A 230,686-nucleotide genomic window follows, 5' to 3' on the forward strand; every position below is an offset into this window, starting at 1 on the left:
GCCGAAGTGTAACCCACGACACACGGAGTAGAAAGCAGCGTAACCGTAAAAGTTTTTTTAGATTCACACGCTGAAATCCATTATGATAACATTTGTCAGAACCAATTCCGAAGATGCAGACTTTCGAAAACTGGTAGAGCAACTTGATCAGGAACTCTACGAGCGCTATGGTACGGAGCAGGATTTTTTTGCGCAGTTTAATACGCTCAACGCTATTCAGCATGTGGTGGTAGCGTATGATGATAGTATACCGGTTGGATGTGGTGCGTTTAAAGTATATGCGGAAGATACTGTTGAGATCAAGCGTATGTTTGTTACAAAGGCACTGCGCGGGCATGGTATTGCAGCAGGTTTGTTAAAAACGCTTGAGCAATGGGCCTCTGAGTTGAAGTACACCGAAGCTATACTCGAAACAGGAACCGGTCAGCCTGAAGCAGTAGCCCTCTATCAAAAGACCGGCTACACAATCATGGAAAATTATGGACAGTACGCGGGCATTGCGGAAAGTATATGCATGCGAAAGACATTGAAGAAATAAGGAGCATTTACAACGATACAATATGCAGGAGAACATAACACTGAACACTTCACAGGATGTGGTTGCCTCTGTTATTAACAATGATGCGGATAAAGAACAGCACATTGCTGACCTGATAACGAAACACATGCCTGAACTGAAGGCGATGATTGAGAGTTACTGGTTTGCCAAAAAAGCGAACGTGCTGAATGTAGCCGTGGTTCCCGAAAGCATCCGGTTCACTACTGCCGTTAGTGGAATGTTTGTGGCAAAATATACCGTGTCGTATTTCTTTGCATGTGATGACATAACCACGAATAACACCGAAGCGATGACGTGTACATTTGAGGTAGACCTCGGCAGGCATGCGATTACCATAACCGGTGAATTGCAGCCGGAGCGTGGGCCAGACGAGTTCTGATAAAACTATATATACTTTACCATACACCCCCAACCCCATGAAGAAACTCCTGATCCTGGCAGTGTGCAGCATGCTGGTAACGACAGCGTGGACACAACCCAAAAAGAAACAATCCGGTAACCCGATACTTGAAGGATGGTACGCTGATCCGGAAGCTGTCATCTTCGGAAAGGAATACTGGATATACCCTACATTTTCTGCCCGCTATGAAAAGCAGGTATTCTTCGATGCCTTCTCATCCCAAGACCTGGTGAATTGGACAAAGCATGAACGTATTCTGGACACCGCTTCTGTAAAATGGGCGAAGCGTGCTGTATGGGCACCGGCTGTAGTAGAGAAGAATGGCAAGTACTATATATTTTTCGGAGCGAACGATATTCAGAACGATCAGGAGTATGGTGGTATTGGTGTAGCAGTAGCCGACCGGCCGCAAGGGCCTTTCAAAGACCTGTTAGGCCGACCGTTGATTGACAAGTTTCACAACGGTGCGCAGCCTATTGATCAGTTTGTGTTTAAGGATAAAGATGGCGCGTGGTATATCTTCTATGGTGGCTGGAGACACTGCAATGTAGCGCGACTCAACGATACATTTACAGGACTTATTCCGTTCGCAGATGGAACTACATTTAAGGAGATTACACCGGAAGGATATGTGGAAGGTCCTTTTATGTTTATCCACAATGGTAAATATTACTTCATGTGGTCGGAAGGAGGATGGACCGGACCTGACTATTCGGTGGCCTATGCTATAGCAGATTCTCCGTTCGGACCATTCAAGCGCATTAGTAAAATACTTCAGCAGGACCCAGCGATTGCTACCGGGGCAGGACATCACTCCATACTAAATGTACCCGGCACCAATGACTGGTATATCGTATACCATCGCAGACCTTTGAGTGAAACACATGCCGATCATCGCGCAACCTGCATCGACCGCATGTACTTTGATGAGCAAGGGCTTATCAGGCCGGTGAAGATTACTACGGAAGGTGTGGCACCTCAGAAGATCAAGTGACATTAGTAGTTAATGGTTAATCGTAGTTGATGGATAGATTCTGCTGCTAAAAAGTATATCTTCCTTTTAGAGGAGTATAAATCCAGGGACACTAAGAACGCAGAGGAGGCACAGAAATCACAAAATATTTCGTTTTGTGTGATTTCTGTGCCTCCTTCGTGTTCTCTGCGCAATGGATTTACTGTTAACGAATGACCTTTAACGGATAACGATTAAAGGTTAACGATTAAGCTCTACGCTTCACCTCATACCCCTTAACACCATAATAGAAAATGAAGAGGTAACAAATGATCGGGAAGAGAAATGCTTTCTGATAGCTGCCGATAGCCTCTACGATAACCCCGGTTAGCGGAGTAAGCACAGCACCTCCAACGATAGCCATCACCAGTAATGACGAACCCTGACTGGTATATTTACCCAGATCGCGGATGGCCAGGGTAAAGATAGTAGGGAACATAATGGAGTTGAACAAGCCGATCGCGAGCACCGACCACATGGCTACTTCACCCGAAGCAAATACAGTAGTAAATAAAAGTCCTACAACCAGTATAGCAAACACAGCGAGTGTCTTGGCAGGTACAGACTTGCCTAGTAAAAATGCGACACAATTAAAGACGATCAGTCCCAAAACGATAAGCGCATTCACCACACTGCCGGTAATCATATAGACCGCGAAAACAGCAATCACCGTAATGAGTGCCATCAACGCCAGCTTCTGACTTTGTTTACGATTGGTCAGGGATATAGCACCAATGAATCGTCCGGCCATAGCACCGCCCCAGTAATACGCTACAAATTGAGCAGCCGTTATCTCATTGAAGCCTCTCAATTCTTCAAAGTATCGAACCAGGTAACTGCCAATGGCAACTTCGCCACCTACATACATAAATATACCGATCACACCGAGGGTAAGGTGCGAGAACTTCAATACTTCCAGACCTTTTTCGATTTTCTCACCGGTAAATTTCGGAAGCTTCGATAAACCTATAATTACAGCAAGCACCACCAATGTGCCGGCCAGAAAGAGATACGGTGTCTTAACGGCATCGGCCGTCATGTGTTCTTTACCACCAACGCTCTCGAAAATTAGTTTAGCACCAATGATGGGAGCGATGGTTGTCCCAAACGAGTTGAACGCTTGTGTCAGCGTAAGACGACTGGATGATGTATCCGGATTACCCAGCAGGGATACATACGGGTTGGCCGCCATCTGTAAAATAGTAATGCCGCCCGCCAGCACGAACAGCGCTACGAGAAATATACCATATACCTTCATTTCAGCAGCAGGGTAGAAGAGACAGCAACCTATGGCTGCCGTAATCAGCCCCACGATGATGCCATTTTTATACCCGATGCGCGCGAGCGGGTCGCCTAAATTGATCGAGATCAGAAAATAGATAAGCGATACAAAGAAGTATGCTCCGAAGAATGCTGATTGTATAAGTCCGGCCTGTGCAGGTGTAAGTTTAAAGATACCCTGAAGATAAGGTATAAGAATATCGTTCATGCAAGTGATGAACCCCCACATGAAGAACAGCGTGGTGAGAATGATAAGCGGTAAAGTATAATTTCCCTTTTCGTGAGACGAAGAGGAAGATGTTGCAGATGAAATGATAGACGCCATAGTGGTTATTAATAAAATGAGCGGCCAATTTGCATCTTCTGTGTTTGTAAAAAAAATGAAATGTGAAATACAAAATGTGTATTAGATACACTACTAACACCGACACGTGCATATCATACCCGGGAACCGTCCTATAAGAGGCGGCTCTGTCATAGAATAATTTTGGAAATAGCATCTCCGCAGCTGGCGTCTGCCCGCTGTCCATACGATGATAGCTCAGTTCAGACAGTATATCTACCGTTCATCCCTATAGCTATAGTATGTGAGACCCGAAGGTACCTAAGCTCATCAAGGAAGTGTAGTGTGGAAATACAAGGACGAAGTATAGCGTGAATGTGTAGGTTAAAAAATGCAGATGAGCCTGCTGCGATACCTCTTTGGCGTTCGGTAAGCGGCCGTATAGCCCTACGTTGGCGAACCATTGTAGGGCTACAAACTGCTTACTTACTATTTTAAAAAATAATAAGAACAGATCTGATTATACTAATCAACGATCATTTTGCTTTTTTTACTCGGAGAGAAATGCTGTTGTCAAACGCAATCTTTCTGAGTGAACCTAATGTACGGCCTACTTTCTTCGCTACTTGAGTAGAGTTGTTACCATCTTTAACAAGCTTCTTGATCTCTGCAAGTTCTTTCTTGGTAACAAGTTTACCGTGGTTTTCTGGGAGTTTTTTCTTTGCCATGTTTCTGGTTTTAAGTTAGAAAATAGTTTAAATAATTAGACTTTATGGTGCAATTATACGGATTTGTATTGGAATGAAATAATTATGCCCGATAAAGTCTTACTGTCCTATAGTAAATCTTTACAAAGATTACACTTTTCTTGTAAACATTATACCTAAATTCAACTATATAATTCAATATATATGAAAAATTATGCCGTAACAGCCATACTATATATAATTTTTGTCCAATGTAGTCCCAAAAAGCAAGCTATACCCCGTGTTCAGCAGTGGACAACACACGAAATTACTCTCGAAGCGGTCAATATATACCAAAATCCTTACATCGATATAGCTATAGATGCCACCTTCACCAACGATAAAGGTGATTCACTGGTGCGTCCGGCCTTCTGGGACGGTGGTAACAAATGGAAAATCAGGTTTACTCCGCCCGATACCGGTACAATATGGACATGGAACACACGTACATCTGTAGCAGATAAAGGTTTATCAGACCAGCATGGTGAACTGAAATCTGTAGTATATACCGGCCCCAATACCCTGTTGAAACACGGTTTACTCCGAATGTCGCCTCAAAAAAGAAATATAGTACATCAGGATGGTACACCATTTCTGGTAACGGCCGATACTCCGTGGGGCATTCCGTTCCGCGCCACTATAGAACAAGTTAACCTATATGCGAAGGATCGTCAACAAAAAGGGTATAATATGGCCTTGCTGATGAGTGTGCAGCCCGATCGCTATGCCGAAGGGCCCGAGGCGAGAGATAGTATATTGGGCTTCGACAGGGCCTTTGAAGATCTGCCCGAAGGACACTTGAATATACTCAAGCCCGACTATTTCCAGTATGTGGACTCGCTCATGGATATACTTATTGCCCACGGTATAGTGCCGGTATACCAGCCTGTGTTCCATGGTTTCGGGTGGAAAGGCAAGACCGTAGCCGGTACTACCGCTGTGCCGGAAGAGTATATTCGGTATTGCAGATACCTCATCGCGCGTTATGGAAGTATGCCGGCATGCTGGCTGGTAAGTGCTGATGGGACAGGACTTGATCCCGCTATAGGACCTGCCGGTGAAGCTATAGAACAATGGGACTGCTATGGGCAACCTACCGGTATACACTATAATCCTGCCGATAATTACCTCGCGCCCTGGGCACAAGGCGACAGCTCCAAGTGTTTTCACTATAATCGCGCGCACCAGGCAGAACCGTGGCTCGACTTTCAATGGGCACAAACCGGACACGATGGAAAGCATATTACCTATAAAGTGGAACAGATGTATCAGAATATACCGGTGAAGGCTGTACTTAATGGAGAGCCTACTTATGAAGGTATGGGAGGGGGTAAATTTGGGCTTGGCTGGTGGCAAGGTGAAGAGGCGTGGACACAGCTGATGTATGGCGGAACGATGGGTGTAGTATATGGTGCAGCAGGCTTGTGGCAATGGAAAGTAAAGATTGATGAGCAGGGTTGGGATGAGTGGACGGATCAACCTGTATCATGGCACGAGGCGCTGGATCTCGAAGGAAGTAAATATGTAGGACTCGTGTCAAAAGCTTTTCACGGGTATGATTATACGGATATGCAGAAACGTTGGGACCTCACGGAGGGTAATAAACCGCTGCTCGCGAAAGAAGGTATATTTTATATAACATACCTCCCGACAGGGGGAGATATAGCTATAAAGCATGTACCTGTAGGAATGCCGTACCGCTGGTTTAATCCCAAAACTGGAGAGTTTGTAAATGTGGGAACTGTAAAAGAGGCCTATACTATATTTACTGCGCCTGATAACAATCCGTGGGTATTGATTGTTGGACAGAATAATGCCGACTCGCTATAGATGTACCTCCATAAAAATGTAGTATACCAGCGGCTCACTACTGCGGTATACTTTGTTGTGGTCGAGCCAGAAGTATAATGTTGTGTAAACAAACAGGTGGTTATGCTGCCCGGATATACTCAGAACCGTTTCCGGATGCCTACTACAATGTTGGTTATCCATACATATTGACCCTGATCGAAGGAAAGCTCCTGGTGAACTGCGCCCAGACTGGTATTCAGTATAAAATTTCGTTTGAACGTCTTTTGCCACGCTACCCCTAGGCGCTGAGACTTCAGAATATAGATACCATCGGTGCTAAGTCCTGCGGCACTTTGTATTCGGCGGTCGTCAGGAGAGAAACCGTATCCGCCGGTTAGTCCGATGTAGTTATCGGCATCTTTGAAGTAGCGTCTTACCGTAAGGTTGGTGGAGAATGATGTGCCCGGCTCGCCTGGTGTAATATAGGGACGAAGCGAGAACCAGTAACTTTTATAGTACCAGCCGAGCGAACCGGTATAGATCGTTACTTTGCTCGTGCTGCCAAAGTATAAATAACGGATGCCGGCAGAAGCTTCCAGGCTGGCCGGTAATTTGGAAAATACTTCGGCTCCGATACGGTGCTGTGGAAAAAGATCACTTTCGGAATAGCCATAGTTCAGGTAAGCATATATACCATCGGCAATGCGCGGATATAGGTCTATTTCCGGTTGAAAGCCGTTGGAAGAAAACCGGTGTGCGTAATTGAGACGAATGATGGATGATCCCCATTGGTTGGCGCGTGCAAGCTGGGCGGCCAGAGAATGTGCCGGGCTAAAGGTGCGACTGAACAGGTCCAGGTCGTATGAGACGCCTGCGGTATATTTCATGCGTGCTTTACGAAGCTCATCCAGCAAAGCGATCCCCTTTTCATGCGATGGGTTGATGGTGAGTAACTGGTTTAATACAACAGCGGCTTCATCGGGCCGGTTCAGTGAATTCAGGATGCTGGCTTTTTTATAGAGCAGGTCTTCCGAGTTGGGATAATAAGAGAGTGCCATGTTTACAACGGTAAGGCCGTACGCAAACTGGTCGTCCCACATTTCTACATCAACCAGCGCGTTGAGCGCATCTTCATGTTGGGGCGAATGTGCCAATACAGTTTGTAATTCTTTACGCGCCTGCGCCCGCATACCGTCCCAGGCGTATGTGCGCGCCAGGAATATACGGACATCGGTATAGTCCGGATTGCGCTCCAATATAGTGAGTAGCATCGCGCGGGCTTCTTCACGCTTACCGGCAAAAGCAGTTTCGCGGGCACGTTGGAAAAGTTCATCCACGCCAAGTGTCTTCCAGTCCTGGCCATGAACCGTAGTCAGTATACTCGTGATCAGCAGAAATGCAATACTATAATGTCGTAGCAGAGAAGTCATACAATTACGGTTCCTTGAGTTTAACCTTCAGATCGCGGGCAATCTCTTGTTGAGGATCGCGACTCAATACTATATTCAGCAGCATGTGCGCAGAGTCATTCTTGTCTTCATGAAAGAGTGCGCGCGCCCGGCGGGCCAGTAAATCAACGTTACCGCTATCCGCCCGAAGTCCCCTGGCTATAATTTGCTTCATGAGTTGCGTGTGTCCCTGCCAGTACTCCAGGTCGCTCCACGCCACATAGGCATCGGCATAAGCCGCATTTCGGTCGAGTGTTTGCTGCAGGTATAGCCTGGCACTATCATACTGACCGGCCCAAGCATACGTGCGTGCCAGTAACACACGTGCGTCATGATAATTAGGACTTTTATTGAGACAGTACTTTAGTATAGTCCGACTCTGGCGATATGCTTTTTGAAAAGCAAGCTCCCGCGCTTTTGCATACTGCTCATCCGCAGTCATTGATAGTATAGATGCTTCGTCCAGCAGTTGTTGTTCATGTGCTGTAAAAGTAAACAGCACAGGTTTGGATGGAGAGGCACGTCTGTCTACACGGTTGTTATCGCAGGCAAAGGCACTGTTTATCTTAAACTGTTTCAGTTTTTCTGCGAGTGCTTTCTTTACCGTATTGTCTTCGGCTGGCTCAAGTTTTAATCCCGGCTGAATAGTATATAGCCGGTTGTCCGATAAAAGGTACGTACCCTGTATATAGTCGCGGATCTCATTTTTATTCCGGATCAGCGCGAGGTCCAGGTTGCTGGTAAAGGCGGTGTCCAATGAAAGTGGACCGGCTATAAATGGCATCTCTTGGGGAAAATGCAGAGTATATTGAGATGCCAGGTGATTTAACAACGTGGGTGTAATGTTGGCGTGCACCGCTAGCGAAGCAAAAGTCTGTGATTGCCTGAGGAGCGGTGAATACAGGATCAAGGGTACATGAAAGCGTTTTATCTTGTTATCCGGTGGCATCGGTATCAGGCGATGATCGCCCGTGATGATAAAAATAGTATTGTCGAAGTCGTGCCGTTTTGAATAATACTGTATGAGATTGCGTATAGCCCTGTCGGTATACAACAGGCAGGCAAAGATACCCTCGTGAGCCTGAACTTCTTTACGAATATCCGGGGCAAGTTTTTCCGATCGTTTATCCACCTGCGTATAGAATGTTGAATCAGGTGCGATAAACGGTTCGTGCGAGGTAAGAGTCAGGTAAATATCCAGTCGTGGCGATTTCACGTTGTCCAAGGTGGAGGCCGCGAACGAAAATACCTCATCATCGGAAAAGCCCCAGGAGGATGTTTTCTTCTTTAACCGATACGATGCCGGAAATTTACTTTCATCTATAAGATTGTTAATGCCCTGGTATTCCAGAAATATATCCTGGTTATCAAAATTAGGATTGCCTCCATAGAAGAAACTTGATTGATAGCCCTGTGACTTTAACAAGCTGATGAGTGTCTGGTGATCAGGCATGGCCGTGCCATAGCTCATGAAACCGGTACGCCCGTAGGGGAGCGATCCGAATATACTTGGTAGTGCGCCAAAGGTTCGGCCGGCATTGCTCATGGCGTTCGACCAGTAGAGGCTCCGTTGTGAAAGCGAATCCAGGAAAGGCGTGAAGCCTCCGTACACGGCATCGGGCCCGGTATAATCGCGGCCAAGTCCTTCCACGATAATAAAAACCAGGTTGGGCCGTGAAGACGCCTTGTTGATATAGGTGTTCAGCTTATCGGTATAGGTAACAGGATGCAGAAAAGGATAGGCGTTTTCGTCTACCGTTTCATAGGCCATCTTGTCGCGGATATACTCTTGCGTGCGATCGGCCAGGTACCAGGTTTTATTTACGGCCAGGTAATAATCGAGGTCACGCGGATAATTTTCGGGCGCGGCATGGTGTGGCAGCGTTAAACTGATAAAGACAATGAGCGAGCACAACGCAGCCGTGGACGATATACCCTGCAGAAAATTTCTGCGGTAAACCCAATACAGGGCGAATACAAAACCGCCTAGGAGTATGATGAGAAAAACCACCGGACCGACCGATGTACTTCCGGATGATCGTACCGTTGTAATAATATCATTCCAGGTATAGCCGTACAGGTCTGTGCTTAGGGGCAGCAGCGTTACCGTAAAATAATGAGACAGGCAGAACGATACCAGGATCAATAGGGTAAACAGCGTTGCACATACCGTATAGGCTATACGCAGAGACGCTAACGAAAGGAGGATGTGCAGCAGTATAACAACGGAAACAATGGACAGGGATACAATCAGGTCATACCCGAGTCCCTTCAGCTCATATGCAGCTATATTTCCTACATGGCTATAGTGTCCGGATACCATTACCAGCTCGTATAGTCTGATCAGTAGAAAGGCCGCTACATACAGGACTGTCGCTGGTAAGATTTTCTTTATAGACTCTATGATCCTGTTTTTCATAGCGAATAATTACGAAGCAACTTTCTCTTTACTCTTATACTGTACAAATCCCTGCCGGGTCATTTCACCCCACGACTTCTTACCTTTCATCAGATCATAATTACCCTTCAGCGACCACCACACCACGCGCGGGTGGAACCATATAGGTTCGATCAGGGCGATGGCTATCATTTTAAATATATCGCGCTTGGCCGTATACTTGAAGAAGGAAGTCTCTTCAGCCAGCAGCGATGTCATGGAAATAAAAAAGGCAAAGCAGTATACCGCCAGTGTAAGCGACAGAAAAAATACCCAATGCACCTTGCCAAGTGCAACCAGCACGATAAAGAATATAAGTCCGGTAAATTCAACGAAAGGCGAGAGCCATTCATAAAAGAACCAGAACGGGTAACTCAGCATACCCATAATGCCATACCGCGGGTTGAAAAATAACTTCCGGTGGATAGACAGTGTTTCAAATGTGCCGCGCGCCCAGCGGTTCCGTTGTCTGCTCAGAATTTGTGCGCTTGCAGGAGCTTCTGTCCAGCAAAGCGGGTCGGGTATATAGGCCACCCGGTAGGGCAACCGTTGTTCATGCATATACCTGCGCATACGCACCACTAACTCCATATCTTCACCAACGGTTTTATGGTTATAGCCTCCGGCTTTCAATGCAGTTTCACGTTTGAATAATCCGAAAGCCCCCGAGATCAGCAGCAGTCCGTTCAGTTTACTCCACGCCATGCGCCCGAGTAAAAAGGCACGTATATATTCCAGCACCTGCATGCGGGCAATCAGATTTACCGGCAGTTTGATCTCGATGAGACGTCCTTCTTCAATAACGCACGAGTTGGCAATACGCACAACACCACCAGACGCAATTACGCTGGAGTCTTCCAGGAAAGGCTTTACCATCTTGAGCAATGCGTCCGGTTCTATAATACAATCGACATCGATACATGCTACGAGGTCTTTCTTGGAAAAGTTAAGACCTACATTGAGTGCATCGGCTTTACCACCATTCTCTTTATCGACAACCGTAAGTTTTTTAAAGGCACGGTTTTTTGATTTATAGATGCCGCGCACCGGTTTGGTTGCCACGGTATATTGAAGGTCATAGTTAACTTTTACCAGGTCGAATGCCGGGATAAGTTTGGCCAGCGTATCATCTTTACTGCCATCATTGATAATAATTACCTCGTAATTATTATACATGATCGATAGCAGCGACTTAACATTATCAATAATGGTGAGGCCCTCGTTGTAGGCCGGTGCGATCAGTGAAATGCCGGGAGCAAAAGGCGATGAAAGTATATATTTATAGTCAACGAAGTAATTTCTCCGCATATAGGCCTGCATCTCAAACAACGAAATAGCGGCTAGTATCAGGTAACTTACGGCAATGGTGATTGCGTATAAGAAAATGAGTACGTTAACAATGAAATACAGAATATCCCACATGCCTTGAAAACATTAATGTTTATTGCAAGAGCGGTTCCGATACATGTTCGATAGCTCCTGAAAGTATACCGTTCATCCTGGTGTTAAAATCCAGTAGTAATTGTCGTGCTTCGTCATCCAGTTTATACAGCGCCTCTACCGCATTAAACCGAACTGTATAGTCCGGGTGGTCCAGGTAGCGAAGTATAGTATATTTATGTTCCGATGTATAACCGATCCGCCCGAGGCAACGCACCATGCGGGTACTTAGTTTTTCATTGGTCCAGAAGGCATCCACACGGTTGGTGATTTCATCGGCCAGTTCGTGTGCTTCCAGTGCTGCAATGGTTTCGAGGGTAAGCCCCGCGATGCGCGTATCGGTATGAGACAACAGTGCCGTGAGAAAAGGTATAGCCGAGCTCTGTCGGAATTGTCGCGCCATGCTTAAAGAGAACAACACAACGTCCAGGTTACTGCTCGAAAACCAGCGGCTGAAGTGCGGCAGCTTACGCGCATCGGATTTGGACAAGTGATAATGTATATTGATGCGCATCCACGGAGTAATTGTGCCGGTATATCGATCGAGAAAGGAAAGCGGTGCTTCGTCATCCAGCCGCACCAGTGCCAGCAGACTTTCTTCGCGCAGTGTGCGATTATCCGAAACTATAAATTTGCGAATGGTATCTATAGCAGGCTGATAGCCAAGCTCGGCCAGTTCGCGAATACCCTGGGCTTTTTTCTGCCACGATCCGCGTTTGATTTTATTCAAACTATACTGGTGCAGGTCAAGTTCGATATAGAGCTGCTCCAGTATTTTGGAAGACGAACCGGATATACTTTTCTTAACGGATACCAGTTGGTTTACCATGACTTGTCTGGCGAGTGATGATTGCCCGGCCAGGGTACGCAGTGTATCAAGCTTGAAGTGATGCGATGATGCGGGTACGGAAGAAGTGGTCTCCATAATGACCATTGCATTCAGCGTACGCTGAAAGTAATTCCGGAGTATAGATTCCTTTTGCTGGCGATTATTTTTTGAAAAGCGACTGATCAGTATGAATGCTACGAACAGAATAGCAGCTGCAAAAAATGCCAGTGCCAGTATAATAAATACTTTCACCTCGGCTGTAGCCTGTATAGTAGTAAACGGAATCTGATCGATCATAAATTCAGCAGGCGTTTAACACGAATCGCGAGTTCTGCCGGACTAAATGGTTTGGTGATAAAATCATTAGCCCCTATATCAAAAGCCTGCAGCACGGTTTCTTCAAGTCCTTCTGCCGATAGTATAATGATCGGAGTTTTCTTTTTGAGCACCTGGCGTACATGCGTTACTATCTCAAGGCCGGAATGAAAAGGCATGTGTATATCGGATATGATCAGATCAAAATCATTTTCATCGAGCAAACGCTTAGCTTCTCTGCCATCGACCGCTTTCACTACCTCTCCAAAATTTTCACGCGATAATTTGAACCGAACCATGCTGATTAACGCCTCGTCATCATCACAAACAAGAATTTTCATCATTTGTTATCAATTCGTATGGTATTCTAAAAAGTCATTCCTGCCAACAGGTGGTTAAAAAACATTTTTTAATTTATTAAATTTCTTCATGAAAACCACGAGGCGTTCGCTCAAGAGGCGTTACATTTTTTTTATTGGTTCTGTTATACTAACGATTATAGTATCGCAGGCTATTGTACAATATGCTTTGCAACGCCAGAATGAAGATGCGCAGCTTATTAATGAAGCCGGCCGGCAGCGTATGTTAAGCCAACGAATATCTAAACTTATACTATACCTGAATGATGACCTGATTGAAACAGACACCATACGAGGTACACGACTGGATACATTAACGAAGCTGATCAATACGTGGCAGGTAATGCACGATCGACTCATCCTGCAGAACCAGCAAAATGATAAAAGTAAAATAATTGAATTGCTGCTCAATAAAAATACACCACATGTTACCAGTATAGTAGCAGCGGCACGAAATATACTGCGTGCGCCAGGCGCGGAGTCTGTGAATGCAGCTGTAGCGGAAATATCAAAACATGAATTGCCGTTTTTGCTGCTGATGGAACGAACAGTTAACCAGTATCAGCGTGAAGCCGAACAAAAACTCAATTACTTTAAAAAGATAGAACTGGCATTATCAGCGCTGGCCATTGCTATACTCGTGGCGGAGTTTATGTATATATTCCTGCCGGTGCTCAAGAGTTTACGCATCAAGAATAAAAAATTATCCAAACTTAACCGGCAACTGGTGCTGTCCAATAATGAACTTGTGGCATCGGAAGAGGAGATCCGCGTTAACCTCGAGCAGATCAGTGCGCTGCGCGAAAGCCTGGAGATACGCGAGCGTCAATATCGTGAACTTGTGGAGAACGCCAGTGATATGATCTATGAGCTGGGACAAGATGGTAAATTTACTTTTGTGAATGCCGTGATGGAAGTACACAGCGGATATAGTAAAGATGAGTTGATGGGTAAACCGTATTGGGAACTTGTACATGAAGATGATCGGGCCGATACAATACAATTTTACCGCGACCAGCTTAAAGAATGCCGGGAGGTTAGTTACCGCGAATTCAGAATGCATGGTAAAACTGACGATCTGTGGGTGGGACAAAATGTACGAATGTTCTTCGAGGGTAAATATGCGCATAAGGTAAGTGTTGTGGCACGTGATATTACCATACGCAGACAGGCTGAACGTGCCTTGCAGGAAGCGAAAGAAAAAGCTGAGAATGCCACGCGGATAAAAAGTGATTTTCTGAGTATGATTAGCCACGAGATACGAACGCCTATGAACGCGATTATCGGTCTCACTAATCTTTTACTGGAAGATAAACTTACTGTCAAGCAGCAGGAGAATCTGAAGCTGTTGAAATTCTCCGGGGAGAATCTGCTCACCATCATCAATGATATATTGGATTTCAGCAAGATTGAAGCGAATAAAATCGAAATTGAGAAGGTTGATTTTGATCTGAAAGAAATCATTCAGCGCACAGTCAGTATGATGGAGCATCGCGTGTCGGGCAAGAATGTAAAAGTGCAGGCGTTCTTTGATGGTACATTGCCGCAATACCTCAAGGGCGATCCGGTTCGTATCGTGCAGATCATCACCAACCTGATGGGGAATGCTGTGAAGTTTACAGAGGAAGGAGAAGTGAGGTTAGTGGTGGAGGCATTGAAACGTGAAGGTAAACTGGTAACGTTTCGATGTACTGTAATGGACACCGGTATAGGTATACCTGCGGATAAGATCAATACTATATTTGACAGCTTCTCGCAGGCCGGTAATAACATTACCCGCGAGTATGGCGGAACCGGATTAGGACTTACTATTACCCGAAGATTAATTAACCTGATGGGAAGTGATATAGCTGTGGACAGTATACCGGGCGAAGGATCGAGTTTCTTTTTTACGCTTACACTGGAAGAGGGACAGAAACCCTCAGAAGGTACTACCTCCAATGACCTCGCGACTATATTGAGACAGCGCTCGATACGGGTGCTGCTGGTAGAAGATAACCGAGTGAATCAAATGGTAGCCGTGAATTTTCTTCAGAATTGGGGTATCCATACCGTTGTGGCGAGCAACGGAAGAGAGGCCGTGGAGTTGATCAAGGAAAAACGATATGATCTTGTGTTGATGGATCTGCAGATGCCGGTAATGAACGGCTATGAAGCAACGCGTGCTATACGCTCTATGGACGATCCATATTTTCATACAATACCCATCATTGCGCTCACAGCTTCGGCCATGATTGAAATGCGCGACAAGGTATTAACCACGGGTATGTCGGACTATATGAGCAAACCGTTTCATCCGGGCGATCTGCAGCGCATCATCAGTAAATATGCATTGCAGGAAGATGTGAAGGTTTCAGAAAGTACAATGGCGAGTCAGCTCGATCTGTATACGGAAGGCAATACCGAGTTTAAGTGTGAGCTTATCGGACAGTTCATTCAAAACCTGGAGGAGCTTAAAGTTGTTTTTGAAAAAGCGTTAGCTGCCAGCGATGCAGAAATGTTCCGCGCGGTGGTGCACAAGAGTAAAACAACGGTAAGTGTGATCAGCTATAAACCCCTGTCGGATATACTGGGAGCTGTGAAAGACCAGATGAAATCAACGATCGAAACGGATGCTATATTTCCGGACGAACTTCATATTGGCTTTTACAAGGCCTGCGATGAAGCCATTCTCATGCTACAGGAAGAATTACGGAAAGCACGTGCAACTACCAAGTCGGTATAGTTTACAGATAAGTATATATAGGCTGCCAATTGTAAATCAGTTTATGAAATCTTCAAATGCCGAACGCAAGTTGGTTTCCGTAACGGGTTTGGTAAGAAACGCAGTTATACCCATTTCTTTGGCTTTGCGTACATCGTTCGGATTCTGAGATGAACTGACGATAACGATGCGCATGGAATCTTTATTCGGGATATTAAGCCTCTTAAAGGCTTCGATAAAGCTGAATCCATCCATAATCGGCATGTTCAGATCGAGCAGAATTACATCGGGTAGCGAGAGGGCTCCCTGAAAATAATCGTTGAGCAAATTAATTGCTTCTTCACCATTCAAAGCAGTATGCACTTCATTAACAATACCCATGCGTTGAAGTGTTTTCTTGCTGATCAGGTTGCACACCTGGTCATCATCAACTAACAAAACTTTTTTCATGGCCTTTGTGGTTAGAGACTAAAATACAACACAAGCAGATGTAAATACTTTTTTAAGCGGAGTAATTAAAGATAACGAATTGTGCAGAAAGACGGGAACGTATGTAATATTATTTGAACAACGCGCTGCCGGAAAAGCACGCTTTTTTTATGAATGTTTCAACATTATTATGTTTGCAACGGTAGGCCTATGGGAAACAGTGGCGAGCTTTTGAGAAGAAAAAGAAAGCTGCTGGCTTCTGGCTACAAGAGTTGATGGTGGGGTGACGTTGCTGCTTTTGGTTAAGTACATCTTGGAAATAGCTGCAAGCTTTGAGTTATGAGCTGCGAGAAAAGGAAGACTGCCGGCTACTGGCGGCAGGACTTGGTCAGAGGGTGACGTTCGGATTTGTAGATATATACTTTATCAGTTGCGAGCTTTTAGTTTCGAGTTCCGAGACGATTTTAACAGGTAAATATATACCACCAGAAAAATTAGTCTAGCAACTCGTAGCTGTGGGTTGGCAGCTAATTCATCATCGGCTGTAAGCTAGTTTTTAGTTTCGATACGATTTAGTAGGTAAATATATACCATCAGGAAAATCAGCTAGCAACTTGTATCCACTAGTGTCCGGGTAAAGATTTTTTAAAATGTACTTTTACCGGGCAGTCGAAACGTAGACTATGTCAATTCACGAATCAATGAATAACTCATTTTCCTGTGGAAAGAGTATGTTCAGAGATGATACGATAAATATATAGCTGATTTTCCCGTACGGCTGAATTCATTTTATAAGGAATGGCTACAGGCTGCAGGATTTGGTAGGGGTGTTGTGGCGCCAGGGCCTTGGTTAATATATACTTTTCAGCTGAGAGTTCTGAGACGATTTTAGCAGGTAAATATATACCACCAGAAAATCAGCCTGGCAATTGGTGGCTAGAGGCTGGCAGCTAATTCAGCGTGTAGCCAAGATAGATGCCCGGACCGTTGGTATACATCGGTATCACCGTGAGGTCGCTGTTTTTGTTTTTCCACTTGTAGCGGTGGGAGAGGTACGCAAGGTTCGTGGAAAGTATACCGATACCGGCTCCGGCCAGTACATCGGAGATCCAGTGGCGATTGTTGAGTACGCGCATAACGCCTACGGTTGTTGCCATACTATAGGCTCCTACACTATACCATATATTTTGTTCGCCATATTCTTTCGAGAGGAATGTTGCTGTAGCAAACGCCTGTGCCGTGTGGCCGGAAGGGAAGGAGTAATTATTACTGTCGTCAGGGCGCGTAACTTGTGTGAATTGCTTTACTGAAAAAGTCAGTGCCGCCATAATCATTTCAGATTTGATCAGCAGCAAGGTCCGGTTTCTGAAATCATGTTTTCCTTTTACACCCGCGAGGTTAAGACCGTATACTATAGCTACCGGTGCATGCATCAGGTAATTATCAACCGTACTGTGGAAGTTCGGCATGTGTTCATTACGTTCTTCACGAACCTCGTAGCGATTAATTACCGTGTGATCAGCGGTAGCATATATACCCAGCGCAATAAGTGTAACGGGTAATTTTGCTGCGTGAAAGAGCGCGTTTTTGCGTTTTAATTTTTGATCAGCGAGCCCCAGATCAACAGTCTCATGTCGTTTCTGATTGATCTGACCAGTACATACCTGAAAAGAGAAGGATAGACCTATAATCAAGGCCAGGGGTTGATATTTCATACGTTGTTGCTGAATCCTGAACTTATACAACTTCAATTTACGCATCATTTAGTAATTGAAAAAGCGAAAACACAAGCCGAAAAGTACATGTGCCATAACTGTTTAGCACTGTAAATAGTATGTATACCATGTGAAAAATTTTCAAACTGTCTCATCGGCAGTCCTTGCGAGGCAAAGAACAGGCCAGAATCTGTGTTTCCGCCTTCGAAAGCCTGATTTTCAGAAATCCCGATCATATCTTTCAATCCGGGATTGTAGTGTATAGCGCATGTATAACCCCGCGGCACCGTTGCTGTAGGCTGGGCTTATAATCGCATTTCGTTTCTTTTTTGTCCATTTATACTGGTGCGTCAGGTAGGCAACTTCCGTTGCGAGTATACCAATACCCGCACCCGCGAGCACATCCGATACCCAATGCCGGTTGTTTAAAACGCGCATAGCGCCAATTCCGGTGGCAACGGTATAGGCACCGATGGGGTACCAGATGCTTTGATCGCCATACTCTTTCGCCATAAATGTAGCGGCAGCAAAAGCTTCAGCAGTATGCCCGGAAGGGAAGGATGTAGGTTGCCCGGAATCAGGACGTGGCACGGCCGTTATCTTTTTCAGTGAAAACGTAACAGCGCCTACGATCACTTCCGCCTTTACAAGTATAGCAGTCCGATTGGCGAAAGAATTTTTTCCTTTTATACCACAGGCATTCAAACCGTATACAGCTATAATGGGCGCAAACTGCAGGTAGTTGTCAGCGTTGTGATGAAAGAAAGGGACATATTTGTTCCGTTCTTCACGAATCTCTTTTGAGTCAATGATCCGGTTGTCCAATGTGCCAAGTGCGCCCAGCGATATCAGCGTAAGCGGTATATAGGCAGTGCGTTTCCAGTTTGGTCTTTTTGTTTCGGGTGCAACTGCAGTATCCCGATATACTATAGTTTGTTGGTTGAACTGCGCACAGGCTGTCGATATGTATAGCGATAGAATAAAGAAGCAGAATACACCGTGTTTCCTGTTTTGTACTTTTAAATGAGAGAGAAGGTTTTTCATCGAGGTATAGGTACTTTAAAATGTCACTTTATACTTATCGCATAAGCCCGTTGCTGAACGCATAGCTCGCAGATTGATACCACGAGATAGCTTCGCGTGTAAGGGCAGGATCGTTACCTTCCTGTCGCTGCAGGTTTCCGTCAAGACTTACCTGGTAAGTATCCAGCTTTTGTTGTGGCGAGAGCACGATCAGTTTATTGTTCTTTACATACCCAAGACTCTGATACGTGCTGATAAACGCACGCTCGCGGCCGGGCTCCAGACTGTATATATCGTAACCAAAAAATTTGCTGGTATACGAGAAGTTGAGAAGACCCAGTAATGTTGGTCCGAGATCGATCTGACTCATTAACCGATCCATGTGTGCCGGTTGTATGTTGGCTGGGGAGTATATCAGCAAGGGTATATGATATTTATGAATCGGTAATTCCGTTTTACCTGCGCTCGATGCGCAATGATCGGCAATGATTACAAATACAGTGTTGTTAAACCACGACTTGTGCGAGCAGGCACGAATAAATTTACCGATGGCATAGTCGGTATATTTCACGGCACCATCACGACCGGTGCTGGAAGGTATATCAATGCGTCCGTCCGGGTAGGTGAACGGGCGATGGTTGGATGTAGTCATAACATGGGCAAACACAGGTTTACCCGAAGCGATGGTGCGCTCCATTTCCTTTTCAGCGAGTGTAAAAAGATTTTCATCCGCTACACCCCATATATTTTCATAGTCGATCTCTTCATCCTTTAACTGGTTGCGATCCATAACATCGTATTGGTTATGGGCAAAGAAGTAGCCCATGTTATCAAAGTATCCGTAGCCACCGTATATAAATTTACTTTCATAGCCTTTCTCTTCAAATACTTTTCCCAGGGTGAACAGGTGCTCGTTGTGCGGTCTGCGCACGATCGATTGACCGGGTGTAGGCGGTACACATAATGACAGTGCCTCAAGCCCGCGTACGGTGCGGGTGCCGGTAGCATATAATTGTGTGAAAAGTAAACTGTGTGATGCCAGTGAATCCAGGAAAGGCGTTATACCCTTGGTACTACCGAACGTATTCATGAAGCCTGCACTCAGACTTTCAACGGAGATCAGTACGACATTCAATTTCTTCTCCGGACCTGTGTGCTTTACAGTGCGTGTGATATCAAATGGGTTGTCGGATATATAGGCTGTCTCAGTTGTTTTCAGTAATTTCTTTATCTCTTTAAAAGAATCTTCACACTTTATTCTTTTGTAGAACTGATCATAGCTCAACTCATTGTTTCGATACGCAGCGAAGAGTTCATACATACCATTGCCAGCCAGTTCATTGGCGTATGCATTACTGCTGAAGTGATGGAGGCGTGTGGTGATCGTGAAGAAAGAAAGTACCGGCAATGCTATAAATGCTGCTGCGATCAGACTTCTTTTTCCAAAGCCCATGGGCTTGATATCGTCTGTCAGGATGTGATCGGTCGTTCGGTATACGAGCATCGCACACGCCAGGGTTATGCCGGTAATGATCCAGCCGATCGGGTAAGACTCCTGTATATTCCCTAATACTTCGGTAGTATATACGAGGTAATCAACGGCAATGAAATTAAAACGTGTATTGAACTCTTCCCAGAAGAACCATTCAGCAATGCCATTAAATAAGAGAATGTAAATAAGGGTGAAGAACAATCCGTAAAGTGTATACCGATTCCATTTTTTGGTGTATTGACTTTCAGGAACAAGCCACGTATATATCAGGAGTGGTATACTGAAATACGATGCGTTGATGAAGTCATAAAAAAGGCCAATGATAAATATACCGGCTATGGTGGTGAGGGTTATATCGACATCCGGAAACGAGTATAGAAGAAATATAGCGCGGGTAATCATGGAGATGAAAATGACGATTTTCATCAGGAGAATTACGTTACTAAAGCGCCCTTGTTGGACTTGTTTCCAGAAATTTACTTTTGCGAAAGCAGCAGACATGATTTGAGTATATATATCGACTCAAATCAACTATATAATTCTGAATAAATTCTGAAATCAGAACTTCACTGAAAAAATATGCCTGCCATCTCGGTATATATACGTAAGTGTGTATCCGGATAAGTCACATATTTTTTTAACGATGGCGAGTCCGAGGCCCGTGCTTGCTTTGTGATTGCTCTCTTTGTAGAAGCGATCGAATATTCTTTCTCCTCCTTCTTTAAAAGGTTCTCCCGGATTTTCGATGGACAGTATGCCGTTCTCGAGGTATATCCTGATCTGATCATACTGCGCAGTGTGTTGAAATGCATTACGAACCAGGTTGTTGATAAGTATATCCGTTAACGTTTTATTCCCATGAAGTATATAGGGTGATGCCTGAAGTATATTGGTAGCCCCGTTGCCCGTGAGCTCCTGGTAATGGGCAATAGAATCGTGCAGAAGCTGTGTCACATCAATCGCTTCCTTGTCAATAAACTGTTCATTTTCAATTTTAGATAAGAGCAACAAACTCTTGTTGAGTTTCGACAGGCGCTGGTTGGTATTGATCAGGTCTTTTACCAGTGCGGCCTGCTCTTCGGTCAGTGCTTCGTCTTGCATGAGCAAATCGAGTTTGGACTGAAAGATGGCGAGCGGTGTTTGCAATTCGTGTGATGCGTTCTCTATAAATTCTTTTTGCTGTTGAAACACTTCCATGTTCTTATTGGTGAGCGAACGTATGGCTGCATTCAGATCATCAAACTCGGCAATGTTCGAGTCTTCATATTGAAAAGGTTCTTTCTTGTTAAGTTCGTACGCTTTTAGTTTGGACAGTGTTTTATAAAACGGATTCCATATCTTTTTGGACAGCGAGCTGTTGATGAGCAGAAACCCACCGAGCAGGAGTATCATCAGGATGGTTTGTACGATGCTGATCACAATAACCAGCGCTTTACTTTCTACCAGCGAGGTGCGTATCGCAAGTTTATATACTTGGTTGCGCACAACAAAATACGAGGTAACTTCACGATAGGGATTTACTTCACGATCAATGCTGTCGTACACCGCGATGGTTCGGAACGTTTCGCCTTCATAGTAACGATCGGCAGGCTGAATTTCCTGGTCGTACGCAAGCTCATCAAATACACGCAGGTCTACAGCGATGTCCTCCAGGTATTCAAAGTTTTTAATGTGCTCAACAAATTCTTCCTGTTGCCGGTGGAGGCCATTGTCAATTTCTTTTTCAGATATAGCACGAATGGAAAGAAAGGATGCCGGAATGCCGATCAGCACCAATAGCATTGAATAGTATAGAAAACTTTTTAAGCTTACGTTTAGTAACCTCATGCCGTAAATTTATAGCCTAAGCCGTATACTGTTTTAATATAGTCCTGGCTTCCGGCATCGGCCAGTTTTTTCTTCAGATTCTTCATATGTGCATAAATAAAATCGAAGTTGTCCATTACCTCGGCTGCATCACCGGTAAGGTGTTCGGCTATAGCATTCTTGGAGATCACTTTATTTTTATTCGAGATGAGAAAAATCAGCAACTCGTATTCTTTCCGCGTTAGCGCAACAGCTTTGCCAGACACGTGTACTGTAAATGCGTTGGTGTCGATTCTGATCTCGTTGAACTCGAGAATATTGCTGCCGTTAAAATTTCTTCTTCGCACAATAGCCTGTACACGTGCAGTGAGTTCGGCCATATGAAAGGGCTTGGCAAGGTAATCGTCAGCACCCAGGTTGAGTCCACTGATCTTGTCATCGATCGAGTTTTTCGCAGAGACAATAATTACTCCGTTGTTTTTTTTCAGTGCTTTTAATTTCTCCAGTAACTGCAAACCCGTGCCGTCTGGTAAAGAGATGTCGAGCAGGATACAATCGTAATCATGCATGCAGATTTTATCGAGCGCGGCATCGTACGTGTACGCCTGTTCGCAGATAAAAGCTTCGGAGCTTAAAAATTTAGCAATGCTTTGAGAGAGTTCTGTCTCATCTTCAACAATCAGCACTTTCATATACCGCGGATGAACTTCAATAAATATAGCAGCAAACCGACAAACTTCAGTTTCGTCAGGCCTGAAATAGTTTTTGTAAAAGTGTAAGATGATTCTGAATAAATTCTGAAGCGGTATTAGGCCGGCAGTGTTCGCATCCGGTAGGCATTCATGGCATACTGGCCAAGTTTTTCCGTTAGCCGGTGATTAACGTATGCACCCACAACCGCGCCAATGCCCGGCACGAGCTGCAATAATTTGGCGATGTCGATATAGTCGCGGTATTCCTGCTGGAACGAACGCCAGTCGAATTGATGAATGTCTGCCGGTAACAGAATTACGTCTTCCCTCCATTGCTCCAACTGACTATATATCCGGTTACGATGCTGCTGGCTCGAGAATGTTAACTGAAATATATGCAGCAGGTATATACGCTCCTTGTAATCGCGCGTATCAATGCCGTAGGTAGCCGCGATCTCAAATAACATTTTCATTTTTATACCCAGCCATATCGGGAAGTCGGCAAGTCCTAACAGTAAGCCACCGGCACCGGTAATAGCGCCTTCGGCAGTGGCTGTATTCCGATGTGCACGAATAATAGCGCGTACTCTATTTTCACGATCAGCAAGCGTCAGGTCCGGTATGGGATCAGGCGTGGAAAGCCCTGCACCAAAGATGAGCGCACGAGTCATCTGCTTTATGGCTGACGTAATCGCAGTATGTACTTTCTCAGGAATGATACGGTTGATCCGGTTTTGTGTCTGTTTGGACAGTCTGTTCAAAAATGAAGGTTTTCGCTGCATGCGTTTTTGCCAACGCACAAGTTCTTCCTGTGCCTGTTGATTGTAAGAGATGAGCGAGCTGGTCATAGTCATTCCTGTTTATCGTGAAGTATAACTGTGAATATGAAATGTCGTGCCCAGGTAAAGAACGCGATTAACACCGTAATCGTTACGTGGACCGTACGAGCTGTAGACGTACGGCTACACATTTATATATAGGTTGGCAGTATAAGAACCTGTCAAAAATTATCCTGCCGAACGAACGGTTTGTGGAGTATTGCAAAATTCAAACATGGGCGAGCAGTCTTTTACGGTTGTTTGAATTGTACAAGCATTGGTTTGAATGCCGCAATCGCCAGGGGTATAAACCAGTATACTTTTGTATTGTAAACGGAAACGAAAATGCAGACGAGAGCAACACATGGTTTAGTCGCAGAGTATGTATTAACAGATTTCCGGTAACTATTCATTTTAACCCCTTTAAATAATCAACGTATGAAAACCAAAAAAGTATGGTTTGTAACGGGAGCTTCCAAAGGTCTTGGACTCTCGATTGTAAAAAAGTTACTCGAACAAGGCTACCAGGTAGCGGCTACATCACGCAAGCTTGATGACCTGAACAACGCAGTAGGTACGCGCAGCAGTAATTTTCTGCCACTCGCAGTAGATATAGTGTCGGAGGCAAGCGTAGAGAAAGCAATTACCGAAACGATCAGTCATTTCGGTCGCCTCGATGTGGTGGTAAACAATGCCGGCTACGGACAAGTGGGCGCAACCGAAGAACTGAGTGCAGACGAAGTACGCAATAACTTTGAAGTAAATGTATTCGGATTATTGCACGTGGTAAGAAAGGCCATGCCGCATCTGCGCGAGCAACGCTCCGGACATATATTTAATATATCATCAATCGGTGGCTTTACTGGTAATTTTGCAGGATGGGGCATATACTGCGCCACTAAATTTGCAGTGTCTGGTCTCACCGAAGCATTGGCACAGGAAGCAAAAGATTTTGGTATAGATGTAACGGTTGTAGAGCCCGGATATTTCAGAACAAATTTCCTTTCTGCCGGTTCACTCGGTACACCTGCAAATCCTATTGAAGAGTATACAAGTGTACGCGCATCACAAACGCTTCACCAGAATACAGTGGATGGAAACCAGGAGGGAGATCCTGATAAAGCAGCGGATGCTTTGATCGCAGTAGCCAAAGCAGATCGTGCTCCTTTACACTTATTACTCGGTGCAGATGCGTATGCAATGGCCTCTCAAAAACTGGAAGACCTGAAGCGTGAAATGGAACTCTGGAAAGAGACAACGATATCTACCGGGTTTCCGAAAGAAGTTGTGGCTTAGTAAAAAATATTGTGCTATAGCATAATAAAAACATAACAGATTGACACGATATAGGAGAGGACAGGTGTGGAGAAATGTGTCAATCTGTTCAGCTTTCAAAGTATATATAGCGATGCTATCCAAGAGGCTGCGCCAGTATATTGATGTCCTTTACTTCCAGTATTTTTTTACTGTAGCCGTACAGGGCAGCATTGATCATGGCGTAACCTACTTCGTGCAGGGTTGAGGCCGAGTTAGGAAAGAGCGCACGGAGCGGTTTATATAGCCACTGTATATATTTATAGAAGGTGTGGGCATTCTTTAAGCCGGGCGTGGGGTGTATATAGCCCGGACGAAAAGCATATACCTGTTTGAACGGAAGCTTGAAGAGATCATTTTCAGTTTTACCTTTCACGCGGGCCCACATACTTCTTCCTTGCTCACTGCTGTCGGTGCTGGCACCGGAAACGTAGGAGAAGGTCATGTCTGGATTAAGATCGCACAGTACACGGGCAAAATGCAACGTAAGCGTATGCGTAATGCGAAAATAATCTTCCTCCTTCATGCCGATGGAAGATATACCGAGGCAAAAGAAGCAGGCGTTGTAACGTGCAAGTTCAGTTGAGAGTGGTGTTATGTTATAAAAATCCTGGTGAACGATCTCTTTCAGTTTGGGATGTGTAACACCACAAGGTTTCCGGTTGATGACGAGAACCGCTTCAACCTGAGGATGGTGCAGGCATTCATGCAATACACCTTCGCCTACCATACCGGTAACACCGGTGATGATAACACGAAGTCCGGAAGTATCAGAAGTATTCATAGATTATTAATATAGAATTCTAAAATGATAGAAGACAGACCGATGTCAATAAAGTTTTAAATCTCCGAAACAGGAGCAATGCGATTGTCGGATGGCCGGCCGCATATATTTTCGAAAATATTTATAGTTGATCCGAAACTTTTTAAAAAACGCCTATGTAGTAGTATGTACCAGAACGAAAATCGGAGTTTTCCGTTATATCGAATAATTTAAATATATCAATAAGATGACTGACCTGGCTTCCACCACCATGAATGCTAAGAAAGCAGGAAGGATATCCAAAGCGCTTGCTGATCCGAACCGGTTGGTCATTTTAAAGGAGATAAAAAAACGGAACGATTGCCTGTACTGTGTAGAGATCACGGATATTATCGATCTCGCGCAACCTTCTATCTGCCACCACCTTAAACAATTGACCGATAGCGAGATCATTGTAGGAGAGAAGGAAGGACGGAATGTGAAGTATAAACTGAACAATGAAGTGATGGATGAATATATAGCATTCCTCCAATCATTGAAGACTGAGTAATTTTTTTCTGGTTATTAATCGAACAATTTAAATATTTCAATAAATAAGAATGGCTGAATATGAATTTTAACCAAAACCCCATACCGAAAAACGTATCGAAAAACTTAAATATATCAATAAATGTAAACCCCAAGTATATGAAAGTGTTAAACAAACAACGATTACGCACCTTCGCATTATCAGTAACCGGCTCTGCATTGCTGGCAGCTGTTATCGTAGCGTGTTCCTCCAAAGCAGAGGATTTGAAAACAGAATCTAAAAATGCAGTTGTGCTTACCGGTGTACCCGTAGATGGTGTGGTTGTACAGCCCGGTGTTGTACGCGATGAACTGGAAGTTACCGGCACTGTAGTAGCCAACCAGCAAGTAGATATAGCGAGCGAACTTACCCGCAAAGTAGTACGGGTGAATGTAAAAGAAGGAAGCAAAGTAAAGCAGGGTACATTACTGTTCCAGCTCGATGATGCAGACCTGCAGGCTCAACTGGAACGCTACCGCCAACAGGAGAAACTGGCGAAGTTAAATGAGACTCGCCTGAGAGACCTGATCGAAAAAGAAGCTATACCTCAACAGGATTATGATGAAGCTTCTACCAACCTGAATGTACTGCAGGCACAGATCCGCGAACTGGAAGTGACGATCAGTAAAACAAGAATCGTTGCCCCGTTTGATGGACAGATCGGCATGATCAATACACACCCTGGTGCTATTGTATCTGTCAATACGATACTTACCAATATAGAAGATAACAGTGTTGTAAAAGTGGAGTTCTCGGTACCGGAGAAATATACCAATGTGATTCAGCCCGGAAGCGAACAGACTTTTACCATTATCGCTGATCAGAAACAGTATAAAACAAAAGTAACAGCGCGCGGTGCAAGTCTCAGTCAGGATACCCGCACGCTTCTGGTGCGAGGCATTACAGCCAACCCCGATGGTAAACTTTTACCCGGACAAAGCGCAAGACTGAATCTGTCGCTGAATACATCTGCGGGTGCCCTTACCGTTGCATCGCAGGCATTGATACCTTCTACCAACGGTTACTCGGTATTTGTAGCGCGCAACCATAAAGCTGAAGCAGTGCCGGTATCAATAGGACAACGCAGTGCCAGCACGGTAGAAATTACCGAAGGCTTACACCAGGGCGACACCGTTATCGTGAGCAACCTGTTACGTCTTGGTCCTGGTGCACCGGTTCAGTTAGTCTCTGTTAAATGACAGACTATAGCAACCCATTATTTTTTTCAATGAAAATTCAATTCAATATTTCATGAGTGCAATTTCTCAAATAAGTATATCCCGGCCAGTACTGGCAGGGGTTATGTCGGTGCTGCTGATACTCTTTGGTATCGTTGGCTATACCTTCCTCGGCACCCGCGAATATCCCGTTACTGATTCACCGATTGTTATGGTTACAACGGTATACCCAGGCGCCAGCGCGGATATCATCGCATCACAAGTAACCAAACCACTGGAAGAAGCCGTAGCAGAAGCCAATGGTATACGCGCTATGTCTTCTGTGTCGCGCGAGCAGGTAAGTATAATTACCGTAGAGTTTAACCTCGATGCAGACCTCGAAGCAGCTGCCAATGATGTACGCGATAAAGTATCCAAGTCACGTCAGCAATTACCGGCCGATATAGAACCTACGATCGTAGAGAAGTCTGGTCCTGCAGAATTCCTCGTGTTCTTAACGGTACAAAGTGATACCCGAAGCCTGGAAGATATTACCGACTTCGTGAACATAAATATCAAGGAACGTCTTCAATCTATACCGGGTGTACGCATCGTTGATTCGTATGCCGGTCGTAAACGCGCGATGCGTTTGCGCATGGATCCGCTTAAACTCGCATCCTATAATTTAACACCGGCTGATGTACAGGCGGCCCTGCAACGTGAGAACGTAGATTTACCCAGTGGTCGTATAGAAGGTGAGAATACCGAAGTAACGCTGCGTACGCAGGGAAGACTGGTAACAGAAGAAGACTTCAACAACATGATCATTGTGCAGAAAGAAGGAGCCATCGTTCGCTTCAAAGATATAGGCACGGCTATCATGTCTTCACAGAATGAACGTACCGCGATGATTGTAGGCGAAGGACCTACTGCACGTTATGGTGTAGGTACAGGCGTACAGCCACAGCGTGGTGCTAACTCGCTTGCGATCGTGGATGAGTTTAAGGAACGTTTCGATGAGATCGTTAAGACAGCTCCCGATGACTATATCATTTCCCTTGGAAAAGATTTTACGGTACCCGTTCGTAATTCACTCACGGAAGTAGAAGAGACTCTGATCCTCGCGTTCGTACTCGTAGCCTTGATCATCTTTATATTCCTTCGCGACTGGCGCAGTACATTGATACCGCTTGTAGCGATACCGGTCTCGATCATCTCGGCATTCTTCATTATGTATATAGCCGACTATTCCATCAACGTGTTAACCTTGCTGGGATTGGTACTGGCCATTGGTCTGGTGGTGGATGATGCGATCGTAGTACTTGAAAATATATATGCCAAAATTGAAAAGGGCATGAACCCGCTGGAAGCCGCGCGCAAAGGTTCTGATGAAATATACTTTGCCGTAATCTCCACAACAGTAACACTCGCGGCCGTTTTCCTTCCTATACTTTTCCTCGGAGGTATAACCGGTAGATTGTTCAAGGAATTTGCCATCGTAGTGGCAGGCTCCGTATTGATCTCGGCTTTCGTAGCGCTTACACTTTCTCCGATGATGAGTGCATACCTGCTCAAAGCCGGAGCGTCACACGGATGGCTATACCGTAAAACAGAACCATGGTTTGAAGCACTTAACCGTGCCTATGAAAAATCACTCCACGCATTTTTCAGAGTACGCTGGATGGGATTTGTATTGTTGTTACTCTCCTTTGGTGTAGCATGGTATCTTTTACCGAAGCTGCCTTCTGAACTTGCTCCGCTGGAAGATCGCTCAATGGTGGGTCTTGCTGTTATTGCTCCGGAAGGAACATCATACGAAAGTATGGAGCAGACCATGAAAGAGATCAACAACTTCGTGTCAGACTCTATACCGGATTTGAATGGTAACAGAACGTATGCGGGTATAGCAGCATCTGTCGGTACATTGGTGCAGCCGGTAAACGGAGGTTTCCAATGGATATTCCTGAAAGATCCGCATGAACGTGAAAGCGGACTTACACAACAACAGGTATATGAAAAACTCGTGGCTGCATCCGGACGATTCAGAAATGTAATTATGATCCCGATCCAGATTCCAACCATCGGGGGGTTCTCCAGTTCACAGCCACTGCAATATGTGGTGCAGGCTCCCGATCTGCCAAGTCTCATTGATGTGATGCCGAAGCTGATGGGACAAGTATATCAAAGTAAAAAGCTGAGCTTCCAGGATCCTGACTTCAAAATTAACCGTCCGGAGATCGGTATATCCATCGATCGTCAGCGTGCAGCACAGGCCGGTATATCTACGCAGGAGATAGGCCGCACACTGCAACTTGCATTGAGCGGAAGACGCTACGGATACTTTATCTACAACGACCGTCAATATGAAGTTATAGGACAACTTGACCGCGAGGAACGTTCGGCTCCATCTGATCTGCACTCGTTGTTCCTGCGTGCCGAGAATGGAGAGATGGTGTCATTGGACAACCTGGTTACCATGAAAGAAAGTGTAAGTCCTCCGGCTATATATAGATATAATCAATCCTATAGTGTAACGATCTCAGCAACGCCAGCTCCCGGTGTAAGTTTAGGAGAGGCGATTCAGGAGATGGATGGTATTACCAAGAATGTACTGCCCGCCGGTTTCAGCACAGCACTTGCCGGGCAAAGTCGCGACTATGCGGAAAGTAGTTCAAGCCTTGTGTTTGCATTCATCTTCGCGATCATACTGATATACCTGGTGCTCGCAGCACAATTTGAAAGCCTCATCGATCCGTTCATCATTCTGCTTACCGTGCCGATGGCGCTTACAGGTGCATTGTTGAGTCTGTGGATCACCGGTCAATCGATCAACGTGTTCAGTGAGATTGGTATCATTATGTTGATCGGTCTGATTACCAAGAATGGTATCCTTATCGTAGAGTTTGCCAACCAGCGCAAGGAGGAGGGACTTTCTGTTCGCGATGCCGTGCTTGCTGCTGCTGCATCACGTTTCCGCCCGATCCTGATGACTACCCTGGCCATGATCTTCGGTACACTGCCCATAGCCCTGTCGTTGGGTACATCATCCGGTAGCCGTACATCGCTGGGTATCGCGGTGGTAGGCGGACTGATCTTTGCCGGTATACTCACGCTCTATGTTATTCCCTCGGTGTATTCATACTTCTCGCGTGCGCATGTGCACAAAGTAAAAGATGAAAACAACCACGTATCTGAAATCAATAAAGAACAAGCTGTTATAGCTTAACCCCTATGAAATCACGCACATATTATCGTTATATAGTTTTTGCGCTCGCCTCACTGGTATATATACCAGCGAGTGCGCAGCAGCAGGAGCTGTCGCTACAGGATGCTATCACGCTGGCGGTATCATCAAATCCTGAACTGAAAGCCAGTGCATTGGAAATTGAGAAGTCTCAACAACAACGCGTTGTGGCCCGAAGCCTCTATTTACCTACTGTAGGTATTAACGCACAGGCTAATCATTATTTCCAGTTAACACCTTTCTTCGGTTTTGGCGAGACTACAGCCGAAGGTAAAATTCCCTATGGAAGATTTGGAGGAGAAGATCAGCTCGGTGCTGCTATAGCAGCAGTGCAGCCGTTGTATAATCCACTGGCGTATCCATTGTTGCAACGTGCCCGCCTGCAAGAGCAGGAGAGTCGCGCGGCATCGCATGGTAAACAACTTGGTGTACAGACATTGGTAAAGCAAACCTACCTGCGTATACTCGTGCTCAACGAACGTATCAAGTTACAGCAGGAGAGTATAAACCGTAACAAGCGGGTGTTGCTCGATTCACGTTCATTGCTGTTACAGGGAAAAGGACTTCGTGTCGATACACTGCGCGCCTATACTTCGGTAAAGAACCTTGAGCCAGACCTGGTAAAACTTTCGTATGCTGTTGAAACCAGCAAGCTCCAGTTGAAAGCACTCATTGGTATAGATTCACTTCGCGATATAGTACTTACCGATTCATTGGTGGTACCGGCTCCGGGAACACTTCCTTCCGAAGAACAGGTATATAATGAAGCGAAAGCCAATAATCCTGATTTCCAGGTGCTGGCGTTGCAGGAACAGATCAGTCACCAGGGTGTGCGTTCAGCCCATGCGTTGCGCAAGCCGGTACTTTCCGCTATAGCACAATACCAGGTACAATCGCAGACTAATAATTTTGAGTATGGTAATGCATACTATCCTACATCTTCGTACGTAGGGCTTCAGCTTTCCATTCCGCTCTTTACCGGTTTCAGCACACAGGCAAAAGTAAAGCAGGCCAATTATAGCAAGGAGCAATCTGGTCTAACATTGCGCTATGCACATGAACAATTGCGCGCCAGCGTACACGAAGCACTGGCACAAAACCAAGAGACCATTCTGCGATTACAGAATACGGCCATCGTAAAGGAAACAGCACAGCTCAGCTATAACATCATTCAATATCGTTATAAGAGCGGTATAGCATCACGCCTGGAACTGACCGATGCAGAACTTGCACTCACAACGGCTCAATCCAATTACCTCGAAGCGGTATATGATTATCTCAATGCCCGCATCGTGTTACTGAGAATTATGGGCAGCGCGGAATAATAAGCGCGTAGCTATATAGATATACGGGTTGTGCATTCTCCTGCATGTGGGGTTTTATAGAGTAGGTTGCAGGATTGTGTGTAGAGGACGCAGCAAGAATGCACACCCGTTAAAAAGGCCCCTAACGTTTATGTATAAGCCGTGGCGCTGAGCAATAATAAACAAATGTCCATCCTTATCAGCGCCATGGATTATACATTTTGTTAGCCACCGTAATTGCCAACTCGCTCCTCAATGAACACTAACTCTGGAATGTGGAGGTCACATACTGTATAAATCTTTATCAAATCGTCCAAATGCCTCCTTGTCAATGGATAACCACTGTCATAAAGTCCCCATTCAAATTTTAACAGGGCGGCTACATATTCTTTATTCTTAAGCTCACGATCTCGCAGTCTCATGCCATCAGCAAAACGTGAGAACTCTGTTAATTGATTTTTCAATCTTTCTTCATTTTCTTTTGCTTCGCTGTCAACCCAGTCAAAGAAACTCGTCATCAAATTAATTGCTTCATTTCGATTTTGATTTGTCAATTTGATTTTATCATTTGTTAGTTTGCCAAAACGAAACAGATCACTAAAATTATCCGCAAGCCTGATTCCATTCTCAATTAACTCTTTCAGCGATTCGCCCATGTCGTGAAAGATCATTGTCACAGGTGGGTTATTCTCTTTCGAATCAATATATATTCCTTCTCCCGTGCTCCCTTGGTCTTCAGCAATCCCTATGATTTTCTTTTTAAATAAAAGATAGTTCGGAAAAATTGAGTCAGACATTTCTACAATTTCGTCAACCGAATAGAAAGTTATCTCCATCAATGGAAGTTGGTCAAGGGACTTGCCTTTTAATAGTGGCTGTCCAAAATCGTTTGGAATACCTAAGGGCAAATGAGCGATCGGAAACTGAAGGAGTATGTCTTTGTACCAGGTGGGAATTGCTCTTCTGATTTGTTTAGGCAATGCTTCGATCTCGTCAGGAGTTGTCAATTTACCAAAGTTCCTTGCGGATGGATAGCGCTCAAAGAATCTCTGTATTTCGTTTATAATCCTCTCCATTGTTACTCAAATCTGTCCGGCAATCATGATGGCTAACGTTGGTGCATATGACGTAGCGGGGTTTGGAGCGCCATGTAACTCATAATTCAGCTTGCCGCTAACGTTCGTGTATGCGCAGTTTAAATTTCCTTTAAAAATAATTAATCAATTTAAATTGCGCATACACTTTGTTATGCACAGTGCCGCGCATTGCACACTCTTAACGACACGGATGCTAAAGCTTTGGATGAGGGTTGGATTGCACGGCTTTGGCATTGGTGTGGTTGTTCGAGGCGTGTCAATTCAAGGTCGTAATGTATTCGATAGTTTTGTCCCCAAGAAATTGCAAAGTTTATTGTCATTAAAGTCCTTTGGAATTTGTCCACGAACGATCTTGCTAATTGTCTGTCCCACCGCAATCTCCCACGGTTTCGCTGATCCTGTTAGACCAACCAGTATGTTTCTAATCTCCTTTAGATCAAAAGTCTTTCTTGCATATCCGGAAGCTTTGAATGCAGTCATAATATCGTGCTTGACATGTCCACCAGGTGCGACAAGCCATTTTTCGATCTCAGCCTCTAGATTTGCCCACGTTGTCCCCATTGTTTCAAGGACTTCGTCTGTAACAATCAAATTTTCGCTTGCTCTGCAACTTGTCTTAAAACGGACTAAAGGTGGAATATCAGCAATGGCTTCGTCTCCTTCATCTCTATCCCTTAAAGAATAACCCGTGGCATTGTCGTACACACCTTTTAAAATTTCAACAACACTTGTCTCAAAGTCGGGCAAATTACCAACCCCTCCAACTCCGCAAGGGTAAAGTTTTAGCTGTCCATTTGAACTTCGAATTGCTTGTTGAAATATCCTTTCCTCATCTTCTCCTTCTACCAACATAATCGGAGATTGACTAAATAAATTTGATAGTGGGTGTGCACCAAAGATTGGAAGAACGGCCCTATACTTTTGGTCAATTTGTCTAAATGCAGCGTCAGTTGATGCGTTAGCTAAAATGGCAAATCGTGCATCACTATAATCAAGCAAGGCGCCCAAAATCGCTGTACTATGTGTCGCAATTATGATTGAAAATTTATCAGTACTTACTAGGTCAATCAAGAAAGAAATGAATTTCACTTGCAGATCAGGATGTAAATGAACATCAGGCTCATCAAGCAGCAGAACATTTTGTCTTTGAGGGTCACATGATTTCTCAAATGTTAAGCACTCGATTGCCAGCGCAATCAGTTCTGATTCTCCACTGCTTATTAATCGTGCTTCAAGTTTCTGATTGCCGGGAACCGTGAACAACTCGAAATCGCCTCTAGGTGTTCGTACTATCTTTATATTAGTCAGAAGTCCATTGATTTTATCAATAGTTGAATTAAATGTGTGAGCAAAATTTGCTCGAATTGCCTGATCGGTTTCTATTTCTCTCAATGAGAGAGTTTCGAGCCTTCTATACTGAGCGACCGAATAGTTCTTGAACTGACCCCATTGATTTCGTCCCTTCTGGTCTCTTGTCCAATTACCGCCTGTTATTACATTTTGTTCTACGCCTGCCTCGTATCTTAAGTCTCCACCTCTCTCAGGGGTAACATAATTTATTTCGCCTACTTGTTGCTGCGTCAATCTATTCTCAACCTTTTTTAATAATGTGCTTTTTCCTGATCCATTCTTTCCCAACAACACATTGATCTTTGAAAGTCCTGTGAGATTAAATTGGCCTTGATGTATTAAATCCATATCGGAGAAGGGTTTCTGTCAACAACTGAATCTTGGCTCTTTTGATTGCTTTGGTGTCGCGCGGGAAGTGCGGCAATCAAAAGTGCCAATGTTCGAAGCGTCTAATCTGTCCGCGCGGCATTGTGCATAACGCCTAGCTATAAGACGTATGCGTGTAAATACCTACATCTTTGTCCCGTGTTGCTACCGAAATTTAATAGCACACTCTTTAAGAACCTACGATATAGCATATGTATTATAGCTAATGTTGTATGCCGTGTGTCCCGTACTTAATCTTGAATGCCTCTACACATTTGTCCTCCATGTCTTTTGCAACTTGGTCCATGGTTTTAAGTCGTCCATTATCAACGGTCCACCCATATGTCCCAACGTCATGACTGTCCAGAATTATTGTTTTGTCGTTGACCCATGTCACAGCCCACTTCATATGGTCCCCTGCAAACGTTCTAACATAGTCCAATTCCTTTCCGTCCTTAGTCAGTAGTCGGAATCCCAGATGCTCGTCATTCGGTTTGCTGTTGTCGAGTTCTACTTGAAGAACAAAGTCACCTGTCGGAGAGTTATGTTTCTCCAAAACCTTTTGTCCGTTACAACTCAGTAGTCCAACGGTAAGTATAATTAAGATTGTTCTCATTTGTCAAATTGTCCCAGGGCACATGGCATACAACGCCTAGCTATAAGACGTATGCGTTTAAATACCTACATCTTTGTCCCACGTTGCTGACGAAATTTAATAGCACGCACTTTAAGAACCTACGATACAGCATATGTATTATAGCTGATGTTGTGCGAAGTTATCTCAACTCCGTTTCGATTTTGTTCTTGATGTCTCGCATTTCGTCAATACTATTTCCACTGAAAGTCCTTATTGTCCTTCCATCGTGCTCAAATGTCAAGAATACTTTGTCCGCGATACCTAAAAGTTGAAGCATTGCTAGAGGTCCTTCTTTAACCGTGGTGTCTTTAACATCAAAAGCTTTTATTTTGTCAAGGTCATAAGTTTTTGACTTGTTTGTCAAAGGAGAGCGCTTATCGAATGTCAGCTTGCTTTCAGATAGTCTCAATTGTCTCATTCCTTTTAGTTCCCAAATGAGTCCTTTAATTACAAAGTAGAGGAGTACTCCATACAATCCTAACGGTCCCAAAGTACGAGTTAAAGGAACTTCATTACTCTTAAATAGTATAAGGATGCTCACAAATATCAATTGGAATGTCAATATTGAAAAAATTATAACCAGCACTGTGCTCTTTCTATTCTTCGATTGAATTACTATTTCCTGTCTCATTATTCTTTTTTATCTGTGACGACATTGTCCATGAGATAATTTCGCACAACGTACCAATATAAGAACATTATTGCCTATATTTCCCTATCATCTTCATTGATTTTTTCATTCCATAGCCGATCGAGAGGACTTGTAATCCGATTTAAACCTTTGTTAGTTATGTGAGTATATCGTTCAGTCGTTCGAGAACTTTCATGGCCCAGCAGATTTTGAATATAGCGTAAATCTGTGCCCTGTTCCAATAAGTGAGTAGCAAAACTATGTCGAAGGGTATGGGCACTTACATTTTTAGTAATACCTGCTTTAGCAGCATTTCGTTTTATAATGGCGTTCACACTGCGTTGGCTATACGGGCGGTTACCAGTTCCCTCAAATAACCACATCTGAGGTTTATAGACATCCAGATATTGCCGAGTTACCTGGTAGGCAACTTTGGAAAGTAACGTTATACGATCTTTATTATGCTTAGCACCGCGAATATAAATCAAGCTACGGTCAGCATCTATATCCGTCGGTTTGAGATGAAGCACTTCACTTATTCGCAATCCGGCTGAATAGAGAATATATAACAAGCACTTATGCTTCAAATTTATAGTATGATGAAATAAAAGCCTTATCTCTTGCTCGCTCATAACCACTGGTAATTTATCTTCTTCTCTGGGCCGATCGATATAATAACAGGTACGAGGTTGCCTCATTACCTTTTCCAAATAAAATTTAATAGCATTGATTGCCTGATTCTGGGAAGATAAACTTGCTTTCCTGTCATTTACAAGATATAGCATATACCGGTGAATGATACTTTGATCAATCTCTTCAGCAGTCTTTGGGTATATAAACGACAAGAATATTTTAAACTGACTTAGATAGTTCTCTTTTGTAGCACGACTGTAGCGCATCCTGTCAAGTGTTTCTGCGAATTCCTTGGGAATACTCAATACGTTCATGAGCGGATCGGGTACATCTTTTGAAGTTCTTTCCCAACCGGCTTCTTCTATAGCTATATATGGAGAAAGTATTTTTTTTAAAGCATCGATAGCATCTGGCCTGTAGGGGATATAATAACATTTATGTGTAGAGGAATATTTCCTGTTTGGAAAGTTATTCAGCGCTCTAAATGCATCTTTCTCCAGCCATCCGCGAATAGCAATGTTTAACTTATCTTCATGCCACAAAGGCTCAAGTACTACAGGTTTCATGAAGCTAAAGTATAGCTCAGGATTTTTACCAGTACATTGTCAAACGTTTATAAACGAATATATGCGTTTACAAACGCCTACAAAAATCAGAAGGGAACTTCACAGAGATTTCCTTTATATTGAGAGTCTTCTTTGAGGTATTGGCAGTGTTACTTTTCCAGCTTTTACCCTATATCACGATTTCCGATTCACGATTAACGGATAACTATTAACTATTAACGGATAACGAGTCACGAATAACGAACACCCATGATCACCCGCATATGGCACGGCCGAACCCGCAGCAGCGATGCAGAGCGCTACCTGCAATTCCTCCACGAAACCGGAGTGAGAGACTATATCGCCACACCTGGAAATCGCGAAGTAAAAATATGGCGCAAGACAGAAGGTGACGTAACGCACTTCTGGACTATATCGGTATGGGACAACCTTGAATGTATCAAAGCCTTTGCCGGAGAAGACATCGAAAAGGCTCGCTACTATCCTGAAGATAAAGACTTCCTGCTCGAGTTCGAACCAACCGTGCAACACTACGAAAGTTTCTCGATCAAGTAGAATATATATAGGTATATATGGACCTTTGTGCCTCTTTGTGTCTTCTCAGTGTACTTTGTGCAACTGGATTTAACGCCCGCTAAAAAGATCCAAAGCCGCAGCACTCATTGCAGCCACACCCGTCTTGATAGTAGGCTCCGGAAGCGGAGCAAAAGCAGACGAGTGCAGCGATGGCAATATCGTTCCCTTCTCTTTCGATTCCTTTACCAACGCAGGGGCTACTGTCCCGAGCCAGAACATGCAGATCGGCACCTTTTTCTCCTGCAAACCAAACCTGCTGAAATCTTCACCTACCATCGCAGGTGGCATCTCCACGACATTATCGACTCCAAGATTTTTTTGGAATACACTGACAAGTCTGTTGGTTAACGAAGCATCGTTCAACGTAGCGGGAGTCTGTGGCTCGTTGATGGTGATCTCCGGCATTTTCTCCGGCGGTAAACCTGCGAGCAATGCGAGTTGTTTACTCATGCGATGAATCGAAGCAATAATCTGTTCGCGTACCTGGGGCGAATAGGAGCGGAGTGTGAGTTGCATTTTCACATCGTCTGGTATAATGTTGTGAACCGTGCCACCGTGAATAGAACCAACAGTGATAACGGCAGGCTCCAGCGGATTGATCTCGCGACTTACTATAGTCTGAAATGCCATGATCATTTCAGCACTCAATACAACCGGATCGATCGTGGTATGAGGCGCAGCGCCATGTCCACCTTTACCATGCACCGTGATGTTCATCATATCAACACTGGCCATGAACGGTCCTGCGTGATAACCAACTTTACCGGCTTCAAGACCAGCATGGTTGTGTAAAGATATAGCATAATCCGGAGTGGGAATCTTGTCATACAATCCGGCCTTGAACATGAGGTCTGCACCAAAACCGTTTTCTTCGGAAGGTTGAGCGATCATTATCAGTGTTCCCTTCCAGTGTTTTTTCGTTTCGACCAACGCGCGGGCTGTACCTATAAATACAGTCATGTGTATATCGTGTCCACACGCGTGCATCACGGAGACTTCGGCTCCGGCCGCATTTATACCTTTTGCTTTACTTGCATAGGACAGACCAGTCTTTTCTTCGAGCGGCAAGGCATCCATATCGGTGCGTATCAATACTGTTGGGCCCTTGCCGTTGGTATATATACCGGCCACACCATAACCGCCTATTTTTTCAAGCACATTAAAACCAAGCGATCGTAATTCTGTCGCCATGAGCTGCGATGTTTTTTCTTCATGCAGCGACAACTCCGGATTCTGGTGCAACTGCCGGTATAGTTTCTCTAGTGAAGGATATTGTTTGTCCGTATAGGTCTCAATCTGTTTTACAACAGGCGACTTGGTTTGCGCCTGTATAGTCTGAACGACACTAAAAAGTACAAGAAGCGTGTACGCTATTTTCATAACAGCAATATAGTATTTGAATGGTTACTGAAGCTGGTAAAAATTGCAGAGTGGTGGCGACACAATTTTTACATCGTTTGTGCCTTGTTCCGAAACATATTCAGAAAAAAGCCGCGCACCTGCAAGGTGAAAACAGTTGCGCGGGCAAATGTAGTATACAACCATCAATAATCAATAGATACTTCTAATTGTCATGAATTGTCTCCCATATGTATACTCCTTCGGCTGTATTTTCCTGAAGCCAGCAACTTGCAGCCAGCAGCCCTGTATTTCCTGCTCGCAGCTAATTCAGTTTGTGCTTTATATTTCCCGCTGTATATTTCGTGAAAACTCGATTCCCTTTGGCCTCATATCCGGTTGAATTATTGCAAATAACACATCACTATTCCGGTGAGCCGGTTTTAGCAGATGTGTCGTTGGCTTTTGAAGCAAACTGCGTTACCGTGATACTAGGAAAGAGTGGCAGTGGCAAGTCAACGTTGCTTCAGGTTATCAATGGTATGATTCGTCCCGGCACCGGAACGGTAAAGATATTCGGTGAACCGATTTCGTATAAAGATATTCATACGATGCGTTTGCAGATGGGATACGTTGTGCAGCAGGTTGGGTTGTTTCCGCATCTCACCATCTATGAAAATATAGCCTTGTTAGGCAAAGTTGTGCATAGGCCTACCGATGTAATCCGGAAACGTGTTGTGCATTTGATGGACATGGTAAAATTACCGCAGGCGTATGGTGATAAATATCCGTATCAGCTTTCCGGTGGCGAGCAGCAGCGTGCAGGGTTATGTCGTGCCATGTTACTGGAACCCCCGGTGTTGCTGATGGATGAACCCTTTGCTGCGCTGGACTATGAAACCAAACATACAATCTACGATCATCTTCTCGCGATTCAGAAGCACGAGCCGCGTACTGTCATACTGGTGTCTCATGATCTTGAAGAAGCACAACTCCTGGCCGACAACGTGGTGTGGTTACAAGACGGAACTGCAAAAATGACCGGTGATGCATCCGTGATCCGATCGATACAGGAATCATATCGCAGCGGAAAATGAGAAGTATAGTTTATACCATATTCCTGATAATGTGCAGCATCGCGGTGCAGGCACAAAAGTCTATACGGGTAGGAGCGAAGCATTTTAACGAAGGATATATACTCAGTGAAATGATCGCACTGATCCTCGAGGATGGTGGCTTTACCGTAGAACGTAAATTTAACCTTGGCGGAACCGTAGTAAGTTTTGAAGCCTTGCGCACCAGTGCTATTGATATATACCCGGAATATACCGGGACTATTGCTGCAGAGATACTAAAGCAGAATCGAAGCGTTACTGCCGCCGATTTAGCCCCTCTGCTGAGAGACAACTGGTCATTGGAAATATCAGCCCCGTATGGTTTCAACAACACGTATGCACTGGTTGTACCACAGGAACTTGCCGATAAAGCCGCGCTAAAGACTATATCGGATCTCGCGCAACATTCTGAGCTACGCATCGGCATGAGCTTCGAGTTTCTGAAACGCGAAGATGGATGGGACAATCTTGCCAGGCATTATGGTTTGAGACAACAGCCCACGGGTCTCGAACACGGCCTGGCATACCAGGCTATACACGAAAAAAAAATTGATGTAACCGATGCATACTCCACCGATGGCGAGATAAAGCGCTACGAGCTGGTAGTGCTGAAAGACGATAAAGTATTTTTCCCGGAATACCAGGCTGTGTCTTTCTATACAGCTGCACTTCCGGTAAGGGCTAAAGCGCTTGTGCATAAACTCACGGGAGCAATTACTGAAACGGAAATGCAACGGATGAATTCGCAGGCACTATTTGAACAACGCAGTCACCGTGAAATTGCAAATGAGTTTCTTGTCAGTAAAGGACTTATTGGTAGTAAAGATACAGCTTCCGATAGCGGTATAGCCTCTATTCTTGAAAAGACATGGATTCATATACAACTTACCTTCATGGCGTTACTGGCAGCTATCGTGGTAGCATTTCCACTGGGTATAGTATTATACCGATACCCGGCTTTATCCAAGGTGGTGCTATATATAGCAGGTATATTGCAGACGATACCATCCATCGCTTTACTGGCATTGCTGATACCGCTTGCGGGCATTGGCACAACACCAGCCGTGATTGCGTTGTTTCTGTATGCGTTGTTGCCGATACTGCGCAACACAATGATCGGTTTATTTACAGTAGATCCTCCGCTGAAAAATGTAGCGACTGCCATGGGACTCACCCGTATGCAAAGACTCCGACTGGTAGAGATACCGTTGGCCATGCCGATGATACTTGCAGGTATACGCACCGCAGCCGTAATCAACGTAGGCACAGCAACCCTCGCAGCCTTCATCGGTGCCGGTGGGCTCGGAGAATTTATAGTAACAGGCCTAGCTTTAAATAATACTTCCTTGATATTGAAGGGCGCCGTACCCGCAGCCCTCCTGGCCGTTATACTCGAGCTAGTCTTCGAAGCAATCGAATGGCTCCTGATCCCCCGTCACCTCCGCCAAAAAGTACTCTAACGCTTGCTTATAGTCGCGAAGCAGGGTAAAATATATTCTTAATTTTTACTTCTTACTTCTTATCTTCTCGCTCCTCACAGCTCTCAACGCGTAGCCCGCAGCCAGACGCATCAATACTCCACATACTGCTCATCCACATAACACCACGCCCAGCGTTCTCCCGGCTCAGCCGATATAGCAACCGGATGCCCGGTAGCATGCGCGTGTTTGGAAGCATGCTTGTTAGGAGATGAATCGCAGCACAGCGTAACACCACACGTCTGGCACGTGCGCAGGTGCATCCAGTCGTCTCCCGTTTTAACACATTCCTCGCAGATATACTCCTTCGCTTTTTTCAGCGTCTGAAGTTGCTGCAGGTGCTGGCACATTTCGTTTGGCATATAGGCAGTACGTTGTTTTTAGTTTTCTGCGAGATACTGATGAACAAATTTAATCGCCATGGCGCCTTCGCCTACAGCAGAGGCAACACGATTCATGGCACCGGACCGTACATCTCCGGCAACAAAAATTCCGGGACTGCACGTTTCAAGCAGGTAAGGCTCACGTGTCAGCTTCCATGCTTTTTTGAAAGCTTCATACTTTAACAAATCGCGACCAGTCTCAATAAATCCTTTGTCATCTTTAATGATATCCAGCGTGATCCAGTCTGTAACCGGGCGTGCACCTATAAAGATAAACAGTGCCGCAGCTTTAGTACGTTCGCGTTTGCCCGTTACTATATTTTCAAGTTCAAGTTCTTCGAGCCGGTCTTCTCCATATACCTGTCGTATAACAGTCTCCGGGTGCAATACTATATTTTGAGTGCCGGCAATCTGGTCGATCAGGTATTTGGACATGGTTGCGGTCAGATCCTGCTTGCGTATTACGATGTGAACACGATTTGCAAAATTTGCGAGGTACATCGCAGCCTGTCCTGCAGAGTTACCGCCACCCACTACATATACATCCTGCGAGCGACATGCATGTGCTTCGGTAGTAGCTGCGCCATAATATATACCAGCCCCGGTGAAGCGTTCTACATCAACAGCATCGAGTGTCCTGTAGTCAACACCGGTCGTGATGATCACACTTTTTGTATTGAGTGTACTGCCATCGGCAAGCTGGATGATTTTATAGTGATCTTTCAGGGATATGCTGATCACTTCGAGCGGAGATAAAAACTCCACACCAAAACGTGTTGCCTGAGACAATGCGCGTCTCGAAAGATCAGAACCACTGAGTCCATTCGGAAAGCCGAGGTAATTTTCAATACGCGAACTTGTGCCGGCTTGTCCACCGGGAGCGCGCTTCTCGATAATTGCTGTAGCGAGTCCTTCGGAACCTCCATATACTGCAGCCGCTAATCCGGATGGTCCTGCACCAATGATCGTAACATCGTACATCGGTTTGGAAGCTTTAGATCGCATACCAGTCTTCTCACCAACCTGACGTATCTCAGGGTTGAGCAGGAATGATCCGTCTTCGAAAAATACAGCGGGCAAATTTTTAGCTTCAATCTTATTGAGTTCTGCCAGTTCGTGTCCTATCTCGTTCGATTCAAAGTCAAGCCACTGGTACGGTATAAGATTACCGGAGAGAAAATCTTTGATCTGGTGTGAACGCGGTGAGAACTGGTAGCCCACAATGCGTATACCCTGAAACTCGGGTATATGTGTACTCTGCCATTCTTCCAGTTGATCGGTAATTACCGGGTATAATTTTTCTTCCGGTGGATCCCACGGTTTCATCAGGTAATAATCAAGCTGCACATCGTTAATGGCTTTGATGGCAGCTTCCGTATCGGAGTATGCTGTCAGCAAAATACGTTTTGCTTCCGGAAATATAGTCTTGGCGCGTTGCAGAAAATCAACGCCCAACATTTCGGGCATGCGCTGATCGGAGAGGAACAGCGCTATGGCTTCATTCTTATTTTTAAGATCGGTAAGCGATTCCAGTGCTTCATTGGCAGAGGTCGTGCTGATGATGCGATAATCTTTTCCGTATTGATTGCGCAGGTCGCGAACAACAGCGCGTAAAACCTGCAGGTCGTCATCAAGTATAAACAGGATCGGCTTTTTCATGGTAGCGCTTCGTGTATAGGTTTATTGAATAGGGATGCAAACGGTAAAGACTGTATGCCCCGGTTGTGATTTCACAGTTACTTTTCCATTGTGCTGAAGAATGATCTGGCGCACTACTTCCAGTCCCAGGCCTGTTCCTTTACCTACAGGTTTAGTCGTAAAGAACGAATCGAATATTTTATCCTGTATAGCTTCCGGTATACCGGGCCCGTTGTCGATGATATGTACCAGTATAAATTCACGGTCTTTCTCGGCCTTGATCTCCAGTGTTCCGTTGGGGCGTCCTTCCAATGCATCCAGCGCATTGTCGATCAGGTTCGTCCACACCTGGTTCATGGCGCTGATATATATACAGGGCTGAGGCAGATCGTCTGGTATATTTTCGATGACCGTTACCTGGTTCTTCCTGATCTTATGATTGAGCATGGTTACGGTATTGCGTATACCCGAGCGCAGCTCGGCCCGTTCGCGTTCTGGCGCACGGTCCATGTGTGTATAGCTTTTTACCGAGGTTACCAGCACATTGATTCTTCGCGCAGCTTCTTCAATTTCGTTCACTAGCCGTTCCGTTGTAAAAGCTTGAGCAATCCAGTTCAACACAGCCGGTCGATCTTCTTCACGTAAAATTTTATTGAGTTCGTCCAGGTCAGTTGTGTCAATGAAGAAATCAACAAATATACTGGCAGTTTCATAGGTGTCTTCCAGTCCTATATTTTGCAACCAGTCTGCAAGTTCATCTTCGCGCTCTGACTTTTCCATCAGTGATAATGGCTTCTGGTTCACGGCAGCCGTTATCTTATCATCAACAAACTTATTTACCTGGTCAACTATATCTTCGGTAGCACGGATGTTGATCACGCGTTTGAACTTCTCGGGTACATTTCCCAAGTGTCTTTTCAGTTCCTGTGCGCAGCGTACAATAGCAGCAGACGGATTATTCAATTCATGTGCGAGGCCTGCTGATAATTTACCCAACGCCATCATCTTGTCGTCCTGCTGTTGCTGATGCGTGAAGTCGCGCACACGGTCGGTCATCGTGTGTACCAGTACTTCTGTAAGTTCGGGATGTTCGCGGATGAGTTCAACAAAGTGGCTTTTGTTGAGTGAGTAAATGATGGTTTCTCCCACCGCAGTACCTTCGGCACCGGCAGCCTTCATGCGAGAGTAGGGAAGCAACCCGGTAATCTCACCTTTTTCCGCTGTTCCGAAATAACGCATCGTATTGCCCTGCGCCCGGTATAGATCAACACCGCCTTCCAGAACAATGCGCATGCTTTCAATCGGTTGACCGAGGACAAAAAGTTTTTCACCGTCTTTGTGTGTCGATACGGTTCCTTTTTCAGAGAGCCATACCAAGTGACTTTCCGCGAGGTTTTTAAATTCAGGAACTTCCTTCAGTGCAGCGAGAATATTCATATATAAAATATACTTCCTTTCAATTAGAAGTCCGAAAGTAGCTCAGCTTTTTTTACGGAACAGCACATCCGTAAAATAATATTTACGATCGTAGTAATACTGTGTGATTTCCAATCCCGTACGCGCAGCCAGTTTTTCGATCATGGCCACATCATATTTCTGTGATACTTCGGTATGTATTATCTCCCAACGTTTGAAATGTATAGTCTTGTGCAAGGCTTCTATATGTACATCCTGGTCGTTCATACTTACCAGGTAGCTTTTCGTCATGCCGGTTTCCGGATCGTAGTAAGGATAATGTGTAAACTGATCGCGTTGAAAGTCGGCTCCGAGTTCGCGGTTCAGTCGCGCGAGTAAATTCAGGTTGAAGTCGCGGGTAATGCCGTGCGGATCATCATACGCAGCCTGCACCAGGCGCGGATCTTTCTTCAGGTCAAAGCCGATCAGCAGTTGATCGCCCGGCTCCATACTCGCAGCAATGGTAGCGATAAAATGTTCCGCATCAGCCGGTATAAAATTGCCGATGTTGGCACCGAGGAATAAATATACTTTTCGGTTATGATCGCGTTCCTGTATCGACACGATGGCTTCATCATACGGTTTGTTTACCGGCTGTATCGAAAGCGAAGGCACAGCACCCAGTAGTCTCTCCGTTAACTGATCAAGCACGGAAGAAGATATATCTACCGGCATATACTGAAATGAAGTATGCTGCTCGCTGAAATGGCGCAGCAGTATTTCAGTCTTCAATCCGTCACCGGCACCGAACTCGATCAGGTCAAATATACTCCCATCGCCCGTAAAATGCTGGCGCAGATTTTCTTTCTGTGTATTCAGGATTTCATACTCACAACCCGTTAAATAATATTCGGGCATGCGCATAATCTTCTGAAAAATCTTGTCGCCTGCTTCATCGTAGAAGAGCCAGCTTGGAAGACGCTTGGGAATCTTCGCGAATCCTTCTTCTACTGCGTGTGCTATGGCGATGGATTGGTGGTCTGCTATTAGCATAATTATTTTTTACACAGCCGGATGCCATTGAACTGCCACCGCAGCTGCGGATGAAAAAAGTTACGATATGTTTTACGTGAATGATCAGCCGGTGTTGCAACGGATGCTCCCCGCAACACCATTTGATTGATCATGAATTTACCATTATACTCACCCACGGCACCCGGTGGTTTTGTATAGCCGGGGTAGGGAAGGTATGCACTGTTGGTATGCTCCCAGCGTTGTCTCCATTGAAACGCATCGCATGCTGCTTCCCATTCAAATTCGGTTGGCAGGCGCATGCCGCTCCATTCTGCAAAAGCAGCGGCTTCATAGAAGCTCACGTGCGTTACCGGCTCTGCGGGATTTACTTTTTCGAAACCTGAAAGTGCATAGCGGTGCCATGCTCCATCGTGTTTATACCAGTATAGCGGGCTATCAATTTTATGTTCATTTACCCACGCCCAACCATCGCTGTGCCAGTATAACGGATTTTTATAGCCCCCATCGTTGATGAACGCTATATACTCTTCATTGGTAACCAAACTCTTTCGAATATAAAATGACGGCAATTGTATAGCATGCACGCCATGTTCGTTGTCAAATGAAAAACCGGAAGTATGATGGCCGATGGTATAGATTCCGCCTGCTATAGCAGCAAAAGTAGAGTCGCTTTCTATAAAAGATGTTTCCTTAAAATTTTCATCATAAGGAGGAAAGAGCGGGTTATGTCCCAGTATATATTTTATATCGGTATATAATAATTCCTGGTGCTGCTGTTCGTGGTGGAGACCGAGTTCAACGAGTGGTGTTATCGTATCGGATGCTGCGGAAAGAAACGATGTCATGTGTTCATCAACATACGACCGGTACGCGAGTATCTCATCTACCGTTGGCCTCGACATATTGCCGCGATGCAGACGGAGAACGCGTTCGCCAACACTGTCGTAATAGCTGTTGAACAAAAACGAGTAACGCGGATGAAAGCGTTTATATTCCGGGCTATATTTGGACAGGATGAATTCCTCCCAGAACCAGGTGGTATGGGCGAGGTGCCATTTCGGTGGACTAACATCCGAAACGGGTTGTACTACATAATCCTCTTTTTGAAGCGGAGCACAGATTTTTTCAGAATATTGGCGTATGGCCAGGTAGCGATTCTTCATGCCGTATAACAGAACGATAATCGGGGTTGTTAATGTTTTGTAAATTATGATGCCAGTGGGTGAAGTAACAAATTTATTGTGCGGATCGCAACAGTTTACGGCCAGGTTACCGACCGGTTGAACAGAATGGAAATTCAAAAAAAATCACGAAGGCTCTCCGGGGTAAAATTTGCAGAATCTTAATCTGCTCATAATCACCGTTTCACAGCCTCTTACGAGTTTTACAAAAGTTGCATGATATACAATTCATGGAATCTTTTGTGTCATCATCTTTGTTAATTTTATACAAAACTCCGATGAAAAGGAAGCACGATATGAAAGCAACGTACTATTCGATTCTTTGCCAGAAGTTTGCGATGTATATATCGTCAGAAGATGACAACGATGACTTGTTCCAATGGCTTTACCAGGACAACAATAATTGGAAGATTCTTTTCCAGGCGTGCGCGCGTTTTCGGATTTTCAGACTTCCCAAAGCACCGGAAGGAACCTAGGAAGGACCGTTGCATGGTTATGTGCGTTTTCTGTACAACATGAGTATAGGTAACGAGAGAGAAAGTACTTGTCAACGAATGCACTGTCGTTGAGCTGAAGATTTGTCTATACCCTGCTATCCGTTGTATATAGCATCTGTTTATTTAGTTTAATCACGCCAGCGTTATAGTATTGTCCGGTAGTTTGCTGCGGGTGCGAACAGGGAAATTGCTTCTACAGCGTCTTTTTTTATGTGCGGTAATTAAACTTGCAAAAGCCGTTCATAAGTAAAGTCTAACCATTTTGTTCTATAGTTTGTAATTTCAGAATGCAGGCGGTAAATGGATTTACCTGCTGGCAGGATTTTATAGATCATGCGTCATTAATTTTATTTAACATGGCAACACAGAATTACTTGGACATTGCAGATACACTTGCGTTGAATGGTGATAGCTATTCATTCTATAATCTCAGAAAGTTGCAGGAGCAGGGCTACGAAGTTTCCAAACTACCGTTTTGTATACGGGTGTTGCTGGAGAATGCCATTCGTCATTACGATGATTATGTAGTAACAAAAGATCATGTGAATACACTGCTGCAGTGGAAGCCGAATCCGGAAGACAAAGAGATTCCGTTCATGCCCACACGTGTACTCATGCAGGACTTTACAGGAGTGCCGGCTATTGTAGATATAGCTTCGCTACGCAGTGAAATGGCGCGCAAGGGAAAGAACATCACCCGCATCAATCCGCTGATACCGGTTGATCTGGTAGTGGATCACTCGGTGCAGGTGGATTACTATGGAAACAAGGATGCGTATAGGCTTAACGTTGATAAGGAATATGAACGCAACAGCGAACGCTATCGCTTTCTGAAATGGGCACAGAATGCATTTGATAATTTTTCTGTCGTGCCTCCGGGTATGGGCATCTGTCACCAGGTAAACCTGGAATATTTTTCAACGTGCGTTACCGAGCGCAACGGGTATATATTTCCGGATTCGCTGGTTGGTACAGACTCGCACACACCCATGGTAAACGGGCTGGGTATAGTAGCGTATGGTGTAGGCGGTATAGAGGCGGAAGCCGCGATGTTGGGACAGCCTCATTTCTTTACGGTACCGGAAGTGATTGGGCTGAAGTTAAAAGGAAAATTACCCGCAGGCAGTACAGCCTCTGATCTCGTGCTGACCATTACGAATTTACTTCGCAAGACTAAAGTGGTGGGTAAATTTGTAGAAGTATTTGGTGATGGGCTTGATTCATTGTCGGTGCCTGATCGTGCTACCATTGGTAACATGTCGCCTGAGTTTGGTTGTACCATTACATACTTCCCGATCGATCGTAAAACACTGGAGTATCTCGAGAAAACAAACCGTCCTGCACGCGTAGTGGAACTGACCGAACGCTATACCAAGGCAAACCTGTTGTGGCGTGAGAATGAAGATGTCATTGCATATAGCCAGGTAGTTGAACTTGACCTTGCCACGGTAGAGCCTTCCATTTCAGGACCAAGTCGTCCGCAGGATAAAATTAACCTGCGCCAGTCGAAAGCTGTTATTCACGACATACTTGAAAAGGCATACGCACAAAAGCTCGCACCAGTATCAGCACCAACGGTGGGTAAATGGAAAAGCGAAGGAGGAAATATACAGCCTCCGGTTGCAAAAGTAATTGATCACCCGGGTGTACATGAAATTAGTGTAAGCTACCAGGGAGAAACGTTTGATCTGCGCGATGGTGCCGTAGTGATAGCAGCTATAACAAGTTGTACCAACACTTCAAACCCGGATGTTATGATTGGTGCCGGACTCCTTGCACAAAAAGCATTGGAGAAAGGATTGATGACGAAGCCCTGGGTAAAGACAAGTCTTGCTCCTGGTTCTAAAGTAGTAACGGACTACCTGCAGGAAGCAGGACTGCTTGCCAAACTCGAACAATTGAAATTCAATGTTGTAGGCTATGGCTGTACTTCGTGCATCGGTAACTCCGGGCCGTTGCCTGATCCTATCGCGCATGCTATTGTTGATAACGATCTAATGGTAGGCGCTGCACTTTCAAGCAATCGAAACTTTGAAGCACGCATTCATCCGCTGGTAAAAATGAATTTTCTGATGTCGCCTTTGCTGGTGGTGGCGTATGCGATCGCTGGTCGGATGGACATTGATTTTTATAATGAACCGTTAGGCTCCGGTACCAACGGACAAGATATATACCTGAAAGATATATGGCCATCGGCTGATGAGATTCATGCTGTTGTGAATCGCGTAGTGCGCAAAGAACACTTCAAAAAAAATTACGGTGAGATATTCAATGGCAATGAACAGTGGGAGAAACTGGAAGCTCCTCCGGGCAAAGCCTATAAATGGGATGAACATTCTACCTATGTAAAGGAAGCTCCTTTCTTCGTTGATCTCCCGGAAGGAACAACGCCAATTCAACCGGTTAACGGTGCGCGTGTACTGCTGGCGTTGGGCGATTCCATTACCACAGATCATATTTCACCTGCCGGTGTATTCAACGAAAAATCTCCAGCCGGTAAATATTTGCGCAGTCGTGGTGTACCCGTTGAAGAGTTCAATTCTTATGGTTCACGGAGGGGTAATGATGAAGTAATGGTACGCGGTACATTTGCCAATGTACGCATCCGGAACAAGCTTGCATCCCGCGAAGGCGGCTATACTACATTTTTACCAACAGGCGAAGAGATGTCGGTATACGAAGCTGCTATGAAATATAAAGAACAGAATATACCGCTTATTGTATTGGCCGGTAAAGAATACGGTAGCGGCTCGTCACGCGACTGGGCTGCGAAGGGTACATTTCTGCTGGGAATAAAAGCGGTGATTGCGGAAAGCTATGAACGTATACACCGAAGCAACCTGGTGGGTATGGGTGTATTGCCCCTGCAGTTTAAAGAAGGTGAAAGTTATACCAGTCTTGGTCTTACCGGTAAGGAAGTTTTATCCATACCTGAATTGAATGACAACGTTCAGCCACTTCAGTTACTCACGGTACACGCTATTGCTGATAATGCGACATCACGAACCTTCCAGGTAGTGTGCAGGCTTGACAGCAAGATTGAAATTGACTACTATCGCAACAATGGTATTCTGCAATACATGCTGCGTCAGTTGCTGATCCGGAATTAGGCTATATATACCGCGTGGTTACTTATGGAGACAGTTCAGCACAATGGTGCGCTCTCCAAAATCAATTTTGCCTCCGAGTATATTGAGCAGGTCGAGGCCAATAATGCCTGCGACTTTTATATTCGGGTCGTTGAAGTATGCTGAAAGGTTATCGAGGTTGGAAGCCTTGTTAATGAATTTCAATTCATGCGGACCGATTCTCACAACGGCCGATCGCACCTCTTTAATAGACGATCGGCCACCCAATCCTTCGATGTGTCGTTGTGAAAAGTACTTGTTATCGATCGTTTTAAAATTATACTCATAAGCCAGCGATTCGTTAAGCAATGTAATGCTGGCACCGGTATCCAGAATGAAATAGGCCGCAACTCCGTTAATATACCCTTCGATCAACGCTATGTTCCGAACGAGCTTAAAGGTGATAGTATCCTGCGCCATGCAGGTGAGCACATCCGTTACGAGCGCTATACTCAATAGGATCGTTATCGTAATTTTAGTTTTCACAAAGCAATACCGGGCAGAGTGCACACGCAGTCTGTGTAAAATGAATGCATACCTTTTGACGAGTTATAATGTATTGATGTTACACAACGATGCGACTACGGTATCGCTATACGTAGATAACATACATTGGCATGCACTCCAAGATTAATGCCATTTGTGAAAACAGATAAATACCGGTAATAATACAGATTTACTTTTGTGCAAGTGATCAGCAGTGGACGATCAGTGTCCGGTAAATATATAGTATACGGGTTAACTTGCTTTTTTATAGTTCACAATCGCCCATCCATTTAGTCCGATAGCGAACAGCGCTATAATTCCGAGGTGAGGTGCTACATCCTGAAATGTACTGCCTTTCAGAATTACCATGCGCATTACCGTTATCAGGTAACTTACCGGGTTAAATCGCGTAACCACCTGCGCCCATTCCGGCATACTGTCAATTGCCGTAAAGAGTCCGCCCAACAGAATGAAGATCATCATGAAGAAGAACATGATAAACATCGCTTGCTGTTGTGTTTCGCAGAATGTTGATACAAGCAGACCCAGTCCTAATACGGCAAGCAGGTATATGGAAACAAAGCCGTAGAGCAACGCCAGACTGCCAACCGGTATAATGCCATAGATCAGCCAGGCAACCAACAGTCCGATGGTGAACACTATATTTCCCAATACCCAGAAAGGAATAAGCTTGCCGAGAATGAAATGGTGTTTACGGATAGGGGTAACGTTGATTTGCTCGATGGTGCCTGCTTCTTTCTCTTTTACTATATTCAGCGCTGTGAGAAATCCACCGATCATTGTTACCAGCACCGCCAATATACCCGGGACCATATATACCTGATAGTTGAGATTCGGGTTGAACCAGTTAGACGATGTTACATCGATGGTTGGTATAACATTGAAGCGATTGTTCTGTAGAAAATCAATGCGTATCTCCTGGTTATAGTCGCGGATAATGCTGGCCAGGTATGCACCACCCAGGTTTGCCTTTACGCCGTTGATCGCATTGACGGCAACCAGTAATTTCTGTTCATCTTCACGAATAAGGTTACGCTCGAAGCCATCCGGTATTTCCAATATAACATCAGCTTCGTCTGACTCGATAAGGTGAAATGCTTCTCCATACGAACGATTATACCCCGTCAATCGGAAATACCCGGACGATATAATTTTTGTGATCATCTTTTGCGAGTAGGAGGAGTGATCGTGATCCACCACGGAGAGGTTAATGTTCTTGACTTCATAATTTGCTGCGAGCGGCAATATGATCAACTGCATCACCGGCATTACCAGGATCATGGCCAGTATAGACCGGTTCCGGAATATTTGTCTGAACTCCTTTTGAAGTAGAAATTTTATAGCTCTCATGCGAGTCGTATTTTAAAGCTCTTTATACTGATGACTAGTAAAAACACGGTGATGCCCGCCAGGATCAATGTCTCTTTCCAGATGGACGCTATACCGAGTCCTTTTATCATGATCGATTTTACAATGATATAGTACCATTTAGCGGGTATAATGTTGGTGAGAATCTGCAAAGGCACCGGCATGTTTTCGATCGGGAACATAAAGCCGCTGAAGAGAATGGTTGGCAGTAACATACCCATCAGGGAGATAAGCATAGCTGTTTGCTGCGAATCTGTTTTTACCGAGATAAATATACCCAGCGAAAGACAGGTAATGATGAACAATGTACTTTCCGCAAAGAGCAGCACAATACTACCGTGCACGGGCAAGTCAAGCAGAAATACGCTGAGTAATAAAATGGAAGTAACATTTACCAGCGACAAGAGTAAATACGGAATTGCCTTGGATAGAATAACCAATATAGGTTTGAACGGTGAGACAAGCAGGATCTCCATTGTACCCGCCTCTTTCTCCTTTACAATGGAAACAGCCGTCATCATCACACATACCAGCATCAGTACCAACGCCATTACTCCCGGCACGAAGTTGTGTGCACCTTTCAGTTGTGGATTATAGAGCATGCGTGTTTCCGGTATAATTCTATAGGGAATTTTGGTTGTCTCGTTAACCTGCAGTTGATAGTCTTGTATAACTGAGGACGCATAGTTAATCAACGTAGTAGCCAGGTTTGGATCAGAGGCATCGGCAATGAGTTGCACCTGCACATCGTTTTGATGCATGAGTTCCTGTCCGAAATTTACCGGTATAACAATCGCCATTTTTATTTGTCCTTCGTGAAAGCCGCGTTCAATCTGTTGCTGGTTCCAGGCAGTCTTTTCAATTTCAAAATAGCGACTTGCTTCAATCTGTGCTACCAGTTGCTGCGATGCTATATCGCGGGCATGATCTACAACCAGTATCTTCGAGTTCTTTACTTCGTTGGTCAGCGCAAAACCGAAGATCAGGATTTGTACTACCGGCATGCCGAATAATATCAGCAGTGTCTTTCGGTCGCGCAGGACGTGGGCAAATTCTTTTCGGATAAATATCCTGAGTTGTTTCATATACTATATATCGTTTTTACTCGGCACGCTTGGCGCCCCGTGCAAGCTGGTAGAAAACTTCGTCCATAGAAAATGCATTGAATTTCTTCTTCAGATTATGGGGTGTATCCAATGCTTCAATTTTTCCATCCACCATAATGGACACGCGGTTGCAATACTCAGCTTCATCCATATAGTGTGTCGTAACAAAAACGGTAACGCCTTTTTCCGCTGCATCGTAAATGAGGTTCCAGAATTGTCTGCGTGTTACCGGATCGACACCTCCCGTAGGTTCATCCAGGAAAACAATTTTTGGTTGATGCAGGACAGCTACCGAGAAAGACAACTTCTGCTTCCAGCCCAGGGGTAATCCGGATACTAATTTCTTTGCCTCATTCTGTAAACCGAGTTGTGTGATCAACGCATCGCTTTTGCGGGCAATCTCATCATCCGACAAACCATATATACCCCCGAAGAACCGGATGTTCTCCAATACCGTAAGATCTTCGTACAGCGAAAACTTCTGGCTCATATAGCCAATGTTCTTCTTGATGCGTTCAGTCTCGCGGTATACATCGTAACCTGCAATGGTCGCGTTGCCGGAAGAAGGAATTGATAAGCCGCACAACATGCGCATCGCGGTAGTCTTACCTGCACCGTTTGCCCCCAGGAAACCAAAGATCTCTCCGGTATATACTTCCAGCGTAATGGCGTTGGTAGCAATGAAGTCGCCAAATCGCTTGGTAAGATTTTCTGTTTTAATAACAGCTTCTTTCATGCATGCAGCAGTTTAATAAAGCAGTCTTCAATGGTAGGTTGTATTCGTTTTACTTCAATATTGTCCATGCCGGCATATTGAAGCATGGAGACTATATCTTGCTCCTGGTGTACATGTTCCTTAAATGTGGCGTGGGCATACTCACCAAATGCATAGCTGGTAGCCACTGTGTTGTTCGTACCCAGTACCTTGAGCAAGGCAGGCATTTTCTCGGCACGTATCGCATAGAGTATATCGGGGTACGATTTGATAATGGCATCCGGAGTGTCAATGGCGAGTATAGATCCTTGCTGCATAAGTGCAATGCGGTCGCACAAGGTAGCTTCATCCATATAGGGCGTGGACACCAGTATGGTAATATTCTGTTCCTTGAGACGCTTCAGCATTTCCCAGAATTCTTTGCGTGATACAGGATCAACACCAGTAGTGGGCTCATCAAGAAATAATACTGTAGGTTTATGGATCAACGCACAGCACAACGCCAGTTTTTGCTTCATGCCACCGGATAGCTTGCCCGCCCTGCGATCTTTGAAACGCTCGAGTTGTACATATATATCTTTGATCAGGTGATAATTTTCTTCGATCGTTGTATTGAATACCGTGACGAAAAAGTTTAGGTTTTCGGCAATGGTAAGATCCGGGTATAGCGAAAATTTACCGGGCATATACCCAACCGTATGCCTGATCTGTTGATAGTCCTTTACGATGTCACGACCATCCACCAGTGCGTTTCCTCCGTCTGGTAGGAGTAGCGTTGTAAGCATGCGGAAGATGCTGGTTTTGCCGGCTCCGTCTGGCCCGATCAGTCCGAACAATTCACCACGTTCTACCATAAAGGAAACTGCATTTACGGCCGTGGTTTTTTCAGCACCGTATACTTTCGTCAGGTTGTCTGCAACAATTGCGGGAGGCGTTATGCGTGTTGACATAGGTTCCGTTGTATTCATATAGTATTGTAACATGACCGTGAGGATTAGAATTTTACTTCACCGTACATTCCGATCTTGAGCTTGCCATCGTTCTTTACTTTGATCTTGGTAGCATATACCAGGTTCGCGCGCTCGTCTTTGGTCTGAATGGTTTTAGGAGTAAACTCGGCCTTGTCGCTGATCCATACAACGGTACCGGTATACGTTGTATAGTTGCCTTCCTGTGCATCGACCAGTACCTGCACCTGCTGGTTGAGTTTTACCTGAGCAAACTGATCACCCGTAATATAGGCCCGCAATATAATTTGCGAGAGGTCTGCCACTTTATACAGCGGCTTGCCATTTGCAGCCATTTCATTAGGCTCGGCATATTTGGTGAGTATTGTGCCCGTAACCGGATTTACGATTCTGCATTTCTCAAGCTGATCATTCAGTTGTTCGATCTGAACGGTGAGCGGAAGAGTTTCTTCACCCAGACTTGCTGAAGTGATGCGCAGTGATGACCGTTGTGCTTCGATCTGTTTGTTGATGATGGCAACCTGCGCATTGGCATCGTCCAGTTGTTTTTGTGTAGCGGCATCAGCCTTTAGCAAATTGGTAACGCGTTGTTGTTCGCGGTGTGCCTGTTTAAGTTGCTCCTGTAGTGCTGCAATTTGTGTAGCAACATCCGGCCGTTTACTTAACACCGCTTGTATTTGTGCCTGCAGTTGTTTTTTAGTCAGGTATAGCTGCACGCTGTCAATGCTGCCTACATATTGGCCGGCCTGTACGACTTCACCTTCTTCCAGGGTAAAAGATTTAATGAGTCCGGAGGCTTCTGCAGATACAATGACCTCAGTGGCTTCAAATGTTCCGGAGGCATCATACAAATGGTCGTTTCCGCTGCACGATGCCAGGAGCAGGGTAGTGGAGATGAAGAGTATATGTTTCATGGTATGTGGTGATTTTTCTAGTTGTCGCTTAGCCCACCCGTTGTGGTCTGGTGATTGTATTGCGCCAGCAGCCATTGTATCTCGTGGAGTATTTTGGTTTGCCGCGCCTGATCTTCTGCATTTACTTCGCGCAGGTAATCGTTGCTGGTGATCACACCATTTTCGAGTTGTGCAGCCGATGCTTTTTTGACACTCTCACGTAGTGTGATGATTTCACCATCCGAGGCTAGCAGCTGCTGTAGTCGTGTGATGTCGGCATGTTGCTGGCGGCTTGTCAGGTTGGTGTTGAACAAAAATGTTTCGCGTTGCAGGTTGATGGTTCTTCGTGAATTTTCCAGAAGCGCTTTCTCTTTCTTCAGAGTATAAATTCCCCCCAGTGACCAGCTCAATCGAACGCCTCCGATATAGTATGCTTCAAAATCATTGCTCAGCATGTTGAGTGCGGGTCGCCCGTAACCACCCTGCACAAACAGATTTAGCTTCGGGTTATTCTTTACCTGCAATTGCTGGTATTGCACATCTATACTTTTATTCTGACAGTCGTACAATGACAACTCCGGACGTGTGATCTCGTTGCTGATAGCAAGTTGCTGTGGCCGGGCCAGCACAGTATTTTCATTCAGCGACTGGTTGATGAAGAGACCGAGCATTTGAAGATAGGCCAGGCGCGTTGCTTCAAGTTCTGTGGTGCGTTGATTCGCTTTTAATAGTTCTGCTTTCAACGCATCGGCATTGCTTTTAAAGGCTATACCGTTGTCAATAGACGCTTGTGTTTTTCGTATACCCAGTTGTAAATCATTTTGCAGCAGTTCATTCTGACGGAGCTGTTCATCGGTTGTGAGTATACCAAAGTATAACTGGTTGATGCGTTCTTTCAGTGTATATAGTTCTACGGCAAGTTTTTGTTCTTCTACTTTTGCATTTACTTCGTGAGCATACTTTTGGTGCCGGATGGCGCCACCATCATATATAGTCTGGTTTACTTCTGCATATAGCTTGTATTGATCTTTACTCAATTGTGGCGCTTCCGCTCCGGGTAAAGCGATCGGCACCTGCGTTACAGCCGATTGATAGGTAGCTTGTCCGTTAATGCTGAATTGTGGCAGGTATCCTTTCATCACATTGTCGATCGAGTATTCTTTACTTTTCAGAACAAGGTCGCGCTGTTTTATCAGCGGGTAATTCTCTTCAGCCCGTGTATAGCAGGCTTCAATCGTAAGCGTGTCATTTTGCTGGGCCTGCGCGGTATAGGTATGCAGAAGGAGCAGCCACAGGCATACTGGAATCGAATATTGTTTAACCATCTTTTTTAATTGTTTGATTTAATCATTTGATTAATTTTTATACAAAAAAATTACCGCGTCTTTAAAAGCGCTTTCATCCAAATTGGAACAAGCGCTTTCCGCTCTTCCATCATGCTTTGAAACCCTTTCACACTCAGACTGCCGGCTTCCTGCAGCACAGGTTTGGCAATGAACGGAAAGAGCACCATACCCAGCAGACTTATTACAAAATGCAGCGGGTTGATATCAGGTCTCTTTTCTTTAAGTTGCTTCACGAAGTGAGATTCCTGGATCAGCTTTACTGCTTGTATTTTACCGGCAAATCGCTCCGGGTTATTCCGGATCTCGCTCATTACGAAGAGCGGCAGATCAGGATTTTCCATCAGCATACCGATATGGTTAGTGGCAGCCAGTTCAATCTTCTTCTCCAGCGATGTGCTGTTGTCGTTCAGAATCGGGGCGAGAACACCAAAGAGCTTTTGTACCTTTTCCATCATCACAATTTCAAAAAGCTTTTCCTTGCTGCGGAAATAATAATTCAGCAAGGCTAGGTTTAGTCCGGCTTCCTCGGCTATATCACGTGTGCGTGTGGCAGCATATCCTTTTTGCAAAAAAACTTTCCGGGCAGCTTCCTTTATCTTCTCTTCCGTGGTTATATCCGGTTCTACTGTCTTCTTTTTCGGCATGTTGCTGTTGTGATGGTCTGATACGGAGTCAAATGTAGTCGTGTTTCATTTTTGATCAAAACTTTTAATCAAATGATTAAAAGTGGCATTGAAGTGTATGTATTGTACGTTGAGCCGATGGACTGAATTTGATATGAGGGCATCTGAAGATGCCGTGCTTGGCAGAAAGTTCACGAAAGAACATCCTCTATTGTAGAAAATATTACCGGCCTTGCGGGAATTAAATTGACCGCTTCCTGAGTTTTAAGGAGATAGATTACGTTTTACTTTTACAAATGGCAGAAACTTTACTTAAAATGAATGAAACAGCGCCCGTTCCGACCCAGGCGAGTGTTACGTTGTCGTTCAATCCCTTTTTAGAATATCTGAAGAAACGTTTGCAGAGCGAACGCACGGTGAAGGCAGAATATTATCGTCATATCATTGAGCGCTTTACGGAAAATCCAGCGTGGAAGACAGGCCTTCCTGTTCACGATCTTGCCGCTTATAAAGAGCTGTTTGAAATTGTATATTTTGTATTGACGCCCCTGGCGGCCGATGATAAGGAGAACATGTGGGGACTGAGCACGCCCGTGCCCACTACGTTGTTCTATAGCACAGAAAGTCTTTCGAGGTTCTTTGCTGATAATAACACGACCAAAGAACCATCAAGTATAGCTTCAGAAAATTGCAAAGTCAGCAAGGATATGCAATTTATGTATGGCCTGGTGCTCGAGCGTTTCTATAACATTTCATCGCTGGCCAAAAATGACACCGTTTATTCGTATGCCGACACCGTTACAAAACTTTCCAGGTATTACAAGGTGCATGTTGACACACAGTTTGTTGAGATCCGTGTGAATGGTGAACTGCCTGCGTTGGACTACGATGTACTCGCGACTTACCTGCACGATGGCACAGGCTCGGAAGCTTTGATATGCCGCCTGAAGAAAATGTTGCCGTTGGATAGTTTTATCTTCGAAGGCTTTACGGTTATAACACTTACCGATGTTACAGCACAGCATTCGCTTGATAAGATACGCGGAATGATGGTGCATCATTCCTATAGCAATGATCAGTATCTTGAAATTTCGCAGGCACTCAAAACAATAGCCGGTAATGAGCACATCGAGTTCAGACTTGTACCGATCATTGGTGTTAATGGTAAATCCACATTTGCTTCGAACGAAGAGTGCATACAAAGTATATTAATGAACGCATTGCAGGAGTCTGGTATTACGGAGGAAGCGTTGAATACATTCATTCAGAAATACCAGAACAACCCGCGCATACTGGTATACAACGGTATATCATCGGAAGAGAAGGCAGAGGATAATTTCCTTCGTATTTTAAAGAAGACGGCTGTTGAATCGTATGCCCTGCTGCCGGTATACTATCACAGCGAACTTACCGGTGTGCTCGAAATATACTCTGAGAAAGAGATATTGTTTGATGAGCGCCTGTTCTCGAAAGTGCAGACAGCCATACCGTTGATAGCGCAGTTGCTGAAATTTACCCGCGATGAATTCCAGTCGCAGCTCTCGAACGTTATACGCGATAAGTTCACATCGCTGCAGCCCGCGGTGCAGTGGCGGTTTAACGAAGTTGCGTGGCATTACCTGCAACGTAATTTTACAGACCTGAGCAATCCGGAAATAGAAGAGATCCGTTTTGAAAATGTATACCCGCTATACGGGGCCATTGATGTTCGGAACTCTACCAGCGAACGGAACCGCGCGATCCATGAGGATATTAAAAGTCAGTTGACACTACTGCAGGATACGTTATCTGCGTTGAAGACCATAGACGAAAGTCACACGAAGCCAGATGGCGCGATGGACGAAGCGTGTACGCACTGGAAGGAACAGATCGATGGCTATTTTACTTCACGTGATGAAATAGCGCTGAACAACTTCCTGGAAACCGAAGTACATCCGTATTTACTCGAAGTGCAGGAATCTTACCCGGAAGCGCGCGCGATTGTAAGTCGCTATCTTAACGCTATTGATGAGCGGGAGGGGGCTGCCTTTAAAAATCGTTCGGAGCTTGAAACGTCACTCCAACTGATAAACACTAAGTTGAATCAGTACTTTGATGTAGCCCAGAAGATGCTGCAGGTTGAGTATCCGTTTTACTTCGAGAAATTCCGCACAGACGGTATTGAGTACGATCTGTATATAGGACAGTCAATCGCCCCGGAAAAGAAATTTGAGACAGCGCATCTGAAGCGACTCCGACAATGGCAATTACAATCCATGGCCGAGATTGCCCGACTCACGCAGCGATTGTTGCCACAAATGCCACGACATCTCCATACCACGCAGCTGATCTTTGTGCACGCGCGTGCTATCGACATCACGTTCCGTAACGATGAGAGACGTTTCGATGTAGAAGGTGCGTATAACATCCGCTACGAGGTGATCAAGAAACGCATTGACAAAGTGTTAATCAAAGATACTCGCGAACGCCTCACACAACCCGGCAAGATTGCCATTGTATATTTCAATCAGCAGGAAGCGCTGGAGTATATAGGCTATATCCGCGAGTTACAACAGCAGGGTTTACTGGACGACAGTCTTGAATACCTGGAGCTGGAAGAATTACAAGGCGTTAATAGACTCAAAGCCTTGCGGGTAGGCGTAAAATATCACTAATACAATCACAATCACTACGTAAAAGAAATGAGGCTGTCTCAAAAGTCTTTTTCGTTTTTATCGAGCCGTATACTATGTCGTTAATGCATATCTATACCAAATAAAAAAACTAAACCGCTTAACAAAATGCCCCATAAACAAAATTGTCTATGGGGGATTTTTTCAAGAAGAGACTTTTGAGACAGCCTCTTTTACATATAGTTTATGATGTGAACTTTTAATTTTTCAACGAACTGCGAAGCCATTCTTTGGCAGCTTCAAGTTCTTCAAACATAGCGGTTGACATTTTTGAGGATGACTGATTCTCTTTATTCATTTCGAGATAGTTATCCACCGGCATTTTTCCGAAGACATCGCGTGGTAATACAAACGCAACATGTTGTATACCTTCTGCCAGTGTTCTTGGATTCCATTCTTTGGCAGCCCACCCTTCACTCAGGTGTGCCCCGAGCCGGGATGTATCTGCAAGCCATGACATCTTTCCATGTATTTTTTTCTTCTCAATCATGATTTGCAGGCCAAGGTTAAGGAAGGCCTTAAATTCTTCATCCGTTAGAAAACCGATGGGTGAAAAAATGATGCAGGGTACAGATGTGTCATAGTCGAGCGTGCCATTTTCTTTCGTATGTAATCTGATAACTTCTGATGGTGTGTTCATAGATAAGGTTAGAATATTTTATTCAAATTTATTGAGGCTGGACACATGGTGAAATCAAGATTATACCCAATGGCGAATCCGCATTTTTACGGAGAGTGTACTAAGTGATGCTGTATTTACATGCTTGGCCGCGTGTTTTATTAATGCGTGGACCTTGTGTGTATAGACATTGGAGAAATATATAGTTATAAAAAATTTATTTTTGCAGATATCTCAATGATTTATAGGCACTTCAATAATTACGATATGACTTTCTGCCGGAAAGTTGAGGTTGATGCTGTCGGTATCCCAGATACCCATACCGTTGCGTTCGTTCACGTTCTGTGAGTTTACCTGTACAGCGCCTTTTACCACAAACAGAAATACACCTTTATTCACCGGGTTGAAAGTATACTTGGTGTCCTGTCCTTTCTCAAAATAGCCCAGGGATATTTTAGCGTTCTGGTTTATCCAGCAATGACTTTGTCCTTCTTCCCAGCTTACTGCCGTTACAAGCTGATTGATTCGCTTCTCAGCCGGGAAATGTCTGCGCTGGTAACGCGGTGTTATATTCAGTACTTTGGGTTCGATCCATATCTGCAGGAAGTTAACTTCATCCGTACCTACGTTGTGTTCTTCATGACGCAAGCCACTGCCTGCACTCATGATCTGCACCCAGTCTTTCGTTACTACTTCTTTGTAGCCCAATGAGTCGATGTGATTCATGGAGCCTTGCAGCATAATGGAAATGATCTCCATGTTAGCGTGCGGATGTAATCCAAAACCATTGCCCGGTGTTACGAAGTCATCGTTAAAAGCGCGCAGCAGTCCGAAGCTGTTTCGTACCGGGTTATAATAGTTTGAGAAACTGAATGTAAAATTACTCTTCAGCCAGCCTATGTCTTTCGTGCCGCGTTCACTTGGAGTATACAATTGATATTGCATGATCGTTATTGTTTTGTGTTGATATAGACATTGTTTCCAATGAGAAGGACAACAATCTTTCCTATATATAGCAGTAAATCTACAACTGCAGATGAGTGGTACTGCTTGAACTAGGTTAAGAAATAAAACCTTTGAAAACGGACTTGAAGGCCGAACCTTGAACTAGATTAAGAAATATATCCCGCGGCCAACTTTACCCGTATTACTCAACAGTAGAATGAAATTAACACTCATATTTGTATCACCAACGCAGCACGATGTTGCTGCAACAAACAAAAAAAGTAAACAAACATAACTATGGAAAATAAAGTATTAGGTATCCACCACATCACAGCCATTGCCGGAAGTGCCAAACGTAATTATGAGTTTTATACGAAGGTTCTCGGACTACGCATGGTTAAGAAGACCGTTAACTTCGATGATCCGGGTACGTATCATTTTTACTTTGGTGATGAAGTGGGAACTCCGGGGTCTATTCTTACCTTCTTTCCGTGGGAAGGCATCACGACAGGAAGAAACGGTGCCGGCATGGCAACTGAAATAGGTTACTCTGTACCAGGTAAAAGTTTCGAGTTCTGGACCGACCGTTTTCAGAAGAACAATGTGAAAGTTACCGGAACCGGCGAACGTTTCGGAGAGCAGTATATATCTTTCGAAGATCCGGATGGACTGAAGCTTGCACTCATCATCCCGAAACAAGCCGATCTTCGTAAACCATGGGAAACTACCGATGTGAAAAGTGCCGTAGCAACAAAAGGCTTTCATAGTATAACCCTCACGTTGCGCGACATCAAAGCAACGGCTTCTGTGCTGACGGATATATTTGAATATACTTTGGAAGGACAGGAAGGAAACCGGTACCGCTATAGCACCAAAGCTATTGAGAATGCAGCCATTGTTGACCTGGTACAAGTACCCGGTGAAGGCGGAGGTATAGGAGGCAGCGGTACCATCCACCACGTAGCGTTCCGGGTAAAAGACGAAAGTATATTAATGTACTTCCGTGAAAAAGTACTGAAGAAAGGACTGAACATCACACCGAAGATCGACCGTAATTATTTCTTCTCCCTATATTTCCGCGAACCCGGAGGAGTATTATTCGAAATAGCAACCGATAACCCGGGCTTCGATGTAGACGAACCCGTAAGCGAACTTGGCACAAACCTGAAGCTACCCGCACAGTACGAAAGCAACAGGAAGGAGATCGAGCAAGTACTACCAGCGCTGAAATAGCTGCGGGCTTGAAAATAGTTGCGGGCTGTGAGCTGCGAGAAAAAAGGCCGCTGGCTGCAGGAGGTTTGAGCTTAGGCTACGTTTTGGTTAGGTAAATATATACCTTCAGTTTAATCGGGCTTGTAGCCAGAAGCCAGCTGCTTGGCTAAAAACCCGCAGCTCGTAGCTCACAACTCGAGCTGAACTATCTTAAATAGCGATTTTAATTAATAACATCGAATCATGAAAAACCTCATAACAGGCATCCACCACGTCACCGCCATCGCTTCGGGCGTGCAGGAGAATATAGATTTTTATACCGGTATACTCGGCGTGCGCCTGGTGAAGAAGACCGTTAACTTCGATGCCAAAGGCGTATACCATATATACTATGGCGATCAACAGGGCAATCCCGGAAGTATACTTACATTTTTCCCATATAGTGGTCTGGTGAAAGGCCGTCATGGAAAAGGATTTTTGAATACAACGTCTTTTTCGATTCCGTATGCTTCGCTTGATTACTGGCTGGAGCGTCTGAAGAGATTCAGGGTCAAATACCAGGAACCCCAGGAGCGATTCGCGCGCGAAGTGATTGTATACCTGGAAGACCTCGATGGTCTGGGACTCGAACTGGTATTCAACGATACGGATACGCGCCCGGGATTTACCTATGGGAATATACCGCTGGAACATTCCATACGCGGGTTCTATAACGTGGAGATCTGGGAAGAAGGCTATGAACGCACAGCTGCACTGCTAACGGAGCAATTGGACCATACACTGGTAGCTGAGAAAGGAAATCGCTTCCGGTTCGCGGCACATAATAGTCCGGGTAACTTTGTGGATATACTGTGTACACCCGATAGTCTCAAAGGGCTCGGTGGCAGCGGTACGGTGCATCACCTGGCCTTCAGTACACCGGATAAAGCGTCTCAATTGAAAGTGCGAGAAAAGGTAGCGCTTCGCATGCTGAATCCTACACCGGTGCTCGATCGCCAGTACTTTACATCCATATACTTCCGCGAACCGGGCGGTGTGTTGTTTGAAGTAGCGACAGCAGGTCCGGGCTTCTCGGTAGACGAAGATGAAGTGCATTTAGGCGAGGCACTGAAACTTCCTCCCTGGTACGAAGCCGATCGTGCAAAACTCGAGCAGGACCTTATACCCGTTAAACTCAATCTTGAAAAGTATAAATAAACTATGCACACAAAAGAATATATAACTGCAGGCAAAGATCTGAAACAAGCAAAAAAAGCATTGATCATGTTGCATGGTCGCGGGGCACAGGCGAGTGATATACTTTCGCTGGCACCGCATCTGCAAGTGAGTGACTATGCACTGGTGGCACCGCAGGCTACCAACTATACGTGGTATCCATATTCGTTCATGGCGAATCCCAATCACAATGAACCCTGGCTTTCGTCAGCGCTTGACGTAGTGGGGGAGGTTGTAAAAGATATAGAGGCCGCAGGCATCCCGAAGGAGAATATATACTTCCTCGGGTTTTCACAAGGTGCATGTCTCACGCTGGAGTATGTTACCCGTAATGCTACCAAATGGGGCGGTGTGGTTGCCTTTACCGGAGGACTGATCGGTGATGTATTATATACCGAAAAATATAAAGGCGATTTTGCCGGTACACCTGTGTTCATCGGTACAAGTGATCCCGATCCGCACGTACCGGTACGGCGTGTGCAGGATAGCACACGCATCTTGCAAGGACTGCATGCCAACGTAACGGAAAAAGTATATCCGAACATGGGACACACGGTGAGCCAGGGCGAGATTGATCAGGCTAACAAACTTGTATTCAAAAGCTGATGGCATGTTTGCCAGTTGAAAAGTATATAGTTTACATGAATAGAATACCTGAACCAGCGGGATGCTTATCAAAGCCGAAGCTGGTTCTTTTATTGTGTTGTCACGAGAATATATTATTGGAATGTTAAGGTTGGCCTGAGGCGTTAATTTTTTACAGACTCTTGTTGGCGTCCTGCGCTTTCAACTATATCTTACCGCTCGTTGAAGTTATAGTTATGAATAAGCTAAAGGTAAAAGGAGCAGAAAAGAGTGTCAACTATACTTACTTTGATCGTGATCTGAGCTGGTTGTCGTTCAATGAACGCGTGCTCACAGAGGCATCGCGTGAAGCGGTTCCACTCCTGGAACGCATCCGGTTTATGGCGATCTACTCATCCAACCTCGATGAATTTTACAGGGTGCGCATTCCGGCACTAAAGGCGTTATATACCTTGTCTCAAAACAAAAAGATAGCAGACCAGGACTCACGGCTGGATGCCATTCACGCCACAATCCTGAAGCAACTCACGCTCTTCGGTACTATTATTCGTGAGCAGATACTGCCGGCCTTGAAGCGCAATAATATTCAGTTGCTATACCAGGAGCCGGTGCCTGAAACGATCGTGCCGTTTATTGAAGACTACTTTATGAATGTAGTCGCCTCGTACCTGCATGTTGTAGATATTACAGATGAAACGGATTATTGTCCTGAGAACAATAAGATATACCTGGCGGTAACAGTACGCCATGCAGAGAAAGATTCACGGCTTTTTATCGTGAATGTCCCATCCGATAAATTGTCTCGCTTCTATAGTGTTCAGCACGAAGGCACATCCTATATTATTTTCCTGGACGACATCGTGAAGTTGTTTGTGAACAAACTGTTTCGCGGCAGAGATGTTGTGAGCAGCGAGAGCTTCAAGATTACACGCGATGCCGAGCTCGACCTCGAAGACGAGTTTGAAGGAAACATCGCGAAGAAGATCGAAAAGAAAATTTCACAACGCGATTTCGGACTGGCTACACGATTCCTGTACGAGCCAACGATGAAACGCGAAACCTGCGATCTGTTACGCGACCGCCTCGGATTGCGAACGGCAGAAGGTGTGCAGGGTGGCGCCTATCATAATTTAAAAGACTTGGCAACTATACCGGTATATGATAAAGCTTTGCTATATACTCCGTACCGGCAGGCTCAGTATACGATTAACAATCCGCAACATGCGTTGCTGGAAGATATTACCCGCAATGATATACTGTTGCACCCTCCGTTTCATTCGTACGAAACCGTACTTCGCTTCTTCAATGAAGCGGCCATCGATGCATACGTAACGAAGATTTATGTAACGCTCTATCGCGTGGCCAGCGATTCGCGCATTGTGCATGCGTTGATCAACGCGGCACGCAATGGAAAAAAGGTGATGGTATTTGTGGAGTTGAAAGCACGCTTCGATGAAGCCAACAACATCAAGTGGGCGAGACAAATGAAGAGTGCCGGTATCACGATCATTGATAGTATACCGGGTCTGAAAGTACACGCGAAGCTGGCCGTTATCAAAAAGAAATGTACGAAAGGCTTCGAGTACAACGGACTGCTGGCCACCGGAAATTTTAACGAGAGCACGGCCCGGTTTTATACCGATCATATCCTGTTTACGGCACACCAACCTATGTTGAAGGAAGCAGAGGATCTCTTTCTGTTTCTGAAGAAAAGAAGAAAACCCAAGGCATCCGATGAGTTAAGCTTTAAACACTTGCTCGTAGGACAGTTTAATTTGCAGCAGCGTTTTATAGCGCTGATCCAACGGGAGATTGAGCATGTGCGTAAGGGGAATCGCGGATCGATCACCATAAAACTCAACAACCTGGAAGACCCGGTATTGATTGCCAAACTATACGAAGCAGCACGTGCCGGAGTACAGGTAACACTCGTTGTACGCAGCATCTGTTGTCTCGTACCGGGTATACCGGGCATGAGCGATACCATTACGGTAAAACGCATTGTAGATCGTTACCTCGAACATGGCCGCATTTTTATGTTCAGTAACGCTGGCAATACCGAAGTATATATCGGCTCGGCCGACTGGATGAACCGGAATATATACAGGCGTATCGAGGTTTGTTTCCCGGTATACGATGAACAACTCCGAGCGCAGCTTATCAAGATGTTGTTGCTGCAGGCGGCCGATACCGTGCAGGCCGTTGTGCTGGACGAGCACATGAACAATATACCGGCACAGGGAGAATACCTGGTGCGTTCGCAGGAAGAGATCAGTAATTTTATAGTAAGGAATCAATCTTCGTAGATCAATAGAATAATCATGACCCAACTCCGTATCATTTTCATTGTAACGATTATACTCGGTTCGCACCTGTGCAACGGCCAGCAAACTATACCGCAGGTACTGCGCACGCCTTATCTCCAAACAGCACTGGCTGACAGCGTGAGTATACTTTGGAAAACCACCAGTGGTGCCAACTGCAAGATTATGGTGCGTGCAGAAAATACAACATGGCGTACCGCTATCGGTACCGTGGTGAAAGCGAAGTATGGTTATATGAATACGGCAACGATACACGGCCTGCAACGAGGCGTGCGCTATCAGTATCGAATTTTTACAGATGACCAGGAGCTGTTGAAAAAAGATTCACTCGATTTTATTTCTCCGGTAGATACAAAGCATCCCTTTAGTTTTTTTACGGCTGGTGATATAGGCGAACCCGTTGGCGAAGGAGGGAAGCCTGATAAAATGGCCGTGGGCATAACGAAACTGAAAGACCGTCCGAATTTTGGTTTGTTGTTAGGTGATATAGTATATCCAAACGGTGAGAGTGAAGGTTACGACAAACACCTCTTCCCGTATTTTAAAGATGTATTTACCAAAATACCAACCTTCGCGGTGTTGGGTAATCACGATTGGGTTGTAAACCCGGAAGAGAATTTTCTGAAGGAATGGAAACTCCCCGGTAATGGTCATTACTATAGCTTCGATTATAGCAATGCGCATTTTATAGGACTTGATTCCAAGAACGGAGACTTCCATGAATTTGAAAAGCAAAAGGCATGGCTGGCAAATGATCTTGCGAAAGCACAAGGCAAGTATGACTGGATCATTGTCTTCCTGCATCACAACGGTATATCGTGCACATATAAAGAAGACTATACAAAGGTGATGGAGCTATACCCGTTGTTTGAGCAGTATAAAGTTGATGTAGTGCTGAATGGCCACGCGCATACTTACGAACGTCTTAATCCGATGAATGGACAAGGCCAGCCGATACAAAAACATATCAATACACCCAATGTATACCGGCAACCGGAAGGATTTATCAGTATAACTGCGGGCAGTGGCGGAAAGCTGCGTGGCTTTGGTACAGACCCTACATATTATGCACCCGATCCGGAGCGATGCTCACATCCTAAACTGGTAGCGTTCAGCAAGCACCTGTGGGCCTTTATGCAAATACATATTGATGGAAAGCAACTGTGGGCTGAAGCTATAGATACCAAAGACGGCTCTGTCTTCGATTACTTCAGAATAGTAAAGCAGTAGCAGATTTCATTGAAGGATTGGAACACCAAATCTTCCAATCTTCCAATTTTTCAATCTTATAGCGCGTGTTGATCGATGATGCGTTTGAGGTATTCGGTTGGTACAACACCTGACTGGCGCCAGACTACATTTCCTTTTTTAAATAGAACCAGTGTGGGTACGCTTTGTACCTGGTATGCCGCTGCGGCCTGCGGGTTTCGGTCGATGTCGATTTTAATGATGCGCGCTTTATCACCTACCTGAGACTTGAGGTCTTCCAGGATCGGTGCCATCATTTTACATGGACCACACCACTCGGCAGAGAAATCTACAAAAGTTGGTTTTTCGCTGCTGATCAGATCGGAAAATGTCGCTTTAGCCATAATGATTTTTTATATACCTGAGCCAATAACAATCTGCATGCCGCGAGAGTTCGCTACCGTGAGTTGTTGCTGGTGGCGCAGCGATCAGAAAATATATTTCTTGAAGATAGCTTCGAGTTCCTCAAGAAAGAAGTGCTCGTGTTCTGTTGTGATTGCTAGTGTGTTGGAATCTTTCATGTCCTTGATCAGCGAAGCATAATGCACAAGATCAACATTTGACGTTGATAGCACTTTAAGATCACGTTTCAGAAATTCGAGTTTAATCGGGCTGAGATGCTCTACGTGATAACGTTCGGAAAAGAAGTGATGCAAGGCGTTGTCTTCCAGGAATTGCTGGATATGATTGTTGCGGTTAATGCGCACCAATTCTATAATTCTTTCCGTAGAAGGTCTGGTAAGCTGTAACTCGGCATCAATGTTTGACATAGCAGTAGAACTCTCTCAATAATACGTGTAAAATAGTTAAGACAATAGGCGCTAATCAGTTGGAAATCTTAAAACATTTTCAGATATGATTTACGATGTCTCAATTGATGGCGGCAGGAATGTTATACGTTACCGCGTCCGGAAGGGATATGATTTTTTTCTACAAACCCGGAATAAAGAGCATGTGCAAAAATTCGTGCCACGTATTTGTGATAACAAAAGACACGAATGGTTTGCTATGTTGTGTGATGTTTTTAATATTAGCTGTTGTGCGGGAGTGATCTTTAGCTATTAATCGAGTTATGATGCCAAACACAGTTTTGTTAGTGGATGATGAACCGGTTTTCAATTTTATAACTGAAAATCTTCTGAAAAGAATAAACCTTGCCAAAGAAGTATATAGCGTCTTCAATGGTAAAGAAGCAATGAAGTTGCTGCAGGATGCCTTTGCAGGCGTGCGAAATATACCTTCGCATATCTTCCTCGATCTGAACATGCCCGTGATGAACGGGTTTTCTTTTCTGGAAGAGTTTAACAAGCTTCCTCCTGATCAACGTGACGATATCAAGATTATTGTTGTCTCATCGTCACAAAATCCTTTGGATATAGCAAAAGCGAAGTCGTATGGTATAGAAGACTATATCAGCAAGCCGCTTTCTCCGGATGTGTTGAAGCAGATCCTTGCGTGACCGTTAATCGTTACCAGTTATTAGTTATCGGTTATTAGGAGGTTATAAATCGAGGAGGACTCGTAGCTATCGTTGAACTTGCTATAGCGTTCTGAAAAATCCAATGGCACAGAGGACACGGAGAAGATACAAAGGTCTCAAAGTTGATTTTTGCTATATCTATACTTTGTAAAGACGAGCAAATAACGGTTAGTCAACTACGATTAACCATTACCTAATAACGATTAACGGTTACCCGCTAACGTTCATCGAACGAATAGCGTTGCCCTCCATAACCGGCAGGTGATTTGTTCGTATACCTATAGCAAGCCTTGTGGGCTTTCTCTACACATCGTCCGGTATATGCACAGAACAATATTCAAATTACTATAAACGTTTATGCTATCGTGTTTTAGCACAGGTTTAAACTGGCATAATATTTTATGTGCCTCCACATTGGAAAATATTCCTCATACGTATAAAAACAGAATAGAAAAATGATACATCAAATCAGAAACTCCTCGAGACTAATTACAGCAGCCCTCCTCATACTGATGCTGGCAGGAGCTAGTTGCAAGAGTAAAAAGAAAGCGATGGAAGCCAGCAACCAGGCATCGCTTGAAAAGGTAAAACAGGAACAGGAAGCAGCGCTTCGCAAACAGAAGGAAGAGGAGGAGAGAAGAAAGGCACTGGCTGAAGAAGAACGCGCCAGACGTGAAGCTGAAGCAAAGTCGCGCGAACCCAAGGCACGGCTCGAACAATACTTCAGCGCGATTGCAGGTTCATCGAATGTAGCATCGGCCAACAGCAGCATCAACGAAGCATTGTCACTTTTTTCATCGGCTGATACTCCGGTACTGATCGTGATCAGCGAAGAGAACGGACAGAAAGATTACGATCGTCCTACAACCATCCGCGACTATCTCAACTACCTGAAAGATCAGAAAAAGAATTTCAACAAGATCAGCAATATTCAGTTCGATGGCTCCGGCCGCATTACCGAACTGGAATTAACCAAACAGAAATAAACTATACACTTTAAATCCAATAACATGAGTCACTATAAATATATAGTAGTATTGTTTTTAAGCTTGCTTACTATAGATCGTGCTATCGCACAGAGCGCTGAGATAAGTCCTGCGAGAAAGCAGGCCATCGATTCACTTGCTTTGGAAAAAGTGAGAGATCTCAGTAAGTATATCAGCATCATTGGTAACAAGAAGACACCGTATTCCGAGGCAACCCGGGTAATGGACCGTGCCGAAGAGCTCTTCGCACCGGATGCCGAGATGGGCGTGTCATCACTTAACCGCAAGGAGGTAAACTACTATAAAGTTCGCAAGTACTTTGAAAGACTGATCGCGTTGAACTACGATCGCGTATCGATTACCTGGTATGATATACACTACATCAGTGACCTGGAGCGTCAGCCCGATGGACGTTATGTAGGTGTTGTTACTATCTACCAGCGCTTCGAAGGAGAATCGGATGATGGTATGAAGTATAAGGATACTACCAAGAAAGATATCACGATATACGTGGAGCGAAAGAAGACCCAGATACAAGGACGCATTGTTGAGTTCTGGGATGTTATGTTAGGAGATATACGGGTGACGGAAACAAGTGCATGAGATCGATTTTCTTATCAGGCTTTATAATTTTATTTCTGGTTTCACATCCGCTGCTGGCGCAGCTTGCAGCGGATGATGAAAGTAAACTGTATGCTGAGACCAAACAGGTAAACCAGTTTTTCAGGAGGTTTAACGGTGAAGAGAACGAGAAGGGCGACCGGTACTATCCGAAAGACAAACTATATCGGAATGAAAAACTTCGCAGGAAGTATATCGGTATGTTGTTCGATGCGGATAACCGCGGCATCAGCAACGATCTGAAAGTACAGTTTGCAAAGGAGGTATTGGAGAAGCCCGTGCTGCTCGACTTTCACGGGGGCAACTGGTATTCGGAAGTACACACTACGTTTACTATGAATGGAAAGAACCAGACGGTGATTCTGTTTATGGAATTGGAGAAAGATCATCTCGGCAGCAAGTGGGTAATCAGTAAAGTACATGCCGGTATGTTTGATCCGTACTTTCAGCGCGATACGTTGCGAGTCGGTAAATTTATACACCCGCTGAGTCATGAGCTTGACTTTATGAATTTACGCAAAGCCTTTGCCAACGACAGCGTAAGTCAGTTTACCGTAAAGCGCTTTGTGCCGGATCACCTTTCGCTGTTCCTCTATGAGATCAAAAAGGGTAATCTTAAATTTAAGACCGTTGAGGAAGTCAAATTCCATTTCTTCCAGGTAAGCGGATGGTACTTTGAGCTTTCGGAGTTTAACAGGCCTGGCTATAATACCGGCTGGCTTATCTCGAATCTTGTGAAATTAAATAATGATACTGAAAAAAATCTTCTCAGAAAGTTTCTCTATTATGAAAGAAAGTAAGCGGTGGTTTGCCGCTGTTCTTTTATTGGGTGCTGCCTATACTTCGTTCGGGCAGGGGCAGAGTAAATCTGATCCTACGAAGCAACATCAGCAGAAAGTAAAAGACATGGTTGCTTTCCTGGAGTATGTATTGAATACACTGGGAAGCGGCAGCACTCCGGCCGGAGATAAAGATATACTGATCACCCAAAGCTATAGCAAGATCTTCCGCGATGGCAAAGTGCAGATTGAAGACGACCTCGCTGAAAAACGAAACGTAATCACCAATAAAGATGTGCAGGCGTATCTCAAGGACGTGGATTTCTTTTTTCAGAATGTAAAGTTCGAGTTCACGATAAAAGATATACAGGGAAAAACCACGGCCAATAACAACCTGTTCTATAAAGTATCGCTGCTGCGGAATATGAAGGGCACTACGGCCGATGGAAAGGCTATCAATAACACGGTGCCACGGTATATCGAGATCAACTACGATGCGAAAGACCAGGACCTCAAGATCGTAAGCATCTATACCCGCGAGTTCAATCAGAAGAAAGCACTGGCCCAATGGTGGGACCAGCTCTCATACGAATGGCAATCTATATTCGAGCGAAAGCTCAACATAACCGATAGTATAGACCTGGAAGATATACAGAACATCACTTCCATAGACGCGCTCGACCTCAGCGCCAATAAATATATACAAGACATTGAACCTCTCGGGCAGCTTACCAACCTGCGCGTGTTGAACCTGTCCAATACATCCATCACTGATCTGAGTCCGGTACGGAACCTTACCGAACTGGAAGAACTCGATATATCCGGCACCCGCATTACCGATATAGCACCGCTTCGCTATTCGGAGAAGCTCATCAGGTTTAATCTGAATAACACCGCGGTGAATGATATAAGTGTGATGGAGAAGATGCTGAAGTTGCAGCACCTGGGTATGTACAAGACCCGCGTAACGGACCTGACGGTGCTGGGTAACCTTACCGAATTGCGTTACCTCAATGTGTCGCGCACTGGTATAACTACATTGGCTCCCCTCAGTACATTGACCATGGTGGAGGAGCTCAACGCCTCGGGTACACGCATTGCCGACCTGACTGCGCTGGCCGCGTTTAAAAATCTGACTACGCTATATATTGACAGTACAGGTGTTGCCGACCTCAGTCCATTGGCCGGTACAGCGAAGTTACAGGCGCTATACGCGAACTATACCCTGATCACGAATCTGAATGCCCTGCAGGATTTGAATGCGCTGGAGCGGGTATATTGCGACCATACACAGATCGACCGCTCCCTGGCGGATGCCTTCATGGCGGCTAACCCCGGTGTGCTGGTGATCTTCGATACTGATGATCTGAAGACCTGGTGGGATACACTGCCCGATAAATGGCGCAAGGTATTCAGTGCCGCGATCAAAACGGGTATGAATCCTTCGAAGGAAGAACTCGCCCGTGTGATGAATCTCGACTCGGTAAATCTCTCCGGTAACAACCAGATCAGAGACCTTGAACCACTTCGTAAACTCCGGAAGATCCAGGTGATCATCGCGAGTAAAACTTCAGTAAAAGATCTCTCGGCTATAGGTGCGCACAAGAATATACGCCTGCTCGACATCAGCGATACACCGGTGGAGGATCTGTCGGTGCTCGATCCGTTTCAGAAATTAACCGTGCTGCGTGCCGACAACAGCAAGATACAAAGCATTACTCCGCTGGTTGATAACGCTTCGCTCAAGGCACTTTACGTTGATCATACCGCGATCAATAATAATCATGTGCAGGATTTCCTCGGTAAAAATCCGCGGTGCCTCGTGGTATATAAAACCGATAGCCTGGTGCGTTGGTGGACGAACCTGCCGGAAGAATGGAAAGGTATTTTTAAAACACAGGTGGCTATAAGTGCCAATGCCAAGCGCGAAGACCTGCATCGCCTGGTTGAACTGGAAGTACTACACTTCAGCGATGCCCAGGTAAATGATCTCACCGTGCTGCGTGAGTTTGTACGCCTGCGCGATCTTCACTTCGCTGCCACGGGTATACATGATCTGGCACCACTCGTAACGTTAAAGACACTGAAGTCGCTGCATGTTGTGAACAGTCCGGTGCGTAAGCTGGAACCCCTCGCACAACTTACCAATCTCGAAGACCTCGACATATCGAGTACACCGGTGGAAGAACTGGATGTACTGGAAAATTTACCTTCGATACGGAAGCTGAATTGTGCCGGAACACAGATTGATGGCTTAAGTGCATTGGAGAAACTTACTGCGCTGGAGTATCTGGATTGCTCCAACACCCGTGTAAAGAAGATCAGTGCCCTGGAAAACCTTCCGCTCAAAACATTCAAGTGCTATAACACGGGTATTTCTTCCAAGACCATTGCCAGCTTCAAAAAGAAGAAGCCGGAGTGTAACGTGGTATTCTATTAATAGCGGCTACCGGTATAAAATATAAAAGGTCATTCGTCTCAGACAAATGACCTCTTATACTTTGCAATGTAAGAATTACTTTACGTGCTTGTTGATCACTTTCGCTAATTCAAACATTGAGATCTGACCTTTGCCAGCGAAAACAGCTTTCAGTTTAGCATCTGCATTGATCATTCTCTTGTTCTTCTGGTCCTGAAGTTTGTTCTTCTTGATGTAGTCCCAGATCTTCTTGATGATCTCAGTTCTTGGCAGTGGCTTTGTACCGATTACTTCAGCGAGTGTAGCGCTTGGAGTAAGAGGTGCCATGAACGCTGCGTTTGGTTTACGTGCAGACTTTTTCTTGGCTGCTTTTTTCGCTGCTTTCTTAGGAGCTGCTTTTTTTACCGTTTTCTTAGCAGCTTTCTTAGGAGCTGATTTCTTGGCAGTTTTCTTTGCTGCCTTCTTCGCTTTTTTTGCCATAGCGTTTTTTAATTTGTAGTTAATAGTTAAACTTAACTTTTTCGAAAATACAGATGTGGTTTAAATTATCCTAATCTTCCCTATAGCATCTGTCGTTTCATTTACGAAAAGTCTCACAATTATAGGGAAAGTCAAGCATAGTTTTTCTTTATCGCGCTTGTTTTCTATTGCTGGGCAAGGTGTAGCCCGAGATGTACCACATGTTTATGTCAGGGTTTATGTCACTCCAGTGAGTGACTTGTGTGATGATGCGCGAGTCGTTTACGAGTAGTCCGCTTCTTGATCAGTGTCCAAAAATGTTTCGGCCAGGTGATCATTTTCCCTATGAGAAAGTGATCTTTCAGGTTATTCCGAAGGTTACTGCGTATGATTTTCACTACGGTATCCGTATGTACTTCACCTGTTTAGTAAGCTGTAACGACAGCTTTACTGCCTGTAAAAACAAGGTGAACCTCTATGAAAAAAAGAATTTTTCATTCGTAAAAAAATGCCAGCCGGGAGTTGGTTTGTGTAGTTCATACTCTTGCATCTGGCCGTATGCCAGAGGGAATGATGCTGAAAATGAGCAGTACCTCCTTTGAGAATAAGTGTTACCGAGGAGAATCTCCAGAGTAATCAATGCTCTTGCAAGGTGAAGTAAATGACAGTAGTCCCCCTCGAATGAGTCTTTTATCCGAGGATAAAAGGTAAACGGGTGCGGCTGTTGAAACTCCGGTAAGGATTCAGAACACCTCCTGCAGAACGACTAGAAGACGTTAGTCTATGATAATACTAAAGAGAAGAGTCTCCGTAAAAAGACTCATCAATGCCCGATCCCCTTACAGGAATAAGCACGGCACAGCATGCTGCTCCGCGGAGTCGTAACCGGGAGCGCAGGCAAAGTAATGCTGAGACTATACCTTAGATCATTCCTGTCGTAACGATATACTGGGATTGATAAACGCAGTGCGTAAACATACTGCACAGATGGTGCCCAGGGAGATCAGCAGCAAGCCCAGTGGCGGCAGTATATAAATCTCCCAGCCCATACCCGTGTGAAACGCAAAGTTGTTGAGCCACTGACTGGCTGCAAAGTATATAGCAGGTACAGCGATCAGGTACGATACAATGAGAATTCGTACAGAATCTTTGGAGAACAACATCAGGATGGTAGTAAACGAAGCTCCCAGTACTTTACGAATACCAATCTCTTTGGTGCGCTGGGTCGTGGCAAAGATGGATAGTCCTAACAACCCAAGACACGATACTAAAATCGCTAGTAAGGTAAACGTTGTAAAGATGGCCGCGAACTGCTGATCGGCTTTATACTGACTGTTGAAATGATCGTTCAGAAAGAAGTAATCGAATACTCCGCCCGGAAAAGCAGACTCGTACGTCTTCTCAAAAGATGCGAGCGAATTGGAAAGATCATCGGTATCCACGCGAAGTGAAATATACCGCCAGGTTACATCTCCGGGATATATATACAGGATCGACTTATACTTTTCTTTCAGAGATGTTTGATGATAATTTTTGACAACACCAACAACTTCAGCGATGTGCTCACCGGAGCCATAAGCAAATGCAATTTTTTCGTGTACGGCTGCCTCAGGCGTTTCATAGCCTAATCCCGCTGCTGCTGATTCATTGAGCACAACTTTAACAGGCTTTGCAGGGCCACGGTTAAAACCGAATACGGGGCTCATTGATTCTCCTTCTTCAAACGTCCGGCCTGCTATAACGTCCACACCAAACGTACTGGTGAAATCGTGATCTATACTCTGTATGTAGGTCATAAATCCATCACCCGGGTCTTGTGTAAGTCTTCTTATTTTATTGCGATCCGCTATAGCGTGCCCGGGTATTTCGGAAGATACAGACACATCTTTTACCACCGGGTATTGTTTCAACTCATTCTTGAGATAATTTATTTTTTCGTTAATAGTAGAATCATATACTGCCGGAGTTTTCAACACAAGAATCTGATCTTTGGCATACCCTACATCGATCTTGTCCATATAGGCCAGCTGACGATATATAGTGATTGTACCCGCCACCAGGAAAATGGACAGTATATATTGAAAGGACACCATATACTTCCGGATCGCAATTCCGGATTGTGATTTGAAGAATTTACCTTTCAACACAACAGCCGGTTTAAAGGACGAGAATACCAGGGCCGGATATAGCCCTGCCAACAATACACCACCGAGCACCACGGCAGGTACGAGGACCCAGAACGAGCTGCTATACCACCACCCGGACGTATATACAAAGCCCGCAATATCTTTACCCACAACATTACCCAGCCAGTTGAGACTGAACGGAATTGTGCCAAGCGAAATAAACAGCGCGAGTAAATTTACCAGCAGCGCATCGAAGAAGAACTGCGAAACAAGTTGATATTTATGGGCACCCACTACTTTACGCAATCCAACTTCCTTGGAGCGCTCCAGGGATTTGGAAGTGGACAGGTTGATGTAGTTGATCCAAGCGATGATCAGGATAAACGCAGCGAGCAGGGAAAGAAAATATACTGTACGTTCACTTCCATTCGGACTTTGTTCCTGTGAAAAGTTTGATTTAAGATGTATATCCGTGAGTGGTTGCAAATGAAATTTCGATTGAAATTTATATTGCTTCATTCTCTCTCCAAGGTATTTTTCGCGGAATGCGGGAAGTTTGGCTTCCACCTGTTTCGGATCGGTTCCTTCTTTCAGTTTAATATAGTTATAGAATTCAGGCCAGCCCCATATATCATAACCCCATTTCTCTGACATGATGTTAAAGGATATAAGTATATCGAACTGCAGATGCGAGTTTTCGGGAATATCCTTGAGAACAGCGGTAACTTTCATGAGGTTGTCTCCATTCAGCTTTAACTCTTTACCCAATGCAGGTTGGTCGCCAAAATATTTTCGTGCTATACTCTCAGTGAGTACAATAGAGGAAGGATCTTTCAGTGCTGTAGCGGCAGCCCCTTCTTTCATCGTGAAAGAGAACATCGTGAGGAACGAAGGATCGGCAACATATATCTTGCCTTCATTGAATGCCACTGCATCTCCGGAAGGAGGTTCATACGCAAGTGCCGCTGCGTTGGTATATAAACTTAGCCGCACCAGTCGGGTAAAGTCTTCAACTTCCGGAAAGTCTGCTTTCAATGCCGGGCCTACCGCCGGGTGATTGGTGGCCGAGAACTGAAGCGTTGAAAAGTTGCCGGTATATTCAATGGGTATGCGATAGATGCGATCAGCGTCTGCATGGAACTGATCGTAGCTCTGCTCGAAATGTATATATTGGTAAATGACGAAACAGGTGGAAAGTCCCAAGGCCAGTCCTGCTATATTGATCAGTGAAAATACTTTATTACGAATCAGGTTTCGGATAGCGACAAGAAGATAATTACGGAGCATAGGGTTTGAGTTAACATAAAAGCCTTTCCAATATATATGCCATGTATAAATGGGCGCGTAGCATGGCTGAATTCTATATCGTTGGTCGTGCCTGGCGGTCGGTTCGTCCGGTGGCGATACGGAATATACCATTTTCGAACATAACTTTTGAAGACTGCACACCCGGCCTGTAAATTAAAGTATATTTGTGCATAATCGATCGCTATGAAAACAACACTATTCATCACTGGTATGTTACTATCGGTAGTAACATCATTTGCACAGGAGATTCCGGAAGCACAGGTGCCGGCCTCTGTAGTTGCCGCATTCAAAAAAGATTTTCCGCAGGCTACAGAAACCAAATGGGAAAAGAAAGCAGATGCGCATTCAGTTAAGTTCAAGGTAAATGGCGTGGAGCATAAGGGCTGGCTCGATAGCAACGGTAAAATGGTAAAGCATAAAGTTGATATCAAGGAAAGCGAACTGCCGGCGGCTGTTACCACTACATTGAAGAAAGAGTATAGTAACTTCAAAGTATCCGGAGTATACAAGATGCTGGAGGGAAATGTAACAACCTATGAAATGGATCTGAAGAATGACCAGGAAAAATGGGAAGCTGTATTTGCGGAAGACGGAAAGCTTGTGAAGAAAAAACAGAAAGATAAATCCGGTAAAGATAAACCTGCCAAGGATAAGGATAAGTCTGCCAAAGCAAAGAAAGTAAGTTGATAATCACCATATCAGCAGGACCCGACTATGGGGTATCTGCTGATATATACGATGAGGAAGATGTAACGGAGGTGGCCCGACTGATCCATTGACTGGAGCGGATGGCTCAGGTGAAGTATGCGGTGCTGGAAAGGAATTCCGGAGGGGGATGAGCGGAGAAGTAAGAAGCGGAATAGTATATGTTGTCAAGGTTTACGCTGCTATGGACACAGTGCAGTGAACTTCTGCGGACAGATGTATGGTGTACTTCGTTAGGAGTTATTATGCATTTACATTTTGATCAATACAAAGTAGAATAACACCAGCGCCATGTACATCAAGGTCAATAACATTCTTTTATTCATACAGAAGTCGATGTGTAATTGTTAAACATTCGTCAGGAGATTAGTAATAATTATTCCTGTTCCGGGGATTGTTTGTTTTGCGTAGATTGGACAATTAGCTCATATATAGTGCAGAAATAAATGCGCAAAATGATGCGTTAAGAATGCACAAAGTTCATCAATCAAATTGATTTTGTTGTCTATGCACATGCATACTCACCGCGTTGAGACAACACGGGCATAGTTTTATAAATAACTTTTCTGTAAATTAATAAACCGGAAAGTTAAATAAACCTTTATGGCCAGAACAGCTACAAAAAGAGCATCACGAAAAACAGCAAAGAAGGCTGTCCGTAAATCTGCAACTGTAAAACGTTCTTCGAGTGGACCGGATCTGCTTGAGTTTTTCACCGACCAGCTAAAAGATATTTACTGGGCTGAGAAACACCTGGTGCAGAAGCTGCCTGCATTGCAACGTGCTGCTTCATCGGAAGAACTGAAGAATGCTATTGAAGAGCATATTGCACAAACGCAGGATCAGGTGGCGAGACTCGAGGAAGTATTCAGCCTGCTTGATAGAAAACCGCACGCCAAGAAATGCGATGCGATGGAAGGATTAACCAACGAAGCAAAAACAGTAATCAATGAAACAGAGTCCGGCACGGCTACACGTGATGTGGGCATTATCATGTCCGCTCAAAAAGTTGAGCATTATGAAATTGCTGCATACGGAAGTCTTACACAGCTTGCCAAAACAATAGGGCTGGATGATGTAGCCGATATACTGGCGCAGACTTTAGCAGAAGAAAAAGATACCGATGTATTACTCACGAAAATAGCAGAGAGTCACATAAACTATGAAGCAGCAGAAGAAAGAAGTGGAGAGGAAGCGAAAGAGGAGAATGAATAGCACTTCCTGGTTTTTATTTTCATGGTTGTTTAAGTGTTTCGCTGCTTATTAGTGCGAAGGCTGATCATACGATCAGCCTTTTTTTTGATGCTGTATGTATCAGATTACTCCTGTATGGATTCCATATACTTAGAAGGTGTAGTCCCAAACTGTGCATGAAAAGATTTGCTGAAATATTTTGGATCGTTGAAGCCCACCGTGAAAGCAACTTCAGAGACCGACATTTTCTTTTGTCTCAAGAGCATCTCGGCTTTTTTGAGACGGGTTGAGCGAATCAGGTCGATCACAGACATACCCGTAAGCACTTTTACTTTTCGGAACAACACCGGTCGACTCATGCCAATTTCCGTAACAAGTTTAGCTACATTAAAGTCAGCGTCATTGATGTTGTCATCAAGTACACACATAAGCCGTTGCAGAAATTTTTTATCCGGATCTTCCACTTCTTCATGGCGAGGTTCAAGCGTTACGATCTTTTGATATTTCTCTTTCAGCTTCTCGCGCATCGCCAACAGGTTGCGAATTTTTAGCAATAACAGGCGACTGTGAAACGGTTTGGTAATATAGTCATCAGCACCTTTATCGATACCTTCTACATGATGTTCAGTTGTGTCACGAGCCGTAAGCAGAATGACCGGTATATGTTGCGTACGCTCGTCTTGTTTTATCTGCCGGGTAAATTCAAGTCCATCCATCTCCGGCATAGCAATGTCGCTGATGATCAGATCGGGTATAGTTCGTTTGGTCAGCGCACAAGCCTCTATACCATTGGCTGCTTCCTGAATGGTGTAATACGGTGAAAGTATATTTCGAATGCACTGGCGAATCTCAACGTTATCTTCCACCAGCAACACGTGGAAGGGATGATTCTGTTTTTGTTTTGCCGTTGTCTCATAATAGGCTGACGTTGGTTCGGGCTCAACCGATATATAGTGATCGTTAGCAATGTCCTGGACGATAGCGTGTTTTTCTGACAGCGTGGATTTGTGTATCGGTAAGGTAATAGTGAACCTCGTAAAACCGGATTGTCCCAACGCGGCTTCGTCACTTTCTACCGCGATGGTGCCACCGTGCAGATCAATTATACCCTTCGTAAGTGATAACCCGATACCAAAACCAGACTCCCGCATACCAGCATGCTCTACCTGAAAAAAGCGGTTGAATATTTTCGGAAGATCAATCTGGCCAATACCGATCCCGTTGTCTTCGAGTGTGATCTTTACAAAAGATTTTTCCTCCAATAGGAGGTCATTTTCCTGCGTAATGTTGATCGATACTTTACCACCACCGGGTGTAAACTTGAACGCATTATAGAGCAGGTTACAGAATACTTTTTCAAGTTCATCGCGGTCGAAGTTCATATATATAGCTTCCGGCCGCGCATGCAACGCTAATTGTATATCGCGGCTGCGCGCATATTCTGAAAAGGAAAATACAGTTTGTTCGAGCAATGAGACAATATTGCCGTGAGCCAGCCGAAGCTTCAGTGTGCCGGATTCCTGTTTTTGAAAATCAAGCAGCTGATTGATGAGACGCACCAGTCTGTTGGTATTTGATTTCACAATGTGAAGCTGCTTCTGCACAAAGGGATCGTTCGGGTAACGATCCAGCGTCAGCTCCAACGGACTTACAATCAGCGTGAGCGGTGTACGGATCTCGTGCGCAATGTTGGTGAAGAAGTTCAGTTTGGCTTTGTGCAGTTTCTCCTGCTGCTCTTTTTCTAATTGTTCGATCTTCAGATCGTGCGTCAGTTTCCAGCGCATTTTATTGAAGCGAAGCAACGCATATACCAGCAACAGTATAATCACAACGTAGATACTATACGCCCACCAGGTTTTCCAGAGGGGAGGGAGTACGGTAATTGCCAATCGTATCGGTTCAGTATTCCATACACCGTCATTGTTCGATCCCTTCGCCAGCAACGTATAACGCCCCGGACGCAGGTTCATATAAGTGGCGACCGGTTCGCTCACATAATTCCAATGCTCTTCAAAGCCTTCCAGTTTATAGGCATACTTGTTCTTGCCCGGGTGTATAAAATTTAGGGAGGCGAATTCTACCGAGAATATATTCTGTACATATTTGAATTCAAGCGCAGATGTGCGTGAAAGATTTTGATGAAGTATACCATCACCTGTTGAATCGATTGTTACTTCTTTATTGAAAAGTTTCAGCCGCGTAAACATCAGGGCGGGAGATTCTGTGTTTTGCTGAATGCTATCCGGGTGAAATTTTACAATGCCGTTATAGCCTCCAAAATACATGAACCCGTTTTTGCCTTTATGAAACGAATTGAAATTAAACTCGCTGCAAATCAGTCCATCATTCTTGTTATAGTTTTTAAACGTTAACGTAGTGGGGTCAAGCCGTGATAATCCGTTCTCGGTGCTTATCCATAAAAAACCTTTCGCGTCTTCCAATATACCGCTGATCGAATTACCGGCAAGTCCATCTTCCGTTGTAAACGTCCGTAGTTTATGACTGTTCTTGTCTTTTAGTTTCAGGCCGCCATCGCGCGTACCAATCCACAGGCGTCTCTGTTTGTCTTCATATATACATAAAGCATACATGTTATTCTGATTGTTCGCATTGACGAAACGTATAAATGTATCTTTACCCTTTGGTTTCTTATTGAGACCGGAAACTGTACCCACCCATAGATTACTGTCGGAATCTTCATATATATAGGTGATGCCATCCGAGCTTAATGATGTGGGATCGTTGGCCCGGTAGGTATAGCGATCAAATGTTTTACTTTCTTTGTTCAGTTTGCACAAGCCACCACGATAAGTTCCAATCCATATATCTCCCTTCGCATCTTTTGCCAAATCATAAACACGATCATCCGGGAGTGAAGTCGCATCATTGGCATCGTGAAAATAACGATGAATGGTTTTGTGTTTAAAGTCGTAATAGTTTAAGCCGTTGATGGTGCCGATCCATAGTCCGTTATCATCATCTTGAAGTAAGCATTTAATTTTATTGTGACTAATGGTGTTCGCATCATCAGGCTGATGTTTTAGTTGCAGAATTGTTTTACCCTTTGCATCCTGGCAGAACAATCCGTTTCCATCGGTGCCAATCCACAGGTTGTTGTGATGATCCGTAATCATGGCTCCGGCAATTTTATAGATCTTCCGGTTCTGCTGATCGGTAACATTGATCTTATCAAACTGTCGCGACATCGGACTATAATAATTTACACCGCCATAAAAAGTACCAATCCAATAGGTGCCGGCACGGTCGCGGAATACCGAGCGCACCGAGTTGTCACTAAGCGAAAGGTTATCGTCCGGATCGTTTTTATAGAAGTGAAAAGTCTTTCCAGATAAATCATACAAGTACATACCTTCGAGCGTACCCATCCACAGCGTGTGGCCATGCCGTTGTAAAACACGTACCGTTTCAATGGAACGTCCATCGCGGTTGTAAAAATTGAAAGGAGCTATCTGGCCCGTTTTCGGATCCAGAATTTTGATACCGTTTTGCTCCGTGGCGATCAGTATATTTCCCTGGTCATCTTCCAGCACACCGTTAACCCAGCTCTTACCTTGTATATGGGTGGAATGTAACAGGTAGTTTATAAAAGTATATTTCCCATCAGGAGCCACCATTAATTTACTTACACCTTTGGTTGTACCGATCCAGAGATTTCCCTGGCGGTCGGTATTCAGCGCACGGATTTCATTGTCCAGTAAACTGTTTGCATTGGCATCATCATGGCGGAAGTGAAGGAAACGAAGTGGTTCTGTGGAAATTACTTTTGCGAGTCCACCGTGCGTGCCGATCCAGATCGTACCATTCTTTGCTTCATGAATGGCCGCTATATGGTTGTTGTGAATACCTTCATCGGAATCCGGGTTGATTTTACTGCGCGTGAAGTTATCCGTATCGGCATGGTATAGATTGAGGCCTTCGTTGGTACCTACCCAGAGTTGATGCTTGCTATCTACCAACAGGCAGTGAACACTGTTGCTCGAAAGACTGCGTGCATTACCGGTTTCATTGCGATAGGTTTTGATACTTCGCGAGTCATAGCGGTTCAATCCATCGCGTGTCCCAAACCACATAAAGCCATCAGCATCCTGTGTAATGGCAAACACGGTGCTTTGCGAAAGTCCTTCTTCAACACTGAGATGGTCAAATGTAAATTTCTCCAGTGTCTGCGCGACTAAAGATGGAACACAAGCGATAAGCACCGAAAATACAAAAGCGATTTTCAGGTGTGTACTTCTTCCTGTAAACATAAACGGTCTGGTGGTGTAGTAACCTAAATTATGAACATTTGCATTCAAAAGGAAACGTTCGTGTCAGGGAGCAGACCAAAGCTTTCGTCAGAGTATATAAATGAGGATCACGAACGGATTTTGCACCTTATTGAGCAATCCGTACACCTTTTTAATGTGCCGGAATTTTTTTTGCGTGTGCATAAACGAAGTGAATACAGGCACCCGGTGGAACCTTGATGTATTACTGAACGGTTTCTTTACCTCAACGAATGGTTTGCATACCTGCCGGTTGAAACAAACGGTGCATCTTGTGTGCGTTTAACCACACCGTTAGAAATGCATGAAAACAGATGAAGAAAGGCGGATACGCCACGTGAGGATCATTGAAAGCATCATGATGTTTTTACTCGTAACCATGCTGATGGTGCTGCTCGTGATAACGCTGTAATGAATAGACGTGTATAGAAAGCAAGTATGATAAAGAAGTTTATAATCAATAGTATAGTAATCGCATTGACCGTTGTTCTTGCACATGCGCAGGGACAGCGTACCCGTTTGATCAACGATTGGAAATTTTTCAGAGGTGATCTTGGCGGTATATGGGAAGCCGTGCGTACGGTAGGTGAGGGTGCTCCGGAAAGTGTTCCCGCCTGGACGGATGTTACCTTGCCGCATTGCTTCAATGCCGAAGATGCTGTTGATCCGGATGTATCGTATTACCAGGGCGCAGGCTGGTATCGAACATTAATACCCATAACCAATCCATATAGTAAAGGACGAACGCTTTTGCATTTCGAAGGTGCCGGGCAGAAAACGGAAGTATATATTTATACCACACGAGTGGGTTCCCATGTGGGTGGCTATGACGAATGGACTGTTGACATAACCGATGCTGTAGAAGCGGTTCAGAAAAATGAAGCGTTGCAAAAACAGTTTGGCGGAAAGATACCGCTGGTGATCCGCTGCGATAATTCCCGTGACCTGGAGATGATTCCTTCGAACCTTTCTGATTTCAACGTATACGGAGGAATGATGCGTTATCTGAACCTGGTATATACACCCCGAGCATCTGTGAATCACCTGTCGATAGCATCGCAGGTAACGGAACAAGGTATAGCATTGCTGCAGGTAAAAACAGAATTACGGAATAGCGGACAAGCTAGTGCCACACTGGATATACAATTGATTTCGCCCGCTGGTAAAGTAATCGAACGACAGCGCGCATCGCTTACTGCAAAGGATTCTCTGTATACCTGGAATGCTACTTTAAAAAAGCCGCAACTGTGGTCGCCCGCACAACCCTACCTCTATACGGTGGAAGCGAAACTTACATCTCCTGCTGGTGTGCATATATATAGCGAGAAGACCGGCATTCGCAGTTTTACCTTTGAGGATCACGGACCATTTCTGCTCAATGGCAAGCGCCTGCTGCTGCGCGGAACACATCGTCATGAAGATCATGCCGGTGTAGGCGGTGCCATGACGGAAGCGATGATCCGCCAGGAAATGATCATGATGAAAACGATGGGGGTGAACTTTATACGTTTGGGACATTATCAGCAATCGCGTATCGTTTTAAATCTGTGCGACAGTCTGGGTATTCTGGTGTGGGAAGAGATACCCTGGTGTCGCGGTGGATTAGGTGGCGATGTATATAAAGCGCAGGCGCGCAGAATGCTTACCAACATGATCCGTCAGCATTATAATCATCCCTCTGTTATACTCTGGGGATTGGGAAATGAAAATGATTGGCCTGGTGACTTTCCTGAATTTGACAAAGCAAAGATCCGAGCATTCATGATAGAACTGAATGATCTCGCACATGCTACCGACCCCTCGCGCAAAACTGCTATCCGCCGGTGCGACTTTTGTAAAGATATAGTAGATGTATATTCTCCTTCCATCTGGGCCGGTTGGTACAGGGGGCGCTATACCGAGTATAAAGAAGTATCGCGAAAGGAGTTTGAAGGTGTAAAACATTTTCTGCATGTAGAGTGGGGAGGCGATAGCCATGCAGGACGACATTCGGAAGAAGCCGAGACCGTGGTTGAGAAAATTACAACGGGCAGCGGAGCAGACGAGCGCAAAGGTGATGCTTCGCTATATGGTGGCAGCACACGTGTCTCAAAAGATGGCGATTGGAGCGAGACCTATATCTGCAATCTTATCGACTGGCATTTGAAAGAACAAGAAACCATGCCGTGGCTTACCGGTACAGCATACTGGCCGTTCAAGGATTTTTCAACACCCGTGCGCCCTGATAATCCGGTGCCGTATGTAAATCAGAAAGGTGTTGTAGCACGCGACTTTACTCCCAAAGAATCATACTATGTGTTTCAATCATACTGGACCGATAAGCCGATGGCGCATATATATGGACACACATGGCCGGTGCGCTGGGGCAAAGCAGGCGAACAGAAAATGGTAAAGGTATATTCCAACTGCGATGAAGCCGAGTTGTTTGTGAATGGAAAAAGTTATGGTATAAAAAAACGCAACAGTCAGGACTTCCCTGCTGCTGGTTTGCGTTGGATGGTTTCCTTTGCCAATGGAAATAATATACTCCGGGTAAAAGCGCGTAAAGATAAAGTTGTAATTGAAGATGAGATCACTCAGCGCTATCAGTCGGAGTCGTGGGGTAATCCTGCGAAACTTGTAGCAGAGAAGATCGGCTCTGATGGCGATACGGTTACGGTACAAGTAAAACTTGTCGATGAAAATAATATACTCTGCCTGGACGCCCGCAATTGGATATACTTTTCACTGGCAGGTGAAGGTAAGCTGATTGATAACCTGGGAACATCATCAGGTTCCAGGCAAGTGCAAGCCTACAATGGTCGTACTGTTATAAAACTGGATACGAATGCGGGTAAAAATATACTGTGTGTTCAATCGCCTGGTCTGCCTGTAATCTTTTTGAATCTGGCCGAGTTAAAAACCGCAGCACCGTAGCGGGCTGTTAGGAGTCATACATGATCTGAATATATACCTGTGCCGTTCTGCGCTGCGGAAACGGATTGTCTCTTTATGTCTTTTAAAGTATATCCAGCCGAATCGCCAGACCGTGATACTATATTTATTGCGGTGAATTTTATTTTTCGGAGATATACATCATCGCACGTGGACTTCCTGCCCGATAATGTGTGGCATTTCGATCTATACTGCTAAAAATCCATGCTACGAACGATTTCTTCCTGTATTTGAACAGTTTTTATACCCCGATAATAAACGTTTAGGCGCAAAATTGAGCCATGCATCAAACGATTGCGTAAGGAAGTAATTTTCATCGCGTGATCTGTCGGTGCAGGTAAAATATACCACGAAGCCCTAAACCATCATTTGTTATGAAACACAATCCAGTGAATTCAGCCGGTATAGTAACAACGGGTATGCGGTTGTTACTCCGGTCCGGTATATGTCATTTGAGACATATAGCACAGCACACGAATCCAGTTTCGGAAACTAAACCTGTATGCGTATGAAAAGAATATTACAAGATAGTATAAACACGCTGCGTATAGGATTTGGACTCACTGCGGTAGTATTGCTCTTTTGCCAGGCATCGCAGGCACAACAGGTAAAAGGAAAGATTGTTTCGGATGACGGCAGTGAACTACCCGGTGTCAGTGTTATGATTGAAGGAACTGCTACCGGTACAACTACGGATGCGCTGGGAGAATATAGTCTCACGGTATCCAATCCGGATGCTATACTTGTCTTTTCATTTATAGGCTATAAGACACAACGTATTCCGCTCGAGGGAAAGACAACGCTCAACATAACCCTGCAGCCCGATGTACAAACACTCAGTGAAGTGGTGGTGGTGGGCTATGGAACACAGAAGAAAGTAAATATGACCGCAGCTGTATCAACTGTAGCGGGAGAGGAGATCACTACGCGGCAGGCGCCGAGTACTGTAGCGCTGTTGCAAGGTCGCACTCCGGGTTTACAGATCACACAGAACTCTTCGGCACCGGGCGATGAAAGTAACCAGATACGCATTCGCGGACAAGGTACATTCAGTTCTGCCGGAAGTAATCCGCTGGTGCTGATCGATGGTGTGGAAGGTAAACTTGAATTGCTAAACCCGAATGTGATTGAAGATATATCCGTACTGAAGGACGCTGCATCGGCTGCTATATATGGTTCACGTGCTGCGAATGGAGTTATACTCGTAACAACCAAGAAAGGGAAAGAAGGCCGGCTCAGCATCGACTATAACTATAATTACTCTACGCAGAATCCTTCGATCAAGACCGACCGGGTAACGAACTCCGTAGAGTATATGGAGCTGATGAACAAGGCGATCGATCACTCCGGCCGGCAAACACAGTGGCGCTATACCGATGAACAGATTGAAATGTACCGGCAGGGTGCTCTTACAGATCCGGCTCAATACCCAAGCGCTGATTGGACAAGTTATCTTATTCGCAGAGCACCCATTCAGAAACACTTTTTGAGTGTGAATGGTGGTAAGGTCGGCACAACGTTTAATGTAGGCTTTGGTGTGCTGGATGAGACAGGCCTGCTGCTTGCCACTGACTATAAACGTTACGATGCGCAGGTAAACTTCAAAACAAATTTAGGAAGCCGCGTAACGTTTGGCAGTAACATTTCCATGGCGCGCGGTAAGCGACACGATACTGCACTCACAACTGGTAACACCGGTCCGCAGTTAATCGATTCAAACAGTTCGGAAGATCAGATGCTCTCTGCGTACGCAGCACCACCCACCAGCACACCGCAACTTGCCGATGGCAGTGGCAGATATACCGCGTATGCTTTTCAAAACAAAGGCGGTAACAAAAATCCAATTGCTATAGCAACAGCAGGAGGGGGCAAAGAATTTGTGAACAGCTATTTGTTATTCAGTCCTTATCTCAATGTATCCATCATCGAAGGACTGAGTGCAGAAGTAAAAGGATCGGTTCGTTTTGAAGAAGAGATGGGTAAAGCACTTGTTGTCTCATCCGTAGGATATGAATTCTTTCCGGATGCCAACGGTATACACAACCAGGGATCCGTTTGGAACGGAGGTGCACATTCACTTGCACAACGTAACACACGCGAGAACCAGTATACATTGTTTGGTACATTGAACTATACCAAAACATTTTCAACGGTACATTCAGTAAGTGCATTGGCGGGATATCAACAGGAGAGCTATCGCTATGATCGGCTTGATGCGTATCGTACCAAACTGCCTTCAACCGAGTTGTGGGAACTTGCTGTAGCTCCGGCTGCCAGCCAGACGAACGGAAGCAATGCATACGAGTGGGCTATACAGTCCTTTTTCGGAAGAGTAAATTATGACTTCGCAGGTAAATATCTTCTGGAGGCCAGCTTCCGCTACGATGCATCATCACGCTTTCCGAAGAATAACCGGTGGGCGTTGTTCCCTTCGGTATCCGGTGGATGGCGCATTACTGAAGAGCAGTTTATGAAAGGTATAGGCTGGCTGGATGAACTGAAAGTACGCGGCTCCTGGGGACAACTCGGAAATCAAAATATAGGTAACTATCCATACCAGAATATTCTGAATATATCCACTGCTCCTGACGATGAGACACTGGATTATAGCTTTAACGGTTCGCTGGCGCAAGGCATCAGCAGGCGCTCGATCAACAATGCAAATATTAAATGGGAGACAACAACGGTTACGGATTTCGGTTTGGACTTCGCACTTTTCAATGCAAGACTTACCGGTTCGGTTGACTGGTATAAAAAGACTACCAAAGATATACTTCGGAGTTTGCAGGTGCCGGATCACATCGGTATAAACGCACCGACTATAAATGATGGTATACTGGAAAATACGGGCTGGGAATTTATGCTGGGCCATCGTAACAAGATTGGTGAATTCAGCTATAGCATCAATGCAAACCTGGAGACATACCGGAATAAACTTATCCGTTTTGGTGCACGCGAGATCAGCGGTGTAAACATCCGGCAGGAAGGTCTTCCCTATAATACATATTATGTATTGATACAAGATGGTATATATCAGAACCAGGCCGAGATTGATAATGGCCCCACACCTTCGTATACGAGTATTGCACCCAAGCCGGGCGATCTCAAGTTCAAAGATATAAGCGGACCAGAAGGTATACCGGATGGAAGAATTGATCTCACATACGATCGGACAACCGTAGAAGGTGTCTTCCCGAAATTCAACTACGGTATAAATCTGTCGGCAAGCTATAAGTCATTTGACCTGAGTGTTTTTGTTCAGGGTGTATATGGACGAAAGACGTATGTGACCGGCTGGGGTGTATCGCCTTTCAACCAGGCATCTGCACCGCCTACGTGGTGGAAGACCGATGCCTGGGATGGCGAGGGAACATCCAATTCTATTCCACATGTATTCGTAGACAGTGGCTATACACCGAATTCGCAAAACTCAACGTTCTGGCTGGGCAATTCTTCATACATGCGTATCAAGAACATTCAACTGGGATATACTATACCAACTGCGTGGAGTCAGCGGGTAAAGATACAGTCGTTAAGACTATACGCATCGGCGGACAACCTGGTGACCTTTACCAAATTTTTCCAGGGACTTGATCCCGAGCGCACTGCCACCGGCTCGGCCCGCGCAGCTATTTACCCGCAGTCTACTTTGTATTCCTTTGGCGTACGTGCAACATTATGATATGATGACAATGAAACAAAACAGATATATATACCTGATTGCACTGGTTGCTATATTGACAGCCTGCAGCGATCTGCTGGATAAGGAACCGCTTACGCAAATTGATTCGAAAGATTTCTGGAAGACCGAGCAGGATGCACAGGCTGCGTTAACGGCTTCGTACTCCGGTTACCGTACCAGTATATTTGGTTCGGTACGTGGAGCCAACGGTGTGGCTATGGACATTGAAGCTCTATCGGACAACGCGATCATTACTTCAAGCTTTGCCGGGTATCAGGGCATCATGCAGGGGGGAATCAATCCCAGCACCGGAGGTGCGATCAATCAGTTCTGGAGCGATTGTTACAATGCTATAGCTAAGGCAAATTACTTCCTCGATAATATCGACCAGGTAAAAGGTATACTTTCAGAAACCAACTATAACAAGTATAAAGGTGAAGCACTCTTTAATCGTTGCTATTTCTATAATGAACTGGTGCAGCTATACGGAGATGTTCCCCTCGTGCTGACATTGCAACAGGGTATAGAAGGAGATTACAATCAGACACCCCGTACGCCTAAAGCGCAGATCGTGGAGCAATTGCTGCACGATATTGATATCGCTATAGCGGGATTGCCCAATGTTGCCTATACCGATGGACATGCCGTGAGGGGAAGTGCAATTATGCTGAAGGTACGTATACTGATGAATAATCAGCGCTTTGCCGAAGCAGCCGATGTAGCCTGGAGTCTCATTGGTGATTCACAGAATCCGTTCAGGCTGCATACAAGTTATTCCGGTATATTTTTTAATGAGCAGAAGAACAATCCGGAGATCATGTTCTCCGTAATGTATACCGCACCGGATGATTATCATCAGCTCGATCAGTATGTAAGCAGTCGCATGTCGGTTTTCCCGACACCGCAGTTGCGAGATTCGTATGAGATCAATCCGGATACAGGACAAAAAGATCCGCGCCTGAAGATGACTATATTTCAGAGCGGAGATCCGTGGATCAATAATACCAAGACGGGTACTTTCTCCAACGATGGTCGTGTCTCCGAAAGTGCTATACCCTTTACAAACATGGCTTTCAAAAAATGGATTGATCCGACCATACGCACAGCCAACTCTTCGAACCTTAGCGATCAGGATATAGTAAAGATGCGCTATGCCGATTTACTCCTGCTATATGCCGAAGCGATGTTTGAAAGTGGACAGGTGTCCGACACGCGTGCCTTGGATGCGTTGAATGCAGTGCGCACCCGCACCGGAGTAAATATGCCACCTAAAACAGAACTCACACAGGAGAACATCCGGAATGAAAGAAGAGTGGAGCTTGCTTATGAGGGATTACGTTTCAATGATCTGCTTCGCTGGGGCATTGCCGATGAAATCATTCCTACGATTCAGTATCATCAGAATGGAAGCAAGCGAAAATTTGATGGATATCTCTGGCCTATTCCACAATCACAAATGGACATTATGCAAGGCGTGTGGCAGAATAATCCACCGTGGCAATAGATAGATAGCATGGTAAATTTCATAAGGGAGTTACGTTAGCGGCTATTCAGAATCCAGGGCCTGACATGCGAGGGCTCTGGTATTTTGGAACACACCTAAAGATGTAAAGGAACTGTATAGTGTAACGAATAAATTTTAAAATAGGACATGCAGCGCAAAATAAAATCTGAAAGTACTGTAAGGGAAATGGTCCATTTTATAGTCTGTTGAAGAGGAGGGTTAGTACATGCTACAAAGAATATGTATTTTTATTTTTGTTTACTTTCTGGTATATATAGCGAGTGCACAACCGGCAGCACAAAAGCTGCCACTTTCTCTTTGGTATACACAACCTGCTAAAGCATGGGAGGAAGCATTGCCGTTAGGTAATGGTAAAACTGGAGCCATGGTGTTTGGTGGGGTGCAGCACGAACGCCTGCAGTTGAATGACAATACGCTGTGGTCGGGCTATCCGGATCCGGGTAACAATCCAAATGCTATTAAATATTTGCCGCTTGTACGAGAGGCTGTAGCAGAAAGTAACTACGCGCTGGCAGAAGCATACTGGAAGAAGATGCAAGGCCCTTACTCTGCGCGTTACCTGCACATGGCTGATCTCTTTCTTGATTTTTCCCTGGAGGACACTGTAGCGAGAAAGTATAATCGTTCCCTCGATCTGGCTTCCGCTATAACTAAAATCACTTTTACAACGGGTGGGGTAGTGTACAATCGCGAAACTTTCATTAGCCATCCCGACAATGTATTGATGATGCAGCTCACCGCCAGTGAGAAGAGAAGTATATCTTTTCAGGTGCGCCTTCAGAGTAAATTAAAGTACAAGGTTCAATCGCAGCAGGGCGGCTACCTTATCCTTCGCGGTAAAGCTCCTATGCATGTCGCTAATCGAGAGTCCGAACCTCTTCAGGTAGTATATGATGACTGGACCGGTGAAGGAATGAACTTCGAAGTGCATTTACAGGTAAAAGCGAAAGGAGGAACAGTCACGGCCTCCGATACTAGTCTATCTATATCAAAAGCCGATGCTGTAACGATATACCTCACGGAAGCAACAAGCTTTAACGGGTATAACCGATCCGCGGGATTACAGGGTAAAGATCCTGCAACGGAGGCACGCCTATATATGAATGCTGCTTCACAGAAATCATTTGAGCAACTCAGGGCTATACATCTGGCGGATTATCAATCGCTCTTCAATCGTGTAATACTTGATCTCGGCAATGTCCGCGAAGCACAAAAATTACCGACAGATAAGCGCATGCAGCGGTTTAATCAGGGACAATCCGATCCTAACCTGGTAACACTATATTATCAGTATGGACGTTACCTCTTGATTTCCAGCTCGCGTGCCGGGGGGCTGCCTGCGAATCTTCAGGGCATATGGAACGATCACGTGAAGCCACCGTGGGGAAGTAATTATACCACGAACATCAATACCGAAATGAATTACTGGCTCGCGGAGACAACCAATCTTTCGGAATGCCATATACCCTTACTGGATTTTATAGCACAGCTCGCGTTGAACGGAGCTGAGACAGCGCGCATCAATTATGGTATAACGGAAGGATGGTGTGCACACCACAACTCGGATGTATGGGCGAAGACATCTCCTCCCGGTGGATATGAATGGGACCCGCGCAGTCAGGCACGGTGGGCATGCTGGCCGATGAGTGGTGCCTGGTTCAGTACGCACTTGTGGGAACACTATATATTTACCGGTGATACAAAATTTCTGAGCGATAAAGCGTGGCCCCTGATGCGCGGAGCTGCACAGTTTCTGCTGGCATGGCTCGTGGAAGGTCCGGACGGGTACCTGGTAACCAATCCATCCACTTCACCCGAGAATGTTTTCAGGATCGATGGGAGAGAATACCAGGTAAGCATGGCTACGACCATGGACATCGCGATTACCCGACAACTCTTTGAAGACTGTCTGCGTGCAGCCACTGCGTTGGGTATAGACGATGCATTTACAAAACAGGTGAAACAGTCATTGGACAGGCTATATCCGTATCGCATTGGAAAACACGGGCAGCTACAGGAGTGGTTTAAAGACTGGGATGATCCGGCAGACAAGCATCGTCACTTGTCTCATCTCTTTGGTTTACATCCCGGCAATCAGATATCACCTGTGCGTACACCAGAGCTTGCAGCTTCAGCCAGGCAATCTTTACTGCAACGCGGAGATGTAAGCACGGGCTGGTCGATGGCATGGAAGATAAACTGGTGGGCGCGTTTGCTCGATGGTAATCATGCCTATAAAATTCTGAAGGACGGACTCACCTATATAGATCCGAAGGCAAAAAAGGAAACCATGGGTGGCGGTGGTACTTATCCCAATCTTTTTGATGCACATCCGCCTTTTCAGATCGATGGTAATTTCGGAGCTACAGCCGGTATAACTGAAATGCTATTGCAAAGCTATGACGGTGTATTGCATATACTCCCCGCACTTCCGGATGCATGGCCGGCGGGAAATATAGCCGGTATAAAAGCACGCGGTGCTTTTGAGGTAACTATAGCATGGCGTGACGGCAAACTTCAGAGGGCAACTATTTATTCTGAACAAGGTGGTCTGTGTCGCGTTCGCACAGCTATACCTGCAAAAGTATTGGAACCCGGAGTCTTTAAAGCAGAGGGTATAACTAGTAACCCGCTCACCGAAGCTGCTGCTGTACCTCCGTATAAGAAAAGCGCAGATGCTACCTTGGTTCCAATGAATAATAGCCAGCGTTATGAGCTGGAGATTTATACAGAGAAAGGAAAACGTTACACACTCGTACCGCAATAATTACTTTGCTAAAACTATATATTATGTTCATACGACTTGTTCCTATTGTCTTACTTGTATTTGCTTTTACTTCAGGATATACCTTGCAGAAGGAGGAGTGGAGCGTATCATCTCCGGATAAAAAAATTAACGTAGTGGTTTCGCGTTCCGGTACCCGGTTATCCTATGCTGTTGCGTATGAGAATCGGTCTGCACTTGAATCTTCGCCCCTTGGAATTGTACGCGATGATCACCAATTCTCCGAGAACCTGAAATTCGTTTCCAAAACTGAAACTACGCTTGATGAGGCGTATACCCTCACCGTTGGCAGGCGGCTTCAGTGTCGTAACCACGCACGTGAGCTTACTCTTGTCTTCGAAAATGAAAAGAAAGAAAAAGTACATATCATCTTTCGGGCATATAACGATGGCATAGCGTATCGCTATCATTTTCCGGGTAATGATAAAGCAGTGCATAAAATTACTCATGAAGAGTCGGGGTTTGCCATTCCAAAAAATGCAGTGGCATGGATACAGCCGTATGATATGAATGTACGAAAGAAGCCCTGCTACGAAGCGTTCTATGAAAATGGTATAGCAGTAGGAGGACAATCTCCGAATTCTGCGGGTTGGGCATTCCCGGCCTTGTTTAACGTTAACAACCTGTGGATTCTTATTACCGAAGCAGCGCTGGATGAGCATTATCCCGGCACACATCTTGAAGACAAGGATAACAATGCTATATATACCATTCGCTTTCCCGAGAAGGAAGAAGTAACCAGTGATGCCGATCCTGAGCCGGTATCAACGTTGCCGTGGACAACCCCGTGGCGTGCTGCTGTTATTGGCAACGCACTGGCTACTGTACAGGAGACTTCACTCGTAACAAATCTCAATCCTCCCGCTGTTATAAAAGATGTATCATGGATCAAGCCCGGCCGCTCAAGCTGGAGCTGGTGGTCTGCCGGAAGTACTACGCGCGACTTTGATGTCCAGAAAGCCTATATAGATTTTACAGCAGACATGACCTGGGAGTATACTTTGATCGATGCCGGCTGGCCCGAGATGAAAGGCGGAAGTATGGAGGAACTGATACAGTACGCGCGTTCTAAAAATGTAGGTATAGTATTATGGTATCATTCAGGAATGGGACGAGAGAAAGATACCCTGAGCTATGCAAATCTGATGGCATTTCCGGAAACACGTAAAAAAGAATTTCAGAAATTACAGCAATGGGGAGTAAAGGGTATTAAAGTAGATTTCTTCGATAGCGACAAGCAACCGGTTATTCAACGTTACTATGATATACTGCGCGATGCGGCTGAGTATAAAATCATGGTAAATTTTCATGGCTCAACATTGCCGCGCGGATGGGAGCGAACATATCCACACCTTGTCTCGATGGAATCGGTGAAGGGCGCTGAAGGTGCCGGCCGACAGGAGTTTTGTGATCGTGCACCGGTACACAATACCATTCTTCCCTTTACCCGGAATGTAGTGGGCTCCATGGATTATACTCCTGTTACTTTTACCAACAAGCGCGAAGCAAAACGTCAAACCACAGCTGCGCATGAGCTGGCCCTTGCCGTAGTGTTTGAGTCCGGTATATTTCATTTTGCCGATAACATGAAGTCATACCAGGAATTGCCGGATGAACCTAAAGATTTTCTGAGGAAAGTTCCTTCTACTTGGGATGAGACACGCTATATAGCGGGTACACCGGGTAAATATATTGTGGTAGCCCGCAGAAAAGGATCGGCCTGGTATATAGCGGGCATCAACGCGCAAACGGGTGAACAGGAAATTTCGCTTGAGCTGTCCTTTATTCAGAAAGACAAAAGCCTTCGCATCATCACAGACGGTACGGAACCCGGAACCTTTGCAACGCAAATCATAAAGACAAATGGTAAGAAGATTACGGTAAAGATACCAGCAAAGGGAGGTTTTGTACTTTATTAAAAAGACTGTCGGTGAAGAAGTCCATTATTACGTCATTATAGTTTAGTCGTTCAGTTAAAGTAAGCGTTATGAAAAATATAGGTATATATGTACTGTGTGTAGTGTTCGTTTCTGGTAGTGCAATAGCACAGTCGGATAAAGCGAATCTTACTACCTGGCCGAAAGGTTCTTCACCGGAAGAGATTGGTAAACGGGTAGCGGATCGTTTCATAGCAACACCGCATCCGAATTTCGGTCGACCAACCCCACCCAAAACCATTACCTATCCGGAAGTTTGCGCGTGGTATGGTGCACTTACATTTGAAAAAGAAAGCAAGAATAAAAAACTGAAACAAGCACTGATTGATCGCTTTGAACCCTTCTTCAGTACAGAGGCGTCACTCGTTCCAATACCCGATCATGTTGACTATACGGTGTTCGGATCTATACCCCTGGAACTATATATGCAAACCAAGGATCAGAAGTATCTGTACATGGGAAAGAGTATAGCCGATAAGCAGTGGGGACCGCCGGAAGGTCCGCGTGTAAAGGATGAGTCACATGTATTTTACAAAATGGGACACACCTGGCAAACGCGTTTGTGGATTGATGATATGTTTATGATCACGGCCGTACAGGCGCAGGCATATCGTGCTACGGGCGATCAGAAATATATAGATCGTGCGGCACGCGAGATGGTTATGTATCTCGATTCATTGCAGCGTCCGAATGGTTTATTCTATCATGCACCGGATGTCCCATTCTTCTGGGGGCGTGGTAATGGATGGATGGCGGCTGGTACTGCAGAATTACTTCGTTCGCTGCCACAGAACAATCCGGATCGCCCGCGTATTATGGAAGGCTATAAAAAAATGATGGCGACCTTATTACAATACCAGGCAGCGGACGGTATGTGGAGACAATTGATTGATGATGCCGAGTCGTGGCCCGAGACTTCGTCTACCGGTATGTTTACGTTTGCCATGATCACTGGTGTGAAGAACGGATGGCTGGATAAGGAAGTATATGGTGCCGCGGCACGCAAGGGCTGGCTTGCATTAATTACCTATATAGAACCGAATGGTGATATACGCGAGGTGTGTGAGGGAACGAATAAGAAGAATGATCGTCAGTATTATCTTGATCGGAAACGTCTGACGGGGGATATGCATGGGCAGGCTCCCGTGCTTTGGTGTGCTACGGCTTTGATGCGGTAGAGAGGATTTAAGATTGGAAGATTTAAAGATTATAAGATTGGAGAATTTTAAAAGATTGGGTTGGGGATATAGTATATATTAAATGATGATGTTATGAACAAGATTTTTTTGATTGGGGTAGTGATGGGGTGTTTGATGAATAGCTTATATGGTCAGGGGTTGGAGAAGGATGAGCGGATGGGGTGGTGGCGGGAAGCTCGGTTTGGGATGTTTATTCATTGGGGGGTATATGCTGTGCCGGCTGGTACGCATAATGGACAACAGATTAATCGTATCGGGGAGTGGATTATGAATCGGGGAAAAATACCGGTGACGGAGTATAAGCTGTATGCAAAACAATTTAATCCGGTCAAGTATGATGCTGATGCGTGGGTACGCATGGCGAAAGATGCGGGTATGAAATATATAGTCATTACATCGAAGCATCATGACGGTTTTGCTTTGTTCGATTCGAAGGTAACTACGTGGGACATGGTGGATGCTACGCCGTATGGTAAAGATCTCATTAAACCATTGGCAGATGCTTGTCGCAAGCATGGTATAAAGTTGGGACTATATTATTCGCATGCACAGGATTGGGTAAATCCCGGTGGCGCTGCGGCACGAAAGAAGACATCAGAAGGTTGGGCTAATCCTGACAGTGCCCGCATTGATGCTTATACTGAAGCGCATAGTGGTCATTGGGATCCGGCACAAACTACCCGTACGATGGAACAGTATATAAATGATATAGCGGTTCCGCAGGTAAAAGAGATACTTACCCAGTATGGAGACATTGCTGTGCTTTGGTGGGATACGCCTACCGGGATGACGGATGAATTTGCGGAAAAGTTCAAGGCCTTGCTTCCGTTACAGCCGCGCATGATCACCAACGACAGACTGAAGCGTCCGAATTACCCGGGTGATTTTAAGACACCGGAGCAGCGTATACCCGATCTCAGTGAGCTCGATGGTAAAGATTGGGAAACCTGCATGACAATGAATGGTACATGGGGCTATAAAAGTTATGATGATAAATGGAAGAGCTCAGAAACGTTGATTCGTAATTTACTGGATATAGCTTCAAAGGGAGGTAATTACTTGTTAAATGTAGGGCCGAAAGCTGATGGTGAGTTTCCGGCAGAGAGTATAGAACGGCTGAAGGATATAGGAGTCTGGATGAAGCTAAACGGCGAAGCTATATACGGCTCACAGGCATCGCCACTGGCCCCCTTGCCCTGGGGACGTTGCACGCAAAAGGAACAAAACGGAAATACAACACTATATCTGTCGGTGTTTGATTGGCCTGTCGATGGAAAATTGACCGTGCCGGACTTTCACAATGACGTTAAGAGTGCCGTACTGCTTGCATCCGGTAAAAAACTTTCAACGGGTATAGATAAAGATCAGTTGGTTATAACCTTGCCCGATAAAGCGCCCGATGCGATTGCTACGGTTATCAAGGTTGAAGTAAAAGGTATAGTTGACAAAAGTCAGGCTCCGCAGGTAAAGAAAGAGATGGAGGCAGGCGAAGTTCATTAGTAAACCTATATATTTGGGAAGTATAAATAGTATCTATGCTTTCCATATCGTCACTTCGCAGCGCGTGCATTGTTTCCGTTTTAGTATCGGGTGTATTTACATGGTCGTGTAATGAACGACATGCTCCTGAGCAGTCCGGGTTGATACAATACGTAGATCCGCTGGTAGGCACTGCCGCCAGCACTACCGAAAGCGCGCGTAAGCATAGCGAAGCCGGCTCTGAACTCAAAGGGCAAACTTTTCCTGCAGTCGGTGTTCCGCACGGTATGACACATTGGACACCGCAGACACGCGCTACCGAAAATAAATGTGTAGCACCATATTACTATCGCGACAGTTTGTTTCAGGGTTTTCGCGGAAGTCACTGGCTGAGCGGCTCCTGTACACAGGACTATGGCAGTGTTACCATCATGCCCATGATGGATTCACTTACAACAGATGCTGTACTGCGCGCATCTTCTTTTACCCATACCCGTGAAGTGTCGCGCCCTGATTATTACTCGGTATACCTGGACAAGTATAAAATCAATGCAGAAGTTACCGCTATATCCCGTGCTGCGATGATGCGCTTTACTCCGGATGCAGCCGGTGAAATGTATATAGTCATTGAACCTAACAGCGATGAAGGGGAGGGCTTTGTAGAGGTACATCCGGAGCAGAACGAGATTGTTGGTTACAATCCTGCGCACCGGATATACCAGGGGTGGGGAGAGACTGCCGGCTTCAGCGGGTATTTTGTAATTCAATTAGACACGGAGATAGAATTCTTCGGAACGTGGAATGGTGATAGTATACAGAACAATCGACTGTCAGCGAAAGGAAGTAAAAGTAATGTGGGGGCTTTTGTAAAAGTGCGTTCGCAGAGCAATACTGCTATACAGGTGAGAGTCGGCACATCGTTTACCAGTATAGACGGTGCACGCAAAAACCTGACTGCTGCTATAACAGACTGGAACTTTGCGACAATACAAAAAGCATCAGCCGAAAGCTGGAATAATGCGTTGCGTAAAATCGAAGTAAAAACGCAGCGCGAAGAAGATAAAAAATTATTTTATACAGCGCTATATCATGCCGAGTTGCTACCGCGCGTATTCAATGATGCGGATGGATCGTACCCTGAGTTTGGCGGCAGTGGAAAAATTGCTACCGTACAAGGACAAGATTATTACGATGACTTTTCCATGTGGGACACGTATCGAGCTGTGCACCCGTTGTTAACGCTCATTGAACCGGAGGCTTCGGAACACATGGTAAAATCACTGCTACTGAAAGCAGACCAGGGCGGGTGGCTCCCTATATTTCCATGCTGGAATAATTATACCGCGGCTATGATCGGTGATCACGGCATCGCGATGATCGGTGATGCTTTAATGAAGGGTATAGCGCCAGCCGAGGTCGAGCGTGCCTATACCATCATGCGCAAGAATGCTTTCGAACCCAATACCGATACAGCCAGCTATAAAGACGGTAAGGGCAGGCGCGCACTGGCATCGTATCTTCAATATGGATATATACCCTTGGAGGATTCCGTGTGGGACTCTTTTCACAAACGCGAGCAGGTTTCCCGTACACTCGAATATGCTTATGACGATTTTGTATTGTCTCAAGTAGCTAAAAAACTCGGACGCACAGACGATTATCAAAAGCTTGCACAACGTGCCGCTAACTACAAGAATGTGATCGATCCGGGGAGCGGCTATGCGCGCGGCCGCTATGCGAATGGAAAGTGGACAGAACCGTTTGATCCGGTTGCTGCACGCACACCCTATATCACCGAAGGTACTCCGGCCCAATATACCTGGTATGTACCACAGGATGTGCAGGGATTGATCGCTATAGAAGGCGGGAACGATCGATTTATAGCCAAGCTTGACACGTTGTTCGATCAGCGTTACTACTGGCATGGTAACGAACCTGGACACCAAACTGTATACCTGTATAATCATGCCGGTGCACCTTGGAAAACGCAAAGCAGAATTCCCGGTATCATTCGGGAAGAATATAGCATTGGGGCAGGGGGGTTGAGTGGTAATGAAGATGGCGGACAGATGTCGGCATGGCTGGTGTTTAGCATGATGGGACTTTATCCTACATGTCCGGGAGTTCCGTATTATGATATAGGCACTCCGTTGTTTGACGACATCAGTATTCACACGGGTTCTCACACATTTTCTGTTAAGACAGAGAATCGCAGTGCAACGCATCATTATATACAATCTGCAACCCTCAATGGTAAACCTTTTAACCGGACATACCTGCTGCACGAGGAAATTATTAATGGTGGAACACTGTTGTTAACCATGGGCCCTGAACCCAACAAGGCCTGGGGACGTGATGTTGCTGATATTCCGTATTGAAGTATAGCCTCGAAGAAACCTGACATTAATCAGTTTATCGTGTGATGCAGCTCATGCTTCAGGGTGTGATACTTGGATAAGTTTGTTATACAGACAAAGTCAGGATATAGGCGTCCTGTAAACGTATCCCATACCAAAAATGAAGACATTTGTATATAGCGCACATGCTTACGATCGACCCTTCCTCGAGCAAGCCGCGCGTAAACGACATGAACTGGTTTTTACGGAAGAGAAGCTCACATTGGCCACAGCGCACTATGCCTCCGGCTTTGATGCGATTGCCGTGTTTACCGCTGATGATTGCTCCGCCCCGGTATTGGACAAGCTTTATACACAAGGTATACGGTATATCGCGCTTCGTTCTGCGGGCTATGATCATATCGATTTGCATCATGCAGCAACATTGGGAATACGAGTGTCACACGTTCCCGAGTATTCGCCTTATTCTATTGCCGAGCACGCAGTTGCCATGCTGATGATGATGAACCGGAACTTGCTCGAGGCACAACGGTTGATGAAACTTCAGGATTTCCGATTGGACACGCTCACAGGTTTTGATATACATGGAAAGACTGTTGGTATTATTGGCACAGGTAAGATTGGTATAGCCTTCGCCCGCATCATGAAAGGCTTTGGTGCAACGGTGTTAGCCTGCGACCCCGTTCAGCATGCGGAAGCGGTTGCCCTCGGAGTACAATATGTATCCCTCGAGGAGTTGCTGCGCGGAAGTGATATTGTATCCCTGCATTGTCCGTTGAATGAAACGACCCGCTACCTCCTGTCGGCTAAACAATTTGAGTGGATGAAGGACGACAGTATTTTGATCAATACATCACGTGGTGCAATCGTCCATACAAAAGATCTCATTCAGGCACTCGAAGATAAAAAATTAGGAGGAGCCTGTCTCGATGTATATGAACGTGAGAAGGGCCTGTTCTTTGAAGACCATCGCCATGCGGTTATACAGGACGAAGACTTTCTGAAGCTGCGCAGCATGAAGAATGTACTGCTTACCGGGCATCAGGCTTTTCTTACCCGCGAAGCGCTCACAGGTATAGCAGAAACAACAATACAGAATTTAGATTACTGGCAGCTCGGATATAAATCTCCTTATGAGTTGCACGCGGACGAAACGTTCAGAGGAAGCTCTGCCAGGGCATCGGCTAAAGATTCGGGAAGTATAACGGTGTTATCGATTTGATCAGCATTATGTATCGTACAGGTAAAGGTATAGCGGTCCGGGCGAATCTGCAGTTGTTGCAGTATATAGTATATGGTTCTGTGGTACTATTCTTCGGACGTGATATTTTTATCCCCATCAGCTTTGCCCTGTTGATCAGCTTTATACTATATCCGGTTTGTATATGGATGCAACGAAGAGGTATGGGAAAGCTTACGGCCATTATTATAGCGCTGTCGCTGTTGATTATAGTAGGACTTCTGCTCGTTGTGCTATTGGTAACGCAGACGCTCAGTTTCCTGCAGGAATGGCCTGTACTGCAAACCAAACTTGTAGCGGTTACTGAAGAGATCAGTGCGTTGATGACAGACCGTGGTATAACGAAAGAACAGCAAACCAGTTGGATCTACTCCGTGGCGAACCAGGCTGGCGGTAAGGCGCTACAGGTGGTAAGCAATACTATATCTGCTTCTGTATTTTCAGCCGTGATGCTGGTGCTTATACCCGTGTATGCCATCCTGATTCTATATTACCGGGATCAATGGATGGCCATTATATACCGGATCTTTCCGAATGAGCGAAGAGACAGTCTGCGAAACATGGTGACACTCACCATACAAACGTACTACAACTTTATAATGGGAATGGGCATTGTATACCTGATCGTAGGTACATTGAATAGTATTGGCTTGTTGTTGCTGGGCGTGCCACACGCTATCCTGTTTGGATTTATAGCGTCTGTGCTTACGTTTATACCGTATGTAGGAATCACCATCGGATCATTGTTGCCGATCGCCATGGCCTGGATCACCTATGACTCCATCTGGTATCCGGTTGGTATCATTGGCGTTTTTACCTTCGTACAATACCTGGAAGCCAACGTTATTTTTCCGTTGGCTGTGAGCCAGCGATTGAACGTAAATACCTTCGTGATGCTCGTGGCAATTTTTGCCGGAGGTTTACTCTGGGGAATGGCCGGCATGATACTCTTTGTCCCATTTGTAGGTATACTCAAACTTGTCGCGGATCATAATCCCCGATGGAAAACACTGTCAATGATGTTGGGACAGCACACGGGCTGATACCTACTTGCCTGTAGCAGACGGCTGGTTAATACGGAGCGCCTTTATGATCTTGTCAAATATAGCGGTGTTCTGATAGACACCTGCAAAATCTTTCGCACCACTACCGTAGGCGAATACAGGCACCATTACAGCGGTGTGATCGTTCGTACTGAAGTTGCCATGTACATATCCTTTATGCAGATCGCCATCGAGTAAGGTAAGTCCGCCTGTTTCATGATCGGCCGTGATGATCAGAAGAGTTTCCGGATGAGCATCCACAAATTCCATCGCTTTACCGATCGCTTCATCAAAATCAAGCATCTCGCGCACTACATATTCTATATCGTTGGCATGACCTCCATAGTCGATCTGTGCGCCTTCTGCCATGATAAAGAACTGACTTTTATTTTCCGTAAATGTACGCAGTGCCTTTTGTAAAGATGTCGATAGAAAATTGCCGCGGCCTTGTTTCATCGAGCGGGCCGCGTCATTATCGAGCACTATATATTTACTTCCGCGAATGCTGTCGAGCGACTGCAGATCGTTTGATACTATATATCCTTTTCGCTTTAACGAAGGAAACAGGTTGGTACCATCTTTGCGCGTGGTGAAATGAGTAACACCACCGCCAATCAGTATATCTACCGGACTATTTAAAAAATCAGCTGCAATCTTCTCACTAAACTCCCTGTCAATAACGTGTCCATAAAATGCAGCAGGTGTCGCATCGGTAATGTCACCGCATGATATAACGGCAGTCTTATAATTATAAGGATGAAGTATATCTGTAATGGGCGTGAGGATCTTTCCAGAAGCATCTACACCAATCGCACGGTTGGTGGTTTTCTGTCCGGTGGCCATAGCCGTTGCTCCTGCGGCAGAGTCGGTTATATAGCTGTCGGCCGAAGCAGTAACAGAGAGTCCTATAGTAGGAATTGTGAACAGATTTAGCTTGCCCTGGTTTGCTGTATAGCCTGCGTATAGCTGCGTTAGCCCCATGCCATCACCAATGAGCAGAATAACATTCTTTACCTGCACACTCTCGGATGCTACAACGGGTTTATGTACGGCATGCGTAGCGGTGTTCTGATAGACCGTGTGAGGCTCTTTTTCAATAAACGTTGCCAGCGTAGTAACATGATCAGTTCCGATATAGTCAACGTTCAGTTTTTGTAAAGTGATCCAGGCATTTACAACGTCAGGCGTTGCCCAGAAGCGGATGCGTTTTCCTAGACTATGAACGCTGTCAATTACATCCGTTATTTTCTTGAGGTCTGGCGCGGTGAGCGTTCCTTTGCCATTCCAGGAAGTATATTTTTTAAAATCATCGCTGATGATGCTGATGCGTTTCAGGTGATCGGCAGTATAGGATACAGAAGGCCGGCCGTCAAAGTGAATATATTCTGGAAAAGACTTCCATTGATCCGCTGCGGGCACATTGCCACTGATGGTAATGGTTAATGACTTACAGCCCGTTAGTGTAGGATACTTGTTCAGTCTTTTTACCAACGCCTGCAGTGTAGGTATACCTTCTGTTTTCAGGTCGATGAGCAGATTCAGCGGTCTGGGCTTTGCGTACACCGCACCGTTGTGAAGCGCGATTTTTTCAGCCAATGGTTTCAGGTATAATTTATCGAGTGTGCGATCGACAGTTATTTCTTTTTCCTCATGGGCTACATACAGTTCTCCTTTCTGCAGAAATACATCAGCTTCGATAGACCCAACCTGACTATAGTATGCCGTAAGGAAGGGGATAGGGTGCACGTAATCATTGTGTGCATGAATCGTGGAAGTAGTATACTCTTGTGCATTACTTATAATGTGCGGAATGCAGAACAGGCATGATAAAGTAAATATTCTCATATATACAGGATGTATTCGTTGTTTGGACGAACAGCGACATTCAGCGTCAAAGGTAAGACAGTAGATTAAAAATTAAATCAGCGCATCACAAAAGTTGGCTGAAGAATATGTTTTTTGACTAGCAAGTTAAACTCATCTAAATCAAAGGGTTTCATCATAACCGATTCGAACCCTGCTTGCAAGAGTCTTCTATACCGGCCCTTATCAACATGACACGTTGTGGCAAAGGCGGTGAACGGATGTGGCTGTATAGCACGAAGTTCGCGCAGCAAACTGACACAATCCATATCGTGTAACAGGTTTACGTTGAGTAAGGCAATATCAAAAGTATGGCTCAGGGCAAAAGCGATGGCTTCGCGTGAAGAGGAGAGTGTGGTGACACCGTAATACGGTGTTAAAAGTTTTTTGAGTATAAAGCGATCAATCTGAAGGTCATCCACCACTAATACATGCATAGCGTATTCTTATCGTGTGGCAAAAGTAGATGTATAATACAAATAAGAATTAAATAGAAGATCAAATATACGTTAACAGTTTGTAATGTGCGATGATTTATATAGTATGTATCCGGAAACTCAAAAAAGTATAGAACCTCTTTTTCAATCCGATTTTAAAAATTATATTTAGTTAAGTGTCAGGGAGGCAACCTGAAAATATCGTCTATGTAATGTGCTGCAGAATGCGGGGTGCTTCCTTTTACTCCCAGATCATCATACGAACGCATTAACTTAATATAACCGTAACAGTAAAATTCAGCTTGCTGAGGGATGAAGTATTTTATTTGCGCGGATTTTAAATGCATCCTGACCGAGAACGTATAGCATCTTTGTGCATCCAACTAATCATATACTATATTTTAAATCATGAAAGCCTATGAAAGAAAACTACAGTAGTTATTTCTGGAAAGACCTTTTGCTCCGCTGCAGTAATTATTTGATGTATGCAGTGCTAATGGTCTTCCTGTCCGTGCCCGTGTGTTTATATGCATCACCTTTACAAGCAGTTACGGTTACCGGTACAGTAATAGATGATACAGGTGAAATATTGCCAGGCGTTAGCGTTGTTGAAAAAGGAACGACTAATGGAACCGTGAGCGACAGCAACGGTAACTTTAAATTGACGGTATCATCAAGTCAGTCCGTTGTCGTATTCAGTTTTGTAGGAACGGTATCACAGGAAATTATAGTAGGTGAAAGAACCGTACTCAACGTAACACTTGTTGCCGATGCCTCTACACTTTCTGAAGTTGTAGTGGTTGGTTACGGTACACAAGACAAGAAAGATGTAACCGGTGCGATAGCTTCTGTTAAAAGTGAAGACTTTAACCGTGGTATCATGAACTCACCGGAGCAGCTTCTACAAGGTAAAGTTGCCGGGGTAAATGTTACATCTGTAAGCGGTGAGCCAGGTGCCAGACAAACTATTTCCATCCGTGGCCCGGGTGGTGTTAGGACAGGAAGCACGCCTTTGTTTGTGGTGGATGGTATACCATTGGACAACTCAAGCACAGGTGGCGATACAAACCCGCTCAATTTTTTGAACCCACAGGATATAGAGACAATGGATGTATTGAAAGATGCGTCTGCTACTGCTATCTATGGTTCAAGAGGTGCAAACGGTGTGGTGTTGATCACAACCAAAAGAGGTAAGGCAGGACACGCCAATTTATCTTACCATGTAGATTATGGTATATCGAAGCTTGCCCGCAAAATCGATGTGTTTACTGCTGATGAGTTCCGCCAGCATGTACCTGAAACCGGTGCTACCATTATTGATGCCGGGTCCTCAACAGATTGGCAGAAAGAAGTTATGCGTACGGCCTATACGAAAAATCATAACCTTAATCTGAGTGGTGGTTCAGATAACCTGACTTACTACGCATCCCTTGGTATGCAAGATCAGGAAGGTATATTGAAAGAGAGTAATATGAAACGTTATACGGGGCGTATCAATCTCACACAGGAATTATTGAACGATAAACTGAAGGTTGAGTTGAACCTGAGCGCCAGCAATACCGAGAACAATCGTCCTCCGGTAGGCGATATCATTGGTACAGCGTTAAGCATGAACCCAACGTATGCTGCGTATGATGATGCAGGTAATCCTACCATTATACCCAACGTAACGAACCCATTGATCCGCTTAAAATTAAATGATGATATTACCAGCACAACCAGAATCATTGGTAATATATCTCCATCCCTGGAAATTATAAAAGGACTTGTTTATAAACTCAATTTCGGTATAGACAACTCCAGCTCAATACGCGATGAGCAGGCTCTTCCAAGTACAACACCTCAGCAGGACGGACGTTTGAACTCAACGTTTGTAAACAATAACAATAATCTTATTGAAAACTATATCACCTACGCGTTTACAAAAGGACAGCACAATGTCTCATTACTGGCAGGACATTCATATCAGAAGATATTCCTCCAGACACGTTGGTGGAGTATCAGCAAATTCCCTGATAATGGAATTGAGCCTCGTTACAACCCGGGACTTGGTACAGAAGTATTGTTAACCGGTGATAACAATAACAAGCCTTATGGAACTGCAACAAAGAACGAACTGCAGTCATTCTTCGGAAGAATAAACTATGAGTTTAAAGATCGTTACCTGATCACGGCTACAGTACGTGCTGATGGATCTTCGAAATTCGGTTCGAACAATAAATATGGAACATTCCCATCATTTGCTTTAGGATGGAGAATCTCTGAAGAGTCGTTCATGGAATCTCTTCCGTTCAGCAACCTGAAGCTTCGCGCAGGTTGGGGACAGACCGGTAACCAGGAGATCCCTTCTAAAATTACACAAGCTCGTTTCTCAACAACAGTAGGTTCGTCTACCAGTTATCCTTTGAATCCTACAGGAGCTTATCCTGCCGGAACAACGTATTCCCGTCTCGCGAATCCGAACATTCAATGGGAAGTTTCACAGCAAACCAATATAGGACTTGACTATGGTTTCTTTGAAGGAGCACTTTCAGGATCTATCGATTACTTCAACAAAGTTTCTGATAATATACTTCTTGAGGTAGTTCCTCCGGATCCAATTCAGCCTGCACCAACGTATTGGACAAATGTGAAGAGCATGGAAATTACCAACAAAGGATGGGAACTTGCCCTGAACTATCAAAACAGAGGAAACGGTGATTTTACATATGGTATCGGTGGTAACATAACGTTTATCGATAACGTTGTTGAAGGATCTCCTTATACCATTATCACAACAGGTACAATCAACGGAGCCGGATTAACTTCTGCAACTGCCAATGGATATGTGAACGGTCAACCGATCGGAACATTCTACCTGAAAGATTTTGCAGGTATAGATGAGAACGGAGAAAATGTTTTCGTAGATCACACAGGTGATGGTGAAATTACCGATGCAGACAGAATATCCGCAGGAAGCGCGTTACCAAAGAAGATGTATAACTTTACCGGTAATATTGGTTATAAAGGATTTGACTTATCAATAAACTTCAACGGTGTTTCAGGTAACAAGGTATACGACAATACAGAGAACGCATTGTTTACCAGAACAAACTTGTCTCGTTCATTTAATACAACCAGTGCTGCCATCGAGTATCCGCAGGAATCTGACCTGAACTCCGGTGATGTGTCAACGCGTTACCTGAAAAATGGATCTTTCCTGCGCCTGAACAACGCAACCTTCGGGTATAATTTCAGACCAGAAATGCTGGGGCTCAGCAACTGGGTAAAATCACTTCGCCTGTCAGTGACTGGTCAGAATTTATTTGTGATAACAGGCTACGATGGATACGATCCGGAAGTAAATACAGATAAGACTGTTAACGGTATTACTTCATGGGGTATAGATTACCAGAGCTATCCGAAAGCACGCACCATTGTATTTGGACTTAACATTACATTTTAAGAGATACTACATCTATGAAAAAGAAAATATTATTACTGTCTCTTTGCTTCAGCATTCTGTTTGCGAACAGTTGTACTGATCTGGAAGAAGAAGTATTGGATGAATCACTGACCGGTGGTGCTAGTCCGGAAGCTGCGGCTGATGGAATTATTGCTCCGGTATATGCAGCGATGCCCGAGTTATTTTTGCATACCCGATATTTTGCACTTCAGGAAATTACAACGGACGAAGCTATACTACCTTTCAGAGGTGGTAAAGACTGGGGTGATAACAATATATATATAGATCTGCACAGACATAATCCTACCAGTCAGAACGTTCCGGTTAACGATGCCTGGAGATCTATCATCATTCAAGGAGTTACCCGTTCAGTTACAGCTATCAACGCACTTGCTGAAATGGAAGGAGACGCAGCGAAACTATATTGGGCTGAAGCCAAAGCGATGCGTGCATATTACTCCATGTTGAGTCTTGATCTTTTTGGTTTGATATTCGTAAAAGATAATCTTTCTGAGACTTCTACGATCATGAGAGGAAATGATGCCGTGGAGTATATCAAAGCTGAATTGCTCGAAATAGAAAGTCAGGTTAGTAACAACGTTGGTCCTGGCCGTATAACACAAGCTGCTGTATGGGGATTACTTGCGAGATTACATTTGAATGCTGCTGTATACCGCGATCCGTATGCAGATTCTTTTTCCTTCAGCACCGAAGATCTCGATAAAGTGATCGAGTATTGCGATAAAGTTGTTGCCCTTGGACAGTATCAATTCTCACCTGAGTACTTTGAGATTTTTGATGATGAGAACCATACTAATAAAGAACTAATCTTTGCAGTAGATCAGCGTTCTGATCTGAACGGTCACAATCGTCTTGCGTACTTCTCATTGTCAGGTGATCAGTTTCCGCTGCCAGAGTTTCCAAAAGCAAATGGAACGGATGGACCAGCCATTACACCAGACTTTTATCATTCCTGGACAGATGCGTATGGTGGAGAAGATCCTGCTACCAAAGATTCACGCTTCTATAAGAAGAATCTGAATATACCAGCAGACTCTTGTATGACAGGCGCTTCTTTCGAAATTGACAGAGGTATATTAAGAGGACAGCAATATGGATTGCAAACTCCTGCCAACGGAACTCCTTTCACGAGATGTGGAGATGGTGGTGCTAACTATAAAGTTGGCAAGCTGTTTAACAGAACACGTGGTTTGGCGAGTGTTCCGGTAAACTTTACTGAGTTCGTTAACTTTACCGAAGCAGGTCGTGGTTATAGCAACGGCTACAGAGTGTTGAAGTATGAATTCAGCAAGAAGTCTGATACCGGTCGTAACAAAGGCGATGCTGATATCATCATTTTACGTTTGGCAGATATATATATGATGCGTGCCGAGGCAAAGCTTCGTAAAGGCAACGCAGCCGATGCGTTAACAGATGTAAATACAGTGAGAGCTTCACGTACAGCGCGTATTACGCCACCAGCGCTTGGTGAAATGACCCTGGATATACTCTTCCGTGAGCGTGGTTTTGAATTCTATTGGGAAATGCAACGCAGAACCGATATGATACGCTTCGGTAAATATGAAGGTTCATGGACCGAAAAGACAGACACTGATAAACGTAAACGTCTTTTCCCGATTCCGCAGTCAGCAATAGATGGAGCTTCAGAGATTCCGGGATACTTGGTACAGAACGCAAGCTATTAATTCCCCGTCTATAGTCCCTCTATTTTTCGCAGGAGGTTGTCTCATTGAGGCAACCTCCTGTTGTTTTATTGGAGATAGCTGGATATCGTGTATATATGTGATTATGAGTGTAGTTAGGTAGCGTTGCTTGCTGACGTAGGAGATTCCTAAAATTGGAATAAAAATTAAAATAATAGTTGCCGTTCAAGTTGCCTGACGTTTTTGTATGTTTGCACATCGATGAAAAGTGATAATTCATCGAAATCCTAACCTGATGAAAATGAGATGGTGGCATTGTGTCTTCGGAGGCATTCTTGTGAGGCTCCTCTACGCTTCATATTACTCTTCTTTAATAATTTATCCGGTTTGTTTAGTGACCCAGTAATACTATAGTTCATTACTATAGCGGTTGCGCGTGGGATTACAATTAGCATTTAACTATATGTGTAAATATATACTTGTCGCACTTTTTGGTTTATCCATAGAAAGTATTTCGTTTGCTCAAACAACGAGTGCTTTCGAGCATTCAGCAAACATATTGCCGCCGTCACCTACAGCCACTGAGCTTGGTAAGTATGGTTTAGTACCTGTAGGGTTTTCTACCGGTACACCTAGTATACAAATTCCTCTTCATCAATTTGCTACAAAGCATTTATCTGTGCCTCTGACTTTGACCTATAGCTCCAGTGGTGTTAAGGTAGATCAACTTGCTTCCTGGGTAGGTATGAACTGGTCTTTGGAATCTGGCGGGGTGATTACCCGTGTGGTTCGTGATGTTGCCGATGATGATGCAAACTATGAACTGTATCCGGAAAATTTTAATAGCAACAACCCACAAGCTCTTGAATATTTGCAGCGATGTGCCGATGAACAATTTTTCGATTCAGAGCCGGACTTATTTACTTTCAATTTTTCCGGGTATACCGGAAAATTTCTGTTTGACCGTTCAGGCAAGGCGATTGTTATGCCTTTTCAAAATATTAAAATTTCGCGATCGCTGGACACTTCTACAGAAGAGAGCGTTTTCACAATCACTACTCCGGATGGAATCATTTATACTTTTGGTGAATCGGAAACTTCAAAGACAGGTAGTGTTGGTGCGGAATGTGGACGATCGTATGAGCATAAGCGAGAAACATCCTGGTACCTTACGCAAGTCTCACATCCCACCGGTGAAGTTATTTACTTAGAATACGAGGGAAGTGTATATTCTTATCCATTGGGGGTAACGCAGAACATAACTAGGAAATTAGCCCGAACAGGTTCTGTAAGCGTGGAAACCCAATGCCCTGATCAGCCGTCATCGACTTGTGTGAATACGATGTATATAACCGGCAGGTATTTAAAGCGGATATGGTCATCGAGTTTTGGCGAGATAGAATTTGTAGCTACCAAGACCCGTACCGATCTGGATGATTATAAGCTTGACGGCATCAATATTAAGAGTGCTGCCAATGTATTACTTAAAAGTTTTTCTTTTGATTATACATTTTCTACCGCTACGCAATATTCTAATTCACTGACTACAGAAGAGTTGAAGCATCGAATGTTTTTAACAGCGGTGCACGAAAAAGATAGCAACGGTACAGGTATACGCTCTCATTCATTTGAGTATAATGACATCAATGGATTGCCTCCTAGATTGTCTTTTGCACAGGACCATTGGGGCTATTTCAATGGAAGGACTAACCAATACTTTGTACCTGTAGATGCGCAAGAGATAAGGGATGAATTCGGACGGAAGGTTTTTACAGGTATTGGTGGTAATAGGGAGCCTGCCGCTGTTTGTAACAAGGGATTATTGACTAAGGTGACTTACCCCACCGGCGGTTTCACCACGCTGCTATACGAGCCGAATACATACCGTGGTTATAATACAATTATACCTACGCCTGTTTCATTACAACAACCTGTTCAAGGTACCGGCTTTAAGACAACAGTTACAAAGACGTTGTCCTTTACACCTAATATTAATCAATTCATGGTGTTTAGTCTCAACAATAGTCCAAGTGCAGAATACGATTCTGAGGATGATGTTGATCCATTGCACCATATAGCTCAAATGACTGTGCGGGATTTGACAACATCTACAATTATCTATAGCGGGACAGCTGAGTGGGAAAGTACGATATCAAGCGATGACATTCAGGTATATGGTGATCACTCTTATCAGGTTTCAGTAAGTGCTACGGGCGAAATTGTATCAGCATATTTTTCTTCATCGTACCTGCCATCCCAACCGACACAAGTACCAGCCAACATGATTACGGGAGGTTTGCGCGTTTTGCGAACTGTAAATCATGATGCATTAACCGGACAGGATGAAATGAAAAGCTATTACTACGAAAAAATAGCATCACCTGGTATTTCTTCAGGACAGACTACAGTTTCTCCGATTTACTACGCAGCAAGTATGATTCATTTGCCGGGGGTGACGACCGGCACCGCACTTGTCTGCTCTTATGCCACACTATATTCGAGTAGCCAATTCAACCTGTACCCGCTAAATGGGAGTAACGTGTTTTACCAATATGTAACAACAGTGAAAGGTACTGATTTCAGTCAAGGGGCAGATGAACATGAGTTTACGATCAACCCGGATATTGATGGCCAACTGGTATGGGGTTTCAGCAATATTCTAAATGCGTCCTCCACTAATAGCGGCTGGGATAACGGACTTGAAAAACGTGTAAGGTACTATAAGCAAGCAAGTGGAAACCTGGTTTTACTGAAGGAAACAGAGAATACCTATGTCAGCGACACACGAAATCAATCAGAAGTAAAAGCTTTAGTTGTACGAAAGAAATATACCCCCGTACTGGTATATAATACTTCCATTGCTTGCAATGATGAAAATCGTACCAAGATATACTATGATTATAAATGTATAGCTGATCACAGTCACTGGTGGGTGTTTGGTTTTGGTGATAATGTAAACTGCGTGGCTCCAGGTGCAGATAATCGTTATGTTGCGGTAGGCCAGCATCCGTGTTATGGAAGAACGGAAGATGTGGTTACGCTGCCATACGCTTTAGACCATCTTGATGCCATTGAATATCGAAACATAGCGTACTGGCATTATCTCTCAAGTGCAAGAGAAACCACCTATGACGAAAACGGCCAACACCCAATAACAAATCTCACTGAATACTTCTATGACAATCCGATTCACTCGTTTTTAGGCCGCGTGAAGAAGACAACAAGTGATGGGAAAGTATCGGAGGAACGAATGAAATATATAGGCGACTATAATGAACTTGGAAACTTCACTATTCTAAAGAATAAACATATTGTGAATTCTCCAATCAAGCAGGAAAAGTTTGTTGACAATATTCTGACAGAAGGAAGTCTCATTACACTCACAGATAACGGAAGTTTCCAGGATCTATATCTATATGAGTCGGAGGCCGCAGAAACTGTCACACACGATCCTGCTGTATTGATACCGAGTCAATATAAATGGAAGGCAAGCTATGCCTATGATGGTAATCAGAATTTGAAAACTGTAAGTTCGCGCGAAGGAGTTCGTAAAGACTATATCTGGGGATATAATGCAGCATATCCGATAGCAGAGATTGTTCAGTCGACCAATGATCATTTTGCCTATACAAGCTTTGAACAGGATGGTACCGGTAACTGGACTGTTCCATCTGCCAGCAGAGAAAATTCAGGCTATACTGGTTTAACTAGTTATTCATTGGCATCCGGTGCTATCAGTAAATCAGTTGATAATACTAAAGTATATGCGGTAAGTTTCTGGGCGCAGTCCTCTAATGTTACGGTGAATGGCGTTGCGCCAGTTGCAGGCGAAACCACAAATGGCTGGACTTACTTTACGGCTACAGTACAAACAGCCACTACGATAATCATCAGTGGTTCCAGTATAATAGATGAGTTAAGATTATGTAATCGTACAGCACAGATGAAAACCTATACCTATATGCCAGGCGTGGGGGTAAAAAGCATTACCGATCCGAATAACAGAACAACTTTCTTTGACTATGATACACATGGCCGCCTGAAGTCTATGAAAGATGGAAAAGGTGATATCATCAAGAGTTTTGAATATAACTATGTTAACCGGTAAATAAATTGTGCAGTGAGTGCTTATTACCACTGTAGCTATAAATTAGATAATAGAAGAAAAGAACTATAAAATCGTCATGCGTATACTCTATACCTTTATGCTTTGTGTGTCCATACTGTTGACTTGCAATGCCCAGACGAGTCAGGATAAGAATTATGTTATCGTCAATACTCCGTTGACGGATGGCGTAAAAGATCCATCTCAGTTAACGAATAAACCTATAGAAGAGGTAAATCAGACGGTTCAATATTTTGACGGACTAGGTCGCCCTATACAAACTGTTGATACGAAAAGTAGCCCCGGTGAAAATGATATTGTTTCACCACAGGAGTATGATGCTTATGGGCGGGAAGTAAAGAAATATTTACCCTTTACCAGTGCTACAACCCCGGGTTCATTCAAGCCCAATGCTTTATATGATGCAGGTAGTTATACCGATGGAGATCAGTATTTGTTTTATAAGAACACGAATGATGTAGCGCACGATGAGAAACCGTTTGCTGAGTCTATAATGGAGGCCTCGCCACTTGATCGTATTTTGAAACAGGGTGCTCCGGGGGTTGTATCTCAGGCGCTTCCTGTTGGACAGAATGATCGATCGATTAAGAAAGCATACTCGGCTAATGGTGAGAACGAAGTGCTATATTTTGACTATGATTTGACAACTAAAAATGTTGTATTTAATTCTCTCACGTACTATGCCGCCAATCAGCTATATGCTAATAAGATAACCGATGAACACGATCATGAAGTGATCGAGTATGTTGATAAAGAAGGTAAGACTATTCTGAAGAAAGTAGAGTATAAGGAGGAGAGCGGAACGAAGCTCTATGCCGAGACATACTATATCTACGATGACTTCGGAAACCTGGTGGTTGTACTTCCTCCTGAAGCTGTAGCGGCTATTAAATCATCCTTTTCATCCAACTAACATCGGGTTTATATGAATATAAAGATAATACTATCGATACTGTTTGTGGCAGCTGGTGTTTCCTTGCGTGCACAGAATATAACCACAGACAATCTGAAGTGGCATGTATCGTACATTGACGATGTTAACAAGGGTGAGCGTACTCAATCTGAAAATGAAAAGCTCGTTACATACGGATCTGAGCGAATTGAATGGCACAATGCCGATGGCAGTATCAAGTATACTTATGCGATAAACGATATAGGAGGAAGCTGGAGTAATGTGAGTAATAATGGCTCCATTGTATACCAGTTTAAGAATGGCGATCAACTGGGTACAGTAACCTTTGAACGTGCCAATAATGAAATCACAGTCCGGGTGCTGCTTGGTAAAGACGATGAGCTGCCTGTGATCTATGAAATTAAAATTGTAAAAATTACCACGCTATAAATAGTTGGCAAGATGCGATCTACTTTACCTGTTTTTCTTTTAACGATTATACTCACCGGAATATTAAATTCTGGTGGCTATGCTAAATCGCCTGCACCTGTTGATGCGGTACCGGATGCTGTTGAATTCGCAGCGCTTAAGGCTATATATGATAATCTCGGTGGCGCTAGCTGGACTAATAAAACCAATTGGCCTGTTAGTGGAAACTGGCCTACATCCGCCACCAGTGCCCAGTTTGGTACGTGGTATGGCGTGACGGTAACCAATGGTGATATTACGAGCATAGCGCTGGGGAACAATAACCTAATCGGAACAATCCCTTCTGAAATAGGAACATTGCAGGCGCTGAATACTATCAACCTGTATAACAATCGCGGTATTACCGGAAGTATACCGACATCCATAGGACAAATCAGTACCTTGAAATATGTATATCTTTATACCTGTAGTCTGACGGGTACGATTCCTTCGTCTTTGTTTGATATAAGCGGGTTGCAATGGGTGTCGTTTGCAGATAATAAATTGACTGGTAGCATACCAAGCAACATTGGTAATGCCACGGCACTTACCTACATAGGCTTTCATGCCAATGATCTGACGGGTATCATTCCTTCTAGTATTTGTAACCTGGTTAATCTTACTGGGTTGTATCTTTATGAGAACGCGCTCACTGGAGGCATTCCATCCAACATTGGCAACCTTTCGAAGTTGGTTAATCTTTGGTTGTATACGAATCAGTTAAGTGGAGACATTCCAGCTTCTCTTTGGAACATAACTACGTTGGTGGATTTACGATTAAGTACGAATCAGTTAACCGGTGCCATTCCTTCCTCTGTAAATAATCTGATAAATCTTCAAACCCTTACGCTTCATACCAATAAATTGAGTGGTTCAATTCCCGTTGAAATTGGTAGCCTCACGAAGCTGGTGAACCTATATCTATATGGTAATCAACTCACCGGAACTATACCTTCATCGATCGGTAACCTTGTTAACCTTGTTTACTTCCAGATTCATAACAATAAGTTGAGTGGCAGTTTGCCTTCGAGCTTAGTTAACCTTACGAAAGTGAAATACTTTTATGTTAACGACAATCAACTTACGGGTACCATCCCCGCAGGCTTTTCGGCACTGAACCAGATGGTGACGTTCTATATCTATAATAACCGATTTAGTGGTGAGCTTCCTGCAACGGTTTTTAATGGCTGGACGAAAGTCACAGCCATGAATATTTCGAACAACCAGTTTACCGGAGCGTTTCCTTCCTCGATATCTACATGTACAGTGCTGGCCAGTATAAATGGATTAAAGAATCAGTTCACGAGTTTACCTTCCGGACTGCTATCACTGCCTGTATTCAACAGTACGAACTTCAGTTATAATGAACTTACCAGTTTACCGGACTTCACTACCCATGTAAATAAAGCCAACCTATATTTGAACGTTTCTTACAATCGCCTTGACTTTGGTACGCTACAACCGCTGGTGGGAGCAGGTTTTCGTTCATTGGTATTAACGCCCCAGAAAAATATTCAGGACGTTCTTTTTGTTACACCTTCTTTAGGCTCGTCACTGACTATACCGGGACGTGCAGCAGGAAGCAACGGAACTATTATTTGGGAGAAGCAGCAAGGTGGTGGTAACTGGTCGGATGAGACTAGTCAGAATGAAGGGAGCACAGCTACAAGTTATGTGCAAAATTCCTTTGCTGCCGGTGACGAGGGTATATACCGGATCAGAATGACGAATACATCATTTGCCGGAGTCACGATTATGAGTGAGCCCATCAAAGTAAAAACAGCTATAAATCTGGCTATTGACAACTGGGGCTTTCAGTACAAATATGATGGTCGCAGGCGTATGACACATAAGAAAGTGCCGGGTGCAGACTGGGTATATATGGTATACGACAATCGTGATCGGTTGGTAATGACGCAGGATGGTGAGCAGCGTAAGAATAACCAGTGGCTTGTAACCAAGTATGATGCATTGAACCGTCCTATTGTTACGGCGATCTATACGCATGCCTCTTCTGTTGATCAGACAACGATGGCTTCTCAAATCAGTACGACAGCTTTTTACGACACTTTTGATGGAACCACGACTTTTCACGGGTATACCAATACGGTATTTCCAACAGATGTAACGAAGCTAAATGTACTTACTGTAACGTATTACGACTCGTATGACTATAAGAATGTGATCAACGATGATCGATATAACTATAAATCAGATGAGTTAGCAAATCAATATAAATACGATGTGGCAGGCAACAGTTTCACAGGAGTTATTGGTCAGGTTACAGGAACAAAGAGTAAAGTATTGGGGCAAGGTAATTATATAATTACTGCATCCTATTATGATGATAAGTACCGGGTGGTACAGACTGTTTCCAATGATATGCATGGTGGCACTGATCGGATAACCAATATATATGACTTTGTTGGAAAGGTAAGAGAATCGAAAAATACCCATACAGACTATGCAGTGACCTGGACAAATGTGGTTAGCCCTGCATCAGTAAATACATTGAATAACATCTTGACTAGAGCAGGTGCTGATGGTTGGATTGCCGGAGCATCTTCCCAGGAAATTTTACCTGCCGGTCAGGATGGCTGGATCGAAGTGACTGTTTCAGAGACTACTCGAAATCGTATGATAGGGCTTGCGTCCTCGGACCCGGACGCTGGATATACCAGTATTAATTATGCGTGGTATATGATGAATTCATCATTTTCTATGCGTCTTTATGAAAGTGGAAGCCAGCGTTATCAGGGTGCAGGCTTGGCCACAGGCGATGTGCTTCGTATTGAAAGAAAAGGAGCAACGATTACATACCGTAGCAATGGCAGGAAGATAACGCCCACAGCGGGAGCTTCACCAGCATCTACTACAGATTTGCGTGTAGATGCATCGTTGTATACGCCAGGTGCAACTTTACTGGATGTTCGAGCATCGTTTGCAGCAAAATCTACCAGTATAACACGCACGTTTGATTATGATCATGCCGGCCGCCTGATGAAAGTATGGCACCAGGTAAATGCAACACCGAAAGTTCTATTGGTAGAGAATGAATACAATGAGTTGGGGCAACTTATTACGAAAATGCTTCATTCGGAAAATGAGGGCACCAGCTTTAAGCAGCATGTTGATATGCGCTATAATATTAGGGGCTGGCTTACGAGAATAAATAATGCTGATCTAGCGCCCGATGAGAGCAGTGATCCACGCGATCACTTTGGGATGAATCTCTCCTATAATGAAACCGTATCAACCTTAAATAACACACCTCAGTTCAATGGTAACATCTCAGCCATGCGCTGGAGCAACAGCCAGGGCTTTGATGATGTGAAGGAGAATGCGTACGCCTATACATACGATGCAATGAACCGTATTGCCGGTGCTAATTTCAGACAGAAACAAATTTCCGGCTGGGGACTTCCACAGCATAAAGATGCTGATGATAACACGGTTGCAAGTGAAGCGTTTACAGAAGCCGGTTATAAGTATGATCTGAACGGTAACCTGCAAGAACTTGCCCGAAAAGGTAAAGACGGTATATCCATGGATGTACTTAGCTACGACTATGGCACAGGAGCAGCCAAGAGCAACAAGCTGTTAGGTGTAAGCGATGCCGGAGATATTCGCCAAGGCTTTACCGATGGAAATGTAGGCAGCGATGACTATACCTATGATAACAACGGCAGCATGGTTGCCGATAAGAATAAAGACATCGCTACAATTACCTATAACCACATGAATCTGCCGCTGCAGGTGACAAAAGTAAGTGGAGAGTATATCAAATACTTTTACGATGCCACCAGCAGGAAATTATGCCAGCAGGTATATACCAGCGCGAGTGTGCTAACGAAGCAAACTGATTACGCAGGTGAGTTATTTTATGAAAACGACACGCTAAAGTTCATCAACCACGAAGAAGGTCGTGTGGTGATGACAGGCACAACTCCGGAGTATCAGTATCACCTGAAGGATCACCTGGGCAACGTGCGCGTAACATTTACTGCTAAAGTAGAAGTGGAGAGCCCTGTAGCTACGATGGAGACTGCCAATGAATCATCAGAGCGAAATGAATTTTTATACTATGACGAAGCTGTAAAAGTAAACTTTGAATTATTCGATCACACAAATGCAGGCACCACATACTATTCAACGCGTCTCAACGGTACGGCTAATGAACGGACTGGTTTAGCTAAATCATTAAGCGTAATGCCGGGGGATGTTATCAAAGCCGAAGTATACGCGAAGTATCTGGATACCAATACCGCTAACTGGTCCACGGCAATTACAAACCTGATCACATCCATTGCCAATGGAACAGCCGCGACAGGAACGTATATAGATGGAGGCGCAATAGGAAGCACGGGCGGAGCAGCAGATCCATTTACAAGCCTATTGAGCAAGAGCAATGAAACAGGCACGGCTCCAAAAGCCTATCTGAATTATATCGTGTTCGATAGAGATTACAACGTGCTGGACGGAGGTTTTGTAAGAATAACCGAGGTCGCCAAAGAAAACGGAACAGACGTATCCCATGAGCTACTTTCAAAAGAACTGGTGATAAAGAAACCAGGATATGTTTATCTTTACCTGAGCAATGACAACGTGGCTTTAGGCGGAAGCCAGGTTGAGGTATATTTTGATGACTTTAACGTGGAGCATACAAAATCGCCTGTCATACAAGCGCAGGAATATTATCCGTTTGGATTGACGTTTGGTGATTATCAGAGAGACAACTCGCTGAAGAATCGATACTTGTATAATAAAGGAGCTGAAAGATTAGATGAACTAGATCTAAACATTGATGCTACCAAGTATAGAGTATATGATGCTGCAATAGACAGATGGTGGCAGGTAGATCCGTTAGCTGATGAAGGTGGCCTAGTATCATTAACCCCATATAATTATAGTTTTAACAATCCTATTAGGTATAATGATCCTGATGGTGATTGCCCGTTGTGTATTCCTATAGCTATTGCAGTAGCTGAAGGCGTAACGGTTGTTGCAGAGGGTGCAACCATAGCGGCAGGTTTAACTACTATAGCTATTGGACTTAAGGCATATGGTAAGCAAATTTTAGAAGCTATGGGTAATGCTACTCCATACTCGACTCCTGGTGTAGATGCTGCTCAATCTCTAGGTGGAGTTAAGTCTTTAAATAGCACGACTAATTCAGGAGAATCGAAAACTAGTCAACCAGAAAAGAAGGAGAAGGATCCTACTGCTAACCGGGTCAAACCAAGAAAAGAGACTCTTGAGAAAGTGAAGGAAAATCAGCCAAAAAATGAGAACGGTGAAATGATAGACCCTAATACTAAGAAGGCGCTGGATCCTAAAAAAACAGATTTAGGTCATAAGCCAGGAGAGGAGTGGAAGAAAAGAAAGGAGATGCATAAGGAGAAAGGCAGCACTCGTAAAGAAGTAATTGAAGCAGAGAACGATCCTAATTTATACCAGTATGAGGATCGTTCTAGTAATAGAAGTCATGCTTATGAAAAAAAGAATTAAAGCATTTTGATATAAACTTAAGTAAATACGAAGTATGGAGAAGAAATATAAGATTACAGGAGACAAGATTCGACAATTGATCAATCCAATGGGAGGCTGTATGGCAACTGATAAAATAACTGTCGAGGGTAAACTTATTGATTTCATGTATCGTATGGAGCCTGATTTTGAACATGATAGTGGCTGGCGATTCTTGTCTGGAACGGAGGATCAGGAATATGTTGATAATGCAGACAATTGGGCAATTTATGATGTTAATACAATCGCGAATTATGATCCCGCAATTATTGACTATTTAAATTCACCAATTGGAACGGAATTGGAACGGATAAGGGAGAACGGGAAATTTAGAGTAATCAGCTCCGAATGATGCTCATTCTAACAAATAGTGGATACTATACAACTACATATGAAGAACCAGCCATGCGGCTGGTTTTTTTATGAGTAAGCTTTTCTAGCTTTAGCATCGCGTATATAAGTATCGATGAGATCGTATAGTGTTTTCTTTTTTCTCCTCATCGAGTTGGAGTTGATGCCTTCGCCCGCTAGGTAGCCGAGTGGTACTTCGAGGACATCAGCAATTTTTGGCAGCATTAATAGAAGGTATAGCTTCCCCGCGTTAAGACTTGCCAATCGTTACGCGCGATACCCTGCTCTTGTCCACGAGTTCTGTTTGTGACCATGCTGACGGAAGCAGCCAAAGAAAGTGGCACCGGTGTACCTCACGAGCTACTCTCAAAGAGCTCATTATAAAGAAACCAGGATATGTTTATATTTACCTGAGCAATGACAACGCGGCTTTAGGTGGAAGCCCGGTCGAAGTATATTATGATGACTTCAAGGTGGAGCATACCAAATCGCCTGTTGTTCAAGCTGATGAATACTATCCTTTTGGTCTGACGTTCAATTCGTATAGGAGGGAAAATGGAATCTTTAATAGAATTAAGTTCCAAGGTCAAGAACACATTGATGATCTAAGTTTAGAATGGGACTCATTCAAGTGGAGAAATCATCAGCCAGATATAGGCAGGTTCTTTAATGTTGATCCTCTCGCGGAGAAGTATTATTACAACTCTCCTTATGCTTTTAGTGAGAACAAGGTTACAAGCTACGTAGAACTTGAAGGTTTAGAAGCGGTCGAGACGGAAGACAAAAGACCAAAGGAACAACCCCAAGAAAATCAACCGGGGGCAATTGAGCAGGGCCTAATGACTCTCATCTCTTACTTTACTGATCTCGGTTCCACATATAATACAATGCTTGGAAACGAAGATGCGAGCGATGACGAGAATTTAATGACCGGATTTACAGTTGTTGCCCAGCTTGCAACAGCACCTATGGAAGCAGAGCAGATGGTCATGGAGGGAGCCAGTGGTTCCCCTGCTAATAAAGCTGACGATGCTCTCAGCCAAGTTGACGAAGGAGTAAATTTAGTGATCAAGGGAAAATCGACTTGGAATTCATCCCAAAATCAGCAAGCTTTTGCAAAGGCTGCCGCACTGACTGATGACCCTACGACCGTAGTCACAAAAAACCCAGTCGCTAGAGATTCAAATTTAAGATCGAAATTCATCAAAGCTGGCGGAACTTTAGCACCACGTCAGCAAGTTGATCACATAAAAGATTTGCAGTTAGGTGGTACTAACGCAATTTCCAACACTCAAGCGCTAGATGGAAGTGTTAATGCAAGTTTTGGTAAACAGATACAGTTACAAATCCAACACCTTCCAGACGCGACTAGAGTAAATAAAGTTATTTATCTTCCCTACAAGAAAAGATGAAACAAATGTTTTCAAGGTTTACCTCTAATATTGCTATCTCTAATAGAATTATTGCTGATTCGGATACGATTCATTTGTCGCGAAACATGCCAGATAAGCTCCGCGCTCTAATGGCTCAATTAGGTGGGAGTAGTCTTGACAACGGTTTGTATCGTGTTCATACATTTAGCTCCAGTTATTATTGGGAATCAATAATAGGTAATTACTTTGCTGCATATAAAGATAAAATATGCCCTTTTTCTTTCGACTGGATGGGGCGGCAATTTGCACTCGATTTGAAGACTCCAGATCGTATACTCATGTTTGATCCGGCAACAGCAGAAGATTTTTTATTAAATGAGAGTCTTGAAGTTTTTCACAATGAAACCTTGGTCGATGATAGATTGGAGACTTTAGCTGAAGATAACTTCTTAGAAGCCTTGAAATCCTTAAAGAAACCTAGAATCAATTTTGACCAATGTATTGGATATAAAAAACCCCTATTTTTGGGAGGCGTTGATTCGTTTGAAAATTACGAAGTTGCGGATTTGGAAGTTTATTGGGACATACAGTCTCAGATATATCATCAGATAAAGAACCTGCCTCCAGGCACAAAAATTAATAGTGTGTCTTTTGAGTAGATCAGATCACAACTCTTGACAAGATGTATTTTAAATGGCACAGACCTTACTATAAGCTATGTGGTGTGAGGACAAGAGTGTAGGTTTCGTCAACAACGGATATATACTATATAATGAAGAACCAGCCAAGCGGCCGTTTTTTTTATGCTACAAGAATTTTATTAACGTTCAGGTATATATTACCAGTCTCAGAGGCGTGACGTCTTTTTCTATAGAGTAAATCATCGAGCGTGATGCGATCAGTGAGTATAGCGTTCAAGTCCATGCCATCCATTAAGATCAGGCAGCGAAGATCTGAGCAATTGGGCAGCAGTTAGGAAGCACCTTCTTTTTTCAAATGAAAATAAAAAGTTGTCGCCCCGGTGGTGAAGGCTTATCTTTAAGCTGCAAGCTAATAGCTTGTTTTTGTTCTTTGAAAAAGGTTGCGCAGGGCTGGTCTGTGCCTACGAGAAAAGTGGTATAGGCTTGGTAGAAGTATATTTTGATGACTTTAATGTAGAGCATACCAAATCTCCTGTAATACAAGCGGAAGATTACTATCCGTTTGGATTGTCATTTAACTCGTATTCGAGAGAGAACAGCATGCAAAATGCTTACAAGTTCAATGGCATCAAAGAACAGGACGATTTAGGACTAAATGTTTATGAGGCATTTTACAGAACAATGGATCCGACAATAGGTCGATGGTGGCAGATAGATCCTAAAATCAATTACGACTTTAGTCCTTATTGTTCAATGAATGATAATCCCATTCTGTATAATGATCCGTTGGGGGATGAAGTAGATCCAAGCAGGACCAAGGGAATGAATTTTATGGTTGTTGCAAACGCGGAATTAAGAAAGCAAGACAGGGAACATTTAAAGGCGAGTATGAAAGGTCCTCTTAAAGGTTTAAGAGCCTTTTTCTCTAGCGCATATACGGTCGATAACATAAAAGCACGTTCAATGCAGGTTCTTAGCTTAGGCAAGTTGAAAGTCATAAGCGCTGGAAACCCAACAGAAGCAGTTAATAAAATGAAAGATAAACTTGGTTCAGATGGGTATGTTAAAAATTTAACAATTGATTATCATGCTGGACAATTCGGAACGGCCAGTTTGAACAGCAAAGAGAGTGATGATGCTTTTAAAACTTTGCAGCAAGGCTATGCCGGTTACCAAACAACAGTATTGTTGGGACAATGCTGGGCTGGTGGTAATCCGGATTTAACTTATCCGACAGGAGATCAAACTGATCGAATAAGTAAGGCTTTAGATGGGGCAACAGTTTATGGAAACAAAGCTGCAGCAAGCTCAATAGGGTTTGTTTTTAGGAATACCTTTACTGGTCCAATCTATCAAACTTATAGAAAGTCCAGTGGTAATCTTTTGCACTATGGTGAATATTCAAAATCTGATGTAATGACACCGACTCCTGTTACTACAACTAATCGAATTTCCGTTAGGAATTCAGGTGAGATTGAAGAAAAAGACTAGTTAATTATGAGTTATTTGAAATTAATAATGAAGTATGTAAAATTAATAATCCCCCTGTTTTTTTATTGCTTGTTCTGGTACATCTAAGATTTATACCAATAAGGCAGGAGGAGCGCATGTTGTTATACGAAAAGGGTATTTCAGCGGAATTACTTATCTAGTGATTGATAAAAAAGATTCCACTAACGAAAAACTAAAACTACATTTTGATTGCGAGTGTAATAATTGGAAACAGGGGTTATCAAAAGAGTTTAAGTCTTACTATTGGAAGGCGGTTACGGATACTGGTGAAGTATACCGATTCTATGATTATGAAGTAAGTGGCAGATTGACTACGCCAATACAATTCCTACCAATAACAAAGGATGAAATTTTATTACTTCAGCGGGCAATTTCACTGTCCACTGAACAATGCTGCTATAATGCTAGTAAACCTGTTGACAAGATATTAGGTTTTGTTAGAACCGATATTAAGGTCAAAAATTAGACATTAGTAGCAAATCAAAATCTTGCTCAACAAATTTATGAATGACAGGTCATTCATTCTTAATGGGTAATAATTGTTATGCATATATAAATTGTTGAATAGAGTAGCGGTTAACACTATATCAAAATGCGGATAAGTTTAATCATTACTCTATTTTTTATATCTTGTTCTATATCCGCTCAACCTGCTAGCATAATTTTAACAGAGTCGCCACTTGATAGTATACTTATTATAAAGGCTGATGCGTTGGACGCCATTCAATATTCATTTTACGGTAAATCAGATAGCCTGAAGGGTGAATACAAATCCTAATCCGTTTGCAAGTCTTCTAAGCAAGAGCAACGAAGCAGGCACGGCTCCAAAAGCCTATCTGAATTATATAGTGTTCGATAGAGACTACAACGTGCTGGACGGAGGTTTTGTAAGGATAACCGAGGTCGCCAAAGAAAACGGAACAGACGTATCCCATGAGCTACTTTCAAAAGAACTGGTGATAAAGAAACCAGGATATGTTTATCTTTACCTGAGCAATGACAACGTGGCTTTAGGCGGAAGCCAGGTTGAGGTATATTTTGATGACTTTAATGTTGAACACACGAAATCGCCTGTTATTGCAAGTCAGGGGTATTATCCATTTGGCTTAACCTTTAACTCCTTTCAACAAGAGAATACGGAGCCTCAGTTATATAAATTTAATGAGAAAGAGGAGCAGGATGAAATAAATCTAGGTTGGTTGGACTATGGAATGAGGATGTACCAGCCAGAGATAGGGCGATTTGGTGTGAATGACAGGTTTGGAGAAAAGTATTTTGATGTCTCGTTGTACCAATATGTTAGAAACAATCCTGTCATTAACATAGACGTTAATGGAGATTCTATTAAAACAGTTTTTACAAATAGCGAAGGTAAAGTGTTATCGTCTGTACCTGTTGAGGTTCAAGAGATGTTTAACAGCGAGTTTGGTATTAAAGTTGGGTATAATTCAAAAACAGGTATGATGTACTATGCCGGAGATTGATTCCGATTTGTCTCAGTCGTCAACGGCCACAAGTCTATTAGTAGGAAAACTCAAAGATACAAATGCTGGATATGAGCATGGGGAGCTAGTTTTTGGTTATAATCTTCGCGATAAAACGGGAGAGGTAAGAGGAGGGAGCTCTGAGAAGGTTTGGATGCAGGGCGAGGGAACGATTAATAGAAATAATATTGATCTCGCGGATTTTGGTGCGCATGGCGGTGCAGAAAAAGGATGGAAGTATTTTGGGATGAACCATCGAGATGAAAACATGGCTCGAGTTTTCGAGCATGAGTATTTAGGCCATCATCATTTAGGAATTATGGCTGCTGGTGACGGGAACGCAACTCAAATGGGCCGAGTTGTTGAATATACTAACTTATTTCGGCGAGAGAGAGGAATTTTAGAGAGGTTAAATTATGGAGGAGGCGGAAGCCCAATAGTATATGGTAAGACATCTGACTTTAATTCAACGAGGGAACTCATAAAATACATTCAGGCTGTCAACAAAGGAAAAATTTCTCCAACATCATATAGGAAAAAATGAAGATATATTTATCGGTAGCTGCTATCTTTCTAGTTGCATCACTTAACGGTTGTGTACTTCAAAAGCAATCTATACAGTGTTTTGAATTTCGTGGTGATAGTTATTCGCCAAGCGGACATTTTTATCAACTTTCCGTTCTTGAATTAAGAGACTCCTCATTTATGATGACCGATTATACGTTTAATACAGGTAGGGAGAGGCGTATTGGAAAGGCTGGAGAACAAAAGAATCAAATGGGTAAAATTCAAACATATAGCGACACGATTATTTGCACGACAACGACACCAAAGGAATATGAAGGAAGCAGGTTGCTTTTTGTGAGATGCAAAGGTAAGCTGACCTTACTAGACTTTAGAGGTATGCCTCTCCAACATTGGAGGCCTTGTAAAACTAGTTGGGTGTTGAAGAGATGAAACTCTAGATAAATGAATAAGAAGAGTATAGCAGTATAATCTATACCCTTCATTATACCCGGCCTTTCTAAAATTGTCAGAAAACCGACCGAAATGGGTATTGACAATAGACAAAAATCCTTTCAATAAAAAAAAATATCCTCGAATTAAGAAGTGGAATAACGTAGATGTAATTGAGACTTTTGAGGTCAGCTCAAGGAATAGTGAGGATGCTGCAATTTTTTATAAGCGAAAAAGAGATGGATCATTTATCGACTAAACACTCGCAGTCTACCATATGCCTAAAAGCCGTTGGTGTTGAGTGAGGGAAAGAGCGCCTGGTTCACCAACTACGAAAGGATATATACTTGGTATAAGTTTGTCTATTGAGTTGTACAAATAGCTCGCTCAGGATACCTTTAAGACTACTACAAAATGAACTCAATGAAGGGATACTTATTCTTATTGGCTTTTATTGTGATCGGAGGAGGTATATACATATATAATACCACCTCAAATGTCAAGAAAACATATTATGATACTGGAGAACTGCAGCAAGAAACTCCGCTTAAGAATGGCTTAGAAAATGGAGTCGTAAAGGAGTATTATAAAAATGGTGCGATTAAGATAGAGGCCACTTTTAAGGATGGAAAACAGGATGGTCCATCTGTGTTTTATTTTCCGAATGGTACTGTGGAGAGGAGAACGTTTTTTTTAAACGGCATACAGACGGATACCTTAAAGATTTATTATGAAAATGGGAAAATTCGAGAGATCAGTGTAATTGAGAAAGGACTGAAGAACGGTCCATTCAAATATTTTGATGAGCGTGGAGAGTTAATAGAAGAAGGTTCTCTTGAAAAAAATTTAAAGACTGGCAATTGGTTAAATAGGCGGGATGGAATAGTAGAAGAATATTACAATGCAGGGATATTAATGTCCAAGACTGTAAACGGACGTTATTTTCATAGAAATGGATATTCAATTCTTGCTCTTTCTGATTGGTATAAAATGGTTGAAAAACCAAATATAGTTGCTTTCATTCCGAAGACGCGACTTGCTGATAAACTTCCGTTGGGAGAATCTATTTCGATCGTTTCAGGGAAAATTCCTGATTCACTTTCGTTTGACCAGTATGTTAAAATGGAATTGACTGCAAATGAAAAGCGACTTGGATCATTCAAAGTATTGTCCAGTCATAACGAAAATCATAGACATGTAACGGTTGCATCATTTGTATATAAAGGGACTAGTGAAGGGATTATTGTTAGAGTTATGTTATCGATATACTACAATGGTGAGAAATTGGTTGTAGTCTCCTGTCTTTCGCCTGATGCTCTTTTTACCGATCAGTTAAAATTGAAATTTAACAAAGTTCTTTCAAGTTTCCAGTTTGATAGCGAGCAACTTTTCTCAGGTACCTAATAATTAATGGATAGAGGATGCCGCCACCTGTTACTGGTAGTTCTTCAGCTAATTGCTACGGCTTCCTTACATGCTCAGCAAGCCGATAGCCTTTTGAATAGGTTGTCTCTCGACAGCATTCCTATTGCAAACGCTTCTTCAATAGGGTATATATTGCGAGTGAATATGTTGCGGAGCACTTGCCTTCAAAAAATATGATGAACCCCTGACTCATAATCAGGAGACCTTCCCGTTTTGCAGTTTACTATTTTTAACCCCATAGCTAAAGTATATAAATACACCAACGATCAGCCAGACGATCAGCCGCAGCCAGTTAGCAGGACCAAGGGTATAGATTAATCCGGAGCAAACGAGAATACCCAGAATCGGAATTACCGGCACCCACGGCGTGCGGAAGGGGCGGGGGAGCGATGGATCTGTTTTACGCAAAACGATAATGCCTATACATACCAGCACGAAGGCGAATAATGTTCCAATCACGGTCATGTCGGAGATGATGGAGGCTGGTATAAAGGCAGCGATGAGTCCTACGAAAATGAAGAACAGAAAGTTTGACTTCCAGGGTGTTTTGAATTTCGGGTGAAGCTGCGAGAATATTTTTGGTACCAGGCCATCGTTAGACATTGAGAAAAATACGCGCGATTGTCCCATGAGCATAACGAGTATTACGGAAGAGAAACCGGCCAGTATAGCAATCGTGATCAACGTTGACAGCCAGCCATAGCCTTTCATATAGGTATCGATAACATAAGTAACGGATGCTTCCTGTCCAACGGTTCTGAATTCTGTATAGTTGGCAACACCGGCCAATATGTGTGCAAAGAGTATATATAGCACTACGCAGATCAATAATGATAATAATATACCTTTGGGCATATCGCGTTGTGGATTTTTTGCTTCCTGTGCAGCGGTGGAAACAGCATCAAATCCTATAAATGCAAAGAACACAACACCGGCTCCGGCAAATATACCGGTCCAGCCGAATTCGCCCGATACGTTGGTATTGGCTGGTATATAGGGAGTATAGTTTTCAGGATTGATATAGGACCATCCAAAGCCAATGAACAGCAACACAATGGCTACTTTAATAACAACGATGATACTGTTCACAAGCGATGATCCTTTAACACCTCTCACCAACACAAGCGATAACAGCAGGATGATGAATAAAGCCGGTATATTCATAATACCGTGCACTCCGTCAGCCGCTTGTTGGAATGGGGAGTGTGAGAACTCATACGGAATCTGAATATGAAAAACATTGCTGAGTAATTTATTCAGGTACTCTGACCACGATGTAGCTACTTTGGCTGAGGCAACACCATATTCCAACACGAGGTCCCACCCGATGATCCATGCAATGAATTCGCCCATCGTTGCATACGCATAGGTATAGGCGCTGCCCGCGATCGGAATCATAGAAGCAAACTCGGCATAGCACAGACCCGCCAGCGCGCAACCAATACCTGCGATAACAAAACTGATTGTCACGGCAGGGCCGGTATGATTCGCGATGGCTTCTGCTGTGCTGGTAAATAATCCGGCCCCTATAATTGCTCCGATACCAAGTGCAATAAGTCCCATCGTGCCGATGGTTCGCTTGAGACCTTTGTCGTTGCCGGAGGCTTCGTTCATCAGTTGTGTGATACTTTTCTTGAGCCAGATGTTTGCCATGGGCTTAGGGATTTTGGTAATGCCCAAATGTATCTGGCTGGTAATGCGAGAGTCCAGTGCTGTTGTAAAGAATAGTAAAAAGTAATGGAAAGAAACGATGTGTAACTGCGGTTACATTAAGTTACAATGGACTTATACTCTTGATTGCCAGGTGAATTGATAAATTCGCGGAGTAATGTTTCATCAATCTTGATATTCTCCGGAATGATCCGCAGCCGGTACTTTCCCTGGCCGATGAATGTAAAAAGATCTTTTCTGTCCAGCTTCTGATCTTCTTCCAGCTTGAGAATTTCATTCATGTTGTCGATGATGCGGCTGAGATAGGTTTGATTGTTGATCTCACCCCCGAGACCAATCAGAATACTTTGCGCTGTCTCATTTCCGTGTTTTCTCCGGATGGCAAACTTCAGCAGGTTGATATATTGTGTGGTCTTCGAGCCAAACTCAAGCGTTGCGCCAAATATCTCCTTGGAAGGGATTGTAATTTTTATGAGAGACCAATCCATAAAGCTAATCGTCATCTCGTTGGGTTTAGGTGTATTCGCGAGTTGAATAACCCAGCTTGTTGCCAGCACCAGTGTGATGGCAATGAACGAAGTTTTAGCTGTAATTTTTATCAGGTCTTTTGTGAAGTCATCATACAAATCCGGGAAAGCATCGGGGAGGATGGAAACGAATATAAAGACAATGGCAATGACAGAAATAACAGCAACGATCTGTAGCCCGCGGTTTGCAAATGTTCTGTAGAAAGTAACGATGAGCAGAAACGTTAAGAAGCCGGATAGAACAAGGTCGGGAAGTGCGCTTATCCGAACTCCATATACCTCGTTGTGTACTCCTGAAAGGAACGGTATAGCACAAGTAAGGAGAGCCAGAATAAAAATGAGAACAATGATCCGAACGCTGTTCTTCGTATGCTTGTGAATAAACTGAGGCGCATGATCTGCATAGCGTAACGCGAGAAACAGGAAGAGATCATTTATAATAGAGAATAGATTATTCCCGGTTTTGAAATATAGTGTTTGCGAAAAATGAGACGTATTGCCTATATATGCCCAGCAGCCGGCAACCACCCATACGAAGATCGCCAGGCTTAAATACAGCAAGCCTTTATCAACGCGTTTTGGAGAGTTATCTTCCTGTAGAATCTGTTTGAACCGATCGCTGATATTATACCAGATTGCCAGCAATAGCAACGCACCTGTAAACGAAATTAGAATGTGAGCAAGTATATGAAAGCGTATTACGTCTGCCATGCGACACAGCGTTTGTTGTAGTGCAAGTTCCGGTTGAAATTTCAACAATTCATAATACTATATAAAAAAGAGAAATTCATGAAACGGCTGATAAAAGTTTTTCATGTATTAATAGCTTTCGTGACGGTAGAAACAAGAAAAGGTTGTCCCCAAAGGAGGCAACCTTTCTTTATTTCAATCAACAGAATTTATACTGCTGCTACTGTCTGTGCTTGTATAGCGAGAATACGCTTTTGTGCGAAAGAGAAGATAATGAATGCTACGCTGATCAACGTGGCTAGTGTTAGATATGCGGTACCGAGCATAACAAGATCCTGCACCTGCAGAACGGTAATAACGCTAAAGCTAAGTATTGACGTGATAATATAGGTTCCGCCCCCGGTAATACCGCTTACGATGCCGGCATTGGATGAGAAGCGGCCCAGCGCAAAGGTATAGAATGTATTAAAGGTAAAGCCACTGGCCATGTGCGTCAGGATAACGATGATCATGAATGTAACCAGCGAAGGGAGATAGGTCATGGTCATAATCATCGCAGTTGAAAAGGTAATCAGCAACGGTGCCACTATACGCATCTTGGTAGCCAATGGACGGTTGATCATTGACTTGCTGATTAATCCCCCCGCCAGAATTGCTACACCTGATAAAAGTGAACAATAGCCGATGGTGACTGCCGATGCATGGAAGATATGCTGAATAATGAATGGACTTGCCATGTTGAAGACAATAACCATAGAGAATGCTGAGCCCAGAATGAAGAGGCTGACACTGAAGTCGAAGGTTTTTAGTTTTGATGCATAGATGTTTAAAAGTGTGCTGACTTTAAAGACCTGCGGTGACTTGAGTGTTTCTCCGCTATAGATCAGTTCAAGTGTAAGAATAGCCAGTGTGGTGAAACCGAGGAAATAGAAGTTGGACTGCCACCCAAAGTAATGCTGAAGAAAGCCACCCAGGAAAGGAGCGATGATGGGTGCTGTGGCCCACATAATGGAGAACAGACTGGTATAGTGTTTCAACCGGCTGCCGGTATATAGATCGATGAAGAAAGCGCGTTTGCCGACAACGATCAATGCTATGGCAATGCCTTGTATAATCCGCATGCTTAGCAACACCGGCAGACTGTGTGTCTCAGCAATGATGAAACTCGACAATGCGAAAACAACAAGCGATGCAATGCTTAAACGATAACGACCAAATGTATCGAGCAGACTGCCCACGAACAACTGGCTGATACCGTTACTAACCACAAACACCACAAGCGATAGCTGTATATCTGCCTGGCTGGTGCCGAACAATACGGCCATGGCAGGGAAGGATGGAAGGTATATATCGGTGGCGAAGCCCGATAGGGGGATGAGGGCAAATGCAAGCACTGTGCTGATTGCTGCGTGACTTTCTTTCAGGGTTTTCATTTTTGTATTGTGTTTTTTTGATTGTTCGGGTTCATGTGTTCTTATTTTTATTTTAGACCGATCGGTCTTTTTATGGTTAAAAAAAACTAGAGCGCGTCAATTTCTTTTTTCAGCATGTCCACTACTGATTTCATCATGGCTTTATTGTTGGTTACCCGCGATGCGAAGATTGCGCCTTCAATCATGGTGAACATTTTTAGCGCGAAGAGACTGGCATCGGTGCGCTTGCTGAAATCACCGGCTGCTTGTCCTTCTTCTATAAGTTTGATCATGCGTTGCTGGCTTCTTTTTATTCCTTTGGCAACACGTTGTTTAAGCTCGGGGTTTGTGTCATCTGCTTCCGTGCCAAAGTTGAGCAGAGGACATCCTCCGGTTTCGCTTGTGGCGAGGTTGTCGTGGTAGTAATCCAGGAGTGCAAACAGTTTTTCGCGGGCGGTTTGTTTGTTTGCTATGGCGCTGTCCAATCCGCGAGCGACCAGACCTGTGAGGTAATCAAATGCTTCCACGCAGATCTCATCTTTATTTTCAAAGTTGCCATAGATGCCGCCTTTGGCAAGTTTGGTTGCTTCCATCAGGTCGGATATAGCGGTGCCGGCAACTCCTTTTTTATTAATAATGGCAGCCGATTGTTCGATAATAAACTGTCTGGTTCGCTCTGACTTTGTCATGATACTGTAATTTTAGACCGTTCGGTCTTATTCTAGAAAACGCAAAGAATAATAATTGGTTCCGGTTCTTTATAATTTTTATTAACTTTTTTGAGACCGAGCCAGGAAGGGGGATGTCCGGTATGCTTGCCGGAATCTGCAATAGCGATAGTAGCGGAAAGCCCGAAGCGTGTTGGGTTTGCGTGCATGGCGGACTTGTAGCGGATAGCGCGGGCCGCAGGCATTGCCATTGTAATATTTATTTTACATATTTGCTTAACAAAATATAAGGAAATACGTTGACGGAGGGTACGTGTTGTGAGATTTATTGTCTGAATCACAAGTATAGTTTGAATTATACCTATGCAGGAGGAACACCCTTCCCGTTTTGCAAGAAAGTTTTTGCGGTGGATCTGCCCGGAAGAATTGCGTGAAGAAATAGAGGGCGATTTGGTGCAACGTTATTATCGTGATGTGAAGCGTATAGGCGAACGGAACGCCACGCGAAAGTTGGTGTGGAGTGCGCTGAAGTTTTTCCGGCCCGGCATTTTACTACGGAACAAATTTACTTTCCAACTGATCAATACGATGATGCTGCGTAATTACTTAATCATTGCTTTTCGAAATGTAGCGAAGAACAAAGTATTCTCCGCTATAAATGTATTTGGTCTTGGCATCGGCCTCGCTGCGTGCCTGCTGATCTTTCAGTTTGTAACGTTCGAACTGAGCTACGATAAATTTCATGATAAGTATGATCGTATATACCGGGTGACCAACGACCGGTTTCAAAACGGAAAGCTGATACAGCATGGTACGATTACATACCCGACTATAGGTCCGACTATGGCGAAAGACTATGCTGAAATAGAGATATATACCCGGCTGATGCCATCGGGAGCCTTTAATGCGCGGGTTAATGATGAGTACTTTCAGGACGATCAAAGTCTGATGGTAGACGAGCATTTTTTTTCCGTATTCAGCTTTCCGCTTTTGGCAGGTGAACGCTTGTCGGCTTTGAAGGATGGACATACAGTTGTAATTACGGAAGACCTGGCGCGCAAATATTTTAACCTGACGCGTAGCAATATAGTGGATGCGCTTGGTAAGGAAATATACTGGGGAAGTGATAAGCAACCCTATAAAGTGACCGGTGTTTGTGCGAATGTGCCGGATAATTCGCATTTGCAGTTTGATGCTTTGGTGTCGTATAGAACGCTGATTGGCGAAGGTAACAACGATGCGGATGTCAGCTGGAAATGGTCTGATTTCAGACACTATATTGTGTTGAAGCCAGGCGCAGACTATCAATCTCTTGAGAGTAAATTTCCTGTTTTCAGTGAACGATATTTTAAAGGCGATAAAGTATCAGGCAGTGTTGAAAAATTTTACCTGCAGCCGCTTAGTCGCGCGCATCTATACTCAGACTATGAATACGATATAGCCCGTACGGCCAGTGGTAAATCAGTATGGGCCATGCTGGTGATAGCAATCTTTATCCTGGTAATAGCCTGGATCAACTATATAAACCTGACGACCTCGCGTGCTCTCGACCGGGCCAAAGAGGTTGGCTTGCGGAAGGTAATGGGAGCGATGAAGAGCCAGCTTGTAGGACAGTTTATTTTTGAATCAGCGCTTATATCATGCCTTGCATTTGTAGCCGCTATACTTTGTGTACAGGCATGTCAGTTTACTTTTAACGACATAGTGGGACATCAATTGAGTCTGTGGCATGTACTTTCGGAATTGAATAGCTCCGGTATATTTATATTTATTGGCGTGATGCTAGGCGGTATATTGCTGTCGGGTTTTTATCCTGCCTTTATGCTCTCTTCGTATCAGCCGGTTAGCGTATTGAAAGGTAAATTTCAACGTTCGTCCAGTGGACACTATCTGCGAAAAGCATTGGTAATATTTCAGTTTACAGCGTCAGCTACGTTGATCACCGGTACACTGATCGTATCGAAGCAATTGCGTTTTATGAACACGGCCGATTTAGGAATGAACATCAATGATATAATGATTGTGGACGGGCCGGAACTCATGGCGTGGGACTCAACATTTGTGGAGCGTGTTGAGAATTTCAAGTATGAACTGGTGCATACCAATGGCATTGCAAGTGCTGCAACTTCCAGCCGCTTGCCGGGAGATCGCCTGGGGAGAGGCTTTGATTTTCGGATAAGCAATCAACCAACTGAATCACACTATACAACAAGTTTCCTTGGTGCCGACTATCATTTCTTTGATACGTATGGTATATCGGTTATAACCGGAAGAAAGTTTGTGGTTACGGATCATAAAGTAAATTTCGATGACATCACGGTTGCCGTCATCAATCAGAATGCTGTGAAGTTATTTGGTTTTGCCAATGCAGAAGAAGCGGTAGGGCAGGAGATTATTGATGGAAACAGAAAGTGGACTATTATTGGTGTGGTTAATGACTTTCACCAGGAGTCGTTGAAGAAGCCGATGGAGCCGATTGTATTTTTGCCAACCTATAGCACGTATGGCCCTACCTCCATACGGATAGCCGATGCGCGTAAGGATGAACTCATTCCGGTGGTTGAAACTATATATAAGAAATTCTTTCCGGGAAATGCATTTCGGTATTCATTTATAGAAGATCGATACTATGCACAGTATATGGATGAAAAACGTTTCGCCCGAATCATTTCCATATTTACCGGACTGGGTATAATTATATCTTGCCTGGGGCTTGTAGGACTTTCATCGTACACGGCTGTTCAGCGTACGAAGGAGATCGGTATACGAAAAGCATTGGGAGCATCATTGCTTAATATCATTACATTGCTGTCATCGGATTTTATGAAACTGGTTGCCGTTGCTATTTTACTATCTGTGCCCATAGCATACTTCTCGATGGATAGCTGGCTGAGGAATTATCCGTACCGGATTTCATTGCAATGGTTTTTGTTTATGGTGCCGATGCTGGTTGTCTTTATGATTGCTGCTTTTACGGTGAGCTTCCAGGTCTTAAAGACAGCGCGGGTAAATCCAGCAAATACGTTGAAGTATGAGGGGCTTTGCGGTATAGTAAACCGGTGTACGTAAAGCTGTTTCGTACTTTTCTCCGGATATCTTACACTGCCGGTTACGTTCGTCAGGGCTGCTATATTCAGCCCTATGAAACGTCTGTTTACGCAAGCGGTAATAGCTTCTGCATGCATTTTTAACCTGGCCGGCTGCGAAATTGAAGAGACACCGGCTAAAAATCTTCCTTCCTTCGATTATATACAGTCGAACGGAAGTGTAAAGTTTAAATTGGTTACAGGCATTGATAACCGTGTAATCTCCACCAACATCAGCGATGCGATGTATAACGTGTCGGGAAATACACTTCAGGTTAATGCAGCTGGTGGAAGCATGACAGTAGCGGTAAAAGATTTAAACCTGTTGTGGTGCAATGCGTGCTCAATAGAAAATACAGAGCCATTGGTGGCGGATACACTGAACATGTCAGTACATGCCGGCTCGGTTGATCTGCAGGATATACATATCAATGGTTATCTCGGACTGAACGCTCAAAACCTGGGCACCTATAAATTCAGTGGCTATTCACATTTCTTTACGGTTTCCAGTATAAACCTTGTCAGTATCGAGGCGTTTAATCTTGTTACCGATAGTACACACGTGAACTCAACGAGTGTGGTGGACACCGAAGTGAATGCTACTCAAGTAGTAAATGTATTTATCAATTCCAGCGGCAGCGTTCGATACCGCGGCAATCCTCCGATTGTAAGACTCACCAAAACGGGATCGGGAAGACTGATCAAAGAAAACTGAAGATGGCTGCTAGCCGCAGCTTCTGGGCTATGTTGGCTTCTGGTTGCAAGCTTCTGGCCACAGGGAAAAATGCAGCCGCTATATATAACGTTTATGCTGGTCGAAATATAGCCTACTACAAATCTACCAGCAGCTGGCAACTGGTAGCTAGTAACTGACTTCAGCGTCTATCAATATTTCCACGGGTTGTAGTTTTGCGTGGGTTTCATCTGACTGCGTTAGTCGCTGTGAACTTGTTATTTTATTGGCGAGGAGGGAGGCTATATTTTCGGCCATGCGCTCGATGAACTCGATGTGATGCTGTTCCATTGTATTGAAAGAAGCCAGTTCAATAATTCCATTAACTTCACCACGCGTCTTTAGCGGTACAATAACCAGGTGACGTGGCGTTGCTTCTCCAAGACCGGACGTAATCTTGATATAGTCTTTCGGTATATCTTTCAGGTGAATAGTTTCTCCTTCCAGTGCGCATTGTCCGATAAGACCAGCGCCTGCTGCGATACGTTCGTGTATATATTTCTTTTTGTCGTATGCATAGGTGGCTATACGTTCCAGTAGTCCATCATCTGCAGAACCTTTTAATATATAGAGTGCGCCCTGGTTGGCTTGCAGATAGTATACCATCAACTTTAGTATGCGGTCGCCCAATACGGTGATTCCTTCTGAATCATTTTTGAGAATTTCATTGAAGCGCGCTGCACCTTCGTTCATCCAGTTTATTTTTCGCTGCTGTTCTTCTGCATGACGAAGTTTTTGTTGTGCGCTGATAAGCGATTGTGCCAGTACATCGTTTGCGTATTGTTCATCGTAACGATACGTAAGTTCACCCGAACCTAAGTGCTCTGCGAAAGAAGACGCAGCCTGAAGACGGTCTATGAATTGATTAAACGCAATTTTTGTTTGTCCGATTTCTTCCGTGGTATGAATCCGTAACTTATCCGGAAATATACCGCTTGCCAGTTTCTGCATACCGTTACGGATTTCCGTGATAGATTTTGTAAGCAGACCCGCATATAGTAAGGCCATACCAATACCGGCTATAATCTGCACGCCGAAGATAATCCATAGCATCCATTGGGTGCGGGCAATCTCGGTCTCATTCTGTTTCTTTATCGAAGAGCGGATTGTCTCAATGCGCGGACGAATCAATTGAAAGTTTTCCCGTATGCGGCCGCGTATACCCTCATCGTTGCTCAACCCGATCTGTTGCTCGATTGCTACCACTTTATTAAAGGCATCTTTATAATTCGCGAGCGATGCCAGTAAAGCTGCGTTGGATGTTAAAGTGATCTGTTGCTGCAGTATATCAAAACGCTTGTTGAATTCCTGTTGATACTTGACGTCCTTACGCAGGAAGAAATCTTTTTCATGTCGTCTCAGCATCAGCAACGTAACTTTGTCAAATTCAAATCCAGAGTTTTCCACCGTGTGGATGGCATCGCGCAGTGAACCTTCGAGTCCGAAATCCTTAAAGCCCCGCGCGCCTAACAACGCTACCAGTAAATTGAAATCGTGTTGCAGACTGTCCAAGGGTGAAATCAGGTTTTGTGCAAGCAAGGCATGATCCTTCAGTGTTGTACTTTCAACATCGGTAATGATGGCCTTTGCTTCAGTATAATTTTCATGGAAGGATTGCAGCGAAGGTGTTTTTTGCGTTTCGAGGAATGATTTCGATTTATATCCTTCGTATATAAATTCTTTGGTGGCGAGGTCAAGCGTTTCGAGGCGAAGCTTGAGTACGTCCATCTTTTCGTTGACGGATTTATAGTGTATGATCTTGTGGATCGATGAAACCGATAAAGCGATCAGCAGAACTGAAAGCAAAAGGAGCGATCCGAATGCAGCCAGCAGCTTGATCCGTATCTTCAGTCCTAAAAGAAAATCTCTCATAGAAGAACCTGGCGGTTAATTGGGGTGCGCGTAGGGCCTCAAAGAAACACGGCCTGTGTGAATTTGCCATAGCAACACGGTTAACGTTTTATTAATTGAGACATACCGGTATATCGGTGCGATAGGTGGGGTAGCAACGGGGTGGATACTGAAAACTTAAAAATTCCTTAACGATACTCACACCGCTGGCTCTTCTTTTATTTAAGTTCTTTGAAGCGAAAAACAGACCCCGCGCAGATGCATACACCTTCTGACGAACAGCTTGTACTGCTTCTTAAGGATGATAACCGCATAGCATTCAGCACGCTATACGATCGTTACTGGGAAGGTATGTACCGTGCAGCCTATGCGTTGTTGCGTGATGAAGATGCCGCGAAGGATATTGTTCAGGATATATTTCTTGATTTGTGGAAGAAACGACAAACGCTCCAGATCGCTTTCTTCGCTGGCTATATATTTCAATCGGTAAAGTACCAGGTAGCACAGCAACTTCGCAAAGCGGCTCTCTCGGCAGAGCATGCTGCCTATATTGATGCAACCCCGATGATCAATACAACGGAAGAGCTTATCGCGTATAAAGAACTCGATACACTGTTACAAACCTCGCTCGATACGTTGCCTGAAAAATGCAGGAAGATATTCTACCTCAGCCGCTTTGAGCATCTGTCGAATATAGAAATTGCCGAACGCCTCAACTTGTCTACACGCACGGTAGAGTGGCATATCTCCAATGCGTTAAAGCACCTTCGTCATACACTGGAATGCCGGTATATTTCTGCTCTTCCTTTAATTGTCCTATACATGTTATGAAAATATTAAGTGCGTTATTGATTTGTTATATGTGCACTTTTTAAAAAAATTACCCCCGTGTTCGGTGGTATCAGTTACACTATACAGGTGTAACGCCACGGCATGACTAAAGAAGAATTCAAAGCACTACTGGACCGATATGTTAAAGGATCGTGCTCTGCTATTGAACAGCAATATTTCGATGACTTTTATAAAGCATTTCAGAAGGACGATTCATACTGGAAAGATTGGGAGCTTACTGAACGCGATCGTATTAAAATAGAATTGTATCAATCGCTGACCAAAGCGATGGAATCAGATGATCTTGCACGGGAAATCCCGGTGGAGGAATTTGAGACATCACCGAAGAGATCGTTTATACGTGCGTGGCTAAACGTTGCTGCGTCTGTTATAATTCTGGTGGCAGCGGGTTGGATATTGTATACATCGCGCAGCCGTAAGGAGGAAGAGGTAAAGTATATTACGCACACGACAAGCCGCGGCCAGCAGGCGGTAATTACCTTACAGGATGGTTCCGTGGTAAAACTCAACAACAGCAGTGCTATTTCTTTTCCGGAGAAATTTGCCAATGGTAAACGCGAAGTCACGTTGCAGGGCGAAGCGTTCTTCGAAGTAAAACGCGATCCGGAAAAACCATTTGTCGTTAAGACTGGTGATCTTACCACGGCCGTACTCGGTACTTCTTTTAATATATGCGCCTATCAGCATAAGCCTATTGAAGTGACAGTAAAAACCGGTAGGGTACTCGTTGCCAATGTGCGGAAGCAAACAGACCGGCTCGAACTCCATCCCAATCAGCAAATATACTTTGATCCTGTAAAAGCAATCTGGGAGAAACGCGAAGTATCGCTGGAGCGCTACCTCGCCTGGACAGACAAAATTATATACCTCGATAACACTCGCATGGAAGAGCTTACTGACATTCTGGAGAAGTGGTATGATGTAACCATTACCCTGGACAACAAAGCGCTTGGCAATTGTACGGTGAGCGGTAAATATAAAAGCGACCGTTTGACCAACATCCTCGAAGGATTGAAGATCATGCACGGTATAGAATACCGTTTTGCCAGCGAACATGAAATCGTCATTAAAGGAAAACCCTGTAAACCCTGATGCCTATGCTATAACCATGACGCTATAAATACCGGGGCTGTTTGTTTCTGTGTGGAAGCAACGCCTGTAAAAAAAGAGGCCCATCCGCTGCGGCAACAGGGATGGGCCGACAACAAAGATTTGTAAACCTTTATCGTCTACTTATGAGCTTGAAATTACTCAAAATATTGATGTTCGCATCAAAACAAATCCTCTATGTTTTTGTGTGGCAATGTATAGCCATGCAGATTTTGCTCGCGGAACCGTCCCATGGTCAAACCATACGGGAGGTGAAGATTGCTATTGACCTGAAAGAAGCCGGTATAACAAAAGTATTCTCGGCCATCGAGGAGAAAACAAAATATGTGTTTGTATACCAGAGTTCCGTAAAAAAGGTAAAAGGTCGATTTACTTTTCAGGACAAGAATATAACAGTTGCTGATATACTCAGCGAAATATCACGTAACAGCGAGCTGCAATTTCGCCAGATCAACTATAACATTATTGTTTCCCGCAAGACCATGCCGGAAAAGGAGAAACCGTTGCTGGTAATAAAAACAATACAAGGTATAGTTACCGATGCGACTACAGGTGAAGTTATACCCGGAGTAAATATACTGGTGAAAGGTACCGCGACCGGTACAACCACCGATATAAACGGAAGCTTTACACTGGATGCCCCGGACGATGCCGTGTTGCAGTTCAGCTTCATCGGGTATAAAACCATTGAGCGTTCCATTGCCGGACAAACTACATTGGACATTCAGCTTCCTCCGGATTCAAAGTCTCTGGAAGAAGTGGTGGTAGTCGGATATGGTACACAGAAGAAAGTAAATATGACAGGCGCAGTAGACCAAGTGACCAGTGAAGTATTTGAGAACCGCCCCGTAGCGAACCTGACGCAAGGTCTGCAGGGACTTATACCCAATCTGAACATCCGCCTGGAAGATGGTAAACCGATTCAATCACCAAGCTATAACATTCGCGGAACCACTTCAATTGGACAAGGTGGTAGTGCGTTGATTCTGATTGACGGTGTTGAAGGTGACCCGCGCCTGATCAACCCACGCGATATTACCAGTGTATCTGTTCTGAAAGATGCAGCGTCTGCTGCTATATATGGAGCCCGTGGTGCATTTGGTGTTGTGCTCATTACAACGAAGCGACCTGTGAAAGACCGCCTCACGATTGATTACACCGCGAATTACTCCATCAAGAAACCCACCGCTGTACCTGAACTTGTAACCGATGGCTATACCTGGGCATCGGTATTTAATGAAGCGTGGACGGCCTGGAATGATTACTCACAAACACCACAGAACGTAAACAAGACGTTGAAGTTTTCTCCCGAATATCTCGCCGAGTTGAAGAGAAGATCGGAAGATCCAAGTCTGCCACGGGTAGAAGTAGGACCTACCGGTGAATACGTATACTACGGAAGCACTGACTGGTATAACGAACTCTATAAAAAATCGAACAGTGCCATGGAACACAACCTGAGTGTGTCCGGAAGCACTGATAAAACTACATTCTATGTAACGGGTCGTTACTTCGATCAGAAAGGATTGTTCCGCTATAACTCGGACGATTACAAGATGTATAACTTCCGTGCGAAAGGATCGATACAAATCAGACCGTGGTTGCTGTTGGAAAACAATGCACAGTATTCAACCATGAATTATCACAATCCGCTCAACGTAGGTGAAGGCGGAGGTATATGGCGAAATATAGCGGATGAAGGTCACGTGATGTCGCCTATGTTTAACCCGGATGGAACGTTAACCTATTCTGCTGCCTATACTGTAGGTGACTATTGGTATGGCAAGAACGGAATTGATATGGAGAACCGTGTACTTCGTAACACAACGGCCTTTACAGCTGATGTTATCCAGGACAAGCTGAGCTTCAAAGGTAATTTTACCTTCCAGAATACAGATGACAACCAGAAGGCTATACGCGTGCCGGTTCCCTATAGCAGAAGACCGGGCGTGATTGAATACGTGGGTACTAATACCAACGACATCAGGGATGCATATTACGAGACACAATACCTGGCCACAAACTTTTACCTGGAGTATGAAAACACATTCAATCAGAAACACTACGTGAAGGCGATGGCAGGTTATAATTATGAGCAGTCAACCTATAGAGGTTTGTCGGCACAACGTAACGGTCTTATCTATGAAGATGCCAAGGATATAAATCTGGCATTAGGACAATCTATCTCGACCGTGGGCGGCTGGGACAAGTGGAATATACTCGGTGGTTTCTTCCGTGTCAACTATATATTTAATGAAAAATACCTGTTGGAAGTAAACGGACGCTACGATGGTTCTTCCAAGTTTCCGGCCAACGAGCGCTATGCTTTCTTCCCTTCGGTTTCGGCCGGCTGGAGAATTTCCAAAGAGTCGTTCTGGAATGTGTCCGATCGGTTTATCTCAGATTTGAAACTGCGCGGTTCTTACGGATCACTGGGTAACGGAAGTATAGCATCGTATTCCTTCCAGGAAAAATTTGCCATCTCACAATCCGGTCTTATACTCAATGGTGTTAAACCACAATATACCAGTCAGCCCGGTGTATTACCGGATGGATTAACCTGGGAGACATCGACTACACAAAATATAGGGGTTGATCTTTCTATGTTATCGGGACGTTTAACATTTACCGGTGATGCCTATACCCGCAAGACAACCGACATGTTTACGGTAGGTATGACGTTGCCGGCTGTATTTGGTACCGATGTGCCGAAAGGTAATTATGCCGATCTGAAAACTACCGGATGGGAATTTGTATTGGGATGGAATGATGAAGTTACAGTTGGATCCAAGCCCTTGGGATATTCGATCCGTCTTACATTAGCAGATAGTCAATCGGAAATACTCCGCTATAATAACCCTGATAAAAAACTTACTGATTACTATGAAGGTATGAAAGTAGGCGAAGAGTGGGGGTATGTTACAGAAGGCTTCTTTACTTCGGAAGAAGATATAAAGAACCATGCAGATCAAAGTCTCATCAAAGCTTCGAACTCCGGACAAATACTTCCGGGTGATATCAAGTTCAGAGACATCGATGGTAAAGTTGGTGCGAATGGCCGTACGGTTATAGACAATGGTGCCAACACCGTTAACGATCCGGGCGATATGGTAATAATTGGTAACACGTCACCACGGTATACCTATGGGGCGCTGTTCGGTCTTGACTGGAATAACTTTTTCTTCAACGCATTCTTCCAGGGCGTTGGTAAACAAGACTGGTGGCCCGGTGCTGAAGCGGATTACTTCTGGGGACCTTATAACCGCCCCTATAACAGTATGCCGCAGTCGATGCTGGACAATTACTGGACAGAAGAAAATACTGATGCATACTTTCCGCGCCTGCGTGGCTATACAGCACAAAGCTCATCGCGTGAGTTGGGTGTGAAGCAAACAAAGTATCTTCAAAATATAGCCTATATCCGGTTGAAGAATATACAGCTGGGCTACAATCTTCCGCAGCATATTGCAGAGCGTGTAAAACTGAACAGTGCCCGTATCTACATATCCGGTGAGAACTTATGGTCATGGTCTCCACTCTATAGAATTACGCGAGATCTTGATCCGGAGAGCACAGGCCCTTCTGATAAAGTACTGACTACAGGATCATCCGGTAACGGCAATAATTACCCGATGCTGAAGAGCTATACCATTGGAATTTCACTGACACTTTAATTCGATCATTCATCCGATTTAACAGATCATGTATATGAAAAAATATAGTCTGTTGCTGCTGTTGGCTGCGTTGCTGGCAAGCTGCGACCTGGAGCAGACTCCTGAATCCACAACTTCCAAAGACGCTGTTTTCGGAAGCGAGAAAGGGCTGGAGCTCTACGCCAATTCTTTTTATTCGATTTTGCCGACTGCTAACAATATACACCGTGCAGATGAGATTTCTGATTTCGGTGCCCGGAGCCAGGTGCCTGACTACATTCGCGAAGGTGCGTTCGGTCCACGTCAAAGCTCCGGTTGGGACTGGAGAGATTTGCGCAATCTGAATTACTTTATCGAGAACTGTAACTATCCAAATATAGCACCCGATGTAAAGCGTCACTATATAGGACTTGCCCGTTTTTTCCGCGCGTGGTTTTATTTTGATAAAGTAAAACGTTTTGGTGATGTGCCGTGGATTGGCAAGACCATGGATGTAAACGATCCTCAATTATTTGCCGGTCGTGATTCGCGTGTATTGGTAATGGATTCGGTGTTGGCTGATCTCGATTATGCTACGGCTAATATCCGTACCGTTACCGACAATACAAGAAGTCTCATAACAAAATATGTTGCATACGCCTTTAAGTCACGTGTATGTTTGTTTGAGGGCACGTTCCGGAAGTATCATGCTATTGATGGCTCAGAGAAATGGTTGAATGAATCAGCAGAAGCAGCGGATGTAGTGATGACAGAATCAGGCTTTAGCATTAGCGAAGGCGGAGGTGCAGGGAAGTCTTACCGACAACTATTTACGTCTAAAACTCCTGTAGGAGCAGAAGTTATGCTGGCTGCGTTGTGCGATCCGACTCTGAGTGTTTATAATGACGCCAACTGGTGGTGGACCAGTGCTACCTATGGACCGCGGCTCAGCTTTACGCGTACGTTTATCAATACATACCTGAATATAGATGGAACTCCGTTTACCGATAATGCCGGTTATGAAACGATGACGTTTCCGCAGGAAGTAAAAAATCGTGATCTGCGTTTGAAGCAAACCATTCGCATGGGCGACTATAAACGTACCAATGCCGGAGTAACGGAAGTAGCACCTCCTGTATTTTCTTATACCTATACCGGCTATCAACCCATCAAGTGGTGTCTTGATGATACCTATTATGATGGTGGCAGTCGTAACGATAACTCGATCTCCATTATTCGGTATGCGGAAGTGTTATTGAACTATGCTGAAGCGAAAGCTGAGCTTGGTACACTGAGCGATGCCGATTGGACGAAGACCATCGGAACGTTACGCAAACGTGCTGGTATAACCGCTGGTACGTCCAGTATGCCTACCGTTGTAGATTCATATTTGCAGCGTAACTATTTTCCGGATATTGCCGATCCGGTAATTCTGGAGATACGAAGGGAGCGTGGTATTGAATTGGTGTTGGAAGGATTTCGTTTTTATGACCTCGTTCGCTGGAAGCGTGGTGATCTGCTGGAGCAACTATGGAATGGCTTCTATGTACCGGCTCTCGATCAACCACTTGATCTGAACGAAGATGGCAAGATGGATGTATGCTTCTATATAACAGCACCACAGAATCCGCTGCCGGGTGTAACGTATGTAAATGTAGCACCCACTATCAGCGCAGGTGTTAACCCGCAGCGATTGTCCAATACAACGTCTGGTGAAATAACCTGGCTTGCCAACATTCCACGGAAGTGGGATGAGAAAAATTACCTGTATCCGATCCCCGAGAACGATCGCCTGATGAACCCTGCCTTAGGACAGAATCCGGGCTGGGAATAATATAGAGAAAAATGCAGGAGCACCGCCCATGATAAACGGTGTTCCTGCTATATATGTATATACAATGATGAGAAGAATGAAAAAACTAAGTGTTTGCCTGATCTTGCTGTTTGCAACGGGTATGGTATACGCACAAACGTATCGCATTGCAACCTACAATGTGCGTTATGATAACAAAGGTGATAGTCTCAATGCGTGGAAAGACCGGTTGCCGATAATTGTGCAGATGGTTAACTTCTACGACTTCGATATATTCGGAGCACAGGAAGTGCTCAACAACCAGCGTGAAGATTTATCGTGCCAGCTGCCCGGTTACGACTATATCGGTATAGGTCGTGATGACGGTGACAAGAAAGGTGAGTTTTCGCCTATATATTTCAAGACCGACAAATTCAAACTGCTGCAGAAAGGTACGTTCTGGCTATCGGAGACAACAGACAAGCCTAATAAAGGATGGGATGCTGCGCTGCCTCGCATTTGTTCGTGGGGTGAATTTGAAGATCGCAAAAGCGGGTTGAAATTCTTTTTGTTCAACACACACTTCGATCACCGGGGCGTGGAGGCCCGCAAGCAAAGCGCGCAACTTATTCTGAACAAGATAAAAAGTATAGCGGGTAGTGCTCCCGTTGTGCTTACGGGTGATTTCAACGTAGATCAGTTCAATGAAAGCTATACGTTGCTGAATACGTCTGGCATGATGAAGGATGCTTTTACCATAGCGCCCATTAAACTCACTCCCAACGGTACATTCAACAGCTTTGATATTACCACCAAGACAGATCGCAGAATTGATCACATCTTCCTGACAGCCGCGTTTGAAGTAAAACGATACGGTATACTAACGGATACTTATAGTGGTAAATTTCCATCCGATCATTTTCCAGTAATGATAGAAGTAAATTATACGGCAGCGAAAGGTAAACGGTAATTCGAACATCGAACCCAGGTATCAGGATGATGCCTGGGCTTTTTTATAGTATATACTTAGGATGTGTTGGATTTTACCGGGGCAGGTAAATCTCAAAGGAAGCACCTTCATTAACGCGGCCGGTTGCTGTGATGAAGCCCTGGTGGTTCTGAATAATCTTTTTACATATAGCCAGTCCTATACCGGAGCCAGAATACTCAGACCGTCCGTGCAGACGGTGAAACAGGTTAAAGACTTGTGTAGCGTACTCCGGCTTAAAGCCAATGCCATTGTCTGTAATGGTAATCTTATGGTATAGCGTATGCACGTCAGCTTCATCCATGTCCAACGCAGAACCCGGTATACTTTCATAGCTGATAACAATATGCGGAGCACGTTGCTGATGACTATATTTCAGAGCATTGCCAATAATGTTATCGAACAACTGGTTGATCTGAAACGGTACTCCCAGTATCTCCGGGAGGACATCAAATTTAATATGTGCGTTCTTGTCTTCAATGGTTACTTCGTGCGCATCAACCACATCCTTCACAACCTTGTCCAATGATACCCATTCGAGATTGGGAATAGTAGATGCTGTTGTAGCATATACCAGCAGATCATCGATCAATATCTGCATGCGTTTGGTAGCAGTAACCGAGCGCTCCAGGAAATCTTTTTCTTTTGGTTTAAGATCCTTTAGTGATTCGTAGAGATAGTTATTGAAGAAAAATATTTTACGGAGCGGTTCCTTCATATCATGACTGGCCGCGTAGGTAAATTGCTCCAGTTGCTCGTTATACCGCTGTAGTTTATGATTGGCTTGCTTGAGCTGACGTGTCCTTTTTTCAACTTCTTTCTCGAGCGCATCCGTCATCATTTTCTTTTCTTCGATGTCTACGCACGAACCTAAATAACCTTCAAAAGTTCCGTCTGAAGTATACCAGGGAATGCCATGCTCCAGTATCCACCGGTATATACCATCATTTCTTCGCAGGCGATATTCAATTTTATATTCTTCGCGCTTATCGAACGCCCGACTATAGATCATCAGGTATTGGCTGATATCTTGCGTATGTATACTTCTCTTCCAGTCGCTTTCTGTGGCGGGATATATTTTTCCGGTAAATTCCTGCCAAGCCCGGTTAAAGAAACTGCGATTTCCGTTTGACTCGGCCATCCAGAATAATACAGGTGTGGAATCTGCGGCTTGCCGGAAACGATCTTCGCTTATTTGTAAGGCCAGTTCGGTATTCCGCAGTTCGGTTATATCTACCAGCATGTTAACTGCTTCAACAACTTTTCCGGAAGCATCCAGGAATGGTGTAGGGTGGGGAAGTACGTGGCGCCTTGTTCCATCCGGGCGCTCAATCACAATTTCTTTTCCATATACCGGCTTGCCTTCCTGAAGAGCAATCGCCATCGGGCAGGAATCAGGAGATAGAAGTTCACCATCGAGACTATACATTTTCAAGGAGCCACACCACAAGTCAGTACCGAGCTGCGGTTTACGTCCCCACAGTTTCACAGACGACTCATTGAAACTTGTTATAACACCGGTTGAGTCGCAGGTATATACTGAAGCCGGTAAGCTTTCGATCAGTTGACGATGTCTTTTCTCGCTTTCTTCCAATGCCAGCAGGGAGCGCTTCTGTTCCGTTATATCAGTTGTGAAGCAACGGGTGTGAATGAACCGGCCATTTTCCCAAAGTACATTCGAGTTAATGGATACAATCTTTATACTTCCATCTTTACAACGAAGAGAAGCTTCATACTGCGTCAACGTCTCCTGATTACAAAGCCGGTTTAATATATCCGTGATCTTGTCGTTATCCACATGGAATTCGGTAATGTGATGCCCTATATATTCATCGCGGGTATAGCCCAGCATTTCCAGTTCAGTTGTATTGGCCCACGCGATAATTCCATTGGCATCTACCCAGTGTATTCCGATAGCAACGTTGTCAACATAGTCTTGGAAATCCTGTCGCTGAAGTTCGGATTTACTTCTCTTCGGTTCGCCAATGGCATGAAAGCACGTAACGGCCCCGGTAATATCACCGTGTGTATTTTTTAACGGTGTGATGCTGGCCTGGACAAAAAGCTGTGAATGATCCGGACGCTCGATATAGAATTGATGATCCTCGATCGCTATACCGCTCTGCAGGCAGCTGGCAACGGAACTTTTATGATGTGGAATATATATACCTTCTGCTGAATACAAGCGATACGCTCCGCTGAAGCGTGCTTCATTTTGAAGCGCTCCGGGTGTTTGTCCCCAAAGTTCAACTGCCTTTTGATTGTACTTCCGGATGATCCCGGCAGCATCGCAGATATAGGCTCCCCAAGGAAGAACCTCAAGGAGGTCATAGTTCTTGAATGAGTCGTCCTCTGCATCTAACGCTACGTCCGTGCTTAAGCTGATTTTTGAAAAATCCGTTAGGTTTTCAGTCTTCATGGTGGTTGAAGTTGAATAAAAAGTGTGGGGGAGGTGCGCTTGATTCTTTCATTGCCCATTATGGCGAAAAAAATCCCCAGCTATAGGATCGCTTGTAACTACGAAGCGCTTTCGAAAATGATTTCGTTGTTAGATCAGTCACATTGGCTGGTTAAACGACAGGGTTCAGAAAAATAACCGTGCCAACTGCCGGGCTATCCGTCCCATGTTGCTTCCGCTGGTTGTTGTCCGAAGCCAGAAGATAAGATATGACCAAATCTTCTTCATTCTTTTGATAACATCTTTTTAAATGCAAGGAGGCTTGGTCCGGGTAAACATAGCGCAGCCAGTCCGATGCCATTGAAAGTCAAACTCTCTTACAACAGGAGTATATATAAATGCGGATAAAATCCTATGCTGCTATACCTGCACGTGCTATAGCCAAGTTATTGAAGGTGACACGTCCACACAGGATACTGAATGCGATTAACAACACGCTCAGTAATGCTTCCGTTGAACACGTGTGCAAGTCCGGTTCGTGCATGCGTACCCATGAGCACCAGGTCAACCTGCTCCTCGTTCGCGTAATCAATGATTCCATCTGCTTCGCTGCTATAATTGCTCAGGTGTGTCGTATAGTTTTTTAACTGGTAGCGTATGGCAAAAGCTTTCAGCGCTTCATTTGCTTCTGCATGATTTCTGAAACGGGACGGTGTGTTGATCAGCAGAACGTGTAAAGTAGCCTGAAAGAAATCCTGTACTTCTTTTACCTTGTTCATGAAGTTTGCATGTTCAGGCGAAAGCGTACTGGGTAAAAGTATATTTTTAATAGTATCGATGGCTGGAGCCTGTCGTACAGCGAGTACCGGAACCTGTGCATGCCGCACCACTTTTTCCGTAGTAGAACCAATGAAGATTTCGGCAAGGCCGCTGGAGCCGGATGTACCCATAACGATGAGATCTATATTCTTGTCTTCGCTATATTCCAGGATGGAAGAAAGAATATCGCCATTGGTTATTTGATAGGAAGAGCGAATGGCGGGTATATTTTCATCTGCCAGCAAAGTCTCAAAATTTTTAATACCTGCCGCTTCCAGGTCCTCCAGCAATGTAGGATCCGTATAGGGCAGGCCTCCAAGCCCCGGATCGTAAACCACTGGTATATTGATAACGTGCAGTAATAACACCTCACCATTATTTTTAGCTGCGATGTTCGCGGCAAGCTTGTAAGCTTCCCGGGCCGGAGAAGAAAAATCGCAAGGAACAAGTATTCGCTTCATAATTGTTTTTTTCGAATGTATAGTGCGCTGATTCTCTTTAAAACGACTTACATCATTTTTGATTTCTGATAAATATCAGTGACCCCGTTTTGTAACAGGGGGTAAAACGTTCGGTAAGGTACAACTTACAAAACCGGGCCATGCTGGCGGATGATTAAAATGTCATTATAATAACAACAGGCCCAATTGCCTTCACTTCGAGCCCGCGCTATATCTTCATAAGACTCCGGGCCTGCTGTTCTCATTGTGTAATTTTGACATAATGAGACGATTGTGTATTATTGATATACCGAAATATCCATAACCCTTATACCATCCGCCATGAAAATCCGGAAAACTCTATTCGTGTTAGCACTTATTGCGCTTAGCGTTTCGCTTTTATATGGTCAGAAAACACCAGCCACTGCGGGAAGCCTGCCACTGGTTACAGGCAGAGATATAGCTGTGGCTCAAACGACTTATGGAAAAGTGAGAGGTTATATTCACAACGGTATATATACCTATAAGGGTATTCCGTATGCAAAGGCCGAGCGCTTCATGGCACCGACTAAACCCGATGCCTGGCAGGACGTACGAAGTTCACTGACGTACGGTCCCGTATGTCCGTTGATTGACCCTACAACGGGCGTGAACGATGAAGTTGAATTTGTATTTCACCACGACTGGGGATATCCCAACGAAGATTGCCTGCGACTCAACATCTGGAGTCCCGGTATAGCTTCGGCAACTGATACCAAGAAGCGACCGGTGCTGGTATGGTTGCACGGAGGAGGACACACGGCCGGTTCTTCACAGGAGTTGCCTTCGTATGATGGCGAGAACCTTTCGCGAAAGGGTGACGTGGTCATTGTATCCATCAACCATCGGCTTAATGTTCTTGGCTTTTTGAATCTGTCGGCATACGGTCAGAAATATAGCGCGTCACCCAACGTCAGCATCATGGATATAGTAGCTTCACTCGAGTGGGTAAAAGCAAATATAGCGAACTTCGGTGGCGATCCTTCGAACGTTACCATCTTCGGACAATCCGGTGGTGGTGGTAAGGTAAATACGTTGCTTAATGCACCATCGGCCAAAGGACTTTTTCACAAGGCAATTATTCAAAGCGGTGGCCTCGGACTAAATTTTCAAGACAAAGCTGTTACGACCCGTGTTGCCGCTGCGGTAATGGCAGAGTTTAAACTACAACCATCGCAGGTTGATTCACTTCAGAAAGTACCGTTCACGCTTCTTGCCGCGGCTGCCAAGAAGGCACTCGCTAAAGTAAATGACGAACTGAGAGCAGAAGGAAAAAGTGCCGGAGTATTCGGGCTAACCTGGGGACCGTGTCTCGATGGTACATTTCTTCCATACCAGCCATCGGACGCACAGGCCAAAGCGTTGTCAGCAAATATACCGTTGATGATCGGGTCTACGAAGAATGAGTTTATGAATTCGCTGCGTATGCCGGAATTGAGACAAGGCACTGCTGACGACATGAAGAGCTTTTTACAGAAGCAACTGGGGGATAAAACGGATGCGTATATCCAGGCCGTTAAAACGGCATACCCGGCTGATAAGAAGCCAAGTGACCTGATCGATGTGGATGACCTGTTTCGGAGAAGTGCTATCCGCATGGCCGATCTGAAAACTGGAGGCGGAGCTGCCCCGGTATATATGTACCTCTTCGCATGGCAGTCTCCGGTAATGAACGGAAACTATAAAGCTATTCATTGCATCGAAATTCCGTTCGTGTTTGATAATATAGCGCGCTGCGAAGAAATGACCGGTGGAGGGAAGGAAGCCCATACACTCGCAGATAAAGTGAGTCAGGCGTGGATTAATTTTGCCCGCAGCGGAAATCCGAACCACAAAGGTTTACCAACCTGGCAGAAATATACTCCGCAGAATGGCGCTACGATGATCTTTGATAACACGTGTGTTGAGAAGTATCACCACGACAAAGAACTGTTGTCGCTAACGCCTGATCGCGTTCTCTGACCGGTCGCTATATATAGCAAAAGTCCTGCATGCGGTATATGCAAGACCTTTTTTATGATTCATGTATTTAGAATGCCAATGGCCTTACTCCGGCAGACCAGTATAATACCGACTTTTGCTTTTCATACTCCGCAATAGTCTTGATAAGTTTGGATTGTGCGTTGAAGAGTTTTTCCTGCTGAACGTTGATTTTGAATAAGTCGCTCTCCCCATTTTCAAGGTTTAGCAGTTCGGCACTCATTAAGCGGTTATAATTATCAACCATGGCACGCTGCTGTTGAAGGATGGTTCCGTTGTTGAGCAGCTGATTGTACGCGGCCTGTATATCGTTAATGATTTGCCTGCGGGTAATGTCACGATCGTATGTTGTATTCGAGATCTTCAGTCTCGTCTGCGCTACCTTCGCTCGTTCTTTTCTCAGAAATATAGGTATAGAGAAGTCAATGCCGAGTTTATAGTTGTCGTCCAGCACAAACGAGTTGCTGGTACCTTCGGGAGTAAAAGGCTGGTTCAGCATATAATATGAAACGTTGAGACGCGGTTTCATATACTCCGAGGCAAGTCGCTTGTCGAGTTCAAGTTGCTGAATTTTCAAATTGAGTTTCCGTAATTCCGGGTGATTCAACTTTGCTTCACTGATCAATTCTTCCAGTATATTCTTCGAGAGTAACATAGACGATGATGGGACAACCGGAGCATGCTGCAACGACAGGTCTACCGGGTTCATCGTGCTGTCCCATAAATAGGTTGATATCTTAATGGTACTGTTCTTCAAGGCAAGCAGTGCTTCCTGCATATTTACTTGTCGTTCCAGCAAGGTTATATTGGCCTGAACCGTGTCCATCGTAGCCAGTTCGCCACCCTCAAAATTCATTCTTACTCTTCTGAATATTTCTTCGGCAACAGCCGTTGTGCGCGTGGCGAGGCGATAGTTATAGTAACTGTAGTACCATTGCCAGTAATCTTTCGCTGCTTCGAGTAATAACTTGTTAATGAGTTTTACCTGTTCGGCTTCCATCATATCACGGAACAATTCGGCTTGCTTCAGAGCCGTTCTGCGTTCATCGGTAAGCAACCCCTGGCCCAATGGTAATGATATACCCGCATAGAGCTGCTGGTAATTATATTCACCGGATATATAGTGCTCCGGATTCAGACGATCCCCGGTGTTCCGCTCAACACCAATGACAGGAGTTACCGGGCTGGCAGTCGGAAACTTTATACCTCCGTTAAACAGGCGATAGTATTCTGTATTGTTATAGTGCTTCAGCAGGAATTCACTTTCAATTTTCGGATCAAAATTGCCACGCGCCAAACGTATCTCCTGTTTGGCTACATCCGAAAGTAAATTGGTTTGTTTCACCACCGGGTGGTAACGTATCACCAATTGGTAAAAGTTTTCAAGGGTAACGGGCTTTGCCGTATCCGGCAAAACAAAGATCGAATCGTTTCCCTGTTGCGCCAGAGCGGAGTTACCGCATATACCCAACAACATGATCAGCCATACTTTCTTCATAACGTGTAGGTATACCGTTGTTAACTGTTTTTCGCTTCTGTTTCTTTCTTCTCGCCTTTGGAAGGGAGTGCATCCTGCAGCGGTGCTTTATACAGGCTGGGAGGGAAGCCGTTAAGTTGTCGCCAGATCTCATACCATACGGGTACATTTTCAAGCATTACCCACCCGCGTGTACCTGAACCAACGCGCAACTGCTGCGGCCATGCCTCTTCTGCTTTGTCCGGTATAACAAGCATTCTGAATTCACCAGGCTGTGAGCTTACATAATCAATTACTTCTACGGTTCCGCCAAAGCTTCCTACGGAAACACTCGGCCATCCGGAGAATTGCAACGCGGGCCATCCGTCAAATTCAACGCGCACTTTTCGTCCCTTGCTGATCAGTGGCATGTCCATAGCCTTTACATACATCTCTACCGCCAGGTCAGTCACTTCAGGCATCACGGTGCAAACAGCGTCACCTTCTTTTATAGTTTCACCTATACCTGCTTTCATCGCGCGTACCACATAGCCACTCTGCGGAGCCGTGATCTGGTACTGGCTGCTTCGTATCTGCGTGTTGGTATATTCATTGGTGAGTTTGGATATCTCGCCCTGTGTCTCAAATATTTCACCCTGCGTAGCACTCAGGTCCGATTCAGATTTACTGATCTTCTCCTGGTACTCAGCACGAAGTCTGGCAATTTCCAGAGTTGCGTTCCTGTAGTCTGCTTCACTGCCCTGGTATTTATACTCGATCTCCTGAAATTTAGTGAGCGGTATATTTCCGGCTTCATATAATTTTTTATTTCGCTGATACTGGTTCTCAGCGTTCTGTAATTTTACACGTTCTGCTTCGAGCTTGGCAGTGGCCTGTTCGATCTTGCGTTGCATACCTGTTTGCAAGGCGGTGATCTGTCGTTGCAGTGCTTCTGCCTTTTCGCTTTTGGATGCCAGGCTGCTCTTCTTCGCAGTAAGCTGTTCCTGCAGGCGAGGCAGTAACTGCGGATCGAAATATTTCTCTTTTACTTCGCGTATCGTCACAATCGTGTCGCCTGCTTTTACAAGTTCTCCTTCACGCACGTGCCACTTTTGTATTTGCCCCGCTATAACAGCCTGTACCGTTTGCGGACGATTTGCAGGATTCAGCGCGGTAACTTTTCCGGTGCCCCGTATATTCTGTTGCCATGGTAAAAAGAGAAATACTATAAATATAGCACCGAGTGCCATTAGCCATTTAGCGATCAGTATACCTGCTGCCGGCCGCTTCAATGCACGCAGCGAGTATAGATTTTCTTCCTTTACCATTTTGTCGATTCGATGTGTTGATAGTCGCAGCATACTTTTAATCAATGTAGTTATTGATCGTACCTTTTTTCAGAAGTTCATCAAAGTGACCTTCATCAGAAATTTGTCCGTTGTTGAGAAGTATAACCCGATCGCACGCTGCCATGATCAACGGATCATTGGATACCGCGATTAATGTATACCGGTTTTCAGCATTGATCACCGATTGAAGCAGATCGAGTTTCTCCTGTCGCTTCAGCCCGGAGAAGAAATCGTTGAGAATGATGAGCGCTGGTTTTTTTGCAAGACAGCGTGCCAGTATAAGTTTATGAATGAACGAACTTGAAAATCCTTTTCCGCCACTCACAATGTGAGTATTCAATCCTTCAGGTAAACGGTTGATCTCATCTTCCAACTTTACCTTGCGTATAGCATGTATAGCATCTTCAACGGTTCGTGTAGCACTGCCCAGTGTAATATTCTCCAGTATACTGCCATCAAATATATCTTCCGGTGAAATATTTTTGGCCATACTATCTCGAAGGTGACGGATGTCGAGGTCGCGCAAAGAATAATTGTTGATGGTAATAATACCTTCGTAGTCAGTATGTATACCCGCAATCAGGTTGGTAAGCGTTGTTTTACCAGCATTACCAGGACCTGCTATGCAAATACGCTCACCCGAGTTGATGCGGAGATCAATTCCATTCAATACATGTTCTGGTTTTTCAGGATACCGGTACCGCAGTTGTTTCAACTCGATCGCGTAACCAGCTACAGCATGTCGCTGGAAATCGAGTCCGCCAACTTTCTCCAAGGGCAGATCCGTTATCTGCGCGATCTTGTCTACTGCCGTTAACAGGTCGTAGATAACGTCCATATAGGTGATTGTTTTCTCAACGGCATTCAGAATGAGAATGATGATCACCTCGGAGGCAACAAATTGTCCCAATGTAATTTCGCGGTTAACAACCAGTATTGTACCGAGTATAAGCAAGCTCGCAGTTACTGCCGTTTTAAAAATTACTATGAAAGAGAATTGTGTGATGAGTACCTGGAAGTGAGCTTTCCTGTATTTGAGATAATTATTGACCGTGTTATCGGTTCTGCGAATCGGCAGATCGGTGTTACCGGCAAGCTTGAACGAATTGATGGAGCGGGCAAGTTCTTCCAGCCATTGTACAACTTTATATTTATACTTTGATTCATTGATGGATGATTTCAATCCATTTGATCCGGTAAGCCAGAAGATCAGGAATAATACAAACACCAGTATAAGACTGAAGAATACAAAGAAGGGGTGATAAAGAGACAACAGGATAAGTCCGAACAGAATTTGAATCGCAGCCGAAGAAAGATCGATCAACATTTTGGGCAGTCCCTTCTGTAACGTAATTACATCAAAGAAACGATTGACAAGTTCAGGGGCATAGTTGTTGAGAATCGATTCCATACGAATGCGCGGAATACGAAATGCAAATTCTATAGCGGCTTTGGTAAATACGCGCCTTTGCAAGTGTTCAACGAGGCTTATCTGCACGATCTGCAATATTCCGGTGAACAATACACCCAGGATAACGGCCGCGATCAGCAAGTATACCGAACTGAAAAACACACCACCGGAGATCAGTTCCACTGTATTCTGAATGCCAACCGGCAGCACCAGGCCGATAAGACCGACTACGATGGAGTAGAAGAGTATATATAGTATATCTTTACGCTCTGTGGAGAGTAACCTGAAAAATCTCCTTACCGGACTCATAGGCTCGGGCACAACATCGCCCTCATACGCATAGTCGCTCACCAGGTTCTTGTACGGATAGAGTATATAGCTGAGCACGCCATCCTGGTTAGCGTAGAGCGAAGTAAGGCCGGAGACATCCGTTGGAACTGAAACTTGCGTATCGTCTTGCAGCGCATCGACTGTTATTTTCTTTCGGTCACCGGAAATGAGGACAGGAATGAGTTGCTGTTGCGTTTCGTGAAACACGAGCACCAGTACGTTGTCATCTTTTACCACATCAGGTAATGCTGCAACGGGTATATTTTGCTCCAGGAAAAGCATACGCATCTTGCTGCCCGCTTCGATCAGATCGTTCTTGAATTCGCCAAATTCACTTTTCGTGTAGTGACGATTGTTGATCTCTACAAAGCGCAGGTCGGCCGGGTTGAATTCATGCTTCAACAAGAGTGCAGCTTCGCGCAGTATCCGTATAATTGAGTGGTTGGTCATTTAATCTTTGTATTTATCGTATTCAGTATCATAGTCTCCAGGAACTCGACAAGCTTGTCGTGCTTTTGCCGGGATTCTGTTTTTATATCCGTCAGGGAAGGGAGATGCTGTGCATAGTATAGCTGGTGATTCGCACTCAACACAATGGTGCTTACGAGCGAGTTTGGAAACGGATACTGCGGATTGATCTCCTTCAGAATGCCGGCAATCTTTTTACAAAGCGATTTATAGGGAAGGAAAAGTCCCTCCTTGTTGTCTGTATCAACCTGTCGTGTCAGATACGTTTTTTCAAACTCGGTGTTAACGATTCGCTGAAGTCTCTGCTCATCTACGAAAGGTATATCGGGGTCTGTCTTTTTTTCCTCTACAAGCATACGGATACACATTCGCAAACGCTCTATGGGGCTCGCTATATTTTGAATCTTGTAGTCTATTTTATATTCCAGCCAGGTCCAATACCAGTCAATCAGGTATAACAGCAACCGGTGCTTGTTTTCAAAGTACCGGTATATAGATGCTTCGGTAGAACCGATCTCGGAGCCCAGCTTTTTAAATGTAAAATCATCTGCCCCGGTCTTGTCGATCATTTTAATACTCGATTGAATGATTTTCTGACCCAACGTACTTGACTGGGGGTCACGCAAGTACAAATTGGAATTCAGATGAAACGACACGATAGCCATTAGTTTAAATTTGATAGTATTACTATCATAAACGAATGTGTTGCCATTTTGTTCAGATTGAACCTGATTTTTTTAAAGGCTACATCAGGAAATTGGTTGAGGCTTTCACATGCTGTCGATGCAAGGAGCCTTGCAGGCAGCGTACCGCAACATTGAGTTGTCACTCTGGCGAGCGGGAATGATATTTTCGGAACAATCGTAAACTTAAAAAAAAGACTATTATGAGTACATTCAGCAAACAATCCTACCTGGAGTTATTGGATGAACTGGTGATTGGTAAAACAGAGGAGTTTACCTGGGTGATAGACCGCGAACCAGGACATGGCATTATTCGCACCATTGAGCAGCTTTCCGCGGAAGAAGCATCTTTTCCTATTACAGAAGGAGGCAGCACGGTCGCAGCGCATACAGAACATGTGCGTTGGAGTTTGCAGCTTGCGCTTGGTTTTTTGAAGGGTGAAAGACCTGCCGCAAACTGGGATGAAAGTTGGCGTATAAAAACAGTTGATGAGAAGCAGTGGAAGAAACTTCAGAAAGATCTGAATGATGTTTATACAGCTATACGCGACAGTGTCGGAAAACGTGATGACTGGAACGAACCGCGTATGGTGAAGGGAACTCTGGCGATGCTTCCGCACATGGCATACCACCTCGGGGCTATACGGCAAATGGTTCGGGTGTTGAGTAACAATACAGAGAATAAGATTGGCCTTATGAGTGAGGCCTGATACAAATTATTACCTCTTCAGAAGCACCGATAGCATTTGGTTATCGGTGCTTTTCTTTTTATATAATTGCTTGATCGGCATAGTGTAGCCACGTACGTATTTAGTATTTATTTTTCTTTTCTATATACCTGTTTGTGTACTATAGATGTATAGGTTTTATCCTTGTATTTAGGGTATATTTTGAAGTGATATTTTTATATACATTTAGCCTCACGGAAGTTTACCTTTTACAAGGAGTCAGTTAGGGTATAGTAATTTATAGGTATATATAGCTTTATAAATCTGTATTCAGCGTTCTGGCAAATTTTTTAACCGGTGGTCCCTGTAAAAGTTGAAGATTACCAAACAATCCGGAACATTGTTGTTGTACTTATGGTAAAGGAAGATTCAAAAGTTTGGAAAGAGAATTTCAGGAAGCTAAAAGCCTATCATCAAAAATACGGTAGTTTCAATGTCCCATCCGAAGGTAAAGATAAACTGCTGGCGCGGTGGCTTGAAAACATTCGCAAACATCCGGAGCGACTGCCAGCCAAATCCTATAACGCGCTGATGAAGCTTGGATTTCAATTTCATGCCACAAGCGATTGGAATACCATGTTCAGTAAACTTGAAAGTTTTTACCGGAAGCATGGACATACCTATGTCTCTTCAAATGAACCAGCACTTGAGTCGTTGTTTGATTGGATTACCAATCAGCGACTGTCCAAAGCAGTGCTTACATCGGCACAAATACAAAAGCTAAACAGTGTGCAGTTTGACTGGGAGACCCGCACGCATAAAGATATACAGTGGAGCGAAATGTATCGCGAGCTGCTGGACTTTAAAAAGAAACATGGTCATGTCAAAGTTCCTCAGGGCTTCGAAGAAAATAAAGCATTAGGCAGTTGGGTTTCCCGACAGCGGAGCAGCAAGACGCGAAATATACTCTCTGCCGATCGCGTAAAGCTTCTGAACAAGGTTGGTTTTCTCTGGAAAGAAGATATACTGAAACTGCGTGAAGACTCATGGGATATACGTTATAAGCAATTGGTTCAGTATAAAAAAACAAACGGACACATCGACAGAATCCAGGTGCGTAAAGATCATTTCCAATTGGGCTTGTGGATGGAGACACAGATGAAAGGTCAGAACAGGTTATCGTCACAACGCAGGAAGAAACTGGATGCTATAGGCTTTGCATGGGACAAAGAAGACTTTGCCGAACAGCGCTGGGAAGAAATGTATACCCGCTTGAAGACCTATAAATCGAAGCATGGCCATTGCCAGGTAAAGCAACGCGAAGATTTTAAACTCGCTGTATGGCTGCAACGAAACAAGCGCGATAAAAATAGGATCAGCCGTGAGAAGCGAAAGAAGCTCGAACAGCTTGGCGTGAAATGGCCACATGAACTTTTCCACGAGACGTGGGAGAGTATGTATCATACACTAAAGAGTTTCAAGACAGAGCATAAGCATTTGATTGTGCCGCGCACCGAAGCGCGTCTCTATGAATGGATACAAACACAGAAACGGCTCAAGGCCGAGAATCGTTTGAATAAAATTCGCGACCAGAAATTAACTGCGCTTGGATTTATATGGAAAGGGGAAGCCGCAGCGGAGAAACTGAAGACGTGGGATGTGATGTATACAAAGTTTGCTGCCTTTAAGAAAAAGCATGGCACGCAATATCATATCAAACTGAAAGAACATACAGAACTGGACGAATGGGTGCGACTACAATTGCATAGTAAAGGTAAATTGTCTTCCTATAAGAAAGAGAAGCTGAATGCTATACATTTTCTCTGGGATCGCAGCGGACATTACTGGAGTGAACGATGGGAGCGAATGTTTGAAGCACTGGTTGTCTTCAAGAATAAACATGGACATTGTGATGTGCCACAAAAATATCCGGCTAATCAATCACTTGCCAGTTGGGTAAACGGGCAACGCATGAAAAAGCTTTCTGCTGATAAAAAGAAAAAATTGACAGCACTGGGTTTCTCCTGGAAAAACGAAATTTCCGAAAAACGATGGAAGCAAAGGATAGAAGAATACCTGGAATACAAAAAGATGAAGAAGCCCGTTCCTCATCATACACCTCTATACAGTTGGATATACCAGCAAAGAAAGAACTTTAAAAAGTTACCTCCCGAAAGAAAAGCAACGCTTCTTCGCGTAGGGTTGGATAAGTTGTGATTTGGGAAAATTGAAGATTGGAAAATTGAAATATTGGAAAATTAGGTAAGTCGTAAACGATTGATGCAAATATAGTTGTGCCGTAATCTTCTAATTTTAGAATCTTCCAATCTTATAATTTTCAATCTTTCAATCTCTTGTTAACCTTAAAACGAAGGGTGTCCTTCAGTAGCTCCTGGTTGCCGGGATTGAAATCTTTGAGCTCAGAGACTATAGATCGGTTTACCGGGATTTGCATCGCGATGATTTCGTAAGCCATTTCCTGGATCGCGTCCTGCAGTTTGTGTTTCTTTTTATACTCATGTTTCAGAGCCTGTAAAAAGACCTCACGATTATGCGATGCTACTTCATTCTGATAGAGTGTATTGATCTCTTTTCCTAACTCGTCTATATCCGCAATATGGGCAAAGTAATTCTGCAAGCAGTTGGCAGCATCTTTCTGCATTCGCCAACCATCCAGTAAAGTGGACTGTGCTGCTGGTGAATTTTCCATTTTACCGCGGTATACCAGTGAAGCTTTTACATGCTGACCGCGTGTTTTATAGTCGGTGGCTACTTTTTCATAGTATATATGTGCCTGCGGTTTGTTCGCGAGTGTCATATACAGGTCGCCCACTTTTTCATTTTCATTCAATTCTTTGTAAAGTGCTATGGCATCGCTCGTCATATTTCCCTTCTCATAACACTCTGCAGCCTTGCGCTTATTGCCAGCGTGTTTGAGAAAAATAGTGGCAGCTTCCTGGTAGTGCTTGCCCTCTTCCAATGTTCCGGCAGCTTTGTTATAGTCTTTTAACAACTTCATATATACAAATGCTGCTTTCTGATATTCTTTTCGTTTGATCAGATCTTCAGCGGTTGCATGATACTGTCGTTGCAGATCATAGTAATGATCGCCAAGTTCAATCGAACCGGATGAACCACCCGAGGTGGTATTACCAAAGAGCGAAAAGTCAAACCAGCGTCTGGCAAAATCAATTTGAGCTGTTGTGCCGCCACGCGTAACACCACCTTCACTGAGGGGAATGGCGTACTGCAAGGCGAGATCGGGATCTTTTTTCAAAAGGTCCATCAGGCGCTCAATATTCTTTTTGTTACGCTCCTCCAGGTCTTTAAAATCCTGTTGTACACGGTTCCATTGCTTGTCGTTCTTGAATAGTTTTTGAAAGAACAATTCCAGCTTCGAAGCAGAACTCGCAGAAGAGTTACTTGTTCCTCCCTGCGGAGAACCTGGTGTGTTTGCAAATATAAATTTATAGAACCCGAGTCGCATCTTCTCCCAAAGATTCAGCGGTTTGTTTTCAAGCGCTTTGTGTTTCGGAAATGTCTGTTCTTCCAGGTTCTTCAACACTTCTTCGGCAGGAAGCGAATGGATCTGAAAGCTTCTGATCGTACGCGGGATATACACAGAAAGAGCAGGCTTCGTTACCAAGTCAGGTTTTGCAGTAGATACGGTAATTATATCCGGAAGATTTACTTCTTCGGTTAATTCAACCCAGCCAAAATCAGGATGTACTATATATATTCCCGAAACGAAGAGTTTTTCCAGTTCTGCAGCAGATGGCATCGGAAAAACAGTAGAACGTTCCGGTATATATAGATTATCCGTAACGTGTTGGCACAGTTCATGGCGACCAATGTTGTTTGTGGACATCTTCTCGCGCGAGATGATGAGACAACCCCAGATCGTATTGGGAACAACATCCGGTATAGGATATAGCTGTATATCTGACAATGCTAGTTGCAATGACTGGATCTCTTTGAGCCATTGAACAGCTGAAGCACTTTTGATCAGCAGTCCCTTTAACGGAAAAGTATTCTTATCGGTTGGTATCAGCTTCAGCTCCATGATTTAGAATTGTATTTATATAGCGCCCGAGGTACTTCTTGTAAAATTCTTCCAATGTTATTTTTTGCAGCTGTGCTGAGCCTGCTATTTCCCTCAATTCAACATCGTTTCCGATCTCAGTCATGGTCTTTTGAAACGCAAGTGCTTTTTGTCTTAGGCAATGGGTAAAAATAACGGCATGATTTTCATTGTCAATCATCGACTTTGCGTCCATCAGCGAGAAATTAGCCAGCTCTTTCAGGGTTTTTACGCTTTCTAATTTACGTTCACCGATCCGTTTCAGAATTACTTCATACACGGGCTCTTTGTAATAGTAGGTGTTACCCGCAAATTCATAATCTGTCGCCAACCCTAGTGAACTGTCGAGCGCAGTAGGTATATATATCGTTGGGATCTGCTTGTCACTGCTGTTCAATATTAACAGGCCGGAGCGATTAACTTCAACGGAGCTGCCATCAATAAATACAAATATATTATTATCGTTAAGCTCTGCCGTGGCTTTCGAGGTTAAATCACGGCATTGCATAAATTTAATGTGCATGCTTTGCCCTACGAGTCTCAGTGTGTGAAGCTTGAATACGAGTTCTCCGCCATCATTAATAAATACTTTCGTTACATTTTTTAGAACGGAATGAGCCCAGGTATATTTTGAAGCCGATTGCAATGCGGTTTCCCGTTGTTGAAATTTGCCGGAGTCGATCGTATCGATGCGCTTGACAGTACCGTCTGTTGCTATACTCCATGCTCCAGCGGAATTGGAATGAACAAAATTACCGTCATCAAATATAAAGGAAGGCCCTGTAGTAAATTTCCATTCCCGGAATGGTATAATCTTCTTCTCTGCAGTATGCAAGTCAAGCAGAAGCAGTTCGCGTGTGTTGCTGTTAAAGATCAGTGCAACGTGATGGCGATTTTTCGAAATACCGATTTCGCAGTGATCAGAATGAAAGGGTAGGTTAAAGTACATCAGATCCCAGCCGCGTTCGTGACGTTCCGTTGCCTTGTCGAATAGTCGTAGTATAGTTTGTTCTTTCGTAAACAGGAAGACCTCTCCATCGGGAGCCAGCCTTACTTTTGCAGATGCGTCATCTTTCAGCAGGATCGGATAATTTACACGAAAACCAGGTTGCTGCACACGCTGTTCCGCCTTGAGTGACGCTGGTTTTTTCCAGAGTGTCTCAAGCGGGAGGAGGATGTGTTGTACATGCCGTTTGCTGCTGCCTTGTCGCTTGTATATATCTACATTGCCGGCAATATCAGTATATATATGATAGTGGATACGTTGTTGATGCTCGTTCAATACTTTCAGCAGGGCCGATTGCTTTACTGTAGACGGTTCCGTTATAAAGAATACCTCTCTGTTCGAATCAACTTTGTTCTCTTTTAAAAATGCTTCGAGACTGTGTGCCGGATGAAGGCCTTCTTCAACGATCTGTACGGCATCAATGATTGAATCGATTGTTTCGATGGATACCGTGTGATAAGAAGTGTTTCCCAATACTACCACCGAACAACCTATATCTGTTTTGGGATGACGAGCAATCGCGATGGCTATAGCAAAAGCAATAGCCTTCGGGTTGCCCCAGTTCTTCAGCGTAGCATCGATCAGGATGAGTCGTTGCAGGTTGTTATGCGTGGGAGGAACTTCGCGGTGAATATACAGGGCTTCGTTATTCGCGAGTCGCGATAGGAATAGAAGATCGTCATACGCAAATTCAGAAACAAGAAGTTTATCGAAGTCTCCCTTGTTGGTCAGATCAGAGAAGCCACCCAGCGGCTGCTGGCTCGGCAAAGTGCTGTGTACAGGTATATTTAGTCCGCTCCAGAGCCAGCGAATCAGTGAACCGACAGCAAATGTTTTATAGCTCTGCAAGAGCTCATCTACGAGATCCGTTTTCGGAGCAGGCGTATCATCTCCGGGTGTCTCATCAAACTTGATATCATACTGCTGTGTATCCGGCAAGGCCGCAATGCGATTGATGATTTCCTGTGTACTTTGAAATTTACCAGCCAGTATACTCAGTGGTCTGAAGTCTTTATCAAATACACTATCCTGCAGGGGAACTGGTTGAAGTCCGTTTTCAAATAAGCGTTGATTGTATTGGGCCTGTACACCAGCAGAAGCCTTCAACGATAAAATATTGTGGCATTGTTCGAATAGCGCCTGTAACAGCAACAACCTGCGTTTGCCTTCCTTATAAGGTTTCGGTAATTCTGTTAAGAGTTTCAGAAAGCCAATCGCGCCTGCCAAAGTAGTTTCACTGTTTTTAGGCAGGGAGCCGGATTGCTGAACAATACTATATACGGCATCCAATGACGCAGAACCATTAGGATTCGTAGCGATCATCACCAATAGCAACGAACCGAAAGGAGGTAAGCCCTGCGGATATAGTTTACCTATAATCTCTCCGAGAAGCTCTCGATAAGCGATCGTAGACTCTTTTGGTATAGCGATCACCTCACCGGTATCTTCCCACTGCCAGAAATAATTCTGATACGATTGAAAGTAATTTGCAGGTGTCACGATTGCTGTAGTGGATTGGTGATCGTAACGCGAAATGAGCTCCGGGATAAAGGTACGAGACTTTCTTTCGAAATCAGTTGATAAGAGTTATCGGTGTCCCAAAGAATCCAAGAGTCTCTTCCCGGGTTGATTTTCTTCTGGATCACATCCGATACAGAATGTAATTCAAAATCGTACCCGGTAGGAAAAAGCAGATCCTTGCGCGACCATACCGTTGTACCCGGAATCGGCAACAACGGAGTGCCTAACAGGAATGCCTGATTGGAACCGAGAACAGCCCAACGTATTTTTTCGAGACGAACAGCGGGTGCGTTCTCTATATAGTGACTGAGCACATCAAGTGATACAATCATGGCAACAGCATCGGTCTCCCGATCCGATGGTACCATTGTAATGCTGATCGTATCATGTATACCAAAATAATTATGGTTGAGCGATGGAAGCTTAACCGGCAGGGCGCGGTCTATTGGTGTCCACAGCAATCCAGGCACATTACGTTCGGGTAATTTCCGATCGAGTAAATAAAGCTGATTACCTTTCTCATAGTATGCCGTGGCAAAAGGTATCGAACGTACTTCGGTCGAGTATACCTGCTGGTAATTCAGATCCCTGATCCAAATGATATTTTCATCGAAGCCGGCTTTCAGATTGGTCCATTGCCGGATGCGCGCCAGATCATTTTTATAGGCCTGCGGAATCGAAAGGAAATATACTATACTGCCTCCAGCATCTTTTTCCATAACTGTTCTATTTCAGCCTGTATATGATCTTTGTGCTCATTCTTTTTGATCCAGTTACAGCGCGTTTGCACATAACGGAGTTTATCCTTGATAACATTCTGTTCTTCGAACGAGAGGTTACCTGACTCCCAACGTGAAGCAAGCAGCTGTACATCTTTGATCAGCTCTTCTGCCTGGGGAGTTTTGTTATAGTGTGCCTGCGGATGTGGCTGCAGTGCTGTATCTTTTTCAATGATCGAGTCAATGATACCTGCCAGTATTTCGATCTGCTCTTCCGTGTCCCATATATATTTCAACACCCACAAGTCAGAAAGAATCGCCTGCGTCCGGTTGCTGATCAGTGCACTCGCGGCCATCAGGTTCTGAATCTTTACAGCGCGCCTGTCCGAAACTTTTATACCGGTGTTACGCAACGTATGGACTACATCTACAAATTGTTTCCGGACAGGAGCAAGGTCTACCTGGCGACAACGCTGCTGCAGCTCGGTAATTTCCTGTGGTGTTATTACCGGACGCTCAACAGACCGGCTCTCCAGATTCCAGCCTGCGAGCAATACCTCTTCCAGTAAATCAGTATCAACGTAGTCACAACGCACGCGGATCAGGAAGCGATCAAGCAGCGCATTCAGCGCTTCGTCTTCAGGCAACACGTTACTCGCGCCTACGAACATGAGCGCAGGAAGTTTACGGGTTTCTTTACCGCGTCTGAAAATGCGTTCGTTCAATGCCATGAGCAAGCTGTTCAATATAGCACTGTTGGCATTGAAGATTTCGTCCAGAAACACCATGGATGCTTCCGGCATCATACCATCGGTGTTGGTAATGAGTTCGCCTTCTTTCAGTTTACGAATATCAAATGGACCGAATATCTCGTTGGGCTCTGTGAAACGCGTGAGTAAATATTCAAAGTTCTTTCCGCCCTGAATACAATCTGAAAGCTGCCGGATAATAGCGCTCTTCGCTGTGCCGGGAGGGCCCAGAAGAAAAGCATTTTCACGGGCCAGCAAACTTATACCCAGCAGATCAACAATTTCATTTTTTCCAACGAAAGAGTTTTTTACAAATGTCAGAACCTTGTTCAGGTTGTCAATAGTATTCATGGTTCAGGAATAATAACGTCTTTAAATTCTTTCCACAAGGTATCGCCATATATACCCAGTGATGCACGAATTGTTTCAAGGAAGAGCGGATGTTTAGCCAGTTCTGTTTTTCGATAGTATATAATACGTTCGGTATATAGCGTCAGAAGAGCAGAGGATGAGACAATCGGGCCCAAGTCAAGTTTTGAAATGTCAAGTGCGGCAGATATACCGGAGTAGTGCCACTGTATCAATAATTCATCCAGTAACACGAGTAGCGGATCCTCGGGATCGATTACGTGTAAATGCTCCCGCATCGCTGGTATAAATCGAAGGCATAGATCAGCCGATAAAATTGCGGAATCATTTTGCTCTTGGGTAAATACCGGCAGTAAAGCGCGGAGATCTTCCGGTTTATTTTCGCGGTATAGCATCAACTGTGCAGCCTTGTATACCAGTTGTGCAGACCACGAGGCTGCAGCTGCATGGAACGGGGGAGCACCGGATGGATACTGTAATACTTCACGATTATACTCTTGTTCCAGGAAATGGATTACCGCTTCCAGATCGGGTTGTGTAACATGCAGGAGATTTCCATATAGCATCACTTCCTCGTGTTGCCGGAGCTGCGCGATCATTTTCAGAAAGTGGTTATCTATTGCCATATACAGATTTGCAAGATGGCGCGATCTGCGGAGCATAGCAAATTTGAAATGCATGAACTACTCCCGGATTTTAAGCACTTTACACGGAAAACTTACAAGATCGTGGAATTGGAGGGGTAGAAGATTGAAATGTTCAAAATTTAAAATTGAAATATAGCGCTGGCACAATCTCCTTAATCTTTCAATCTTGCAATCTTCTAATCTTTCAATTATCTCATCTTCCAATGTTTACAAATAAATTTGCCTTATGTTTCTAATTAAAAAAATGTTTATGAGAGAGGTACTTATGCTTGTGTTGTGGCCGTTGCTTTTGATACAGGGCTATTGTGTGGCACAAACCAACGGTCGGGCTACTGTATACCTGACGGGCTATACATGGAGCAAGAATACACAGGCGGTCGGTTACGTGAGACTTCGAACGGGTGACATTAAATCCATCACACTCGATGGTGAGAATCAGGCTGCATTCAAAATCAGCAAAGATCATCAGCTATCCATTCGTCCTGAAAAATTAAAGGCGGGTGCAACGTATGCTGACGTCAGTATTATCGTTAAGACAACTTCCGGTGAAGAGACCAGTATATTCCGGATTGTTAAAGATGATTTCATCCGGAACAAGGTGATAGCGCATCGTGGTGCGTGGAAAAATACAGGTGCAACTGAAAACTCCATTGCAGCGTTGAACCATGCTATAGCATTGGGCTGTGAAGGAAGCGAGTTCGATGTGCACATGTCTGCTGATTCACTTCCGGTAATTAACCACGATGCATCAATACAAGGTATCTCCATCGCTAAAACCAATTCGAGCGAATTACTAACGATGAAGCTTTCAAATGGTGAATCGTTGCCAACACTCGAAAATTATCTTAAGGCCGGCATGATGCAAAACAAAACAAAACTGATCCTGGAGATAAAACCATCGGAGCTGGGTAAAGAAGGTTCGCTGGCGTTAACACATAAAATTATAACGCTGGTAGAAAAGCTCCACGCACAAGCCTGGGTTGACTATATCAGTTTTGATTATGATGTGTGCAAGGAGGTAATGAAGCTTGCACCGTACGCACATGCTGCTTATTTGAAAGGGGATAAAGCACCCGCTGAACTGGCTGCCGATAATTTGTATGGACTGGACTATCACGTCAGTGTACTGCAGAAAAATCCAGACTGGTTAACCGATGCAAAGAACAGAAAGTTAACGATCAATGTATGGACGGTGAATGACAAACTGGTGCTGGATGAACTGCTTAAACAAAATGTAGATTTTATCACTACCAACGAACCTGAATTATTGCTTTCGTTGGTGAAGCGATAACACGGATTCATTATACTATAAATAAAAAAGAAGAGTACAGCCTCTTCTTTTTTATTTTATATAAAAACAAGAGACCGTCCTTTTGAGACGGCCCCTGTTGGTTAGGAAAAGTTAACTATCAAAAATTATCGCTTGATCACACGTTGCTTGGCAACTTTACCATCTGCATTTACAGTCAGTATATATATACCGGCAGGGAGTCTGGTAGTACCGAAGTCAAGGTTGATTTCAGATACATCATGCTGAACATCTTCCAGAACTGTGTAGCCATTCATATCTTGTAATGCGATCGAAACATTTTCACTTTGTGCAGTCAACGTCAGGTTTAGTCTGTCAGTGAAAGGATTCGGACTTGCCTGTACAGAAGCAACCGCAGTTGTCTCGTCTGTTGTCTCAAATTCTTCTTCAGCAGTTGCTGAGCGAGCCGTTGTAGTAGTTTGTTCTGTTAATGCTACAATCTCGATGCCATTCACTTGCGGGTTACCTACTGAGCGAACGAAGTCCAGGTCAAGTGTACCGTCTGTTACAGTTATTTCAAACTGCTTTTTCAGTGCGTTCATTCCTGCTTCAGCATAGATATCGATGTTGCTGAGTTTGCGTGTACCCTCTGCGTTGATGTGGAACACACGTGCACCAGCAGCTTTCACACCACCTGTATACGGAGTCTCTGCGAAGTACAGATTTACCTTATACGTTCCGCTTTGTACAGGGAAGTTCCATTCCATGGTAGTACCACCGTAAGTAGGCGAGTATCGGTTCGGACCAAACATATTGTTAGGAGCACCGGTTGTATTTGTACCAGTCCAGCTTGAACCGCCTGCAGTATAGTTTGCGCTGGCAGCATCCAGATATTGAGACTTGGCAGCTTGTGTATCAGAGATCCAGTTGATCGGGCTTGCGCTGATCGTTGCACCACCGGTGTTGATTCGGAAAATCGGAGTTTCAACGATTACAGGAGGCTTCGCAGCATCATTCACCGTTACAACTACATCGTCATACGCAGTGGCACCAGTATTGTCTGTTACAGTAAGTCTGAAAGTATAGGTACCAGCTACCAGTGCAGAAGCAGATAGTGTAGCCGTAGTAGCATTCGTCAACGTAGCAGCACCACCGCTTTGTTTTGTCCAGTTATACGATGCTATAGATCCATCAGAGTCGCTTGCAGTTCCGGTGAGTGATACGGTTGCTGTAGGAAGTGTTATCGTTTTATCAGTGCCCGCGTTTACAGTAGGCAGCACGTTGCTAACAGTTTGCAATTCGAATGCACCGATATCATATACACCACCGGAAGGTCTTGCTTTGCTGTCGTAGTCGAACGTTACACCGTATGTAGATGTTGCAGTACCTTTGTTCAACGCTGGTGATGTGTTAAGCAGGTGATAATCGTTTGTAGCAGCATTTACAAATTTCGCGTCAGCAATGTTTGCACTATAGTAGTTGTTCACTTCTTCCATTTTCACGGTAGCAGGAGCTTTGTTTACATATACACCTGTGCCCGGCTTGATGATAATGTTGTTGATGAAGTGGTTCATGGCCACACGCTCGGCAGCGATCTTTAAGCCATCGCCACCGGGTGTGATAATCGTGTTGTTGATGAAAGAGAAACCAGGACCGAGTGTACCGCTTGTTGTAGCGTCATCACAATATATACCGTTGCTGCCTGCACCGATGATGATGTTATTATAGATAACGTTATCGCCTTTACCTTGTACAATTATACCATTACCAGGACCATTTTTGATGATGTTGTTATACATTTTACCACCGGTACCAAGGCCGATTTGCACACCGTTGTTCTGATAGTTTGCAAATGGATCCTGTCCGAAAAGTTCGATGTCATTATTATATATTTCGCAACCCGATGAAGCCGTACCAACCTGAATCGCTTCGCAGCCTGTGCGTTTGATGATGTTCTTATATACTTTGCAACCAATGATGTCGTGAGGATAAAGTGTTGTACCGCTGCACGAAGTGTTACCAGTCCATCCGTTATAGAATGAGTTACCGATATACATACCTTCACCCGTTACATCGTGCACATAGTTTTCGTGTATAACAACGTTATACATGGTAAATACACCGCGGTTTGCAGTCAGATCGCAACGCGGGTCTGTTTTCGCCATGATACCCGAAAAACCAGCACCTGCAACTTCTACGTGATCCACTTCAACATCAGAACTTAAATCTGTTACTACAAATGCATTCGATCCTGATTTTGAAGTCTTCGCGCGTATACCATAGTTGTTCGCAGCATCTCCGGTTCCCGTTACACGGAAGTAGCGGCTTGCTGAAAACCACACGGCATAACTCTTATCCGTATTCTCTATATTAGCTACGCCACCGCAGTTCTTTATTATAACTGGATTCGCTGCAGTACCTACTATATTAGAGAATCTCAATACACTTCTGTTACCTGCTTGTATACAGATCACATCCCCCGGTTGAATGGATAAAGCCTTTCCATCAACATTCGTCTCCGTCAGTCCTACTGTGTACTTGCAATTACAACTTTGCGCCCATGAAAGACGTGCAATAAGAGACACAACCACCACTAAGACAATTTTCAACATCGTTTTTGCTTTCATCACTTGTTATAGTTTGTTACCACTTTATTTAACCACCAGCACCTTGCTGATTGAAAGTTTGATGATGCAAAGCTATAGCGCCCCGAAAAGGTAATTCTGTTTCATATCTACACCGGCTTACATGCGATAGAGTTATGTTTACTTTTTTGCCCAAAGCGAAATGATGAGGCAAAGTATAGATGTGCGAAGACTATATTTGGACAGCTCAGCATTAATTACATACCGAAGTAAATAGAAGATGTGTCGATATGATCGGTGAAAGGAGAAACATCTGTGAACGATGTGTATTTTCAATTTTACTTCGGGATGTCACACAAAAAGTGTTCGTACGTTTATCATGAACACATGTTAAATTTTTTGTTTCAGTTAAGGTTGAGATTCAAAATATACTGACGAGTCTGTCGAAAAAGTGTATCAACTGCATGTGAACGTGTGGATGATATCGATGCATCGCAGGTCACTGTCTCATTTTCTTATCATCACCACTTCATTTATTACATGTGTCCATCTTGACTGGTGCGGAAGCATGTAGTGTACATAAAAATCAAAAAAGTATATATATCAGAAAAAAAGTACAAGCTTCCCGCGCGACTTGCCGTGAAGAATTACAGAGCAAAAAGATTTTTTTAATGAAAAGGAGCGTGTTTGTTAGAAAATGAAGCGATTAAAAAGGCTTTTCTGATATATACTTTGCTATATATCCTGATATATATATCGGGCTTCCTTACACAACTATATCAGGGCACTATCAGGGAATCCCTTATCCTTACAGGGAAGAAAACAAGGACCATCAGGGCTTTCCTTACTTACTGTGTCTTACGCTGTTACAACACCAGTCTTAAAGTCGTCTTATGGTTGGCGGAACAGTGTCCACAATTCAATGACGAGAAAATTTCAGGTGTCTCATGAATCTTTTTTTATGGTCAATCGTTAAAATGACCGATCGGTCACTTATATTTGTGCCGAAACGAAGCCATGACAAAAGCTGAACGCACACGGGAACTGATTATCACGAAAGCTGCCCCACTCTTTAATACAAAAGGCGTGGCCGGAACTTCAATGAGTGATATCCTGGAAGTTACGAAACTAGCCAAGGGGAGTCTATACGTTCACTTCGAAGACAAAGAGGATCTGGCGCACGCTGTTGTTGATTATCACATTGAGCGCCTGGGGAAAGCTATTGAGACAGCGCTTGGTAAAGCGGATTCCGCGCAGGGAAAATTGCTGGCGTATATCGATCTCTTTATGGATCCTGTAAATCCGCTGTTAGCAGGAGGATGTCCCATGTTGAATTTTGGAATGGAATCGGATGATACGGACCAGGTGATTCGAAAAAAAATATGTTCGTTCATGGATACGGGCCTTAAGCTGATCTACTCTATAATAAAGAGTGGAAAGGACAACGGTGAGTTTAAAGCAGACTGGGACGGCAAAGAGTTTTCCATCAGGATGTTTGCGACCATCGAAGGGGGCATCATGATGTCGCGCATTGCCGGTGACAATAAAACCATGAAAGTGATTGCGCGCGGTTTGAAGAAAGAAATTGAAGATCACAGTGCGTAATTTTTTTTTGATTATAAAATGACCGATCGGTCATTTTTAATAGATAGAACAAGAAGTCTCAACACAAAAATTAGGAACAAATGAAAAAGCAAAAAGTATGGTTTATCACCGGGGCATCGAGAGGCTTCGGTTTTGAAATTGCGAAAGCTGCGCTGCGTGCTGGTGATAAGGTAGTTGCCACAGTACGAAAAAATGCAGAGCAACTTACAGCATCATTGGGTGCGGGTAGCGATCTGTTGGTAGTTGTGCTGGATGTAACCAGCAAGCAACACGTAGAAGAAGGAGTACAGAAAGCACTGGCAACGTTCGGTCGGGTAGATGTCCTCGTGAATAATGCCGGGTATGGCTATCTCGGAGCATTTGAGGAAGCAACGGATGAAGATATATTCAAACAGTATAATACAAATGTGTTTGGGCTCCTGCATGTAACGCGAGCGCTGTTACCACACATGCGACAGGCCAAGGCTGGTCACATCATTAACTTCTCATCCCTGTTTGGTTACAAAGCTTCTGCTCCCGGTTTCGGAATTTATGCGTCAACGAAGTTTGCTGTAGAAGGTATATCGGAGGGGCTGGCATTAGAGGTTAAGCCATTGGGTATCCATGTAACGTCTGTTGCACCGGGTATATTCGCGACCGATTTTCTCGCGAGCGACTCTTATATAGTATCACAAAATTCTATCGAGGCGTATGCTTCTACTGTTGGCCAGTTGAAAGATTTCGCGCATCAGCTACACGGCAATCAACCTGGCGACCCTGCAAAATTTGCGCAGGTAATTATCGCTTTAGCCAACAGCAGCAATCCCCCGGTTCATTTACCCATCGGTAAAGATGCGATTGCTTCCTTCCGTGAAAAGATGGCAGAGACAGAAACCGAAATCAAAGCATGGGAAGAAATTTCCGCCAGCACGGATTTCCAACGTGCAGCGGCAAATGCATAGTATACCTTTTATAAAATTCACACATACCTATACATACAAATGAATATTGAAAACAGAACAGTGCTGATTACCGGTGGTGGTTCCGGCATCGGCTTTGAAGTAGCCAAGTCTCTGAGTGCACTTGGTAATCGCGTAATCATTACCGGAAGAAACGAAGACAAATTATTGAAAGCATCGCAGGCTTTGAAAAATGTTACCGCGATCCGTTGTGATGTTACAAAGGAGAGTGACGTTATAAGTCTCGCGAAAAGAATTAAAAATGAGTTCAGTGATCTCAGCGTACTCATGAACAATGCCGGTGTTGCCCACGTCCATAATCTGCACGAAGGAAGTGATACCTTTAGCATAGCCAACGAAGAAATAGAGATCAACTACTTATCGGTAGTGCGATTAACGGAGCACCTTCTCCCGGTATTGAAAGCCCAGCCAACAGCGGCTATCATAAATGTAACTTCCATTGTGGTGTTTGCTGCCGGAACTGTTATTCCTACCTACTCGGCCAGTAAAGCTGCGTTGCATACCTATACACAGGTGTTACGAAGTGCACTTACCAATACTTCTGTAAAAGTTTTTGAATTGATGCCGCCACTCGTTAATACCGACATGGCAAAAGATATAGGAGGCGAAACGCGTGGAATGCCTTCGTCTGAGGTGTCAAGTCAGTTGCTGACGGCTATACAGAATAATGTATATGAAATTCACGTAGGCATGACTGCCGATCTCTATAAAGTTTTTCTTTCCTCGCCTGAGCAGGCCTTCAAGGTATTGAACCAGGTAGCGTAAGTATTCTTCTCAACAAGTGACAGACAAGTTTGGAACGGTCGTAATAGATATATAATCTTTCGGCTGCGACAGATATTGTCTTCACTTAGTTGATATATACTACAATCGTGCGTACTGGCTAACCCGCATAAAGCTTTCGTCAATAGTGTTAAGTTGATCCACATACCCTCGTGGGGTCGTGCCACTGATCTCTTTAAAATCCCGGATAAGATGTGAAGGGTCGTAGTAGCCCAGTTCAAATGCCATCGCCTCAATTGATTTTCCTTTCCTGGTAAGGTGCAGTATATTTTTCGAACGGATAATCCGTATATATTCTTTCGGAGATATTCCTATGGTTTCTGTAAATACTCTTCTGAAATTGCGAGTACTCATGCATACACGCGATGACAATTTCGACAGGTCTATATTTCCTTTTGAACGTTGAATCATCTCTATAGCAGTTTGCAGATTTTCTGTATGCACACCCTGGTGCTGATCAGTAAAGAACTTCATAAAGTAATTTTCAATGTGCTCGCGCAGGTGTTCTGTATTGGATAAGTCAGGCAGCGGATCAATCATTGTGTTGAGTGTGTTGCCCAAGACCTGCTCCGCCTTTATCAGCGAGGCACTATATATATCCATCCGGTCGTTCAGGATCATATTTTGATACACCGGGTTGAAGACAACACCGATCATGTGAATGTGGCCGGCATAGTGCAGACTGAACTGCTTCCGAAATCCTCCGGCCAGCAGCGCAGTCGGTCTTTGTATTGCTTCCTGTTGCTGATCGGTATGATACACCGCATCACCAAAATTCAGAATGAGTTCGAATGTCCCATCGGGTATGAGCATGTGAGGCTTCGGAATGATCTCCGTGGCGTGTGACCGAAGTATATAGATATACTTGATCTGTTGCGATAAATGTTTCGGCTTGATCTTTTGTAATTCCACGTCAGCAGGATAAATGAATGATCTTTTTCTGATTGGCCGTTTTTTACAACGAATATTAGAAATAAAAAATCAATATTTCGAGCTTCTGTAGCTATAAACAACGTATGGAAAATTTTACACTGGCCAAATCACTCGAGATCCTTTCGCGCACACCGGATGTGCTGCAGGCATTGTTGTTAAACCTCAGCAAAGATTGGACAACGCTGAATGAAGGCCCTGATACCTGGACTCCATGTGACGTTATCGGTCATCTTGTTCATCTCGAAAAAACAGATTGGCTTGTTCGTGTTGAGATCATTATTTCAGAAGAGAGTGGCAAGCGATTCGAGCCCGTTAATCGCACGGCACAGATCGATGAGAACGCAGGAAAATCACTCGATCAACTGTTGACCGAATTCAAAGAGCTGCGATCACAAAATATTGCACGAATCAAATCGAGGAACCTACGAGAGGTTGATATGAGCAGAATCGGTATACATCCCGAGTTTGGCGAAGTAACGCTCGCACAGCTTCTATCAACATGGACTGTTCATGACTTCACACATATAGCACAGATTATCCGTGTAATGGCGAAGCACTATCGGGAAGACGTGGGGCCGTGGATCAAATTTCTAAGCGTGCTTAAATCCTGATTCCATTTTTATTATTTTCAATCTTTATAGCAATTGCGCCATTCCGTAAATGAAAAAAATACTTTTGATAACCGGTGCGAGTACCGGTATAGGTGCTGTTACAGCAACGCTGGCTTCGCGTGCAGGCTATTGCGTATGTATAAATTACCTTCGTAATCATGCCGCTGCAAAAGCGGTGGCATCGTCCATTGAAAAGGATGGAGGAGAAGCCTATATATTTCAGGCCGATGTTTCGGATGAGACTCAGGTGAAATCCATGTTTGAGTCAATCGATCGTGAAGTCGGAATGATCACAGCGCTTGTAAACAATGCGGGTATCATTGAGCCGCAGCAGAAGTTATCAGAGATGTCAGCAGAGCGCTTGCATAAAGTTTTTGCTACGAATGTTGTGGGCAGTTTTCTCTGTGCACGTGAAGCTGTTAATCGCATGTCTACGCGAAAGGGCGGTGCAGGTGGCAGTATCGTGAATGTATCTTCCATGGCAGCAAAGTACGGGGCACCGTTTGAGTATATAGATTACGCGGCTACGAAGGGAGCTGTTGATACGATGACACTCGGGCTTGCCAAAGAAATTGCTGAAGAAAATATTCGTGTGAATGCAGTGCGTCCCGGTATAATCTATACTGATATACATGCCAAAGCGGGCGAGCCTGATCGCATTGAACGTGTAAAAGTGTTTACACCCATGAAGCGTGGAGGTCAGCCCGAAGAAGTGGCGAATGCAATTCTGTGGCTGTTGTCTGATGAAGCATCCTATATTACCGGTACGTTACTCGATGTTTCGGGTGGACGATAGACGCGGGTATATCTGAAATAGTATCAGGTACTTACAACGTTGTTAAAAAATCTTTAACGGTCAGGCTATACTATGGTGACAAGCAGCATCGGTTCGTTTATGATCTGCCGGACGGCTGGCGAAAGGGGATGGGCATAAAAAAATCAGTTTATCGGTTAAAAACAGAACCTACTGATGCGTTTCTTTGTTCAGATGCAGATATTGTCCATTTTATTCACCACCAATCCGGATGAAAATACTCTTTACATACCTCAGGAACTATAAAGGTCTTATTGCCCTTGCGTTGTTGTTAGCTGCTACCAGCCAGGTTTTCTCGCTCCTCGATCCGCACATAACCGGAAAAATTGTTGACAATTTTATTGAGAAGCGCGATGCACAAAGTCGCGATGAGTTTATAAAAGGTATTCTGTACCTGGTAGGATTGGCGGTAGGTGCCGCAATGGTATCGCGCATCGCCAAGAACCTGCAGGACTACTTTACAAGCATCGTGGTGCAGAAGCTCGGTGCGAAAATGTATGCGGATGGTATCCGGCATTCGCTCGAGTTACCGTATCAGACCTTTGAAGATCAGCGAAGCGGTGAGACACTGGGTATATTGCAGAAGGTACGAACCGATTCTGAAAAGTTTATCACTTCGTTTATCAGTATTTTATTTTCAAGCCTGGTAGCGATGATCTTTGTGGTGGTATATTCCTTAACGGTAAGTTATAAAGTTACACTGGTATATTTTGCTTCGGTGCCAATCATTGCTGCTACCAGTTGGTTACTGAGTCGTAAGATAAAAACGGTTCAGAAAAATATAGTAAAGGAAACAACTTCGCTCGCAGGCTCAACAACAGAGTCGTTGCGAAATATAGAGTTGGTAAAGAGTCTGGGACTTGCCAAACAGGAGATTGATCGACTTAATAATACGACCTATAAAATTCTCGGTCTCGAGTTGAAGAAAGTAAAGTATGTACGAGGCATGAGTTTTCTGCAAGGCACTACGGTCAACTTTATACGCAGTGTGATGGTAGTCATTCTGCTGGTGCTGATCTTTGATAACGAGATCTCTGCCGGTAAATATTTCACGTTTCTGTTCTACTCATTCTTCCTGTTTACTCCGTTGCAGGAACTTGGCAACGTGATCATCGCTTTCCGCGAAGCAGAAGTATCGCTCATCAATTTTAATCGCATTCTGAATTTACCGAAAGAAGCCAAACCGGAGAATCCCGTGCTGATGGGGAGAATCAATAACTTAAGTTTTTCAGGTGTAAGCTTCCGTCACCAGACGGCCTCGCGGAATGCCCTGAATGATATATCATTTGAAGCAAGCAACGGTAAGACTATTGCTTTTGTTGGACCTTCCGGTTCGGGCAAAACTACATTGGTAAAACTCCTGGTCGGACTTTATCAACCGAAGGAAGGCGAAGTATTATACAACGGTATATCCAGCACATCTATTAATATGGATGAGTTGCGTGAAAAGATTGGCTTCGTAACACAGGACACTCAATTATTTTCAGGAACCATTCGCGAAAACCTGTTATTTGTAAGACCTGATGCTACCGATGAAGAGTGTATGCAGGTATTGCAAAAAGCAGCATGCCAGTCGTTGCTGGATCGTGCGGATAAAGGTTTGGACACCGTGATCGGTGAAGGAGGTGTTAAGGTTTCAGGAGGAGAGAAGCAGCGACTTTCCATTGCACGTGCCCTGCTTCGCCAGCCAGATATACTCGTGTTCGATGAAGCGACTTCGTCATTGGACTCCATTACGGAAGAAGAAATCACCGAGACTATTCGCGACATATCAGTGGTTAAGAATCATATCACCATTCTTATCGCGCACCGTCTGTCTACTATTATGCATGCTGACAAGATCTATGTATTGGAGAAAGGCAATGTGGTTGAATCCGGAAGACACGAAGATTTACTTCTTGAAAAAGGACTATACTACGCCATGTGGCGTCAGCAGATCGGAGAATCGGTGGAGCAGCGTGTTGCTGTGAAAGTATAACTCCGTGCTAAATGTGGTTTTGGTGCGGCCAAGCCGGTACGTTAAAATCTATGCTGTATCCCTGATATTACTTTCAGGGATATAGTTTAACTAACACCATGGAGGAGCTTAGTAAATCGTTCATAGAAAATCTCGTTGCCCGATTAACGAGACATTTGCTAAATTTACCTTGTGAATTTACAGGAAGTAAGTTTACTTGGTGCCATGCCGGATAACGCAGCCTTTCAGACTTATCCCAGCCTTTACGAGACCTATAAGAATTTGGGATTGCCCGTTGGTTCCATTGATCAGTCGGTTGATTTCACGATTAACAATCTGGCAGAGATTCACCGTCAGGCACCTTTCAAATCGGCTGTATATCGGCCGAGCTATTTTTCATTTGTCTTTGTAAAAGATGCGAACGGGAAATATATAACGGACGACCTGACGTTTGAGACAGTTCCCGGCACGATCTACTTTACAAACCCCGGACACCTGAAGGCTTTCGAATGGTTTCGTGTACAGGAGCTTTACCTGATCACGTTCAGTGAATCGTTTTTAAAAGAGAATGTCCATCCGGAGATCTTTGAAGAATTTCCATTCCTGCTGGCTGAGACAGTTCGCCCGCGTACACTCGATGCTGAAGCCTTTGCCGAATTTGAAAAATTATACCTGCAGATATTGAATGAATACAAGGGCACATCGCTTTTAAAAAAACGTATTATTGGTAATTTATTTGTCGTGCTGCTGTTGAAGATCAAGGAGTATTTCTGGTCAGACTACAATCCTATATATGAAGGCAACCGAAGCTCGCAGATCGTAAAAACATTCAAAGAGAATCTTGAGAAACATTACCGCGATCTAGGAGAAGGAAAAGTGCAAATAGTTTTCCAGGTGCAGGACTATGCCCGGTTGCAGAGTCTCAATCCTAATTATCTCAGCAATGTTATTAAAACAAAAACGGGTAAAACAATCAGTGCCTGGATTGCCGATAAAACTATAGCAGAAGCCAAGTCGCTATTAAAGAACTCCTCTATATCTATTAAACAGGTTGCCTTCCAGTTGGGCTTCAGCGAAGCCAATCACTTCAGTAATTATTTCAAGAAGTATACAAGCCTTACACCGAACGCTTTCCGGAAAACACTCTGATGCAGGACAAGCTTTCAATTTTATAGGAAGTTCTGTAGTATCTGTACTTTTTGCGTGCGGTGGTTGTATGACCTTTGTTTCATCAAACAAAAAACAAAAGTCAACAACATGAACTCATTAAAAAACAGAACGGCTATCATCACCGGATCAGCCCGTGGTTTAGGAAAAGCAATCGCAGAGCGTTACGCAGCACTCGGTGCCAACGTTGTTATCAACTATTCGCGCGATCATGCATCGGCAGAAGAAGTTGTGAAGAACATCAAAGCCATGAAAGCGAATGTTATCGCTGTAAAGGCTGATGTTACCAGGGCTGAAGAAGTAAAGTATCTCTTTGGGGAAACAAAAAAAGCTTTCGGCACAGTTGATATCGTAGTGGCCAATGCCGGTATAGAATTAATACAAGTGCCGGTAACTGAATTTACCGAAGAGCAGTTCGACCGTGTCTTCAACATCAATGTAAAAGGCGCATATTTCACCCTGCAGCAGGCCGCCAGAGACATTGCTGATGGAGGAAGAATCATCTATATATCTTCCAGTACAACTACATCACCGGTGCCGGGCATGGCTGTTTATGGAGGTAGCAAGGCTACACCGAAGTATCTCGTGGAAATACTCGCGAAGGAAATAGGACATCGTAAGGTAACGGTCAACTCGATTATACCCGGTCCGGTAGAAAATACAGGTGTGTTTGTTGAAATGGCGAAAGAAGATCCGTTCTATAAAGAGCTGCTCAACGGTTCCCCTATGGGCCGCCTCACGTCTGTACAGGATGTAGCCGATGTAGCCGAGTTCTTTGCCAGTGATTTATCGGGATTTGTATCCGGACAACACCTGCTGGTAAACGGAGCGTCAATCTATTAACATTTAATTGATCTGTGATTTGTATAGGTAATGCTGTAAATTCTGTACTTCATAAAGCATACCGATACACGACCTTTGATTCATCATTACGTTAAATAACAATAACCAAAAAGCTATAACGACTATGAACACTTTAAAGAACAAGATCGCTATTGTGACCGGAGCTTCCAAAGGTATAGGAGCGTCCGTGGCCAAAACACTCGCAGGTGCCGGTGCTGCTGTGGTAGTAAATTATGCAGGCAGTAAGGATGCTGCCGAGCAGGTAGTGAACGATATCACATCCGATGGCGGAACGGCTATAGCGATTCAGGGAGATGTGAGTAAGCCCGGTGAGGTAAAGAATCTCTTTGCTCAAACTATAGCGCGGTTCGGTCGCGTAGATATACTGGTAAACAATGCCGGTGTTATGATTACGAAGCCGATCGCTGATACAACCGATGAAGAATTCGACAAGCAATTTAACACCAACGTGAAAGGTGTATTCAATGCCTTGCGCGAAGCAGCGACACACCTGGCTGATAAAGGAAGCATCGTTAATTTTTCTACATCTGTTAATCGCATCATGTTACCCGGATACGGAACGTATGTAGCAACCAAGGCAGCAGTGGAACAACTCACCCGCGTATTTGCTAAAGAAGTTGGTAAACGCGGCATCAATGTAAACTCTATATCTCCGGGGCCAACCAACACCGAGCTATTCACGAATGGAAAGTCGGATGAGACTATCAGCAGACTGGCATCGCTCTCAGCATTCAATCGCATCGGAGATCCACAAGACATCGCCAATGTTGTACTCTTCCTGGTAAGCGATGAAGCCAAATGGATCAGCGCGCAAAATGTAGGCGTGAATGGAGCGATGGCGTAGAAAGAGCTGCGAGCGTTGAGTTGCGAGAGGAGAAAATGCAAGCTGCTGGTTACAGGCCTCTGGCTTTCGGAAATATAGCTCTTAGCAGTAAGCGTTTCACTACCAGAAATCAAACTAGCAGCTCACCGCTCCATAGCAAGTATATGTATCTTTTGCTATATTACTGCACTTACAAACCTATACGCTACATTATGTTCAACCAACCTATTGATCGCAGAAAATTTATACAGCAGTCGGGTACACTTATGGGGACGGCTTCGCTTCTCGCGTTGGGTGTTAATGCCAGTCCGAGTGTATCGTCTTTAAAAATGGGATTACAACTTTTTACAGTTCGCGATGCTCTGGCTAAAGATATACACGGCAGTTTGAAAAAGATAGCAGCACTCGGTTACCAGGATCTGGAGACGTATGGATTTGATCCGGTAAAGAGAGAGTACTATGGAATGAAAGCTGCCGCCTTCAAGCAACTACTGGACGATCATAAATTATCAGCTTCCAGTGGTCATTATGATCTTTACCAATATCTGAGTAAACCTGAGGAAGAATTAGATCGCTATGTAGATGCCTGTATTGTAGGAGCGCATGCACTGGGACAACGCTATATTACGTGGCCATGGCTTGATCCGGATTCCAGATCAATAGAGAAGTTTAAATTGTTAGCGCAAAAACTGAATATAGTAGGAGAGCGTGTAACGAAAGCGGGACTGGGCTTTGCCTATCACAATCATGACTTTGAATTCATTGACCATAACGGTGAGAATGGTTACGACATCATTATGCGCGATACGGATGCATCGTTGGTAAAGTTGCAGATTGACCTATACTGGGCGGTACATTCTTCCAGGCTTACTCCGGCACAGTTGTTCAGCAAACAACCCGGTCGCTTTGTAATGTGGCACGTCAAAGATATGGACAAGAAGACTCGCGACTATACCGAACTTGGCAATGGTTCAATTGACTATACGGTTATATTGCCTGAAGCAAAGCGGGCCGGTCTTCAATATTATTTCATCGAACAAGGCGGTAATTTTGCGAAAGACTCCATGCAAAGTATAACGGACAGTGCTATATTCTTCAGGAAAAATCTTCAGCGATATTTAACGAGCTAACGCATTACACTCGTAATAAAATAAGATCCATCGTCTGGTCTGGTGAAGGACTTTTTATTTATACAGATGTTCCAGACAAAGTTGTGAATCATAGACATAAGGTATATTTTTAGGACCGATATTCTAACCTATGCCGTCTACTTGTGTTTATTCGTTTTGCCTTACATTGGCAATTCTTTCTTTTTCAACCAATTCATTTGCTCAAGTCGGGAAATCGCGGATCATTCAATATGACACAACGGCCAGACCAGGTAAAGTTGTTCTGATTGATGGATCGGAGATAACGGGTAAAATCGTGTTCAACGATAATGATGGTATAGTTATCGTGCATGTCGATGATAATGATACTAAATCTTTCAACGCCAAGCGTCTTACAAGCTTTCAGTTTTATGCAAGTGACCTTGGCAGACTTAGACGTTTCTATTGTATTGAATTTGCTGACGAAGAGACGGGGATAAAAAATATCGAAATCTTTGAAGTCCTGAAGGAATTTCAGGCTTTCGCAGTACTATCAAAGATTGGTCGCTTAAAGTCTGTAACACCGGCTAATATAATGGGAAGACGCCAGGCCAAATCGACAACAGACCGTAAGGACTTGAAGATGGTGCAAACTGAAACAGTATATTTTGTAAATAGCGATGGCTTGTTTAAGGCATACCTCGAAATCACAATAAAAGAAAAAGAAGGTGACTTGTTAGACACTCATGGGAAAAGAAGCCGATTCATTGAAGTGGACTTGTTTGGCAAATATACGGCAGGACATTACCCTACCTTGGGTAAATATGCAGATCAGAACAAGTTGAGCTTTAAACAAAAAGAAGACCTGATCAAAATTCTTGAAGAATACGAAAGGTTATTGTCAGCACGATAGTCAAAGCATCATCATCTATTCTCTCGTTACCTGTTGCACGAAGTATTTTCCAGCCTATATAAAACGTTCCGGGTATAAGGCCGATGGCTTTACCCAGGCGGGGTTTGTGAAGTATATATTTGACCGGTACAGCTGTGATTTACATTGCTCAGGAAGTACTACAGACGATTGTGGAGAAAGAATATTTTACCGCCAGGAAAATCCGGTATCACTGCGCAATGATTACTGATCGTGCCCCCGTTGTTTTTGTATTTTTCAGCAGAATAGGTACCTGAAAATTTATGCAGATTTTATGACGACCCTTTGGGGGTAAGAGGTCCGTTTTGTGCTTAAGGACTAAACACACGTCAATGGCTTTACCGAAAATCAAGATAATTGCATTTGTATTTCTGTTAATGGCAATGGCCGGCAAAATTCACGCAGCTGCTAATCCGGATAAATTGCCAGCCGCTGTCGGGATTGACAGCCTGAATTTGCCACCACTCAATAAGTTCGTGGGCAGGGAAGTAGAGTCGTTGTTAGGATTGATCGATTCGCAGAATTATGAAAAATCATACATCGTAACACCGCAGGGAATTTTGAGTGGCATCATCGTGCGATTCAAGATCAGCGACATAGCCCTGCACATTTACCTGGGCAACCCCAAGCCTTACAATTCGCAATCAACCCCCGACCCGTTGCAGGTAAACAAAGAAAAAATCGACCGCATCGAAGTATATAACGAGAATAAATTTGTGACCGCGTTTAACCAGGAGTGCCTGACGAAGCGGTGAAGATGTGTTTATGTGTTTACGTGTGTACGTGTTTATGTGTCTGCTTGTTTTGATGGCCCGTATTACTCCTCATCGCACCATCCCAAACGTAAATACCCACACACGTACATACCTAAAACACGTCCTATAGTTGATCGGGGCAGGGGAGAGGTTCAACAGGTATATATTTTATCGCTAACGAAGTATCAGCAATACCCTGGAAGAATTCATCGAACCGAAGCCCGGCATTATGATGTACGTAAATATTCCCATCGCACCTAACGATACACGCATCGCTTGCATCACATTGGGATGATCTCTTTGGGTGTATATTTTTACATCACCGGCATAGTCGATCATTCGTACACCTTCCAATATCGAAGCATGGTTCGGTAAATATTTACCAGTGCCGTGCGTGCCGGTAGCAATAGCACTTGCCAGCGTCTGAACGTCAACATCACCGGTATTGAATAACGCCAGCGAGTGCTTTTGTAATTCGCTGTTCGCGTTGCACTGTTATACCGGATTGAAACGTACAATTTGCTGCTGTGAATCGATCTGTCGGAGCTTATCGAAGTTATGCAAATGAACCAGTGTATCCTTTGTTTGTACCAATGGCGGAGAAGAGTGTCCTGCGGCTGCGAGCTTCAGTTTTACCGGAACGATAAAAGTGGCGAACAATGTTTTACAATTCCTCTTCTGTTGCAGGCTGAGGAAATTGAGACACCTCGAATTCCGGAGAACCGACCAGTTGATCCACTCGTGCATAAGATTTATCTGACATTCGTTAAAATAGAATGCCAGTTAGCCCCGTGCGGCAGCTTCATCTTTTGCCGTCTGGCCATGGGCTATGGATATGTAGTATAACACTACGGAAATAGTCCAGTTGCCAGCAGCCAGTAACTTTTTCACGCGCCCCGTAGCTCCCGGCTTGTCGCTAAAATGTATATTTGGACAAATGAAATCCTCCTCTGCTATCCGGATATTGCTTGCCGATGATGATGTTGATGATTGTTTGTTGTTCGAAGAGGCGCTTACAGAAATACCGATGCTCACCAGCCTGTCCGTTGCAAATGACGGAGAGCAGCTTTTGAAACGCCTGCTTGGTGTGGAGGAGTTGCCGGAAGTTCTTTTTCTCGATCTCAACATGCCCCGCAGGAATGGCTTTGATTGTTTGCAGGAAATAAAGAAGCACGATCGCACCAAGGATATTCCTGTAATTATAATTTCCACATCGTTCGATCCCGATATTGTACAATTGCTCTTTGCCAAAGGCGCCCGATACTATATCTGTAAACCCGCGCGGTTTGAAAATCTCAGGGCTGTTATTCATCGGGGGCTGGTATTGATATCAGATGAACAACAGGGAAAAATTACTTCGCATCACATCGTATTAAATCCGTAAGTTTACTGAATTGCCCCTTAACCCCGTTAGTTATGAACTCCGATATGCAGCAATTGATAGAAAGTAAAAACTGGGAAGAGACATCGCTCGGAGCGCGCGAACATTGGCCATCAACGTTGTCCATGCTTCTCAATGTGATGCATCATTCCAGGTTCCCGATGTTTTTATTCTGGGGCCCTGATCTGATTTCATTTTACAACGATGCCTTTCGCCCTAGTCTGGGTATAGATGGAAAGCACCCCTATATTTTGGGAAAGCCCGCGAAAGAAGCGTGGATAGAGATATGGGATATTATCAAGCCGCTGCTCGACCAGGCTTTAAGCGGTGAAGCTGTATGGCGCGAAGATCTTTTGGTGCCGTTCTATCGCAATGGCAGAATTGAAGATATATACTGGACTTTTAGCTATAGCGCTGTCCCCGATGAGTCTGGTAAGATTGCCGGTGTACTGGTAATCTGCAATGAGACAACCGAAAAAATACTGAACACGCAAAAGCTGACAGACAGCAACAACAGGTTTAAAAGTATAGTACAGGAAGTACCCATTGGTATAACTATATTTCGTGGTCGCGAGCTCATTGTAGAAATGACGAATAAGACTTACCTGGAGATTGTTGACAGAGAAGAGGAGGAGGTAGTAGGTAAACCGTTCTTTGAGACATTTCCGGAGTTGCGTGATGCTGTGCAGCACTTGCTGTTGGGCGTACTCGAAACAGGCGAACCTTATTACGGAACAGAGTTTAAAGTCTCACTCAAACGTCACGGTGGTAAAGAGGATACGTATTTCAACTTTGTATACCATCCGCTGCGCGAGGACGCTGCGATATCCGGTGTGATTGTAGTAGCCACTGAAGTCACGGAACAGGTTCGTGCCAGGTATAAACTCGCTGAGAGTGAAGGTAAATTTCGTGAGATGATCATGAAGTCACCTATACCGATGACGATCTTTCGCGGATCTGACTATGTGATCGAGCTTGCCAACTCCGTTATGTTTGAAAAGATCTGGCGCAAGCAGGAGCATGAAGTTATTGGTAAAAAACTGCTGGATGTATTTCCGGAACTTAAAGATCAAAAGTATCCGCAGCTATTGCGCAGAGTCTATCAATCAGGACATGTCCATAATGAAAAAGAAGCTGTTGCGTATGTACAGGGAGATGACGGACTGAAGAAATTTATACTGGATTATGAATACGCTCCGTTGTTTGATGAAGATAATAAAGTGTGGGGAATGTTTGTTACGGTGAATGATGTATCTGAAAAAGTAGAAGCACGCACAACGATAGAAAAAAGCGAAGAAAAGCTGAACGTAGTTATCGAAGCCAGTGAACTTGGGACATGGGAGCTGGATCTGAAAACACGCGAAGGAATATATTCTGATCGCTATCTGCAGATACTGGGCTATAACGAGCGGGTAACGTTGCAGCATCAGCAATTGCTCGACCATATACATCCCGATGATCTTTCTACCCGCCATGCGGCACTTGCGCAGGCGCTTAAGACAGGCAAGTTGTATTATGAAGCGCGACTCTTGTGGAAAGATCAGAGTATACATTGGATGGAAGCGCGCGGTAAAGTATTTTATGATCGCGAGGGTCAACCTGAAAAAATGCTGGGAACGATTCGCGATATCACCGAAGAAAAAAATCAGAAAGCTATACTTGAGAGTTTTGCTTCCGAACTGGAGAAGAAAGTTACCGAGCGAACGATTGAGCTGAAAGAGAAGAACAGTACGCTGGAGCGTATGAATGAAGAACTCCAGTCGTTTGCGTATGTATCGAGTCACGATCTACAAGAGCCGCTGCGAAAAATTCAGACCTTTGCATCGCGCATCAAGCAGAAAGAGAATTTGTCGGAGCGGGCCAATGATTACTTTACCCGTATGGAGAAGGCTGCCAATCAGATGCAAGTGCTCATTCAGGATTTACTTGCATACTCGCGCACCAGCACAAGCGATCGTAGATTTGAAACGGTAAAGCTTCAGGATATCATTGATGAGTTGAAAAGTGATTTTGAGGAAACGTTGCGTGAGAAAGCAGGAACGATAGAGTCCGTTAATCTTTGTGAAGTAAAGATCATTCCATTGCAGTTCAAGCAGGTAATGTTTAATCTGATCAGCAACTCGTTAAAGTTTGCATCGCCGGAGCGACCACCGGTAATCCGGATTGAGACTACGAATGGTATAAAAGCTGAAGACCTTCGTACCAAGTTTACACCTCGTGATGAAAGTTATTACCGCATCACCGTTATTGATAATGGAATTGGTTTTGATCCGCTTTACAAGGAAAAAATATTTGAAGTATTTCAGCGTCTGCATGGTAAACATGAATATTCAGGAACAGGAGTGGGGCTGGCCATCGTGAAGAAGATCATTGAAAATCACCGCGGCTATATAGAGGCCATAGCGGTGCCGGATAGTGGTGCGAGGTTTGATATATACTTGCCGAGCCATTAGGCATTAACGATTAACCGTTAACCGTAGAAAAATCCAGAAACACAAAGAGAAATCACAAAGTATATTTTCTCTGTGTAACTCTGAGTCTTCTTTGTGATTTCCTTTGTGCAAGGGATTTGTTAATCCGAAGTAAATATACTCAACATGGTAACAATATATTTGCGACATGTATTTTTCCGTATGATATGGGATTGAAAATATCGGTCTATCTGTAATAGTGGATTGCCTTTGTTCCATTGTCTCCTTGATCATCTCCACGTTTAATGGGGCGAACTCGGCATTCGGCATCACGATAGCTACATGCTTTGGCTCTCAAATCAACATGAGGTTTCCATTCCAGTGCAATCACTCTAAAATCCTGCTGTAGCAGTGGTTCAGCCCCCATAAATCATATTAAAAATCGCTGTACGAAAGCGTTTCGGAAGGGTTGATAGCGATCACGCCTGTTGTTTCTCAGGAGACAAGAGATACTATATATTACGTTATGTATATAATTTAGAAAGTAACTTACAAATGTGTACATCTAATATTTCTAGGCCATAATACACATTTCAGTATTATATACATGGTAGACAACAGACTCGCAACCATATTCTTTTATACCTGAGAGTGCTGTAGAAATAGAATATTTGTTAGTACATTTAATATCGTTTTTTTAGCCCACCTGTATGAGAATCGGTATCACTGTACTGCTCTTAGTCATTGCCATTAGTGGTATACACGCCCAGCCCATAGGGTATAATTATGGAAAAACAATCACCATACAAGTATCGCAGGTGAGCGGCACGTCAAATCATACAGATTTCCCCGTTCTGATTTCGGTAAGTGATAATGACCTTCGTACCACGGCTAATGGAGGACACGTAACCAATAGCAATGGATACGATATTATATTTTATACAAATGACTGCCTTACCAAACTTGACCATCAAATTGAATCATATGCAGCCTCATCCGGCGCATTTGTAGCATGGGTTCGTGTACCTACGTTGAGTATAAGTGCCAATACGGTTATTCACATGTACTATGGAAATAGCAGCGTTACCACTGACCCATCTGCTGCCGCAACCTGGAATTCGACCTATAAGGCGGTCTGGCACTTCAATAATACCGTCAACGACAATACAGCCAATGGCAACAATCTAACCGATAACTCCACTGCTACCCTTGCCACGGCAAAAATAGCTGCTGGCCGAGATCTTAATAACAGCACAGACATCCTAAGCTCTGCTGCTGGTCAGTATCTTCGTTTAGCCAACGGATTCTTTGCCGGTATATCAAACTTCACATTTGAAGGATGGGTAAATCTCGATCGGAGCTCCACCAACTGGGAACGGATATTTGATTTTGGTCAGAACACAAACATTAATTTCTTTTTAACGCCTTCGACTGGTACCGGAAGTCCAGCAGAAACCCGCGCACGAATTACTACCAACACTGCTGCAAATGAGCAAGGTCCTGTTGTAACCAACACTACCAATACCGGAAGTTGGATTCACTGGGCTGTCGTGCTTAACAATACTGAAGGAAGCCTAAGTATATATCGAAACGGGACGTTGCTCGGCAATTCAACCGGTATTACACTCTCGCCATCCAGCATAGAGTCTTCAACGGCTAATTATTTCGGAAGATCCCAATATGGTGCCGACCACTATATCGATGCAAAGTTTGACGAATTCAGAATATCGACATCTGCGCGTTCCGCTGGCTGGATTACAACATCCTACAACAACCAAAATAATCCGTCTACTTTTTATACTATATCCTCGGAGTCAGCAGCAAGTGCGTTATGCAGTATTCTTCCCGTTGAACTGTTGTATTTTAAAGCAATACCGTATGAGAACACTGTAGATATATACTGGGCGACTGCGACAGAAATCAACAACGACTATTTCACACTGGAGCGATCAGTTGATGCAAGAACCTGGTCCGTTCTAAAAACAATACCGGGAGCCGGAACCAGTATAGAAGAGCAGCGGTATTCTGTTACAGACTACAATCCTAACAGACGAAATTATTACAGGTTAAAGCAAACTGATTTTGACGGCACCTCAAGCTATTCGTCTGTAGCCATTGCTGATTTGGATACCCAAGATATAGTAATCTATGCTCTCCCAGAAAATCAATTGATTATGGAAGGCGTAACCGATGCGCGCAGCATAAAATTCTTCAACTCGATGGGCAGAGCTGTGCACTTAAGTGGACAAATGGAATCCGGAAAGATGATATACTCCAGCTCCGGATTAGCGTCAGGTATTTACATTGTCCTGGTACAGACGGAAAGTGGAGAGATTTACGTTAAGAAGATATATATAGAATAGTATGTCCCGTAACTCAATACAATCTTTTGGTCGAAGGAGTGATACTGATTGAAATTGAAACTTGTAGCTAACCATAAACCTTCAATGATATGATTAAATTTTTCGAACAGGAATACGCTTCTATCCTCTATGAGGAAACGATTCAGTCAATGATATTGTGTTGGAAAGTTGCGGTAACCTCCAATGAATACCGTGATACATTGGACATTCTACTTTCAGGAATGGAGCAATATCACAGTTCTCGCGTAATCGTTGATACGACACACTTAGGTACAATCCATCCTGACGATCAGGAATGGTCAATAACGGATTGGACCAAGCGTGCCATGCAATTGGGCTATACGCATCTGGCCATTATTTTACCGGATGACGTTTTCACACAGGTATCTGTAGAGGATACTATGAGTCTGGTGGAAGACCAGTCATTAACATCGCATTATTTCAATTCTCTGGATGAGGCAAAAGACTGGATCAAACCATAAAATATTCCCATAAATATACCACAAGTCGATGGTCCGGTACATTGCATTGCACATTCCAAGTCAATTTTGATTGTTTCACCGCTGTATTGAACTCGTTTTGACTATAATACAACTGGAATATAATTCCTTACGTATCTAAATATAACTTTATATCATTGTTGTAGAATTGACTTACTGTATCGGGTGCAGTGGTAAGTCGCTATATGCGAATCGCTGCGAGAAGTATAACCGAGGTATATTAAACCGAAAACGGGGAATACAGAACGGATAACGTGTAACGGATAATAAATCCCTTGCACAAATCACAAAGAAGACTCAGAGTTACACGGAGAAAATATACTTTGTGACTTCGTGTCTCCTTCGTGATTTCTTTGTGTTTCTGGATTTTTCTAATAACTGTTAACGAACATTAACAATAACTCCATGGACTTCCGCATTGAAAATATAGCACCGATTCTCTGCGTGCAGGATATAACCCGCAGTGTAAAGTTTTACAAGGATATACTGGGCTTTGATAATGCCGACTGGGGCGATGATACGTTTACGTGTATCACCCGCGACAATACGGGTATATATCTTTGCAAAGGATCGCAAGGCATGCCAGGCACCTGGATATGGATCGGGTTTGACGGTGATATACAGGAGTTGCACCAGCAATTCGTTGAAAAAGATGTTACCATTAAACTTCCGCCTACTAATTTTTCGTGGGCCTATGAGATGCAGATAGTCGATCCGGACGGTCACATCTTACGCTTTGGTACAGACCCGAATGCTGATGAGCCGTTCTTCGATAAATAAATTTCAAGTGCCCATACGTGGACGATCCGATTTCTATGAATGGGCAGTGTGCAGTCGGGCTATACCGGATAAGCTGAAATTTATAGCGTAACAGCACTTCTTAAAAATGGCATTGGTATAGCTTGCGTACGAATGGATTCTTAACTTCCATGCCATGTTTCGACATAACCTTATATTGATCTTCCGGAACTTCAGAAAGTTTAAAGGTACTTTTCTGATCAACCTGGTCGGGCTCTCGACAGGACTAGCCAGTACGTTGCTTATCTTTTTATGGATACATCACGAGATGAGTGTTGACAGGTTTGGCGTGAATGATGACAGGCGTTACCAGCTTTTGCAGAACTCTTCGGAGAATGGCATTTTCGGTACATGTGAGTGCACTCCCGGTATATTGGCCAGCACACTGGCACAGGAAATTCCGGAAGTTGAGTATGCAGCATCGGTAGTACCGGCATCGTGGTTCTCCAATCAGGGTGTGATCAAGACTGACCAGACAAGCCTGCGCGCAGCAGGACAGTTTGTGAGTAAAGATTACTTCCAGGTTTTTCCGCTCACAATTCTACAGGGTAACAAAACAGCATTGCTTCCGGACAAGCACAGTGTGGTGATCTCAGAAGAGCTCGCGTTAAAACTGTTTCATACCACAGACGATATAGTAGGGCGCACGTTCGGCTGGAACCAGGAACAATTTATAGCCACACTACATATTACTGGTATATTTCAAAAGCCAAATGTGCCGGTAAGTACAGAATACGATCTGCTTCTTAACTACGAATACTTTTTTGCCGAGCGCCCTTCGTTGCAATATTGGGGTAACAGTGATCCACATACTTTTGTGCTTTTAAGATCGGGAACTGATGCCGATGCTTTCAACCAGAAGGTAAAGTACTTCATGCAGAAGAAGGACAAGGAGATGAAGAGTGTGTTATTCGCGCAACGTTACACTGATAAATATCTTCATGGTCGCTATGCCAATGGCATACCGGTGGGTGGTCGTATTGAATATATAGCATTGTTCGCCACCATCTCGATATTTATCATGGTGATCGCGTGTATCAACTCCATGAACCTCTCTACAGCGAAGGCAGCGCGCAGGCTGAAGGAAGTAGGTATAAAAAAAGCCGTGGGTGCAGCGCGCGGAAATCTGGTTTCTCAATACTTGTTTGAGTCAGTAGTGATGAGCGTTATTGCAATGATTATCGCGGTACTGCTGGCAGACTTGTTGTTGCCCGCTTTCAATATACTTACATCCAAACACCTGGAGTTTACGATGGATGGTGTCACGATTGCAGCGCTTGTTACCATCACACTGGTTACCGGTATACTGGCGGGGAGTTATCCGGCACTATACCTGTCGGGATTCAGTGCGATCTCGATGTTGCGTGGCAAATTTACCGCTTCCTTTGGTGAACTTTGGGCGCGTAGGGGGCTCGTTGTATTTCAATTTACCATATCGGTCATTCTTATTGTATCGGTGCTGGTCGTCTACCGGCAGATAAAGTATATACAGGAAAAGAACCTGGGATACTCGCGCGATAACATTGTACTTTTTGAAATGGAAATGAAGCCAGGTGCTGACGAAAGCTACTTTGAACGCGGTGGTGCGTATGAACTATATGTAAAAACCTTTATGGACAAAGTGAGCGCTATACCAGGCGTGGTAAAGGCTTCTAATTTTTATCATGATCTGACAGGCAAGCATGGCGGGCTGAGTGGTATAGATTGGGAAGACGGTAAACAGGATGAAGACGTTGGATTCTGCAACCTGGAAGCAGGCTATAATTTTATTGAAACACTGGGAGTAAAGATGATTGCAGGCCGCTCGTTTTCACCGGAGTATAGTGACGATCGTACATCGGTTATCTTCAATAAAGCTGCTGTAGAACGCATGGGAATAAAAGATCCCATCGGCAAAACCATAACGTTGTGGGGCGATAAAAAGACTATCATTGGCGTAACCGATAACTTTCATTTTGAGTCACTCTATGAAGATGTCAAACCTTGCGTAATGCAATTTGAACCGCGCAGCAACAAGGTCATGGTAAAGATACAAGCCGGACACGAACAGGAGGCGATTGCGAAATTAATGGCACTGCATGTACAATATAGTCCCGGACTTCCTTTCGAATATCATTTTCTCGATGACGACTATCATGCACTATATATAGCGGAGCAAAACGTTTCGGTGTTGTCACGGTATTTTGCAGGCATCGCTATTGTGATCTCATGCCTGGGGTTGTTTGCACTGGTAGCCTTTACTGCCGAACGCAGGGTAAAGGAGATTGGCATTCGTAAAGTACTCGGGGCAACAGAGCTGGGCATTGTCCTGTTACTGTCAGCAGACTTTACAAAAATTGTTTTTGCAGCGATCATCATAGCGCTCCCGGTTAGTTACTTCATCGCACAGGCATGGCTCGATCATTTTGCGTTTCACATTTCCCTGCAAGCATGGTATTTTATAGCAGCCGGTATAATTGCCCTTGCCATTGCATGGATCACCGTAGGACTCCAAGCGCTGCGGGCTGCCCGCGTAAACCCGGTAAAGTGTTTGAAGGATGAATAATGCAGCCCGATCGCTAAAAAAGACAGAATCGATCTGTAACTTTTAAAAAAGTTGGGAGTATTTGATTCGTTGAGGGCTCCGTTGTGCAACGTTATGAATCTTTTTAGCATCCTTCTCTGAAAACAACCTATGAATACTATGTATACCAGTTATTTCAAAGTCGCCTGGAGAAACCTTGGGAAGAGTAAGACTTACTCGTTTATCAACATTGGTGGACTGGCTGTCGGCATGGGTGTTGCCATACTCATCGGTCTTTGGGTATTCGATGAGCTGCAGTACAATACATACCATGGTAACTATGATCGCATCGCACAGGTCATGCAACATCAAACCTTCAATGGTGAAATAGGAACACAGGAAGCAAACCCTGCAGTAATGGCGGAAGAGATCCGATCGGTATACGGCAGTGATTTCAAATATGTAGTACAGGCTTCCTGGAACTATGATCACACACTCACGCTTGGCGATAAGATGTTGCTGATATCCGGAAGTTACTTCGAACCGGAGGTGCCGCACATGCTGACGCTCGAGATGGTAAGCGGTACACGCGATGGACTCAAAGATATGAACTCTATTCTGCTGTCGGAATCGGTAGCCCAAACGTACTTCGATCATGCTGACCCGGTTGGTAAAACATTACGCATCGACAACACTGTGGATGTTACGGTTACCGGTGTCTATAAAGATATACCGTATAATTCATCTTTCTACGATCTGAAATTTATACTGCCCTGGTCGCTCTATTTAAGTCAGAACGAGTGGGTGCGCAAGATGAAGAATCCGTGGGGAAGTAATTTTACCAGAACCTTCGCGATGATTGCTGATCATGCCGAAATGGAACAACTGTCTGCGAAGATACACGATGTCAAACTAAACAAGATCAGCGATGAGGAGAGACGCTATAATCCGATTGTCTTTCTGCACCCGATGTATAAATGGAGGTTGTATTCTGAGTTCAAAGGCGGAGTTAATACCGGTGGACGTATTGCCAATGTATGGCTCTTCGGTGTTATCGGTGCATTCGTACTGATACTGGCCTGCATAAATTTTATGAACCTGAGCACTGCCCGCTCTGAGAAGAGAGCCAAAGAGGTAGGTATACGCAAAGCAATTGGTTCTATGCGCAAGCAACTCGTGGTGCAGTTTTTCAGTGAGTCGGTGTTAATTGCTTCGCTGGCATTTGTGTGCGCCATTCTGTTAGTGCTGCTCATCTTACCTTCATTCAACACCGTAGCCGACAAACGCATTGAGTTACCCTGGTTAAACCCAACGTTCTGGTTGGCTGGCGCTGTCTTTACTTTGTTTACCGGACTTGTTGCCGGTTGTTATCCAGCGTTGTTCCTGTCATCGTTTCAACCTGTTAAAACATTGAAGGGTACATTTCGGGCAGGGCGCTATGCATCATTACCGAGAAAGGCTTTGGTGGTATTGCAGTTTACAATTTCCACTACGCTGGTGATTGGTACCATGGTAGTATATAAACAGATCCATCATGGCCAGAGCAGACCGATCGGATATAGTAAAGATGGTCTGGTGAGTTTAGGTGTAACAGAGGAAGTTCACAAGCATTTTGATGCTGTGCGTACCGAGTTGGTAAATGCAGGCGTAATTCTGGAGATGGCTGAATCCGGAAGTCCCACAACTTCTGTATGGAACAGTAACGGTGGTTTTGACTGGGAAGGTAAAGATCCCAACCAGGCAGTTGACTTCCCGAACAACGCAGTGTCTCATGACTACGGTAAAACTGTTCGCTGGAAGATTAAAGAAGGAAGAGATTTCTCACGAGAGTTTGCTTCCGATTCAAATGCATTTATACTCAATGAGTCGGCCGTGAAATTTATAGGATTGAAAGATCCCGTAGGGAAAATTATACGTTGGGAAGATGTTCCCTATACCGTAATTGGTATCGTGGAGGACCTGCTGGTAGAATCTCCCTACGCACCGGTGCGACCTTCCATGTTCCATCTTTCAACTCACCGGGAGAATATATTTCTTTTGAAACTCAATCCGGCTGTCAACGCACAGGAAGCAGTCAGCAAGATTGAAACTGTATTCAAGCGGGTAAATCCTGCTTTACCGGTGGCGCCTACATTTGTAGATCAGGAATATTCACGCAAGTTTGGCGATGAAAAACGACTCGGTACATTATCAACGTTTTTCGCTGCACTCGCTATATTTATTTCATGCCTTGGACTATTTGCACTGGCATCTTTTGTTGCCGAGCAACGCACCAAAGAGATCGGTATACGAAAAGTACTCGGGGCATCCGTATCTGGTTTATGGAGAATGTTATCACAGGATTTTGTGGTGCTTGTGTTGATATCGAGTTTACTCGCGGTACCAATAGCATACTACCTGATCTCCGATTGGCTCGCCCAATATGAATATCATACCGAAGCATCGTGGTGGATCTTTGCAGTGTCTGTTTTCGGTGCGCTTCTTATCACCTTACTTACGGTGAGTTACCAGGCCATTCGCGCTTCATTGATGAATCCTGTAAAGAGTCTGCGCACAGAGTAGCATAGATAAAGAACTTGCAATAACGATGCGGGCTATGGATATATCCATAGCCCGCTATATTTTGGTGGGATATGTATTAGTCCTCCAGCACTTCAAGTGCCGCTTTCTTTTCCAGCCTGGCTTTTATGAAGTATATAACAATACCCAGAGCGATGATGGCAGTTCCGGCAGCAGCCATTTTTATACCGGTGGAGATAAGAATACATATCCACATGCTGATGGCGATATATACCGGCCACGGAAAGAAAGGCATCTTGTACGGAAAGTTTTTTCGTTTGGTGTAGGTGAGAGACAATAGTCCAACGGCTTGTCCAATGAATTGCACCAGGATACGCATGGCCAGTATAGCACTGATCACATCACTAAGCCGGAACAGGAGACTGAATATAAAAGCAACTGAACCTAAAAAGAGAATAGATACATAGGGGAAATTTCCTTTCGGATGAACTCTCGCGAATATCTTGAAGAAAGCTCCGTCCATGGCAGCTGCATAGGGAATGCGGCTATATCCAAGCGTTGCCGAGAAAACCGAAGCAAAGGCTACGAGCAATATAAGCCCGGTAACGATCTTGCCAGCCATCGGGCCTGCGAGACGATGCATGAAGAGACTGATCACATACTCACTGTCTTTTGCTTCCTGCCATGGTATAACGCTTACAATGCTGACATTCATCAACAGGTATAGCAGAAATATACCGGCAATGGAAAGATACATGCTGCGGGGTATATTTCTGGCAGGATCAATAATATCACCTCCCAGGTGACAAACATTATAGTATCCCAGGTAACTATATACACTCTTCACAGATGCAAAGCCAATGGCTGCAGCAAAAGTATGATTGATGGTAAGTCCGTCATTGATGGTTTGAAGCGGCATCAGGAAATTTCCATAGGAGAAACCCTGCACAATGATCCACAATATGGTCCCCAGAACAACAATCCATAACAGCACGCTGATCTTTCCTATATCTTCGATCTTGCGGAAGAGCAGCACAACGATCAGTATAACAACACCACCGCTGATACATTTGCTTTGCCAGTAGGTTAGCGGCACCAGGTAAGCGAAGTATGAAGCAAAGCCAATCGCAGCCGATGCAATTACAAGCGGAGCCTGGATCAACGTTTGCCATACAAACAGAAAACTCATCAGCTTGCCGGTTTCTTTTTTCGCGTAGGCTTCTTTCAGAAAATTATAGGAACCTCCGGCCAGCGGAAATGCAGCCCCGAGTTCGCTCCAGATCATCGCATCGATAATTGACAAGAATGCTCCGGCTATCCATGCGTATAAGAAATAAGGACCGTTCATAATGCTGATCACCATCGGCAAGGTGATGAACGGACCAATGCCGACCATGTCGGTCATGTTGATCGCGGTTGCCTGTAAAAGTCCCAACCGTCTTTCCTTCAACGGTTGCGCCATACGCGTAGAGTAAATTTCATAAGTTTCAATCGGGCCGTAATCTTTGGCTAACTCGGAATAGTGGTTAAAGGTTCAAAATTCCAGTGAACAAGAGTGTAATTTTTTACCCGGGGTGATTGCATCGGGAAAGCAGTTCTCCGTGTAAACATACAATGAATTGCATACGATCGTCATGGACGCAAAAGGCATCTTCCTATACTTTTGAAGAACCTTTTGGTAGATGAGGTCAGGTAAATTGTAAAAGAGACCATCAGGCGGATGGTCTCATTTTTAGTATGAAAATTATTGTATCCTTCAGTTTTGACTTCATGTATACAACGCCTGCCATGCTTTATACATTTTAATTCAAGTGAAAACACGCCAACTTGCAACGGAAATTTTTCAATATGAACTGCCCGAAAATCTCCGGCCGGTATATCTTCCGGAAAGTATACCGCCTTTGTATCCTGATGATAGCAGGAGCGTGCTCTGTTTTTGAATATCATCCTTATGAGACTATGCTTGATGACTCGGAGAAGAACCTGAACAGCCGTGCCATCAAAACGATTCAGGAGAATGTATCCGATCCGGATACGCTTACCATTATAGCAATCGGTGACTCTCAACGGTTCTATGATGAGTTGAAAGACTTTGTGAAAAGCGCCAACCAGCAGAAAGCAGATTTTGTGATTCTGAACGGAGACATCAGTGACTTTGGTTTGAAAGATGAATACCAGTGGGTTGATGAGATCATGCAGACGTTGAACAAACCCTATATAGGTGTTATTGGTAATCATGACCTGTCGGGGAACGGAGAAAAGATATATACCAAGATGTATGGCCCGCTGAACACGAGCTTTATTGTGAACGGTTTCAAATTTATACTGCTGAACACCAACTCCAGGGAGTATGCTTTCAGCAGCAGCGTGCCTGATCTGAACTGGCTCAACGCAGAACTGAACACTCATGACTTTCACCGGGCGATTGTTGTGTCGCATGTGCCTCCGTACGACAGCGACTTCAATCCCGATCTTGAAGTGTCGTATGCCAACACACTTAGTCAGTCCGGTAGAGTAGCCATGTCGTTGCACGCACACCGGCATACTTTCGAATACGGACAGCCTTACCAGGATGGTACGGACTACCTGGTAGCAACCAGCATGAACGAGCGCATGTATCTCGTCATCAGACTTTATGGCCATCAATACACCTTCACTAAAATTTTCTATTGATGAAACGATATATACTGTACAGTATACTCCTGGTGTTCGTATGCGGTATACGATCGTCATTCGCACAGACGCGTGAGCATCGCGATCACTGGTATATACCTGATTTCGTTGTGGCGCAATATGCCGGAAGTATAGGCTTTGTTTCGGCCGGTGTTGGCTATGATATCTTTTCGAAGAAGGGAAGTCTTGATTTTCTGTTAGGTGTTGTTCCGGGGTTTACCGGCAGCACGGCCCTGGAAACTTTCACATTCAAGTTCAACGCGATGCCCATTCGCATACGGGTCAATCCGGATGTAGCGATACACCCGTTGAATACCGGAGTATATTTCTGCTATACGTTCGGAAAAGAGTATTCATCCGATCTTCCCGGCTGGTATCCGGATGGTTACTACTGGTGGAGCGAAGCCGTGCGTGTAAACCTTTTTATAGGTGGTGATGTGCGCTTTGTTACGCATGCTTTCAGGAAGCCTAAGAAATTCACGGCATACTATGAGATCGGTACAAATGAGATCAAACTGGTGAGCTATATTCAAAACAAACATGCATTGAACATCTGGAACATTTTGCATGCCGGTGTAGGCGTGCGATATATGTTTAAGCACCAGTAACAGGTATCTTATTCACCTGCTGACTTCGCCATGGTAAACCCGTACCATGAGCCTGCAAGTATTATCGGCAGGCAACTCAGGCAGAGCATCCATGCCAGTGGTTTCGTGATATATAGCATGAACCAGTTGGCAGGCAAGCCGGTAGTAATAGCAGCGATTATACACGCCAGGAGCGAAGTGGCGAGGGTTGAATATATAATGACAAGCAGTCCCGTTTTATAGCTGATGTAAAAAAGACTGCGTGCGTTTTGATGAATCACTATACCTGCCTTTCTCCCGAGCAGGTAAGCAAAGATTACACTCGTGATAACAAAGCTTACGATGTTGACATAACCGATCAACTGAAGTGCTTGCCGCAGATACCCGACAACACCGGAAGATGCTGCAAATGAAAATACGAGGAAGGCCATAACAAGCTCTGAGCTTATGGTAGCTTGCACAGCGCACCGCGATCCTGCGGAAGGCTGTAATATTTTATTCTCTGACATAGCAACTGGAATTAGGTAAAGTAATATCCTAAAATAAACAGTCACTTGCAAATGGTTGCCGACCTTCTTTCGCCATTGACTGTCACGTATGTTTGATTCTCGCAAGCATTGGTTTGATTTATATAGGAGCGGTAGTGATGCCGAATCATAGTTTTGTGATGTTGTAATCATAGCTTATGGACAGTACTGATTGCATTTGCTATATTTAGTCTCAAGAACCTGTATGCAAAGTATCTTTATCGAATACATCTACCTGATTTTCATTATTGTGGCCTTGATCATGCTGGCCGGCAAACTAAAGACTGCCTATCCCATTGTGCTGGTGCTGGGCGGATTGGCACTTAGTTTCACCAACATCTTCCCGCATATTACGATTGATCCCGAACTCATCTTTTTTATTTTCCTTCCGCCTTTGCTCTATGAAGCGGCCTGGCAAACTTCATGGAAAGAATTCTGGAAATGGAGGAGGGTGATCACGAGCTTTGCATTCCCGATCGTTATCATTACGTCATGCGTGGTCGCGTTTGCTTCGTATGCACTTATACCAGGCTTTACACTGGCGCTGGGCTTTCTGCTCGGTGGAATAGTATCACCGCCAGATGCTATATCTGCTACAACTATAATGCGGCAAGTGAAAGCTCCCAAAGTTTTAATGAGTATAGTAGAAGGGGAAAGTCTTTTGAATGATGCTTCTTCACTCATTGTATTTCGGTTTGCTTTGGCGGCCATTGTTACCGGGCAGTTTCAAATGTCTGATGCTGTAGGTAGTTTCTTCCTCGTGATTATCATGGGAACTGTAATTGGTATAGCTATAGGACTTCTCTTCTACGCTATATATCGCTGGCTGCCCACAACACCGAGTATTGAGATTATACTCAGCTTCCTGGCACCGTATTGTATGTATTACTTTGCCGAACGATTTCATTTCTCCGGTGTGCTGGCCGTAGTTGCCGGTGGACTCCTGTTATCGAGCAAGCGTCACATCGTGCTCACATATCAGGGGCGCGTGCAGGGTACCAACGTGTGGTCTACCATCGGCTTCATTCTGAACGGTGTCGTTTTTTTACTCATTGGACTTGAGTTGCCACATATCGTGCATGAAGTAGAAGAGGTAAGTCTTATGCAGGCCATTATATATGGTTTGGTGATTTCGGTAGTACTGATCATAACCCGCATATGTTGTACACTGGGAGCTTCAGCGTTTACACGATTTATGAAAAATTTTATTACCGTTGCGGATCCTAATCCCGGCTGGAAAATGCCCTTTGTGTTTGGCTGGGCGGGTATGCGTGGCGTTGTGTCGCTGGCGGCTGCGCTATCTATACCGGTGCTCATTCAGCCGGACCAAGCTTTCCCCTATAGAAACCTGATACTCGTTATTACTTTTATTGTGATTCTGGTTACACTTGTTTTTCAGGGACTGACGCTTCCGTGGGTGATGCGAAAACTAGAGGTAACCGATAGCAGCGCAGAGGAACACGAGCAGGAGCAGGAGTTGATCATTCGGAAAACGATAACAGAGACATCGCTACAATTTCTGGAACAATCGCTTAGCGGTGAACAGCAATTGAATGAACACCTGAAGATTTTATCAGCAAAGCTGCGCAACGACCTGGCTATATTTCAACAGGATGTAGCCGCCTTTAACAGCATAAGCAGAAACCTGCTGGTGCAATACCATACTATATATCTAGCGCTGCTTGACGAACAACGAAAAGCCCTTCATCAATTAAATCGCAAACAGGAATACGATGAAGAGTTGATCCGTAAATATCTATCTTTGGTAGACCTCGAAGAAACCAAACTCCGCGAAGTCGCATTCCGATAGAAAATCTTTTCCTGAGAAATTTTTTCCGCAGAGGGCGTAGATATAGAAATCGCAGAGCAATTTTAGCAGAGAAACGCTTCCCCCAAGGGAATCAATTCTGCAATTTCTACGGGCAACCTTTTGCTATTATTTGAGTAGGAGATGAATTATATTAGAAGCAAACTGGTTTTATCTATATAACAAGTAAATACTATCGCTCCATGGACACCTCATACACCCCAGTCTCTTACGATTTTCGCGAAGTGATTACGGAAGAAATTGCCAAACAGACTTCCGGAAAGGTGTTTTACTGGAACGCGAACCAGGCCGTTGATGAAGTTATAGGCAAGGTTGTCAAGCTTGAAGAAATTTCCGGGAAAGGAATGTTCATTATACTTGATTCCGGTACACAAGTCCGTATCGATCGCATCATTACCTTGTTTGGCAAACCGGGTGCTGCATTTGATGAATACGATTCATTTGCCAACCAATGTCTGGCATGCACAGCGGGTGTACCGCTTTAGCCATCAATATATAGCGGCTATGCCTATATTCTGCTGAAAGTAACTGTATAATTACCTATATATACGGGTTAGTTATGGCCTGATTCATAAAGCCTAGTGAACCGTCAGGTGCTACGATCTTAATATATTCAGGTGTAGCATCCATAATGCCATGGGGCTTTGTCTCGCTTGTCTAGCAGGCGAGTATTTTCATCAACCCGGGATGAGCTATCGCTATATATATTCGGGGAGGGCCGCAGCCAGATTACTTTAATTTTTGATTGAAGAAATCAACCGTTCGTTTCCAGGCCAGCTCTGCCGCGGCTTTATCATATCGTGGTGTTGTATCGTTGTGGAAGCCGTGGTTGGCATTGGCATACATATAGGCGGTATACTCTTTCTTGTTTTCCTTTAGCGCGTTTTCATAGGCCGGCCATCCTTCATTTACGCGCGTGTCCAATTCAGCATAATGCAGCAGGAGCGGAGCTTTGATCTTCGGAACATCTTCCGTTGCAGGTTGTCCTCCATAAAACGGAACAGACGCAGCCAGATCCGGAATGCGTACAGCCATCATGTTTGATATCCATCCACCAAAGCAAAAACCTACCACACCAACTTTGCCCGTACAATCTTTATGTGCTTTGAGATAATCGAATGCAGCGATGAAGTCTTCCAGCATTTCATTCCGATCGCGTTTACTTTGAAGCTCTCGTCCCTGATCATCACTGCCCGGGTAACCACCGAGTGGCGTAAGCATATCCGGAGCAATGGAAATAAATCCGGCAAGCGCAGCTCTTCGCGCAACATCTTCAATGTGCGGATTGAGACCTCTGTTCTCATGCACCACGACAATGCCCGGTAATTTTCCTTTAGCATCAACCGGTTTTGATAACAGCGCTTTGATAGTACCCGCTCCTTTGGGAGAAGGGTAATTAATATACTCTGATTTTAACCGGGGATCATTCGCCTGAACCTGGATGGCACCTTTATAGTCAGGCATGAGGAAGCTCATCAGGGAAGCAACCGTTACCCCGCCAACCGCATAGGTGGAAAGCTTTTGTACAAAGTCACGTCTGTCAATTCGGTTGTGTGCATAGTCATCATAAAGATCGAACACTTCCTGTTTGATGTCTTCTTTTTTAATCTCATTCATAGGGGGAAATTAATATTGGAAAATTGGAAAATTTAAAGATGGTAAAATTGAAAGACGGCCGGCATATATACCTTACCTATTTAATCTTTCAATCTTTTAATTTTATAACCTTTTAATCCCTTTATTCTTTCAATCTCTCCTGAACTCTCCGAAGTGCCAGAGTATACCGGATGGATCGTGCAGGAAGCACTCGCGGCCCCAGTCGAGTTCGCGAATCGGTACGAGTCGCACATCTTTATACCGGGTTGTGAGATCCAACGCCAGGAGGTCATTCCAGTGGCGAGTCACGTCATCAACTTCTAAAAATATCATGGTGTTATCAACCCAGTCACGCACGTATGCATCCTGCAGGTAAAATCCCAAACTGTCGGTTTTGAAAAGAGACAGGTTATGCGTAAGTACACGCTCCTCGAATCCAAGGTCTTTATAAAAACTTCTCGACAGTGTAAAGTCGCGTGCGCCAATGAAGGGGCGGATTGATTTCGCGTTGTGGTTCATTTTTTACCGGATTAAATTAACGACAACGTAATTTACCAATCTTTTGGACTAGTGAAGACTGATTACGCGCGTAATTCGCCAATGCCCGTTTTCATTGTGCCAGAGGTGAACAAACTTTGCGAACGGTCCACTGCCGGTATCATTTTTAGCATGAAAGCGATGGAGTCCCATTTCTACAGCGCCATAGCCGGGAATCGGATATACCTCTATACTTCCGGCCTGTAGCTCCCGCGTTACCTTTCCGCAGATATTCTTTTTAAGTGCCTCGATCAATGCTTTTTTCGATGTCATCAAACCTCCCTGGTCGTGATAGAATTCGAGGTCTTCGGATATCAGCTCTTCCTGCTTATCGATCCTGCAGTGGTTGTACGAATCTTCCCAAAGACTATCCATATAAACGATCGTGTCATACAGAGGTATTGTCTTGCTTGTATGCGGTTGTGTTTGTGCAGAAGTTATGTGTACTACAGACAAGCATGCGATCAGGACAGTTATACACCATAGCATGTTGGCGGGTTTCAGTTGTTTCATAGAGTGAAGTATATATCGGTTAATTTTGATAGATTACTATATATCCAAGTAAATGCCAACACAGCTATAGCCGTTCTTTATTGTTTTTAGAGCAATGTTACCTGCAGAATGTCCAGAATGAATGATCGGTGTGTGCAGTAATGAACATTGTTAAAAAAAATGCGGTGTGTCTTGTGCACATAATGGTGGCTTCGGTTCTTTTGTATAACTTGATTGAGAAGCCAGGAGTAAGATGAAAGTGACAGGTGGAAGAAGTAAACAACTGTATATATTAACCCAAAACCTATCTCGATGAGCGATTCAAGGAAATACTTAATGCCAATGATTATCGTTGGTTTGCTGTTCTTTATCTATGGATTTTTTACATGGCTGAACGGTACGCTGATCCCGTATTTGAAAATTGCCTGTCAGCTGGAAAGCGATTTTCAATCATACCTGGTTGCTACTGCATTCTTTATAGCCTATACGATTATGGCGATTCCTTCGTCTTTCGTTCTTAAAAAGACCGGGTATAAAAAAGGAATGGGCATCGGGCTAATTATCATGGCATTGGGATCGTTACTTTTTATACCGGCAGCTAATGCCCGAAATTATAGCATGTTTTTGTTTGCGCTGTTTATTATTGGTACCGGTCTCGCGTTGTTGCAAACAGCGTCCAATCCCTATATATCGCTGATCGGTCCGATTGAAAGTGCCGCGAAGCGCATCAGCATCATGGGTATATTTAATAAAGTGGCCGGTATTATAGCCGGGTTGATTTTTGGATATATAGCATTGAATGATGTGGACAGTCTGGAAGCAAAGCTTGCTACGCTGGATATAGCTGCGAAAGAGAACATGCTTGGAGAACTTGCGAGTCGCGTTATTCTGCCGTATGGAATCATGGCGGTTGTGCTTGTAAGTTTTGCTGTTTTTATTATTCTATCGGCTTTGCCGGAATTGAAAGAAGATGATGAGACATCTTCATCGGGTGATGCACTGGGTAAGACCAGTGTACTGCAGTTTACGCATTTACTTCTGGGGGCCGTTGCTATTTTTGTGTACGTTGGTGTGGAGGTTATTGCAGGCGATACGATTATCAACTATGGTATGTCTCTGAACTTTGAATTGTCTCAGGCCAGGTTCTTCACCCAGATCACGTTGTTTTTTATGTTGGTAGGGTATATTGTTGGTATATATACTATACCGAAGTACTTCTCACAATCAACGGCTTTACGTGCGTGTGCCATTCTGGGCGTAGTATTCTCAATCGGCGCTGTTATTACAAACGGGTTTGTTTCGGTGCTTTGCATTGCGCTGCTCGGTCTTGCCAACTCGTTGATGTGGCCTGCTATCTTTCCATTGGCTATTGATGGACTGGGTAAATTTACGAAGACAGCATCTGCTATATTGATCATGGCGCTGGCGGGCGGTGCTGTGTTCCCGCTTATCTATGCAAAATTTTCTGAGTTGGTAGGAACGCGTGTCGCCTATATCATGATGGTGCCAAGCTACCTGTATATTCTATACTTTGCTGTTAAGGGATATCGTGCCGGCAGGAGGGCAGTAGCAGCGCATTCCGTTTAAGACAGATGATCAGAAATCAGAGAAAGATATACTCTGCTCAGGGTATATCTGAAACATCCTTCCATCTGTTCAACAGGATGTCATTTTCAAGATAACTACTTGCGGAGTGCGGTCGACAGAACTATATTTGAGTTATGTCAACGAGCAGGACATGATGCATTTTCTTAAAACCGTTTTCCATAGATACCGGCACATTGGCGCGTATGGGCTGTCTATTGCCGTACTCGTTTTTCTGCTCAAGTGGTTGCAGTGGAATTTTCTCATCGTTGATAACTCGCTGGACATTTATATCGGTCTCATTGCCGTCCTCTTCACCGTACTCGGTATTTGGATCGCCCTGCAACTAACCCGAGGCCGGAAGGCTGACGTTGTCACAGTGCATCAAGTGCAAATTGTAGAAGCAGAGCCATTCCGGGTTGACCAGGTGGAACTGGAAAAATTGAAACTAACAACTCGCGAATACGAAGTACTGCAGTTGATGGTAAAAGGACACAGCAACGCTGAAATAGCCGAGAGCCTGTTTCTTTCCCTCAGCACGATAAAGACACACGCCTCCAACCTCTTTGTAAAAATGGACGTAACAAGCCGGACCAAAGCAATCGAAAAAGCAAAGCGACTCCGAATCACCGCTTGAGAATTTGAAAAATGAAATATTGTAAAATTGAAGGATTGGCGAATTTTTCAATCTTCTAATCTTCCAATTTTTCAATTTCATACCAAAGTATGAACGTCCGATAGGCGTACCGTTGTAGTTTCGGGTGTTGAAAAATCAAAAGTATGAAGCGCAACATTATCATCTTTGGACTCATTCTCGGTATTATCATGACCGTGAATATGGTCTACATGGCCAACTTGTGTTATACCAATCCAAATTTTGAAAGCAATGACGTTCTCGGGTATACTGCGATGGTCATTATGTTTTCACTGATCTTTTTCGGTATCCGGAATTATCGTAACAAAGAACTAAACGGTCATATTTCTTTTGGTAAAGCGTTCAAGACGGGTGCGTTGATTGCCCTTGCCGGCTCTACCATGTACGTGGTCGTGTGGCTGTTCTATTATTATCTGGTGATCCCCGATTACCTGGACAAATATACTCTTCACGTGTTAGCGCAGGCTACGCGGGATGGAGCAACAGCAACGGAGTTGGCCGAACGAAAGCAAGACATGCAAAATTTTCGCGAACTCTATAAAACGCCTGTGTTTGTTATACTGATAACCTTTGCCGAAGTGCTGCCGATAGGATTGGTGGTAGCGTTGGTCAGTGCACTTGCGTTGAAGAAGAAGTGAGGAGGGGATTGGAATATTGTAAAATTGGAAGATTAAAAGATTGTATGCCGTTGGTATTCGAAATTTTCAAATCTTTCAATCTTCCAATTTTACAATCAAATACATTATTGAGCGTCTTCAACAGGCTCTGGTGTATTTTCTTCAACGCTCGATGCGTCTGCACTGTCTTTCGCTGGTTTAACTTTCTTTGCAGATTTGTCTACGATTTTTTCAAGTGCACCAATAGCTTCCTGAACAGGCTTCAATTTTACCATCAACTCTGCCTCTTCTTCTTTTAGTTTTCGAAGTGCGTCAATAACGGGATTCTCTTTTGCAATTTCCTTCGCCATAAAATTCTTTTTGTTTTTTTATTTTAAAAACCTTTCCAGTCTTAAGCTTAAAACGATTTGCCCAGTTCTGAAAAAGCGGTTGCTAAGATACATGAAAATTGATACGAAGAAATGTTGATTTCGCAGGGAAAAACTTCCAAAAAATGGGACTCCAAACCTAAGCCTGTAACGCAGAGCCTATTGGCCGCGATCGCTTCGATTTCAGGATGAAGTCTTTATTTGTAAGAAAATTTTTGACGGATATATACTCTATTTTTCAAAAAAATGTTTAATGGCAGGGTGAACTTCCGTACACGGGATGACCTTCGTTTTTACTTGAAATTATTCTGAATCACCTTCATCACGGCCTTATCATTACATTTTTCAAGGATGATGTTTTCGCATTGATTGAATTTTGCGAAAGCTTCGATGGCATCACAAACTTTGGTGATCATTGCTTTCGTGAGTTTGATGGACTCGAAGTGCAGGTTGTGAATGATCAGCGTTCGTTGTTTGCGATCTGCTTTGGAATCCATGCGGGCTATAAATGTATCACCGGTCAGGATCGGAAGGGAGAAGTATCCATACTTGCGCTTGGCCCTGGGTACAAAGCATTCTACCTGGTAATCGAAGTCAAAAAAGTCTCGTAGCCTGTGGCGGTGTACGTTAATGATATCGAACGGGGAAAGTATAAATATATCTTCTGACAGCGTAATCTTTTTCTTTTTATACTCCGGCAACATGTAGAGCTGCGAAGTTTTCATGTCTGAAATTGATACCGTATATACCTCACCTTCGTCAATGAGTTTTTGGATCTCTGTTTTTATCGAGTGGTCAACATAACGAGCACTGAAGGCAATCTCTTTCAACGATGCTATACCCAGCACGTTCAAGGTACGTTTTATAACGTGGCGTGCAAACTCTGCATCGGTGGGCATGGACGTATCGATGTCAGCGGGGAGTATATTTTCGGGCAGGTCATATACTTTCTGAAAATTTTCCTTTCGACTTGTTATCAGGCTTCCATCGAGGTAGAGGCGCTCAAGTGCAACCTTGGATGGACGCCAGTCCCACCAGCCTGAGCTTTTGGTGGTGCGGTCGTTTTCAAAGTCGCGGGCCATCAGCGGACCTTCCCGCGAAATGCGGTCCAGTATTTTTCGCATCAGGTTGATCTCGGCCTGTGTTAACGCTTTTCTTCGCGACTGAAAGCTGGCTTTTACCGGCAGTGAAAAACGATAGTCATGTATAGGTATATATCCGGCTGCAAATGTCCAGAACTCGAAGATGCGTCCGTCTGCCTGAAGTTCTTCCAGCCATTCTGCTTTATAGTCGGGTATGCGTGCTGCGAGGGTATGATGATGTGCCCGTTCAACAATATAGTTTGTATCAACTTGTACAAAGCCAAGATGTTCAATGGCTTTATAAACGGCTTCTTTGCCTTTGCCAAACTGTGCCCGTTTGGACAGGCCAGCGGCATGAAGGATAATTTTACGAGCTTGTGATTTCGTGAGCGTAACGTCCATGAGATGAAATAACTAATTTTTGGATGACCGGGAAAGTTATTGATCCTCGATTCAATAAAAATAGTTTTAATTAGGAAATATACTGGTGACTTTGCCGAAACGAAAAGCATATATTGCTCATAAGACTACACACAAGCATCTATGAAAATCAATTCTCTATACCTCGTTTTTTTGACAGGCATTTCTTCGTTACTGATGGGATTCGAAATGATCGACCGCCCCGAGTCGCTGGACGGCACGTGGATTCGCAAGGGCGATAATCTGAAAATTGAAATCGTTAAGGCCGATGCTTCCATCGTAGAAGAAGGAAAAGAAAAATTTCCGTGTTACGTGTCTGATAAACTTATCTACAAAGACATCCAAAAAGTAAAAGACAATTTGTGGACGTGTCATTTCCTGGTGGTGACTATGGGGTCGTGCAATACAAATTATGAAGCAGGAGAGATGTTCATTGATCGTGAAGGATCGTTGGTGATCATCTGTCCGGGCTTTGCAAGCAAAATATATACGAAGGCTAAGCCCCGATACATCACCTCGCCGAACTGAAAGGTTTAAAACGCCTTGTAAAAGTGTTGTGCCAATCCGGACGTCAGGATCATAAGTCCATACAGACTATGCTGAATGGAAACCACCAGCAATGATCGTGTGCGCATATAGGTTATGGCGAAGATTGTGCCCGCCACAAGTGTAAAGATTATTACGATGCTGCTTGCAAAGTATATATGCGCGAACGAAAACAGTAGCATGTTAACTGCCACCATCCATGCCGGATTCCGAAACAGTGTGCCATACCGATAAAAGAAAAACTCCCTGAAAATTACTTCCTGCGGAAATGCTGATAACAGCGGGTACATCAGAATCATGTAGAGCAACTTCCTGTTTTCAGGCAGATCAGCAAACAGACCCTTGCTCACGTAGAGGTATATAAACAGGTATACGGCTATACTGGTCGTAATGAACAAGGCCAGGATTATCTTCCAGTTAGCCTTTATACTGAAACGACTTGCGTTCGCAGGTTTCTTAATCAGCAGTATACTTCCACAATAAATAAGCAATGCAACCAATGGTATAACTTTGTGTACAGGGATAGTATCAAACAGATACAGCACCGGTATCACGATAAAAAGAATAATCAATTCAGGTATATAATACCACCGGAACTTGGCAGGTTCGGAAGGCAGGCTCATATTTTTCAATCTACCGTATGGAAGTTGACTATGGTTGAGTATATAAGAGCTACAACGGTATGGCTGGACAAATGTTCAGGCTGACGCAAAGAAGTTTGTGCATGGTTAATTGGAAATCAGAACGGTTTCATTGTTGTATTTCGCGCGGTAATCCAAAGGGGAGAGGCCCGTTATCTTTTTGAAAACTTCCCGAAACGCCTTGTCATCAGAGTAGCCCACTTCGCTCATTACTTCATATATATTTTTTCGACCCCGTTCCAATGCCTTTTTGGCAACTTCTATCTTTACGCGTTGTAAATATTCTACGGGCGTGTTGCCCGTGGCTTTGATAAAACGCCTGTCGAAATTGCGTCTGCTCACAGCAAGCTTCGATGCCAGTTCTTCGAACGAGATCTTCTCGCCCAGATTTTCTTCAATATAGGTCTGGGCCTTGCCGATCAACTCATCACCATGATTCTTCTGAGTTTGAAAGATGAAGAACGGAGATTGTGATGTTCGCTCTATATCGATCTGGAATATTTTGGAACAATATATAGCCGTTTGGCGGTCGAAGTATTTTTCAACAAGAAATAGTATCAGGTTCAGAAATGAGAAGGCTCCCCCGTTTGTATATATACCTTTTTCAGCTGTAAGCAGTTTATCAATGTGCAGTTTAATGTTAGGGAAGAGTCGTTTGAAACCGGCTGCGGCATTCCAATGTGTTGAGCAGTTCTTGCCTTCGAGTAAACCGGTTGCTGCAAGCAGAAATGCACCGGTGCAAATGCTGGCAACTTCAGCGCCCGCAAGGTATTGCTCCTTGATCCATTGAATCAATTCTTTGTTCTCTTTCAGCATGCGATCATACTCATGCGAAAGGGAAGGTATAATGATCAGGTCTGTCTTCTTTATAGCTTTGATATCTTCCGGATGAATAGAGAAGAAACCGACATCCAATTTTAATTCAGTAACAAAGCCGGCTAAACGTACTTCAATCAGCGGTTTGTTTCCCATTCGCTGCCAATAATCATTGGCGCGTGTCAGGATTTCGAACGAACCGGTTATGCTGCTCAGGTTAGCATAACCTTCGGGGATTACGATAATCACTTGCTTCATGGGGTAAAACGTTTAGATAAAGATGCGTGATTATTTTGTCCAAATCAACCCACTATAAAGTCCATTCTGCACCCGGACGAGATCGTGGTCGGACAATACATTTGTCCAACAGAATTGCAGAACCAAAACGCTACGATGTGAAAACAATATACTTTTTATTGGCTGCTATAGGTTTGACTTCATGCAACACCAATGTCCGGAAAGATATACCCAAACAAAACGATACAATTATGGCTACAACATCAGATTTCACAACGACTTTATTAGTCGATCAGACTCCGAAAGAAGTATTCTATGCTATTAATAATGTTCGGGGATGGTGGTCAGAAGAAATCGAAGGCAACACCGACAAGCTTCATGCTGAGTTTAACTATCACTATCAGGATGTACACCGCGCAAAAATGAAATTGATTGAAATCGTGCCGGATAAAAAAGTAGTCTGGCTTGTCGAAGATAACTATTTCAATTTCACGAAAGACAAACACGAATGGAAAGGCACGAAAATCATTTTTGAGATCTCGGAAATGAACCATCAGACGCAACTCCGTTTTACGCACCTGGGTTTGGTTCCTGAATATGAGTGTTATGATATCTGTCAGGATGCGTGGACAAACTATATACATACCAGTTTACATGATCTCATTGTAACAGGTAAAGGTCAACCGAATCCGAAAGAAGGGGGCTTTAACCAGCAACTGATCGATGAGTATACTGATAACGGAAATCTGCAATCCAAAACAAAATGAAAGAAAATAATTTAAGCATTAGTCTGACCGTAAATGTTTCGGCACAGGAAGCATTTCAAAGTATCAACAGTGTTTCGAAGTGGTGGACCGAGAATATAGAAGGCAGTTCACAAAAACTGAATGATGAATTTACAGTTCGTTTCGATGATGTACACGTCTCCACTCAAAAATTAGTCGAGGTTATTCCAGGTAAAAAAGTTGTCTGGTTAGTAACCGACAGTAGACTCAATTTCGTGGAAGACCAGGAGGAGTGGACAGATACTAAAATCAGCTTTGAAATATATAGTCATCCGGATAAAACTGAAATTCAGTTCACACATATCGGTTTAGTACCGGCTATAGATTGTTATCGCGATTGTTCGAATGCGTGGAGCCACTATATACGCGGCAGTTTGTTAAACCTGATCAAGACAGGTAAAGGAACACCGGAGAAAAGAAAATAATAGGATCAACAAGACTATATATACCATGATAGCAACCGAAACTAAAAATACATATACTACACTGGAAGTGGCTGCACGATTCAACGAGCTTGCACAGCAGGAGAAGTGGTTTGAAATACAGGATGAATTATTTGCTGATGCTGTAAAAAGCATGGAGCCTCCAGACTCTCCATACTTTACGTATGCAGAAGGTAAGGCACTTGTCCGCAAGAAAGGTGAGGACTGGGTGAAGCGCATCACGGCTGCTCATAAACGGAGCACAACACAACCCCTTGTAGCCGGCAATCATTTTGCCGTAGGCCGGCATGTTGATATAACCGTGGAAGGTTTCGGAAGGATAGAGATCAACGAGATCATGATGTACGAAGTGAAAGATGGCAAGATTGTTTCTGAACAATTCTTTTATTGAAAATAAAAAAGCGGGGAGAGCATTCCTCGCTTTTTCTAAATGTCTTCAGGAGAGCGATTGCAATCGTGTGAGTCAACCAAACGTTGGAGACATTGCGAAAAACAGTACCCCAGACGTTGCAATTTTTTTTAAACAAATGTGACCTGCTGAAGTTTCATGTCTCTAAGGGTAAACCTGCAGTACTTAGTGAAGCCTGTTTACCAATATGAAATCATTAATAAATTTTCTCCAATCGATCGTAGCGCTGAATCAACTTCGTGGTATACGATTGTCGTCTGAGCCAATGTTCATTCGGAATGGCGCGCTTGCAACGGATTTTTACTTTGTGCTGTCGACCAGCATGTCCGCGCAATCGTTATATGCGACATCAAAAATTTAGACACTTGTCTGTAAAACCATCTTTGTATACATTAGCGCCCCGATGAGACAATCTATCACCAGATTTTTTCTGCTGTACACGTTCCTGTTGAGCGGATTTAGCCAACTGGATGTTCGTGCCGGTCACGATGCTCGTCATACATCATCGATTTCTGAAAAGTCAGAAGATGTAGTTGTTGGTAACGAACAACTGGTGACGTCTCCTTTCTACAGCGCGTCTTCATCCGATCGAAAGCATGAAGTATTTAAGATAGATGTTACTGAGATCAGGGAAGAAGAGGAGAGCGAAGATGAACATGATCTCATCTCTTTCAAAAAACATCTGGATGGCAGTCACTATTTTACTTCAGCATTTCTGGCACTAACGTCCGGATACCTGTCCGGCAGCAATACAGGAGTTTCATCCTTCTACAAAAATTCTTCTTATACCGAATCATATCGGTATCTCGTATTCCTGGTATTCAGGATATGATTCATATTTCTGCGGGTAGTTAATTTACCTGTGTCCCCACTTCGGATTTATACTTCTATGCTTCCATTGTAAGCAAATCACATGGGTGCATCGGTGTGTTCTGTCTCATTACACGCCTTAGAAGTTCCAAGCGAAAAACTATCGAGAAACAATAATAATTACTATGAAGCAAATGCTAATGCTTTTGAGCTTGTGTGCCCTGTTGTGCTCTACAAGCTGCGAATCTAAAAAAGAAGAAAAGGAAGAAGAGACAAAGTTCTATGTCACCAGCCCGCTCCTGAAAGACACACTGGTTACTAAAGAATATGTATGTCAGATTCGGTCCATCAGTCACATTGAACTAAGAGCTTTGGAACGAGGCTACCTGGAGAAAATTTTTGTTGATGAAGGACAATCTCTGAAGAAAGGACAACTCATGTTCCAGATCATGCCGATGCTATATAAGGCTGAACTGCAGAAGGCACAGGCGGAAGCCAGCTTTGCTGAGATCGAATACAAAAATACAAAGGCACTTGCCGATAGTAATATAGTATCGAAGAATGAGCTTGCATTGGCGAAAGCTAAATTTGATAAAGCTAAAGCAGAGTTGGCATTGGCTCAGGTTCATTTAGGATTTACCGAAATAAGAGCACCCTTCAATGGTATCATGGACCACTTCCAGGTACGACTGGGAAGTCTTGTGGACGAAGGCGATCTGCTTACTACCTTATCGGATAACAGCAAGATGTGGGTTTACTTCAATGTTCCGGAAGCGGAATACCTGGACTATAAATCAAAAGCAAAAAAGGACAGCCTGATGAAAGTAAACCTGGTCATGGCGAACCTGCAGAAATTCAAATATACCGGTGTGGTTGAAACCATCGAAGCGGACTTTAATAATGAGACGGGAAATATAGCGTTCAGAGCAACGTTCCCGAACCCGGAAGGTTTATTAAGACACGGTGAAACCGGAAATATACTCATGGCTGTGCCACTCAAAAACGCGATCATCATTCCACAGAAAGCAACCTTTGAGATTCTTGAGAAGAAGTATGTATTTGTGATTGACAAAGAGAATGTGGTGAGACAGCGCGAGATCGCTATCGCAGCAGAAATGCCGGATATATATATAATAAAGAATGGATTGAAAGCAGATGAAAAGATCCTCCTGGAAGGATTGAGAAAAGTGAAGGATAACGATAAGATCGCATTTGAGTATCAGGAGCCCAAGAGCGTGATCTCTCATCTGAAAGTATATACCGAATAATGTAATACATCCTAAAAGAGTAAAGAAATGTTTAAGGAATTTATACATAGGCCGGTATTCGCTATTGTGATATCGCTTGTTATCATCTTCATGGGTGTGCTGGCCATTAACACCTTGCCTATATCACAGTTCCCGGAGATATCACCTCCCATGGTAATTGTGCGGGCATCGTATCCCGGTGCAAGTGCTAAAGTATTAACAGAATCGGTGCTTATACCGCTGGAGCAGGCGGTGAACGGTGTGCCGGGCATGAAGTATATGACCTCCGATGCTACCAGTGCCGGTGAAGCGAATATACAGATTGTATTTAACCTTGGTACCAACCCGGACCAGGCGGTTGTAAACGTGAACACGCGTATAGCGCAGGTGTTGAATCGATTGCCGATACTCGTGCAACGCGAAGGGGTAATTGTAAACCGTATCGTACCAAACATGTTGATGTACGTCAACCTGTATAGTAAAGATCCGAATGCCGACATGAAGTTCCTGTTCAACTTTGCCGGTGTTAACATGTTGCCGGAGTTGCAGCGTATCAACGGTATAGGACAAGCAAGTATATTGGGTAGCCGCCAGTACGCCATGCGTGTGTGGTTGAAACCGGATCGCATGCGTGCTTATAATATATCCGCAGATGAAGTGATGGAAGCGCTGGGCGATCAGAGTGTGATCGGTTCTCCCGGTCGTATTGGTCGAAGTGATGGTAAACGTGCCGAAGCACTTGAATATGTGTTGTCCTACCCCGGTCGATTTAACGATCCGGAACAGTATAAGAATGTAATTATCAAGGCGAATGCAAACGGTGAGATTCTTCGTTTGAAAGATGTAGCGAATGTGGAGTTGGGAAGTGAGTATTACGATATATACTCGAACCTTGATAAGTATCCTTCGGCTGCGATCGTGTTGAAGCAGACGTATGGCAGTAACGCGAGTGATGTTATTAAAAGTGTAAAGGCCAAGCTGGACGAACTCAAAGTAAGTTCATTTCCTCCGGGTATGGATTACCAGATCAGTTATGACGTATCCAACTTCCTCGATGCTTCTACCGAGAACGTTATCCATACATTGAGAGATGCATTTATACTCGTGGCGCTTGTGGTATTCGTGTTCCTCGGTGACTGGCGTTCTACGCTTATCCCGACACTCGCGGTGCCTGTGTCGTTGATCGGTGCGTTTATGTTCATGCAGCTTTTCGGACTAACGATTAACATGATTACGTTGTTCGCGTTGGTATTGGCGATTGGTATTGTGGTCGATGATGCGATTGTGGTGGTGGAAGCGGTGCACGCGAAGATGGCGGAAGAGCATCTGTCACCCTATAACGCTGTGAAGAAAGTATTGGGAGAGATTAGTGGTGCCGTTATCGCGATTACCTTGTTGATGACTGCTGTGTTCGTTCCTGTTGCATTTATGACCGGACCTGTAGGTATATTTTACAGACAGTTCTCCATTACGATGGCAACATCGATCGTTATTTCGGGTGTTGTGGCGCTTACGCTTACACCAGTGCTCTGTGCGATGATCCTGAAGAATACACACGGACAACCGAGAAAGAAAAACATAATCAACAGAGGTCTCGATAGCTTCAATAATGGTTTTGAAAAACTTACGGGTAAATATGTAGGACTGCTCAAACTGATTGTAAACAGAAGAGTGGTTACGTTCGGTGTACTGCTGTTGTTCTGTGCCGGTATATTTGGGATCACAAAGATTCTACCTTCGGGATTTATACCCAGTGAAGATCAGGGTATGATCTATGCGATCATTCAGACACCTCCCGGTTCTACACTGGAAAGAACAAATGATATAGCACGCAAACTGCAGGCTATAGCAGAAGAAGTAGATGGTATACAATCTGTATCGGCACTGGCCGGATATGAGGTGTTGACAGAAGGACGCGGATCGAACGCAGGTACCTGTCTTATCAACCTCAAGCCCTGGTCAGAGCGAGATCAAACCGTAACCGATATCATTATCGAACTCGAAGAGAAGGCGAAAGCTATCCCGGGAGCAACGATCGAATTCTTTGATCCTCCGGCTGTACCGGGGTATGGTGCCGCGGGTGGTTTCTCACTGCAACTTTTGGATAAGACAAACACAGGTGATTACAAAGCGCTCGAGAAAGTGAATAACGAATTCATGAGCGAGTTGAAAAAACGCAAAGAGATAACCGGTCTGTTCACCTTCTTCAGTGCGAACTATCCGCAGTATGAACTGGAGATCGATAATGAGTTAGCGATGCAGAAAGGAGTTTCGATCGGTAATGCGATGAATACACTGTCAATCATGATCGGAAGTACATACGAACTTGGTTTCATCAAGTATCAGCGTTTCTTCAAAGTGTTTGTGCAGGCATCACCGGAATACCGAAAGTTACCGGAAGATGTGTTGAACATGTGGGTAAAGAACGATCGTGGAGAGATGGTACCGTTCTCGGCCTTCATGCGAATCAAGAAGTCACAGGGCGCGAACGAGATAAACCGCTATAATATGTATACTACGGCCGCTATTCGCGGTGGTGCAGCAAAAGGATATAGTAGTGGTGAAGCGATCAAAGCTGTACAGGAAGTAGCGAAGAAAACATTGCCACGTGGTTATGATATAGATTGGGGAGGTCTTTCAAAAGACGAAGTAATGCGGGGTAACGAAGCACTCTATATATTCATCGTGGTATTGATCTTCGTATACTTTGTACTGGCTGCACAATACGAAAGCTTCCTGTTGCCGCTGGCTGTAATCTGTTCGTTGCCATGCGGGGTCTTCGGGTCGTTCCTGCTGCTCAAGTTCATGGGACTCGCCAACGATATATATGCGCAGGTAGGACTTGTGATGCTCGTAGGTTTGCTGGGTAAGAATGCCGTGTTGATTGTGGAGTTTGCTGTGCAGAAACACCGTGAAGGTTTCACGGTACTCGAAGCAGCAATCGAAGGAGCGAAGGTACGTTTCCGTCCTATATTGATGACTTCATTCGCATTCATTGCCGGGTTGATTCCGCTGGTACTTGCTACCGGTCCGGGTGCTATTGGTAACCGTACCATTGGTGGCTCTGCGCTGGGGGGTATGCTCTTCGGAACAGTCTTCGGAGTAATCATCGTACCAGGGCTATACTATATATTCGGTAAGCTTGCAGAAGGTCGACAGCTTATCAGAGATGAACACGACAAACCATTAACCGAGGAAAATGTACACCATGCTTAAGAAGAGAATAATTATATATATAGGGATTGTTGGTCTGTCCCTGGTATATACCGCGTGCAGCGTGCCATCGTCTTTGGTTCAGAGAAAAGAGAATAAAAATGTACCTGCGAGCTATACCAGCTTGCAGGATACTACTAATACTGCTGCGGCACAGTGGAAACAATTTTTTACCGATCCGTATCTCAATGTCCTGATTGATACAGCCCTGAAGAACAACCAGGAGTTGAACATCACCATGATGGAGATTGAGATTGCACGCAACGAAGTAAGAGCCCGCAAAGGAGAATACCTGCCTTTTGTTGGCTTACAGGCAGGTGCAGGCGTGGACAAGGTAGGCAGATATACCAATATAGGAGCGAGCGAAGCTACTACCGACATCAAACCCGGAAGAGCAACACCAGATCCGCTGCCCAATTATTTACTCGGAGCCGTAGCACACTGGGAAGTAGATATATGGAACAAACTGCACAACGCCAAGAAAGCCGCAGTAAGCAGATATCTTGCTTCGGTTGAAGGTAAAAATTTCATGGTGACAAACCTGATTGCCGAGATTGCTAATTCATACTATGAACTACTGGCACTCGATAATCAACTGGAGATCATAAAAACAAATATAGACATCCAGACGAATGCACTTGAAATTGTAAAAATGCAGAAAGAAGCTACGCGCGTTACCGAGTTAGCGGTGCGCAGGTTTGAAGCGCAGGTGCTCAGCACAAGAAGTCTCCAATATAGCATTCAGCAGAAGATCGTGGAGACAGAGAACAGGATCAATTTCCTGATCGGTAGATTCCCGCAACCTATCGCACGCAATTCTCAGAACTTCGATAGCCTGGTACCGGCTACTATATATACCGGTATACCATCACAATTGTTGGAGAATCGTCCGGATGTTAAGCAGGCCGAGTTGAACCTGGTGGCAGCGAAGCTTGATGTGAAGGCAGCGAAAGCCAACTTCTATCCATCGCTGGGAATTTCTGCAGGTGTAGGTTTCAATGCATTTGATCCGGCATACCTGATAAAAACACCGGAGTCATTGATATACTCACTGGCCGGAGATTTAACAGCACCGCTGATAAACCGGAATGCCATCAAGGCAATGTACTACAATGCCAACGCAAGACAGATACAAGCGGTTTACGACTACGAGCGTACTATTTTAAATGCGTACATCGAAGTTGCAAACCAGGTATCGAAGATCAGCAACCTGGAGAAAAGTTATGGTTTGAAATCGGAGCAGGTACAGGCGCTTACGCAATCTGTTACTATCTCTAACAATCTTTTCAAATCAGCTCGTGCAGACTATATGGAAGTGTTGCTCACGCAGCGCGATGCACTCGAGTCGCGATTTGAATTAGTAGAAACCAAAATGCAGCAGATGAATGCCATGGTAAATATTTACCGCGCATTGGGAGGCGGATGGAAATAAGGATGTAGGACACGAGCGCATTTTGCAAAGCACCTGGTTCCCGGTAAATCTTTTGCGATTGGATTTACCTGTAGGGATCAGGTGTTTTTATATATATAGGTATATCTGTAAAAAGAACAATGCCCCTGCAGCATCCTGGCTTTTACAGAGGCATCGTTGATTAGAAATAATTTTTACATGGATTGAGGCTCGAACAGTTCGATCAGATTTCCGGATGGATCTTCCAGCAATATCTGTTTACCGCCTTGTCCTTTTACGAGCTCATTTCGGAAAGAGGCATTTTGTTCTTTAAGCTTTGAAATTACATCCTCCAGATTTTTAACTTTTACCTGAATTCTGTTCCATCCTCCGGGAGAAGGCAGTACCGTCTGGCATCGTCTCACCAGCTCCACCTGTACCCGGGCTGTTGAGGTATAACTTCACATTTTCTCTGGAGAGCGCTGCGAATCTCGGCACGGGATGAAGCCCAATTTCTGCGTGTAAAATGAAATTGCATCATCCACGCTGTTCAAGACATAACGCACGTTTACACGCATACACCATTTCGTTGATTTGTACGGAAGAACGATAAAAATCGTAAATGCAATATTGTTGCATTTAAAGATTCTTCATTCTATCTTGCTGCCTTGAAGTTGAACCATGCTTAAAAGGATTAACCGTATGAGACAGCAAAGCCGCACGTTGTGCATAACTGCGTGGCTGTTGGTAATCTTTTATATAGCAGGGACATCTTCGCTGCAAATTCTTCGCGCATTTGCACATGATCATGAGCATGTTGTTATACACTCGGCAGAGGCGGAGAAAGATCCGTGTCACCGGTTGATCTATCATAATGATCTTGCACAAAGCTGCGATCATGATTCTCATGTAACAGCTTCGGACACATGTGATATGTGTGACCTGGTATATCATGGAGATCACGCGCTGTTGAATACGATATTGTTTCAGACAACCCGGCTCAAGCCGGAATTCTTTAGTCACTACAAAGTAAATCTCGACAGCTATTGGGCTGTTATCTCTTCGTCAAGAGCACCACCCGTGCTCATCTGATCTTTCTCTGTATATAGCTGCATGTACTGTATGCCGCTATCGTACAATCTCACATCATTCGTATAGATAATAGTGTGATGCTGCAGCGTGCTCAGGCATGTGTGCAGAATTTACATATACTTTTAGTCGTACGCACAGGTATCTAGCTGTGCATGATGAGATTTTGTGAGCATTACTCCTTCAACGATCACATTAAATATGCTACAAGCAAAAAATCTTACAAAAGAATTCAACGGAAAGAGAGTGCTGAATCAGGTTAACCTCTCCGTTGGCAAAGGTGAAGTGTATTGCCTGCTCGGACAGAACGGTGCAGGTAAAACAACAACCATCAATATCTTTCTTGGTTTTATTGAACCATCGGGTGGACACGCATTGATCAATAACATCGAAGTGAAACCGAACCAGGCCGATACCAATAAAATGATTGCCTATATACCGGAAGTTGTTCAGCTCTATGGAAACTTGTCGGGTACAGAGAACCTGGACTTTTTCAGCAAGCTCGCTGGATATACTTATACTGAAAACGGACTGACAGCTTTTCTTACCAAAGCAGGTTTGCAGGAGACAGCACACGCCAGCAGACTCTCTACATATTCCAAAGGCATGCGTCAGAAGGTGGGCATTGCCATCGCGCTTTCAAAAAAGGCAGATGTCATTTTTATGGACGAGCCTACTTCAGGACTCGATCCGAAAGCTACTGCAGAGTTTACGGCTATATGCCAGGAGCTGGCGAACGAAGGTAAATCCATCTTCATGGCAACACACGATATTTTCAATGCGGTAAATGTAGGTACACGCATCGGCATTATGAAAGAAGGCAAACTCATACACGAGGTAGAGACAGGCGATATCAACGCCATACAATTACAACAACTCTACCTGGAAACTATTTAACGGTACTATATAAATGAAACATAAACTACTCACACTTGTACTTTTCAGTACAATCTTTAGCTATACATTTTCTCAGATTCGTGTTACAGGTAAAATCGTAGACCAGGCACAGAATGTTATACCCGGGGCGGCTGTTTCGGTTATGCATGAAGACCGAAAGGAGGGAGTTACCTCCGATGCAACGGGTATATTTTCTATCGAGTTGTCCCGACCCGGTATATATGATGTGGAGATCCGGTCGCTGGGGTTTGATCCGTTCATCACCACCTATACGTTTTCAGAGAGTAAACTATATGATCTGGGTGTCATTGTTCTCACAGTCTATACCCAGGAGCTTCAGACGGTAGAAGTGATCGGCCGGGCCGATCGAGACTACAACAGTGAATATTCTTTCTCGGCAACCAAAACTGCCATTAAGAATAAAGATTTACCGCAGGCACTCTCTACCGTTACCAAAGAATTGATGGCCGACCGGCAGGCGTTTCAGTTAGCCGATGCAGTAAAGATTGTGAGTGGTGTAACGCCCTCCAGTTTTTATAACCAGTATAATATTAGAGGCATCAGCCAGAATGAAGAAGGACAGATCGTCAACGGTATGCGTACACGCCAGTATTATTTTCTTCAGCCAATTACCACCAACATAGAACGTGTGGAAGTATTGAAGGGCCCTGCATCGGTAACATTTTCAAGTGTAGATCCGGGCGGCAGCATTAACATGGTAACGAAGAAACCGCTGGCCATCGAGCGCAGGGAAGTAAGCATGAGTGTAGGAAGTTTCAGTACGATGCGCGGCACGCTTGATTTTACAGGACCGCTCAATGAGTCAAAGACATTGCTGTATAGATTAACCGGAGGTATACAGGAAGGAAAATCATATCGCGATCTCGTAAAAAACAATGCTGTACTTGTGTCGCCTTCGATCAGCTATATACCGAATAACAAAACCGCGATCAATGCTGAAATGATCTATAGCAATGGTACCGGTAACCTGGATCGTGGACAACCTATATTTGGTGCCGTGGCAGGTGTTACGGATTTGAAGAGTACACCGATCAGTCTCAACCTCGGTGCTGCCAACGATTTCTTCAAGTCAAAGCAGATGATCATCACCACGAGTCTTGCTCATAAGTTTACCGACAACATCAGTGTAAATGTAGCGTACATGAAGCAGACGTGGTCGGAGGATTTGCAGGAACACCGCACCACCAATGCTTTTGCCGTGGATATGAACAATCAACCGGTTACCAATCTGGCGGCCATGCAATTTGTGCAGCGACAACAATACTGGAACGTTGACAACCTCAATGCTTATTTCAATTTTGATTTCGAGACTTTGGGTATTGAACACAAACTTCTGATCGGGTATGATTTGAGTCGCTGGAATAAAACAAGGGGCGGAGGACAGAATTCAGCGAGGGGATATGTATTGAAAGATGGCACGGTGTCCAATTCGTTTTTACCCGCCAATGCCGAAAACTATCAGACGATTGTTGTTGATGGCAAGACACTACCGAAGCCAAACGTGAATCATTTTGATCTGAACAATCCTTCCTATACCATTCGCAATGTGGAGGACTATATATTGAACTCGCGGGTTGCCATACCTTCTGCACGTACTACCACCAACGCTGTTTATATACAAGAGCAACTCCGATTGGGCAAGCTTTCGGCCTTGCTGAGTTTACGACACGAATGGTTCCAAGATATTACGAACTACAAGGCACCGGGTGAAGCTTCTTTCGACAATACAGCCTTTATACCAAGAGTGGGACTAACGTATGAAGTTACCAGGCAGATCAATGTATATACTACGTACCTGAAAGGATACCAGCCGCAGTCAAATACAGTGAGCCTGATGCCAAGCACCGGTGCCTTCTTCTGGTCGGCTAATTCTGCCGCACGTTTCAAGCCGCTGATCAGTGATTTAAAAGAAGCAGGTGCTAAAGGACAATTCTTCGAAAACCGCGTCAGCATAACGGTAGCCCTATACGAAATTAATCAGAAAAATATTCTGATGAATGCCAACGTGCCTGCCTTTCCGGACTCGCTGGTGCAGCGAGGTGCTGACCGCAGCCGTGGGGTAGAGTGGGAGCTGGCGGGCTATATATTGCCGAACTGGCAGGTGAATGCATCCTACAGCTATATCGATGCGCGCATTGTGGAAGACAGTGATGCTTCGTTAAATGGCAAACGCAAGGAGAATGCACCCGTAAACAGCACGAACCTGTGGACGCGGTATAATTTTTCAGATGCTACACTGTTGAAAGATATAGGTATAGGATTGGGTGTACAATACAGCGGTGGTAAAGTGCCGTGGTTTACGCGTGCGTTCGAGGTGCCTGGGTATACGTTGTTTGACATGGCCGTATACTACTCACCCTCAAAGGCAAATATGCAACTGGCGCTAAACGTCAATAATATTTTTGATACTACCTACTGGATCGGAGCGCAGAACTATTTGCGATTGTTCCCTGGTGCGCCCCGTAATTTCATGCTCACGGCAACCTATAAATTCTAGTGCATGACGAACAAAAGAATTTCGTTTCTGATCGCAAGGCAATTCTGCAGGAGTGCTTTTCGCTCCAACGCACTGTATGCCATTCTGCTAGTGATGGCTGTAATGATCGGCTTTGCTGCCTATAGTGGCTGGAAAATATATACTACTCAAAACGCAATACGGCAGCACTATCAGCATGAAGTGCGGGCGAGCTGGGAGAATAATCCGGACAAACATCCACACCGCATGGCCCACTTCGGTTCGTTTGCTTTTCGCGCTAAGCACCCGTTAAGCATGTTTGATTTCGGGTTGGAAAGCTTCGTGGGAAATGCCGTATACCTGGAGGCACACCGCCAGAATACTGTTAATTTTTCAGAGGCAGGTTTTTCCACGGGGTTGTTGCGTTTCGGAGAGATAAGCCTCGCTGTGTTGCTGCAGGTAGTTCTTCCGCTTATCATATTCTTTCTGGGATTTGCATCTGTCTCGGAAGAACGTGAGGGCGGTACATTGAAGATACTGCTGACACAAAACGTTTCCTGGCGCGATATACTCGTTGGTAAATCGCTTGGTATATTTTTACTGGCCATGTGTATCGCTATACCGGCTGTTGCTGTTACGCTGTTTTTAATACTGGGCACCGCGCAGAACGTACTGATAACAGACACGCTCCTGCGCTTTGCCGGGATTGCAGGTGTATATTTGATTTTTATAGCGGTGCTGTGTGTCATCACGGTATTGATTTCGGCCGCAAGCGCATCATCCAAAAGTGCTTTAATGAAATTACTTGCGATCTGGTTATTCATGATCGTATTGTTGCCAAGAACCACACAGGCACTCGGCAGTTACTTCTATCCGTCACCTTCCAAAATAGAATTTGATACAGCAGTTGAGCTTGATGTATTGAAGGAAGGTGATAGTCACAACCCGG

Annotated in this window: 176 protein-coding genes (1 of these 176 running past the window's edge); 102 read left to right on the top strand and 74 right to left on the bottom strand. The window is 44.2% G+C overall.

From position 1 onward, the window contains the following. The first annotated feature begins 82 nt into the window (after positions 1-82). The 3 genes from ACFQ21_RS18750 to ACFQ21_RS18760 are packed head-to-tail and all read left to right on the top strand — an operon-like array spanning position 83 to position 1,953. On the top strand, positions 83-538 hold the full coding sequence (locus ACFQ21_RS18750; protein ID WP_377581040.1) for a GNAT family N-acetyltransferase: 456 nt from the start codon (positions 83-85) through the stop codon (positions 536-538). Positions 539-560: 22 nt separating this feature from the next. Then, on the top strand, positions 561-938 hold the full coding sequence (locus tag ACFQ21_RS18755; RefSeq protein WP_377581043.1) for a hypothetical protein: 378 nt from the start codon (positions 561-563) through the stop codon (positions 936-938). 37 nt (positions 939-975) lie between these two features. Next, complete coding sequence (locus tag ACFQ21_RS18760) at positions 976-1,953, top strand: glycoside hydrolase family 43 protein (protein ID WP_377581045.1); 978 nt, start codon at positions 976-978, stop codon at positions 1,951-1,953. A gap of 226 nt (positions 1,954-2,179) precedes the next feature. Here the strand turns inward: ACFQ21_RS18760 and ACFQ21_RS18765 are convergent, their stop codons facing one another. Further along, positions 2,180-3,577, bottom strand: coding sequence for a sugar MFS transporter (locus tag ACFQ21_RS18765; protein ID WP_377581048.1), 1,398 nt, complete (start codon positions 3,575-3,577; stop codon positions 2,180-2,182). A gap of 494 nt (positions 3,578-4,071) precedes the next feature. Beyond that, entirely contained in the window at positions 4,072-4,263 is a 192-nt protein-coding gene (locus tag ACFQ21_RS18770) for a hypothetical protein (RefSeq protein WP_377581050.1), read from the bottom strand. Positions 4,264-4,446: 183 nt separating this feature from the next. On the opposite strand from ACFQ21_RS18770, the gene ACFQ21_RS18775 reads away from it, so the two are divergent. After that, complete coding sequence (locus tag ACFQ21_RS18775; RefSeq protein WP_377581053.1) at positions 4,447-6,111, top strand: apiosidase-like domain-containing protein; 1,665 nt, start codon at positions 4,447-4,449, stop codon at positions 6,109-6,111. 119 nt (positions 6,112-6,230) lie between these two features. Here ACFQ21_RS18775 and ACFQ21_RS18780 read toward each other — a convergent pair whose 3' ends face one another. The 5 genes from ACFQ21_RS18780 to ACFQ21_RS18800 are packed head-to-tail and all read right to left on the bottom strand — an operon-like array spanning position 6,231 to position 12,885. Beyond that, positions 6,231-7,502 (bottom strand): YaiO family outer membrane beta-barrel protein, encoded by a 1,272-nt coding sequence (locus ACFQ21_RS18780; protein ID WP_377581055.1) that lies wholly within the window; start codon positions 7,500-7,502, stop codon positions 6,231-6,233. Positions 7,503-7,506: 4 nt separating this feature from the next. Then, positions 7,507-9,939, bottom strand: coding sequence for a sulfatase-like hydrolase/transferase (locus ACFQ21_RS18785; protein ID WP_377581059.1), 2,433 nt, complete (start codon positions 9,937-9,939; stop codon positions 7,507-7,509). Positions 9,940-9,948: 9 nt separating this feature from the next. Beyond that, positions 9,949-11,379 carry a glycosyltransferase family 2 protein gene (locus tag ACFQ21_RS18790; RefSeq protein WP_377581061.1) on the bottom strand — a complete coding sequence of 477 codons (1,431 nt, stop codon included), beginning with the start codon at positions 11,377-11,379 and terminating at the stop codon, positions 9,949-9,951. A gap of 19 nt (positions 11,380-11,398) precedes the next feature. Beyond that, on the bottom strand, positions 11,399-12,523 hold the full coding sequence (locus ACFQ21_RS18795) for a HEAT repeat domain-containing protein (RefSeq protein WP_377581064.1): 1,125 nt from the start codon (positions 12,521-12,523) through the stop codon (positions 11,399-11,401). Further along, a complete protein-coding gene (locus tag ACFQ21_RS18800) occupies positions 12,520-12,885 on the bottom strand; it encodes a response regulator transcription factor (RefSeq protein ID WP_377581066.1) in 366 nt (121 codons plus the stop codon). The genes ACFQ21_RS18795 and ACFQ21_RS18800 overlap by 4 nt, the downstream gene beginning before the upstream one ends. Before the next feature lie 85 nt (positions 12,886-12,970). On the opposite strand from ACFQ21_RS18800, the gene ACFQ21_RS18805 reads away from it, so the two are divergent. Next, on the top strand, positions 12,971-15,625 hold the full coding sequence (locus ACFQ21_RS18805; RefSeq protein ID WP_377581069.1) for a response regulator: 2,655 nt from the start codon (positions 12,971-12,973) through the stop codon (positions 15,623-15,625). Positions 15,626-15,661: 36 nt separating this feature from the next. On the opposite strand, the gene ACFQ21_RS18810 is transcribed toward ACFQ21_RS18805, so the two are convergent. The 7 genes from ACFQ21_RS18810 to ACFQ21_RS18840 all read right to left on the bottom strand — a co-directional run bounded on the left by ACFQ21_RS18810 (position 15,662) and on the right by ACFQ21_RS18840 (position 23,609). Beyond that, a complete protein-coding gene (locus ACFQ21_RS18810) occupies positions 15,662-16,054 on the bottom strand; it encodes a response regulator (RefSeq protein WP_377581072.1) in 393 nt (130 codons plus the stop codon). A gap of 929 nt (positions 16,055-16,983) precedes the next feature. Further along, positions 16,984-17,748 (bottom strand): phosphatase PAP2 family protein, encoded by a 765-nt coding sequence (locus ACFQ21_RS18815; protein WP_377581075.1) that lies wholly within the window; start codon positions 17,746-17,748, stop codon positions 16,984-16,986. A 219-nt stretch (positions 17,749-17,967) separates the two neighbouring features. Continuing rightward, on the bottom strand, positions 17,968-18,792 hold the full coding sequence (locus ACFQ21_RS18820; protein ID WP_377581078.1) for a phosphatase PAP2 family protein: 825 nt from the start codon (positions 18,790-18,792) through the stop codon (positions 17,968-17,970). A 34-nt stretch (positions 18,793-18,826) separates the two neighbouring features. Next, positions 18,827-20,764, bottom strand: coding sequence for an LTA synthase family protein (locus tag ACFQ21_RS18825; protein ID WP_377581081.1), 1,938 nt, complete (start codon positions 20,762-20,764; stop codon positions 18,827-18,829). 57 nt (positions 20,765-20,821) lie between these two features. After that, a complete protein-coding gene (locus ACFQ21_RS18830; protein ID WP_377581083.1) occupies positions 20,822-22,090 on the bottom strand; it encodes a sensor histidine kinase in 1,269 nt (422 codons plus the stop codon). Further along, a complete protein-coding gene (locus tag ACFQ21_RS18835) occupies positions 22,087-22,761 on the bottom strand; it encodes a response regulator transcription factor (RefSeq protein WP_377581085.1) in 675 nt (224 codons plus the stop codon). Before ACFQ21_RS18835 ends, ACFQ21_RS18830 begins: the two co-directional genes overlap by 4 nt. 116 nt (positions 22,762-22,877) lie before the next feature. Further along, the gene (locus tag ACFQ21_RS18840; RefSeq protein ID WP_377581087.1) at positions 22,878-23,609 is read right to left on the bottom strand and encodes an EcsC family protein; all 732 of its coding nucleotides are present in this window, start codon (positions 23,607-23,609) and stop codon (positions 22,878-22,880) included. Positions 23,610-24,017: 408 nt separating this feature from the next. Here ACFQ21_RS18840 and ACFQ21_RS18845 point away from each other — a divergent pair, with 408 nt between their 5' ends. Next, positions 24,018-24,875 carry an oxidoreductase gene (locus ACFQ21_RS18845; RefSeq protein WP_377581089.1) on the top strand — a complete coding sequence of 286 codons (858 nt, stop codon included), beginning with the start codon at positions 24,018-24,020 and terminating at the stop codon, positions 24,873-24,875. 115 nt (positions 24,876-24,990) lie between these two features. On the opposite strand, the gene ACFQ21_RS18850 is transcribed toward ACFQ21_RS18845, so the two are convergent. Next, complete coding sequence (locus ACFQ21_RS18850; protein ID WP_377581092.1) at positions 24,991-25,677, bottom strand: NAD-dependent epimerase/dehydratase family protein; 687 nt, start codon at positions 25,675-25,677, stop codon at positions 24,991-24,993. 226 nt (positions 25,678-25,903) lie between these two features. On the opposite strand from ACFQ21_RS18850, the gene ACFQ21_RS18855 reads away from it, so the two are divergent. The 4 genes from ACFQ21_RS18855 (at position 25,904) to ACFQ21_RS18870 (ending at position 31,950) form a co-directional block, all read left to right on the top strand. After that, positions 25,904-26,206, top strand: coding sequence for an ArsR/SmtB family transcription factor (locus tag ACFQ21_RS18855; RefSeq protein WP_377581094.1), 303 nt, complete (start codon positions 25,904-25,906; stop codon positions 26,204-26,206). A 137-nt stretch (positions 26,207-26,343) separates the two neighbouring features. Then, complete coding sequence (locus ACFQ21_RS18860; protein ID WP_377581097.1) at positions 26,344-27,423, top strand: efflux RND transporter periplasmic adaptor subunit; 1,080 nt, start codon at positions 26,344-26,346, stop codon at positions 27,421-27,423. 52 nt (positions 27,424-27,475) lie between these two features. Next, positions 27,476-30,607: an efflux RND transporter permease subunit gene (locus ACFQ21_RS18865; protein ID WP_377581100.1), complete on the top strand. Its 3,132-nt coding sequence runs from the start codon at positions 27,476-27,478 to the stop codon at positions 30,605-30,607. Positions 30,608-30,612: 5 nt separating this feature from the next. Then, positions 30,613-31,950: a TolC family protein gene (locus ACFQ21_RS18870; RefSeq protein WP_377581103.1), complete on the top strand. Its 1,338-nt coding sequence runs from the start codon at positions 30,613-30,615 to the stop codon at positions 31,948-31,950. Positions 31,951-32,153: 203 nt separating this feature from the next. On the opposite strand, the gene ACFQ21_RS18875 is transcribed toward ACFQ21_RS18870, so the two are convergent. The 4 genes from ACFQ21_RS18875 to ACFQ21_RS18890 form a co-directional block, all read right to left on the bottom strand. Beyond that, positions 32,154-33,005 carry a hypothetical protein gene (locus ACFQ21_RS18875; protein ID WP_377581106.1) on the bottom strand — a complete coding sequence of 284 codons (852 nt, stop codon included), beginning with the start codon at positions 33,003-33,005 and terminating at the stop codon, positions 32,154-32,156. A gap of 282 nt (positions 33,006-33,287) precedes the next feature. Continuing rightward, positions 33,288-34,724, bottom strand: a complete 1,437-nt coding sequence (locus ACFQ21_RS18880) for an ATP-dependent nuclease (protein ID WP_377581109.1) — start codon at positions 34,722-34,724, stop codon at positions 33,288-33,290. A gap of 794 nt (positions 34,725-35,518) precedes the next feature. Further along, positions 35,519-36,010 carry a hypothetical protein gene (locus ACFQ21_RS18885; protein ID WP_377581112.1) on the bottom strand — a complete coding sequence of 164 codons (492 nt, stop codon included), beginning with the start codon at positions 36,008-36,010 and terminating at the stop codon, positions 35,519-35,521. A gap of 74 nt (positions 36,011-36,084) precedes the next feature. Beyond that, positions 36,085-37,209, bottom strand: a complete 1,125-nt coding sequence (locus tag ACFQ21_RS18890) for a tyrosine-type recombinase/integrase (RefSeq protein ID WP_377581115.1) — start codon at positions 37,207-37,209, stop codon at positions 36,085-36,087. Between the two features lie 249 nt (positions 37,210-37,458). Here ACFQ21_RS18890 and ACFQ21_RS18895 point away from each other — a divergent pair, with 249 nt between their 5' ends. Continuing rightward, positions 37,459-37,764, top strand: a complete 306-nt coding sequence (locus ACFQ21_RS18895) for an antibiotic biosynthesis monooxygenase (RefSeq protein ID WP_377581118.1) — start codon at positions 37,459-37,461, stop codon at positions 37,762-37,764. 69 nt (positions 37,765-37,833) lie between these two features. Here the strand turns inward: ACFQ21_RS18895 and ACFQ21_RS18900 are convergent, their stop codons facing one another. Continuing rightward, on the bottom strand, positions 37,834-39,165 hold the full coding sequence (locus tag ACFQ21_RS18900) for a M20 metallopeptidase family protein (RefSeq protein WP_377581120.1): 1,332 nt from the start codon (positions 39,163-39,165) through the stop codon (positions 37,834-37,836). A 341-nt stretch (positions 39,166-39,506) separates the two neighbouring features. Between ACFQ21_RS18900 and ACFQ21_RS18905 the strand changes: the two genes are divergently transcribed. Together ACFQ21_RS18905 and ACFQ21_RS18910 are read left to right on the top strand one after the other, a co-directional pair. Continuing rightward, a complete protein-coding gene (locus ACFQ21_RS18905) occupies positions 39,507-40,220 on the top strand; it encodes an ATP-binding cassette domain-containing protein (RefSeq protein WP_377581123.1) in 714 nt (237 codons plus the stop codon). After that, positions 40,217-41,698, top strand: coding sequence for a glycine betaine ABC transporter substrate-binding protein (locus tag ACFQ21_RS18910; RefSeq protein ID WP_377581126.1), 1,482 nt, complete (start codon positions 40,217-40,219; stop codon positions 41,696-41,698). Before ACFQ21_RS18905 ends, ACFQ21_RS18910 begins: the two co-directional genes overlap by 4 nt. Positions 41,699-41,808: 110 nt before the next feature. Here ACFQ21_RS18910 and ACFQ21_RS18915 read toward each other — a convergent pair whose 3' ends face one another. The 5 genes from ACFQ21_RS18915 to egtB are packed head-to-tail and all read right to left on the bottom strand — an operon-like array spanning position 41,809 to position 47,330. Next, the gene (locus ACFQ21_RS18915; RefSeq protein ID WP_377581129.1) at positions 41,809-42,078 is read right to left on the bottom strand and encodes a UBP-type zinc finger domain-containing protein; all 270 of its coding nucleotides are present in this window, start codon (positions 42,076-42,078) and stop codon (positions 41,809-41,811) included. A gap of 18 nt (positions 42,079-42,096) precedes the next feature. Next, complete coding sequence (locus tag ACFQ21_RS18920; RefSeq protein ID WP_377581132.1) at positions 42,097-43,758, bottom strand: FAD-dependent oxidoreductase; 1,662 nt, start codon at positions 43,756-43,758, stop codon at positions 42,097-42,099. A 21-nt stretch (positions 43,759-43,779) separates the two neighbouring features. After that, positions 43,780-45,174: an ATP-binding protein gene (locus ACFQ21_RS18925; RefSeq protein ID WP_377581135.1), complete on the bottom strand. Its 1,395-nt coding sequence runs from the start codon at positions 45,172-45,174 to the stop codon at positions 43,780-43,782. A gap of 42 nt (positions 45,175-45,216) precedes the next feature. Further along, positions 45,217-46,185 (bottom strand): L-histidine N(alpha)-methyltransferase, encoded by a 969-nt coding sequence (locus ACFQ21_RS18930; RefSeq protein WP_377581138.1) that lies wholly within the window; start codon positions 46,183-46,185, stop codon positions 45,217-45,219. A 2-nt stretch (positions 46,186-46,187) separates the two neighbouring features. Next, the gene (gene egtB, locus ACFQ21_RS18935) at positions 46,188-47,330 is read right to left on the bottom strand and encodes an ergothioneine biosynthesis protein EgtB (RefSeq protein WP_377581142.1); all 1,143 of its coding nucleotides are present in this window, start codon (positions 47,328-47,330) and stop codon (positions 46,188-46,190) included. Positions 47,331-47,626: 296 nt separating this feature from the next. Between egtB and ACFQ21_RS18940 the strand changes: the two genes are divergently transcribed. Both ACFQ21_RS18940 and acnA read left to right on the top strand, forming a co-directional pair. Next, positions 47,627-47,824 carry a hypothetical protein gene (locus ACFQ21_RS18940; RefSeq protein ID WP_377581145.1) on the top strand — a complete coding sequence of 66 codons (198 nt, stop codon included), beginning with the start codon at positions 47,627-47,629 and terminating at the stop codon, positions 47,822-47,824. 377 nt (positions 47,825-48,201) lie between these two features. After that, entirely contained in the window at positions 48,202-50,955 is a 2,754-nt protein-coding gene (gene acnA, locus ACFQ21_RS18945) for an aconitate hydratase AcnA (protein ID WP_377581148.1), read from the top strand. A gap of 18 nt (positions 50,956-50,973) precedes the next feature. Here acnA and ACFQ21_RS18950 read toward each other — a convergent pair whose 3' ends face one another. The 8 genes from ACFQ21_RS18950 to ACFQ21_RS18985 all read right to left on the bottom strand — a co-directional run bounded on the left by ACFQ21_RS18950 (position 50,974) and on the right by ACFQ21_RS18985 (position 58,520). Next, positions 50,974-51,459, bottom strand: coding sequence for a retropepsin-like aspartic protease (locus tag ACFQ21_RS18950; protein ID WP_377581151.1), 486 nt, complete (start codon positions 51,457-51,459; stop codon positions 50,974-50,976). Positions 51,460-51,711: 252 nt separating this feature from the next. Next, positions 51,712-52,830, bottom strand: coding sequence for an ABC transporter permease (locus ACFQ21_RS18955; RefSeq protein WP_377581154.1), 1,119 nt, complete (start codon positions 52,828-52,830; stop codon positions 51,712-51,714). After that, positions 52,827-53,933 carry an ABC transporter permease gene (locus ACFQ21_RS18960; RefSeq protein ID WP_377581158.1) on the bottom strand — a complete coding sequence of 369 codons (1,107 nt, stop codon included), beginning with the start codon at positions 53,931-53,933 and terminating at the stop codon, positions 52,827-52,829. Before ACFQ21_RS18960 ends, ACFQ21_RS18955 begins: the two co-directional genes overlap by 4 nt. A gap of 16 nt (positions 53,934-53,949) precedes the next feature. Next, positions 53,950-54,690 (bottom strand): ABC transporter ATP-binding protein, encoded by a 741-nt coding sequence (locus tag ACFQ21_RS18965; protein ID WP_377581161.1) that lies wholly within the window; start codon positions 54,688-54,690, stop codon positions 53,950-53,952. After that, positions 54,687-55,619 (bottom strand): ABC transporter ATP-binding protein, encoded by a 933-nt coding sequence (locus ACFQ21_RS18970; protein WP_377581164.1) that lies wholly within the window; start codon positions 55,617-55,619, stop codon positions 54,687-54,689. Before ACFQ21_RS18970 ends, ACFQ21_RS18965 begins: the two co-directional genes overlap by 4 nt. Positions 55,620-55,663: 44 nt before the next feature. Continuing rightward, positions 55,664-56,551 (bottom strand): HlyD family secretion protein, encoded by an 888-nt coding sequence (locus ACFQ21_RS18975; protein ID WP_377581167.1) that lies wholly within the window; start codon positions 56,549-56,551, stop codon positions 55,664-55,666. Between the two features lie 17 nt (positions 56,552-56,568). Continuing rightward, positions 56,569-57,855: a TolC family protein gene (locus ACFQ21_RS18980; protein ID WP_377581170.1), complete on the bottom strand. Its 1,287-nt coding sequence runs from the start codon at positions 57,853-57,855 to the stop codon at positions 56,569-56,571. Positions 57,856-57,905: 50 nt separating this feature from the next. Further along, positions 57,906-58,520: a TetR/AcrR family transcriptional regulator gene (locus ACFQ21_RS18985; protein ID WP_377581173.1), complete on the bottom strand. Its 615-nt coding sequence runs from the start codon at positions 58,518-58,520 to the stop codon at positions 57,906-57,908. Positions 58,521-58,795: 275 nt separating this feature from the next. On the opposite strand from ACFQ21_RS18985, the gene ACFQ21_RS18990 reads away from it, so the two are divergent. Next, on the top strand, positions 58,796-61,153 hold the full coding sequence (locus ACFQ21_RS18990; RefSeq protein WP_377581176.1) for a GAF domain-containing protein: 2,358 nt from the start codon (positions 58,796-58,798) through the stop codon (positions 61,151-61,153). Positions 61,154-61,370: 217 nt separating this feature from the next. Here ACFQ21_RS18990 and ACFQ21_RS18995 read toward each other — a convergent pair whose 3' ends face one another. Both ACFQ21_RS18995 and ACFQ21_RS19000 read right to left on the bottom strand, forming a co-directional pair. Further along, positions 61,371-61,811 carry a hypothetical protein gene (locus tag ACFQ21_RS18995; protein ID WP_377581179.1) on the bottom strand — a complete coding sequence of 147 codons (441 nt, stop codon included), beginning with the start codon at positions 61,809-61,811 and terminating at the stop codon, positions 61,371-61,373. Between the two features lie 213 nt (positions 61,812-62,024). After that, entirely contained in the window at positions 62,025-62,735 is a 711-nt protein-coding gene (locus ACFQ21_RS19000; protein ID WP_377581182.1) for a pirin family protein, read from the bottom strand. Between the two features lie 297 nt (positions 62,736-63,032). Here ACFQ21_RS19000 and ACFQ21_RS19005 point away from each other — a divergent pair, with 297 nt between their 5' ends. From ACFQ21_RS19005 to ACFQ21_RS19025, 5 genes are all read left to right on the top strand, one after another. Then, complete coding sequence (locus ACFQ21_RS19005; RefSeq protein WP_377581185.1) at positions 63,033-63,968, top strand: ring-cleaving dioxygenase; 936 nt, start codon at positions 63,033-63,035, stop codon at positions 63,966-63,968. A gap of 222 nt (positions 63,969-64,190) precedes the next feature. Continuing rightward, positions 64,191-65,144, top strand: coding sequence for a ring-cleaving dioxygenase (locus ACFQ21_RS19010; RefSeq protein WP_377581188.1), 954 nt, complete (start codon positions 64,191-64,193; stop codon positions 65,142-65,144). A 3-nt stretch (positions 65,145-65,147) separates the two neighbouring features. Continuing rightward, positions 65,148-65,768 carry an alpha/beta hydrolase gene (locus ACFQ21_RS19015; RefSeq protein ID WP_377581190.1) on the top strand — a complete coding sequence of 207 codons (621 nt, stop codon included), beginning with the start codon at positions 65,148-65,150 and terminating at the stop codon, positions 65,766-65,768. A gap of 215 nt (positions 65,769-65,983) precedes the next feature. Then, complete coding sequence (ppk1, locus tag ACFQ21_RS19020; protein WP_377581193.1) at positions 65,984-68,053, top strand: polyphosphate kinase 1; 2,070 nt, start codon at positions 65,984-65,986, stop codon at positions 68,051-68,053. 15 nt (positions 68,054-68,068) lie between these two features. Next, a complete protein-coding gene (locus tag ACFQ21_RS19025) occupies positions 68,069-69,301 on the top strand; it encodes a purple acid phosphatase family protein (RefSeq protein WP_377581196.1) in 1,233 nt (410 codons plus the stop codon). Between the two features lie 56 nt (positions 69,302-69,357). On the opposite strand, the gene trxA is transcribed toward ACFQ21_RS19025, so the two are convergent. Both trxA and ACFQ21_RS19035 read right to left on the bottom strand, forming a co-directional pair. Beyond that, positions 69,358-69,663, bottom strand: a complete 306-nt coding sequence (trxA, locus tag ACFQ21_RS19030; protein WP_377581199.1) for a thioredoxin — start codon at positions 69,661-69,663, stop codon at positions 69,358-69,360. Positions 69,664-69,747: 84 nt separating this feature from the next. Next, positions 69,748-70,089, bottom strand: a complete 342-nt coding sequence (locus tag ACFQ21_RS19035; protein WP_377581202.1) for a hypothetical protein — start codon at positions 70,087-70,089, stop codon at positions 69,748-69,750. Positions 70,090-70,391: 302 nt separating this feature from the next. Between ACFQ21_RS19035 and ACFQ21_RS19040 the strand changes: the two genes are divergently transcribed. The 5 genes from ACFQ21_RS19040 to ACFQ21_RS19060 all read left to right on the top strand — a co-directional run bounded on the left by ACFQ21_RS19040 (position 70,392) and on the right by ACFQ21_RS19060 (position 75,625). After that, entirely contained in the window at positions 70,392-70,778 is a 387-nt protein-coding gene (locus ACFQ21_RS19040; protein ID WP_377581205.1) for a response regulator, read from the top strand. Positions 70,779-71,254: 476 nt separating this feature from the next. Next, positions 71,255-71,785 carry a nucleoid-structuring protein H-NS gene (locus ACFQ21_RS19045; RefSeq protein ID WP_377581208.1) on the top strand — a complete coding sequence of 177 codons (531 nt, stop codon included), beginning with the start codon at positions 71,255-71,257 and terminating at the stop codon, positions 71,783-71,785. Positions 71,786-71,809: 24 nt separating this feature from the next. Then, entirely contained in the window at positions 71,810-72,388 is a 579-nt protein-coding gene (locus tag ACFQ21_RS19050) for a hypothetical protein (protein ID WP_377581211.1), read from the top strand. Next, on the top strand, positions 72,385-73,206 hold the full coding sequence (locus tag ACFQ21_RS19055) for a hypothetical protein (protein ID WP_377581214.1): 822 nt from the start codon (positions 72,385-72,387) through the stop codon (positions 73,204-73,206). Before ACFQ21_RS19050 ends, ACFQ21_RS19055 begins: the two co-directional genes overlap by 4 nt. Then, positions 73,193-75,625 (top strand): leucine-rich repeat domain-containing protein, encoded by a 2,433-nt coding sequence (locus ACFQ21_RS19060; protein WP_377581217.1) that lies wholly within the window; start codon positions 73,193-73,195, stop codon positions 75,623-75,625. The genes ACFQ21_RS19055 and ACFQ21_RS19060 overlap by 14 nt, the downstream gene beginning before the upstream one ends. Positions 75,626-75,700: 75 nt before the next feature. On the opposite strand, the gene ACFQ21_RS19065 is transcribed toward ACFQ21_RS19060, so the two are convergent. From ACFQ21_RS19065 to ACFQ21_RS19075, 3 genes are all read right to left on the bottom strand, one after another. Then, positions 75,701-76,084, bottom strand: coding sequence for an SWIB/MDM2 domain-containing protein (locus ACFQ21_RS19065; RefSeq protein ID WP_377581220.1), 384 nt, complete (start codon positions 76,082-76,084; stop codon positions 75,701-75,703). Between the two features lie 221 nt (positions 76,085-76,305). Then, the gene (locus ACFQ21_RS19070) at positions 76,306-76,461 is read right to left on the bottom strand and encodes a hypothetical protein (protein ID WP_377581223.1); all 156 of its coding nucleotides are present in this window, start codon (positions 76,459-76,461) and stop codon (positions 76,306-76,308) included. A 528-nt stretch (positions 76,462-76,989) separates the two neighbouring features. Further along, on the bottom strand, positions 76,990-79,476 hold the full coding sequence (locus ACFQ21_RS19075) for an ABC transporter permease (RefSeq protein ID WP_377581227.1): 2,487 nt from the start codon (positions 79,474-79,476) through the stop codon (positions 76,990-76,992). A gap of 204 nt (positions 79,477-79,680) precedes the next feature. Between ACFQ21_RS19075 and ACFQ21_RS19080 the strand changes: the two genes are divergently transcribed. Together ACFQ21_RS19080 and ACFQ21_RS19085 are read left to right on the top strand one after the other, a co-directional pair. Further along, complete coding sequence (locus ACFQ21_RS19080) at positions 79,681-80,184, top strand: PepSY-like domain-containing protein (RefSeq protein ID WP_377581230.1); 504 nt, start codon at positions 79,681-79,683, stop codon at positions 80,182-80,184. A gap of 621 nt (positions 80,185-80,805) precedes the next feature. Then, positions 80,806-81,417 (top strand): YciE/YciF ferroxidase family protein, encoded by a 612-nt coding sequence (locus ACFQ21_RS19085; RefSeq protein WP_377581233.1) that lies wholly within the window; start codon positions 80,806-80,808, stop codon positions 81,415-81,417. A gap of 104 nt (positions 81,418-81,521) precedes the next feature. On the opposite strand, the gene ACFQ21_RS19090 is transcribed toward ACFQ21_RS19085, so the two are convergent. Then, positions 81,522-85,664 carry a hybrid sensor histidine kinase/response regulator transcription factor gene (locus ACFQ21_RS19090; protein ID WP_377581236.1) on the bottom strand — a complete coding sequence of 1,381 codons (4,143 nt, stop codon included), beginning with the start codon at positions 85,662-85,664 and terminating at the stop codon, positions 81,522-81,524. A 456-nt stretch (positions 85,665-86,120) separates the two neighbouring features. Here ACFQ21_RS19090 and ACFQ21_RS19095 point away from each other — a divergent pair, with 456 nt between their 5' ends. From ACFQ21_RS19095 to ACFQ21_RS19145, 11 genes are all read left to right on the top strand, one after another. Continuing rightward, on the top strand, positions 86,121-88,598 hold the full coding sequence (locus ACFQ21_RS19095; RefSeq protein WP_377581239.1) for a glycoside hydrolase family 2 protein: 2,478 nt from the start codon (positions 86,121-86,123) through the stop codon (positions 88,596-88,598). A gap of 392 nt (positions 88,599-88,990) precedes the next feature. Next, positions 88,991-89,128 (top strand): hypothetical protein, encoded by a 138-nt coding sequence (locus tag ACFQ21_RS19100; protein WP_377581242.1) that lies wholly within the window; start codon positions 88,991-88,993, stop codon positions 89,126-89,128. Beyond that, the gene (locus ACFQ21_RS19105) at positions 89,125-92,298 is read left to right on the top strand and encodes a SusC/RagA family TonB-linked outer membrane protein (RefSeq protein WP_377581245.1); all 3,174 of its coding nucleotides are present in this window, start codon (positions 89,125-89,127) and stop codon (positions 92,296-92,298) included. Before ACFQ21_RS19100 ends, ACFQ21_RS19105 begins: the two co-directional genes overlap by 4 nt. 10 nt (positions 92,299-92,308) lie before the next feature. Further along, positions 92,309-93,802, top strand: a complete 1,494-nt coding sequence (locus ACFQ21_RS19110; RefSeq protein ID WP_377581248.1) for a RagB/SusD family nutrient uptake outer membrane protein — start codon at positions 92,309-92,311, stop codon at positions 93,800-93,802. A gap of 226 nt (positions 93,803-94,028) precedes the next feature. Continuing rightward, a complete protein-coding gene (locus ACFQ21_RS19115) occupies positions 94,029-96,590 on the top strand; it encodes a glycoside hydrolase family 95 protein (protein WP_377581252.1) in 2,562 nt (853 codons plus the stop codon). 23 nt (positions 96,591-96,613) lie between these two features. Beyond that, positions 96,614-98,527: a glycoside hydrolase family 97 protein gene (locus ACFQ21_RS19120; protein ID WP_377581255.1), complete on the top strand. Its 1,914-nt coding sequence runs from the start codon at positions 96,614-96,616 to the stop codon at positions 98,525-98,527. A gap of 68 nt (positions 98,528-98,595) precedes the next feature. Continuing rightward, positions 98,596-99,723, top strand: a complete 1,128-nt coding sequence (locus ACFQ21_RS19125; RefSeq protein ID WP_377581258.1) for a glycoside hydrolase family 88/105 protein — start codon at positions 98,596-98,598, stop codon at positions 99,721-99,723. 93 nt (positions 99,724-99,816) lie between these two features. Then, positions 99,817-101,244, top strand: a complete 1,428-nt coding sequence (locus ACFQ21_RS19130; RefSeq protein WP_377581262.1) for an alpha-L-fucosidase — start codon at positions 99,817-99,819, stop codon at positions 101,242-101,244. Positions 101,245-101,279: 35 nt separating this feature from the next. Next, positions 101,280-103,601: a GH92 family glycosyl hydrolase gene (locus ACFQ21_RS19135; RefSeq protein WP_377581265.1), complete on the top strand. Its 2,322-nt coding sequence runs from the start codon at positions 101,280-101,282 to the stop codon at positions 103,599-103,601. 139 nt (positions 103,602-103,740) lie between these two features. Then, the gene (locus tag ACFQ21_RS19140; RefSeq protein ID WP_377581268.1) at positions 103,741-104,802 is read left to right on the top strand and encodes a 2-hydroxyacid dehydrogenase; all 1,062 of its coding nucleotides are present in this window, start codon (positions 103,741-103,743) and stop codon (positions 104,800-104,802) included. 8 nt (positions 104,803-104,810) lie between these two features. Then, positions 104,811-105,863 (top strand): AI-2E family transporter, encoded by a 1,053-nt coding sequence (locus tag ACFQ21_RS19145; RefSeq protein ID WP_377581271.1) that lies wholly within the window; start codon positions 104,811-104,813, stop codon positions 105,861-105,863. Positions 105,864-105,866: 3 nt separating this feature from the next. Here ACFQ21_RS19145 and ACFQ21_RS19150 read toward each other — a convergent pair whose 3' ends face one another. Both ACFQ21_RS19150 and ACFQ21_RS19155 read right to left on the bottom strand, forming a co-directional pair. Then, a complete protein-coding gene (locus ACFQ21_RS19150; RefSeq protein ID WP_377581274.1) occupies positions 105,867-107,708 on the bottom strand; it encodes an alkaline phosphatase in 1,842 nt (613 codons plus the stop codon). 77 nt (positions 107,709-107,785) lie between these two features. After that, a complete protein-coding gene (locus ACFQ21_RS19155) occupies positions 107,786-108,163 on the bottom strand; it encodes a response regulator (RefSeq protein ID WP_377581277.1) in 378 nt (125 codons plus the stop codon). 496 nt (positions 108,164-108,659) lie between these two features. On the opposite strand from ACFQ21_RS19155, the gene ACFQ21_RS19160 reads away from it, so the two are divergent. The 7 genes from ACFQ21_RS19160 to ACFQ21_RS19190 all read left to right on the top strand — a co-directional run bounded on the left by ACFQ21_RS19160 (position 108,660) and on the right by ACFQ21_RS19190 (position 124,636). Continuing rightward, on the top strand, positions 108,660-111,608 hold the full coding sequence (locus ACFQ21_RS19160; protein WP_377582048.1) for a SusC/RagA family TonB-linked outer membrane protein: 2,949 nt from the start codon (positions 108,660-108,662) through the stop codon (positions 111,606-111,608). Positions 111,609-111,622: 14 nt separating this feature from the next. After that, a complete protein-coding gene (locus ACFQ21_RS19165) occupies positions 111,623-113,314 on the top strand; it encodes a RagB/SusD family nutrient uptake outer membrane protein (protein WP_377581280.1) in 1,692 nt (563 codons plus the stop codon). Between the two features lie 637 nt (positions 113,315-113,951). Beyond that, entirely contained in the window at positions 113,952-117,380 is a 3,429-nt protein-coding gene (locus ACFQ21_RS19170) for a hypothetical protein (RefSeq protein WP_377581283.1), read from the top strand. Between the two features lie 76 nt (positions 117,381-117,456). Next, on the top strand, positions 117,457-118,311 hold the full coding sequence (locus ACFQ21_RS19175) for a DUF6443 domain-containing protein (protein WP_377581286.1): 855 nt from the start codon (positions 117,457-117,459) through the stop codon (positions 118,309-118,311). A 12-nt stretch (positions 118,312-118,323) separates the two neighbouring features. Then, positions 118,324-118,740: a hypothetical protein gene (locus ACFQ21_RS19180; RefSeq protein ID WP_377581288.1), complete on the top strand. Its 417-nt coding sequence runs from the start codon at positions 118,324-118,326 to the stop codon at positions 118,738-118,740. Positions 118,741-118,752: 12 nt separating this feature from the next. Then, positions 118,753-124,266 (top strand): GH-E family nuclease, encoded by a 5,514-nt coding sequence (locus ACFQ21_RS19185; protein WP_377581290.1) that lies wholly within the window; start codon positions 118,753-118,755, stop codon positions 124,264-124,266. Positions 124,267-124,300: 34 nt separating this feature from the next. After that, positions 124,301-124,636, top strand: a complete 336-nt coding sequence (locus ACFQ21_RS19190; RefSeq protein WP_377581293.1) for a DUF2185 domain-containing protein — start codon at positions 124,301-124,303, stop codon at positions 124,634-124,636. 68 nt (positions 124,637-124,704) lie between these two features. Here the strand turns inward: ACFQ21_RS19190 and ACFQ21_RS19195 are convergent, their stop codons facing one another. Then, positions 124,705-124,860 (bottom strand): hypothetical protein, encoded by a 156-nt coding sequence (locus tag ACFQ21_RS19195; RefSeq protein ID WP_377581296.1) that lies wholly within the window; start codon positions 124,858-124,860, stop codon positions 124,705-124,707. Positions 124,861-125,108: 248 nt separating this feature from the next. Between ACFQ21_RS19195 and ACFQ21_RS19200 the strand changes: the two genes are divergently transcribed. Together ACFQ21_RS19200 and ACFQ21_RS19205 are read left to right on the top strand one after the other, a co-directional pair. Further along, a complete protein-coding gene (locus tag ACFQ21_RS19200; RefSeq protein WP_377581300.1) occupies positions 125,109-126,047 on the top strand; it encodes an RHS repeat domain-containing protein in 939 nt (312 codons plus the stop codon). After that, positions 126,044-126,667, top strand: coding sequence for a T6SS immunity protein Tdi1 domain-containing protein (locus tag ACFQ21_RS19205; protein ID WP_377581303.1), 624 nt, complete (start codon positions 126,044-126,046; stop codon positions 126,665-126,667). The genes ACFQ21_RS19200 and ACFQ21_RS19205 overlap by 4 nt, the downstream gene beginning before the upstream one ends. 142 nt (positions 126,668-126,809) lie before the next feature. On the opposite strand, the gene ACFQ21_RS19210 is transcribed toward ACFQ21_RS19205, so the two are convergent. Then, positions 126,810-126,932, bottom strand: a complete 123-nt coding sequence (locus tag ACFQ21_RS19210) for a hypothetical protein (protein WP_377581306.1) — start codon at positions 126,930-126,932, stop codon at positions 126,810-126,812. A gap of 140 nt (positions 126,933-127,072) precedes the next feature. Between ACFQ21_RS19210 and ACFQ21_RS19215 the strand changes: the two genes are divergently transcribed. The 4 genes from ACFQ21_RS19215 to ACFQ21_RS19230 all read left to right on the top strand — a co-directional run bounded on the left by ACFQ21_RS19215 (position 127,073) and on the right by ACFQ21_RS19230 (position 132,006). Continuing rightward, a complete protein-coding gene (locus ACFQ21_RS19215; protein WP_377581309.1) occupies positions 127,073-128,140 on the top strand; it encodes an RHS repeat-associated core domain-containing protein in 1,068 nt (355 codons plus the stop codon). A 782-nt stretch (positions 128,141-128,922) separates the two neighbouring features. Further along, positions 128,923-129,645 (top strand): RHS repeat-associated core domain-containing protein, encoded by a 723-nt coding sequence (locus ACFQ21_RS19220; RefSeq protein WP_377581312.1) that lies wholly within the window; start codon positions 128,923-128,925, stop codon positions 129,643-129,645. Further along, a complete protein-coding gene (locus ACFQ21_RS19225) occupies positions 129,632-130,189 on the top strand; it encodes a hypothetical protein (protein ID WP_377581315.1) in 558 nt (185 codons plus the stop codon). Before ACFQ21_RS19220 ends, ACFQ21_RS19225 begins: the two co-directional genes overlap by 14 nt. Positions 130,190-131,016: 827 nt before the next feature. Beyond that, positions 131,017-132,006 carry a hypothetical protein gene (locus ACFQ21_RS19230; RefSeq protein WP_377581318.1) on the top strand — a complete coding sequence of 330 codons (990 nt, stop codon included), beginning with the start codon at positions 131,017-131,019 and terminating at the stop codon, positions 132,004-132,006. A gap of 216 nt (positions 132,007-132,222) precedes the next feature. Here the strand turns inward: ACFQ21_RS19230 and ACFQ21_RS19235 are convergent, their stop codons facing one another. The 4 genes from ACFQ21_RS19235 to ACFQ21_RS19250 all read right to left on the bottom strand — a co-directional run bounded on the left by ACFQ21_RS19235 (position 132,223) and on the right by ACFQ21_RS19250 (position 137,016). Further along, the gene (locus ACFQ21_RS19235; RefSeq protein WP_377581321.1) at positions 132,223-133,680 is read right to left on the bottom strand and encodes an amino acid permease; all 1,458 of its coding nucleotides are present in this window, start codon (positions 133,678-133,680) and stop codon (positions 132,223-132,225) included. A 116-nt stretch (positions 133,681-133,796) separates the two neighbouring features. After that, on the bottom strand, positions 133,797-134,936 hold the full coding sequence (locus ACFQ21_RS19240; RefSeq protein ID WP_377581324.1) for a hypothetical protein: 1,140 nt from the start codon (positions 134,934-134,936) through the stop codon (positions 133,797-133,799). 188 nt (positions 134,937-135,124) lie between these two features. Next, positions 135,125-136,348, bottom strand: a complete 1,224-nt coding sequence (locus ACFQ21_RS19245; RefSeq protein WP_377581326.1) for an MFS transporter — start codon at positions 136,346-136,348, stop codon at positions 135,125-135,127. An 86-nt stretch (positions 136,349-136,434) separates the two neighbouring features. Next, positions 136,435-137,016: a TetR/AcrR family transcriptional regulator gene (locus tag ACFQ21_RS19250; protein ID WP_377581329.1), complete on the bottom strand. Its 582-nt coding sequence runs from the start codon at positions 137,014-137,016 to the stop codon at positions 136,435-136,437. 342 nt (positions 137,017-137,358) lie between these two features. Between ACFQ21_RS19250 and ACFQ21_RS19255 the strand changes: the two genes are divergently transcribed. After that, positions 137,359-140,064: an ABC transporter permease gene (locus tag ACFQ21_RS19255; RefSeq protein ID WP_377581332.1), complete on the top strand. Its 2,706-nt coding sequence runs from the start codon at positions 137,359-137,361 to the stop codon at positions 140,062-140,064. A 72-nt stretch (positions 140,065-140,136) separates the two neighbouring features. Continuing rightward, entirely contained in the window at positions 140,137-140,796 is a 660-nt protein-coding gene (locus ACFQ21_RS19260) for a GIN domain-containing protein (RefSeq protein WP_377581334.1), read from the top strand. A gap of 147 nt (positions 140,797-140,943) precedes the next feature. Here the strand turns inward: ACFQ21_RS19260 and ACFQ21_RS19265 are convergent, their stop codons facing one another. Then, positions 140,944-142,686: a GAF domain-containing protein gene (locus ACFQ21_RS19265; protein WP_377581337.1), complete on the bottom strand. Its 1,743-nt coding sequence runs from the start codon at positions 142,684-142,686 to the stop codon at positions 140,944-140,946. A gap of 210 nt (positions 142,687-142,896) precedes the next feature. Here ACFQ21_RS19265 and ACFQ21_RS19270 point away from each other — a divergent pair, with 210 nt between their 5' ends. The 5 genes from ACFQ21_RS19270 to ACFQ21_RS19290 all read left to right on the top strand — a co-directional run bounded on the left by ACFQ21_RS19270 (position 142,897) and on the right by ACFQ21_RS19290 (position 151,021). Beyond that, positions 142,897-143,496, top strand: a complete 600-nt coding sequence (locus ACFQ21_RS19270) for an RNA polymerase sigma-70 factor (protein ID WP_377581340.1) — start codon at positions 142,897-142,899, stop codon at positions 143,494-143,496. Between the two features lie 102 nt (positions 143,497-143,598). After that, positions 143,599-144,609: a FecR family protein gene (locus ACFQ21_RS19275; RefSeq protein ID WP_377581343.1), complete on the top strand. Its 1,011-nt coding sequence runs from the start codon at positions 143,599-143,601 to the stop codon at positions 144,607-144,609. Positions 144,610-144,752: 143 nt separating this feature from the next. Continuing rightward, complete coding sequence (locus ACFQ21_RS19280) at positions 144,753-148,301, top strand: SusC/RagA family TonB-linked outer membrane protein (protein ID WP_377581345.1); 3,549 nt, start codon at positions 144,753-144,755, stop codon at positions 148,299-148,301. 34 nt (positions 148,302-148,335) lie between these two features. After that, positions 148,336-150,093, top strand: coding sequence for a RagB/SusD family nutrient uptake outer membrane protein (locus ACFQ21_RS19285; protein ID WP_377581347.1), 1,758 nt, complete (start codon positions 148,336-148,338; stop codon positions 150,091-150,093). A gap of 76 nt (positions 150,094-150,169) precedes the next feature. Then, positions 150,170-151,021, top strand: a complete 852-nt coding sequence (locus ACFQ21_RS19290; protein ID WP_377581349.1) for an endonuclease/exonuclease/phosphatase family protein — start codon at positions 150,170-150,172, stop codon at positions 151,019-151,021. Between the two features lie 73 nt (positions 151,022-151,094). Here the strand turns inward: ACFQ21_RS19290 and ACFQ21_RS19295 are convergent, their stop codons facing one another. Both ACFQ21_RS19295 and ACFQ21_RS19300 read right to left on the bottom strand, forming a co-directional pair. Then, positions 151,095-153,458 carry a PAS domain S-box protein gene (locus tag ACFQ21_RS19295; RefSeq protein ID WP_377581352.1) on the bottom strand — a complete coding sequence of 788 codons (2,364 nt, stop codon included), beginning with the start codon at positions 153,456-153,458 and terminating at the stop codon, positions 151,095-151,097. A 425-nt stretch (positions 153,459-153,883) separates the two neighbouring features. Further along, positions 153,884-154,717, bottom strand: coding sequence for a universal stress protein (locus ACFQ21_RS19300; protein WP_377581354.1), 834 nt, complete (start codon positions 154,715-154,717; stop codon positions 153,884-153,886). 321 nt (positions 154,718-155,038) lie between these two features. Here ACFQ21_RS19300 and ACFQ21_RS19305 point away from each other — a divergent pair, with 321 nt between their 5' ends. After that, the gene (locus ACFQ21_RS19305; RefSeq protein ID WP_377581357.1) at positions 155,039-156,697 is read left to right on the top strand and encodes a carboxylesterase/lipase family protein; all 1,659 of its coding nucleotides are present in this window, start codon (positions 155,039-155,041) and stop codon (positions 156,695-156,697) included. 67 nt (positions 156,698-156,764) lie between these two features. Here ACFQ21_RS19305 and ACFQ21_RS19310 read toward each other — a convergent pair whose 3' ends face one another. The 4 genes from ACFQ21_RS19310 to ACFQ21_RS19325 are packed head-to-tail and all read right to left on the bottom strand — an operon-like array spanning position 156,765 to position 162,394. Further along, the gene (locus ACFQ21_RS19310) at positions 156,765-158,213 is read right to left on the bottom strand and encodes a TolC family protein (RefSeq protein ID WP_377581359.1); all 1,449 of its coding nucleotides are present in this window, start codon (positions 158,211-158,213) and stop codon (positions 156,765-156,767) included. A 20-nt stretch (positions 158,214-158,233) separates the two neighbouring features. Beyond that, on the bottom strand, positions 158,234-159,532 hold the full coding sequence (locus ACFQ21_RS19315; protein WP_377581361.1) for an HlyD family secretion protein: 1,299 nt from the start codon (positions 159,530-159,532) through the stop codon (positions 158,234-158,236). Between the two features lie 4 nt (positions 159,533-159,536). Then, on the bottom strand, positions 159,537-161,711 hold the full coding sequence (locus tag ACFQ21_RS19320) for a peptidase domain-containing ABC transporter (RefSeq protein WP_377581363.1): 2,175 nt from the start codon (positions 161,709-161,711) through the stop codon (positions 159,537-159,539). After that, a complete protein-coding gene (locus ACFQ21_RS19325; protein ID WP_377581366.1) occupies positions 161,708-162,394 on the bottom strand; it encodes a TetR/AcrR family transcriptional regulator in 687 nt (228 codons plus the stop codon). Before ACFQ21_RS19325 ends, ACFQ21_RS19320 begins: the two co-directional genes overlap by 4 nt. Before the next feature lie 221 nt (positions 162,395-162,615). On the opposite strand from ACFQ21_RS19325, the gene ACFQ21_RS19330 reads away from it, so the two are divergent. Together ACFQ21_RS19330 and ACFQ21_RS19335 are read left to right on the top strand one after the other, a co-directional pair. Further along, positions 162,616-163,122, top strand: coding sequence for a DinB family protein (locus tag ACFQ21_RS19330; RefSeq protein ID WP_377581369.1), 507 nt, complete (start codon positions 162,616-162,618; stop codon positions 163,120-163,122). 315 nt (positions 163,123-163,437) lie between these two features. Then, a complete protein-coding gene (locus ACFQ21_RS19335) occupies positions 163,438-165,297 on the top strand; it encodes a helicase associated domain-containing protein (protein WP_377581371.1) in 1,860 nt (619 codons plus the stop codon). Between the two features lie 121 nt (positions 165,298-165,418). Here ACFQ21_RS19335 and ACFQ21_RS19340 read toward each other — a convergent pair whose 3' ends face one another. Genes ACFQ21_RS19340 through ACFQ21_RS19360 form a run of 5 tightly spaced genes read right to left on the bottom strand, consistent with a single transcriptional unit; the run spans position 165,419 to position 172,151 of the window. Further along, entirely contained in the window at positions 165,419-167,143 is a 1,725-nt protein-coding gene (locus ACFQ21_RS19340) for a hypothetical protein (protein ID WP_377581374.1), read from the bottom strand. Then, positions 167,115-169,667: a ribosomal protein L7/L12 gene (locus tag ACFQ21_RS19345; RefSeq protein ID WP_377581376.1), complete on the bottom strand. Its 2,553-nt coding sequence runs from the start codon at positions 169,665-169,667 to the stop codon at positions 167,115-167,117. Before ACFQ21_RS19345 ends, ACFQ21_RS19340 begins: the two co-directional genes overlap by 29 nt. Then, the gene (locus ACFQ21_RS19350; RefSeq protein ID WP_377581378.1) at positions 169,664-170,407 is read right to left on the bottom strand and encodes a hypothetical protein; all 744 of its coding nucleotides are present in this window, start codon (positions 170,405-170,407) and stop codon (positions 169,664-169,666) included. The genes ACFQ21_RS19345 and ACFQ21_RS19350 overlap by 4 nt, the downstream gene beginning before the upstream one ends. Then, on the bottom strand, positions 170,380-171,507 hold the full coding sequence (locus ACFQ21_RS19355; RefSeq protein WP_377581380.1) for an AAA family ATPase: 1,128 nt from the start codon (positions 171,505-171,507) through the stop codon (positions 170,380-170,382). The genes ACFQ21_RS19350 and ACFQ21_RS19355 overlap by 28 nt, the downstream gene beginning before the upstream one ends. Next, positions 171,504-172,151, bottom strand: coding sequence for a hypothetical protein (locus ACFQ21_RS19360; protein WP_377581382.1), 648 nt, complete (start codon positions 172,149-172,151; stop codon positions 171,504-171,506). Before ACFQ21_RS19360 ends, ACFQ21_RS19355 begins: the two co-directional genes overlap by 4 nt. 271 nt (positions 172,152-172,422) lie before the next feature. Between ACFQ21_RS19360 and ACFQ21_RS19365 the strand changes: the two genes are divergently transcribed. Beyond that, entirely contained in the window at positions 172,423-173,463 is a 1,041-nt protein-coding gene (locus tag ACFQ21_RS19365; RefSeq protein WP_377581384.1) for a glycerophosphodiester phosphodiesterase, read from the top strand. Positions 173,464-173,588: 125 nt separating this feature from the next. On the opposite strand, the gene ACFQ21_RS19370 is transcribed toward ACFQ21_RS19365, so the two are convergent. Continuing rightward, entirely contained in the window at positions 173,589-176,048 is a 2,460-nt protein-coding gene (locus tag ACFQ21_RS19370) for a PKD domain-containing protein (RefSeq protein ID WP_377581386.1), read from the bottom strand. A gap of 975 nt (positions 176,049-177,023) precedes the next feature. On the opposite strand from ACFQ21_RS19370, the gene ACFQ21_RS19375 reads away from it, so the two are divergent. The 3 genes from ACFQ21_RS19375 (at position 177,024) to ACFQ21_RS19385 (ending at position 179,335) form a co-directional block, all read left to right on the top strand. Next, positions 177,024-177,611, top strand: coding sequence for a TetR/AcrR family transcriptional regulator (locus ACFQ21_RS19375; protein ID WP_377581388.1), 588 nt, complete (start codon positions 177,024-177,026; stop codon positions 177,609-177,611). 80 nt (positions 177,612-177,691) lie between these two features. After that, positions 177,692-178,552 carry an oxidoreductase gene (locus tag ACFQ21_RS19380; protein ID WP_377581391.1) on the top strand — a complete coding sequence of 287 codons (861 nt, stop codon included), beginning with the start codon at positions 177,692-177,694 and terminating at the stop codon, positions 178,550-178,552. A 39-nt stretch (positions 178,553-178,591) separates the two neighbouring features. Continuing rightward, on the top strand, positions 178,592-179,335 hold the full coding sequence (locus ACFQ21_RS19385) for an SDR family oxidoreductase (RefSeq protein WP_377581393.1): 744 nt from the start codon (positions 178,592-178,594) through the stop codon (positions 179,333-179,335). A 99-nt stretch (positions 179,336-179,434) separates the two neighbouring features. Here ACFQ21_RS19385 and ACFQ21_RS19390 read toward each other — a convergent pair whose 3' ends face one another. Continuing rightward, entirely contained in the window at positions 179,435-180,265 is an 831-nt protein-coding gene (locus ACFQ21_RS19390; RefSeq protein WP_377581395.1) for a helix-turn-helix transcriptional regulator, read from the bottom strand. A 104-nt stretch (positions 180,266-180,369) separates the two neighbouring features. On the opposite strand from ACFQ21_RS19390, the gene ACFQ21_RS19395 reads away from it, so the two are divergent. From ACFQ21_RS19395 to ACFQ21_RS19435, 9 genes are all read left to right on the top strand, one after another. Further along, positions 180,370-180,897, top strand: a complete 528-nt coding sequence (locus ACFQ21_RS19395) for a DinB family protein (RefSeq protein WP_377581397.1) — start codon at positions 180,370-180,372, stop codon at positions 180,895-180,897. 49 nt (positions 180,898-180,946) lie between these two features. Next, positions 180,947-181,693 carry an SDR family oxidoreductase gene (locus ACFQ21_RS19400; protein WP_377581400.1) on the top strand — a complete coding sequence of 249 codons (747 nt, stop codon included), beginning with the start codon at positions 180,947-180,949 and terminating at the stop codon, positions 181,691-181,693. Between the two features lie 229 nt (positions 181,694-181,922). Continuing rightward, positions 181,923-183,689, top strand: a complete 1,767-nt coding sequence (locus ACFQ21_RS19405) for an ABC transporter ATP-binding protein (protein ID WP_377581403.1) — start codon at positions 181,923-181,925, stop codon at positions 183,687-183,689. A 171-nt stretch (positions 183,690-183,860) separates the two neighbouring features. Next, positions 183,861-184,817 carry a helix-turn-helix domain-containing protein gene (locus ACFQ21_RS19410; protein WP_377581405.1) on the top strand — a complete coding sequence of 319 codons (957 nt, stop codon included), beginning with the start codon at positions 183,861-183,863 and terminating at the stop codon, positions 184,815-184,817. 108 nt (positions 184,818-184,925) lie between these two features. Beyond that, positions 184,926-185,678, top strand: a complete 753-nt coding sequence (locus ACFQ21_RS19415) for an SDR family oxidoreductase (protein WP_377581407.1) — start codon at positions 184,926-184,928, stop codon at positions 185,676-185,678. A gap of 124 nt (positions 185,679-185,802) precedes the next feature. Next, a complete protein-coding gene (locus tag ACFQ21_RS19420) occupies positions 185,803-186,543 on the top strand; it encodes an SDR family oxidoreductase (protein ID WP_377581409.1) in 741 nt (246 codons plus the stop codon). Between the two features lie 191 nt (positions 186,544-186,734). Then, complete coding sequence (locus ACFQ21_RS19425; protein WP_377581412.1) at positions 186,735-187,652, top strand: sugar phosphate isomerase/epimerase family protein; 918 nt, start codon at positions 186,735-186,737, stop codon at positions 187,650-187,652. A 130-nt stretch (positions 187,653-187,782) separates the two neighbouring features. Further along, the gene (locus ACFQ21_RS19430; protein WP_377581415.1) at positions 187,783-188,523 is read left to right on the top strand and encodes a hypothetical protein; all 741 of its coding nucleotides are present in this window, start codon (positions 187,783-187,785) and stop codon (positions 188,521-188,523) included. Positions 188,524-188,873: 350 nt separating this feature from the next. After that, positions 188,874-189,296: a hypothetical protein gene (locus ACFQ21_RS19435; protein WP_377581417.1), complete on the top strand. Its 423-nt coding sequence runs from the start codon at positions 188,874-188,876 to the stop codon at positions 189,294-189,296. A 495-nt stretch (positions 189,297-189,791) separates the two neighbouring features. Here ACFQ21_RS19435 and ACFQ21_RS19440 read toward each other — a convergent pair whose 3' ends face one another. Then, a complete protein-coding gene (locus tag ACFQ21_RS19440) occupies positions 189,792-190,043 on the bottom strand; it encodes a hypothetical protein (RefSeq protein ID WP_377581420.1) in 252 nt (83 codons plus the stop codon). A 190-nt stretch (positions 190,044-190,233) separates the two neighbouring features. Here ACFQ21_RS19440 and ACFQ21_RS19445 point away from each other — a divergent pair, with 190 nt between their 5' ends. From ACFQ21_RS19445 to ACFQ21_RS19475, 7 genes are all read left to right on the top strand, one after another. After that, positions 190,234-190,680: a response regulator gene (locus tag ACFQ21_RS19445; RefSeq protein ID WP_377581423.1), complete on the top strand. Its 447-nt coding sequence runs from the start codon at positions 190,234-190,236 to the stop codon at positions 190,678-190,680. 32 nt (positions 190,681-190,712) lie between these two features. After that, positions 190,713-193,130, top strand: a complete 2,418-nt coding sequence (locus ACFQ21_RS19450; protein ID WP_377581427.1) for a PAS domain-containing protein — start codon at positions 190,713-190,715, stop codon at positions 193,128-193,130. A gap of 668 nt (positions 193,131-193,798) precedes the next feature. After that, complete coding sequence (locus tag ACFQ21_RS19455) at positions 193,799-195,451, top strand: DUF2341 domain-containing protein (RefSeq protein WP_377581430.1); 1,653 nt, start codon at positions 193,799-193,801, stop codon at positions 195,449-195,451. A 149-nt stretch (positions 195,452-195,600) separates the two neighbouring features. Continuing rightward, positions 195,601-195,933 carry a hypothetical protein gene (locus ACFQ21_RS19460; RefSeq protein WP_377581433.1) on the top strand — a complete coding sequence of 111 codons (333 nt, stop codon included), beginning with the start codon at positions 195,601-195,603 and terminating at the stop codon, positions 195,931-195,933. Positions 195,934-196,356: 423 nt separating this feature from the next. Next, on the top strand, positions 196,357-196,731 hold the full coding sequence (locus ACFQ21_RS19465) for a glyoxalase superfamily protein (protein ID WP_377581436.1): 375 nt from the start codon (positions 196,357-196,359) through the stop codon (positions 196,729-196,731). Positions 196,732-196,885: 154 nt separating this feature from the next. Further along, complete coding sequence (locus tag ACFQ21_RS19470; protein ID WP_377581439.1) at positions 196,886-199,294, top strand: ABC transporter permease; 2,409 nt, start codon at positions 196,886-196,888, stop codon at positions 199,292-199,294. 129 nt (positions 199,295-199,423) lie between these two features. Beyond that, a complete protein-coding gene (locus ACFQ21_RS19475) occupies positions 199,424-201,814 on the top strand; it encodes an ABC transporter permease (protein ID WP_377581442.1) in 2,391 nt (796 codons plus the stop codon). A gap of 76 nt (positions 201,815-201,890) precedes the next feature. Here the strand turns inward: ACFQ21_RS19475 and ACFQ21_RS19480 are convergent, their stop codons facing one another. Then, positions 201,891-203,234 (bottom strand): APC family permease, encoded by a 1,344-nt coding sequence (locus ACFQ21_RS19480; RefSeq protein WP_377581445.1) that lies wholly within the window; start codon positions 203,232-203,234, stop codon positions 201,891-201,893. A gap of 386 nt (positions 203,235-203,620) precedes the next feature. Here ACFQ21_RS19480 and ACFQ21_RS19485 point away from each other — a divergent pair, with 386 nt between their 5' ends. Both ACFQ21_RS19485 and ACFQ21_RS19490 read left to right on the top strand, forming a co-directional pair. Continuing rightward, positions 203,621-204,445: a metallophosphoesterase family protein gene (locus ACFQ21_RS19485; protein WP_377581448.1), complete on the top strand. Its 825-nt coding sequence runs from the start codon at positions 203,621-203,623 to the stop codon at positions 204,443-204,445. Further along, a complete protein-coding gene (locus ACFQ21_RS19490) occupies positions 204,445-205,053 on the top strand; it encodes a hypothetical protein (RefSeq protein WP_377581451.1) in 609 nt (202 codons plus the stop codon). Before ACFQ21_RS19485 ends, ACFQ21_RS19490 begins: the two co-directional genes overlap by 1 nt. Before the next feature lie 8 nt (positions 205,054-205,061). Here ACFQ21_RS19490 and ACFQ21_RS19495 read toward each other — a convergent pair whose 3' ends face one another. Continuing rightward, entirely contained in the window at positions 205,062-205,541 is a 480-nt protein-coding gene (locus tag ACFQ21_RS19495; protein WP_377581453.1) for a hypothetical protein, read from the bottom strand. 223 nt (positions 205,542-205,764) lie between these two features. Between ACFQ21_RS19495 and ACFQ21_RS19500 the strand changes: the two genes are divergently transcribed. Both ACFQ21_RS19500 and ACFQ21_RS19505 read left to right on the top strand, forming a co-directional pair. Continuing rightward, complete coding sequence (locus tag ACFQ21_RS19500; protein WP_377581456.1) at positions 205,765-207,369, top strand: Na+/H+ antiporter; 1,605 nt, start codon at positions 205,765-205,767, stop codon at positions 207,367-207,369. A gap of 200 nt (positions 207,370-207,569) precedes the next feature. Next, positions 207,570-207,872: a hypothetical protein gene (locus ACFQ21_RS19505; protein WP_377581458.1), complete on the top strand. Its 303-nt coding sequence runs from the start codon at positions 207,570-207,572 to the stop codon at positions 207,870-207,872. A gap of 244 nt (positions 207,873-208,116) precedes the next feature. Here the strand turns inward: ACFQ21_RS19505 and ACFQ21_RS19510 are convergent, their stop codons facing one another. From ACFQ21_RS19510 to ACFQ21_RS19520, 3 genes are all read right to left on the bottom strand, one after another. Next, a complete protein-coding gene (locus tag ACFQ21_RS19510) occupies positions 208,117-209,004 on the bottom strand; it encodes a dienelactone hydrolase family protein (protein WP_377581460.1) in 888 nt (295 codons plus the stop codon). A 129-nt stretch (positions 209,005-209,133) separates the two neighbouring features. Next, positions 209,134-209,502, bottom strand: coding sequence for a glyoxalase (locus tag ACFQ21_RS19515; RefSeq protein ID WP_377581463.1), 369 nt, complete (start codon positions 209,500-209,502; stop codon positions 209,134-209,136). 48 nt (positions 209,503-209,550) lie between these two features. Next, entirely contained in the window at positions 209,551-210,033 is a 483-nt protein-coding gene (locus ACFQ21_RS19520) for a nuclear transport factor 2 family protein (RefSeq protein WP_377581465.1), read from the bottom strand. A 291-nt stretch (positions 210,034-210,324) separates the two neighbouring features. Here ACFQ21_RS19520 and ACFQ21_RS19525 point away from each other — a divergent pair, with 291 nt between their 5' ends. The 3 genes from ACFQ21_RS19525 to ACFQ21_RS19535 all read left to right on the top strand — a co-directional run bounded on the left by ACFQ21_RS19525 (position 210,325) and on the right by ACFQ21_RS19535 (position 212,889). After that, entirely contained in the window at positions 210,325-211,599 is a 1,275-nt protein-coding gene (locus ACFQ21_RS19525) for a sugar MFS transporter (RefSeq protein WP_377581468.1), read from the top strand. A 106-nt stretch (positions 211,600-211,705) separates the two neighbouring features. After that, positions 211,706-212,233, top strand: a complete 528-nt coding sequence (locus ACFQ21_RS19530) for a response regulator transcription factor (RefSeq protein ID WP_377581471.1) — start codon at positions 211,706-211,708, stop codon at positions 212,231-212,233. Between the two features lie 143 nt (positions 212,234-212,376). Continuing rightward, complete coding sequence (locus tag ACFQ21_RS19535) at positions 212,377-212,889, top strand: DUF4199 domain-containing protein (protein ID WP_377581474.1); 513 nt, start codon at positions 212,377-212,379, stop codon at positions 212,887-212,889. Between the two features lie 104 nt (positions 212,890-212,993). Here the strand turns inward: ACFQ21_RS19535 and ACFQ21_RS19540 are convergent, their stop codons facing one another. Both ACFQ21_RS19540 and ACFQ21_RS19545 read right to left on the bottom strand, forming a co-directional pair. Beyond that, complete coding sequence (locus ACFQ21_RS19540; RefSeq protein ID WP_377581477.1) at positions 212,994-213,218, bottom strand: hypothetical protein; 225 nt, start codon at positions 213,216-213,218, stop codon at positions 212,994-212,996. Positions 213,219-213,529: 311 nt separating this feature from the next. Then, positions 213,530-214,720 carry a winged helix-turn-helix domain-containing protein gene (locus tag ACFQ21_RS19545; protein ID WP_377581479.1) on the bottom strand — a complete coding sequence of 397 codons (1,191 nt, stop codon included), beginning with the start codon at positions 214,718-214,720 and terminating at the stop codon, positions 213,530-213,532. Between the two features lie 141 nt (positions 214,721-214,861). Here ACFQ21_RS19545 and ACFQ21_RS19550 point away from each other — a divergent pair, with 141 nt between their 5' ends. Beyond that, entirely contained in the window at positions 214,862-215,266 is a 405-nt protein-coding gene (locus tag ACFQ21_RS19550; RefSeq protein WP_377581482.1) for a hypothetical protein, read from the top strand. 5 nt (positions 215,267-215,271) lie between these two features. On the opposite strand, the gene ACFQ21_RS19555 is transcribed toward ACFQ21_RS19550, so the two are convergent. Further along, positions 215,272-215,907: a CPBP family intramembrane glutamic endopeptidase gene (locus ACFQ21_RS19555; RefSeq protein WP_377581484.1), complete on the bottom strand. Its 636-nt coding sequence runs from the start codon at positions 215,905-215,907 to the stop codon at positions 215,272-215,274. A gap of 105 nt (positions 215,908-216,012) precedes the next feature. Continuing rightward, complete coding sequence (locus ACFQ21_RS19560; protein ID WP_377581486.1) at positions 216,013-216,999, bottom strand: GlxA family transcriptional regulator; 987 nt, start codon at positions 216,997-216,999, stop codon at positions 216,013-216,015. 137 nt (positions 217,000-217,136) lie between these two features. Between ACFQ21_RS19560 and ACFQ21_RS19565 the strand changes: the two genes are divergently transcribed. The 8 genes from ACFQ21_RS19565 (at position 217,137) to ACFQ21_RS19600 (ending at position 225,317) form a co-directional block, all read left to right on the top strand. Further along, on the top strand, positions 217,137-217,745 hold the full coding sequence (locus ACFQ21_RS19565) for an SRPBCC family protein (RefSeq protein ID WP_377581489.1): 609 nt from the start codon (positions 217,137-217,139) through the stop codon (positions 217,743-217,745). Then, a complete protein-coding gene (locus ACFQ21_RS19570; protein ID WP_377581491.1) occupies positions 217,742-218,188 on the top strand; it encodes an SRPBCC domain-containing protein in 447 nt (148 codons plus the stop codon). The genes ACFQ21_RS19565 and ACFQ21_RS19570 overlap by 4 nt, the downstream gene beginning before the upstream one ends. 25 nt (positions 218,189-218,213) lie before the next feature. Then, complete coding sequence (locus ACFQ21_RS19575) at positions 218,214-218,597, top strand: SnoaL-like domain-containing protein (RefSeq protein WP_377581493.1); 384 nt, start codon at positions 218,214-218,216, stop codon at positions 218,595-218,597. Between the two features lie 205 nt (positions 218,598-218,802). Further along, positions 218,803-218,976, top strand: a complete 174-nt coding sequence (locus tag ACFQ21_RS19580) for a hypothetical protein (protein ID WP_377581496.1) — start codon at positions 218,803-218,805, stop codon at positions 218,974-218,976. A 42-nt stretch (positions 218,977-219,018) separates the two neighbouring features. Further along, a complete protein-coding gene (locus ACFQ21_RS19585; protein WP_377581498.1) occupies positions 219,019-219,447 on the top strand; it encodes a hypothetical protein in 429 nt (142 codons plus the stop codon). A gap of 163 nt (positions 219,448-219,610) precedes the next feature. Beyond that, positions 219,611-220,693: an efflux RND transporter periplasmic adaptor subunit gene (locus tag ACFQ21_RS19590; protein WP_377581501.1), complete on the top strand. Its 1,083-nt coding sequence runs from the start codon at positions 219,611-219,613 to the stop codon at positions 220,691-220,693. Between the two features lie 27 nt (positions 220,694-220,720). Next, positions 220,721-223,888, top strand: coding sequence for an efflux RND transporter permease subunit (locus ACFQ21_RS19595; RefSeq protein ID WP_377581503.1), 3,168 nt, complete (start codon positions 220,721-220,723; stop codon positions 223,886-223,888). Next, positions 223,881-225,317, top strand: coding sequence for a TolC family protein (locus tag ACFQ21_RS19600; protein ID WP_377581506.1), 1,437 nt, complete (start codon positions 223,881-223,883; stop codon positions 225,315-225,317). The genes ACFQ21_RS19595 and ACFQ21_RS19600 overlap by 8 nt, the downstream gene beginning before the upstream one ends. Positions 225,318-225,490: 173 nt before the next feature. On the opposite strand, the gene ACFQ21_RS19605 is transcribed toward ACFQ21_RS19600, so the two are convergent. Then, complete coding sequence (locus ACFQ21_RS19605; RefSeq protein ID WP_377581508.1) at positions 225,491-225,709, bottom strand: VOC family protein; 219 nt, start codon at positions 225,707-225,709, stop codon at positions 225,491-225,493. A 268-nt stretch (positions 225,710-225,977) separates the two neighbouring features. On the opposite strand from ACFQ21_RS19605, the gene ACFQ21_RS19610 reads away from it, so the two are divergent. From ACFQ21_RS19610 to ACFQ21_RS19625, 4 genes are all read left to right on the top strand, one after another. Then, positions 225,978-226,367 carry a hypothetical protein gene (locus ACFQ21_RS19610; RefSeq protein WP_377581510.1) on the top strand — a complete coding sequence of 130 codons (390 nt, stop codon included), beginning with the start codon at positions 225,978-225,980 and terminating at the stop codon, positions 226,365-226,367. Positions 226,368-226,565: 198 nt separating this feature from the next. Then, positions 226,566-227,261 (top strand): ABC transporter ATP-binding protein, encoded by a 696-nt coding sequence (locus ACFQ21_RS19615; RefSeq protein ID WP_377581513.1) that lies wholly within the window; start codon positions 226,566-226,568, stop codon positions 227,259-227,261. A 13-nt stretch (positions 227,262-227,274) separates the two neighbouring features. Next, a complete protein-coding gene (locus ACFQ21_RS19620; protein ID WP_377581515.1) occupies positions 227,275-229,779 on the top strand; it encodes a TonB-dependent siderophore receptor in 2,505 nt (834 codons plus the stop codon). 3 nt (positions 229,780-229,782) lie between these two features. Next, a protein-coding gene (locus ACFQ21_RS19625) for an ABC transporter permease (protein ID WP_377581517.1) crosses the window boundary here: on the top strand, positions 229,783-230,686 show its 5' portion. It continues 548 nt past the right edge of the window; the window shows 904 of its 1,452 coding nt (coding positions 1-904); the start codon lies at positions 229,783-229,785; its stop codon lies off the right edge, out of view.

Source organism: Ohtaekwangia kribbensis (assembly GCF_042676245.1).
Classification (GTDB): Bacteria; Bacteroidota; Bacteroidia; order Cytophagales; family Cyclobacteriaceae; genus Ohtaekwangia; species Ohtaekwangia kribbensis.

Bases quoted from the DNA above. Each gene is read 5' to 3' on its own strand.
- ACFQ21_RS18750 (WP_377581040.1), top strand. From the start codon at position 83: ATGATAACATTTGTCAGAACCAATTCCGAAGATGCAGACTTTCGAAAA.
- ACFQ21_RS18755 (WP_377581043.1), top strand. From the start codon at position 561: ATGCAGGAGAACATAACACTGAACACTTCACAGGATGTGGTTGCCTCT.
- ACFQ21_RS18760 (WP_377581045.1), top strand. From the start codon at position 976: ATGAAGAAACTCCTGATCCTGGCAGTGTGCAGCATGCTGGTAACGACA.
- ACFQ21_RS18765 (WP_377581048.1), bottom strand. From the start codon at position 3,577: ATGGCGTCTATCATTTCATCTGCAACATCTTCCTCTTCGTCTCACGAA.
- ACFQ21_RS18770 (WP_377581050.1), bottom strand. From the start codon at position 4,263: ATGGCAAAGAAAAAACTCCCAGAAAACCACGGTAAACTTGTTACCAAG.
- ACFQ21_RS18775 (WP_377581053.1), top strand. From the start codon at position 4,447: ATGAAAAATTATGCCGTAACAGCCATACTATATATAATTTTTGTCCAA.
- ACFQ21_RS18780 (WP_377581055.1), bottom strand. From the start codon at position 7,502: ATGACTTCTCTGCTACGACATTATAGTATTGCATTTCTGCTGATCACG.
- ACFQ21_RS18785 (WP_377581059.1), bottom strand. From the start codon at position 9,939: ATGAAAAACAGGATCATAGAGTCTATAAAGAAAATCTTACCAGCGACA.
- ACFQ21_RS18790 (WP_377581061.1), bottom strand. From the start codon at position 11,379: ATGTGGGATATTCTGTATTTCATTGTTAACGTACTCATTTTCTTATAC.
- ACFQ21_RS18795 (WP_377581064.1), bottom strand. From the start codon at position 12,523: ATGATCGATCAGATTCCGTTTACTACTATACAGGCTACAGCCGAGGTG.
- ACFQ21_RS18800 (WP_377581066.1), bottom strand. From the start codon at position 12,885: ATGATGAAAATTCTTGTTTGTGATGATGACGAGGCGTTAATCAGCATG.
- ACFQ21_RS18805 (WP_377581069.1), top strand. From the start codon at position 12,971: ATGAAAACCACGAGGCGTTCGCTCAAGAGGCGTTACATTTTTTTTATT.
- ACFQ21_RS18810 (WP_377581072.1), bottom strand. From the start codon at position 16,054: ATGAAAAAAGTTTTGTTAGTTGATGATGACCAGGTGTGCAACCTGATC.
- ACFQ21_RS18815 (WP_377581075.1), bottom strand. From the start codon at position 17,748: ATGAAATATCAACCCCTGGCCTTGATTATAGGTCTATCCTTCTCTTTT.
- ACFQ21_RS18820 (WP_377581078.1), bottom strand. From the start codon at position 18,792: ATGAAAAACCTTCTCTCTCATTTAAAAGTACAAAACAGGAAACACGGT.
- ACFQ21_RS18825 (WP_377581081.1), bottom strand. From the start codon at position 20,764: ATGTCTGCTGCTTTCGCAAAAGTAAATTTCTGGAAACAAGTCCAACAA.
- ACFQ21_RS18830 (WP_377581083.1), bottom strand. From the start codon at position 22,090: ATGAGGTTACTAAACGTAAGCTTAAAAAGTTTTCTATACTATTCAATG.
- ACFQ21_RS18835 (WP_377581085.1), bottom strand. From the start codon at position 22,761: ATGAAAGTGCTGATTGTTGAAGATGAGACAGAACTCTCTCAAAGCATT.
- ACFQ21_RS18840 (WP_377581087.1), bottom strand. From the start codon at position 23,609: ATGACCAGCTCGCTCATCTCTTACAATCAACAGGCACAGGAAGAACTT.
- ACFQ21_RS18845 (WP_377581089.1), top strand. From the start codon at position 24,018: ATGAAAACCAAAAAAGTATGGTTTGTAACGGGAGCTTCCAAAGGTCTT.
- ACFQ21_RS18850 (WP_377581092.1), bottom strand. From the start codon at position 25,677: ATGAATACTTCTGATACTTCCGGACTTCGTGTTATCATCACCGGTGTT.
- ACFQ21_RS18855 (WP_377581094.1), top strand. From the start codon at position 25,904: ATGACTGACCTGGCTTCCACCACCATGAATGCTAAGAAAGCAGGAAGG.
- ACFQ21_RS18860 (WP_377581097.1), top strand. From the start codon at position 26,344: ATGAAAGTGTTAAACAAACAACGATTACGCACCTTCGCATTATCAGTA.
- ACFQ21_RS18865 (WP_377581100.1), top strand. From the start codon at position 27,476: ATGAGTGCAATTTCTCAAATAAGTATATCCCGGCCAGTACTGGCAGGG.
- ACFQ21_RS18870 (WP_377581103.1), top strand. From the start codon at position 30,613: ATGAAATCACGCACATATTATCGTTATATAGTTTTTGCGCTCGCCTCA.
- ACFQ21_RS18875 (WP_377581106.1), bottom strand. From the start codon at position 33,005: ATGGAGAGGATTATAAACGAAATACAGAGATTCTTTGAGCGCTATCCA.
- ACFQ21_RS18880 (WP_377581109.1), bottom strand. From the start codon at position 34,724: ATGGATTTAATACATCAAGGCCAATTTAATCTCACAGGACTTTCAAAG.
- ACFQ21_RS18885 (WP_377581112.1), bottom strand. From the start codon at position 36,010: ATGAGACAGGAAATAGTAATTCAATCGAAGAATAGAAAGAGCACAGTG.
- ACFQ21_RS18890 (WP_377581115.1), bottom strand. From the start codon at position 37,209: ATGAAACCTGTAGTACTTGAGCCTTTGTGGCATGAAGATAAGTTAAAC.
- ACFQ21_RS18895 (WP_377581118.1), top strand. From the start codon at position 37,459: ATGATCACCCGCATATGGCACGGCCGAACCCGCAGCAGCGATGCAGAG.
- ACFQ21_RS18900 (WP_377581120.1), bottom strand. From the start codon at position 39,165: ATGAAAATAGCGTACACGCTTCTTGTACTTTTTAGTGTCGTTCAGACT.
- ACFQ21_RS18910 (WP_377581126.1), top strand. From the start codon at position 40,217: ATGAGAAGTATAGTTTATACCATATTCCTGATAATGTGCAGCATCGCG.
- ACFQ21_RS18915 (WP_377581129.1), bottom strand. From the start codon at position 42,078: ATGCCAAACGAAATGTGCCAGCACCTGCAGCAACTTCAGACGCTGAAA.
- ACFQ21_RS18920 (WP_377581132.1), bottom strand. From the start codon at position 43,758: ATGAAAAAGCCGATCCTGTTTATACTTGATGACGACCTGCAGGTTTTA.
- ACFQ21_RS18925 (WP_377581135.1), bottom strand. From the start codon at position 45,174: ATGAATATTCTCGCTGCACTGAAGGAAGTTCCTGAATTTAAAAACCTC.
- ACFQ21_RS18930 (WP_377581138.1), bottom strand. From the start codon at position 46,185: ATGCTAATAGCAGACCACCAATCCATCGCCATAGCACACGCAGTAGAA.
- egtB (WP_377581142.1), bottom strand. From the start codon at position 47,330: ATGAAGAATCGCTACCTGGCCATACGCCAATATTCTGAAAAAATCTGT.
- ACFQ21_RS18940 (WP_377581145.1), top strand. From the start codon at position 47,627: ATGAAAAGGAAGCACGATATGAAAGCAACGTACTATTCGATTCTTTGC.
- acnA (WP_377581148.1), top strand. From the start codon at position 48,202: ATGGCAACACAGAATTACTTGGACATTGCAGATACACTTGCGTTGAAT.
- ACFQ21_RS18955 (WP_377581154.1), bottom strand. From the start codon at position 52,830: ATGAGAGCTATAAAATTTCTACTTCAAAAGGAGTTCAGACAAATATTC.
- ACFQ21_RS18960 (WP_377581158.1), bottom strand. From the start codon at position 53,933: ATGAAACAACTCAGGATATTTATCCGAAAAGAATTTGCCCACGTCCTG.
- ACFQ21_RS18965 (WP_377581161.1), bottom strand. From the start codon at position 54,690: ATGAAAGAAGCTGTTATTAAAACAGAAAATCTTACCAAGCGATTTGGC.
- ACFQ21_RS18970 (WP_377581164.1), bottom strand. From the start codon at position 55,619: ATGTCAACACGCATAACGCCTCCCGCAATTGTTGCAGACAACCTGACG.
- ACFQ21_RS18975 (WP_377581167.1), bottom strand. From the start codon at position 56,551: ATGAAACATATACTCTTCATCTCCACTACCCTGCTCCTGGCATCGTGC.
- ACFQ21_RS18980 (WP_377581170.1), bottom strand. From the start codon at position 57,855: ATGGTTAAACAATATTCGATTCCAGTATGCCTGTGGCTGCTCCTTCTG.
- ACFQ21_RS18985 (WP_377581173.1), bottom strand. From the start codon at position 58,520: ATGCCGAAAAAGAAGACAGTAGAACCGGATATAACCACGGAAGAGAAG.
- ACFQ21_RS18990 (WP_377581176.1), top strand. From the start codon at position 58,796: ATGGCAGAAACTTTACTTAAAATGAATGAAACAGCGCCCGTTCCGACC.
- ACFQ21_RS18995 (WP_377581179.1), bottom strand. From the start codon at position 61,811: ATGAACACACCATCAGAAGTTATCAGATTACATACGAAAGAAAATGGC.
- ACFQ21_RS19000 (WP_377581182.1), bottom strand. From the start codon at position 62,735: ATGCAATATCAATTGTATACTCCAAGTGAACGCGGCACGAAAGACATA.
- ACFQ21_RS19005 (WP_377581185.1), top strand. From the start codon at position 63,033: ATGGAAAATAAAGTATTAGGTATCCACCACATCACAGCCATTGCCGGA.
- ACFQ21_RS19010 (WP_377581188.1), top strand. From the start codon at position 64,191: ATGAAAAACCTCATAACAGGCATCCACCACGTCACCGCCATCGCTTCG.
- ACFQ21_RS19015 (WP_377581190.1), top strand. From the start codon at position 65,148: ATGCACACAAAAGAATATATAACTGCAGGCAAAGATCTGAAACAAGCA.
- ppk1 (WP_377581193.1), top strand. From the start codon at position 65,984: ATGAATAAGCTAAAGGTAAAAGGAGCAGAAAAGAGTGTCAACTATACT.
- ACFQ21_RS19025 (WP_377581196.1), top strand. From the start codon at position 68,069: ATGACCCAACTCCGTATCATTTTCATTGTAACGATTATACTCGGTTCG.
- trxA (WP_377581199.1), bottom strand. From the start codon at position 69,663: ATGGCTAAAGCGACATTTTCCGATCTGATCAGCAGCGAAAAACCAACT.
- ACFQ21_RS19035 (WP_377581202.1), bottom strand. From the start codon at position 70,089: ATGTCAAACATTGATGCCGAGTTACAGCTTACCAGACCTTCTACGGAA.
- ACFQ21_RS19040 (WP_377581205.1), top strand. From the start codon at position 70,392: ATGATGCCAAACACAGTTTTGTTAGTGGATGATGAACCGGTTTTCAAT.
- ACFQ21_RS19045 (WP_377581208.1), top strand. From the start codon at position 71,255: ATGATACATCAAATCAGAAACTCCTCGAGACTAATTACAGCAGCCCTC.
- ACFQ21_RS19050 (WP_377581211.1), top strand. From the start codon at position 71,810: ATGAGTCACTATAAATATATAGTAGTATTGTTTTTAAGCTTGCTTACT.
- ACFQ21_RS19055 (WP_377581214.1), top strand. From the start codon at position 72,385: ATGAGATCGATTTTCTTATCAGGCTTTATAATTTTATTTCTGGTTTCA.
- ACFQ21_RS19060 (WP_377581217.1), top strand. From the start codon at position 73,193: ATGAAAGAAAGTAAGCGGTGGTTTGCCGCTGTTCTTTTATTGGGTGCT.
- ACFQ21_RS19065 (WP_377581220.1), bottom strand. From the start codon at position 76,084: ATGGCAAAAAAAGCGAAGAAGGCAGCAAAGAAAACTGCCAAGAAATCA.
- ACFQ21_RS19075 (WP_377581227.1), bottom strand. From the start codon at position 79,476: ATGCTCCGTAATTATCTTCTTGTCGCTATCCGAAACCTGATTCGTAAT.
- ACFQ21_RS19080 (WP_377581230.1), top strand. From the start codon at position 79,681: ATGAAAACAACACTATTCATCACTGGTATGTTACTATCGGTAGTAACA.
- ACFQ21_RS19085 (WP_377581233.1), top strand. From the start codon at position 80,806: ATGGCCAGAACAGCTACAAAAAGAGCATCACGAAAAACAGCAAAGAAG.
- ACFQ21_RS19090 (WP_377581236.1), bottom strand. From the start codon at position 85,664: ATGTTTACAGGAAGAAGTACACACCTGAAAATCGCTTTTGTATTTTCG.
- ACFQ21_RS19095 (WP_377581239.1), top strand. From the start codon at position 86,121: ATGATAAAGAAGTTTATAATCAATAGTATAGTAATCGCATTGACCGTT.
- ACFQ21_RS19100 (WP_377581242.1), top strand. From the start codon at position 88,991: ATGAAACACAATCCAGTGAATTCAGCCGGTATAGTAACAACGGGTATG.
- ACFQ21_RS19105 (WP_377581245.1), top strand. From the start codon at position 89,125: ATGAAAAGAATATTACAAGATAGTATAAACACGCTGCGTATAGGATTT.
- ACFQ21_RS19110 (WP_377581248.1), top strand. From the start codon at position 92,309: ATGAAACAAAACAGATATATATACCTGATTGCACTGGTTGCTATATTG.
- ACFQ21_RS19115 (WP_377581252.1), top strand. From the start codon at position 94,029: ATGCTACAAAGAATATGTATTTTTATTTTTGTTTACTTTCTGGTATAT.
- ACFQ21_RS19120 (WP_377581255.1), top strand. From the start codon at position 96,614: ATGTTCATACGACTTGTTCCTATTGTCTTACTTGTATTTGCTTTTACT.
- ACFQ21_RS19125 (WP_377581258.1), top strand. From the start codon at position 98,596: ATGAAAAATATAGGTATATATGTACTGTGTGTAGTGTTCGTTTCTGGT.
- ACFQ21_RS19130 (WP_377581262.1), top strand. From the start codon at position 99,817: ATGAACAAGATTTTTTTGATTGGGGTAGTGATGGGGTGTTTGATGAAT.
- ACFQ21_RS19135 (WP_377581265.1), top strand. From the start codon at position 101,280: ATGCTTTCCATATCGTCACTTCGCAGCGCGTGCATTGTTTCCGTTTTA.
- ACFQ21_RS19140 (WP_377581268.1), top strand. From the start codon at position 103,741: ATGAAGACATTTGTATATAGCGCACATGCTTACGATCGACCCTTCCTC.
- ACFQ21_RS19145 (WP_377581271.1), top strand. From the start codon at position 104,811: ATGTATCGTACAGGTAAAGGTATAGCGGTCCGGGCGAATCTGCAGTTG.
- ACFQ21_RS19150 (WP_377581274.1), bottom strand. From the start codon at position 107,708: ATGAGAATATTTACTTTATCATGCCTGTTCTGCATTCCGCACATTATA.
- ACFQ21_RS19155 (WP_377581277.1), bottom strand. From the start codon at position 108,163: ATGCATGTATTAGTGGTGGATGACCTTCAGATTGATCGCTTTATACTC.
- ACFQ21_RS19160 (WP_377582048.1), top strand. From the start codon at position 108,660: ATGGTCTTCCTGTCCGTGCCCGTGTGTTTATATGCATCACCTTTACAA.
- ACFQ21_RS19165 (WP_377581280.1), top strand. From the start codon at position 111,623: ATGAAAAAGAAAATATTATTACTGTCTCTTTGCTTCAGCATTCTGTTT.
- ACFQ21_RS19175 (WP_377581286.1), top strand. From the start codon at position 117,457: ATGCGTATACTCTATACCTTTATGCTTTGTGTGTCCATACTGTTGACT.
- ACFQ21_RS19180 (WP_377581288.1), top strand. From the start codon at position 118,324: ATGAATATAAAGATAATACTATCGATACTGTTTGTGGCAGCTGGTGTT.
- ACFQ21_RS19185 (WP_377581290.1), top strand. From the start codon at position 118,753: ATGCGATCTACTTTACCTGTTTTTCTTTTAACGATTATACTCACCGGA.
- ACFQ21_RS19190 (WP_377581293.1), top strand. From the start codon at position 124,301: ATGGAGAAGAAATATAAGATTACAGGAGACAAGATTCGACAATTGATC.
- ACFQ21_RS19195 (WP_377581296.1), bottom strand. From the start codon at position 124,860: ATGCTGCCAAAAATTGCTGATGTCCTCGAAGTACCACTCGGCTACCTA.
- ACFQ21_RS19205 (WP_377581303.1), top strand. From the start codon at position 126,044: ATGAAACAAATGTTTTCAAGGTTTACCTCTAATATTGCTATCTCTAAT.
- ACFQ21_RS19210 (WP_377581306.1), bottom strand. From the start codon at position 126,932: ATGGACTTGAACGCTATACTCACTGATCGCATCACGCTCGATGATTTA.
- ACFQ21_RS19225 (WP_377581315.1), top strand. From the start codon at position 129,632: ATGCCGGAGATTGATTCCGATTTGTCTCAGTCGTCAACGGCCACAAGT.
- ACFQ21_RS19230 (WP_377581318.1), top strand. From the start codon at position 131,017: ATGAACTCAATGAAGGGATACTTATTCTTATTGGCTTTTATTGTGATC.
- ACFQ21_RS19235 (WP_377581321.1), bottom strand. From the start codon at position 133,680: ATGGCAAACATCTGGCTCAAGAAAAGTATCACACAACTGATGAACGAA.
- ACFQ21_RS19240 (WP_377581324.1), bottom strand. From the start codon at position 134,936: ATGGCAGACGTAATACGCTTTCATATACTTGCTCACATTCTAATTTCG.
- ACFQ21_RS19245 (WP_377581326.1), bottom strand. From the start codon at position 136,348: ATGAAAACCCTGAAAGAAAGTCACGCAGCAATCAGCACAGTGCTTGCA.
- ACFQ21_RS19250 (WP_377581329.1), bottom strand. From the start codon at position 137,016: ATGACAAAGTCAGAGCGAACCAGACAGTTTATTATCGAACAATCGGCT.
- ACFQ21_RS19255 (WP_377581332.1), top strand. From the start codon at position 137,359: ATGCAGGAGGAACACCCTTCCCGTTTTGCAAGAAAGTTTTTGCGGTGG.
- ACFQ21_RS19260 (WP_377581334.1), top strand. From the start codon at position 140,137: ATGAAACGTCTGTTTACGCAAGCGGTAATAGCTTCTGCATGCATTTTT.
- ACFQ21_RS19265 (WP_377581337.1), bottom strand. From the start codon at position 142,686: ATGAGAGATTTTCTTTTAGGACTGAAGATACGGATCAAGCTGCTGGCT.
- ACFQ21_RS19275 (WP_377581343.1), top strand. From the start codon at position 143,599: ATGACTAAAGAAGAATTCAAAGCACTACTGGACCGATATGTTAAAGGA.
- ACFQ21_RS19280 (WP_377581345.1), top strand. From the start codon at position 144,753: ATGAGCTTGAAATTACTCAAAATATTGATGTTCGCATCAAAACAAATC.
- ACFQ21_RS19285 (WP_377581347.1), top strand. From the start codon at position 148,336: ATGAAAAAATATAGTCTGTTGCTGCTGTTGGCTGCGTTGCTGGCAAGC.
- ACFQ21_RS19290 (WP_377581349.1), top strand. From the start codon at position 150,170: ATGAAAAAACTAAGTGTTTGCCTGATCTTGCTGTTTGCAACGGGTATG.
- ACFQ21_RS19295 (WP_377581352.1), bottom strand. From the start codon at position 153,458: ATGAAGACTGAAAACCTAACGGATTTTTCAAAAATCAGCTTAAGCACG.
- ACFQ21_RS19300 (WP_377581354.1), bottom strand. From the start codon at position 154,717: ATGAAGCGAATACTTGTTCCTTGCGATTTTTCTTCTCCGGCCCGGGAA.
- ACFQ21_RS19305 (WP_377581357.1), top strand. From the start codon at position 155,039: ATGAAAATCCGGAAAACTCTATTCGTGTTAGCACTTATTGCGCTTAGC.
- ACFQ21_RS19310 (WP_377581359.1), bottom strand. From the start codon at position 158,213: ATGAAGAAAGTATGGCTGATCATGTTGTTGGGTATATGCGGTAACTCC.
- ACFQ21_RS19315 (WP_377581361.1), bottom strand. From the start codon at position 159,532: ATGCTGCGACTATCAACACATCGAATCGACAAAATGGTAAAGGAAGAA.
- ACFQ21_RS19320 (WP_377581363.1), bottom strand. From the start codon at position 161,711: ATGACCAACCACTCAATTATACGGATACTGCGCGAAGCTGCACTCTTG.
- ACFQ21_RS19325 (WP_377581366.1), bottom strand. From the start codon at position 162,394: ATGGCTATCGTGTCGTTTCATCTGAATTCCAATTTGTACTTGCGTGAC.
- ACFQ21_RS19330 (WP_377581369.1), top strand. From the start codon at position 162,616: ATGAGTACATTCAGCAAACAATCCTACCTGGAGTTATTGGATGAACTG.
- ACFQ21_RS19340 (WP_377581374.1), bottom strand. From the start codon at position 167,143: ATGGAGCTGAAGCTGATACCAACCGATAAGAATACTTTTCCGTTAAAG.
- ACFQ21_RS19350 (WP_377581378.1), bottom strand. From the start codon at position 170,407: ATGGAAAAAGATGCTGGAGGCAGTATAGTATATTTCCTTTCGATTCCG.
- ACFQ21_RS19355 (WP_377581380.1), bottom strand. From the start codon at position 171,507: ATGAATACTATTGACAACCTGAACAAGGTTCTGACATTTGTAAAAAAC.
- ACFQ21_RS19360 (WP_377581382.1), bottom strand. From the start codon at position 172,151: ATGGCAATAGATAACCACTTTCTGAAAATGATCGCGCAGCTCCGGCAA.
- ACFQ21_RS19365 (WP_377581384.1), top strand. From the start codon at position 172,423: ATGAGAGAGGTACTTATGCTTGTGTTGTGGCCGTTGCTTTTGATACAG.
- ACFQ21_RS19370 (WP_377581386.1), bottom strand. From the start codon at position 176,048: ATGAAAGCAAAAACGATGTTGAAAATTGTCTTAGTGGTGGTTGTGTCT.
- ACFQ21_RS19375 (WP_377581388.1), top strand. From the start codon at position 177,024: ATGACAAAAGCTGAACGCACACGGGAACTGATTATCACGAAAGCTGCC.
- ACFQ21_RS19380 (WP_377581391.1), top strand. From the start codon at position 177,692: ATGAAAAAGCAAAAAGTATGGTTTATCACCGGGGCATCGAGAGGCTTC.
- ACFQ21_RS19385 (WP_377581393.1), top strand. From the start codon at position 178,592: ATGAATATTGAAAACAGAACAGTGCTGATTACCGGTGGTGGTTCCGGC.
- ACFQ21_RS19395 (WP_377581397.1), top strand. From the start codon at position 180,370: ATGGAAAATTTTACACTGGCCAAATCACTCGAGATCCTTTCGCGCACA.
- ACFQ21_RS19400 (WP_377581400.1), top strand. From the start codon at position 180,947: ATGAAAAAAATACTTTTGATAACCGGTGCGAGTACCGGTATAGGTGCT.
- ACFQ21_RS19405 (WP_377581403.1), top strand. From the start codon at position 181,923: ATGAAAATACTCTTTACATACCTCAGGAACTATAAAGGTCTTATTGCC.
- ACFQ21_RS19415 (WP_377581407.1), top strand. From the start codon at position 184,926: ATGAACTCATTAAAAAACAGAACGGCTATCATCACCGGATCAGCCCGT.
- ACFQ21_RS19420 (WP_377581409.1), top strand. From the start codon at position 185,803: ATGAACACTTTAAAGAACAAGATCGCTATTGTGACCGGAGCTTCCAAA.
- ACFQ21_RS19425 (WP_377581412.1), top strand. From the start codon at position 186,735: ATGTTCAACCAACCTATTGATCGCAGAAAATTTATACAGCAGTCGGGT.
- ACFQ21_RS19430 (WP_377581415.1), top strand. From the start codon at position 187,783: ATGCCGTCTACTTGTGTTTATTCGTTTTGCCTTACATTGGCAATTCTT.
- ACFQ21_RS19435 (WP_377581417.1), top strand. From the start codon at position 188,874: ATGGCTTTACCGAAAATCAAGATAATTGCATTTGTATTTCTGTTAATG.
- ACFQ21_RS19440 (WP_377581420.1), bottom strand. From the start codon at position 190,043: ATGCACGAGTGGATCAACTGGTCGGTTCTCCGGAATTCGAGGTGTCTC.
- ACFQ21_RS19445 (WP_377581423.1), top strand. From the start codon at position 190,234: ATGAAATCCTCCTCTGCTATCCGGATATTGCTTGCCGATGATGATGTT.
- ACFQ21_RS19450 (WP_377581427.1), top strand. From the start codon at position 190,713: ATGAACTCCGATATGCAGCAATTGATAGAAAGTAAAAACTGGGAAGAG.
- ACFQ21_RS19455 (WP_377581430.1), top strand. From the start codon at position 193,799: ATGAGAATCGGTATCACTGTACTGCTCTTAGTCATTGCCATTAGTGGT.
- ACFQ21_RS19460 (WP_377581433.1), top strand. From the start codon at position 195,601: ATGATATTGTGTTGGAAAGTTGCGGTAACCTCCAATGAATACCGTGAT.
- ACFQ21_RS19465 (WP_377581436.1), top strand. From the start codon at position 196,357: ATGGACTTCCGCATTGAAAATATAGCACCGATTCTCTGCGTGCAGGAT.
- ACFQ21_RS19470 (WP_377581439.1), top strand. From the start codon at position 196,886: ATGTTTCGACATAACCTTATATTGATCTTCCGGAACTTCAGAAAGTTT.
- ACFQ21_RS19475 (WP_377581442.1), top strand. From the start codon at position 199,424: ATGAATACTATGTATACCAGTTATTTCAAAGTCGCCTGGAGAAACCTT.
- ACFQ21_RS19480 (WP_377581445.1), bottom strand. From the start codon at position 203,234: ATGGCGCAACCGTTGAAGGAAAGACGGTTGGGACTTTTACAGGCAACC.
- ACFQ21_RS19485 (WP_377581448.1), top strand. From the start codon at position 203,621: ATGAACTGCCCGAAAATCTCCGGCCGGTATATCTTCCGGAAAGTATAC.
- ACFQ21_RS19490 (WP_377581451.1), top strand. From the start codon at position 204,445: ATGAAACGATATATACTGTACAGTATACTCCTGGTGTTCGTATGCGGT.
- ACFQ21_RS19495 (WP_377581453.1), bottom strand. From the start codon at position 205,541: ATGTCAGAGAATAAAATATTACAGCCTTCCGCAGGATCGCGGTGCGCT.
- ACFQ21_RS19500 (WP_377581456.1), top strand. From the start codon at position 205,765: ATGCAAAGTATCTTTATCGAATACATCTACCTGATTTTCATTATTGTG.
- ACFQ21_RS19505 (WP_377581458.1), top strand. From the start codon at position 207,570: ATGGACACCTCATACACCCCAGTCTCTTACGATTTTCGCGAAGTGATT.
- ACFQ21_RS19510 (WP_377581460.1), bottom strand. From the start codon at position 209,004: ATGAATGAGATTAAAAAAGAAGACATCAAACAGGAAGTGTTCGATCTT.
- ACFQ21_RS19515 (WP_377581463.1), bottom strand. From the start codon at position 209,502: ATGAACCACAACGCGAAATCAATCCGCCCCTTCATTGGCGCACGCGAC.
- ACFQ21_RS19520 (WP_377581465.1), bottom strand. From the start codon at position 210,033: ATGAAACAACTGAAACCCGCCAACATGCTATGGTGTATAACTGTCCTG.
- ACFQ21_RS19525 (WP_377581468.1), top strand. From the start codon at position 210,325: ATGAGCGATTCAAGGAAATACTTAATGCCAATGATTATCGTTGGTTTG.
- ACFQ21_RS19535 (WP_377581474.1), top strand. From the start codon at position 212,377: ATGAAGCGCAACATTATCATCTTTGGACTCATTCTCGGTATTATCATG.
- ACFQ21_RS19540 (WP_377581477.1), bottom strand. From the start codon at position 213,218: ATGGCGAAGGAAATTGCAAAAGAGAATCCCGTTATTGACGCACTTCGA.
- ACFQ21_RS19545 (WP_377581479.1), bottom strand. From the start codon at position 214,720: ATGGACGTTACGCTCACGAAATCACAAGCTCGTAAAATTATCCTTCAT.
- ACFQ21_RS19550 (WP_377581482.1), top strand. From the start codon at position 214,862: ATGAAAATCAATTCTCTATACCTCGTTTTTTTGACAGGCATTTCTTCG.
- ACFQ21_RS19555 (WP_377581484.1), bottom strand. From the start codon at position 215,907: ATGAGCCTGCCTTCCGAACCTGCCAAGTTCCGGTGGTATTATATACCT.
- ACFQ21_RS19560 (WP_377581486.1), bottom strand. From the start codon at position 216,999: ATGAAGCAAGTGATTATCGTAATCCCCGAAGGTTATGCTAACCTGAGC.
- ACFQ21_RS19570 (WP_377581491.1), top strand. From the start codon at position 217,742: ATGAAAGAAAATAATTTAAGCATTAGTCTGACCGTAAATGTTTCGGCA.
- ACFQ21_RS19575 (WP_377581493.1), top strand. From the start codon at position 218,214: ATGATAGCAACCGAAACTAAAAATACATATACTACACTGGAAGTGGCT.
- ACFQ21_RS19580 (WP_377581496.1), top strand. From the start codon at position 218,803: ATGAAATCATTAATAAATTTTCTCCAATCGATCGTAGCGCTGAATCAA.
- ACFQ21_RS19585 (WP_377581498.1), top strand. From the start codon at position 219,019: ATGAGACAATCTATCACCAGATTTTTTCTGCTGTACACGTTCCTGTTG.
- ACFQ21_RS19590 (WP_377581501.1), top strand. From the start codon at position 219,611: ATGAAGCAAATGCTAATGCTTTTGAGCTTGTGTGCCCTGTTGTGCTCT.
- ACFQ21_RS19595 (WP_377581503.1), top strand. From the start codon at position 220,721: ATGTTTAAGGAATTTATACATAGGCCGGTATTCGCTATTGTGATATCG.
- ACFQ21_RS19600 (WP_377581506.1), top strand. From the start codon at position 223,881: ATGCTTAAGAAGAGAATAATTATATATATAGGGATTGTTGGTCTGTCC.
- ACFQ21_RS19610 (WP_377581510.1), top strand. From the start codon at position 225,978: ATGAGACAGCAAAGCCGCACGTTGTGCATAACTGCGTGGCTGTTGGTA.
- ACFQ21_RS19615 (WP_377581513.1), top strand. From the start codon at position 226,566: ATGCTACAAGCAAAAAATCTTACAAAAGAATTCAACGGAAAGAGAGTG.
- ACFQ21_RS19620 (WP_377581515.1), top strand. From the start codon at position 227,275: ATGAAACATAAACTACTCACACTTGTACTTTTCAGTACAATCTTTAGC.